Genomic DNA, 230686 nt, shown 5'->3' on the forward strand with positions numbered 1-230686 from the left:
ATGAAGCTGACCAATACTAATTGCTCGTGAGGCTTGACTATACAACACCCAAACAGTTGTTGTATCAAGCATCAATTGATTCGATATTAAGCAAAATAACTTGATTTAGTTAACGCTTAAGAACAAAATACGAAACTCAGATATGATCTGTTAATAACTCATTTGACCAAGCAACGGCACTGAAAAGATAAGACCAAATGCAAAGTCATAACAGTTGTGCTGGCGACAATAGCAAGAGTGAACCACCTGATCCCTTCCTGAACTCAGAAGTGAAACCTCTTAGCGCTGATGGTAGTGTGGGGTTACCCATGTGAGAGTAAGTCATCGCCAGCTCATTATTCGAAACACCCCCTGATATCTCAGGGGGTGTTTTTTTATGCAAGGAGAAAAAAGATAAAAGGGGGAAAGGAGAATGGGGGAGAAGAAAATAAAGAATTCTTCATTCAATTTTATGTGATTTTTATATTAAAGGCTGAAAGGCGTATACTATCCGTGTCATTGATGGAAAGCTCATGTCTGATTTAGCCTCAAATTCTCCTTATATTGAATATGGCACACGGCCATTTCTTGCCATTTTATTTTCTTTATTTTTAGCAGGCTTTGCAATTTTTTCATCGTTGTATTGTGTACAACCGATGATGCCCATTTTTGCGAATTTCTTTCATGTCAGTCCGACACATAGCAGCTTTCCTTTATCTTTTTCTACTATTGCCTTAGCAATAGGATTACTTTTCACTGGTTTAATTTCAGATCGATTCGGCCGTAAGCCTGTCATGGTCACCGCTTTATTTTTGGCAGCATCACTTTCAATTATCAGTTCTATATTTCCGCTTTGGGAAGTATTTCTACTGAATCGTGTGCTGATTGGATTAAGTGTGAGCGGTGTTGCTGCTGTTGCAATGACTTATATAGGTGAAGAAATTGCGCAAAAAGATATAGGCTTTGCAATGGGCCTGTATATATCGGGTACTGCGATTGGAGGAATGGGTGGTCGTCTCATTGCCGGGGTATTGATTGATTATATTAGTTGGCAAAATGCCATGATGATTATCGGCATCATTAACCTATGTATAGCCACAGCATTCTTTTTATTACTTCCAGCATCTCAACATTTTCAAGCTTATCCCATTCGTTTCAACCGATTTTATGAATCTTTCGTTAAAAATTTAGCAGATCCAAAGCTGAGAATTTTATTCCTTCAAGGCTTTATCCTCATGGGATGTTTTGTCTCTATATTTAACTATATGAGCTACCACCTATTAGAAGAACCTTATCAGCTTTCGCAAACATGGATTGGACTAATCTCCATAGCATATTTGGCAGGAATATATAGTTCACCTCGGGCTGCAAGTTGGGGGAAACGCTTTGGCCGGGTAAAAGTTTTACCTTCGATGCTGATCATGATGTTGTTCGGGCTGTTGATCATGCTCATTCCGGCATTTTGGTCAGTCATTTTGGGGCTGATTGTATTCACTTTTGCTTTTTTTGCAGCGCATTCCACGGCAAGTAGTTGGGTATCAGTTCAATCCCTGCAATACCGTGCCGTAGGTTCATCTTTATATTTATTTTGCTATTACTTAGGTTCTAGTATTTTGGGTAGTAGTAGTGGTTTGGTTTGGGAAATTTCTGGTTGGATTGGGTTGACGAGCTTTATTGCTGTTATCTTGATGATTGGTTTATTTTTAGCAATACAATTGAATAAATAAAGATAGAAATATGTGAATAAGTTATTATTAAATATTCGTTTTACATCTATTTTTAATATAAATAACGCTATAAAAATGGCTAAGTTTACTATTTTTATGATTATACAACTTTGGTCTAATATGCCTTTTAAAAGGTGCCTCATAATAATGAAATACATCACAATATTATAAATAAATTATTTTTGGTTATCATTTTTAAAAGTTTGAAAAATAATAAATATATGATAAATATGAATTATTTGTTTTTTTGAATATTTTTGCATTTGTTTTTAGATAGAATTATATATATAGATCAATATTGGTATTAAAATTAAGGCGATTATGAAAAATATAACTATTTTAATGATGGCTTTGGTTTTTATCTTAATCTCAGCTTGTACAAGTACCACGAATTTAGGGACAGCAGGCGCAGAGCGAAAACAGTTTTTTATCGTTCCTCAAAAGTTATTAACTAAACAGGCGGATAGATCGTATCAACAATTTATTCATCAAGCGAAAGACAAACAACTTTTGATCATTGATCCGAAATTGGATCAGGTTTTAAATAAACTCAAAAAAAATGCGGAGTTTTACCGTCAAGGTTCGAGTCAATGGGATTGGCAAGTCAGTGGGAATTCAAATAAAGATTTAAATGCACATGGTTTTCCAAGTGGGAAAATTGTCATTAACACGGGTTTGTATTGGAGTTTAAAGCTGAATGAAGATGAATTGGCATTTGTGATGGCGCATGAAATGGCACATGCTCTGCGTGATCATCATCGTGAGAAGATTTCCCTGCTGTTTGCAAGTCAGGTGGCGATGATTTCTTCAACTGCGGGTATCGGTACGCTTGCTACTGCGGCCAGTAGTGTGACTGGGCAAGCTGTTTTTTTGCCTAAAGTTTCAAAATTTGAACTGGAAGCTGATGTTCTCGCACTTGATCTTATGTCGAAAGCGGGCTTTGATCCAAATGCAGCATTAAGTTTTTGGCATAAATATCAGCAGGAAACGACACGCCGTCAAATGCTTGATGTAAAACCATTGATGACTCAAGACAGTATAGATAAGCATAAGATTTATATTGAAAAATATTTACCTGAAATGCACATTCAATTTCAACAGGCGCAGGCTTTAATGTTGAATAAAATGCGATAACTCATGGCACATTCTAGGTTGATTTAAACTAAAGCAAAGTTACAAGTGATTTATTTAAATCTTGTTTTAAAGTCGATGCTTTAGCACTATTACATCTGATGTCTATATAAAACAATTCAATGATTCTGTAGCTATTGTATAAATTATAATCAAGCATGATGAATGGAATTCATGGTAAAATGATCGGCTTTCATCTTCTTTGATCTTTTTTCAGATCATTCCATCTGCCAGCCGAGAATTGCTAGCCATGTCTACTGCTTATACTATGCAGACTGCGCCAAAAGCGTTGTTTGATTACGACAAATATTGGGCGTCTTGTTTTGACCCTGCGCCATTTTTGCCGATGTCACGCGAAGAAATGGATCAACTCGGTTGGGACAGCTGCGACTTTATTTTGGTTTGTGGTGATGCATATATTGATCATCCATCATTCTGTTCAGGCATTATCGGCCGTACCCTTGAAGCACAAGGTTTCCGTGTCGGGATTATTGCTCAGCCAGACTGGACCAATGTAGAAGCCTTCCGTGTATTGGGTAAACCAAATATTGCTTGGGGCGTGACTGCCGGCAACATGGATTCGATGATCAACCGCTATACGGCAGACCGTAAAATCCGTTCGGATGATGCGTATTCTCCAGATAATCAACCGAATAAACGTCCAGACCGTGCAGCAACGGTATATTGCCAGCGTGTGCGTGAAGCATATCCAGATGTGCCTGTATTATTGGGCGGTATTGAAGCCTCGCTGCGCCGTATTGCGCATTATGATTATTGGTCAGATAAAGTCCGCCGTTCAGTATTGATGGACTCGAAAGCCGACCTATTGATGTATGGTAATGGTGAACGTTCAATCACGGAAATCATGCATCGTTTGGCCCGCGGTGAAAAAATCCAAGAGATTACGGATGTCCGCGGTACCGCATTTATTGTGAATAAAAATAACCGGGCTTCAAAAGCGAAGTTTGTTGAAATTGCTTCGAATGATGTCGATGCAATTGGCCGTGTCGATCCGATCATTAACCCTTATGTAATGACCGAAGACCTTGAAGGCTGTGAAATCGAAAAAGGCAAAGACAGCGTTACGCAATATCAAGGCTTCCAAAAAGAAGCGGTAGCAAATCCGATTGTCCGTGAAGGCGATAACTTAGACGCCGATACGCAAATCGTGCAGCTGCAGCCTGCATCAAAAGCCATTAAGCATAAATTGCCGCCGCGTGAATTGGCGGTGATTCGTTTACCTGCCTATGAAGATGTGGCGAATGATCCTGTGCTGTATGCACATGCCAACCGTATTTTGCATTTGGAAACCAATCCAGGCAATGCGCGCGCGATGGTGCAAAAGCATGGTGAACGTGATGTTTGGCTGAATGCGCCGCCGATTCCATTGACTACAGAAGAAATGGATTATGTGTTTGACTTGCCATATGCACGTCTGCCGCATCCAGCTTATGGTGAAGCGCGTTTTCCTGCCTTTGACATGATTAAGTTCTCTGTGAACATTATGCGCGGCTGTTTTGGCGGCTGTACCTTCTGCTCAATTACAGAGCATGAAGGGCGTATCATCCAAAACCGTTCTGAAGAATCGATTTTGCGTGAAGTTGAAAAAATTCGTGATACCGCACCGGGCTTTACTGGGATCATTTCTGACTTAGGCGGCCCAACGGCCAATATGTACCGTTTGGCATGTAAAGATCCTGAGATTGAAAAGAACTGCCGTAAGCCGTCGTGTGTATTCCCGGGTGTATGTCAAAACTTGCACACCGATCATGCACCTTTAACGCAGTTATACCGTAAAGCACGTTCATTGCCGGGGATTAAAAAGATTCTGATCGGTTCCGGTTTACGCTATGACCTTGCGGTGTTAAACCCAGAATATGTCAAAGAATTGGTGACACATCACGTCGGCGGTTACTTGAAGATTGCGCCTGAACATACCGAAAAAGGTCCATTATCGAAGATGATGAAACCGGGGATCGGGACCTATGACCGTTTCAAACAAATGTTTGATCGTTTCAGTAAGGAAGCAGGGAAAGAGCAGTATCTCATTCCTTACTTTATTGCAGCGCATCCGGGTACGACGGACTATGACATGATGAACTTGGCGATTTGGCTGAAGAAGAATGGTTTCCGTGCCGATCAGGTGCAAACCTTCTATCCATCACCAATGGCGACTGCAACGACCATGTATTACACCGGTAAAAACCCGCTGGCTAAAGTGGCGCGTTATACCGAAAATGTCGATATCGTGAAAGGTGAAAAACGCCGCCGTTTGCATAAAGCCTTCTTGCGTTATCATGATCCAAACAACTGGCCATTGCTACGTGAAGCGCTCAAAGAAATGGGGCGTCAGGATCTGATCGGGAACTCAAAACAGCATTTGATTCCGACTTATCAGCCTGCAGGCAGTGCTGAGGGTCAATACCAGTCTGCACGTAAAAAGAACTCAAGCATTGCGGGTGATTCACAAAAACGTACAGGTGAACAAGGCAATCGGACTAAGGCTGCTCAATCGCGTCCTTCGAATACCAAGAAGCGTCCTGAGCGTGGTCAAATCTTGACGCAGCATACTGGTCTGCCGCCGCGTGAAACGGGTGATGCGAAAAAACCTTTTGGTGGTCCGAAACCCAAAGGAAAATCAAAGCCTAAATCACGCGCTTAAAATGGATAAATAAAAAAGACACTTTGGTGTCTTTTTTATGGGAGTTATGCTCGGCAGCATCAGACAGTTTGTATTTTTATATCTTGTTACCATCTGAATGTAGCCTTTGAGTCAGTTATTTCAATGAAATAGGAGCGAAAAATTGACAGTTTATCGGAATTGTCTAACAGTGAGAGGAAATCCGCTTGCTGACGTTTTTACGAATGATCTAAAGTATCTGTATATAGCAATGGATGCTATTACTCTGAATGAAGTGGCATGTGATGTTTGACGCTTTAAGTTTGCAACTTTTTGTCAGTTTAAATATGTATTGTGTGAACGTTAGAGTTATTTTTTTTAATAGGAAATTAAAAAAATAATACTGGTTGTATACTTCATCAGTATAAGAAGTATGTGAAAAACCAAAAATATAAGAAATATAAAGGATTATGAGATGACTATATACATAGTAATAGGGAGTATTTTACTCTTCTGTGTGCTCATAATGGCTTGGAAAAGTTTAGAAGGTGATTCTAAGCAACAAGATAGCGCATTGAAACAACGTGCTATTTTCAACATTAATGAGCAATTAACCTACACGCGTTTAAAAGAAATTTTGCCTAAGCATACGATCCTTGCGCATGTGTCTTTTGATGCACTGTTGACCACGAAATATTATCGTACACGTAATAAGTACCGTAATATGGTGGCGGACTTTGTCGTCCTAGATGAACAGCATCAGATCTTGGCAATCGTCGCTTTAGATGATCCGATGGTGCTAAAACGGATGCAGCAGTCGCAATATCAAGATGCTTTGCTCGCTTTGGCAGGCTATCGTGTCATTCGTTATGATGATGTGCCTGAGTACGTTCAATTACGCGAAGATTTCTTAAATGAGCAGCGTGTACAAGCGCCATTCGTACCGGTTAATGATCTGAAAAAATATCATTTATATTCAGATTTGGAACGTAAAAAAATCAAAATTATTGGATCTTAGGGATTCAAAGAGCAAAGTCTTTTGCAAAAAAAAAGCATGTCTTTAGACATGCTTTTTTTATTGTTATTCAGGCTTAATGATTATTCAGGCTTAACGGCTACGACGGTTAATTCTACCAGTACACGGGGGTCGTATAATTTGGCTTCGACACAAGTCCGTGGTAATGCTTCAATGTCAGACACCCACGCATCCCATACCTCATTGAATGCTGCATAATCCTGTTCAATATCTTTAAGATAAATGGTCACTGACATAATGTGGTTTTTATCTGTACCGGCATCTGCAAGAAATTGATCAATGATCTCAAATGTTTGCTGTGTTTGTCCTTTGATGTCTAAATCAAGGTCTGTTGCCAATTGACCTGCCAAATGGATCAATTGACCAGAAATAGCGATTTCGGAAAAGCGTTGGGTGATATGCAGGCGTTGGATGGTCATGCGAAATATCCTGAAAGCAAAAAGGTCACTTAATCTTGAGTTTTAGGCATTGTAGTTGCAACCAAAGCCGTCAATAAACAGCCGACAGCAAGGTAGATTGCCACATAATGCCATGAACCATCACCCCAAATCACCAAAGCTGCTGCAATCATTGGGGTAAAGCCACCACCGATAATACTGGCCACTTGATAGCCGACACCTGCGCCACTGTAGCGATAGGCGGTACCAAACAAGGAGGTAAAAATCGGTTGGTGTACACTCACCACCATATCATGGGCAATATTGGCAAGGAAAATTGCACCGACAATAATCAGCCAAGTATTTTGTGCATCAAGGGCCATGAAGAAGGGAAAAGCTGAAAGCGCACCAATTAAGCCACCCAGCACGCACATTTTACGATGATCAAATCGATCTGCTAGCCACGCAAAGAGCGGAATGCTGAAGCAGCTAATGGCACCAACCATTAAGGTGATATTGAGGAAGAACTGTTTGTCCATGCCCAATTGAGCGGTGGAATAATTCAGTGCAAAGTTCGTCACCAAATACATGGTGAGTAACTCGGTCAAGCGCAGCGCAATAATGTAGAAAAAGGCTTTGGGGTGTTGGCTAATCGCTTGCAGAATCGGTAATTTTTGTGGCGTTTGTTGAGCTTTGACCACATGGTCGACAAATTCTTGAGATTCGTCTTGATCACGTCGGATCCACATTGCGATAGCCAGCAAGACAATACTGGCAATAAAGGGAATTCGCCACGCCCAATCGGCAAAAGCATCTTCACCCAAAGTGGCAATAATCAAAGACACAGCGCCTGTTGCCAGAACGAGTCCGACGCCATAGCCAATTTGTACACCACTACTGTAAAAGGCTTTTTTGCCTTTCGGGGCATTTTCTACAGCCATCAGGGCAGCGCCGCCCCATTCACCACCGACAGCAAAACCCTGTATTGCCCGAAGTGTTACGAGTAGGATCGGGGCCCACCAACCGATGGCCGCAAAATTGGGTAATAAACCGATACCGACAGTCGAAATGCCCATCAGGATGACGGTGAGCACCAACATTTTTTTCCGACCCAGTTTGTCACCAAAATGTCCAAACACAATGCCGCCTAAGGGGCGGAACAGGAAGCCGACGCCAAAGGTCGCCAAGGCTGCCAAGGTTCCCATATTGTTGCCAATACTGGGGAAAAACTGATCTTTGAAAATGAGTGCGGCAACAATGCCATAAAGTAAAAAATCGTACCAATCGACTACGGCACCAATGAAGCTACTTAATGCGGCTTTACGCGCACGTTGTTCTTGATTTTGTGAAATATTTTGAGGATTTGGAGCAGATTTTGCAGAAGGCATACAGCGGGGTATTCCATGATTGACAACAGAGTTGCCCTGTAATATTCGGATTTGATCGTCACGCCAATCACAGGACAGCATGCTGAAAGTAAAGGTGATTTTCAGCATCTCAGCGCATACACGGATAATGTAGTGCGCTGATAGAGTACTCTAATTTTAGGCTTTGTGAATAGCAAATTGCTTTAATTTTGTTCTTCTGCCTAAATCTTAAGCAAATACGATCTTCTTGAAGTTTTTAGAGCAGCGAAAGTTGTGTTTCTTGGTTTTGCGCACTTAATTGATAGACACCTACGCCAATCAGACGAAATTGATCGTCCTCAGAAATATGCATTTCATGCAGTAATTGCTGCAATACCTGCGCAAGGTCTTCACGATGATTCAGTGACGTTTTAAAACTTTTACTGTGCTGTAGCACTTGGAAATTCTTCAGTTTTAATTTGGCCGATACACCGCGCGCGCTTAACTGCTTTTTTTCTAAACTAGACCAAACTTGGTCAATCAGTTTGGGCCAATAGGGCTGACATTGGTTCAGGGTGAGATCATCATCAAAAGTGGTTTCTTTGGAAATCTGCTGACGCTCGCGGCTAGATTGGACCGGTCGTTCATCAATCCCTTGTGCATACAGATAGAGTTGTCGGCCATATTTACCGAAATGATGAATCAGAACGGCTTCTTCAATTTGTTGTAAATCCCCCAATGTATTGAGTTGCATAGCTTTTAATTTTTCTTGAGTCACTTTTCCCACACCGGGTATTTTTTTCAGTGCCAAGTCATGGATGAAATGCAGAACTTGTGAAGGTTTGATAATACAAATGCCATTGGGTTTGTTCCAATCAGAAGCGACTTTAGCCAAAAATTTATTGGGCGCGACACCTGCGGAGGCAGTTAAACCAGTGCTTTGTAAAATCTCTGCCTGAATTCGCATAGCGACTTCGGTGGCGCTCGGAATGTGTTGTAAATTTACTGTGACGTCCAAATAAGCTTCGTCTAAGGATAGTGGCTCAATCAGCGACGTATAGCGTTGAAAAATGGTATGAATTTGCGCCGAAACGGCACGATATTTTTCAAAATTCGGTTCGATCACCACGACCTGTGGGCAGAGTTTACGGGCCTGTGCCATCGACATTGCAGAACGTAAACCAAACTCACGTGCAGGATAGGACGCGGCACAGATGACTGCACGAGGGTGATGTGAAGACACAACAACAGGAAGCTGCTTGAGTTCTGGACGTTCCCGCAGCTCTACAGATGCAAAAAATGCATCCATGTCGATATGTATGATTTTCCTCATGCCTAGTTAGATCAGTGCCTAAAAATTGAATGTCAGTATCGCACAGTCAATCCATCGCTTTCCTCAATTTTTTAACTCGAACGACACAGGTTGACTGAGTAAAACCACCTTGGTGTTTTGAGTTGCTGCCGACTGTATTAATAGATTTAGGCTTTGAGGGGTGTCATCGGCAAAGCGGGGCAAAAATTCGAGCTCTGGATTCAGTGGTTTGAAAAAATTATCCCAATGAATTGGAATCACGGTACTGGGTTGAAGAATCGCTAAGGTTTCTTTGAAATATTGCTGTTGAAACGCTGCCGTTTGCTTGGAAAGTTGGGCAATGCCTAAAAATAAAGTATCGACTTTTAGTTTTTGCAACTGTTTGGGCACAGCACCAGTACTGGCTTTGACTAAACTGTAATGCGGCCCATGTTGGATGAGATAATCATACGATCCACCTTCTTTAAACGCACTAAAATGTGCAGGGAGTTGCAGTGGCTGCGAAATTTCTTCTCCCAAATCATCATTAACGGCCGTTGGCGGAGTATGTTGCGAGGGGATGGCAGTAATGGTGAATTTACCGATTTGCATCGGTTGCCAAGCTTGAACTTCGTGTAATTGTGATTCAGCGATTGGCATCGCCCGTGCAATATTTAAGGTACTTTTAGAGCCGACAATCATGGCTTTAGGGAGCTGGTGGGCCAACATTGGAATATCGAGCGCATGATCATAATGTGAATGAGTCACGAAAATAGCACGTGTACGTTTTAAGTCGTATTGGTCGATATAGCTTTTTAATAAAGGCTGATCACTTTGAATCTGAGTGAATATGGTCCGACTGAGTGAAGGTCGACTAAAGAAGCCGTCGATGAGGAGTTGCTCTTGGCCATCGTCAAAAAGTAAGGTCGAAACACCAAAGAACTTCACGTGATAGGGCGCCGCTGAGCGAGTATCTGTAGTGCTTTGTGTGGGAAGTTGATAATGCCACGTTTTAAACGCTGCCAAGGTCCCTGAAGGTTGGATCAAATATGCCAATATCCCGATGGCGAGGATCATAAAGACTGAAAATATAATAAGAAAAATTTTTAAAATACGCATCCTGCGACTCAGTTTTCATGGATTATTTTGTTCGATGTTGTCCTGAGTCGGTGAATAAATCAACGGGGTTTGATCGGGGAAACGCCATTTTTGTCTAAAAAATCAGTCCAAGCCTTATCATCACCTGAAAATACATTTAAATCGACGCTGGTCGAGATGCCTTGAATTTGTCCTTGATTGGTATGTTGCCAAATCAGCCATTTCGGATTGTTTTTTAGATCGGGTGGGCCTTTATACTCACGGACCCACAGCGGCGTCTGTTTAAACTCGCCAGCTAAGACAATATTATAAAAAGACTTCGAGGTATAAAAAATCGGTTGTTTGCCATAATGGTGGTGCAAGCGATCATGCATATAAGTGATTTCTTTGAGTAACTGCTCTTTGCTGTAGGTGTTAATGCAGTTGGTGTCATATTCCAAATCAATCACTGGGGGAAGGGCATCGGCTTTTTTCGGCACGGAAGCAATAAAATTTTCTGCCTGAATCCTGCCATCACGGCACAGACGGTAAAAATGATAGGCCCCAACTAAAAAGCCGTTTTCCCGCGCTTGCAGCCAGTTATCTTGAAATTTCCGATCTTTAAAATCACCACCTTCTGTGGCTTTGAGATAAACGAATTGGTATTTTTTAGGTGAAATTTTTGACCATTGAATATCTTTTTGATGATGGGAAACATCAAAACCTTTGACTGGATATTCTTCTGCAGATGCAGGGCGATGCGGCATAACGGCTAAATAACCCAGTCCTGCCACCACCAAGACGCCGCTGATAGCGCTGAGTGCAATAATCGGGCTGTATTTTTTGAGTGAACTTTTTGTGGTACGTGATTTGGCTTTTTTAGGCATGAAAATGTATCCAAGTATCTCTTTTATCATAACCCTTTAATGGCTGATCTGTCATAGATTTGCCCGATGACACGGATTTAGACATCCACATGTTTAGGAATCTGCCAAAAAATCGCTGCGGTAATCAGGTTAATACAGCCGAGTAAAATCAAGGTGCTATGGAATGCTGTTTCGATTTGTGCAGCACCATAATAGGCCGTAAACACGTTGACTAAAGTCCCAGCCAAAGCCACACCGATACTCATCGACACCATCATAATCATCGACAAGAAACTGTTGCCACTGCTGGCATCTTGTTGGGGTAAATCTTTGAGGGTTAAGGTATTCATCGAAACGAATTGCAGCGAATTTAAAATACCAAAAATAAAAAAGTGTAAGGCACGTAACCACGTGGGGGTCTCAGCCGTAGAGAGCGCAAAACTGCAAATACAAGCGCCGACCAAGAAGGTATTTACCAATAACACTTTGCGATAGCCAAAGCGTTGAATAATTTGACGAATAATCGGTTTAGATGCCAATGAGCCGAGTACAGTCGGTATCATCAATAACCCTGTGATAAATGGCTCAAAGCCAAAAGCCACTTGTAGCATTAAGGGAATCAAAAATGGCATGGCATTGCCGCCAAGGCGGGCAAAGAAGTTGCCGATAATGCCGATGGCATAGATCCGATTTTGAAATAATTTACTGCGAAACAGCGCATTGGCGTGGGTATGTGCATGAAAGGCATAGATCAAACTGGCGATGATGCCTGCAGCGACCAAAAGCAGGCTCCACCATAGCGGCAGATGCGGGCTGGCAAAGTTTTCAATGCCTAACGATAAACCCACCATGGCGACGACCAATAAGAAAAAACCCATAAAGTCGAAGCGTTGTACGCTCGGTTCGGTCACATTGGGCATGGCTTTAAAGGTAATAAGAACCCCTAACAGCCCCATTGGAATGTTTATTAAAAAGATCCAATGCCATGTTGCGACTTCCACCATCCAACCGCCAAGGGTAGGGCCAATTAAGGGGCCCATCAAACCGGCAAGGCTCATCAGACTCATAGCCGATAAAAACTGTGTCCGAGGAATCACTTTGAGCATTGCTAAACGCCCAACAGGTAGCAGTAATGCGCCACCTATGCCTTGAATTACCCGATAAACCAGCAGCTCATTCAGGCTATTGGCCATGCCGCAGCCTAGCGATGCTAACGTAAAAATAATAATGGCTGTGAAATACGTATTTCGTACACCAAAACGATCGGCCAACCAACCACTTAAGGGAATACACGCTGCGACAGACAAGACATAGGCCACGACCACACTATGCATTTGAAGCGGGTCTTCGCCCAAACTTCTTGCCATCGCTGGGATTGCGGTATTGACGATGGTCGTATCCAGGCCTTGCATAAAAAAGCCAAGAGAGACCAATAGCACTAGAAGTCTAAATTCGGGTTGTAAAGCCTGATGCGTTGGCGTGCTATTCATAAGTCAATAAAGCTGAGATTTTTAAACAGTTTAAATGAATATTGCCATTTGGATGTAGTAAAAGCTTTGCATAATTGAGCCAAAAAATTGCAAGAAAAATGCAATGAAAGTTTCATCTCTATGCAACCTAATGTTTATAAATTGGTCATATTTTAATAAAAGACGAATGAAAACATGAAACTACAAGTTTCGGCACTGATGTGGTTAAACAAGGCGATTTAGGGCCCGAAGGTCTGATTTTTATTGCGGCCAAAGATTCGCCCAATGCTCAACCTTTGTTGGTGGTTGGAAATGAAGTGAGCGGTAGCACGGCGGTTTATCAGATTAAATTGAAATAATTAAAGTTTAAAGCATTTGTTTTATTTGAGGTTTTTATTTTAGTGTCGAGAAAAGCACGGCACGAAATTGTATGAACGCCAGATAAACTGTCATAATGCGCTCAAGTCCTTCATTTATTGGAGGGCTTTTTCTTTATGGCAAAGGTGTTTTGTTTTTATGACAATCGAAATTCTGATGGTCATAGGCTTCTGTCTCGCGGCCTATTCTATTGTCGGTAATGATGTGCCACAGACATTGGGAACCTTTATTTCATCCAATGCGCATCGCCCTTGGTGGCTGTTGTGGATCTATGTCAGCAGTATTCTAGCCATTGTATTGGTTTATGGTTGGTACAGTTCTGGCGTGGGGGATGCATCTTATGGTCGTTTAGAAACGATTCCATTTCCCGCAGAAGGGGTCACGTGGCTCTATATTGTGCCACCGATCTTACTGATCATTTTGACTCGCTACGGAATCCCGGTCAGCACCACATTCTTAGTGTTAACGATTTTCTCTCCGAGTAGTCTTGGCTCGATGTTAACCAAGTCCATGATGGGTTACGCGGTTGCTTTTGTTGTCGCGATTATTATTTACCGTTTTGTGATTAAAGGCATTTCGGTTTATTTCAGTAAAACACGTGATGAAACACCCTCGAATATTTGGATTGGACTACAGTGGGTTTCGACTGCATTTTTATGGAGTCAGTGGCTGATTCAGGATTTGGCCAATATTTTTGTCTACGTCCCTCGTCAGGTGCCGCTGGAGTTCCTGATTTTTGCAATTGTGGTGTTTATCGTACTACTTGGGATCATTTTGTACCAACGTGGTGGGGCGATTCAGGGCATTATCGACACCAAAACGGGTGTGGCTGATATTCGTTCTGCAACCATTATCGACTTTATGTATGCCTTGATTTTATTGGTGTTCAAAGAGTGGAGTAATATTCCAATGAGTACCACTTGGGTGTTCTTGGGCTTACTCGCAGGACGTGAATTTGCCATGTCCATGCATTTACATGAAGTGAATAAATATCGAACTTCACGAAATGTCAGCAAAGATGCGATGAAATTGATGCTTGGTTTATTGATGAGTATTTTCTTAGCGACAACCTTGCCATGGTTCTATCGTGTGGTGTCGGGATAAGTCGGCACGATCTCGATTTGAAGTAGGACATCGAGCAATAAAAAAGGGGAATGCATTATTCCCCTTTTTGACATCTAAAATACAGTTAGACCACGAAATTTTTCGGGCAATCTAAATTTTTCAGTGCACTAAAGATCTGCTTCGAAGAATTACATACGATCAGTTTGGCACGATGCTGCGGCGGCAAGAAACCTTCAGCGACCGCATGGTCTAATTGTGCAATCAGTGCATCATAGAAGCCATTGACGTTATAAAGCATCATCGGCTTTTGGTGTTGATTCAACTGTCCCCAAGTGGCGATTTCTAAAATTTCTTCGAATGTACCGAGACCACCGGGCAGGGCAACAAAGGCACTTGCACGTTCTGCCATCATGGCTTTACGCTCATGCATACTGCGCACGACGTGTAGTTCAGTCAAATGATTATGTGCAATTTCATAATCCAACATAAACTCAGGAATCACGCCAACGGCTTCGCCGCCATGTTCGACCACAGCGTCAGCGACTTGACCCATCAGGCCAATACTGGCGCCACCATAGACCAGACCAAAACCATGTTCAGCCAAGCCTTGCGCCAACGCGATGGCTTTTTCTTGATAAATTGGATTGTTTCCAGAGCGGGAGCCGCAATACAGTGCGATTAAAGGTTGTGTTGTAGCAGGAGAAGGATTACCACGTTTTTCTGTCATTTTTAATCCGCTATTCATTACGTTTTAATTTTACCTTAGCATGTTATTTTTTATGACACTACATTGGCAGCTAAATATGACAATTTAATGTCATCACTGGGTTTAAATTCTTCCATACTGAGATTGTACTTTGGTAAAAAAGGGTGAATTTTTACCTTAACTTGCTATACTTAAAACTTCATTTCAAGCTAAAGAACCGTCATGGGTAGTGGTTGTTGTCACTCAGCACACATCAAAATATTAGAAAGAACGCCATTAAAAGCGTTTGCGCATGTCCAATGCATTTCATCTTCAAATCAGCATGATCTACGTGTGAATAACATTCAGGAGATACAATCATGATCTTTGAATGGATGTCCGATCCTTCTGCATGGGTGGGTTTATTAACACTGGTGGTGCTTGAGATTGTTTTAGGTATCGATAACTTGGTTTTTATTGCGATTCTTGCGGAAAAATTACCGCCAGAACAGCGTAATACTGCACGGATTGTCGGCTTATTGCTTGCACTGTGTATGCGATTGGTCTTACTGGCCTCAATTGCATGGGTGGTGACCCTAACCAATCCACTGTTCCATATTTTCGACCATCCATTTTCCGGTCGAGACCTAATCTTACTGTTTGGTGGGGTGTTCTTGCTATTTAAAGGCACCATGGAACTGCGTGAACGTCTTGAAAACAAGCCGATGCTAAAGGAAGAAAATCCTGTGCATGCGACGTTTTGGATGGTGATTGTGCAGATTGTGGTGCTCGATGCCGTGTTCTCACTCGATAGTGTGATTACCGCTGTCGGGATGGTGAAACACCTGTCGGTCATGATGATTGCGGTCATTATTGCTGTCGGCATCATGCTGTGGGCATCTAAGCCGCTGATGAACTTCGTGAACCGTCATCCAACGGTGGTGATTCTGTGCCTGTGCTTCTTGATGATGATTGGTTTCTCGCTCTTAGTCGAAGGCTTTGGTTTCCACATTCCAAAAGGCTACTTATACGCAGCCATTGGTTTCTCCGTCCTGATTGAGTTCTTGAACCAAACCATGCGTCATAATCAGGAAAAAATGGTGACAACCACAGACTTACGTTATCGCACTGCCTCAGCGGTGATGCGTATGCTCGGTGGGAAAAATGTTGCAGACAATCAAAATGAAAATGAAGATGTGCTTGCAACACGTGCCTTTGCGGATGAAGTCTTTGATGAAGACAACGGTGTTTACCACAGTGTCATGGTGCAAGGTGTACTGGGTTTATCTGAACGTCCAGTGAAGTCGGTGATGACACCTCGTCCTGAACTGGAATGGATTGACTTAGATGAAGCGCCTGAGGCGATTCGTGCTCAATTACTCAGTACCACGCATTCACGTTTGATTGTGGCACACGGTGAGTTAGACAATATCGCGGGTGCGGTACTGACTCATAAAGTCATGAATGACTATATTGAAACAGGCGTACTCGATTTTGAAAAGCATCTCCGTGAGCCTGTGGTGGTACATGAAAATGCACAAGTCTTGATGGTGATGGAGCAACTGCGTCAAGCGCCGTTACAAATGGCCTTAGTGTTGAACGAATACGGTTCAATTGAAGGGATTGCTACACCGATTGATGTCTTAGAAGCGATTGCTGGTGAGTTCCCCGATGAAGATGAACCTGAGACGGCAGCAGAAAGTCTCGATGATGGTTCATTGTTACTCGATGGCTCAACCGACATTCGTCATGTGTCTTTATTGTTGGGTCGTGATTTGGTGGATGATGCTGAACAGTATTCAACTCTGTCCGGATATATCTTATTCCATTTGGGTCGTTTACCAGCCAATGGTGAAAAATTCAAAGCGGATGAACACATTTTTGAAGTGGTTACGATGGATGGTCATAAGATCGAAAAAGTGCATGTCATTCCCATGCCAACTGAAGATTAAGTTGCGTATCGGGGGGTAATCTATATAGATCACTGATGTTACGCACGTAAAAGTAATTACGCATTTTTAAAATGATTTTTAAGTCTATTCGACGGAGTCTTACATCTAGGGTTTAAATAAAGGGATTAGCCTTCGGCTGGGGGTACTTTTGTTTCGGCAAAAGTACCCAAAACCATTGTCATCCGCAAAACTCGTTCACTACCGTCAAATTATTCAAAGCATTGCAAAAACATTTTTGATTAGAAGTGGTCCTGTCTCAAACACTTGCGGATGACCTTACCGTGTATCATTCTTTTATTTGAATCGATACGGATCTACTGATGAAAATTGTGTGGAAAGATCCGTTAAAATAGCCTGCATTGTCAGGCTATTTTTTTATGGAAACAAACATGTCACAAGTCCAATGTCCATGTGGCAAAGGTGAGTATGCCAACTGTTGTCAGCCCTTACATGCGGGGCGTGAAAATGCACAGAGCGCAGAGCAGTTGATGCGTTCACGTTATAGTGCTTTTGCACAGCATGAGATTGATTATATTGTACAAACAACTGCGCTTGGACAGCAGCAAGCCTTAGATGTCAGTGCCATTGCAGCGTGGAGTCAGGTCAATCAATGGTTAAAACTTGAGGTGGTACAGGCTCAAGAAAAGCTCGATAAAAATCATGCTCAAGTTGAATTTAAAGCCCATTATCACGATGGGCAGCAAGCGCAGGTACATCATGAAATTTCACACTTTGTGAAGTTCGAGCAGCGCTGGTATTTCCTTGATCCGACCACAGAGATGCAAATCACCATGAAGCAGCCCTGTATTTGTGGTTCTGGACGAAAATTTAAACAATGTTGTGCGCAATTTTTATAACATTTGAGCAGATTTAGCTTAGAATAGCGCGCATCTCAACCCTCAGTGGAAGAAGGGCGATGTTACTTACCGTTATTTATATTATCGCAATCACGGCAGAAGCAATGACAGGTGCATTGTCTGCGGGTCGGCGGAGTATGGACTGGTTTGGGGTAACATTGATTGCCTGTGTCACGGCACTGGGGGGCGGTTCGGTTCGTGATGTGCTACTTGGGCACTATCCACTGACATGGGTTAAGCATCCCGAATACCTCATGCTGACCTGCTTTGCTGCATTTGTCACCATCCTGATTGCAAAGTGGATGCGTCATCTTCGTAATATCTTCTTAGTTCTCGATGCCCTTGGTCTCATTGGCTTTACCATTATTGGCTGTCAAATCGCTTTAGAAATGGGACATGGTTTTGTGGTTTCTGCGGTAGCAGGGGTACTAACGGGCGTCTCTGGCGGTATTTTACGAGACATCCTTTGTAACGATGTCCCGCTGGTGTTCCGTCGTGAACTTTATGCCAGTATTTCTTTTGTTTCCGTGATTTGTTATTGGCTCTGCATTGAGATTGGCTTATCGCTAGAATTGACCGTCATTGCGACGCTCATTTTCGGTTTCACCTTACGTCTGATCGCCATTTACTTTGGCTTAGAAATGCCTAAATTTATTTATAAAGATGATGATGATCAGTCGGTATCTTCAAAAGATTTGTCATAGCCGCGTTGCTATAACATCACATTAAAATGCTGAAAAGACGGATCAATGGTCGGTCTTTTGCATGGATCTATACTAAAAAACGCAAAATCATACATCCTGTTGGGAAAGCAGTGTTCATCCTTCCACCAGTTCAGAGATCTTGTTATGGACTTAGTCTCACGTATACAACGCTTACCCATCGGTAAGTTTCACTACACTTTACTTTGGGTTATTGGCCTTGGCTGGATGTTTGATGCCATGGATACGGGGCTCATTTCTTTTATCTTAGCGAAAATGGCTGAAGATTGGGCCATGACGCCAAATGATAAAAGTTGGGTGGTCTCGATTGGTTTTGTTGGGATGGCGATTGGCGCGGTGTTTTCTGGAGGACTGGCAGATCGCTTTGGCCGAAAAACAGTCTTTGCATGGACATTGGTGATTTATAGCTTAGCCACCGCTGCATGTGCGTTTGCACCTAATCTAACTTGGTTGTTGGTGTTTCGTTTTATTGTCGGCTTAGGTTTAGGGGGGCAACTCCCAGTCGCGGTGACTTTGGTCAGTGAATATATTCCGGCGCATGTGCGTGGTCGTTTTATTGTCTTACTAGAAAGTTTTTGGGGACTGGGCTGGTTGGTTGCAGCGTTGGTCTCACGCTTTATTATTCCTGATTTTGGTTGGCATGCGGCTTTCCTGATTGGCGGAATCCCTGCGTTATATGCAATCGTGATTTGGAAAATGGTGCCCGAATCGGTGCCTTATTTAATCAACCGTGGACGTTTTGATGAAGCACATGCATTGGTGAAAAAGATTGAAGCCAAATGTGGTGTAGAAGTTGTTGAAATCTTTGAAGTCAAACCAGTTGCAGAAAAGCACAACATCAGTTTTTCACAGCTTTGGTCAGGCATTTTTGCACGTCGTACTTTAATGCTGTGGCTCATTTGGTTCGGTATCGTCTTTTCTTATTATGGTATTTTTACATGGTTACCAAGCTTATTGGTCAAAGAAGGCTACACCATTGTTCAATCCTTTGAATATGTTTTGGTCATGATTTTGGCACAATTGCCAGGTTATATTGCAGCGGCATGGTTGGTCGAAAAATTAGGTCGTAAAGCTACGTTGGCGGGCTTCATTGGGATGTGTGCCATTTCGGCATATTTCTTCGGTCAGTCTGGTAGTGTGACAGAGATTGTGATTTGGGGTTGTTTAATGTCCTTCTTTAATCTCGGTGCTTGGGGCGTACTTTATACCTATACACCAGAACAATATCCGGCCAATATTCGTGCCTTTGGTTCGGGCTGGGCCGGTGCCATTGGTCGGATCGGGGGCATTGCCGCGCCTTTTGCTGTGACACATATGATGGATATGGATCATGGTTTTAGCTATGTCTTTATGATGTTTACAGCAGTCTTAATTGCAGTTGCGGTGGTGATTTTGGTTCTAGGTGAGGAAACCAAAGGCAAAACTTTAGAATCCATTGGTCTATAAAGACTGTTGAATTTTTAGTTGATCATGGTGAATAAAATGGATATTTTTACGCCATAAGACACAATTTGTCGCAGAGTGTTAGATCATCCCCTTGTATAGGGGACACCTGCGACATAGCATAAGAACCCAATAAAGAACGAACAATTTAGGATTACAGGTTGTTATGACAAGCCTTGCGCATCATGCGACAGAAAACCGTTCCGTAGCAGAATTTACCGAACAAGCATATCTCAACTACGCCATGTACGTGATTATGGATCGTGCATTGCCACATATCAGTGATGGTCTAAAACCCGTTCAGCGTCGTATCGTCTATGCGATGAGCGAACTCGGGCTAAAGCCAACGGGTAAGCCAAAAAAATCTGCACGTACGGTTGGTGATGTACTGGGTAAATACCATCCTCACGGTGACTTAGCTTGTTATGAAGCCATGGTGCTTATGGCGCAGCCGTTTAGTTATCGCTATCCATTTATTGAAGGTCAGGGAAACTGGGGCTCACCAGATGATCCGAAATCCTTCGCAGCGATGCGATATACCGAAGCAAAACTGTCTGCTTATAGTGATTTATTATTGTCTGAGTTAGGACAAGGAACCTGTGATTGGCAGGATAACTTTGATGGTTCGATGAAAGAGCCAGTGAATTTACCGGCACGTGTTCCAAATATTTTACTCAACGGCACAACGGGTATTGCTGTGGGTATGGCAACCGATATTCCACCGCATAACTTACGTGAAGTGGTGAAGGGCACCATCGCCTTAATTCGCAATCCAAACTTAACCGATGAGAAAGTCGCAGAATATATTCCTGCACCTGATTTGCCTACACGTGCGGAAATTATTACCTCTCCAGAAGAATTACTCAAAATACAAACCACAGGTCGCGGTAGTTATCGAACTCGTGCAGTGTACAGCATTGAGAAAAATGAAATCGTGATTACGGAGCTGCCGTATCAGGTTTCAGGCTCAAAAGTGATCACGCAGATTGCAGATCAAATGCAGGCGAAGAAGTTGCCATTGGTCACGGACTTACGTGATGAGTCAGATCATAAAAACCCAACACGTTTAGTGATCGTCCTGCGCTCGAATCGTATTGATGCTGAATCGGTGATGAGTCATTTATTTGCAACCACTGACTTAGAGTCGAGCTATCGTGTCAATATGAACATGATTGGCGCTGACGGTCGTCCGCAAGTGAAATCGATCCGCCGTATTTTGTTGGAATGGATCGAAATCCGTAAAAATACCGTGACACGTCGTTTGACTTATCATCTGAATAAAATTGAAAAACGGTTACATATACTTGCAGGCTTGATCATTGCTTATCTGAATATTGATGAAGTGATTCGTATTATTCGCGAAGAAGATCAGCCTAAACCGGTGTTGATGACGCATTTTAATATCGATGAAATTCAAGCCGAAGCGATTTTAGAACTCAAGTTACGTCATTTGGCAAAACTTGAAGAAATGGAAATGCGCCGTGAACAAGAAGAATTGGAAGCCAAAGCTGCCATTATTCGTGAACAATTGGCGAATCCTGAATCATTAAAAGCCTTGATCATTAATGAACTTAAAGAAGATGCGAAGAAATTTGGTGATGACCGCCGTTCTCCAATTGTGAAACGTGCAGAAGCCCATGCGATTAATGAACAAGATATGCTTCCTGCAGATCCTGTGACTGTGGTGTTGTCTGAAGCGGGTTGGATTCGCTCGGCGAAAGGTCATGAAGTCGATGCTGAGAACTTAAATTTCCGTGCTGGTGACCAATATCTCAGCCATGCGCAAGGTAAATCAAATCAACGTGTTTATGTATTAGATGATGCCGGTCGTAGCTATGCTTTGGGCATCAATACCTTGCCATCTGCGCGTGGTTTAGGTGAGCCTCTGAGTTCTAAGCTTGCACCTGCAAGTGGTGTTGGCTTTAAACAAGTGTTTATTGCTGAAGATGAAACAGAAGTCTTGGCAATGAGCAGTAAAGGCTATGGCTTTAAAACCCAAGCGAAAAATCTCGATACCAATGCCAAAGCGGGTAAAGCTTTCCTTAGCTTGTCTGAAGGGGCGGCGGTTATGAATTTAACGGCAATTGAGAATGCAACACATCTTGCACTCCTCAGTTCTGCGGGGCGTTTGCTGTTGGTTGAGCTTGATGAATTACCAGTGCTGAATAAGGGTAAAGGTAATAAATTGATACAACTTGAGGCAAAAGATCAAATTGTATCCATGACAACTTTGAATTTAGATGAAATAATTCAAGTGCTTGCAGGTAATCAACAATTAAAGCTTAAAGGCGACGATCTGCAAAAATATGTGGGCAAACGCGCATCGAAAGGCGTGTTGTTACCACGTGGATATCAAAAAGCAAATAAACTGTTCATTCAAAGATAATACTAGCATCCATGGAACGAAATACGTTATATATGCTGTTATTCGTGAAATGGATGCAATATTAAGCACAAACAAGTTAAATAATGACCGCTTAATATTGAAAAAAAACAGTTGGATTATTAAGGATTACGACAGGAGAATTGGGCGTTATGGAAAAGATTTGGTTCGCTGAATACCAAAAGACAGGGATTCCAGAAACTGTAGAATTACCCGCAGAAAATACCTCATTGGTCGATATTTTTGAGCGTAATTTCCAGAAGTTTGGCTCAAGAGATGCCTTTATCTTTATGGATAAAGTCTTAACTTTTAAAGAACTTGATGACGCTAGCCGTAAATTTGCAACTTATTTGCAAAGTTTAGGTTTAGCTAAAGGTTCACGCGTTGCAGTCATGATGCCGAACGTTCTTCAATATCCTGTTGTCGCATTGGGTGTATTCCGTGCTGGCCTGGTATTGGTCAACGTGAATCCACTGTATACCTCTCGTGAACTTGAACATCAATTGAATGACTCTGGTACAGAAGCTCTTGTTATTATTGAAAACTTTGCATCTGTTTACCAAGCTATTATTGGTAAAACCCCAGTAAAACACGTGATCGTGGCATCTGTGGGTGACATGCTTGGTACGCTGAAAGGCACATTGGTTAACTTTGTATTACGTTCAGTACGTAAACAAATTCCAGCTTGGAACATTCCAGGTCATATTCGCTTTAATGCAGCAATGTCTAAAGTGAGTGCAAACAATTACAAACGTCCAAACTTAACTTTAAGTGATACTGCTGTACTTCAGTATACCGGTGGTACAACTGGCGTATCTAAAGGCGCAGAATTGACCCATCGTAACCTTGTGTCAAATATGTTGCAGTGTGATGGTATTTTCCAAAGTAAATTTGGTCAGAAAGATGGTCAGCCAGATGATCGTATCTTCTGTGCATTACCGCTGTATCACATCTTTGCATTTATGGTGTGTGCACTTTACGGTATGTACAAAGGTCAGGCAAACGTATTGATTCCTAACCCGCGTGACCTACCTGCGGTAATGAAAGAATTACGTAAATACCAACCTTCATTCTTCCCAGCAGTGAACACATTGTTCAATGCTTTGGTGAACAATGAAGAGTTCAAGCAACTTGACCACAGTAAGCTAAAAATGGCGATGGGTGGTGGTATGGCAGTGCTTCCTTCGACTGCAGAAGCGTGGAAGAAAGTTACCGGTACCAATATCATCGAAGGTTATGGTTTATCAGAAACTTCACCTGTTGCAACCGCAAACCCTCCAGCATCAATGGAATTCAGCGGTACGATTGGTATTCCATTGCCACTGACTGAAGTTGCTATTTTAGATGATGATGGCAATGAAGTTGCTCAAGGTGAGCAAGGTGAAATTTCGATTCGTGGTCCTCAAGTCATGAAAGGCTATTGGAACCGTCCAGATGAAACTGCCAAAGTAATGACGGCGGACGGTTTCTTCCGTACAGGTGACATTGGTGTCATGGATCCACGCGGTTATGTGAAGATTGTAGACCGTAAAAAAGACATGATTTTGGTGTCTGGCTTCAACGTTTATCCTTCTGAAATTGAAGAAGTTGTTGCAAAACATCCAAAAGTGCTAGAAGTTGCTGCGATTGGTGTTCCTGATGAAAAATCAGGTGAAGTACCTAAATTATTCGTTGTGAAAAAAGATCCATCTTTAACGACTGAAGAAGTTTTGGCATTCGCAAAAGAAAACTTAACTGGCTATAAACGCCCACGTTATGTTGAATTTATGGATGAATTACCAAAATCAAACGTTGGTAAAATTCTACGTAAAGATTTGCGTAAAACCGCATAATACGATGCATAAAAAAAGCGCCTTCGGGCGCTTTTTTTATCGCTTTAAATTTAGCTCATTAAAGCTTGCCTTTATTCATCGACCAGCGATCAAAGTAGCGACGTCCTACTCCAAAAACACCTAAGAAAATAAACATCGCACCGAACTGACGACTAAAGCCGGATTGGTTATAGCTGCCATAGGTTAAAATATTGTCGACTAAACAATACAGTGCAATGACAATGACCCAATGCCAAAGGGGAAGTTGCTTGATGGAAACTGCATAGAATGCAATCCACATGATGACAAAGCTGAAAACAGTCGACCAGACATTTAAGTTGGCGCAAATCACAGCAAGTAAAAATGCAGTCACTGGAATGACGATTTTTAAGACACGATCGACGCGAAGCTGATGGCGTTTTTGCTCTTCAAGAACTTCAAATAATTGATCTTGATCAGAAGTGCTCATAGAGGATCCTTTCATCTGCCGATTATAAAAACACTATATTTAACAAAAATTATTCACGAAATGCCATGGTATTATAGCAGCCATAAAATCTTCCTGAGAAAAAACACATGCACAGCATCAGTGGGATCATCTATCTCATTTTGGCCGCTTGTTTATTGCCATATGTATTTACATTTATTGCGAAGCGAGCTGCAGGTTTTAAGTCGAGTGATAATCAAAATCCACGTGAAGTTTTAGCGCGCTCTACAGGATTGGCGAGCCGCGCACATGCAGTGCAGCAAAATAGTTTTGAAAGTTTACCTTTATTTATTGCGGCTATTCTAATGGCTGAATACATGGTGATTCATCAACAATACATCATGACCTTTGGGATTGCCTATCTCGTTTTACGCGTTATTTATGGGCTATGTTATTTAGCCAATTGGGCAACTTTACGTTCAATTATTTGGACCTTGTCGATGTTATGCCCAATTTGTCTGATGTTATTGGTCATTAAATTAAGCTAAATGTTCTGCTTGATGATTAAATTATCAGCATGATCGCTAAAATCACAAAAAAAGCGATAAAACCGTTATAATTGTGCCGGATTAAAAGATTTAACTTTGTTTAAAGAGTGATGCTATGAGCTACAGCAATATCCCAGCGGGTAAAGATGCACCAAACGACATCTATGTCATTATTGAAATTCCTGCAAATGCAGCACCAATCAAATACGAAATCGATAAAGATTCTGATGCGTTATTTGTAGACCGTTTCATGGGTACTGCAATGTTCTACCCAGCGAACTATGGTTATGTTCCAAATACATTATCTTTGGATGGTGACCCACTAGACGTACTTGTGGTAACTCCACATCCAGTAGAGCCAGGTTCTGTAATTCGTTGCCGTCCTGTTGGTAAATTGAACATGGAAGATGACGGTGGTGTTGACGCAAAACTTGTTGCTGTTCCACACGACAAATTGACTCCGCTTTATAAAGATGTTCAAGAATATACAGATCTTCCTGCATTATTGATCAATCAAATTGAACATTTCTTCCAACACTACAAAGACTTAGAACCTGGTAAATGGGTTAAGTTAAGTGGTTGGGAAGGTGCTGATGTTGCGAAACAAGAAGTACTTAGCTCAATTGAAGCTTACAAAGCTGCGAACAAATAATATTTATTGTTTTAAGCTGAGCATCGTTTTTATATGAAATCGATGCTCATAAAAAAAACCTGCACAGTGTGCAGGTTTTTTTTCGCTATCTTAGAGTAGCTGCGAAATTAAAATAATTTCACAGGGATGTCTAAGAATAAACGCCATTCGTTTGTATCACCGATATAGTTACCAGCTTGGTAGTTATCACTTGCGCGGTAGTAAGAATGACGTACACGTAAGCTTGCTTCCTTAGCAAAACCAGATTGAACAGTATATTTCACTTGGTTAAAGAATTCGCGCTCTTGACCTTCTTTTGCTGAATTGTTGACTTTAATATCCCAGCCATAAACGAATGCAGAAGTCCAGTTCAAGCCTGGCACACCATAATCAGTAAAGTTTAAGTTATATTGAACTTGTGCCGATTTTTCATGGTTCCCCACAAAGTCAGATAAGTATGAGTTAGCTACATAGATTGACTGTGCGCCATCAGCATTTTCGCCATAGTCATAACCAGTGTTGCCTGTATTTTGTTGGTAAGCCAGCATGACTGAGTGAGCGCCTTGGTTTAATGTACCTGCAAGAGACCAGATGCTATTGCTGCGGCCGTCAACATTTTTATTACCAATTGTTGAAGAATAAGTTCCAGCTTGCTCGTCCCATTCAGTATGGTAGCCATTGAAGTCTACATTTAAAGAGCGTTTTTCAGCTAAAGGCAATGTGTAGTTTGCATTGATGTAGTGACGTTCAAGCGCATCTTCACTGTCTAAGCCATAGTAAGATGCATTAAGCTGATCGTTAAATTTGTACTTTGCACCCCAAACGATTGCATTATCTAGATGACGGCCATCAGTATTGATTTGATCTGAATATTGATTCTCTGTGAATTTACCAGCAATAACTTCTAGATTTTCAATTTCACGGCTTTTCGCAAGAACACCAGTGAAATATTCTGGAACCATACGTGCTGTATTAGACGCAAGTACAGGAAGATCTAGAACTTGGGTACCGTATTCAACAGTTGTATTTGATACTCGTGCTTTAACGCTAGCTCCGCCACGCGCCCAATGGTTATAGGCGTCTACATCACCATTTGCATCTTTAGCTCCGCCGTTATGAAGCGGAATCATGCCATTGCCAGCATTATCATTGCTGCCTAATTTGAATGAAGCATCGCCAGTAACATTGGCACCAAAACCGATAATACCTTTTGTAAAACCAGATTCAAGTTTTACAATCGCAGACTGAGCAGCTGAGCTGGTATCTGTTACTCGTTTTACTGCACCAGTATCATTGTCAATGTAATTGGTTTTGTCACGGTTGATGTAACCTGTACGGAATAATACAGAGCCTTCGGCATCTTCCACAAAGCCTTTAGATTCGCTTTGTTCGCTAGCAAAAGCAGTAGAAATAAGAGCAGCGTTTACTAATACTGCAAGTGTTAGTTGTTGAGCTTTAAGCATTGGGAGAGAGCCTCATGCAAATTTGGTTAATATGTAGTGCGATTGTATATTTTTTCTTAAAAAAATCACTATTTTTAATGCGCTTATTACACTAAAGTTAGAAAATGGCCAGATCATTGGTCAATCTGTAATAAGCAAATTTTTCGTATGTTATTGTTGTTTAACAAATAGTTTATTTAAATTGAATATATATTAAGCTAAAGAGAAGTTTATTCATTGCTTATCATAAAAAAATATAAAAAATGGTAAAAACTTTCATTTAACTTGCTGATTTATCATCACTCTTCGCGACAAATTGTGCTGAATCTAAATTCGTATTTTGATCAAAAAGTATATCAATGGTTGAGGTGCATGGCATCTATGTTCAGGCAAAGTAAGCACTGTTGGCGTGTTTTTTGTAAATAGAGAATGACTTTTAGCGAAGTCGTAAGAAATTTTTCCTTAAAAAAACAGTTCAATAAAAGATGATAATAATCGTGATAAATACATATAAATGAATGCATTAAATCATTGTTAAAGACTGGAACACGATAAAAGATATTTTATGAATCAAAAGCTTAGTTTTTACTGTTTTATATAATCTTAGCTTTGTTTTTAAATGATTTAATTTATCAAAATAAGAAAAAAGGGGCTATACAGTGCGGTAAAATCGATTAAAATTGGCGCTAAATTTTACTTAACCCAATCCACGATCGATCCGATGTGGGGACTAAACATGATTCAATTTTATAAAAAAGCAATTTTAAGTATTTTAGTGACCCTAGGTACAGTCCCTGCATTTGCAGAACAAACTGAACAAGCCACAACTGCACAAGGGAATTGGTCTGGAAGTTTAGGCGTGGTAAACAAATATGTGTACCGTGCGAGTGAAGAAAATGATCAAGCGGCATTACAAGCCGGACTTGAATATGCACACAACAGTGGGCTGTTCGCGGGCTATTGGGGGTCTACACTCAACTATGACCCTACGGACGAAAGTCAGTCACATGGTTTTGAACATGATTTCTATGTTGGATATGGACGTGAACTGAATGAAGATTGGAGCTATAAGTCACAAGTGATGGCTTATGTCTATCAAGGTGGCGGTTCAGTTTATAACGACGACCGATCTGAAAAGCGTCGCACGACAGGCGTCGAATTTATTCAGGACATAAGTTATAAAGATTTAACTGCAAGCATGGCTGTATTGTTGTCTGATGTTAATTATGGCAACGCAGGCGATGTATATCTGAACGCTACTTATAGCTATGCATTACCGTATGATGTTTCATTAAATTCATCGCTCGGCGTTTCTGTTTTTAATGACAGTCACGATGACAGCCTATTAACAACCACAGAAGATGTAGTATTCACTGAAGCACGTTTGGGCTTAAGTAAACCGATTGCAGATACTGGATTTGAAATTGCTGCTGACTATGTATGGGGCGGTAAAGATCGAGAAGGCGAGCAATTAGACGATAACGTTGTGGTTGGATTGACCTATTCTTTCTAACATTAACGAGTTGATCGTATTCAGTCATATTCTTGAAAGTGCATAATGGTGATTGTGCACTTTTTTTATGCATTTTTGAGATCGGTGTTGAAAAAATATACTCAAAAAAGCGCATTTTTAAAGTCCTGTTACATCTATCAACCCGAAGATTTAAATAATCTAAATAGATGAAAATCTGCATTCTAAAATAAATTAAAGAGAAAAAAGGTCAAACAGGATAATTAAAAAATAATAAATAAAAACAGTAATATATTGGTTTTTGATAAACCAAAATGGTGGCTTTTATAAAAAAAATATGCGCTTATTTTTAAACATGGCACAGCGCTTGCTAATACCTCATTGAGTTCAACGAAATAACCAAAAAATACGTCGTCGCACGATGTGGGGGAACAAACCATGAAATTTGCACTTAAAGCTTTATCAATCGCTGTACTAGGAGCAGCATCGACGTTTACTTTTGCTGAAGCACCTGCTTCTGAGCATTCTGTATCTGGAAATATCGGCGTACTGTCTAGCTATAATTTACGTGGTATTACCAATGTGCCTGAAAATAAAGATGCGACAATCCAAGGTGGTTTGGATTATAGCCATGCATCAGGCTTCTATGCAGGTTGGTGGGGTTCAACATTAAACTATGGTGATGACCTACCGAATGGTTTTGAAAATGATTTTTATGCGGGCTATAACGGTTCAATTAATGATGATCTTGGTTACACAGCAGGTCTAACTTACTACTATTACTATGATATTGATACAAGTGATGCAAACGGTTTAGAAACAATGCTTGGGCTAAGCTATAAAGATTTTGGCTTAACAGCGCAAACTTTGCTTGAAGATGTTTCATGGGGTAATGCAGGTGATACTTATATCAAAGCATCATATAGCTATGCACTTCCTAAAGACTTCAGTCTAGATACCGCGCTTGGTTTATATGCATATCAAGATTCAGGTGATTTTGAAGATAATTTAGGAACAACAGAAAGCTTTGGTTTCCGTCACTTTGATATTGGTCTAAGCAAGCCTTTAGCAGATACAGGTGTTACCGCAAGCATGAATTACACAGTTGGTGGTTATGACCGTGCGGATGAAAAACAAAAGAATAAAGTCGTATTTGGTTTGAAATACGAATTCTAATTTTAAAGAGCATTAAAAATGGCGACCTTAGGTCGCCATTTTTTTAAGCATTGAGTTGGCTTCGATAGGACAGTGCTTCAGAAACGTGTTGAGCTTGAATGTGTTCACTTTGAGCCAAGTCGGCAATGGTTCTGGCAACACGTAACACCCGATGATAGGCACGCGCAGATAAATTCATTCTCTGCTGGGCTAACTGTAAAATATTCTGCGCAGTAGCATCCAAAACCGCTTGTTGCTCCAATTGCGTCGGCGTGAGCGCCATATTGGATTTTTGCTGACGTTCTATTTGTAACGCATAAGCTTGTATAACACGATGCCTAACCGCACTTGAACTTTCAACCTCTTGCGAACTTTGTAATTCATGCGCTGCCAGTGGCGGGACATCTATATGTAAGTCAATTCGATCTAATAATGGACCTGAAATACGGTTTTGATAGCGTTTAATACTTTCAGCACTACATTGACAGCGGCTGTCTTGGTTAAAAGCATAGCCACATGGACAAGGATTCATCGCCGCAATTAGTTGAAAATTTGCAGGGAAGGTGATTTGACGAGAAGCCCGTGAAATCACAATTTCCTTGGATTCGAGTGGTTGCCGTAACACCTCCAACACCTTTCGATCAAATTCAGGCAGCTCATCTAAAAATAAAACTCCTAAATGTGCCAAGGTGATTTCGCCCGGTTTAGGATTTGATCCGCCTCCGACGAGGGCGATCGCAGACGCAGTATGGTGCGGCGCACGAAATGGACGCTGCCCAAAATGATGATTTGCACCTGCAATGGAATAAATACTCGCGACTTGCAAATTTTCTTGCATATCTAAGGGCGGAAGAATGCTGGCCAAACGCGAGGCGAGTAGAGTTTTACCTGTGCCTGGAGGGCCACGAAATAGCAGGGAATGACCGCCAGCCGCCGCAATTTCTAAAGCACGACGTGGTCTCAGTTGACCTTTCACATCAGATAAATCAAAAGGGTAACTGTGTTGATTGGCTGACGATGTCGAGGGGTGGCTGCTGATTAAGGCTGAACGACTCAAATGTTCACATACATCCTTAAGATGCTGCGCAGGAAAGACTTGGAACTCCGGCAGTTGCGCCGCTTCATCGGCATTGAGTGCCGGTAGAATCAGATGATGCCCGATATGTTGACAGGCAATGGCTATACTTAAGATGCCACTGACAGGTCGTAAATAACCATCAAGTGCCAATTCTCCAATAAATTCAAAACCATCTGCTGCATTTTCAGGAAGTTGTCCCGACGCGATCAGAATCCCTAAAGCAATGGCGAGATCTAAACGTGAACCATCTTTGGGTAAATCTGCGGGTGCTAGATTAATGGTCAGACGTTTGGTCGGAAACTGAAAGCCGCTATTAATAATCGCAGAGCGGACACGGTCTTTACTTTCACGGACGGCGGCCTCAGGTAGGCCCACAATGGTCAATGACGGTAGGCCTTGGCTGACATGAACTTCAACTTCAATTTGGGGTGCATTTAAGCCGAGCAAACCCCGAGTATAGATTTTGGCAAAAGACATATTATTGTTCCGTTATGGTGCATTATTTTTAATCGTTATGCGTCTTTTGTTGCACTAAAAAGGTGCTTATTTTTTGTTCTGAATTTTTTGTTCGAGTTCTTCGACGTGTTTTAGTAATTCATTTAAACGTAAATTGGCATTATTCAGTGCAGTACGTTGGCGTTCGATTTCTTCTTTCGACACGAGATCCATTTTGCTTACAGCTTCATTGAGTAAGCTACGCAGGTTATGTTCGACGTCTTTTTTCGGCTGATCGATTTGTTCTAATATCGCTTGTAATAAGGTTTCAATCATTGTTTTGACCATCCTCAGTGAATTGGTGGCAGCAGTTTAACATCGCCACATTCATGACCATAGTGCTTTTATTTAAATATGCGTTTAATCGATCAGTAAAATCGTAATTCTTCTAGTAAAAACGTCTATTTTTATAAGCATACGCAAGATTATCCGTATAAAATAGGTTATAAAGAAATCTCATGCTGGGCTGACTATTTTCCCCCGACTGTAGTCATATTGGCATGAAAATTGAACATAAAACCTTACAGGTGAAATAAGCCGAAGGAAAACAAAACATGAAGCTCGTAACTGCAATTGTAAAACCTTTTAAATTAGATGACGTGCGTGAAGCACTCTCTGAAAATGGTGTTCAAGGGATCACTGTCACTGAAGTTAAAGGCTTCGGTCGCCAGAAAGGTCACACTGAACTTTATCGTGGTGCTGAATATGTGGTTGATTTCTTACCAAAAGTAAAAATCGAAATCGCAATCAGTGATGAAATGGTCGATACCGTAATTGAATCAATTACTCGTGTTGCAAGCACAGGAAAAATTGGCGACGGTAAAATTTTTGTAAGCAATCTGGAACAAGTCATCCGTATCCGTACTGGTGAAACAGGTGCAGATGCCGTTTAAAAAATTGGCATGAAGTTTGCTGAGTAGCTAATAACTCAGAAAATCAGGTCGGGGGATACGAATGAAAAAAATGCTAATTGCACTCGGCTTGTCCAGTGCACTTTTAGGTGGTTCTGTTGCGTGGGCTGAAGAAAGCGCAACAGCACCTACAGAAGAAGTCACAGTAGTTGATACTGCAAATACAACAACGCTAAATACAACAGAAGCTGCAGTTCCAGTTGAAGCAGCGCCAGCACCTGCAGAACCAGCACCTACAGAAGAAGAACCTAAGCTCGATACAGGTGATACAGCATGGATTTTAGTATCCACTGCACTTGTTCTACTTATGACAATTCCCGGTTTAGCATTGTTTTACGGCGGTATGGTCCGTAAGAAAAATGTACTCAGCACCATGGCACACAGTTTTGTTGCTGCGGGTGTCGTGAGTTTAACGTGGGTGATTGTGGGTTATACCTTAGCATTTGGTGAAGGCAATGCCTTTATCGGTAGCTTAGACAAATTTATGTTGTCGGGTATCACTACAGAAGCGTTGACGGGTACGATTCCAGAGATTCTTTTTGTTATTTTCCAAATGACATTTGCCATTATTACCGTTGCCATTATTAGTGGTTCGATTGCAGAACGTATGAAATTCGGTGCTTTTGTTGCGTTCATCGCAATTTGGAGTGTCGTGGTTTATGCACCAATTACTCACTGGGTATGGGGCGGTGGTTGGTTAGGTAACGACGGTGCGCTTGATTTTGCGGGTGGTACAGTAGTTCACATCAACTCGGGTGTTGCGGGTCTCGTTGCAGCGTACATGCTTGGTAAACGTATGGGGCTTGGCCGTGAATCTATGGCGCCACATAACCTAACTTTAACCGTTATCGGTGCAAGCCTTGTATGGGTAGGTTGGTTTGGTTTCAACGGTGGTTCTGCACTGGGTGCAAATGGTTCGGCTGGTTATGCATTGGTGGTAACACAAGTTGCAGCAGCGGCAGCAGCAGTGGCATGGTTAATTACTGAAAAAGTGGTTCGTGGTAAAGCGTCTGTTTTGGGTGGTGCTTCTGGTGCAGTAGCAGGTCTTGTGGTGATTACACCTGCGGCAGGTTTCGTAACAGTTGGTGGTGCTTTAGCGATGGGTCTGATCGGTGGTGTGGTTTGCTTCTGGGGGATTACTGCGCTGAAACGTGCGTTGAAAGCGGATGACTCTTTGGATGCGTTTGGTCTACATGGTGTCGGTGGTATCGTGGGTGCGATCCTTACAGCATTCTTTGCCAGCGAATTCATCATGGGTGATAAAGCACCGAGCGACTTAATGCATCAATTATGGGTTCAAGTCGAAGGCGTACTAGCGACTATTGCTTACTCAGCAGTGATGACATTCATTATCTTGAAAGTGATTGATCTAGTGATTGGCATCCGTGTTGAAGCTGATGACGAACGTATGGGTCTAGACTTAAGTCAACATGGCGAACGTGTAGAATAATAAGATCACAGTAAATCAATATATTGTGTAAAACAGCCCGAAAGGGCTGTTTTTTTTCCATATCTAGCGTAAAACTCTACAAATTTCAAAATTTTTGCTACACTCTAAATCCATTCGGATTTGTTCAATTTAACCGCTATGCATTGTCCATTTTGCAACGCTGAAGACAGTAAAGTGATTGACTCACGTCTTGCTGCTGAAGGCTGTCAGATACGCCGCCGCCGTGAATGTATTAGTTGCGGTGAACGTTTTACAACTTTTGAAAGCTATGAAGTGGTGATGCCGCGTGTCATCAAGTCTGACTCAAAGAGCGAACCTTTTGATGAAGCCAAGCTCCGCCGCTCGCTCATGCATGCCTTGCAAAAGCGTCCAGTAACGCAAGAGCAAATTGAAACGGTACTCAGTGATATTCAATTGCAAATTCGCCGTTTGGGTGAACGTGATGTGAAATCACGCACCATTGGTGAAATTGTCATGCAGTCATTGTTCGCTTTAGATCATGTGGCTTATGTACGTTTTGCTTCTGTGTATCAAGACTTCCAAGATGTAGAAGCTTTTCGCCGTCAAATTGAACAAATGCAGCAGCGTGAGCACTAATGCACATCTGCTTCCATTTTTATCATGAGTGATTACATGTCTGAGTTAGATCAAGTGACTTTGCAGCAGCATCAACAGTGGATGCGGCGTGCAATTGCATTGGCACAGCAGGGGCAATACAGCACTCGTCCCAATCCCAATGTGGGCTGTGTGATTGTCAAAGATGGTCAATTGGTTGGTGAAGGCTTTCATCCCAAAGCGGGTCAGCCGCATGCAGAAGTCTTTGCAATGCGTGATGCAGGTGAGGCCGCTCGTGGCGCAACTGCTTATGTGACTTTGGAGCCTTGCGCACACTATGGACGTACGCCACCTTGTGCCAAAGGCTTGGTAGAAGCAGGCGTTGCTCAAGTCGTTGTGGCATGTCCCGATCCGAATCCATTGGTTGCGGGTAAAGGTGTACAAATCCTACGTGATGCTGGCATTGAAGTCATTACAGGTATTTGTGAAGCAGAAGCGCATCAATTGAACTCGGGCTTTTTAAAAGCCATGGCGACAGGCATGCCTTATGTCCGCCTCAAAGTTGCATCGAGCCTAGATGGGCGTACTGCCATGGCCTCGGGTGAGTCTAAGTGGATAACCGGTTCGATGGCGCGACAAGATGTACAGCATTGGCGTGCGATATCAGGTGCCGTAATCACTGGGATTGAAACTGTATTAGCTGATGATTGCTTACTCAACGTACGTCAGCTCGATGACGCTGTTGACATGCGTAACGTGGTTCCGCCGAAACGTATCGTGCTAGATCGTCAAGGCCGCTTGCCATTAAGCGCAAAAATATTGCAGCAACCTGAAACCGTGATGGTCATGGGGCCATATCGTCAGGAACTTGCTGACTTGGGCGTGGTACAATTTGAAATTCAGCCTTTGGCCGATCTGTTAGCAGCATGCGTTCAACAGTTCCAAATTTATGATGTCCTTGTGGAAGCCGGTGCGACACTTTCGACCGCTTTCTTACAAGAACATTTGATCGATGAAATGATCAGTTATGTTGCACCGACCTTGTTGGGTCAGTCAGCACGTGCGATGTTTAATGCGGACTTTGACCGCATGGCAGAGCAGCTTCGATTTAAGCTGAAAGATGTCACTCAATTGGGTGATGACATTCGCTTAAGGTTAATCCCTTCTCAAGAGACGCTATGAATTCAGAGTCTACGGTTTATCACAAACGTCGTCATGCGGCTCGTACCACAGACGAATATCTTTTCCATCAGTTGGTTCCTTATTTGGGAAACAAACGCCGTCTATTACATCTGATTTTAGAAGCACTTGAGCAAACGGGAACCTTAAAACGCGAAGATGGTCGTGCGCCGATATTTGCTGACTTTTTTGCAGGTTCGGGTGTGGTGTCACGGTTGGCACGTCAAAACGGCTATCGTGTTATTGCCAATGACTGGGAACCCTACAGCCATGCCTTGAACAGCGCGATTCTCTCTTGCGTTGAAGCACCTGCGTTTAAAGAGTTGGGTGGCTATCAGAAAGCGATTGATTATCTGAACCGTTTGCCAGAAGTTAAAGGTTGGGTGACCCATAACTTGTGTCCACGTAATGATGAAATCTACGATCCTGCACGTGACCGTTTATTCTTTAAACGTCGTAACGGCATGCGCATCGATGCGATTCGTCAGCAAATTGCAACTTGGCAAGCTCAAGGCGCAATTGATGATGTGGAAATGAGTGCTTTATTAGCGCCGTTATTGTATTCAGCAAGTTTTGTCAGCAATACCAGCGGTGTATTCAAAAGTTTCCATCATGGTTGGGGCGGTAAAACCCAAGCAGCCTTGGATCGTATCGGCTCATTGTTATGGCTGACTCCAAGTCGTTTTTGTGAAATTGGTGATCCGAAAAAACCCGCCGCTGAAATGTGGTGTGTCGACGCACAGCATTTGGCCAATCAAATGAGTGGCTTTGAAGTGGATGTGGCTTATCTCGATCCACCATATAACCAGCACGCTTACAGCAGTAACTACCATGTGTTGAATGCCTTAACGTTATGGGATCAGGTGGATTTACCAACACCAGACACCAAAGGCTTTAAGAGCGGAATCGATCGTGCATGGCGTAAAGAACGTCCAAGTCCATATAATTCTTCGAAGCATGCGAAAGAAGCTTATGAAAAATTATTAGAAACCATCAATGCACGTTACATCCTGACGAGCTATTCAACCGATGGTAATATCAGCGCCACAGATTTGTTACAAGCCAATTTAAAACGTGGCCGAGTAAGCTTATTGACGCAAGATGTACCACGTTACCGCGTGAGTAAGCAGCGTCAGTCTGAACGTGCACGCGTACTAGAGTTTATTGTCATCACGGATACGCATGCCAAATCAGGTCCACCGATCCGTCAGTTGTTGAGTCAATTGCACCATTTTGCAGAATTGGGTGGTGTCGATACCTCTGGTGTGAGTACGCAACTTGATTTGTGGTAAAAATCATCGCCCCATATTTTTCAGGGATTGAACATGTTTACAGGCATTATTGAAAGTCTAGGTAAAGTTGAAAGCATTCAAAACGTGGGTGGCGATGTCCGCTTACGTATCCAGACAGATTTAGACATGTCGGATGTGCATTTGGGGGATTCTATTGCCACCAATGGCATTTGCTTAACCGTGATTGACTTTGGCAGTAATTGGTATGCAGCCGATGTTTCACGTGAAAGTTTAAATCGGACCACCTTGGAGCACTGGAAAGCAGGGCAGGCGGTGAATGTGGAAAAAGCCATGTTGCCGACTACGCGTTTTGGTGGACATATTGTCAGTGGTCATGTCGATGCCGTGGGTGAAATCACTCAAGTTCGTTCAGATGCGCGTTCTATTTATTTTGAAGTGACCGCACCGAAAGAAATTGCACGCTATTTAGCGGAAAAAGGCTCTGTGACCGTGGATGGTATTAGCCTGACAATTAACCATTTACGTGGCAATGTGCTGAGCTTAAATTTAATTCCGCACACGGCTGAACGAACCAATATCGGTACGTGGAAGGCTGGGGCTAAAGTGAACTTAGAAGTGGATGTTTTAGCACGTTATATTGAGCGTTTATTGCTTGGTGATAAAGCCGCTGAGACCACAGCGCAATCTAAAATTAGCTTAGATTTTCTCGCTGAAAATGGCTTCTTGAAATAAGTTGATACCGAAGAAAACCAAACAGTCTGATTGAAAAATTAGACTGTTTTTTTATTTTTGGTGATAATGCGTCGCGGAATGACATATATGATGAATAATCAGACAGGTGATAATGATTGATTTCTTACTGAATCTGGAACAGTGGTTACCCATGTTATTGGAAAATTATGGTGTGTGGATTTATGCCATTTTATTTTTGGTGATATTTTCAGAAACGGGTTCAGTATTTATGTTCTTCCTGCCAGGAGACAGCCTGTTGCTTGCCATCGGCGCATTATGCTCAACAACGGAAGTGGTGCATTTACACACCATGGGGCTGATGTTATTTGTCGCATCGGTCTTGGGCTACTGCGTCAATTACTATACGGGCAGCGTGTTAGGTATTAAGTACTTTAATAAGCACACACGTTACTTTAAGCCCGAATATATGGTCAAAACCAATAAATATTTTATGAAGCATGGCGGTAAAACGATTTTAGTCGCACGCTTTGTACCTTTTGTACGTTCTTTTGCGCCTTTTGCCGCTGGGTCTGCGCGCATGAGCCTCGGTACATTTATGTTCTATAACGTGCTGGGTGGTTTCATCTGGATTGGATTATTACTTGGTATTGGTTATTTCCTAGGACATACCGTTTCTGCAGTTGCAGATTTGGTCTAAGCCAAACTTAGACATAAAAAAAGCCCACTGTTGTGGGCTTTTTTTATGGAGTAGATGGCCACTTAGTGTTTTGTAACGGTCACTACATCAAGGGTTTGAAAAATCGAGCTGTGGGGCAGTTGCTGAATGCTAAAACCACCTTTTTCTGATTCCCGGCTGAGATACACCGAAATACTGTGAAAGTCTGAATGACTCAGCCAAAGATCTTTGGCACGAATGTCCCATTGTTCTCCAGCAGATAGAGAGGATATTTTCTGGGTAATCTGGTGAATGATGTCCATATTGAATTCCCATCTGGATGCATGATTATATTTTTAGGATGTCTGAAGCATTGTGTTTTGAGGGACAATGCTTCAGTCATATGAACATCATGTTGCAAATACATGTCAGTTTAATGACAGTGACCAGATTTCGATGCACGGCTTAAGATGCTTGGGACGATGTAGATTCTGTCGAAAAATTGGAGTTTTCTAAGATATAGTCAATTTCTTCTTGTGCTGCAGCTTTCAATTTTGCACGGAAATCACTGACGGCTATTTCGATTTGCGTTTCTGCCTCAAGTTCCAAACGCACGCGTACACTTTCAAGTTCTGACAACATTTGTCCTTCGCTAACCGATAAGCTTTGGCTTAATCCTGCTAAACCCGTTTCAGGGTTTTTATGATAGCGAGCGGCATAGTGTTGTACTTCACGATCAAGATTATGCTGCATCATGGTGAGCGCTTGCGTTTGTGCAGCAAAGCGTAACTCTTCGTCACGTTTCAGTTGTTCTGCATAGGCTTGTTCAGCTTCACGTTTTTCTTCTAAGGCTTTTTCTAAAGCCAATTGTTTACGAATGCGAGCATCTTCAATCAGCTGTGCTTTCAAATCTGCATAGGCAGACTCAATTTTGTCAAAAGACACTTGCTGCTGCTGTTGGTCATTGACCAGCCATTGTTGAATGTCTGTACTGGGATTGAGTACATCGCAAACGCGACCAAGGTCATCAATAAAGGTCTGACGAATAGCTTCAGGTACTTTTAACCAGCGCTGTTTAAAGTCTGGACCGACATTCAATGCCATGGTGCACCTCCTTGCAAATAGGGTAAAACCAATATCACGTTAAAGTTTGTGGGTCTGCGGTTGAACGCCCAAACGTCGATATTGTTTATATTTTTCACGCCCGATAATTTTAGCGGGTTCGTTATTTTCAATAATTTCGATAATGTGACTAAAACTTGCGAACTGTTCAAGTGCTTGATCGTTAAAATTAAACACAATCCAGTCGGCTTGCTCAGGCAATTGGGCAGAAATACAGACCGTTGCCTCGGCTTGATCGATACCATGGGGAATGAAACCTGTGTGATCGAAACTCCACAGGCGTTCATCAAGTTGTTGCTGTAAGTCTGGGTCAGCACAATGTAGCCAAATACGTACAGGCTGACGCAGGATCTTACGGCATAAACGACAAGTGCTTTCGACTTGTCGTTCAGGACTTTTTTCAAATAAATAAAAGCTAACTTTAGCCATTCGCTTGAGCACGATTCGCTAAGAATTGCATTAATAATGGCACAGGACGACCTGTTGCGCCTTTATTTGCACCAGAGTTCCATGCAGTCCCAGCAATGTCTAAATGCGCCCAACGGTATTCACGCGTAAAGCGTTGAAGGAAACATGCAGCGGTCACAGAGCCTGCTTTTGGACCACCAATGTTGGCAATATCTGCAAATGGAGAATCAAGTTGTTCTTGATAATCGTCAATTACTGGCATGCGCCATACGCGGTCAAAGCTGTGTTGACCCGCAGCAGTCAATTCAGCCGCAAGTTCATCATCCGGAGTGAACATACCGGTGAGGACTGAACCCAGTGCTACGACACATGCACCAGTGAGGGTTGCAATATCAATCACCAGTGCAGGGTTAAATCGTTTTACATAGGTCAAGGTATCGCACAGCACCAAACGACCTTCGGCATCGGTATTTAAAATTTCAACGGTTTGACCGCTCATGGTTGTCACGATGTCACCCGGGCGAGTGGCATGACCAGACGGCATGTTTTCTGCAGCAGCAATTGCGCCGACAACATGAATCGGTAATTTCGCTTCACACAGCGCACGGATTGTACCCAAAACTGATGCAGAACCGCACATGTCGAATTTCATTTCGTCCATGCCAGCACCCGGTTTAAGTGAGATACCACCAGTATCAAAAGTCACGCCTTTACCAACAAGCACCACAGGTGCTTCTTCACGGTTTGAAAGGTATTCGATGGTAATAATACGGCCTGGACGGTCAGAACCTTTGCTCACAGCAAGGAAAGCACCCATACCGAGATCAGCCATTTGCTGTTCATCGAGTACAGTCACTTTGAGTTGATCTGGGAATTCAGCTGCAAGTGCTTGAGCTTGTTCGGCTAAATATTCAGGAAAACAGATATTGCCCGGACGGTTACCTAAGTCACGAGTAAAACTTTGACCTGATTGCACTGCAGAAATTAATTCAAGCTGTGCAGTGGTTAATGGGCTTTCAGTAGCGATTAAATGGATCTGCTCCAAAACAAATTCATTTTTTTTAGACTTGTATTCATCAAATGCATAAGCCGCTTGGGTCAGGCTAAGTGCAAATAAATAATGTTGTTCTTGTGGTAGAGCAGAGATATCGACACTGATCTGTTTGAATTTTTTTTGTGACGCTTTAATAATGGTTTGTGCAATTTTTGCAAATTTATTGACCTGTAATTCAGCAACTTTGCCGAGGCCTAAAAGAGCGCTATTGCGACAAGCGGCAATGTTCGCCACCAAAGGCAGGCTTTCATTGAGTGCTGCTTTAAATTGAGTTGCTTCAATTAAATTATCTAAATCATTGATTTGATATGAAGTAGCTGCATTTGTAACGTGCTCAGAATCTACTAATATCAACAAATATTGGCTGGACGCATTCGCTTGGAATGACGTATTAATAGAAAGTTTCATGTGCGGTATTTATGCCTTTTTAAATTTATAAACCATTAAACCATTGAAACATTTATATGAATAGAGTTTCAATGAGCAACAAGGGTATAGGTTTTATATTTTCTACATTCGGGTAAACTAACGCTAGTTTTTATTGGCCCTATTTTTGGAAGAATTAATTTGATTATTCGGCGTTATCTGGTCAAGCAAGTGGTGTCGACATCACTGGTTGTGATTGCCTTATTGACCTTGATCATGATGGGTGGTCGTTTGATCAAGTACTTTGGTGTGGCGGCTCAGGGCCGTTTAGATGCAAGTATTTTATTTAGCATCATTGGCTACCGTTTGCCTGAATTTTTAACCTTAATTCTTCCGCTCGGTTTCTTTATTGGTCTGATGTTGGTCTTTGGTCGTCTGTATGTCGATCATGAGATGGCTGTGCTCAATGGTAGCGGTGTCAGTCGTAATCAATTGTCACGTTTATTGGTGCCGATGACCGTGGTCTTTATGGCTGTTCAAGCATTTTTGATGCTGTGGGCGTCGCCTTGGGGCATCCGTCAGTTTGAAGCATTAACGACTTCGCAAGCGGTACGAACAGGCTTTGACTTGGTTCGACCGAAAGAGTTTATTTCCTCTGGGCCCTATACTATTTATGCAGGCGACTTGTCAGAAGACCGTAAAAACTTAAAAGATATTTTCTTCTATCAACGTGCAGAAAAAGAGGGTAAACCCGATGTCATTATTTTGGCGAAAGAAGCCACGCGTGTTGAAGTGCCCGATGACAATGCCAATGTGGTTGACCTAGTTGAAGGTCGTCGTTACGAAATTTATCCGGGGCAACCGCGTTATTCTCAAGCAGAATTCCAAAGTTATCGTTTACGTTTAGAAAATGATAAAGAAGCAAAATTTGAAAGTACTGAAGTAGAAGCTTTACTAACCTCGAAGTTATGGGATAACCGTCATGATCCTGTGGTTGCCAGTGAACTTGGTTGGCGAATCTTTGTGCCGTTCGCTATTTTGGTGGCGTTATTGCTTGCCACCGCTTTGTCTGAGGTCAGTCCTCGTCAAGGGCGTTACTTAAAACTGTTCCCAGCCTTACTTATTTTTGCCAGTTTAATCGTGGCTTTAATGGCGATCAAAACGCGGATCAGTAAAGATGAAATGGGCATCTGGGCTTATCCACTGGTCTTAGTGATTTACGGCATTGCAGCGGCATTGTTCTCGCGTAAACAAAAATTAGCGCCCAAAATTAAGAAACAAATTCAGCGAGTGAGGTCTTAAAATGTTGGCACGTCGTATAGTTGCAAAACATGTGACCAAAACTACTGCTTTAGCCATGCTTGGTGCGACCGCGGTATTGGCTGGCTTACAAGTGCTTTTTACCTATTTAGGTGAATTGGGCTCGCTGAAAGAAGGTTATAACGCATGGAATGCTTTGCAGTATGTGTTATGGAGTTCACCGAATTATTTATATGAAATTTTACCGATTTCAGCCTTGATTGGCGCGGTATTGGGTTTAGGGACTCTAGCTTCAAACAGTGAATTGATTGTCATGCGTTCGGTCGGCATCAGCCTTTGGCGGATTGTGGGCTGGGTGATTCGTTCGGCACTCATTTTGGTGGTTTTATCCTTTGCATTAAGCGAATGGGTCATTCCCTATACCAATGAACAAGCCAAAAGCGTCAAAAGTCACCGCACTGCGGCTGAGTTGGGTGAAGTCAAAGGCTATTGGTCGCGTGAAGGTCAGCGCTTTATTTATATTGACTATGCCAATTCGCAAGGTCAAATTAAAGATGTTCAGGTTATTGATTTTGATGAAAAATATCGTTTGCGAGGCACTTTGGATGCGGAGCAAGGGAATTTTGTCAAAAATGGCTCTTGGTCGCTACAAAATTCAACCCAAGTGGATCTATTAGCGACGGGTGATGCTGTAGCGAAGCAAAATGCTGAACAGCCGCTTTCATTGGCGTTGCAACCTAAATATGTGCATATGGTTACCATTGACCCTGAAGACCTATCACCGAGTCAATTGGTGAGCTTTATGAGCTATATGCATGAATATAGCCAAGTCCCGAAAACTTACCAATTGGCGTTTTGGCAAAAGTTTGGTTCGCCCTTTGCTTTAATTGCCTTAGTGGTGATTGCGTGTTCATTTATTTTTGGACCTTTACGTCAACAGTCGATGGGTTTCCGCTTGGTGATTGCCTTATTTGCTGGACTGGGCTTTTACTACTTACAAGATTTCTTGGGTTATGCAAGTTTGGTGTACGCACCATCGCCTGCATGGTTCGTCTTTATACCGATTATTTTGATGTTTGTAGCGGGTGGCTACTTGCTGCACCGCGCACGTTAAGTGCATGCAAGATTGAGTAAAACAATGTTGATGACCTAGATAAACCATGGTTGTCACATAGAGTCTTCACCGAAAATTCGGTAAGATAGTATGATTAATTTATAAACGAAAGAGTGTTCATTATGACGGATGCAACTGCTGGCAAAATCCCACACGTATTAGTAATTATGGATGGTGTGGGTCATCGCGAAGCGGTCGAGGACAATGCCTTTTTAGCAGCAAAACGACCAAACTTGACTGCAATGCAGGAAAAGCATCCGCATGGATTGATTTCAGGCTCTGGCGAAGACGTTGGTTTACCTGATGGTCAAATGGGTAACTCTGAAGTGGGCCACATGAACCTTGGTGCAGGACGTGTGCTGTATCAAGACTTTACTCGTATTACCAAAGATATTCGTACCGGTGCCTTCTTTGAACATGACATATTAGTCGATGCGGTCGAAAAAGCCAAAGCTGCAAATCGTGCTGTACATATCATGGGCTTGTTGTCTGAAGGTGGTGTGCATTCACATGAAGATCACATTGTGGCGATGGCTGAATTGGCATTAAAACGCGGTGCAAAAGTGTATCTTCATGCATTCCTTGATGGTCGTGATACGCCACCAAAAAGCGCACAACCTTCGCTTGAAAAATTAGATGCGCTGTTTGCTCAGTATCCGGGTCAAGGTCGTATTGCCACCATGATTGGTCGCTACTTTGCAATGGATCGTGACAACCGTTGGGATCGTGTTGAGCAAGCTTATCGTCTTTTAACTGAAGGTGAAGCTGTGCGTACAGCAGCGACTGCTGTTGAAGGTCTAGAGCAGGCTTACGCTGCTGAAGAATCAGATGAATTTGTAAAAGCGACGCGTATTGGTGATTTAGCACCGATTCAAGATGGTGATAGCGTTGTCTTTATGAACTTCCGTGCTGACCGTGCGCGTGAAATTACCAAAGCTTTTGTGGAAAAAGATTTTGCAAGTTTTGAACGTAAAGTGGTTCCCGCTTTATCAAAATTTGTCATGTTGACACGTTACCAAGCAACAATTGATGCACCTGTGGCTTATATGCCAGAAGCATTGCATAACTCGATTGGTGAATACCTGTCTAATTTGGGTAAAACACAACTTCGTATTGCTGAAACTGAAAAATATGCACACGTGACCTTCTTCTTCAGTGGTGGTCGTGAAGATGAATATCCGGGTGAAAAACGTATTTTGATTCCATCACCAAACGTCGCGACTTATGATTTAAAACCAGAAATGAGTGCTTATGAAGTCACTGATGAATTGGTTGCCGCAATTAATTCAGGTGAGTACGACTTACTGGTTGTGAACTATGCCAATGGTGATATGGTTGGTCATACTGGTGTATTTGATGCAGCAGTCAAAGCGGTTGAAGCCGTAGACACGTGCCTAGGTCGTGTGTATGAAGCTGTGATGGCAAATAAAGGTCACATGCTAGTGACAGCCGATCATGGTAACGTAGAGCAAATGCAGGATTATCAAAGTGGTCAGGTGCATACTCAACATACCACTGAACTTGTGCCGTTTATCTATGTTGGTCCGACCAATGCAACAATTGCAGAAGGTGGTGTTTTGGCTGACGTAGCGCCGACACTTTTAACGCTTATGCACATTCCTGTACCAACAGAAATGCAAGGTCGTAACTTGATTACTCTTGAAGCTTAAAATGTAAGGAAGCATGAATGACTAAAGCACACTGGATGTCAGTTGTAAGCCTTACAGCCTTGCTGCTGTGTTCTAGTCATTCGACATGGGGAGCCGACAAAGCAAAGTCGGCTTTCGATGAATTTGATGGCAGCTATGAACAAAGTTATGCCGAAGTACCTGTCGAATCAATCCAACAATTTGTTCAGATCTATGGCATTGTCAAAGAAAATTATGTCGTTGAAAAAAATGACGATGCATTATTCCAACAAGCCATCAAAGGCATGGTCAGTGGTTTAGACCGCTATTCACGATATCTTTCACCTGAAGACTATAAGCAGCTTTTGCAATACACTGAAGGGGATATTGCGAGTGTCGATTTCAATTTGCGCTTTGATGTAGGTTTACAGCAATGGGTCATCACCAATTTAAAGCCTGATGCCGATTCAGCAAAGCTAGGTCTGAAAAATGGCGCGGCGGTGTTTAAAATTGATGATCAAGAACTCAAAAAACTTAATCAAGATCAAGTGCGACACCTGCTCACAGGCAGTATCGGATCGACGCTGAATCTACAGTTGATAACTGCAAGTCAACCGATCAATTTGGTCAGAAACACTAAAGTTGAAACAGATATAGAATCTAAATTATTAAATAATCAGGTTTTAGTATTACACGTTAAAGTTTTTCAACAAGATACTGCCAATGAAATAAAGCGTTTAATTGAAAGCCATGGTTCACGTGTCAAAGCCGTATTGTTTGATTTAAGAAATAACCCCGGTGGGTTATTGTCCGCAGCTGTCGAGTCTGCCGATTTATTTTTGAATCAGGGCATTATTGTGTCGACACGAAGTCGATCTGAGGGTGACCAACAATTTCAGGCTTTACCAAGTTTTGAATTTCAAAATATGAAAGTCGGCATCTTAATCAACAATCGTTCTGCTTCTGCCGCAGAGGTCTTTACCGCAGCATTAAAAGAGCATAAACGTGCATGGGTAGCGGGTGAGAAAAGTTATGGTAAAGGTGTGGTTCAAAAACTATTTCCATTGAGTAATGGTGCGGCTTTACAAATGACTGTGTCGCAATATCTGACACCGAATGGCAAAATGATTGAAGGAATTGGGGTGCAGCCAGACTATAACTATCCGCTGCAACATGATGCACGTGAAGATCACTATGTCGATCATGTTGCAGAGTTATTGCTGAATCAAAAATAAACAGCAATACGCTGGAAAGCTTTTACTCTTCGTCTTCGGTATCTAAGCCGAATTTTTTCAAACGATAGCGCAATGAGCGGAATGACATGCCTAATTTTTTTGCGGCAAGGGTTCGGTTCCAATGGGTAAGGTTTAACGCATTCATGAGCACTTCTTTTTCGATATTTTCTAAAAAGAGCTCTAAACCTTCTTCAGGTAGTTTGCGAGGGACCACACTCTGTTCGTTGCTGTTTGCACTCAGCTGAGCAGATTCATTCGTAGCTGTAGCGGAATTGAACTGAGCACTTGGTTGTCTTAATGGCGCACTTTGCAGATGTTGAAGATCAATTTGCTCATCATCGCAGAGGGTCATAGCACGTTCGATAATATTGCGGAGTTCACGAACATTACCCGGATAATATTGGTTGAGTAGGAAATTTTTCGCTCGTTCAGTCAGAGGCTTAGTGGCAATTTCCCATTCATGGCTAATTTTTTGAATAAAATGTTGCGCCAATAAGAGGATATCGTCGCCACGTTCACGTAAGGCAGGCAACACTAAATCCATCACATGGATACGGAAAAATAAATCTTGGCGGAAGCGACCTTGTTGGACGAGCGCTTCTAAGTCCTGATGACTGGCACTGATCACACGGAAATCGACATCAATTTCACAGTCTGAACCCACAGGACGTATACGTTTTTCCTGTACTGCGCGTAGCAATTTAACTTGCATGGCTAAAGGTAATTCGGCAATTTCGTCCAAAAATAAGCTACCGCCATGTGCAGATTGAATCAGACCTTGTTTGTCTTGGGTGGCACCACTAAAGCTGCCTTTTTTATGGCCAAAAAGTTCACTTTCCATTAACTCTGTGGGAATTGCCCCGCAGTTAATGGCAATAAAGGGTCCTTCATTACGGTTGCTTAAACGGTGAACCAAATTGGCCACGACCTCTTTACCCGTACCAGATTCACCAGTAATAAAAACAGGTGCTTGTGAACGTGCAATTTTCTTTAAGGTTCGACGCAATTGCTGGATTGGGAGCGATTCACCAATTAACATTTTATGCTCTAAAGCATCTTGCGAAGTAATGTCTTCGGCCAAAGGCTTATTCAGGGCTTTTTGTAGCAGTTGTTCAAGATGTTTGGGATTGATCGGTTTGCTGACAAAGTCGAAAGCTCCCGCCTTTAATGCGGCAATGGCAATGTCCATGTTGCCATAGGCTGTTAGCACAGCAACAGGCAGGGCAGGACAGTGTTCATTCATCCAATCTAAGAGCTGTAGACCATTACCATCGGGTAAGTTGAGATCGGTTAGGCAGGCATCGTAGCTATAGGTAGACAAGGCTTTTTTAGCTTCGTCGAGGCGATGTGCAACATGCGTTTTAACCCCCATCCTTGATAAAGACATTTGCATCAGCATACATAAGTCTTCTTCGTCATCAACTAATAATACCAGTGGTTGTGAATCCACAGTTTTCCCCTAAAAACAATTAAATAACAGCTTGTAAGCACTCAATCCTAAAGCAAGCTCCCTGTTTTTGTTCTACATAGGAAAGCTGTGCTTGATTCGCTTCACAGAAGCTATGAGCAAGATATAATCCTAAACCAGTTCCAGTAATTTCGGTACTAAAAAATGGTTGAAATAACTGTGCGCGGTTTTGTAAAGTAACCCCATGACCAAAATCTCGGACATCGATCTGGACTTTTTTCTGATCCGTACGCGCCACCACTTCGATATACGACATGTCCGGATTGTTATGGCGAATCGCATTACGAATTAGGTTGATTAAAATTTGTCTGAACTGTGCCTCATCAAAATCGATCAAAGTTTTGGCTTGTACATTGAGTCGAATGTTCTGTTGAATGTCTGCTAGATCTTCTTGTAGGAACAGCGGTAAAAATTGTTCTAGATTCAGACGAGTCGGATGGGTTTCCTTATTGCGCACCATATTTAGGGTGTCTTGAATAATTCGGTCAATCCGCACCGCTTGACGTGAAATCATATGATTCAACATGTGCTGTTGTTCGGTATCACTTTGCGGATATAAATCATTGGCATGCACAATTGCGGCTAAAGGATTGCGAATTTCGTGGGCAATACTGGCGGAGAGTTGACCTAAAGCGGCTAATTTTAATTGTTGCACTTGCTGATTGAGTTTTTGTGCATCTTGTAAAATCAGCAAGGTCAACATTTGATGCGGCACAACGAGTTTTTGTACGAGTACCTGAATGTGGTATTGGCTTTGTTGCGATTCAAATTGAAATTTTTCCCCGCTTTTTAAATCTTCAAATTTGAGTAATTCAAATAAGTCGGGCTGCGTGGTATACAGTGGATATTGATCATGATGATAAGAATTTGGCATGCCGAGTAAATGGCAAGCAGCAGGATTACTCAGCACCACATGACAGTTTTCATCCAAAACCAAATAGCCCGTATCAATCTGTTCTAAAATATAGCGGTTAATGTTTTGTAGCCGATGGAGCTCTAAGGATTGCGAAAAATTCAGATTTTCTAGTAATTGGAAACGTTTCACGGCAATTTGCGCACTGCCATACACCACACAAAATAAAAAAGCCAAAATCGCACTGTTGGTTAAATTTTTGAGTGAGGTAAATTCAAGAATTGAACCTAAAAACAGTTGATACACCACGCAAATCACAGCGATGAGGGTGATGACCAAAGCTTTTTGGGCATCTAATAACAGGGATGCTGCAAAAATCGTAATCACAAACAGCAAACTCAAATGTAAATTGGGTCCATCGATGGCTAAGGTCAGTAAGCTCAGCGAAATGACATCTACAATGAATAACAGTAGTAACTGGTTTGGGATCCGGACTTTGAAACGTCCAAGTGAAATGAATTGAATGCTGGTAAACAGCAAATAAATCGTCAATACATATAGGTATAAACGTGGGTATTCATAATCTGAACTGAATTGAGTGTAGGTCAGTAAAAAGACCAGTAACAGACAGGCACTGATGATAAAGCGATAAGCACTGTACCAAAGGCCTAAATGATACTGGTTCAATTCACTATGAATTGAACGCTGTGTCATAAGTAACAGGATGTACGTTGTGTTAAGGTTTGATTAACCCGTAGCGAATCGCCAAGTGAGTTAGTTTGACATCACTATCAATATTCAGTTTTTCAAAAATGCGGTAACGGTAGGTATTCACCGTTTTAACGCTAACAAATAATTTATCGGAAATTTCTTGTGCACTAATACAATTGACCACCATCATGGCAACTTGCATTTCACGCTCAGACAGGGCGTCAAAAGGTGATTGTTGTGTATCAGACAAATATGAGCTGGCCAGTTGTTCCGCAATGTCTGCACTGAAATATTTGCCACCTTGCATCACTTTATTAATCGCACGGACCATTTCAGTAACTGGTGCACCTTTGGTGATATAGCCTTTGGCACCTGCTTTTAACAATAAAGACGGGTAGGGTTCTTCAGCAAGTCCACTGACTGCGAGGACTTTTGTATCTGGCGCTGTTTGAAGTAGGCGACGTGTGGTTTCTACACCTCCGATCCCCGGCATATTGACATCTAATAGAACGACATTTGGATGGTGTTGGCGAACAAGTGTAATCGCATCTTCACCCGATTCGGCTTGTCCAATGACTTGGACATCTGCATGGTCTTCGAGCATACGGCAAATACCAGTACGGACTAATTCATGGTCATCTACCACCAAAACTGTGATCACCTACACTCTCCCTCAAATCAAAATCTGTTTTTTTTGTTACATAAAGCAAAATAAGCTTGCAATGAAACGACAAAATTAGCAATCCTATTCTTATATGAAATGAAAAACTTCATACACAATGTGTGAGCAAAAAATGTTCGTAGTTGTGACCAATGTACGGCATATTGCTGGTCTTGCGCAAATGTTTAGTATCCTGAGTTGAGTGAGCAATGGTGAAAAAATTAAATAAATCCTTCATGCACGTTTTGGGCATGTCAATTTTATTCAGTATGAGCAGTTTCAGTTCTGCTGAAATTGTGATGAATAGTGCTGCAAATCAGCAGTCAAATATTAGCTGGTCATCTGAAGATGCAAACCAGTTACTCAACGGTGACGTGTCATATAGCGCTGAAGAGCCATCTCCTCAGGGATCGACGAAAGTGACCACCTCTGTACGTAGCACAGGCGGTGTGGTACAGGCGGCACCATCGAAAACGGTCCGTATTATTGATACCAATCAATACGCAGGACAGCCCTCTGTAAATGCGCGTGCAGCACTGGTTATGGATGGTCAAACTGGTGAAGTGCTGTATAGCAAAAATAGCAATACCGCTTTACCGATTGCATCAATTACCAAACTGATGACAGCAGTGGTGATATCAGATGCCCGATTAAACATGTCTGAAAAGATTACCTTACAACAGTCTGATTTCTCATGTTCAGGCTGTAAAAGCTCAAGTTCAACGCTGCGTGCTGGCGACAGTATGAACCGCGCAGAAGCTTTGCTATTTGCTTTGATGAAATCTGAAAACCCAGCAGCTTCGGCATTAGCACGTACTTATCCAGGTGGTCGTTCTGCATTTATTTCAGCGATGAATGCGAAAGCACGCTCATTAGGGATGAACTCGACTCATTATATGGAATCGACTGGCTTGCACCCAGGCAATGTCGCTTCGGCACGTGACTTGGGGATTTTGGTGAATACCGCTTCGCAGTATGGTTTGATTCGTCAATTTTCAACCACACCAAGTTATGACTTTAATTTGGGCTACCGCGTGTTGAAATCAAACAATACCAATGCTTTAGTGCGTAATGGTGGTTGGAATATTAATATTTCAAAAACTGGATTTATTAATGAAGCAGGGCGCTGTGTAGTGATGCATACCACATTGAATAACCGTCCAGCGGTAGTGGTGTTATTGGGTGCGGATTCTTCAGTTGCACGAACCAATGATGCGACACGTTTAATGAATTGGGCGAGCCAGTTACCAAAACGTATTTAACAAGATTTCAGATTTTTCATTCTTTCAGTATTTAGATTTACTCAACGTTTAAATGCTGAAGTGAATGCAAGATATAAAAAAAGCCCTGCAAGAGCAGGGCTTTTTTTTATTCAGTCAGCATATAAATTACATATTTGACAGAATTGAATCACGAACTTGATCCATAGTTGCATCAATCGACAACATTACGGCATCTTGGCATTGCTTGATGGCAGTGTCAGGATCTTTTAAACCGTTACCTGTTACAGTACATACGATCACAGAACCTTCAGCAATTTTACCTGCTTTGATGTCACGAATCGCGCCACCGATAGAAGCTGCAGAAGCAGGTTCTACGAATACACCTTCGTACATAGATAGTAGACGCTGTGCTTCTAAGATTTCAGCATCTTGCAGTTCGTCAAACCAACCTTCTGAGTCGCGGACTACGGCTTTAGCATGGTTCCAGCTTTGTGGATTACCAATACGGATCGCAGTTGCTACAGTTTCAGGGTTTTCTACAGGTGCGCCGCGTAGGAATGGTGCCGCGCCAGCAGCTTGGTAACCCACCATTGTTGGTAGACCCGCAGGTTTTGGACCTGTGAATTGATCAGTTTCAGGATCATAAACTACTTGTACAAATTCTTCTTTAGGCTGATTCGCCACAGCTTCGGTATAACCCATCCAGTGTGCTGTGATGTTACCCGCATTACCTACAGGTAAGCAGTGGTAATCTGGCGCACGACCTAACTCATCCACGATTTCGTAAGCAATGGTTTTTTGACCTTGCAGACGGTATGGGTTGATTGAGTTTACAATCGTAACTGGTGCTTGATCCGCAACTTCTTTTACAAGACGCATACCGTCATCGAAGTTACCGTGGATTTGCATCGTTACCGCGCCATACATCATCGCTTGTGCCATTTTACCCATGGCAATTTTGCCTTCTGGGATTAACACGAATGCTTTAATACCCGCACGTGCAGCATACGCCGCTGCGGCAGCAGATGTATTACCTGTAGAGGCACAAATAATCGCTTTTGAGCCTGCTTCCACTGCTTTTGTTACGGCCATGGTCATACCACGGTCTTTAAATGAACCAGTCGGGTTTAAGCCCTCGTACTTCACATAAATTTCAACATTTTTGCCAATAATGCGTGGAATGTTCTCAAGCTTAATCAGTGGCGTATTACCTTCGCCCAAAGAAATTGCGCGAGTAGTTGCAGATACGGGTAAACGGTCGCGATAGCGGTCAACTAAACCAGTATAACGATTGGCATTAGACATGATGATGTTCCAATTGTGTGTAGAGCTTGGCGAGAGGAACTGAAATATTCCCCTCGACCCGATTAATTATCAAGCGATTCTAAACGAATTCGTACAATTTCGCCATGAATGACAGGCAATGCTTGAATTTGTTGAAGGGCTTCATCCATTTTAGATTCTTTGACTGGATCAGTCAGAATCACGATAGGAATAAGGTCTTTTAAGCGCGGCTGTTGCATGATCGCATCGATGCTGATTCCTGCACGGCTTAAAATCGTAGTGACATCAGCAAGAACGCCAGTTTGATCTTCGGCATTAATACGGATGTAGTATCCTGTGGTCATTTCTTCACGTGGAAGAATTGGTAAATCGGTCAGTGCTTCAAAAGCAAGCTGTGGAATTGTACCAGCGCCATCTTCGGTATATGAGATGTCACGGACAATATCGACAACGTCAGCAACCACCGCTGATGCTGTCGGGCCTGCACCTGCGCCTGCGCCATAGTAAAGCGTTGGACCAACAGCATTGGCTTGAACCAATACAGCATTTTTAACGCCATTTACATTGGCAATCAGTTGGTCTTCAGGGATCAGCGTTGGATGAACACGAAGCTCAATACCCGTTGCAGCACGACGTGCAATACCTAAATGTTTAATACGGAAACCAAGGTCTTCTGCATATTTGACATCTTGCGCAGTGACTTTGCTGATGCCTTCAGTGAAGACTTTGTTAAACTGGAGTGGGATACCAAAAGCAATAGAAGCCAACAATGTTAACTTGTGCGCTGCATCGATTCCTTCGACGTCGAAAGTTGGATCTGCTTCGGCATAACCGAGTTCTTGCGCTTCTTTGAGAACGTCTGCAAAGGCACGACCTTTTTCACGCATTTCAGTCAGGATAAAGTTACCTGTACCGTTAATAATACCTGCAAGCCAGTCAATTTTATTGGCTGCCAAACCTTCACGGAGGACTTTAATAATTGGGATACCGCCTGCGACAGCTGCTTCATAAGCAATCTGAACGTGATGATCATCGGCCAATTTAAATAATTCATTGCCGTGTTCAGCTAATAAAGCTTTGTTGGCTGTAACCACTTGTTTGCCATGAACGATTGCTTCACGAATCACTTCATACGCAGGGTGAATGCCGCCCATAACTTCAACCACAACGTCTACATCGGGTTGACGGACGATATCTAATAAATCAGCACTTTGCTTCACTGAAGCAGGTAGTTCTAAATCAGGACGAGGGCGACGCGTACCCACATGGGTAATTTCAATTTCACGACCGGTGCGACGTTTAATCTCAGCAGCATTTTCTTTTAGTAGTTTAAGGGCACCACCACCCACAGTACCAAGACCGAGGATTGCCAGACGAACTGGTTTCACGTCACACTCCATTTATTTCATCATTGCTTTAAGTGAGTTTAGATCATAGCTAAAAAAACGTTCGGACTCTAGGGTAGAAATCACTTTATTCCTACCCATAAAAAACATTCATTTAGCCTATAAAAATTAGTTATTTAAGCGCACTTTCAAGTTCGGAAGCCGACATGTAAGCACCGATGTGTTTGCCTTCTGCGTTATAGATCGCTGGCGTACCATTCACACCGATATTCAGACCCATTTCATACATGCTGCGCACTGGGTTTTTACATGATGCTGGCTCGATTTGCTCACCGGCAATGGCTTTATCAAATGCGGCACGACGGTCTTTACTACACCAGATATTTTCCATCATTGGCATGTGTTGTTCACCACGTGGCCAAGCGATGTAACGGACTTCAATGCCACGGGCATTAATATCATCCATTTGTTCATGTAACTTATGGCAATAAGGACAGCTGACATCGGTAAACACATAAACCACGTGTTTGGTTTTACCTTTGGCTTTATAAATCAGTAGGTCTTCAGTTTTTAATTGATCAAATAATTTTTTGTTGGCCTCTGCTTGTAGGGTATCGCCTACATTAAAGAGTTGTTTTTCACCTAAACGAACCACGTCGCCTTGGAAAATGTATTTACCATCTGCTGTAGCATAGACTGCAGGCATGCCTTCAAAGCTGACCCAAAACAAATTAGGAACTTCAGTCGCTTTCACCCCAGTGACTTTGGCATTGATATTGGCTTTTTGCAGATTGGATTGCAAAGTATCAATTAAACGCTGCTGAGCATTACGTTCAGATAAATTCGAAGCTTCACCAGTTGCAGGTGTACTTGCCGTTAATGTCGCATCTTTCTTTTCGTCATTATTTGAATTAGAACAAGCCACTAACGCCATACTGGCAACAAGTGTCGATGCGAGAAAAATTTTTGAACGGGTAAATAACATAAACAACCCTTTTCTTTTAGCTTTATCAAACAGGTGAGTAAGCATAGCAAAAAATATCGGGCACAATAGAACTTCTTGGTCTGATATTTCCTGCCGTTAAGCTCTCGGATGATAGTCTGCATGTAATTTTTGCATACGAATCTGCGCGACATGGGTATAAATTTGCGTGGTAGACAAGTCACTGTGGCCGAGCAGCATCTGCACGACACGTAAGTCGGCACCGTGGTTGAGCAAATGCGTGGCAAAGGCGTGGCGTAAGGTATGTGGTGATAATTCGGCTTGAATGCCTGCAATGAGCGCATAGCGTTTAATCGCGTACCAAAAGTTTTGGCGACTCATCATTCCACCGAGTTGAGTGAGAAATAAAGCATCGGTTGCGCTTTTGTATAAGACGGGGCGTGATTCGGCTAAATATTTCTCGATCCATTCCACCGCCACTTGTCCTAAAGGGACTAAGCGTTCTTTATTGCCTTTACCAGTAATCCGTAAATAGCCTTGTTTAAGATTGATCAGTTCTAATCTTAAATTTAATAACTCAGAGACACGTAAACCACAGGCATACAGCACTTCGAGCATGGCACGATCACGTAGACCCAATGCGGTGCTGAGGTCTGGGGCATTGATCAGGGCTTCGACATCTGCTTCGGATAAGTCCTTTGGTAGGGCACGACCCAATTTGGGTGTTTTGTGGATTGCAACAGGATTGTCGCTGCGTATTTTTTGTTCGCGTAAGAACTTGAAAAATGAACGCAGTGCAGAAAGTGAGCGGGCGATCGAGCGTGGACTTTTTCCTTGTTTCGTCAGGCTAAGCAAGACATCTGAAATGTCGTCACTGCTCCAATCAGTCATGACATGCGTATGACACTCACTGCATTGAATTAAATCAGATAAATATGCATTTCGAGTGTGTGGACTGACGGTTTGAGCTATTAAATGATCACGATATCCGTGTAAAAAACTGAGTGTTTCTGGAATTTGGACTGGGGTTGGAATACGTGGTTTTTTATTTAACATGTGCCGCTCATTTTCGAAATTAAACCAAGAAATCACAATGGTTTAATGCAATGTAATTTAAAAAAATAGTCGTGTCGATGCTAGATTGTTAAATGAGAATTGAAATCGAATCCGATTTGTTAATTATTCTCATTTGTTTGTATAATGTTCAAAATTTTTTAGGGTTAGTTGCGTGCGATTATCTGATTTGAAAGTGAAACAAAGCGCAGTCATTCATAAGGTACATCGTAACCAGAATGGCAACAATGCTCCGGCTGATTTAGTCGCTAGCCGTTTAGAGACTTTGGGTTTTGTTCCCGGAACAAAAGTACAGGTGATTACCAAAGGTATTTTTGGTGGTGACCCGATTTTAATTCAAGTTGGGTTTACTCGTTTCGCACTGCGAAAAGTAGAAGCTGAAAAAGTGGAAATAGCAATGGAAGGGGCATCAGCATGAGTGATGCGTTACGTATTGCCCTCGTTGGTAATCCAAACTGTGGTAAAACTTCATTATTCAATCATTTAACGGGCACACGTCAGAAAGTTGCAAACTATGCTGGGGTAACGGTTGAGCGTAAAGTTGGTCAATTTACGTTGCCATCGGGTAAATCTGTTCGAGTTTTGGATTTGCCGGGGACATATAGCTTAGAAGCGACGAGTCCTGATGAAGCGATTACGCGTGATGTCGTGCAAGGTAAAATTGCAGAAGAAGGGCATCAAGATGTCTTTTTATGTGTAGTTGATGCGACAAACTTAAAATTGCACCTCGGTTTGGTCATGGAAATGATCGATTTGGGTCGTCCAATTTTACTTGTCCTCAACATGATGGATGAAGCACGTCGTCGTGGCATGCAAATCAATACCCAAAAGCTGTCTCAGCGTTTGGGTGTGCCTGTCGTAGAAACCGTTGCTGTACGTAATGCGGGTATTGAAAACTTAATGGGTGCTTTGGATGCTGAAGGTTTCAGAAAACCAGATGCGTCATTAAGTGATACCAATCTTTCTGGGACTAACCACGAAAAAATTGAACAAATTTTAAAAGACGTGGTGGTGTTTGTTGATCATGAAGATAAACGCTCAGACTTTCTCGATAAAATTTTTCTACATCCAGTCTTTGGTTTAATTACCTTAGCGGTGATGATGTTTATTATCTTCCAAGCGGTGTTTGCGTGGGCTGCGCCGTTTATGGATGGTATTGAATGGGTGCAGGATTGGGTTGGTGAAGCCGCAGGTGGCATGATTTCCAATCCATTACTACAGAGCTTGGTTGTTAAAGGGATTATTGAAGGTGCGGGTGGCGTAATTGTCTTCCTCCCACAAATTATTATCTTATTCTTCTTTATTTTGGTTTTAGAAGAATCAGGTTATTTACCACGTGCAGCATTCTTACTAGATAAGCTGATGTTTAAAGCAGGTTTGAGTGGACGTGCTTTTATTCCTTTGCTGTCGAGCTTTGCCTGTGCTGTACCGGGCATTATGGCAACTCGGAGTATTCAAGACCCCCGAGATCGTCTGGTAACGATTTTAGTTGCGCCATTGATGACCTGTTCGGCACGTTTACCGGTTTATGCCTTGCTGATCTCAGCATTTATTCCACAGCAAATGGTCTGGGGCGTCTTTAACTTACAAGGCTTGGTGTTATTTGCATTATATGCAGCAGGGATTGTGAGTGCCTTAATTGTGGCAACAGTGCTGAAATTCTTCCAAAAAGATAAATCACAGCATGCCTTATTGATGGAACTTCCAAGCTACCGTTTCCCAGATATTAAGAGTGTTTGGATTGGTTTACTGGACCGTGCCAAGATCTTCTTGAAGCGTGTTGGTGGCATCATCTTCGCTTTATCAATTTTATTATGGTTCTTGTGTACTTTCCCGCAACCGCCAGAAGGCGCAACTTTGCCGGATATTGATTATTCATTGGCAGGTATGCTTGGGCATGTATTACAACCGATCTTTGCACCATTAGGTTTTAATTGGCAGATCTGTATTGCCTTAATTCCAGCGATGGCGGCACGTGAAGTCGTTGTGGCGGCATTGGGTACGGTGTATGCCTTGTCTGCAACAGATGAAGATGCCATGTCTCAAGGTCTGGCAAATTTAATTAGTAGCGATGGGTCATTGGGTTGGTCATTGGCAACCGGTCTATCATTATTGGTATGGTTTATTTATGCGCCACATTGCTTGGCGACACTGGCGACAGTTAAACGTGAAACTGGCTCCTTGAAAACGGTGAGTTTCATGACTATCTATTTATTTGGTTTGGCTTATCTAATGGCATTCATCACGTATCAAATTGCAACACGCTATTTTGGATCGTGAATTGTGAATGGCAAAAGCTGAACAAAGGAGAGAGACATGCTTGAATCAATAATTATTGCGGTATTGGTGATTTGGAGTGCTGTCGTGGTGTTTAAGAAGGTATTTCCAAAAACATCGAACTCAGTCTTCACAACTTTTTCTGAGCACTGTGCAAACCGTGGTTGGAACAGTTTAGCCAAATGGTTAAAGCCCAAAATGGCCGCAGGCTGTGCAGGCGGTTGTGGATGTTCAGCTTCGGACAATCCATCTGCAAAAAAAGCTGAAGTACAAGCGGTGAAATGGAAATAAGCTCACCGTCAATTGCTTGAAGAAACCGCCCAAGATGGGCGGTTTTTTTACGAGCGGACACAAAAAAACTGCGAGAAAGTGAAAACATAAAAAGCATTCAAAACAGCAAAGTGCTAACATTTTGTCAGATTTAAAAACCGACCAAAAAATGGGGCGAAAATGTTAATACAGCGTGGTGGATTGAAGGTTGTTGCCGGATTAGGGATTTCTGGTGTTTCCGCAGTGAATTTCTTACATAGCCATGGCTACCGCGTTGCAGTCACCGATTCACGAGCAGTCCCACCGGGTCATGATCAAATTCCAAGTGATGTACAAACTAGTTTCGGTCAGTTGGATCAAGATTTATTACTCCAAGCAGAAGAAATTATTATCAGCCCGGGGCTAGATCCAAAATTACCGCAAATTCAGGCGGCCATTGCAGCCAATATTCCTGTGGTTTCTGAAATTCAAATTTTACGTCGTGCGACAGATAAGCCAATTGTTGCAATTACAGGTTCGAATGCGAAAAGTACCGTAACGACTTTATTTGGTCTTATGGCAGCAGATGCAGGCAAAAAAGTGGCAGTGGGTGGAAACTTGGGCCGTCCAGCTTTGGATCTCACCAAAGATGATCCTGAGCTTTATGTTTTAGAGCTTTCAAGTTTTCAATTAGAAACCACGTCGAACTTGGCAGCAGAAGTGGCTGTTGTGTTGAACATGAGTGAAGACCATTTGGACCGTCATGGCGATATGATGGGCTATCACACTGCGAAGCATCGTATTTTCCAAGCGGTGAAAAAAGTGGTGTATAACCGTGATGACTCATTAACACGTCCATTGGTTCCAGATGCTACTCCAATGCAAAGCTTTGGCTTAAATGCACCAGATATGAATCAGTTCGGTATTTTACGCGATACTGATGGCACAATTTGGTTGGCACGTGGTCGTGAGCGTTTACTGAAAAGTGCAGATATGTATATCCAAGGGACTCATAATGTGGCAAACGCCTTGGCATGTTTAGCTTTGGGTGAAGCGATTGGTTTGCCACTAGCAGGCATGTTGGAAACTTTGAAAACCTTTAAAGGTTTAGAGCACCGCTGTGAATTTGTCAAAGAAGTGCATGGTGTTCGTTATTATAACGACTCTAAAGGTACCAATATTGGTGCGACTTTAGCTGCAATTGATGGCCTAGGTGCTGCGATTGAAGCCAAAGGCGGTAAAGTGGCGATTATTTTAGGTGGTCAAGGCAAAGGGCAGGACTTTACTGCACTGCGTGATTCACTTTCAAAATATGCCAAAGTTGCGGTATTGATTGGTGAAGATCGTCCAATTATTGAAAAAGCGATTGAAGGGACAACCACGCTGATTCATGCTGAAAGTTTGAAACAAGCGGTTGAGCTGTGCCAACAAAATGCGGTAGCCAATGATGTGGTGTTATTGTCTCCAGCGTGCGCAAGTTTTGATATGTTTAAAGGCTACAGTGAGCGTGGACACCAATTTGTTGATTGTGTGAATGCACTCGTTTAAAAGAACGATAAGGAAAGTTGTATGGCTGGGTTAGCTCAGACGACCATAAATAGAATAAATGAAGTTGTAGAGCGTTGGATTCCTCGGTTACCTGCCGAGGTCAACGTGCGCAATGTTTTAATGTTCTGTGTTTTGGCATTGTTGTGTATTGGTTCGATCATGGTGGCATCTGCGTCGATGCCTTATGCAGAGCGTATGCATGAAAATGCCTTCCATTACATTTCACGACACGGTATTTCGATTGCCGCCGCCGCCGCCGCTGCGTATATCGCCTATAAAGTGCCGTTAAATGTGTGGTTTAACAACACCTTCTTTTTATGGATTATCACGATTATCTTACTGGCTGCTGTATTGGCTGTCGGGACAGAGGTCAATGGTTCTAAACGTTGGATTCGGATCGCTGGTTTCACCTTACAGGCTTCGGAAGTTGCCAAAGTCATGATGGCGATATTTACCGCGGACTATGTGGTACGGCGTGCCGAAGAAGTCCGTAATAATATTAAGGGCTTGGTACGATTGGCAGTGATTATGGCTGCAACTGTCGGTTTGGTCATGGCAGAGCCAGATTTAGGGGCGACGGTGGTGATTGCCTTAACCATGCTAGGGGTATTCTTCCTCGCAGGAGCACCGTTGATTCAGTTCGCAATTGCCTTTGGTGCGATCATCATGGCATTTGTGTTCTTGATTTTATTTGAACCCTACCGTTTAGAACGATTGATGTCGTTCTCAAATCCATGGAATGATCCACTAGGTGCAGGCTACCAGTTATCAAATGCATTAATGGCTTTTGGTCGCGGTGAATGGTTTGGTGTCGGATTAGGTCATAGTATTCAAAAAATGTCGTATTTACCTGAGGCACATACCGACTTCATGTTGGCGGTTTTGGGTGAAGAGTTTGGCTTCTTTGGGATTTTGACCGTATTGACGCTGTCATTTGTGATGTTGGTCTGCTGTATTCGCATTGGTCATCGTGCTTTACGTCATCAATACTTGCGTGCAGGCTACTTGGCTTATGGCATCAGTATTATCTTCTTGCTGCAAATTTTGGTGAATGCCGGCATGAACATGGGCATGCTTCCAACCAAGGGTTTGACCTTACCGTTTATTAGTTATGGGGGATCTTCTCTGATTATCTGTGCGGTTATGGTGAGTCTGATCTTAAAGATCGATGCGACGACCAAAGAAGTGAACCCAAGTAAAGAAGAATCAAGCTTCTAAATTGGTATCTCGTTGCGGATCGCGAGATGCATGGTGGAGTACACTGGCCGGCATCTCCGTTCCACAATGGAGACATTTGACAAAGCTCGCCTTGGCTTTAGATAGTGGAATCAATGGAATAAAAAATAAAGAAAAATAATTACGTTGCTGTTTCAACTCAAACTGAGTTCTGCTGCGGCAGACAGGGCAAGTAAATTGGCTCTTTTCAATGACTTTGGTTTTCGGACCAACTCCAAAAATAAAAAACATTAGGCTCTCCAACGGTCGATTGATCACTTTATTAAAGCATAATTCAATTGAATATCGAGTGATTGACTCAGATCAACATTTGGGTTTATTGATAGATTTGAGGCAATGCTGTGCCATGGGGAATATATTGAATATTCCACTGCGCAATCGCCTGTTGCAGCATAATACGTGGCGTGTCTAAGTCGACTGGCGGTTGGTGTAGGGCCTGCAATGCTTGTTGCAATAAAGATGCTGCTTTTTTTAAATCAAGAGCTTGAGCCATATTCTGTTTTGACAGTTTTTGTCCCTGATTATTCATTGCCAATGGCAAGTGCATGTATTCAAGGCGTGGATAACCCAAAACCTGTCCGAGCCAAATTTGACGTTCGGTATTGTCCAAAAGATCAGCTCCACGTACGACATGGGTCATCCCTTGTAGGTAGTCATCCACCACGACAGCAAGTTGATAATTGATAATGCCATCACGGCGTTTTAAGACGAAGTCGCCCAAATCTTGTTGCAGATTGGAGCAATGCGTCCCTTGTAAGCGGTCGGTAAAACAAATGTTCTGTGCATCGACTTTGATTCGAATGGCCTGATCCTGAAGGGGAAGGCCAAGATTACGACATGTGCCTTGATAGATATGATTTGAACCAAGCATTTTTCGGGTGCATTGACAGGCATAGATCAAGTCTTGGGCATGCAAATGTGCAATGACTTCCTCATAGATTTCTAAGCGGTCTTTTTGGAAAATGATCTCGGCATCTGGTTCGAATTGAAATGCATCAATACAACGTAAGATGTGTTCTTCGCTACCGGGAAATATACGTGGAATGTCGGTATCTTCGATACGAACCACCCATTGCCCTTGATGGGCACGGGCATCGCAGTAGCTTGCAACTGCTGTAATTAAAGAGCCAAAATGCAAAGGGCCGGTTGGCGATGGCGCAAACCGACCCACGTAATGCTCTGCAGCTTTCCCTCCCTTTTTTAAAGGTAGGGCTAGAGAGGAATTACTCAACACAGAATTAACCGTTATTTTGCTTCTCTTTGATCTCTGCAAGTGTTTTGCAGTCGATACATAAAGTCGCTGTTGGACGTGCTTCTAGGCGACGTAAACCAATTTCGATACCACACGTTTCACAGAAACCGTAGTCATCATTTTTGATCGCTTCAATTGATTGTTCAATTTTACGGATCAGTTTACGTTCACGGTCACGTGTACGAAGTTCAATCGCAAATTCTTCTTCTTGCGTTGCACGGTCGTTCACATCTGGAAGCGCAGTATTTTCGTCTTGCATGGTATTCAAAGTACGGTCTACTTCAGACATTAACTCAGCTTTCCACGCCAATAAGATGTGACGGAAATGCTCAAGTTGCCCTTCAGACATGTATTCTTCATTCTTTTTAGGCTGATAAGGTTCAATACCAAATAAGCTTGCAGTAGAACCACCTTCAGTCGCCTTTGGCTTTGATTTGCGCACGCGTTTGGTAGACTTTTCGTCTACTACATCAGTTTGTTCGTCTAAGACTTGATTTTGGTTGTCATTCGCCATGTAGGGCATTCCTCATCATATGCATATATCTATACGCAAAAAATATGGTGATATGCAAGTTTTTTATCCACCCAACACAGAGTTTCCTTCTGTGGGGGTCGTCATCATATAGACTTTTTCTGCTTATTGATAGTCTTTGATGTTTGGATTCTAACTATCACTTTTCCTTTAGAAGCCATAAAGTAAAGCAAAAAAATCAAATTGAAAAGTTAATAACCTGAAATTTCAACATTAATTTGAGGTTGCTTTAATTTGACCCGAACAACTTCAGTTTTAAATTCACCATTATCATTCAGATAGAGTGCACGATACCCTGGTAAAGCCTCATCTAAGGCAAAATTTTCACTATGCGGTTTGAACTGAACACTGGTCGAAGGCGTCGATAAAAACTGAATATTACGCCATTGATTAGACGAGTCTTGATGTACGTGTCCGCATAGTACAATTTTGACATTGTCATGGCGTGAAAGCACATCTATGAGATGTTCAGCGTTCTTTAGTTTATGCTGATCTATCCAATGCGATTGCATGGCAAAAGGGTGGTGGTGGCATGCCACAATGATGTGTTGCTGTGGGTGTGCTGTGAGTAACTGATCTAATTGTTCGAGCTGCTGTTGTGATACCCAACCATCCACTTTTCCTTTAACCGCACTGTTCAGTAAAATCAGACACCAATTGCCTAATGCGATGCAGTGAGCACGATCTTCCTGTTGATGAAATGGGAAGCAAGACGCTTCGTCATGGTTCCCCGGAATCTGATAAAACGGAAACGGCTGCTGTTGCATATATTCGAGATAACGCGCATAGGTACGCTCTACCGGCACTTGTGCAAGATCGCCAGTATGGACAAGCGTATCGATGTGATGATGGTTCAACTGAATTTGTTGAATCACATCGTGAAAACTCTGCTCTGGATTCATGCGGACAAATTCAAGATCTTCCTGATCCATTAAATGTGTGTCCGAGATCTGGATCAGTGTCCAGTCGTATTGTGGTGTATCCCTTAAAGTCATGTCCTTCCCCTTAGACATTCCTTGTAGTATGTATTTGTTGTTGTAACCATTGCAAGGCCATAATGACAGGTGCGTTTTTTAGCCGACCATTGGTTAATAATTCAGGAATATCAGCATAATCTAAGATATGCAATTGAATATTTTCTCCTTCATCAGGCATGCCAAAGACTCCTCCATGTTCAGGCAGTTCAGCTTCAGCACTATAAAGGTGGAATAATTCCGCGCAGGCACCCGCAGAGGGATAAAAACTAAATAAATGCTGTAGTGCATCTAATTCACAGCCTGATTCTTCCAAACTTTCACGGCGGATGCAGCTTTCAGCAGATTCATCACCATCGAGCACGCCGGCAATAATCTCTAGTTGCCATGGCGAAGTTTCATCATCAATCGCCCCAATGCGGAATTGTTCAATTAAGGCAAATTTTTGTTGTTGATGACTATAGATCAGCACACCTGCTGCTTCAGGACGATGAATCAATTCACGCTGAATGGTTGGAATCATGCTGTCTTGATGGAATAAGCGGTGTCGAAGCTGAACTTTTTCAACTTGAATAAAGCCTTTATAAAGATGTTCACGCCCTTCAATGCTGTAATCTTTTTTGTTATATGTGGCCTGTTTAATAATATTCATAAGCGCTAATTAGGATGAAATCTTCCATTTCATCCTAACCGAGATTTTGTTGAATACAAAAGATTTTTTTTAAGCTTTACACTTTGTGGTACAACTTTTGACCATGTTCATGATAGGCCGCTTTCATGCTTTGTAAACCTGTTTCAATTTCAGGATTAGATTCTGAAGAAAGCTGCATATCTTGCTGATTTTTTGCATAATCTCTCACATTTTGTGTGATTTTCATCGAGCAAAATTTAGGTCCACACATTGAACAAAAATGGGCTGATTTATGTGCTTCTTTCGGCATAGTTTCATCATGCATGCTGCGTGCTGTATCAGGGTCTAAGCTCAGATTAAATTGGTCTTCCCAGCGGAATTCAAAGCGTGCTTTCGATAATGCATTATCACGAGCCTGCGCACCGGGATGACCTTTGGCAAGGTCCGCGGCATGGGCTGCAATTTTGTAGGTGATAATGCCATCTTTGACGTCTTTTTTATCTGGTAGACCAAGGTGCTCTTTCGGGGTCACATAACACAGCATCGCGGTGCCGTACCAACCAATCATTGCCGCACCAATGGCAGAGGTAATGTGGTCATAGCCCGGGGCAATATCGGTGGTGAGTGGTCCAAGGGTATAGAAAGGCGCTTCTTTGCAAACCTCGAGTTGTAGATCCATATTTTCTTTGATCATGTGCATTGGTACATGGCCAGGGCCTTCAATCATGACTTGTACATCATGCTCCCATGCACGGTGAGTCAATTCACCTAAGGTGCGTAATTCACTAAATTGGGCTTCATCGTTGGCATCTTGAATACATCCCGGACGTAAACCATCACCTAAACTGAATGACACATCATAGGCTTTCATGATTTCGCAGATTTCATCAAAATGCGTATACAGGAAGTTTTCTTCATGATGCGCTAAGCACCACTGCGCCATGATGGATCCGCCACGTGACACAATACCAGTTAAACGGTTGGCGGTGAGTGGAACATAACGAAGCAGCACGCCTGCGTGAATCGTAAAGTAATCGACACCTTGCTCGGCTTGTTCAATCAGTGTGTCTTTGAAAATTTCCCAGGTTAAGTCCTCTGCGACACCATCAACTTTTTCTAAAGCTTGGTAAATCGGCACGGTGCCAATCGGTACAGGGGAGTTGCGAATAATCCATTCGCGGGTTTCATGGATATTTTTACCTGTCGATAAATCCATGATGGTGTCAGCGCCCCAACGAGTTGCCCAAGTCATTTTTGCCACTTCTTCATCAATGCTTGAACCAAGTGCTGAGTTACCAATGTTGGCATTGATTTTCACCAAGAAGTTACGACCAATAATCATCGGTTCACATTCAGGGTGGTTAATGTTGGCAGGGATAATGGCACGACCTTCAGCCACTTCTTGACGTACAAATTCTGGGGTGATTTCAGTTAAATTGCGTGCGCCAAAATTTTGACCGGCATGTTGGCGCATATCAACACCTTCACGCTGCCGCTGATTTTCACGAATCGCAATGTATTCCATTTCAGGGGTGATGATGCCTTGTTTGGCATAGTGCATTTGAGAGACATTATGTCCACGACGAGCGCGACGGGGTTTTGAAATATGCGCAAAACGAATCTCTGCAGTACGAATATCTCGAAGACGCTCTTGTCCAAATTTTGAAGTTAAGGTATCGAGTATTTCCGTATCATTTCGAGACTCGATCCAAGATTCACGGACATTGGGTAGACCTTGATTCAGGTCAATTTGAATATTGGGGTCGGTATAAGCACCAGAGGTGTCATAGACCATAATGGGCAGATTTTTTTCTCCACCCAGACCTGTAGGCGTATCTGTAAGGCTAATCTCACGCATTGGTACGCGAATATCAGGACGTGAGCCTTGGATATAGACTTTCTTTGATGCAGGGAGAATACGAGTGAGATCTTTAGCATCTTGTTCATGTTGAGCAGCGCGATCTGAAGCGGTGAGATTCGTTAATTGGTTCATTGCAATGATCCTTATGAATGACATCAACGAATCAAGCACGACCAAAAACGTGGCGGTTTATCTGATGGATTCACCTGAAAATAAAGGCGTAACACCAAGAGATAAGAGGGGCTTAAGTTTTTAGATGGCTTGATTCCTACGCAGGTATTAACCTGATCAGGTTCAACGGTACTCATCCTTAAATTTAGCGAACTAAATTTAGATGATCTCAGCAGGAAATTACCTGCGCTCCGTCAAGCTTTGTGCGGATATTAGCATGAAGGCTGTTTTAAAACAGTGTTATTTTTCATCGATTTTGCAGTGCAGAATTTTGGCTAGGCACATGTGCAATTGAACTTGCATTGGCTAAGTAGAGGACTGATTTACACAGATGGCGTCACTAAAACAGTCTTTCTTATAATGCGGATCAGGATTGCGGACACCAATTAAATTCAACAGCTGCGCTTCTGATCGCTGATTAGATGCAGCAGTATTTTGATCTAATAATTTTAAAAATAAACGCGCCTGATCTGCCAATGTGGAGTTTTTTAATTGAGCCAAGCGTTCAATTTCTTCCAAAGAACTGGCTTGAATACTGAGGCGGTCTGAAAAATCATTGGAAACTGGACTATGTGCTGAACCAATAAATAACAACTGGCTATATTGATATAGCAATTGTTGTGCATCTTTTTTGTAGGGGCTATCTGGATATTGTTTGAGATAGTCTTCCCAAAAAATTGCACGTGTAGCAATCTCTTGCGGCTCAATGGCTAAACTTTGTTGCAACAAGGCAGGTTGTGCATTTTGTTCAGCCAGTTTTTCAATAAAGACTTGCTCAGATTCTTCCATATACGGCGCAAAAATTTTGGCTAAATATTCAGGACTGCGGCGATAGCGTAATTGTCCTTCACCTGCATCGAACAACTCCACATAAGCTTGGCCTTTGTGTTTCAGTAAATACTGATCTCGGGCAGTGAGCTGCTCATAATGATTTTGTTGAATGGTAGGATGCTGAGCCATATCAAAGGCAAATTGTTCGAACGCCATTTGCTGTTGAGCTGTACGTTCAACATGTAAAAAGTTACGATACATTTGATTGGACAAACGCAGTAATTTTTTTTGTTCGTCCGCTTTTAATAGCGGTAAGCAGACTTTGAGATCTTGGTTGATTTGTTCTAAAGCGAAAGTTGTGCGTTGATCGTCTATTTCCAGCATGTTTTTTTCAAGTTTTTTGCACAACAAAGACAAATCGACTGCTTCTTTTTGAACAGTCTTATTGTTGGGAAACTCTGGTGCAGGTTGTGGTTCAGGCTGTTGTTGGCATCCATTCAACATACTGAAACATAAAAACATTGCACTAAACTTTGCAGGCAGCTGAAAAAATTTTGACACAGGAACTCGATGCGCTATAGAAGTGGTATTGTCCGATGGAATGTCGACTATTTTATAGATGAAACACGTGCAATATGTGTACTATTGTACAGTTCTTTGTTATAGCGTTGTGAGTAGTGTCCGAAAACGACTGAAATTATCCGGTTTTGTCGCATTTGATATAAAAAATTAATAAAAATCATACGGAAATTTGCAAGGATATGATTAGTATCTGCTTAGTTTTAGGCTTGAATATTCAATCTCGGGTATTTGAATATTAGGAATTTACAAAAAAAATGAACAAAAAAGTTGTGGTGGGTCTTTGTTTGCTTTTCACGAGTCAATGGGCGTGTGCGCTAGACCTTGTGCAAGCTTATGAACGTGCAAAACAAGAAGACCCCAATTGGCAAGCCAATAAACTACAATATGAAGCGGATAAATTGAATTTGGGGATTGCCAATGGGAACTTACTCCCGACGGTAACAATCTCTGGGAATGTGACCCGAAAAAATCAAAATTCCAACCAAAGTGGCGCTCAAGCAGGGCTGATCATGCCAGACAGCACCACAACAAGACAAATTGCGCTCACTGCCCGTCAGCCCATTTTTCGTTGGGATGCATGGGAAGGGCTGAAGCAAGTCAAGACCTCGATTAACTTAAGTGAAATCAATCTGCGGATTCAAAAACAAGATCATATTTTAAATGTCTCTGAAGCTTATTTTAATGTCCTACGTCAGCAAGCATTGACGGTTGCCAACTTACAAGAAGAACAGGCGCTATCTGAACAGCTGCGCATGATGAATGCTAAATTAAAAGAAGGCTTGGTGGCAAAAAGTGACGTCAGCGAAGCCAATGCTCAATATCAAAATGCGCGGGCCAACCGTATGGCGACCAATGTTCAATTGGTTTTGGCGCAGGAACAATTACAACAGTTGATTGGGCCATATCGAGAAAATCTGGCGGTGTTACGTGAAGATTTTCAGTTTGAAAAACCGATTCCAAACAATGTGCAAGCGTGGGAAGAACTGGCTCAGGGGCAGAATCTAGGTATTTTACAAGCGCGTATGCAACAACGTTATGCGGAAGATGGTAAACGCGTTGAAAAGGCCGCCTTATATCCTCAGATTGAAGCGGTAGGGACCTATGGGTATAACAAGCAAAGTCCACAATCCATCATGTCGCAAGATGGTCAATTTGATCAGGTGGGGATTGAAATGAACTGGAATGTGTTTAATGGTGGACGGACACAGAAATCCATTAAGCAAGCAGCGATCAATGTTGAAAAAAGCCAAGCACAGGTGGATGCAGCGATTCGAAAAGCACAAACCGATGTAAAAAAATCTTATATGCAAGTCGAAACGGATCAAAGTAAATTACAGGCACGTAAAGCCGCAATGGATTCTTCCGCGCAAGTGTCTTTGGCGTCACAAGCCCAGTACCAAGAAGGTCTGAAAACTATGGTTGATGTGCTACTGGCACAGCGTAATGCTTTTTCAGCCCGTCAAGATTATTTAAATTCCAAGTACGATTATTTAATTCATGTTCTACAACTTAAAGCCTCCGTTGGGAAATTAACGGAAGCTGATTTAGTGGAAATGAATGCATGGTTGGTCGATCAGAAAAATCAGCCATCGATCCTACTAAAGAAATAATCCATGGTCATAAAAGTTTCACAATCAATATGCTTTAATATGGCACTAAAATCTGCCGATTCACGTTGTAGTGGAGACTCGCTTTGCCTAATAATCCTGTTTTAAACCATCACATTTCTTCGCAATTCAATGAAGAGTTGCAGGATGTGCATACCAAATTTATGACCATGGGTGGTTTGGTGGAGCAGCAGGTTGCAAATGCCATTCATGCCTTATTGGATACGGATGCAACGATGGCGATTGATGTTCAATTTCAAGACAATACGGTGAACCGTATGGAAACTGAAATTGATGAAGCGCTTACCCTGATTTTGGCGCGTCGTCATCCTGCTGCGATTGATCTACGCATGGTGATTGCGATGTCGAAAGCCAACACCGATTTAGAACGGATTGGTGATGAAGCGGCAAAAATTGCCCGTATTGCACAAAGCTTGTGTGAAGAGGGTGGTTCACCGCGTGGCTATATGGAAACACGTCATATTGGCAACCAAGTCCGTGTGATGATTCATGATGCGCTCGATGCCTTTGCACGTTTGGATGTAGATCAGGCTTTACGTGTCCTTTTGGCCGATGCCGATATTGACCGTGAGTACCAATCGGCAACCCGTACCCTCATGACGTATATGATAGAAGATCCACGCCACATTACTCGGGTCATGAATGTACTTTGGGTGCTGCGTTCACTTGAACGTATTGGTGACCATGCTCGAAATATCTCTGAACAAGTGATTTATATGGTGAAAGGTCTAGATGTCCGTCACACCAGTGTTGAAGAAATTGAGCAAAAAGTTCAGCGTTAATTGATAAAAACCAATATGAACGAAGCCCATCACACGATGGGCTTTTTTTTGTCTAAAATTAACTATGTGTTTCTTCGTCTTCCTCAAAAGTTCGGGCAATTTTGTCAATATTTAAACTTTTCGCCATCGCATCGAAGATTTGCTTATAGGCACCTTCTTGATGGTACAAATCATGATGCTCCCCGTGTTCTACGATTTGTCCATCTTTCATGACGTAGGTGTAATCGGCATCGATAATTTGCGACAAACTATGCGAAATCATGATGACGGTACGACCTTGCTTAATTTGATCCAAACTATTTTTAATTTGTTCAGCAGCGATAGCATCTAAACTTGCAGTCGGTTCATCCAAGAAAATAATCGGCGGATTTTTCAAGAACATGCGTGCCAAGGCAATGCGCTGTTGCTGTCCACCTGAGAGCAGTAAAGCATCGGCTTCATAGGCATGCGGAAGTTTTAAGATCTGATCATGGATCGAGGCTTTCCGTGCTGCATCAAAGACTTCTTGTTCTGTAGCTGTACTTTTGCCATAGCGAATATTTTCAAAAATTGAACCTGGGAAAATATGATTTTTTTGCAATACCAAACCAATATTTTCACGTAAATACTGTGTATCAATCTGTTCTAAATCGATGCCATCGAGTTTGATATTGCCCGCTTGAGGATGATAAAACTTATCCAGTAAGCTAATTAATGTCGATTTACCAGCGCCAGATAGACCAACCAAGGCGGTAATTTTATTTGGTTGGATGGTCATATTGATACGGTGTAATGCCTGAAAACCATTGGGATAACTAAAGTCGACATTGCTCAATTCAAATTGACCTTGAATCGGAGGTTGGGCAGTACCACTGGTTTCAATTTCATGATCCGCTTCTAAGATGTTAAAGAAGCTTTCTGAATAAATCATCGCAGAGTTAATTTCATCATAGATACGATGCAGCGAGCGAATCGGGGCAGAGACATTATTAAATAACAACACGTGATACATAATCATCCCGATACTCATTTGCCCATCCAAAACAAAATAGGCCGTCAGAATGATGATCAGCACTACACCGACCTGTTCAATAAAGGTTTTGAGTCCGTCAAAGATATAACTGGTTTGCCGTGTCTGCATCTGGTTTTCAGTCAGTGACTTTTGCAGATTTAATTGCTTTTTCGATTCGACGGCTTCTTTGTTAAAAGATTTAATGACCGTTATCGAGTTGATAATACTCAGAATACCCTGATTTTTCTTTTCAAAATTATCGCGTAGGGCACGGCGTTTGCCTGCCAGTTTTTGTGATTGTTTAAAGGTCAGCCAAAAATAAATCGGCACAATAATTGTGGCCACCACACCTACCCAAACATTGGCATAATACATTAAGCCCAGTGCAATAATCGCACTGGTAAATAACGGTAAAATATCAATAAAAAAGATTTGAACCAATCGTGTGAGCGAGCTGACACCCCGATCAATTCGAGTTTGGAGCTTACCTGCTTGGTTGTCTTGTTGATCGAAGAATGCCAATCGATAGGTGATAAATTTTTCAATAATGCCTTGGGACAAATCCTGAGAAATTAAAATACGTAATTTTTCACCAAACGATTTTTGTCCAAATTGCACGATGGCATTGATGACTTCTTTTCCCAGTAAGACTACGGTGATGGTGATTAATATATGCCAACCATTGGCTAGACCGAGACCTTGTTGCAAAAGCTGATTGATGCTGTCTACGGCATATTTGAGTGTTAGGGCATTCACCTGTGCCGTAAGTGAGCCAATTAAGGTCAAGATCAGCGTCACGACCACCACCCAGCGGTATGGCTGTACGAATGGGCGTAATTTTTGGAAAAGTTGCCACAGATTCATAAGCAATTATTTTTATTGTGAATATGAGCTTTAGTCTAAGACTGAAAATTCAATGCGACAAGTAATGACAATGTTTTGATTTGTGATGAGCGTTTTTCGGCTAAGATATTTTTTAAATGTGCTCACGACATCAGCATCACGCTGCTGTGCCAAACAGTGTTGAGTTGAACCGATGAATTTTGAATTATTTACGCCTGAACCGCATGCAAACCTGCTGCCCTATGATGGTGAAGTTGAAGATTATGGATTGATCTTCAATGCTGAAGACAGTGAAAAATATTTACACTATTTCCTCACGCAGTTGGCTTGGCAGCATGATGAAGTCATTTTGCATAGACAGTATTATCAAACGGAGCGAAAAGTGGTTTGGTATGGAGATGCCCATTATGAGTATCACTATTCAGGCATGCAAAAGCAGGCATTGATTTGGAATCCAGCTTTACTGCGCTTAAAGCAACATATTGAGCAACGGTTGGGTCAGACGTTTAATTCCTGTTTGGCCAATTTATACGAAAATGGTACGCAAGCGGTGGGGTGGCATAGTGATGATGAGCCATCTTTGCTTTCACCCACACAGCAGGTGGTGATCGCATCTTTGAGTTTTGGCGCAAGCCGAAAATTTTGCTTTAAACATAAAAGCACTCAAGAGAAAGTACAGCTTTTACTGCAAAGTGGACAGTTGATCGTGATGCGTGGGCAAACCCAACGGTATTGGAAGCATGCCCTAATGAAGTCGATGAACGTGACCGAGCCGAGGGTGAATTTAACCTTTCGTTATTTCTATGATCAACAGCCATAAAAAAAGCCCATATCTAGATGAGCTTTTTTCTTTCTCTGAGGAAGAGTATAACGACAATCAACTGAAATCATGGAACACATGATTGAGATGACTGCTAAAGAACAATAATCATATTATGATAATATATCTGGAATTTATAATTAATAAATTCAATTAACAACATGGATTTATCAGATTAATTAAATAGCATCTTTACAATATTGCATCAGTTATGCGCAAACAGATCAGGCTTAAATGGCGTCCGATTCTTCCATCATACTGCTGTATTTTTTCTCAATACGCGCTGTACAGTCTTGCAGCATTTCTACAACTTTCTGAAAATTCATAAAATCAAAACGATTTTTAGACGCCAATAGGGTCAAAGCAAGTGGGGGTTCTTTACTGGAGAATTTAATCGGAATCGATAGGCTCGACATATTCGGGTCAACTTCACCATTGGAAAAATAATAACCCTGCTTTTTAATCTTTTTCATTTGCAGCATAAATTCTTCTTCATTATGCGCAAAACCAACTTGAGATAATTCATCTGCAAAACGGTGGTAATAATCTAAAATCCGTTGCTTGGGTAACTGGGACAAAATCACTTTAGATGATGAGCCTTTATACATCGGACGCGGGCTACCTCGACCATAAGCCAAGGCAGTATAGTCTTTGTAAAGTTCATGATGCACATCAATACAAGAGTCGATATTCAGATGCGTCAATAAGCAACAAGACTCTGTGCGTTCCACAATTTCTTTCATGAAGGGAATGCTAATTTGCACCAATGGATCGGTGGTGCGAGAAATAAAATCAAGCACAGCAATCTTGGAACCCAGTGTGTAATCGCCAGAAGTCCCACTGAGGCGCTGCAATAATTCAGCAGAAACCAGTTCTTTTAAATAGCGATAGCTCGTTGGTTTAGATAAGCCTAATTCTTCACTAATAATGTCGACATTGATGATGGGACGAGCAACTGAAAATAAGTCGAGTACGGTGAGAATTTTACCAAAACTGGAAAGCGCCATAAGAACCTGCTTGGTCACAATAAAAAATGAATCGTTAAGTTACTTTATAACAAATTGCTCGGCCTGATGTTGCGCTTTTCTACACTGGAAATGAAACAAATCTGAAATATCACAGGGTTTCTTGGGTCATCCTGATAAAAGCATAGTAAAAACCTGAAATACGCAATTAAAATATAGTTGAATTATCAAAATAAGATATTTTTATTGACTTCGGTTTGTTTTTTTAGCAAAATTGCTATGAAAATATCCTATATTGAATAAATATTGCCCATCTGTTCGATGCGCAGGCAATGTTGCACATTACTTTTTGTATTCAAATGGTTTGAAATACGATTTGAATCGCTTCTTTACTTATTGAAATTTCTAGTCATTCCTGTGCCGTGATACAGGTTGTGCTGTCGAATGTTTAAGCATTCGATACGAGGTCGTTTTCACTAAAAAGAAGCAAACCACCGAGATCCATCATGCTGCTGACGAAACAAATACTCGCTTTTCGGCCCAATAAAATGGACTGGATTTTTGCGACCAAAACGTTCATCGCGGGCATGTTGGCATTGTATGTGGCCTTTGTACTGAATTTGGCTTATCCGATTTGGGCGATTGGCACCGTTTTCGTGATCGCGAATCCATATTCAGGGATGACGTCTTCAAAAAGTTTGTATCGTGTATTAGGGACGTTCTTAGGGGCGGCCGTGTCGGTGGTGGCACTGCCACATCTCATTCACATGCCTGTACTGTTTACGGTGTTTTTAGCGGTTTGGGTTGGGTTTTGCCTGTATTTGTCACTGCTAGACCGTACGCCTCGTAGTTATGTTTCCATGTTGGCGGGTTATACCACGGTCATTATCTGTTTTAACGTCGTGTATTTTATTGATACCGCTTCGATCTTCGATATGGCCTTGGGGCGTTTTCTCGAAATTACGGTGGGTGTGGTATGTAGTGCCATCGTGACCACGACATTATTTCCAATGCATATTGGCCCTGCCGTCGAAACAAGGGTGAGCAAAACCTTTGCCGATACCAAAGAAATTTTTGATCAGATTTTATTAGAGCCTGCTGAGCTAGAAAATTATTCTAAAAATCTTGGCAATATTGCACGAGATATCGCGGATATACATGTCATGGCGGTGCATTTGTCTTATGAAAAATCCACCTTAAAAGGCATGACACGTCCATTGCAGGAAATCTTGCATCAGTTGAGTTTGTTGGTCAGTAACTTGGTGGCCATGTCTGAACGGATGAAACAATTAGATGGTCTGGACACACATTATCGGACGGCACTCAAGCAAGCCCATGAACATATTGCCGCGTTTTTATTAGATCAACATCAGATTGAGGAAAGTGAACTTAATCAATTGCCTGAACAGTTTGAGCAAGATTTTCAACAGATTCAGGCACAGGCATTGCCATCACAGCAGGTGATTTTGGGCAGTCTAAAAATGGATATTCGCCATTTTATTCAGAATATCCGTGCGATTCGCTTGCTTTGGCAGCGGGTACAGCAAGGCGACTCAACTTTACCAGCCACACTGACCGCCTTGAGCAATAGTCATTATCCGACTTTGCACCGAGATGCGGGGGTTGCTATACGTGGCGGGGTGTCTGCGTGTTTGATTATTTTAATTTCCACGGGTTTTTGGATCGTCAGTGGTTGGAAAGCTGGATTTATGATGGCCGAAATGGCTGCGATCAGTGCCTGTATTTTAACTGCAATGGATAACCCTGTTCCTGCATTGAAAATGTTTATTCGCGCCAATATGTATGCGGCGTTCATGGTGTTTATCTACGCCTATGGCATTTTCCCGCATGTGACCGCCTTTTGGCAGTTGATCGTGGTGTTAGCACCGTTTGTGATGTTCTGTCTGATGCTATTTTTACATCCGCCTTTGATCGGGATCAGCTTGCCGCTTTTGATGGGCACCATCATGGGGCTGAATTTTCAAAACCGCTTTAGCCTCGATCAGGTGTTTTTCTTTGATGCATCAATTGGAACGGTTTTGGGACCCATTATTTCAGTATTTATTATTCATTTAGTACGTGCAATGTCACCAGATATGACGGCCCAACGCATACTTTCACAGCACTATAAGGCACTGCGTCAGGCTTTATATCTGCCGTATGGCTTACCGTTTCAGGTGCATTTACGCAGTATGTTGGACCGAATCGGCATCCTAAACAGCAAAATGGTGCAATCAGGGAACTTGAAGCAACAGATCGAGTGGGCTTTGGTCGAAGCCAGTGCGGTGATTGATTTGACCCGCTTGCAAGAACTCATGAATAAACTCGATCCGAATGATGCACTGGTCAGCGAACTCGAAGAGTTACAACAAGATTTAGATGACTATTTTCGTGCCATGGAACAAGGGCAAAATAATGTGTATATGAGCTTGAAACAGCAAATTGTAGAACGAATTCAACGATTGAATCAGGCCGTTCAGGGTGTGGAAAACGACGATGTTATGCATCGAATTCAGTATTCACTGAACAATATTCAAAGCAGTTTGTGTCATGTCCTAACACAGCAAACACCAAATCATTTACAGGTCGAGGCACAACATGGGTGAGCTAAATATATATGGCGTCTATGTGCCCATTCTATTGATTCAAGCGATATTGGCCTATCTGTTATTGCGGGTCATCATGCGTTTGTTTGACCGATGGATGGCGCAAGATTGGGTGCCGATGCCCAATATTTTTTATTTGGGTGTATTTGTGATGTTGCTTTGGCTGGTGCATGAAATCTTTATTTTCTGCCAGTTCTAAGCCCCTAAAAAATGAAATGATTGAGGTAATCGTATGACCAATTTGAATGTCCGAAAATATGTTCGGCCTGTATTGTTGATAATCGTGCTATGCGGCGCATTACTTGCGCTAAAACATATTTGGGACTATTACAATTCGGAACCTTGGACGCGTGATGGACGGGTACGTGGTGACGTGATTCAAGTGTCATCGGATGTTTCAGGTTTGGTCACAGACGTTTTGGTTCAAGACAACCAACAAGTGAAAAAAGGCCAAGTGCTGTTTCGTATAGATGTGGCACGTCAAGCCTTGGATGTTGAGCAAGCCAAATCTGACTTGGCGAAAGCCAAAGCAGGACTGGCAGGGGCTGAAGCGCAGCTTGCTGAAGCCAAAGCGAATTTAGTGAAGTCGCAAGCCAATATTAATCTTGCAGATAAAAATGCAAATCGTTATGCAAGTTTGATGGACGGTGCGATTTCAAAACAAGAACAAGATCAAATGTTTGCAGTACGTGATCAATCACATGCAGAGCATGAACAAACTCAGGCCGCGATTGAGCAAGCCAAAGCCAGTGTGGTGCAGCAAAAAGCCCTGATTGAAGCGGCGAATAGCAGTTTGCATTTGGCAGAATTGAATTTAAAACGTTCGGAAGTGGTTGCACCGACTGATGGAACATTGTCTAACTTTGAACTCAAAGCAGGGAATTACGTCAAAGTAGGACAAGCCGTAGCGGCCTTAATTGACCGTCAACAATTGTATGTTGTGGGATATTTTGAAGAAACCAAACTGGATAAAATCTATGTTGGCGCACCTGCAACAGTCCAACTGATGGGAAGTTCTGAAGTTTATAAAGGCCATGTACAAGGCGTTGCAACAGGGATTGAAGACCGTGAACGTACATCGACTGATAGTTTACTGGCCAATGTCAATCCAACCTTTAGTTGGGTTCGTTTGGCACAGCGTGTACCAGTGAAAATTGTACTGGATGAAGTGCCGCATGATCAGTTGGCTTTTGTCGCGGGTCGAACCACCACGATTCATATTGTGGATAAAAACTAAGTTATCCCCAATCATTTCATTTGCGCAGCATTGAGTGATCAATCTTGCGCATAAAAAAGCATCCTTTTTCGGATGCTTTTTTATTTGCCTGTTTGTTGAAAGCGCTTAAGGTTTCAGTCCCACTGGATTTCGATACCAACTTTCAATAAATAATGCTGCAGCAAGGCTGTCGGCAGAAAGATTCTTCGCACGGCCTTGGGCTTGATAATGATCTAATTCATCACGCGCTTCACGTGTCGTTAAGCGTTCATCGACCATCAAGGTTTCAATATTGGTTTGGTGGCGAAGGCGTCGTGCAAATTTACGCGCACGTGTGGAGAGTTCAGATTCGCTATCATCCATATTGAGCGGTAGACCCACGATAAACAAATCCGGCTGATACTGTTTCACAATCTTGAGTAGATTATCCCAATTGGGAATGCCATCTTTCATGGGAAAGAGTGGTAGAGGATTTGCACTTTCAATCAGGGCTTGTCCCACAGCCATTCCTGTTTTTTGTGTGCCAAAGTCAAAGGCCATAATCATTTGATATTGTGGTAAATCAGGCATGTCCAATCTCAGATGATAACCACATGCGGTCTACGCCCATTTTTTTATAGGCAGCGTCCCAGCGGTCGTCATAAGGTAAGTTAAATATTAAATCCATGTCTGAGTCACAAATGAGCCAATCACCCCGAGCAATTTCTTCTTCTAATTGGCTTTTACCCCAACTGGCATAGCCTAGAGCCACCTGATAACGACCCACACCTTCATTGTGTGCAATCGCATCTAAAATATCTTTAGACGTGGTAATGCAGACATTTTCACCTACAGCAATAGACGAATGCCATGTCGGTTGACCGGTATGAAGAACAAAACCTGCCTCTGGGCGCAAAGGACCACCTTGCAACACTTCATGAGGATGCACATTATCTGCCTCAATTTCCAAATCATTCAATAGTTCTTTGATCTGCAAGCCCGAAGGACGATTAATAATGATGCCTTGAGCACCATCTTCATCATGTCGCGCTAAATAAATCACCGTATTGGCAAAGAATTCATCGTTCATTTCGGGTGGAGCAATCAGGCAGCGGTGTGTGAGGTATTGTTTAGTCACCTAATGGCTTCTCCTTATTGGGGTAAGTTTCATTCTTGGGGGGAATTGCATTCGAATAACGTTGTATTTATCAACATACTAGACTCACAAGTTTTCAACAATGAGTTTTTCTGCAAATTTAATATTTGTCATGCACGACCGGTGAGGGACATGCTAAAAATCGTCATCGTGCAGGCAGGTCTGCAATGTGGTGAATTGTGAAGCGATGATTGGTGATTTGAACAACAGCAGTACAAAAGTGAGGAGAAGATATACGTGATGGATGACTGAGATTGCTTAAAATAGCAGGATAAACTGAGGGTGCAACAATGACACATTTTTCAAAAATAATAGGGATAGCACTCTGTGCAAGCCTACCTATTTCAGGCTTTGCAGGAAGCGCTGACTTACAAAAACATGAATCTCAGGTGATTAAAAAATATAAAAACTTGAATTTTTATGAGGTCAATGAAGCGATAGAACGTGAAATTGTGGATGTCATCGCGGCAGATCCGAGCAGTTTTCACTACGGATTTACGCAACTCGAAAAGCAAGGTTTTGTTCATGTGCAATATTCTCCGGATAAAAAACTAAAATTTTATAGTTTTGATGTGTCTGGCGGAGGCACCATGGGGGAGTGGAGCAGCTATGTGCAATATGCAACGGGAAAAACGCAACATTTAGATCAATTTGACTCAGGCTATATCAATCAAATTTTGCCGGTCAACATCCAAAATAAAACCGTATATTTGGTGAAGAGTTATTATAAAGGTGATAATTGCAGTGGACTACATCATCTAAGAGCTGTTGAAGTTGGACCAAAACAGTTACTTAAATCTTATGTATTTCAAACTAAGCAAAAGAAACTAGATCAAATCTCGGTAGATTATGACTGCCATTATGAAACCGATCGTCGTAGCGGTAATGAATATCTCAAAATCAGTCCGAAACACGTGGATGTTATTTTACTCAATCAACAACATCAGCCGCAGTATAAATATTTACGCTATAGCTTAGGCTCGAAAGCCTTTGTGTATCAGGGGATTGTCAAATAGTGTATTTAAGAAAAAAGCCTGTGTACTTTGAATACACAGGCTTTTTTGAAAGCATCAAAAATTAACTATGTTGAAATTTTAATTGTCGCAACTGTTTTGCGTGTTGTAAGGTCGTTTGACTAATCTCCACACCACCAGTCATTCGAGCCAGCTCTTGAATCCGATCATCTTCTTCTAATTCGATAATGGTACTGCTTGCAGGATCCGTTTGACGTTTTTTCACCAGGAGATGTTGGTCAGATTGAGCAGCGACTTGGGCTTGGTGAGTAATACATAAAATTTGAACATGCTGTGCCAAATCAGCCAACAAACGTCCGACAATTTCTGCCGTTCCGCCACTGATCCCGACATCAATTTCATCAAAGACTAACACTTCGGATTCGGTTTTTTCAGCATTCATCACTTGCATGACTAATGCAATACGTGACAATTCCCCCCCCGATGCCACGCGTGCTAAAGGCTGAGCAGGAATCCCTTTGTTTGCGGTGAACAGAAGTTGAATAAAGCTTAAACCTTCACTTGAAGCTTGTTCTAGAGGCTCAAATTTAAATTCAAAATGAGCCTCTGGGAGCGCGAGCTGCTTCACTTGTTCAGTCAACTGCTTCGCCAATGGGGTAGACGCTTCACGACGAATATCATCCAAATGCTGTGCTTTGGCTAAAAAGTCTTGATGAGACACTTCCACTTGTTCAGCTAAGGTTTCAGGATCTTCAAGTTGATGTAATTGTTCTAGCTCAAGTTGCCACGCATCATAATCATTTTTTAAGTCTTCAGGCTGAGTACGATATTTACGCGCTAAGCGATGAAAAACTTCGAGTTTAGTGTTTAATTCGTCCATACGTTCAGGATCGAAACTTTGACGATCAATAAACTGACGTAAATTTGCTGTCGCATCTTCAATTTCACTTTGAGCGTTCAGTAGCGACGTATAAATTTCAGAAAGTTGTTCACTACGTCCTGCATGCGATTCAATCCGACGAATGATCGCGCCCATTTCTTGATTGATATTTTGCTCGGCGTCATCGAGGGCATTTAGACCATAGCTACAATCTTGCATGATATGTTCATGATGACTGAGACGGTCAAATTCTTGCTCGATTTCTTTGTAGTCCGTTTGCACAAGGTCTTCAAGTTCTTCCAATTGAAGTTCAAGCGTTTCTATCCGTTGCTTACGTGTTGCTTGGGCGTCGAGTGCTGCTTGGTGCTGACGAATGTCCTTTTGCCATTTGCTATAGGCATCACGCACGGCTTGAGCCGGCTGATAAAAATTGTAATAGCGATCTAGCCAATGTTTTGGGTAGGGCGGTTCTAAGAGTTGTTGTTGGCTGTGTTGGCTATAGAGTTGTACCAATAAGCGGCCAATTTCTTTTAATTCGGATAAGCTGCTCGGACGTCCATTAATCCATGCTTTGCTGCGACCTGTTGCAAAAATCACGCGACGTAAATGGATCTCGCCAGACTCATCATCTAGTTCGTGTTCTTTGAGCCAAAGCGCTTCAGGACTGTGCTCTTGATAGCTAAAGGTCGCTGTTACATCGGCTTTGTCTGATCCATAGCGCACATAGTTGGTGTCTGTACGTTCACCTAAGCAAGCTGATAATGCGTCTAGAAGTAAAGATTTACCTGCACCCGTTTCACCCGTCAGGACATTAAAGCCTTGTTCAATGTCGATGGCTAAATGGTCGGCTAATGCAAAATTGATCAGAGTTAAATGTGTCAGCATAAACGCATCCGAGCTGCGAAAAGTTCTAGTTAAAGATAATTAAGTTTTGTTTTGGTCACAAGACAAGTTTTATTTTAAGATGACGAAAAACCTCATAATTCTATCTTAAATTTCAGTTTAACAAGAAATTAGTTTCTTATCCGCTGTATCCATGCAGTGTTGTGATGCAAAGGGTAGATGATCTTGCATAACGTGAGCTGAAACCATCCAATATCCTGCCAAGTCCTCACAAAACACGTTTGTGTATGTATTCTTGTATTTAATCTAGCGTGTTATTGCCATAAAACGTCATGATTTGGTCACTCAAATCCACCAATATGATTCATCACACTGCTAGTTTTTTGAAATGAGTTTGCAGCGTTTCAATTAACCCTAACTAGGACTTTAGTGGATGAAACAAAAAAGTATTTTGTACAACAGCACAGCTTGTTTTAGACTCTAAATGTTGAGGTAGTGGGATGAAATTGGGGCACATCCGGTACTCAGATTTTTGTAATTATCTATCGCACAGTTTTCAACACAGATTGATTAGTTTTTGCAGCACAATTAAACTACATCGATCAAAATATTATAAATATGCTTTATCTGGAGAAAACGCATGTCAGCACAGTTTGATCATGTATCGGTAATTAAAAAATCAAATGTTTATTTTGGCGGTCTATGCATCAGCCATACTGTGCAATTTGAAGATGGAACAAAGAAAACACTGGGTGTGTTGCTTCCAACTGAACAAGCGCTGACTTTTGAAACTCATGTACCTGAACGTATGGAAATTATTTCAGGCGAATGTCGTGTTCAAATTGCAGATAGCGAAGAAAGCGAATTATTCCGTGCGGGCCAATCGTTCTACGTGCCAGGTAATAGCCGTTTTAAAATTGAAACAGACGAAGTCTTGGATTATGTGTGCCACTTAGAAGGCTAATGATTCAATCAATTTAGGCACAGTTTTTTAACCTTAAATCGGTTAAACTATGTGTCATAGCATAAATCCTGTAAAGCTTGCTTTGCAGGATTTTTCTTTTTGGCAGCCTAAGCTGTGCTCTAGGGGTGTCATACCCTGTTCAAAAGTTTATCGAAGTTTGCAAATTAGAGGTCGTTCATGGCGAAACCGGAATATTATTATGGCGTTCATTCAGTGGAGTCATTACTGGAACTTGAGCCAGAACGCGTTTTAACTTTATTTGCGTTAAAAGGACGTGATGATCAGCGTTTAAAACGTATTTTTGAGTTGGCAGAACCGTTTGGTGTCAGCATTCAAAAAGCTAGCCGTGATAGTTTGGAAAAACTTGCGGGACAACCGTTCCATCAAGGTGTGGTCGCAGCTGTACGCCCACATCCAGTCTTAAACGAAAAAGATTTAGAGGCTTTATTACAAGCCAATCCAAATGCGTTGCTATTGGCATTAGATCATATTACAGATCCACATAACCTTGGTGCATGTATTCGTACAGCGGCAGCCATGGGTGTTGAAGCGGTGATTGCACCGCGTGATCGTTCAGCGACACTTACCCCAACAGCCCGTAAAGTTGCTGCTGGTGGTGCTGAAAAAGTGAAGTTTATTCAGGTGACCAACTTGGCACGTACATTGGCTCAAATCAAAGAAGATTTTAACGTGCGTGTGGTCGGCACCATGCTAGATGAAAAAGCGTTGCCGATTCAAAAATTTGACTTCACTGGTACGGGTGTATGTGTGGTGATGGGCGCTGAAGATACAGGTTTGCGTCCTATTACGCAGGCGCAATGTGATCAAACTGTTTTCATTCCAATGGCTGGTAACTTGCAAAGCTTAAATGTCAGTGTCGCAACCGGTATGGCATTGTATGAAGCATGTCGTCAACGTAATAATGAATTGAAATAGAAGTGATGATGTCTCCCCAAAAGCAAGGTTATTTATATGTCTTCATTACCATGTGTATTTGGGGCGGATTCACCTTAACAGCACGTTTAAGCGCCAATTGGGGAATCAGTGCTTGGGACATTACCGCACTTCGGTTTGCTTTGGCATTTTGTATCTTAATGCCAATTTTGATTTATAAAAAAGATACGGCTTTTTTATGGAAGAAAGAGCCTTTTATCCTTGCCATGCTCGGCGGGGTGACCTATTGCTTAACGGCCTATAGTGCGTTTCATTATGCTCCTGCGGCCCATGCTGCAATTTTTCTCAATGGTTGTATTCCCTTATGTACAGCCATAGCCGCGTTTCTGATCTTCAAACAGCCGATCGATAAGCATACGTGGATCAGTGTGGTGATTATGGTCTCTGCCATTAGCTTAATGAGCTATTTAATGTACGTCGAGACTGGTGTGGCATTTGGTTTAGGTGATTTGCTATTTTTTATCAGTGCCATTTGGTGGGGGATATTTACGGTATTGCTTAAGCAATGGAAGCTCTCTGCTTGGCATGCCATGGCGGGGGTTGCGATTTGGTCTGCCGTGGTATTTGTACCAATTTACCTACTATTTTTCCCTAAACATTGGTCTGACCCAGAGCCATTGCAACTCATTGGACAAGTTATCTTTCACGGTATTTTTGTGGTGATTATTGCGACTTTAACGTATGTAGAGGCGATCAAGCGTCTGGGTGCATTTAAAGCCGGAAGTATCGTGACTTTGGCACCTTTTATTGCTGCAATTTTAGCGGTGCCGCTGCTAAATGAATCTTTAAGTTTTGTAATTGTGTGTGGATTGGTCGGGATGGGGATTGGAGCGATTCAACCGTGGAAATGGTTGGGACGAAAGGACAGTCTAGAGCAGCAACTCGAACAACAAAAAAAGCTGTCTGAGTAAGACTGCTTTTTTATTTAGCTTTTTTCAGCGTGCGCTAAGTACTTGAGATGCAACGGCCGAAGCTGTGCATAAAGATGATCTAAATGACCATCATTCAGCACGATATCATCTGCAATTTTTTGCTTTTCCTGACGTGACATTTGAACTTGAATAATTTTTTGGATTTGCTCGATATTTTGACCATCACGCTGTGATGCACGCTGAATTTGCAATTGTTCTGTGGCATCAATCAGCAAGGTGTGATTGGCCAATTCATGTTGATTGGTTTCAAATAATAATGGCGAAACCAAGATGACATAGGGGCTAGTGGCTTCGTTTAATTGTTGGATAATGGACTGGCGTATTGCTGGATGGGTAATGGCTTCAAGTGCTTGACGTGCTGTAGGATCTTTAAAGATATGCTCGCGTAATGCACGCCGATTTAACTCACCATTTTCCAGTAAAACCCAATCACCAAATTGTTGTTGAATTTGATTCAGTGTGGATTGCCCCGGTTCAACAACTTCCCTTGCAACGATATCAGCATCGACGACTTGAATGCCTTGGAGTCCAAACCAATTGCTTGCAGCAGATTTACCGCTACCAATACCACCTGTTAAACCCAAGACAAATGTCATACAACGACCTTACTGACCCAAATAAATTTTCATAATTTGATCACCCCATAAAAAGGCGATCCATCCGGCGATGGCAATATAGGGACCAAATGCAAAAGGTTGGTTTTCTTTACGAACCTTGAGCAAAATAATGCCAATGATTGCACCTACCAGTGAAGAGAGTAATACAATCAGTGGAAGCAGGAAAGGGCCCATCCATGCACCCAAGGCAGCTAAAAGCTTAAAGTCACCATAGCCCATACCTTCTTTGCCAGTGATAATTTTAAATAAATAGTAAACGATCCATAGGCATAAGAAGCCGATGATATATCCCCAAATGGCTGAGGTTGCAGAGGTATAAATGGCATAGCTATTCACGCCAAGCCCGAGTGCAGCTAAAGGAAGGGTATAACGGTCAGGTAAAAGTTGGGTGTCAAAATCAATAAATGTTAATGCAATCAATACATAAGTCAGCACCAGACCAAACAGCATTTGGATGGTTGGGCCAAAAACAGCAACAACAATCAGCGCGCAGATCATGGTGAGTAGCTCGATCAGTGGATAACGGCTACTGATCGGGTTTTGGCAACTTCCACATTTTCCGCGTAACACAATCCAACTGATGACCGGAATGTTTTGATACCAACGAATGGGCGTTTTGCATTTTGGGCAGGTTGAAGCAGGGGTACTTAGTGTGATCTTTGTTTCATCAATAATCGGTTGGTCTGGATGTAAAAACAGTTGGCAATCTGTGCGCCATTCTTGTTCCATCATCTTTGGTGTGCGGTAAATCACCACATTCAAAAAACTACCAATACAAAGACTAAAAATCCCAACTGCGAAATACATCGCAATTGGGGTATTGATTAAATATGTTATTAATTCTTGCATTAAACCACAGAACCCATTTGGAAGATTGGAAGATACATTGCAATCACAAGACCACCAACGAGGACACCCAGTACCGCCATAATTAAGGGTTCCATCATCGAGGTTAAGCCATCTACGGCATTATCAACTTCGTTTTCATAATGCGTTGCCACTTTATCTAGCATGGCATCTAAAGCACCTGATTCTTCACCAATAGCCACCATTTGAACCGCCATAGAGGGAAATTTATCGGTGACACGCATGGCGAATTGCAATTGCTGGCCGGTCGCCACATCTTCACGAATTTTTAACACAGCTGTTTCATATACCACGTTGTTGGTTGCACCTGCAGTTGATTCAAGCGCATCAATTAAGGGTACACCGGCTGCAAATGTGGTTGCCAAGGTACGGCTGTAGCGGGCAATAATTGCTTTATAAACCAAATCACCAAAAATCGGTGCTTTCAGTGCAGCTTTGTCTAAGAAGTCTCTGAAAGCCTTGCTACGTTTTTTCGCTTCCATGAAACCAGCAATCACAGCTCCAATTCCAATGATGAGGAAGAACCAATATTTTTGCATCCATTCCGACATGTTGACCACCATTTTGGTAAAGGCAGGTAAGTCTGCACCAAATGATGAAAACAAGTCTTGGAATACGGGAACCACTTTTACCATCAAAATAATCGTCACAATAACAGCGACAACGATGACCGCTGCTGGGTATTTCATGGCTTTTTTGATTTTTTGCTTAAGCAATTCACTTTTTTCTTTGTAAATGGCAACACGGTCTAGCATGGTTTCCAATGCACCCGACTGTTCACCTGATTCAACCAAGGAGCAAAATAGGTTATCGAAATACTGCGGATATTTGCGCAGCGCACCAGCAAAGGTATTACCGCCTTCAACTTCACCTTTGATCCCCAAGACCACTTCACGCATGGCTGGGTTTTCTAGGCCTTCCGCCACGATTTCAAAACCCTGAACGAGCGGTACACCGGCTTTCATCATGGTTGCAAGTTGGCGCGTGAATACCGTGATATCCAAAGTGGATACTTTCTTTTTCATCAAGCCTTCGAGAATATTTTTGCGTTTTTCTCGAATGGTTTTAATGGTGATGCCTTGCTTACGTAAAGTGACTTTGGCTAAAGCCATATTACGCGAAGGCATTTCCCCTTTGATTTTCGCCCCTTTGCGATCCACGCCTTCATAACTGAAGGTTGGCATCATCTGCGCTTTTTTTACAGCCATGAATTTATCCTTATTTTTAAATACTAATTCACTTACTCACTGGTCACACGATTGACTTCTTGAAGTGAAGTCACCCCCTGCATGACCTTAATTAAGCCTGAACGGCGTAAATTGTTAAAACCTGCTTGATTGGAAGCTTCGGCAATTTGTAAGGCATTGCCGTCTTCCATAATAATTCTTGAAATTTCAGGTGTCACTTTCATGACTTCGTAAATACCCACACGACCTTTATAGCCTTCACGGCATTCGGCACAACCCACAGGCTGGTATATTTGGAATTCTGGTGTATTTAAATCATCTTCGGTAAAACCAAGCTCCAATAGACTTTGTTTTGGTACGTCTACTGTTTCTTTACATTGTGAACATAGGCGACGTGCAAGTCGCTGCGCAATGACAAGGTTCACGGATGTCGCGATGTTAAATGAAGGCACACCCATATTGCGTAAGCGTGTCAGTGTTTCAGGTGCACTATTGGTATGCAGTGTAGACATCACCATGTGACCTGTTTGAGCCGCTTTAATTGCAATTTCAGCCGTTTCTAAATCTCGAATCTCACCGACCATCACAATATCAGGGTCTTGACGTAAGAATGACTTCAATGCTGCAGAGAAGGTGAGGCCGACTTTATTATTTACGTTGACCTGATTGATCCCTTCTAAGTTAATTTCCACAGGATCCTCGGCCGTTGAAATATTGGTATCTTCACGGTTGAGAATATTTAAACCTGTATATAGAGATACGGTTTTACCGGAACCCGTTGGACCGGTAATGAGTAGCATGCCTTGTGGTTTTTCTAAAGCCTGCATGAACAGTTCTTTTTGATCCGGTTCATAACCCAACGCATCAATCCCTAGCATCGCACTAGATGGATCAAGGATACGTAGAACAAGTTTTTCACCAAACAATGTCGGTAAAGAGTTTACACGGAAGTCGATAGCTTTGTTCTTTGACAGCTTTAACTTGATACGACCGTCTTGAGGTATACGCTTTTCCGAGATGTCCATTTGTGACATGACTTTTAAACGTGAAGCGAGTCGTGTAGCGAGCTGTAATGGCGGATTTGTAATTGTTCTTAACACGCCATCGACACGGTAGCGGACGCGATAGGTTTTTTCGTAGGGTTCAAAATGTAAGTCAGATGCACCCATACGAATTGCGTCGACTAGCAGCTTATTGATGTATTTAACAATCGGAGCTTCATCCCCCGTTGCCTCATCTTCATCTTCTTTCGCTGGATCAATAGTTTCCTGTTCTAAATCAAGATCAAAGTCATCATCAAAGTCAAAAGTACTTTCTTCAGCAAAGTTCTGTTCAATTAACTTTTCAAGTTTGTCATGTTCAACAATAACTGTTTCGGTATTCAGCTTACTACCAAATCGAATGGCATCCACTGCTTCAATATTGGTGGGATTACTGATCGCAACGAATAATAAATTGCCATGTTTAAAAATAGGCAAAATACGATGCTTGGTAATGAGTTTATCTTCAAATTCATCACGTATAATTAAAGACGTATCATAAGTTGAAATATCAAAAACCGGTTCACCAAACTCTATCGAGATGGTTTCTGCGATCAGGCGTGCTGAAAGGTGATATTCCTGAATCAAATGCGGCACGATATCTTGATGAGCCTTTTTTGAATTTTGCAGCGCTGCTTGCATTTTTTCGGCAGACAGATGCCCTTCGTCAACTAAGCGACGAATAAACCCCGTAAATCTTGAAGAACCTTGAACTGCTGTCATGCTTTTACTTGCCTATGCTTCAGTCTGTTTATAATTGGTATAGCAAAATTATACTTTTGTTGCACAAAAATACCATATCTTAAAGTGTTGTCACTAGCTAAGAATTGGTAAAAAGCATGAACCAGTCCTTAAATCTGCTTAATTTTTTTACAGAAAAGTGAAGATCTTGGAATGACTGGTGTGCTTCGAAGATGCAAATGTGTTGAAATTTATCTTCAAAATTATGAATTACGTGTAGAATGTGCCCGATTTCATCTTTGTCATGTGGGATAAATATGTCGGGTTCGACGATTACGCCTTGGGTAGTGGGTAACTGGAAAATGAACCCATTGCAAGCCGATGCTGGCGCACTTCTTAAGAATTTTAAGCAATTATTAGATGAACAAAATATTGCTGAAGCGGCATGTCATATTGGGGTTGCACCAACAGCTATTGCTTTGACCACGGTGCAAAATGAATTAGCACAAGCAAGCCGTAATATTATGACCGTTGCACAAGACGTTTCTCGCTTCGCAGGTACCGGCGCATATACGGGTGAGCTCAGTGCAGAGCTATTAAAAGATTATGGTGTTGAGTTTGTACTGATTGGTCATTCGGAACGCCGTGAAATATTCGCTGATCAACCGCATATCATTAATGAAAAAGTAAATAATGCATTAAACGCAGGTTTGACTGTGATTTATTGTGTGGGTGAAAGCTTGGAACAACGTGAAAGCGGTCAAGCAGAACAGGTTGTGTTACAGCAAATATGTGATATTGCTGCTGTCGTACAAGCAGAGCAGTGGAAACAAATTGTGGTTGCTTATGAGCCAATTTGGGCTATTGGCACAGGTAAAACGGCGTCACCTGAAGATGCGCAAGCGATGCATGCTAAAATTCGTGAAGGTTTAAGCCAAATCACCCCAATGGGACTTCATACTGCGATTCTTTATGGTGGTAGTGTAAAACCTGAAAATGCAGTAGAGTTGGCAGCCTGTCCAGATATCAATGGTGCGCTGGTCGGTGGTGCATCATTAAATGCAGAGTCGTTTTATAAAATTGCTCAAGCATTTGCAAATACAAAATAATTAGGAGTTCAGCATGCATACGTTTGTGCTGGTGGTACATATTATCTTAGCGATTTTAATGATCGTGCTGATTTTAGTTCAGCATGGTAAAGGCGCAGATGCGGGTGCATCTTTTGGTGGCGGCGGTGCTGCAACTGTCTTTGGTGCATCTGGTTCGGGCAACTTTATGACCCGTTTGACTGCGATTTTAACGGCTTTGTTCTTCGTTACGAGCTTGACACTTGCGGTGTTTGCAAAGAAACAAACGACAGATGCATATAGCTTAAATGCGATTTCTTCAGTACCGACTGCGCCAGCAAAATCGGCTGAAACTTCGCCAACTGCACCAAAAAGCTCTGAATAATTTATTTAGCGCTTTCTTTTTTGACGTGTTGCGACTAGAATGCGTCACAGCTGCGGTGGTGGTGGAATTGGTAGACACGCTACCTTGAGGTGGTAGTGCTTTCGGGCGTGGGGGTTCAAGTCCCCCCTTCCGCACCAACTTATAATCCAGAACATAAGTTGGTGTATGCAGCTAAACTCTGTTGATGCGGGATGGAGCAGTCTGGTAGCTCGTCGGGCTCATAACCCGAAGGTCGTTGGTTCAAATCCAGCTCCCGCTACCAATCAATTCTATTTTTAAGATGCAAACTTTTAAATGGACAGCTTTTAAAGCTGAGAGAACTATTTGCATATTGATGCGGGGTGGAGCAGTCTGGTAGCTCGTCGGGCTCATAACCCGAAGGTCGTTGGTTCAAATCCAGCCCCCGCTACCAATCTTATATAGCACACAATCTATATAAGCAGTTTATCTGAAAGTCATTGTGATGTTGATGCGGGATGGAGCAGTCTGGTAGCTCGTCGGGCTCATAACCCGAAGGTCGTTGGTTCAAATCCAGCTCCCGCTACCAATCCTCTGAGATGCAACTCAGTAGGGCAATTCTTCAGGTTGTTTTAGATTGAAAATGACCAAGAAATTGTATATAATTTTTGCATGTTGATGCGGGATGGAGCAGTCTGGTAGCTCGTCGGGCTCATAACCCGAAGGTCGTTGGTTCAAATCCAGCTCCCGCTACCAAGTTTCTAAAAGAGGCTCACAACTAGGTGGGCCTTTTTGCACAGTGGACTATGGTTTTCTGTGTAATAATGGGGCGATTTACGCCCTTTTTTATTGGCTATCGTGTAGTGTCGACAGTATTTTGGTCAAACCGTCATGTTTCACTACTACTATAGTTTTGCATTGGTCTGTAGTGGTCATTTCGACCATCGAATCGCACAAATTTGACGAGAGTAAATGAAGCTATCAAATAAAACTCAAGCACTTCAGGACTTAATTGCCCCAGCGGTGCAAGCATGTGATGTAGAACTTTGGGGGATTGATTTCCAACCTCAAGGTAAGCGTTCACTGTTACGTATTTATATCGACCGTGAAGTTGATGAAAATGCAGAACCTGTCATCAATGAAGATGGCGAAGTTGAGCAAGGCCGTGGTATCGGCGTGCAGGACTGTGTTCGTGTCACTCAGCAAGTGGGTGCGATGTTGGATGTACATGATCCAATTTCAGGCGAATATGCATTGGAAGTGTCATCTCCAGGTTGGGATCGTCAGTTCTTTAAATTGGAACAAATGACGGCATACATTGGTCAGCAAGTCGCTTTGCGTTTGATCAGTGCTGTGGATAATCGTCGTAAATTCCAAGCCAAACTTGTAAGCGTAGACCTTGAAAGCGAAATGATTCAGGTTGAAGTTGAAAAGCAACAAGTGTTGGATATTGACAGCCACAATATTGATAAAGCAAATCTGGTTTTCCAAGATTAATTTAATAAATAAGAATCTGAACGAATAGGTGACTTATGGCTCGTGAAATTCTTACCGTAGTAGAAACGGTTAGTAACGAAAAAGGTGTAAGTCGTGATGCAATTTTTGAAGCGCTTGAACAAGCTTTAGTTGCAGCGACTAAGAAGAAATTCTACGAGGGAACTCACTCGGAAGAAGCTCGTCTACGTGTAGAAATCGACCGTCGTACTGGTGATTACCGTACTTTCCGTCAATGGGAAGTGGTTGCCGACGAAGATCACGAAATGCCAGCATGCCAAGATGCGATCTCTGATGTAGATCCTGCAAAATGGGCAATTGGCGATATTCGTGAACTTGAAGTTGAATCGATTGATTTCGGTCGTATTGCGGCACAAATTGCGAAACAAGTGATTGTTCAAAAAATTCGTGAAGCAGAACGTGCATTAATTGCAGATGCTTACGAGTCTAAAGTTGGTGAACTCATCTACGGTGAAGTGAAAAAACAAACCAAAGATGGCTTTATCATTGACTTAGGTGACAATGCAGAAGCATATCTTGCGCGTGAAGAAATGATCGCTAAAGAAATTCTACGTCCTAAACAACGTGTAAACGCGATTTTGTTTAATGTGAACCGTGAAGGCCGTGGTGCTCAGTTATTACTTTCTCGTTCTAAACCAGAAATGCTCATCGCATTGATGAAGAAAGAAATTCCTGAAATTGCTGAAGAAATCATTGAGATTAAGGCAGCTGCACGCCAACCTGGCGTTCGTGCTAAAATCGCTGTGAAAACAAACGATCACCGTATTGATCCTGTAGGTGCATGTATTGGTATGCGTGGTACACGTATCCAAGCGGTTCAGTCAGAGTTAAATGGTGAGCGTATTGATGTAGTCGTTTGGTCGGATGACGCGGCACAGTACATTGCAAGTGCTTTAGAGCCTGCTGATGTATCAGGTATCGTGATTGATGAAGAAGAACGTACTGCAGATATTATTTTTGCAACGAGTGATCAGTTAGCGCGTGCAATTGGCTCTCAAGGTCAAAACGTACGCTTAGCATCTGAATTGACTGGTTACAAGCTCAATATGATGCTTGAAGAAGAATATCACGCACGCCAACAAAACGAAGCGCAACAATATTTAGATATGTTTGTTACACGTCTAGATATTGATGAAGACTTAGCGATGGCGTTAGTTGAAATGGGTTTCACATCATTAGAAGAAATCGCGTATGTTCCTGCGGAAACATTCGATGAGATCGAACTTGATGCTGAAACTGTTGAAATGCTACAAGGTCGTGCAAAAGAAATTGCATTGGCTGATGCATTGAAGCAACAAGAAAACATCCAAGAGCCAAGCGAAGAGCTTGCTGCAATGGAAGGCGTGACTAAAGAAATCGCATATGCGCTTGCCGCTCGCGGTGTGGTAACTGTAGATGATCTTGCAGATCAAGCCACTGACGATATCTCTGATATCGAAGGTTTAGGTGCTGAAAAAGCAGGTCAACTTATTATGAAAGCGCGCGAATCATGGTTTAACTAGGAGGTAATATATGACGGACAAGTCGATTAAGGAGTTAGCTCTCAGCGTGGGTCGTCCAGTTGAGAAGCTACTGGAACAGGTTCGTGATGCGGGTTTACCACAAACTAAACCTGACGATATTATCTCCACTGAACAACAAAATGCCCTCGTTAACCATTTGAAAAAAGTTCATGGTCAGGATGCGGGCAATGCAGGACAAATCACGTTGAAACGTAAAACTACCAGTACTGCTAAAGTGGCGAGTACATCGGGCAAGGCAAAAACGATTAATGTAGAAGTTCGTAAGAAACATACATTTGTTAAACCGGATCCTGAGCAAATTAAAGCTGAAGCATTAGCGAAAGCACAAGCTGACCAACAAGCACGTAAACAGGAACCTAAGGTTGAAGTGAAAGCTGAAGAACCGAAGCAACAACCAGTATCTAAAGCGAAACAAGCTTTAGAAGCAATGCGTGCTGCTGCGAAGCAAGAACATGCGAAGCAAGAAACACCGAAAGCTGCGGTTGTTGTAAAACGTAAGTCAAACAACAAGCCAATTACAAAACCTGTTGAAACTCTAGAACAGAAAAAAGCACGTGAAGCTCAAGCAGCACAATTGAAAGCTGTAGAAGAAGCGGCGCGTCGTAAAGCCGCTGAAGAAGCGCAACAACGTACGCTTGAGCAAATGCGTCAAATGGCGTCTAAGTATTCTAACGAAGACACTACTGCGACCATTCGTGTTGTAGATGATTCTCCGCTTGCTGCCGGCCTTGTAGGTCAGGCATATGAAGATTCATTTGCGAAAGAAGACCGTGAAATTAAACGTGGTACCAATACCAACAATTCACGTTCACCTAAAAAAGGTGGTCGTCGTGGCGAAGAGCAATCTTTCCGTGATAACTCACATAAACGTGGTTTAAAAACAAGTCAAGCGAACAAGCATGGCTTTGAAAAACCAGTTAAAAAACAAGTTTATGATGTTGAAATTGGTGAAACAATTGTTGTTGCTGACTTGGCTGCGAAAATGGCGGTTAAAGTTCGCGAAGTTATCAAATCACTCATGAAAATGGGCGAATTGGTTACTCAAAACCAAGCGATTGATCAAGAAATTGCAGCACTTGTTGTTGAAGAAATGGGTCACAATCCAGTACTTGTTTCGGATACACAAGCAGAAGACAACTTACTTGAAGCAGCTGAAGAAGCGCGTGGTGTCCAAACCACTCGTCCGCCAGTTGTGACAATTATGGGTCACGTTGACCATGGTAAAACATCACTTCTTGACCGTATTCGTCGCTCTAAAGTGGCTGCAGGTGAAGCAGGTGGTATCACACAGCATATTGGTGCTTACCATGTGAAAACTGAAAAAGGTATTATTACTTTCTTAGATACACCGGGACACGCAGCATTTACTGCAATGCGTTCACGTGGTGCGAAATCTACAGATATCGTAGTGTTGGTTGTTGCAGCAGATGATGGTGTTATGCCACAAACTGCGGAAGCGATTGACCATGCACGTGCAGCAGGTACGCCAATTATTGTTGCTATCAACAAAATGGATAAAGAGTCTGCTGATCCAGATCGCGTATTGAATGAGTTGACGACGAAAGAAATCGTACCTGAGCAATGGGGCGGTGACGTTCCAGTGGCAATGGTTTCTGCGCACAGCGGTGCAGGTATCGACGAACTTCTTGACTTGATCTCAATTCAAGCCGAACTTCTTGAGCTTAAAGCATCTGAAGAGGGTGCGGCACAAGGTGTTGTAATTGAAGCACGTGTAGACAAAGGACGTGGTGCGGTAACATCGATTCTTGTTCAAAACGGTACATTGAAAGTGGGTGACCTTGTTCTTGCAGGTTCGTCATACGGTCGTGTACGTGCAATGACAGATGAAAATGGTCAACGTATTAAATCTGCTGGTCCTTCGATTCCTGTGGAAATCTTGGGTCTACCAGAAGCGCCAATGGCGGGTGATGAAGTTCTTGTTGTAAATGACGAGAAAAAAGCACGTGAAGTTGCTGATGCGCGTATGGATCGTGAACGTCAAAAACGTCTTGAGCGTCAATCTGCGATGCGTCTTGAAAATATCATGGCGTCTATGGGCAAGAAAGATGTGCCTATTGTCAACGTGGTATTGAAAACAGACGTACGTGGTACTTTGGAAGCATTACACGTTGCACTTGCTGAACTTGCAACTGATGAAGTGAAAGTACGTATTATTGGTTCAGGTGTTGGTGCGATCACTGAGTCTGACGTAACACTTGCTGAATCATCAGAAGCGGTTCTTCTCGGCTTTAACGTACGTGCTGATAATACTGCACGTCAAAAAGCTGATGCTGATGGTATCGACATTCGTTACTACTCGATCATCTATCAATTAATTGATGATGTGAAAGATGCGATGAGCGGTAAATTAGCGCCTGAACACCGTGAAACAATTCTTGGTGTTGCTGAAGTACGTGAAGTGTTCCACTCAAGTAAATTCGGTGCTGCTGCAGGTTGTATGGTACTTGAAGGTACATTACACCGTAATAAACCGATTCGCGTATTACGTGATGACGTGGTGGTATTCCAAGGTGAGCTTGAATCTCTTCGTCGCTACAAAGATGTGGTTGAAGAAGTTCGTGCCGGTATGGAATGTGGTCTTGCGGTGAAAGGCTATAAAGACATCAAAGCACAAGATAAGATTGAAGTGTACGATGTTCAATTAATTAAACGGAGTCTTTAATGGCGGGTAGTCAACGTCTGAAGCGTATGGCGGATACAGTACAACGTGAGTTGTCAGAACTGATCCGTCAGGAGCTGAAAGATCCACGCTTAGGTGGTCTCGTGACCATCTCTGCCGTGAAGGTGAGCCCAGACTTAGGATATGCCGAAGTTTATGTGACTGTAATGGGTCGTGAGCTAGGCGATGAGCAAAGTGAAGCCGCAAATAAAGAGACTTTAGATGTCTTGAATAAAGCATCTGGTTTCTTGCGTCATGAACTAAGCCGTCGTATCAAAACACGTATTACGCCACGTTTGCGTTTCCATTACGACAAAACAAATGCTTATGGCAACTATATGTTTGGTCTAATTGCGGAAGCGGTCAAGGACTTACCTCCTACTGACGAAGCAAAAAAAGATGATTAATAATTCAGTTCGCTGAATGAAAAAAGCCACCTTTGGGTGGCTTTTTTATGTTTGAATAACGGTAATTTAAAAACTCAATCACTTTAAAATTATAATATGCCAATGAAAGACAGGTCGAACATGATATTTAATCCGCCTATCTGTAAAAACAATGAAATGAAAAAAAATCATGCTATTGAGCAGCATATTACTCATCACTATGCCAAGTTGGGCATGTTTAAATACCTATGTAGAAGATTTTTATACATCTGATTCACAAAAAGAAAATCAACTTGAAGAAGATCATGATGAGAAATTGAATAACTTTGTACCAAGGCATCCTAGCCCAATAGACTATCAAGCAGAAATTGATTATGCCGTACATCAGATCTACGCAGGTCGTCACGATTTAGCCATTAAGGTTTTAAGTGAAATTGAAAATGAGCATCCAGGTTTACCGAAGATGACAGTGAATTTAGGCACAGCTTATGAGTTGATCGGCAATATTAAACTGGCCAAAAGATGGATTGCTGAAGGTATGAGACGTGATCCAACGATTCACCTTGGAAGTGAATGGATTCATCTGAATATTTTAGAAGCCAAAACCAAGCGCGCGACACCAAAATATTTTCATGAATATCCATTGTTAAATGTACATTATGGAACAGGCTATGTTCCTGATGGACATTGGAGTGATCAGCGCAAACCCACAACAGCGGAATACGATGCCATACGAGAACAGGTCAGCTTACAAATCAGTGAGCGGAAGAATTTTGTTTCAAGACAGGATGCCGTGATGGCACAGCTGTTTTATGAATTGGCGAATCTTGAGATGAGCCAGAATCAGCCTGGCTGGTATAACAATTTTCAAAGTAGTTTTGAGACTAACTTACTGATTGATTTAGCTAGGCAGTATGGTTTAAAAAAAACACCGTATAACCAAAAACGTTTGCAATATATGGCTCAAGGGAATGTAATTGAGAAATTATGGATGAAAATTAAAGACTTTTGGGCTATAAGGGATAATCAAACTGGATCTAGATTTAATCCAGATCCTCTGGTTTTGAATGGAGTTTAGAGTGAAATGCACGGCGCCGGGTTCGCTGCCAAGGAAGAGGGCGATTCAGAGCTTCTGGTGCATCACCACTCATCGAGCGTAATCGTAAATGTAATGCCGCTTGTGCCATGAGGTTTGCAGAAACTGGTGCAGTGATAAAGGCGAAGAGCGTGATCAGGATTTCTGCAAAACCAAAACGGCCTTGAAATGCTGCATAAATAATTGCAGCAATTAGAAAACTTCCTAAGCCTAAGGTGCTCGATTTGGTTGGTGCGTGCAGTCGCATAAATAAGTCGGGTAGGCGAACCATGCCAATACCGCCGACTAACATGAAAAAAGCGCCAATAACCAAAAAAATCGAGACCAAAATTTCCATGACTAATTGCATATTTATGTACTCCTAGTCGATGACGTGGCCAGTGGTGAAATAGCGTGCTAAAGCGGCCGTGGATACAAACCCAAGCATGGCAACCAATAAAGCCCCTTCAAACATCGATGTACTTGCCCAATAAATACCTAAAATGACAATTAAACAAGTGGCATTTAAAAATAAGGTATCTAAAGCAAGTAGTCGGTCCACAACTGAGGGTCCCATCACCAAGCGAATGAGACACAGTAACATCGAGATCGTCACAGCAACTAAACAGATGCCAAGCGCATACGGTAAAATTGTCATGCGGATTCTCCTGTATCAGCGCCAAAAATGAGGATGAGAGGGCGTTCATAGCGCTCTTTAATGGTTTGAATTTCCGCTTCAGGGTCATCCGTGCTCAGCGCATGGACCAAAATATCACCACGGTCTTGGTCAATTCCGGCAGACACCGTACCGGGTGTGGTGGTGATGATCATCGCAAGCAGAGAATTGACTTCTTCATGCTGTGTATCGAGAGGAACACGGAACCATTTCGGATGCAATTTATGTGTCGGACCAAGGACTAGTTTTGCAACATGGATATTACTGACAATAATATCCCATAACACCACAAAGAATAGTTTACATGCTGCCAGCCAGTTGATATTGGGTGTTCGATCAATAAAAGGGCGAACCATTCGCGGAATAACAATGGCTAAAACCAAGGCCATGCATAGTGTGGCTGCATCTAGACTGTGCGCTAACATCACCCAGCTCAGACCAACCATGACTGATACCAATGGATGCGGAAACCAGCGATTTAATACAGGTGTTTTCGCCATGTTAAGGTGCCTCCATCGGTTTTAGTTGGGTCTCTTCAGGTAGTTTTTCTTCTTGTTGCTGTCCCTGAATTTGGCGTTGCTTATACTCAGAAATATGCTCGCCATGTAGCGTTTCAGGTGCAATCAATGCAGGAATGAGGTGTGCATTTGGATCGGCTGATTCACCACCATATTTAGTTTCAGGTAAATTTTCAGGATCATAAGGTTGAACACTGATGATTTGACCTTTTTCATCCTTTTTTAGCAGCAATGATTCATATAATGGATTGTCTTGAATTTGCTGCGCAGTTTTGTAGGTATAGTCATAGATCGGTGCAGCAAAAACCATATATCCCACAAGCGCTGTTAACAGCAGATAAATGGTTTTGTCATTACGAAGCGGTGCCTTATTCGGCAAAGCCTGATAACGCTGATATTCTTCAGTATCAATATCATCTTCTGGGCGAGATGAACGCCAGAAAAGCACAAAACCAACTCGAGTGAATGCGATAATACTGAGTAAACTCACCAACAATACGATCAAAATAATCATAATTTGGTAAGGTGAATTGGCCGTTGCTTGCAAGAGAAATACTTTACCCAAAAATCCACTAAATGGCGGTAGACCAGCCATCATCAACGCAATGATGAAATAGCAAACAGCAACGGTATTATGCTGTTTCATACGGGGCGCAATTTTAAAATGATCTTTAAATTCGCCACGTTGTGAGGTAATCCAACCCGAGAGAATATAAAAAGCTGCACCAATGATGGTACTGTGAATCAGGTAATAAAGCCCCGCAGCCCATGCATCCGTATTAAAGAGTGAAATCGCAACCAATATTGTCCCGATAGAAGACAAAATCATAAAACCGACAAAACGACGTAAGCGATCCGTTCCGATAGCACTATAGGCACCATAGAGCGAGGTTACTAAGCCAATCGGTAACAACCACTGTTGTAAGATTTCACGGCTAATCCCATCGTCAAACACAGTACCATTGACACGGAGAATGGCATAGATGCCGACCTTGGTCATGATAGTGAATAAGGCTGCGACAGGCGTGGTTGCCACAGCATAGGTCTTTGGTAACCAGAACCCTACAGGCAGCATTGCAGCTTTGATGCCAAAGACAGTGAACAGTAACAATGCACCAGCCACAGCAATACGATGTTGATCCGCTTCAAGCAAAGGCATAAGTCGTGCAACATCAGCCATATTTAAGCTACCTACACTGCCGTAAATCATCCCGAGTCCAATCAGGAAGAGGGCAGAGGCAAATAGGTTAATGGTGACGTAATGAATACCAAGCTGAAAACGTGCTTTGCCTTGACCATGTAAGAGCAAAACATACGATGCCATCAGCAGGATTTCAAAGAACACAAACAGGTTAAATAAATCGCCTGTCAGGAACGCACCACACAAACCCATCAGTAAGAAATGGCACATGGCATGGAAATAACGACCACGTTCGTCCCATTCTTTGCTAGCAAACCACATCACTGGCACAGCAAGTCCATAGGTTAGCACCAACATGAAAGCAGAGAGTCGATCTAAGACTAAAACGATGCCGAATGGTGCGGCCCATTCACTCAAGTTATAAACCAAAACTTGACCAGAGCTGGCAATCATCAAATAACTGATGGATGTGATCAGTCCGAGGATACCAGAGACATAACTGATTCCGCGACGCCAAGGTTGTCGCCAGTCATGCGCCAACGAGCCAGAACCGGGGTTGCCCAGCAGGACTAAAATAAATGCAGTAATTGCAGGAATTAAAATACTGAAAATCGGGCTATGCGTAGTCCAAAATTGGATGAAGTCATGCATTATGGCTCATCCTCCCGCGGGTCAATTTGCGGTATTTCTTCTTTGGAGTCCACATGATCTGTTCCAGTTTCATAGCGGCTACGCAGAGCCAATTGTACGATAAAGGCAGTGGTCGCAAAGCCAATCACAATGGCTGTCAGGACCAAGGCTTGTGGTAAAGGATCGGTCGCTTTGGTGGTTTCAGTTAACACGGCAGGTGCGTTGACATGAATACGCCCCATGACAAATAAAAATAAGTTCACGGCATAGCCAATCATGGCTAAACCCAGTACGACAGGAAAGGTACGTGCCCGCAAAATCAGGTAGACCCCTGTTGCAGTCAGTAAGCCAATGGCTGAAGCGAGTAAAAATTCTAAACTAATCATCTTATTCGCCTCTTGGAACTGGACCAGACATACTCGAGTGACGCGAGTCGCCTAAGACGGAAATCATTAACATCGTCGCGCCCACAACGGTGATGTAGACACCTGTGTCGAAGAGGGCAGCGGAGGCAAGGTGCATTTCACCTAAAATGGGTGGCGATACATAGATATGAGCACTGGTCAGGAATGGACGCCCCCATAGCCAAGCCGCGATACCTGTCAGCCCCGCAATGGTTAAACCAATACCAATCCAAACTTCATATAAGCGACCTGATTTTGCACCAATCAGTTGTTCAGCACGGTCTTGGCCGAGCGCAATATATTGAATCACTAAGGCTAAAGAGGTAATTAAGCCTGCAATAAAGCCACCGCCTGGTAAATTATGACCCCGTAGGAAAATATATAAGCTGATGACGAGTGCTAAAGGCAAAATCCATGATGATGTAATACGGAACATCAGTGGTGACGGATTAAAACGATAGGTCAGACCTTGCGTAATGGTGGTACCATGAGCACGCATACCATCCATCATGCACAGCGTACCAATTGCGGCAATTCCCAGTACGGTAATTTCACCAAAGGTATCGAAGCCACGGAAGTCGACCAAGATCACGTTGACCACATTGGTACCACCACCAAGTGGGATGGATTGCTGCATAAAGAACCATGAGATGGAATTATGATCGCGGGTCATGATCAGCCATGAAATCCATGCGATCCCTAAACCTGCAATAATCGCAATTATTGCATCTCGCCAACGACGAGACACACTCGACTCATAAGGTGTGAGCTGTGGTAATAATGATAAGCTCATGAGTAAGAGCACGGTGGTCACCACGTCAACAGTAATCTGCGTGAGCGCCAAATCTGGAGCGGAGAAACAGATAAACACCATAGTCACAACCAGACCGACTGCACCACTGATGAGGACGGCTTTAATCCGTTCATGGTGGAACCAAAGCATCATCCAACATGCAGAGAATAATAATAGCCACAGAACGATTGCGATGATTGGTGCATGTACCAGTTCACGGCTGCCTGTGCCGATGCCTTGCAGCCAAAATGGAACGATGACGATGGCCACACTAAAGATCAAAATCCATAATAAATAGCTTTGTAATTTGCCATTTTCAGTAAAGCGACGGAACTTTCTTGAGCTGAGTAATAGATGCTTTAAAAATAAGTCGAACAGCACTTTACCTTGTAATCGACCCAAAAGTGGATCTAAGTCGATCCGGCGTAATTTGCCGCCCTTCGCCAATGCGAAATAGAAAACTAAACCACCCAAGAGTGCAATCACGCTCATCAAAAGGGGGGCATTTAAGCCATGCCAAATCGCTAAATGTGTACCTTCAAACGTAGGGTTTTGAATACTCGCACGTGCTGTGCTGTTGACTATATGCTCAACCAATAATGCAGGGAAGAGTCCAACTAAAATACATAGAGCAGCCAGTAAGGTCGCAGGAGCACGCATGCCAAACGGTGGTTCATGCGCTTCTTTATTGGGAACTTCTTTCCCTAATGGACCATCAAAAAATACCCCATGAACCAAACGTACCGAATACGCGACAGCAAAGATACCGGCAAAGGTGGCAATGATGGCTGACACGATCATCACTGGCCCAGTCAGGTTGGCTAATAGTTCAGTAAAGAACATCTCTTTAGAAAGGAAACCATTGGTTAATGGGACGCCTGCCATAGAGGCCGCAGTGATCATGGTCAGCGTTGCTGTAAACGGAAGTAATTGCCATAAACCAGAGAGTTTTCGTAAATCACGTGTGCCTGATTCGTGGTCAATAATCCCCGCGATCATAAACAAGGCTGCTTTGAAGGTCGCATGGTTAATGATATGGAAAATGGCAGCGGAAACTGCGAGGGGAGAGCCGATCCCGAGTAAGCAAACAATCAGACCTAAATGACTGATGGTGGAATAGGCTAACAGCCCTTTTAAATCTTCTTTGAAAATGGCAAAGAAGGCCGCCATACATAAGGTAAATAAGCCAATAAAGGTGACCAAGTTGTGGTACAACGCCGCGCCTGCAAAGATCGGCAATAAGCGCGCAAGCAGGAAAATTCCGGCTTTTACCATCGTGGCAGAGTGTAGATAAGCCGAGACGGGGGTCGGTGCCGCCATGGCATTTGGCAACCAAAAATGGAAAGGGAACTGCGCACTTTTGGTAAATGCCCCCATTAAAATTAATAGCAGTGTGGGCACAAAAAGCGGATGCTGCTGAATTTGGCTACCCATCGTCAGGATTTGATCAATCTGATAGGTGCCTGTGATTTGCGCCAGCAGAACAAAACCACCCAACATACATAGACCACCCATGCCTGTAATGGTCAAAGCCATTCGAGAGCCACGCTGAGCTGCGTCGTAATTGCTCCAATAACCGACCAAAAGGAAAGATGAAATACTGGTGAGTTCCCAAAAAATAAGTAATAAAATTAAATTATTAGACAATGAAATGCCGAGCATGGCAGCCATGAATAGCATCAATAAAACATACAGTTTACTGAGCGAATTCTTTGGACTTAAATAATAGTAGGCATAGATATAAATTAAGGTGCCGATCCCCGTAATGAGCAGGGAAAACAACAAGCCCAGTGCATCGAGACGGAAACTGAAATCAATGCCAACTTGAGTGAGCCACGGCCAAGTTTGAATGATGGTTTTGCCATTAAAGACATCTGGGGCCTGACTCAATAATAAAACTAAACTGCTGAGGCTGACGCCAATCGCCCCTAAAGCTGTTACCCCGCGAGAGAATTGCTTCAACCACGAGACAAGTGTTGTGCCTAGTATTAACGGTAACAATATAATAATCGGTAGCACACTCGTATCCATTGTCATGATTAGGCGGTGAAACCTAGGTGTATTTCATCTTTCAAGGATTACAGGACAGCAAAGAGCAGTCCAAAAATTCAATCTTGAAAGCCATGTGTGTCAAAAAAAATTAAAAACAAGCTGTGTTGCGCAACTCGTGAAGCGATAGCAATTTCCGATGTTACTATGAAAATTGCAAATAAAACCGATCATATTACATGCGTAAAACAACATCAATCTTTTTTATGACCCACTTACACATTATACGCCTGACGAAACTGTCTAGACATCTATTGCGGCCTTGTTGCTGAATATTTAAACATAAAGGCTATGGATTACACTCAGTAAATCAACCTCAGTATTTTTAACTCAGCGGTTGGATAGTAACGTCCTGATCACCTCGCTGTGATAAAGCCCTTACCAATTCTTGTTGCTGTTGCTCGGTCAGTTGTGTCTGAATTAATTGCAACATGTGCTGGATGGTATCCGGATTGTTTAGCGGCTCATTTAATTCAGTCTCTTCAGTTTTAGGTGGAAGCGATGGTTTAGATCCGAGTTGCAACTGCTGATAAATTTGATCATAGGTTTCTTGTAGTTTTTCAGGCTGAATCTCACTGAGCTTTTTATTCTGTAATTGTAAGCACTGAAAGCGAGAAGCCTGTTCCATTAGTTCAGGACGGTTGCCGCTGGCAATGATTTGGAGTCGTGGAAACGCTTGATTTAAACGGGTCAAAATCACTTGAGTCATATTTTGATCGAGTTGGTGGTCTATGGTGTCGATCAATAAAATCCCGTCACCTTCTTGGCAAGGATATAAGCTATGAGGATTGAGTAGACACAGGCGACGTACAATATCACCAATTAAGGCCACAAGGTTGCGCACACTATTCGATAGCTGTTGAAATAACATGTCTTTGCCTTGATAGCAGACCATTAACTGTAATTTGGGGTGATATTGCAGATAAATATTACTCACATCGGGCAACACGGTCTCTAAAGCTTGTTTTAATGATCTGAGTGATGGCGCGTGTAGGTCGGCCTGAGCTTGTGCTAGTTTATGCCCAAAAAGAGGCGTGTCTGATGCGTTGGGTATATCGGCTTGGGTTTTAGGATGTAATAAATTTTGAATTAATTCGGCACTTTGCGCATTTTCAATGTCGGATATTTCTCGAAACCACTCAAAAAAACGAATAAACGTGGTAAAGGGAATGGCCGATATTTCATAAGCATGCGAAGGCTGAAAAATAGCAGGATTATTTTTATTGAGAATATTCACATCGTTGACGAAACGTTCAGCAGGGTAATAGGCAATGAGTGGCAACCCTTGTAACGGATCAGCTTTGAGGGCTTTTTGATACAGCGCAACCATCGATTCTAATTGCTGTGTTTCGGCCTTACTGAGGCCGACGCCTTGACTGTTTAAGGTTTTGTACAATTGCCATGAACAACATTGTGGGTCTTGGTCTTGTTGATCACTTGAAAGCTGAAATGAGCCAATGTCTTCGGGAAAACTGACTTGAATATCAAGTTTCGATTGCAAGCGATTTAACATGATGTCTTGATCGAGCATTACCACGCCTGCGGTGCGTAAATCTTTATAACGTGCAGCGAACCAAGTGAGGGCCTGATAACTAAAGCGTAGTAGGGAGGTTTTTCCAGAACTTTGATCACCCAAAATTAAGGTAATCGGCAGATCGTGGTAATTAAAATTGAGGGTGATATCAGTAAAATGAAGGGTGTGCTTGAGTTGAATCGATTGTATTTTCATGGTGCACCTTTTACTGATTTATTGTTTATTCACCTTTTTCATCATACTAGCTGACCGCTTGCGCCAAAGATTTGGGCATTTGACGTTTTAAATGCTGCATCAAGTCATAAATATGATGGATATTTAAACTTACTTTAGCACGTGTGCAGGCCACGTAAAGTAACCGTAACTCTTCGTCACTAATTTTATAATCTTTATCGTTGAGCTTAAATTGGTAGTCATCTTCAATATGTACCCGATCCCATTCTAAACCTTTGGCTTTATGGGCGGTGGAGATGATGTAGTCGGCTTGATCAATCGGGGTGATTTTTGCCAGCGCCTTTTTCAGTGGGTCAGTACCGTGGTCATCGACCAACTTCACTAGCGGTTTAATATCGCTGCCGTCATTGGTTTCACAATATTCATGCACATCATGCCATGAGTTAAACCACGCAAGCTCTGGGACATCGACTACGCGTTTGCCTTGCTTGAGCATGGCTGCTGCATCGACAAAACGATTGAGTCGCGCATGATCTGCTTGCAGGCTGACCTTTTCGCCCTTAACCAAACCCGCCAATAACAGTTCCATCGCGCGTGCATTAGTACGACATAAAATGGCATCGCGCATCTTGGTATGAGGCTTATTAACCACTTTAGAGTTGAGTTGTGGATTACCCAATAACGGTACGGTTTCATTCAATGCGCCCAGCAGAGCATTGGCGTTCAAGGCAATTTCTTCACCAAAACGGAAAGACGTGGTTAAACGTGATTCAGGTAATGGGAGTTGCTGCATGGCATTGACTGCACCACGCCATGCATAAATTTGTTGATGCGCATCGCCAACATAGATGACTTGGGTATTCCGCTGTTTCAGTAAAATCCCTAGCATTAGCGGGTCAGCATCTTGAGCTTCATCGAACAGCACATAATCCGCAGGAATATTCGGTTCAGACAAAGCCCAAAGTTTTAAATAAATATCGTGTCCAATCCCTGCTGCATGGTTCGGATCAATCGACTCTAACCAACGACGTTCAATGGCAGGATATAAATGCTTTTGTAAGCTTTCGATATCGTCAGGATGCAGCCAACTCGGTGCTTGGAGATGTCGTGGGGCAGGGTACTGTGAACTGGTCGAACAGAAATAACTAACAGCATTTGCTACTAGACTCGCCAAACGCGAAGGCATGAGTACATATTTTTCATAACGACCGCCCATCATACGACGTAAGGTGATCGGTTCTAGTCGATATTCTTTGGCAATAAAACTCGGACTTAAACGTGGTAGACGTAGTTTGTCAGTCACTCCACGTGGAACACTACGATAAGCCAATGAGTGGAAGGTTCGACAGTCGACATTTTGATGAAAACGATTCTGTGCTTCGGTGGCAATGGCTTTGTTAAAGGCCAAGTACATGCCACGCCGCTGAGGCATGGCATCACTGATCATTTGCAGTGTGGTTGTTTTACCTGTGCCAGCATAGGCAATCACTTTAAATGATTTACCAAGACGTGCGTTATCTATGGCGGTGGCCTGCTCATAGGTCGCGGTCGGTTTTTTAAGATCTGGCACGGTTGCGTCTTAGTGCTGACGGTTGGCTTTTTCAACCAAACCGGAAAGGCCTTGACGACGAGCGAGTTCGTTAAGTACCAATTGAGGATCAATATCGAAATAACCCAACATCACAATGGTATGGAACCAAAGGTCTGCTACTTCGTAAATCAAATCGTTTTTGTTGTCTTCATTGGCTTCGATTTTGAAATCTTTAGCGGCAATGATGGTTTCAACACTTTCTTCACCGATTTTTTCTAAAATTTTATTCAGGCCTTTATGGTAAAGCTTTGCCACATAAGAGGACTCAGGATCAGCTTGTTTGCGTTCAGCCATCATTTTACCTAAGTAGTCGAGTACTTCGACTTGCTCAGATTGCGCATTGGATGCGTTCATCGCAAGGGTATGCGGATTTGCTGATTTTACACCATAAATTGCAGCAGGATCTTTCAATTGCGCATCGACAATTTCCCAGCCATTGGCAGTAAGCTTGCGGTAGAAGCATGACTCACGGCCGGTATGGCAGGCAATGCCGCCATGCTGTTCAATTTGTAGCACAATCACGTCAGCATCACAGTCCAAACGGATTTCATGTACGGTTTGGAAATGGCCAGATTCTTCACCTTTATGCCATAACTTATTGCGTGAACGTGAAAAGTACACCGCTTGATTTTTTTCTGCAGTTTGCGCCAACGCTTCACGGTTCATCCATGCCACCATCAATACGCGCCCACTTTGATGATGCTGTGCAATAGCAGGCACTAAGCCTTGTTCGTTAAATTTTACTTCATCGAGCCATTGCAGGTTGTTCATGAGGATTTCACCAATTCAAAAATCAAAAAATAAATGCCGCAGCATTTGAGCAGCATCATAGTGTAAGCCATCAAGAGAATGATGGGGAGTTAATTCTTAATCAAATTTTAAATTGCGCAGTTCAGCTGCAGAATCATCTGCAGGCTTGCGGGCAATGTCGGCATAATTCATTTGCCCAAATGCACCTGTTTTTAAGCCAGAAATCGTGATGGCCATTTCTTTGCGGAAAAACGGCAGCTGATACATGGAACGAAATGAAATATCACGCAGCGGCGCTGTCCAGCGATGATGTGATTGATAAAAAGGAGTCAGCAGGCGGCTAAAAAATTGGTAAAACCGCACGGACGGCAACCGCAGTTGATGATACTGCTGCCAGAGGTTTTGCAGTGAGGAATCCTGTTGATGTTGAAGTAGGGCCTGACTGATGGCCCATGCATCGAGCAGCGCCATATTGGCGCCTTGACCAAGCTGTGGACTCATGGCATGAGCCGCATCTCCTAAGATGCCGATACGGCCTTCACCGAGTTTGCTCAGCACCACATCACGATAGTTGGCAGACAGCCATTGTTGCGGATCATCAGGATGTGGAATCACATGCGCTAACCATTCTGCAACACTAGGCCAGCGTTTTGAAACCTCAAGCAGCCATTGCTGCTGCGCGCTCTTGGTTTTTAAGAATCCCGCTAAATCTGCTGTAGGTAAGCTCCAGAAAATGCTCGAAAGTCGCTGTTCAGGCTGTGTTGGAATTGCTCCTGTTGGCATCACACCCATCATGATATTGGAACGGTCATAGAACTGATGCAAGATTTGTGGATTGAGCACTTCGCATTCAGGCACGATAATCCACTTTGCACCCCAAGGATAGGCTTGGTTGAGCTTTTCCCATGCTTTAGGGCGTAAATGGCTGCGTGCACCATTGGCGATCAGCACGAGATCAAATTGACGTTGAAAGGTTTGATCTGTGGATTGCCCAATCACGTTTATACCGTCACTGGATTCTTGAAGTTCATGCACCTCATGCGCCATGCACCACTCAACGTGTTGAGGATACTCATGGACTTTGGATGCGAGGACATGACAGAGTGTGGCACGGTGAATGCCGAGTCCATATGAACGGTCATCGGCTTGTCGATAATGACTGTTAATCAGCAAGTCGCCGCCAGCCAGTTGACCTTCAAGACCGGTTACCACAGCACCTAGGCTTAAGGCATGTTCCAAAATGCCTAAATGTTCGAAAACTGCCAGTCCGGCAGGTTGTAATAATAATCCTGCACCCACAGGTTCAAGTTGTGAGACTTTTTCATATAAGCAGATCTGATGGCCTTGAGCAGCAAGCATTGCTGCAGCAGCCAATCCCGCAGTACCCGCACCGATGATGGCAATGTTTTGAGTTTTCATTGTTATAAAAGTTGATATTATCTCAGCCCAATGTAGCAAAGTTGCCGCATAAAACCCAATAAAAAAAGCCCTCTAAAGGGCTTTTTTAGGGGGGAATCAGGTCTTACCAGTGTTCACCAGGGAATAGGCGAGCATATGCTTTTTGTACCCAATTGAGTTTTTCTTGCTTACCAATAGACGCTGAAGAACTTGGGAACAAGTTATAACCAATCGACATGAGTTTGTTATTAATGTCAGGTGCAATGGAGTAGGTGATCGAAGCCAGACGGCCCAAATTGGTTGCCACTTTTTTCGGACGTTTCACGATGGCATAGGCAATCAGGTCAGTTGCTTGTTCTGGAGAAAGCGTTGGAACGTATTTATATATTTTGGTTGGGGCGATCATTGGCGTGCGCACCAATGGCATGTAGACCGACGTGATGGAAATATTATGTGAGTGAACTTCAGCGCTCAGGCAACGGCTAAAAGCATCTAATGCGGCTTTAGATGCAACATATGCAGAGAAGCGCGTTGCATTGGCCAATACACCAATCGAGCTGATGTTGATGATATGACCTTCACGACGAATCATCATTTTCGGCAGTAAATTCATCACCAAACGTACCGCGCCAAAATAGTTCAACTGCATAGTACGTTCAAAATCATGGAAACGATCGGTTGATTCATGTACGGCACGACGAATAGAACGGCCAGCGTTATTAATTAAGATATCAATATGATCGACGGAAGCGAGGATTTGTTGTGCCACAGCATCAATGGAGTCCATATCATTGAGGTCACATGGGAAAACATCGGCTTTACCGCCAGTGGCTTCAATTTCAGCTTTTACGGCATCGAGGGTTTCTTTGGTACGTGCAACCAGTAGAACATGTGCGCCTGCGTTGGCAAGGCGATGCGCTGTGGTTAAACCGATACCACTTGATGCACCGGTGATTAAAATGGTCTTACCGTTGACACGGTCAACGAAACGTTTCTCAAGTCTTGAATTCACGATGAGGTTCCCTGTTAAATCAGTTTTATTGTATTCATTTATCGGCCCGACAACGCTATGTGCAGGGCTGTTTTAAGTCAGCGGTATGATAGCGTTTTATTTAAAAAAATCCATATGATAAGTAATTGATAATAAAATAATATTTAGAGTTTTTACTCTAAATTAAAATCCCTATTTACTCAATTTTTAACACATAAATATGTGAAAGAGAAGTGCTTTTATCAACATCGTTGCAACCTAAAAAAGTCGATTTTCAAGATAAATAAAATTGTAAATAAATATAGAAGCAGGGCCATAGATGCCCAAAGTTGGAAGGCGGATTATGTGGGAGTGGTTATTTAAATGAAATGGAAATAAAAACAGGCCTTAAAAATAAGACCTGTGGATTGTGCAATTATGCTTTAAACAGCAGCTAAGGCTTGCTCTAAGTCGGCAATCAAGTCATCCGCATGTTCGATCCCAATCGATAAACGAACCATATCAATGCTGACCCCCGCTGCTTTGAGTTCATCTTTATTGAGCTGACGATGTGTCGTGGTCGCAGGATGGCAGGCTAAACTTTTGGCATCACCAATATTCACAAGGCGAGTAAACAACTGCAAGGCATCGATGAAACGTGTGCCACCTGCAAGGCCATCTTGAACGCCGAATGAAAGAATCGCAGATGGTTTGCCTTTGACATATTTTTGCGCCAAAGCATGTTGTGGGTGGTCTTTTAGGCCAGCGTAGTTAACCCATTTTACTTTTGGGTGTGCTTGTAAATATTCAGCCACTTTTTGCGCATTTTCAGTATGACGTTCCATGCGCAGGCTTAAGGTTTCCAAACCTTGTAAGATCAAAAACACATTGTGCGGGCTGATCGCAGCGCCCGTATTACGCAGTGGTACCACGCGCGCACGAGCAATGTAGGCTGCTTCACCTAAGGCTTCGACATAATTCACCCCGTGGTAGCTTGGATCAGCGGTATTCAGTGATTTAAAGCGTTCAGGATATTTGCCCCAAGGGAACTTGCCGCTATCGACGATGATGCCGCCGATCGAATTACCATGACCACCAATATATTTGGTCAATGAATGCACCACAATGTCGGCACCAAATTCAAATGATTTTTGCAGGACAGGAGTAGCAACGGTATTGTCGACCACCACAGGTATGCCAAACTCATGCGCAATTTTCGAAATTGCTTCGAGGTCAATAATATTGCCCAATGGGTTACCAATAGATTCGACAAAGACCAACTTGGTTTTGTCATCGATGAGGCTACGCAGCGCTTCGGGGTTTTGATAATCAAAGAAGCGAACTTCAATGCCTTGTTTCGGCAGGGTGTGGGCAAACAGATTATATGTGCCGCCATATAGGGTCGAAACTGAAGCGATATTGTCGCCTGCTTCAGCAATAGTTTGAATCGCATATGTAATGGCTGCCATACCAGAGGCTAAGGCCAAAGCGCCAATACCGCCTTCGAGCGCTGCAACACGCTGTTCAAGTACCGCTGTGGTTGGATTCATGATGCGGGTATAAATATTACCCTGAACTTTTAAGTCAAATAAATCAGCACCATGCTGTGTGTTATCAAAGGAATATGAGGTGGTTTGATAAATCGGCACCGCAACCGCTTTGGTGGTTGGCTCCGGTGTATACCCCGCGTGAATTGCTAAAGTTTCGTCTTTATATGTCATGATTACTTCATCTAAGAGAGCTAGTTTTTAAACAGTCTATCACTTATATATATGAATAAAAGTGCTTTATTTTTAAAATTAATATCATAATTATTCATATTGTTGAAAAATTTTCAGCTAAAGATGAGCGAAATCATGCTTAAAAACGCATGTTTAAATTTTGTTCGCCATTAAACTTGTAACAATGCATTGAAGGCGTGTGCGAAACCTTATTTTTTCACGACTTTATGCGTATAATAGCCGATTATTTTTTCGCTCAATTGAGCAGGGGCAACTTTGTGTTGTTCCGTATATGTTTTGACTATTGAGGAGTCCTAAGTGGCCCAATATATTTACACGATGAACCGTGTGTCGAAGATGGTTCCGCCTAAGCGCGAAATCCTGAAAGACATCTCTTTATCATTTTTCCCAGGCGCAAAAATTGGTGTGCTTGGTCTAAACGGTGCAGGTAAATCTACCTTGCTTCGTATTATGGCGGGCGTAGATAAAGATTTCTCAGGTGAAGCACGTGCTCAACCGGGTATCAAAATTGGTTACCTTGAACAAGAGCCGCCATTGGATGAAAGCAAAGACGTTCGCGGTAACGTTGAAGACGGTTTACGTGAACCGTTAGATGCTTTGGCGCGTCTTGATGAAGTGTTTGCAGAATATGCAGCAGAAGATGCTGATTTTGATGCACTTGCGAAAGAACAAGAGAAGTTAGAAGCCATTATCCATTCATGGGATGCACATAATATTGTGAACCAAATGGATCAGGCTGCTGCAGCGTTGAACCTTCCAGCTTGGGATGCAGATGTATCTAAGTTGTCTGGTGGTGAGCGCCGTCGTGTTGCACTTTGCCGTTTGTTATTGTCTAAACCAGACATGCTGCTTCTAGATGAGCCAACGAACCATTTGGATGCTTCATCAGTATCATGGTTGGAACGTTTCTTGAAAGACTTCCCAGGTACGATCGTTGCGATTACCCATGACCGTTACTTCTTGGATAATGTGGCAGAGTGGATTCTTGAGCTTGACCGCGGCATGGGGATTCCATACCAAGGCAACTATTCTTCTTGGTTAGAGCAGAAAAATGCCCGTTTAGAGCAAGAACAAAAGCAAGAAGAATCTTTTGCTAAAGCATTGAAAAAAGAGCTTGAATGGGTTCGTTCAAATGCTAAAGGTCAGCAAAAGAAAAACAAAGCGCGTATGGAGCGTTTTGAAGAGCTTAACTCACGCGAATTCCAACAGCGTAATGAAACGTCTGAAATCTATATTCCACCTGGTCCACGTCTAGGTAATAAAGTTGTAGAAGTTGAAGGTATTAGTAAATCCTTTGGTGACCGTACACTTTATAAAGACTTATCATTCGTTGTACCACCTTGTGCCATTGTGGGTATCGTGGGTGAGAACGGTGCGGGTAAAACCACATTGTTCCGTATGATGACAGGCGAACAACAACCAGATACAGGTACAGTTACACTGGGTGAGTCTGTTAAAGTGGCTTATGTTGGTCAGATTCGTGACACCTTAGATGACAACAAAACTGTTTGGGAAGAAGTTTCTGGCGGTTTAGATATCTTGAAAATTGGTGAATACGAAATCGCATCTCGTGCGTATATCGGTCGCTTTAACTTCAAAGGTCAAGATCAGCAAAAACGTGTAGGTCAATTGTCAGGTGGTGAACGTAACCGTTTACAACTTGCGAAAATCCTGCAAATGGGTGCAAACGTCATCTTACTCGATGAACCGTCAAACGACTTGGATATTGAAACTTTACGTGCGCTTGAAGATGCCATTCTGGTATTCCCAGGTACTGTCATGGTGATCTCGCATGACCGTTGGTTCCTCGACCGTATTGCTACGCACATCTTGTCATTTGAAGGTGAAACCCCTGAATTCTTCACGGGTAACTACCATGAATTTGAAGAATACCGCCGTAAACGTGATGGTGATGACCTTGTTGCAAAGCGTCAAAAATACCGCAAAATTGGCAACTAAGTTCCAGTTTTAAAATAAAAAAACCAGCCTGCGGGCTGGTTTTTTATTACTTAGAATGCAATGACTATACGACAATGTCTTCATAGGCATGATGTAAGACGTAGTCTGCTTGTTCATGGCCTTGTGCAGCCGCTTTACTGAGCCAAAGCTCTGCAAGTTCATAATTGCGGTCTAAGCCGAGTTCTCCACGTAAATAACCGAGACCTAAGCGATATTGGGCATCTTTATGACCTTTTAATGCGGCACTTAAAAAATTCCACATGGCATTGCGATAGTCAGTAGGGGATTGGTCTGCTGAATCCATAGTATGGTGACTGAGAAAGTCTTGATGGTGTTGAGCCGCAAGAATTTCAAAATAAGTCCCTTGGGCGTAATCACCTTCGGCTTCTGGAATCGAAAGATGCATTCCTTGCAACTTTGGATTCATCTGTTGTGACAACAGTGCATAGATTTTTTTCAGAGCTTGTATCATCATTGTTAAACTCCTTGTTTCTAAATATAACCACTTGATTAATAAAAATATTAATTGCAGTCATTCGTGCGCTGCGATGAATGATTTAATTGTTTTAAACAGATCACACTTAAGATGAAAATTAGCATGCTTGTCATGATATGTGAATAGGTATTGAAAAATATTTATAAGTGATTTCAGTCATCTAGATCGCGAAAAATTATTTTTAATAAATTGAAAGTAGATGCTGAAAAAAGCAGTTTTAAAGTTTGAAGGTAAAACGTAGTACTGAAGGTTGAATAATGTAATTTTATTACGTTTACTGCACCTGTTAAGCTCAAGACTGAAGAATATATAATTTATAAAGGTCAGAAAATAATGAGTGAGCATCATGGGCATGACCACAGCCATGCCGTTGTGACGGAAGGGAATGTCAAAAAATTAAGTTTTGCCTTAGCACTGACCACAACGTTTTTGATTATTGAAGTCATTGCTGGATTTATGACGCAAAGTTTGGCGCTATTGTCAGATGCGGCACATATGTTCACCGATGCCGCAGCCCTTGCCATAGCATTGGTCGCGATCAAAATTGGCAAGCTTCCTGCTGACAACAAACGCACCTTTGGCTATCAGCGTTTTGAGATTTTAGCTGCCTTGTTTAATGCCTTGATGTTATTTGTAGTTGCAATATATATCTTGTATGAGGCCTATCAGCGCTTTTCAACGCCGCCGGAAATTCAAAGTATGGGCATGATGATGGTCGCCGTTATTGGTTTGATCATTAACTTAATCTCGATGCGTATTTTATTTTCCAGTTCACAAGAAAGCTTGAATGTGAAGGGGGCGTATCTAGAAGTGTTGAGTGATGCCCTAGGTTCTGTTGGTGTAATTATTGGTGCAGCGATTATTTATTTTACGGGCTGGATGTGGGTCGATACACTAATTGCGGTGCTCATTGGCTTTTGGGTTTTACCAAGGACTTGGATTTTACTCAAACAAAGTATCAATATTTTATTAGAAGGCGTGCCTGAAGAAATTGACATAGAAAAGTTACGCAATGATTTATTGGCACTCAATGGGGTAGAGAGTATTCACCAGTTAAAGGTCTGGGCAATAACATCAAAGAATGTGCATTTGACAGTTCATCTCTTTGCACCTGAAGCCGATCGTAATGCCTTGTATTTTGAGGCGATTGAAATGTTGCAACATGAACATGGAATCACGGAGATGACATTACAAATCGAAGAAGATGAATGTGTGGTACACCAACATACCCAAAATTCTGATTATGCACATGGGCATCATCAAGATGATCACGCGCATTCTCATGATGAATCACATCAGCACTAATGCTGATGTAATTTAAATGGTCGGCTTAGATTTCCCACTCATGATTACATTCGCGGCATTTCCATTTTTTCTGTGATTGCATAAAACCTTGCATTGAAATTTTGAAATCTGGCAGGTCGCGATAGAACATGAAGCCAGCAATCAAGCAAGCAATAAATACAACAACAGTTGCAGTTTGTAATGTAGTGCCTGCACCGTCACCAAAAATCCACATTGCGATGCTGATAATCACCAACAGTAAAAGAATAAATACCGCAGGGATGAGGATAATCAGGCTTTTAGGCACGACAGGACGAGCAACAGGCTGGCCTGCTTGCGCAAGAGGCATAATTTTAGGGCTTTGACATTTAGGACAACGGTATTGCATTGCAACTCCATAATTTTAATCTATGGTTTATTTTAATCAGAATGACGCAGAAAGCAAAAATACCGTAAATTTAAATCAGATAAAATTTAGGCAATAAAAAACCCAAGTCATAATGCTTGGGCTTTTTATAAGATGATTTGCATCACCTTGAATATGGCGTCCCTACGGGGATTCGAACCCCGGTTACCGCCGTGAAAGGGCGATGTCCTAGGCCTCTAGACGATAGGGACAATTTGAGGCAACTTAGAGTTGGTTGACACCATCTCTCGGTATGGGCGCTATATTAGGGGGATAACGCCCATCCGTCAACTAAAAAATCAATTAAGCTTCATCAACTGCATCATTTTTCGGCAGTTTTAGGCTTTCATTGAGTTTTTCCCATGCTTTTGTTTCTTTTTTACTCGGACCGCCCACAATTTCAAGCGCATGACGTAAGCGAGCAAAGGTTAAATCAGGACCAATGGTTACCATCGATTGCATAACCGGTGTCGAAGATGTTGAACCTGCAATAGCAATAAAGAAGGTTGGCATGAAGTCACGAAGTTTAATATCCATTTGGTTCGCCAAATCCATAAGCGTTTGGCTGACAGTATCATTGTTCCAAGTGAACATGCTTTCTAGACGCCAAATGGCAAATTGAAGGCTTTGACGAACTTGTTCTTCGGTCAATTTTTTGCTTTCAAACTGTTCTTTGCTGAGTGTTGGGAATTGGTTGAAATAAAAACCTGCCCAATTCACTGCTTCAGACAATAAATTAATACGCGGTTGAATCGCAGCAGCAATTTCTTCCAAGGTATTACGATCTGATTTCCAAGCCAGTAGGGTATCGAGCAATTGACCCGGTGTTAAACCTTTAATCCATTGACCATTTAACCAGTTTAGCTTTTCAACATCAAAGATTGGACCGCCTAGTGATACACGTTGAATGTCAAAGTGTTCAATCATTTCAGCCAAAGTGAATTTTTCACTTTCATCCGGCATTGACCAGCCCATACGGCCTAAGTAGTTCAATAATGCTTCAGGTAAAACGCCGATGTCTTTGTAGTAGTTAATTGAGGTTGGGTTTTTGCGTTTAGACAGTTTTGATTTATCTGGGTTACGTAACAGCGGCATGTGGCAAAGTACAGGCATGTCCCAACCAAAATATTTGTACAATAATTGGTGTTTAGGCGCAGATGGAATCCATTCTTCACCACGAATCACGTGAGTGATTTCCATTAAATGGTCATCAACCACGTTTGCCAAGTGATACGTCGGTAAACCATCGGTTTTCAGTAGAATTTGCATGTCAACTTGCGCCCAAGGAATTTCGACTTCACCACGCAGTAAGTCATTAAATTTACAAATCCCTTCTTCAGGTACTTTCATACGAATGACATGCGGTTCACCAGCAGCCAAACGCTGTGCCACTTCTTCTGGAGTGTGTTTTAAGCCACGACCGTCATAACGCGGTGATTCACCACGCGCTTGTTGTTCCGCACGCATTTGATCGAGTTCTTCTGCTGTTGCGAAGCAGTAGAATGCATGGCCTTTTTCAACCAGTTCCAAAGCATATTGTTTATAAATGTCCATACGTTCAGATTGACGGTATGGCGCATGAGGGCCACCCACATCTGGACCTTCTGACCAATTCAAACCTAACCAACGCAATGAATCTAAAATCATTTTCTCAGATTCTGGGGTAGAGCGCAGTTGGTCTGTATCTTCAATACGAAGAATAAATTCACCGCCATGTTGCTTCGCAAAACATAAGTTAAACAATGCAATATAAGCAGTCCCAACATGCGGGAAACCAGTAGGAGAAGGTGCGATACGAGTACGAACAGTCATAATCAGCTTTTAATCAGAATGTAAATTGGGATCTATTATAACGAAAAAGCCTGATCACTTAATGCTTAATTCAACATTGAATGATCAGGCATTTTTAAGTATTTTTTAGACGACAGTAGGGGAACTCGTCTAAAACAATAGCTTGGATGACATGAGTATGCTGATGTCGTTATGAGCTGCTACCAGAAAAAATGGCTTGAACAAAACGAGAAAAACTTTGGTTTTGTGATGCAAAGAAACTTTGAGTCGGTGCAGCTTTAATAGACGTAAGTACTTTTAAATTATCGTCTGTACGGCCTTTACCTTCAGATTTTTGCTGATTAATCGCTTTTTCGATCAATGAGGTACGTTCAGCAGGCATCGTAAGTTTGTTATTCGATGCGGTGCTGGTTGCAGCACAAAATCCAGTCTGTGCAGTAACGCTTAAACTTAAGCCTAGGCATAGTGCGTATGAAAATTTCATGTCCAAATCTCCCCCTAGTTTTGGTGATGGAACTTTTTATTTGCAAAATAGTTTTAATATTTAGACTACGATTTAACCATCTTTCGTAATTAAAAAGTAGAACTACGTCACAATTTTTACAAAAAAACTAAAAAAGTCTGTACTGGGATTACCTAAATAGACTGTTTTCTCCAGATTTTCGGATGTTTTAGCAAACAACTATGAAGATAGCATGGAGATTGCTTCTGATTGTTGCTGTATTAGCAGAATTAAAGCTTTAAATACGTTATTTTTAGATATCTTTAAAAAAGAAATAGATTTGAATTTATATTATAGATAGCTGATTGTTAAAGTTATTTTTGATTTATATAGTGCTCTCAAGATCAATTTGAGTTTGAGCAGATGAAAAAAATAATAGCATCGGGCATTTTCGCTTTGTTGGGTGGAGTGGCGGTACAGGTGTATGCCGCAAAAGATTTCTTAAATGTCTCATATGACCCAACACGTGAGTTTTATCAGGAATATAACCAAGAATTTGGACAATATTGGAAAAAACGTACAGGACAAGAGATTAATTTTAAACAATCTCACGGTGGCTCTGGCAAACAAGCTCGTGCCGTAGCAACGGGTTTACAAGCAGACGTTGTCACTTTGGCATTGGCCAACGATATTGATGAAATTGTGGCGACCGGACAAATCAATAAAAATTGGCAAAAACAATTTCCACATAATTCTGCTCCGTATACCTCAACCATCGTATTTTTGGTGCGTAAGGGCAACCCGAAAAAAATTAAAGATTGGAATGACCTGACCAAACCGGGCGTTGAAATTATTACGCCAAATCCAAAAACAGGTGGGGCACCGCGTTGGATCTATTTATCAGCTTGGGGATATGCTTTAAAACAACCGGGTGGCAATGATGCCAAAGCCAAAGAATTGGTGAAAAAACTCTATAGCAATGTCAAAGTTTTGGATTCAGGCGCACGTGGTTCACTCACGACCTTTGCTGAGCGCGGCATTGGAGATGTCTTATTGTCTTGGGAAAATGAGGCACTATTAGCGACTCAGGGCCTAGGCAAAGATAAATATGACATTGTTTATCCTTCTATTTCGATTTTAGCTGAACCTTCGGTGGCTGTAGTAGATAAAACCGTCGACAAAAATGGTAATCGAAATTTGGCGAAGGGTTATTTAAACTATCTATATTCACCTAAGGGCCAAGAGCTGGCAGGTAAATATTTCTTCCGCCCTCGCGATGCAAAAGCCACAGCAAAATACGCTGCTCAATTCCCGAAAGTTCAAACCTTTACCATTGATAAAGTGTTTGGAGGTTGGGCTAAAGCGCAAAAGACACATTTTGTGAATGGTGCGATTTTCGATCAAATCTATAGTGAAAATAATAAAGAGTAAGTCTGCAAATAAAGTTGATTGGTGTAAAAACGGATAATTGGGGTTATCCGTTTTTTTGCATATGTAATGCATAAAAATCTATATATAGGGAATAAGTAGATTGTTTTTGTGTATTTTAATATGAAAAACAAACAATTAAATTCGCTGCGTTAGCTGTATCCAGCAAGACGTCTAAACACGCTGCAATTGCGATTTATGACTTTATTTCATATATTTAGCAGTATTGAATATAACTTTATGCTGGCTGTTATGAAAACTCAATTTAAGGCGTGGCTTAGTGCTGCGTTGCTTGCCACTGGTGTTGCTTTCTCAGCGTCTGCTCAGGCCGCTGATCGTGAATTTTTAAACGTTTCTTATGATGCAACGCGTGAATTTTATGACGAATTTAATAAGTCATTTGGTGCATATTGGAAAGAGCGTACCGGTAAAACGGTCGCATTTAAACAATCACATGGTGGTTCAGGCAAACAAGCCCGTTCTGTGGTTGACGGTTTAAAAGGTGATGTCGTGACTTTGGCCTTGGCCAATGACATCGAAGAAATTGTGAAGTCTGGTCAGATTCAGCCGGGTTGGCAAAAAGAGTTTCCACATAACTCAGCGCCATATACGTCAACGATTGTCTTCATGGTGCGTAAGGGCAACCCGAAACATATTAAAGATTGGTCTGATTTAACCAAACCGGGTGTACAAATTATTACCCCGAACCCGAAAACTGGCGGTCTCCCACGTTGGGTTTACTTGTCAGCTTGGGGTTATGCTTTGAAACAGCCGGGTGGTAATGAAGCGAAAGCCAAAGATTTCGTGGGTAAAATGTACCATAACGTAAAAGTGATGGACTCTGCGGCACGTGCATCGATGACTACATTTGCAGAACGTGGTATTGGTGATGTGTTATTGACTTGGGAAAACGAAGCTTTAGTTACTCAAAAAACTTTGGGTAAAAATAAATTTGATATCGTATATCCATCGATGTCGATTTTGACTGAGCCTTCAGTGGCGATCGTGGACAAAACTGTCGAAAAAAATGGTAATAAATGGTTAGCTCAAGGCTATATCAATTATCTTTATTCTCCATTAGGTCAAGAGATGGCAGCTCGTCATTTTTACCGTCCACGTAATGCAGCAGTTTTAGCAAAATATAAAACTCAGTTCCCGCCATTAAAAACCTTTACCATTGATGAAGTGTTTGGTGGTTGGGCAAAAGCTCAACAAACACATTTTGTGAATGGTGCGATCTTCGATCAGATCTATAATAACAAGCGCTAATACATCGAAATCTATGATTTGAGATGTACAAAGACCTCCTTCGGGAGGTTTTTTAATGGATGGCAAAAAATAAAAACGGTTTTCTCTATGGAAAGTAATATTTCTGTACAAAAAGACGTTTGGAGCTTTGCTAAAACAAGGTAATAATGTGCAGTTACATTTTTAGCTGTGTTGAACGAACCCTTATGTCGCATATTTCTGTATTACTTCATGAAACTGTTGATGCTTTACTGGCAGATCGCAATACAGGAATTTTCGTAGATGGCACATTTGGGCGTGGCGGTCATACGCGTTTATTACTGTCTAAATTAGATGAAAATGCACGTGTTTATGCCTTTGATAAAGACCCGCAAGCATTGGCTGTTGCCGCAGAATTAGAACAAGAAGATGCGCGTTTTAAAATTATTCACGCCAGTTTTGCAGACTTAAAAGAAGAACTGCGTAGTCGAGGTATCGATTTGGTCGACGGTATTATGGCGGATTTAGGGGTGTCATCTCCGCAGCTAGACCAAGCAGAGCGTGGCTTTAGCTTTATGAAAGATGGCCCACTTGATATGCGTATGGACAATTCACAAGGTCCAACAGCCGCAGAGTGGTTGGTTGATATTGAAGAAGAAGATTTGGCCAATATTATTTTTAAATATGGTGAAGAGCGTTATAGCCGCCGTATTGCCAAAGCGATTAAAGCGGCAGGGTATATTGAAACCACAGCTCAATTGGCAGAAATCGTGAAAGTTGCCCACCCGAAATGGGAAAAAAATAAACATGCAGCGACACGAACTTTCCAAGCAATTCGTATTGCTATTAACAAAGAACTCGACGATATTGATATCTTCTTACCTCAAGCGGTGGATATGCTGAAACCTGAAGGCACTCTTGCAGTGATCAGTTTCCACTCTTTAGAGGATCGTTTAATTAAACAATTTATTCAAAAAGAATCTACACTTGCAGAAGACACAGGCTGGGGTTTACCACAAAAACGCGAAGATACCCGCCGCTTAAAAAAAGTGTCACGAATTAAAGCAAGTGAAGAAGAAGTTAAAGCCAATCCACGATCTCGTAGTGCTTGGCTTCGTGTGGCAGAGCGTTTAGCTTAAAAGGCAAAGAATGAAAACCGAAGCAATCGAAAAAAACTCTGATCAATCGCAGTCAAAGAAAATCATTACATACGGCATTTTATTGCTCTTGGTTTTTGTGAGTGCGATTATGGTGGTGTTTCAAGTCTTTGAATATCGCCAAGATTATCGTCAATTGAGTACCTATATGCGTGAAAGGGATGACCTCAACGCAGAATGGGGACGTTTGCTGATCGAACAACAAACTTTTGGTGCAACAGCCCAAATTGGGACACGTGCAGTTACCCAATTACGGATGTATTCGCCTCCTATTGCACAAACCGTTGTTATTTCATTGCCACAAACTCCAGAACAGAAAAAATAGGCTGCCGGTCACATGGTTGAAAAGAGAAACAAACAAACTCCGCGTAAAAAACAGCAGTCTGTTACTGGTCGTACAGCCATTTCGGTGGAGATGTGGCGCTATCACTTGATGTGGGCGGTGGTTTTACTGTGCTTTATTGCATTGGTCGGGCGGGCTTTTTATGTACAAATCATCAATAAAGACTTTTTACAAAATAAAGCCAATGCCAAAATTTTAAGAACTGAAACCTTAAAAGCCATGCGCGGTGTAATCTATGACCGTCACGGCGTTCCTTTAGCCATTAGTACTCCGATCATGAAAATCGTGATCGATCCACGTGATTATTTTGACAATAAAAAACTCTTTGAAGAAATTACGGCGGAATTGGCTAAAGATCCAAACAATCGTAAGTTAAAACGTCAATTACCAGATAAAAATCTGAATTTAGATGAACTCGCTGATGCTGTAGGGATGGATCGTGCTGAACTGAGACGCAAAATGAATGAGCGTCCACGTTCACGTTATTTAGTTTTAAAGAAAGAAGTGCCACCACAACAAGCTGAATTGATCATGAAACGTGACTTTCAGGGGGTATATACCGAGAAAAACTATAAGCGCTACTATCCACAGCCTCAGCCAAACTCACAAATTATTGGTTTAACCAATAGTGAGGGTATGGGCATCGAAGGTTTAGAGATGCAATTGAATGAACGTCTTGCAGGCGTAGATGGTGCGCAGCAAATTGTCCGAGATAAAAAAGGCAACCGCGTTAAAGACCCTGAGATCGTGAAAGAAGTTGAGTCGGGTGAAAATATCACGCTGAGTATTGATTCACGTTTGCAATACATTATGTATCGTGAGTTGACTGCAGCCGGGGTAGCCAATAATGCACGTTCTGCCACAGCGATTGCTGTCGATGTCAAAACGGGTGAAATTTTAGCGATGACCTCTTGGCCGTCTTACAACCCAAATGATAAAAAAGGTGTCTTAAATAAAGATGCCATGCGTAACCGTGGTGCAATTGACTCCTTTGAGCCGGGTTCAACCATGAAGCCAATGACCGTGGCAATGGCGTTGGAAAGCGGTAAATACACGGCAAATACGGTGGTAAATACTACACCGGGTTCTATGCGCGTTGGCAATCATACTATTCGAGACACGCATAACTATGGTCCTCTGACTTTGGGCGGCATTATTCAAAAATCGTCTAACGTCGGTGTGGCAAAAATCGCTTTATCTCTCCCTTATGAAACATTACCAACGTTCTATCAACGTCTTGGCTTTGGTCAACGTTCAGCGGTGAAATTCCCCGGTGAAAGTGCTGGTCTGATTTTGCCGAAGAGTAAATGGAATGTGTCTGAAGTAGCGACCATGGCTTATGGTTATGGTTTGAACGCTACAGTGCTCCAACTGGCTGATGCATATGCCATGATTGCCAACAAGGGCGTCAAAATGCCACTGAGCTTGTACAAGCTTGAGGAAAAGCCGAAAGGTGAGCAGATGGTTGACCCTAAAATTGCTGATCAAGTGCTTTTAATGATGGAAGCGGTGACCTTACCGGGTGGTACGGCACGTCAAGCCAATATTCCGGGTTATCGCGTGGCAGGTAAAACTGGTACAGCACATAAATTACGTGCAGACCGTAAAGGCTATTCGACTTCAGAATATCGTGCACTCTTTGCTGGTGTCGCACCAGTGAGTGATCCACGTTTGGCCATGATTGTTGTGGTGGAAAACCCAACAGGTCAGTATTACGGTGGTCTGGTGGCTGCACCCGTTTTTGCTCGTGTAATGCAAGAATCTTTACGTTTAATGAACGTACCTTTAGATAAACCTTTAGACACTCCTAAGATCCAGTAATAGGTGATGAATGAAAATTACGTTTCAAGATCTATACACCGTTGAACAGCCCGCTGAATGGATGTCGCAATCCTTTCAGGGCTTCAATCTGGATAGTCGCAAAGTTACAGCAGGGCAAATATTTATTGCCCTGACTTCGTTTTCGCAACCTGAAAAAACAGCACAATTTGCACGTACAGCGTTAGAAAATGGCGCGCTGGCGGTCATTTCAGAAACTGATTTGGGTTTGGATCAAAGTGTCGTGATCGCGGATGTGCGTCAATTGATGGGGCAGTGGCAAAAGCAATATTTACAGGCGACTCAACCGGTTCAAGCTGCACTAATTTTGGCAGTGACGGGTACCAATGGTAAAACCACGATCTCTCGTTTAATCGCTGAATTACTCATGCTGCAAGGCAAAAAATGTGCAGTGATGGGAACCACTGGAAACGGGATTTTACCGAATTTAGAAGCCTCTTCTCACACCACTTTAGATGCGTTGCATATGCAAAATGCGTTGCATACCTATGCACTTGAAGGTGCAGAGTTTGCTGCCATTGAGGCAAGTTCGCATGGCTTAGAACAAGGTCGATTAAATGGCTGTGCAATTGAAATTGCCGCTTATAGCAATTTAAGTCGTGACCATTTGGATTATCATAAAACCCTTGAAGCCTATGCTGAAGCGAAATCACGTTTGTTTCAGTTTCCATCGCTCAAAGTTGCAGTCATCAATCTCGATGATGAACATGCAGAAGTGATGCTGAATGCCGCACGCCAAAACCCGGCTCAGCCTAAAATTTTGACTTATTCAACGCGTCAGGCTGCGGATTATCAAGTGACGGATATTCAATACAGCTTAACGGGCGCACAATTTAAATTGCGTACTGCTCAAGCTGAATTTGTGGTGCAAAGTCCATTATTGGGACACTTCAATATTGAAAATATTGTGGCGAGCTTAATTTCAGCGGAGCAAGCGGGTTTTGACTTATCTGCCTTGATCGCAACTGCGCCCGAGTTAAAAGGTGCACCGGGTCGTATGCAAGTGATTCGTGATGATGAACGCCTGTTTGTGGTGGATTATGCACATACACCAGATGCTTTAGTTCAAGTGTTACAGACTTTAAAACGTCATGTATCGCAACAGTTATGGGCGGTGTTTGGCTGTGGTGGTGATCGTGACCGTGGTAAGCGTCCATTGATGACACAAGCGGCATTAAACCATGCAGATGTTGCGTTGATTACCTCAGATAATCCACGTACTGAAAACCCAGAACAAATTTTTGCAGATATGAAGGCTGGTATTGATTTCACTGGAAAAACTGTCCATGAAATCCATGACCGCCGTGAAGCGATTAAATTCGCAGTCAACCATGCGCAAGCGGGTGATATTGTGGTGATTGCTGGTAAAGGCCATGAAAACTATCAAGAAATTGATGGTGTTCGACATTGGTTTGATGATGTGGTGGAAGTGAAATCAGCGATTGATTCACAGCATCACAACACTGACTCGGCTTATCCAGCGCAATAGGAAACAGATATGCATACTTCAACGACCAGTACTGTTCCGTTAGAACCATGGACTGCCGAACAGTTGGTTCAAGCGACACGAGGTCACTGGCATAACAATCAAGCGCCGACAGGTCCTGTGAAACGAATTTTGACCGATTCACGTCATGCAGAGCAAGGCGATACTTTTCTTGCCCTGAAAGGTGAGCGCTTTGACGCGCATGACTTCCTTGCTCAAGTGGCTGAAAAGGGGTGTGAAATTGCCATCGTTAGTCATCCGGTCGATGTGGATATTTATCAGTTGGTGGTTGCAGATACACGTTTGGCGCTTGGACATTTGGGTGCATTTCGTCGTGCCCAAAACCCAGCTTTAAAAGTCATTGCCTTGACAGGAAGCAGTGGTAAAACTACGACTAAAGAGATGCTCGGGAGTATCCTTTCTCGTCTTGCACCAACATTAATTACGCGCGGTAATTTAAATAATGACCTTGGCGTACCGATGATGTTACTTGAGTTGCGTCCAGAACATCAGTATGCCGTGATGGAGCTTGGTGCCAGTCATAAGGGTGAAATTGATTACACCTCAAATTTGGTACAGCCTCAGGTTGCCGGTATTTTAAATATTGGCACTGCTCATATGGGTGAATTTGGTGGGCGTGATGGCATTTGTCGTGCCAAGTCTGAAATTTATGCACATATAGCGAAAACAGGAACTTCGATTGTTCCTGCGGCAGATGATTTTACAGATGCCATTCGTCAAGCGGTGCAAACTGAGCAAGTAATGAGTTTTGGTCAGGGCGGGGATGTCTTTGCGACTGAGACGGAGCTTCAGGCTCAATCTTCACGTTTTATCTTAAATACGCCACAAGGTGCACGTCCTGTTCAACTGCCATTTGCTGGTGAACATAATGTGCAAAATGCCACTGCAGCCGCAGCTTTCGCATTATCGATTGGTGTGAGTTTAGATGATATCGTTGTGGGGCTTGAACATGCGACAGGGGCCAAAGGCCGTCTAAACTTTATTCAACATAAAGATTATCTGTTTATTGATGATACTTACAATGCAAATCCAACCTCAATGCGTGCTGCTGCTGATGTACTTGCGCAGCAAGATGGCATCAAAGTCATGGTCATTGGGGATATTGGTGAGTTAGGTTCATCTGCTGCACAGCAGCACTACATGTTGGGACGTGATCTTGTATCACACTCTGGTCTTCAATTTGTCGTTGCTGTCGGTGAGTTTTCACCTGCTGTGCAAGAAGGCGCGCGCAGTACACAATATGGTAAAAAATTACAGGCCTTTCTTACTCAAGAACAGGCTTTACCGTTATTAATTAGTCTAGTCAAAACACATCAGCCTCAGTCCATGAGTTTCCTGTTTAAAGGTTCTCGTTATACCCACATGGAAACTTTGATGGCTGAATTGATGGAGAAACTTTAATGCTGTTATGGTTATTTGAGCAGCTTGCGGGTTATCACAGCTCGTTTCAGGTTGTTCGTTATTTAACGCTTCGTTCACTACTCAGTGTCTTAACGGCATTGGCCATTGGTCTGTTGCTTGGACCTGTGATGATCCGCAAATTGCAAGCTCTCAAATATGGTCAGGCAGTCAGTTCATTTGCACCTGAAAATCATGCCAAAAAAATGGGCACACCGACTATGGGCGGTGTGTTGATTTTACTGTCTATTGGGATTTCAACCTTACTTTGGGCCGATCTTTCAAACCCTTATGTATGGATTGTACTTGGCGTGATGGTGATCTTTGGTGCTGTTGGCTGGGCCGATGACTGGATTAAAATCCGTTATAAAGACAATGCAGGTCTGCCTGCGAAGAAGAAATTCTTTTGGACTTCTGTGGCATCTTTAGGTGCTGGTATTGCACTCTATGTGATTGCGACACAGCAAGCAAACCCAGTACATACTTCAAATATGTTGGATCTGCTGATTCCATTCTTTAAAGAAATTAGCATTCCGTTGTCTATTATCCCACTTGGTATCGGCTTTATTGTCTTTACTTATTTGGTGATTAACGGCGCATCCAATGCTGTGAACTTAACCGATGGTTTGGATGGTTTGGCGATTATGCCAATCGTTTTGGTTGCCGCAGGTTTAGGTGTATTTGCTTATCTGGCTGGTGATGTCCGTTTTGCTGATTATTTACATATCCCTTATGTGAAATATGCATCTGAACTTGTCGTGATCTGTGCGGCAATGATCGGTGCTGGCTTGGCATTCTTATGGTTTAATGCGCATCCTGCTCAAGTCTTTATGGGTGATGTCGGTGCCTTATCTCTAGGTGCGATGCTCGGTACGATTGCAGTCATGGTTCGTCAAGAAATCGTTTTTGCCATTATGGGCGGTGTCTTTGTGGTTGAAGCTATTTCTGTCTTCTTGCAAATTGGCTCACTGCGTATGCGGAATAAGCGCGTATTCTTAATGGCACCGCTGCACCATCATTATGAGAAAAAGGGATGGCGTGAAACGCAGGTGGTGATTCGTTTCTGGATTATTACAATTATGCTGGTAGTTTTAGGTCTAATGACTTTAAAATTACGTTAAGCAAATAAATAAACGAAACCGGCATTTGCTCCCACAGATGCCGGTTTTTTTATTTCAAAAATATAGTGGAGTAAATGATGAACCTGTTGATGTGTCCTGTATGCCGTGAAGCATTGAAACTCACAGAGCGGACATGGCGCTGTGAAAATAATCATAGCTATGATGTTGCAAAACAAGGCTATGTCAATTTACATGTGGTTCAACATAAACACAGTAAAAACCCGGGTGATACGCCTGAATCTGTACAGGCGCGTCGAGCATTTTTAAGTGCAGGTCACTATGCACCTTTGCAACAGGCAGTAGTGGCTTTGATTCAAAAGTTACGTGTTGAAAACTTGTTGGATATTGGCTGTGGTGAAGGCTATTACACCAATGCAATGCAAGCTGAAGTATTACAGTGTGTGGGTGTCGATATTGCTAAAAATGCAGTACAAGTGGCCGCTAAACTGAATAAAGAGGTGACTTGGGTGGTTGGGACAGGGGCAACCTTACCTGTATTAGATCATTCGATTGACTTGTGTACGAGTTTATTTAGTCCTATTCCTCAAGAAGAAATCCTTCGTGTGTTAAAGCCTGAAGGGCACTTGATGGTGGTTACACCTGCGCCAGAGCATCTTTATGCAATGCGTGAAGCCCTGTTTGAAGAAGTAAAACTACATGAACCGCATAAATTTGTGGAACAACTGGCGAATGATTTTGAATTGGAAAGTGAGCAAGTGGTACAAGCGAAAATGTCACTTTCTCAGCAGGATCTCAAAAACTTAATTGCAATGACACCTTATGCCTATAAAGTGAAAGCTGAGCGTCGAGAAGCTCTAGAAAAAAATGAACAATTTGAGTTGCAAGCGCAGTATCAAATTTATCTCTTTAAAAAGAAATAATGCATTGGAAGTGATAAAAAAGCCCTCGTTTGAGGGCTTTTTTTATGCAGTATTTACTGAACTTGATCGATGAGATGATCAAGTGCGTCCGTTTTATGCTCTGCACCTTGTGGTTTAGGCTGCATTGGCGGAGGCGCAGTTCGAGTCGGTGCAAGATTGGTTTCAGTAGACCCAGGAAGGTCGTCAAAATCATTTTGCGAAGCCTGAGGCTTCGGTGCAACAGGAGCAGGACGATACAGCGGTTGAGCCATTGGTGGCGTTGCTGCACGATCTTGTTCAGGTTGACCTTGAGTCGCTTTAGCCGAATTACGGTTGATTGGATTCTTGGCATGGGTGTCTAAACGCACCCAAGCTTCAGGTGTGCCTTTAAGTGATTTCGCCATAAAATCTGACCAAATAGGCAATGCTGCAACACCACCATATTCACGGCGACCTAAAGTAGAGGGTTGGTCAAAACCGACCCAAGCCACAGTGACCAATTTTCCATTAAATCCAGCAAACCACGCGTCTTTTGCATCATTGGTTGTACCGGTTTTACCGCCTAAATCACCGCGACCAATTTTTAAAGCCGCACGACCTGTACCGTGTTGGATCACGTCACGCAAGATGTTCGCCATATCAAAGGCTGAACTTGACTTCAAAATCCGCTGAGCTTGTTTATAGTTTGCTGCTTCAGTATCGGAAATTTTTGATTCAGCGGGCTTGTTATCCTGATTGGTGACTTCAATCACTTCATCATCCGGCGTGGTCGGATCTGCAGATTCAACTTCGTCCTTTTGATTGATACATTGAATACATGCATATTCAGGATTGGCTTGATAAATGACTTTGCCATAAGCATCTTCAATACGGCTAATAAAATGGGGTTGAATACGATATCCACCGTTGGCAAAAGTCGCATAACCTGTCGCCATTTGAATCGGCAACACCTGTGGGGTACCTAAAGCAATGGTGTAGTTACGTGGAATTTGGTTTTCTTGTAAGCCAAAATCCATAAATAATTGGCGAGTACGTTCAATCCCGACGACTTGTAATAAGCGTACTGAAACTGTGTTACGTGATAAATAGAGGGCACGGCGTAGAGGTATCATCCCTAAATAGCGACCGTCAGAGTTTTTAGGCGTCCACTTGCCAATCGTAATTGGATTGTCATTGACCATGGAATACGGAGTCATGCCACGTTCAAGTGCTAAAGCATAAACAAAGGGTTTAATGGTTGAACCCGGCTGACGCCAGCCTTGTAGAGCACGGTTAAATTTAGATTGATAAAAATTATAACCACCCACAATGGCTTCAATACCACCATTATTGGGATTAAGTGCAATTAATTGACCTTGCGCTTTGGGGATTTGCACCAAAGCCCATGAGCTTTTGTCCGCATTCGGACGTAGGCGAATAATATCTTTTACTTTTACAATTTGAGAGGCTTTGCTAGGCGCATTGCCTACACTATTGGCATTGCGATAGGGGCGTGCCCAAGATAAACCTGACCATGGAACTGTCACACTACTGCCGTCTTGCATCAACACTACGATACTGGTGTTGTTGACTTTGGTTACTTCGGCAGGATAGGTGTTGGCATATGGAATAAAGTTTTTTAAGGGTTCATCATGTGCTTCTGCACCACGCCAACCATGTCGTCTATCGTAAGCTTCGAGACCCTCTTGTACAGCCTGCTCAGCATAGGCTTGGCGTTGGCTGTTGATAGTGGTGTAGACTTTATAGCCAGAATCCGTCGCTTGTTCACCAAACTTTTCGACTAATTCTGAGCGAACCATTTCGCCTACATAGGGAAATTTATTGCTGACCCCACGGTCAGGCATATCGAGATTAATTGGTTCAGCAATCGCTTTTTGATATTCAGATTGATTGATATAACCCAATTGCAACATACGTCCTAAAATCCAATTACGACGTTCTAAAGCACGTTTTGGGTTGGCTACAGGATTGTATTTTGAAGGTGCTTTAGGTAAGCCTGAAATCATTGCCATTTGAGCCAAACTTAAATCTTGCAGGCTCTTGTTATAATAAATTTTTGCTGCTGCTGCGATCCCGTAGGCATTTTTTCCTAAAAAGATTTTGTTGACATACAGCGTTAAAATTTCTTCTTTACTTAGATTTTGTTCAATTTTTCGAGCAAGGAAAACTTCGGTCAGTTTACGTTTTAAAGTACGCTCTGGAGTCAGATAATAGTTTTTTGCAACCTGCATGGTAATGGTTGAACCACCGGTTTGCACATCGGAACCGGTAATACTTTCACTGACGGCACGCCCCAATCCTTTGAAACTAATGCCGCTGTGTTCAAAAAACGAAGAATCTTCCGCAGCTAAAAAGCCATGAATGAAATGAGACGGGATTTGGTCGTACTCTACAGGGACCGAAAGTTTGCCACCATATTCTGCAATCAGCTCATTATCAGCACTATAAACCTGTAATGGTTTTAATAATGGAGCCTTTTTTAAGATGGACATTTCAGGCAAAGACGGGGCAATATAGAGATACATGCCATAGAAACCCATTGGAATTGCGACCAAAATAATAATAATGGCCAAAAAAAATGGATGAACAAGGCCTGAACAAGATAGCTTTTTCATAACAAGTAAGTTTTAATAAGAGCTAATGGCAAACTAATTGGTGGTCAGTATATCCTTTCGATATACGGATTGTTAGATGAGTTATTGTATCTGTATAAAATTATAGACCAATGCTAATTAGTGGGTTAATTTTTTTGGGGATAAAAAAATAATAGGAATTATATTGTGCTCAGGTTATATCGTAAGCCAAATAAGGGGTTAATAGGAGTAGATATTAGTTCGACTTCTGTTAAGGTTTTGGAACTTTCTGTAAAAAGTGGACGGTATTGGGTAGAAAGCTATGCTTTGGTCCCGTTACCAGAAGGAAGTGTTGTTGAAAAGAACATATTGAATCCGGAAGCTGTAGGTGACTGTTTAGAGCGCGCAATTAATTTGGCCAATACGCAGACCACTAATGCAGCTTTAGCGGTTCCAACATCGATGGTGATTACAAAAATCATCGAAATGGACGCAGATATGAACGATGATGAACGTGAAATTCAGATTCGTGATGATGCTGAGCAATATATTCCTTTCCCACTTGATGAAGCGAGCCTTGATTTTGAGGTCTTGCCGGATCGTCTATCTAATCCAAATCGTGTCAATGTTTTACTTGTCGCTACGCGTATTGAAAATGTTGAAGCGCGTGCGGAAGTTATTCAGCTTGCGGGTCTGACACCAAAAATTGGCGATGTAGAAAGCTTTGCAATTGAAAATGCATTTAAAGTTTTCTCAGATACTTTGCCAATGGGTGTAAATACCGTGGGCATTTTAGATATTGGTCATAGTATGACGACCTTATCTGTCATGCAGAATAACAAAGTGATTTATACCCGTGAGCAAGTGTTTGGTGGCAAACAATTGACACAGGAAATTCAAAATCGCTATGCATTGTCTTTCGAAGAAGCGGGTCGTGCGAAAAAAACACGTGCTTTGCCAGATGATTATGATGTTGAAGTCTTAGAACCTTTCTTAGAAGCTGTCGTGCAACAAGCAGCGCGTTCTTTACAGTTCTTCTTCTCATCTTCACAGTTCAACGAAATTGACCATATTTTATTGGCAGGGGGGAATGCCAATATTCCGGGGCTTGCAAAACTACTTCAACAAAAATTGGGTTACCGCGTCACGATTGCCAATCCATTCTTACAAATGGGTTTTTCACCTCAAATTGATATTAAAAAAATTGAAAATGATGCCTCATCACTCATGGTGGCATGCGGTCTAGCATTGAGGAGTTTTGATTAATGGCAAAAATTAACTTGCTCCCTTGGCGTGATGAGCTAAGAGAGAAACGAAAAAAAGAATTTATTGCACTTTGTATTGGGGCTTTCTTAATTGGGGTAATTGGGGTTGGTTTGACATGGTTGTATTTTGATCACAAATTAAAAGATCAAGAACAAGCGAACCAATTGATTATCAGTCATAACCAAAATTTAGATGTTCAATTAAAGTCTTTGGATGGTTTACAAGAACAGCGTAATGCCATTATTGAACGCATGAAGTTGATTCAAGGCTTACAAGGTCAACGTCCAATCGCTGTACATCTTGTAGATGAATTGGTTCGTGTGACACCTGCCAATATGTACATCACAAAATTTGAGCGTAATGGCGACAAATTTATGATCGAAGGGCGTGCAGAAAGTCCAAATACTGTTGCAGATTTACTGCGTAATTTGGAAGCGTCACCTTGGTATCGTAATGCCTTCATGAGCTCATTCCTTGTGGCTGAAGAGAAAAAAGACAAAGCGCCAACTTCTGTGGTTCCTCGTATAGAAGAATCTTATGGTGCATTTACTGTGACTGCTGATTTGGAGCAAATTGCGCAGCCGACCATTAATGATCCAGCAGCAAATGCAGGACAGTCAGCTTCATCGGCGCAAACATCTGACGCACAAACTGCAGCAACACCAACTCCGGAGGTTGCAAAATGAGTCGTGATGAATTTGAGCAATTGAATCAAGATGCTGTTGTCATTCCGAAAAAGAAAATGACTTTTGATAAGTTTGTACAGCAGTTCAATACGCTAGATCCGAATAACTATGGTAGTTGGCCAATTTCAGTCAAAATTACCTGTTGGATTTTTATCATTATTCTTGTGGCAATTTTGGGCTATTTCTTGGCGATTAAAGGCAAGATTGAAGCTATTTCAAGTGCCAATGCACAAGAACAAAATTTGTTGAATGAGTTTCGTGAAAAAGATTCAAAACTACGTAATTTGCAACAATATCAATTGCAGTTGCAGGATATGGAAGCACGTTTTAATCAACAATTAGAACAATTGCCGAAAGAAACTGAAATTCCAGGTTTGGTTGAAGATATCAACTTAACTGGTGTGAATTCTGGACTGAAATTTAAAATTATTCGTCTTGAGCCTGAAGTGAAGCAAGAATTCTTTACGGAACAACCAATTCATATTGAAGCAACAGGTGATTACCATGCCTTTGGTTCATTTGTGAGTGGTATTGCAGGGCTTTCACGGATTGTGACTTTGCATAATTTAACGATTACAGCAACTGAAAATAAAGAAAAGAACTCAGATATTCCAAAAATTGATTATGTAATTTCTGCTAAAACATATCGTTACGAAGGAAATACTGAAAGTGCTGCGAAAGCTGTAGATTCAGCAAGCACACAGGAGGCTCCAAAATGAAAATGAATAAATTGGCACTTTCTGTGATGGTTGGATTTGTTTTAGCAGGTTGTGAATCACGTATTGATGTGGTCAATCAAGAGATGGCAAATATACGCAATCAAGCGCCACTAGCGATTGAGCCTGCGCCAGATTTTGTGCCTGTCGAAACTTTTAACTATGCGGCGCACTCTTTAAAAAGTCCGTTCTTGCCAAGTTCCTTGGCAGCAGAACTTAAAATCATGGCGGGTAAACGTGTTTATCCAAACTTGAGTCGTCAGCCTCAACCTTTAGAGAGTTATGCACTCGAAACCTTAAATATGAAGGGAAGTCTGCGTAACCAATCTGGGCAAATTTTAGCTTTGATTCAGACACCTGATGGTGAAGTTGAACGTATTCAACGTGGAAGTTATATGGGGCTCAATCATGGTCGAGTGGTAAATATTACCCCGACTCAAATTGATTTGATTGAGATTATTCCGGATGGGCGAGAAGGATATGTAGAGCGTCCTAGAAGTCTCATATTAATTGGACCAGCACCTTAAGCTTAAAGGAATAAAAATGAAGAATAGTGTACAAGATTTTATTTTTGGGGATGGCAATACAATGAATCATGTGTTTCGTCAGTTTTCGATGGGGGCTGTTGCAATGGCGATGATGCAAGTTGCCAATGCTCAGGTGAGTGTAACCAATGTGGTACCAATGCAAATTCCAGGTCAAGGGACTGAAATTCGCGTGATGTTTAATGGCTTACCGCCGCAACCACAAGCTTATCAACTCGATCAACCATCACGACTGGTTTTAGACTTTGATAAAGCACAGCAAAATTTAAAACAAAGTTCAATTCCTGTTGCAACGGCTGAAGCGAGCACTGTGGATGTGAGTTCAGATGCACAACGTGCGCGCTTGACAGTGAATTTAGCCAATGCGGGTGCTTTTACCACGCGTGTTGAAGGTAATACCTTCATTCTAAAAATTAATTCTGCACAAGCTGCTAGTTCTGTTCAGCCTACAGCACAACGTCAGCAACAGGGTATCTCAAATATTGGTTTCCATCGTGGTTCTAATGGTGAGGGTCAAGTCGTTGTAGATTTACTAGGTGGAAACACACCTGTTGATGTTCAACAACAAGGCAGTAAAGTGGTGATTCGTACTTTAGGTAATAAAGTACCTGCACATTTGACTCGTCGTTTAAATGTCAATGATTTTGCAACCCCTGTTGCAACGGTTGATGCACATAATGATGGCGGCAATGGTGTAATTACCATTCAGTCGACGGGTAGCTATGAATATATGGCTTACCAAACGGATAATAAATTAACGGTGAGTTTAAAACGTCCGGAAGATAAAAATCCATTACGTCCTAAAGCCGCAAACCATTATACCGGCAAGAAGATTTCCTTAGACTTCCAAGATATTGAAGTGCGCCGTGTGCTACAACTTTTGGCTGATTTCACTGAAATCAATATGGTTGCTGCTGATACAGTACAAGGGAATATTACACTTCGTTTGAAAGATGTGCCTTGGGATCAGGCCTTAGATATCGTACTGAAAACCAAAAATTTAGATAAGCGTCGTAATGGTAATGTGATTTGGATTGCACCTGTTTCTGAATTGATCAAAGCCGAAGAAGAAGAAGCGAAAGCCTTACGCCAAAGTATTAAGTTGGCACCATTACAGACTGAATATTTAACGCTGAGCTATGCGAAAGCAGCTGAGATAGAAAAACTTATTACTCAGTCTAAAACAGCAGGGAACAGTGGTTCGTCTAATAGTAATAATGCTGATGAGGACCGTGGCAACTTATTAAGTCCCCGAGGCACAATTTCTGCAGATACACGTACAAATACACTGATTATCAATGATACCGCGCAAAATATTGATCAAATTCGTAAAATGGTGGATTTGCTTGATGTTTCAGTCAAACAGGTGATGGTCGAAGCGCGTATTGTGAAAGCGTCTACAGACTTTACCAAAGAAATGGGTGTGAAATGGGGGCTCTTGTCTCAAGGGATTAACCAAAATGACCATTTATTGGTGGGTGGGAGTGATACTACGCTTTGGGACTTAAAAACCCCGGATGATGATGGGAAATATACCATTCAACGTCCTCAAAATTTAAACGTGGATTTAGGTGTGACTACTACAGGTGCGAGTCGAATTGCGTTTGGTTTGATTAGTCTTTCTGATTTTATGTTGGATTTAGAGCTTTCTGCTTTACAAGCGGATGGTTATGGTGAAGTGATTTCCACACCAAAAGTACTGACAGCGGATAAACAACAAGCCAAAGTTGCATCAGGTCAAGAAATTCCATATCAAACCACAACGGGTACAGGTTCAAATGCGACTTCTTCTACCGAATTTAAAGAAGCTCTATTGAGTCTGGATGTCACACCGAGCATCACTCCAGATGGTAAAGTGCAAATGAAGCTGAATATCAAAAGTGATTCACCAGCAGGGTATGCCAATAATGGTGAAATTATCCTGAATAAAAATGAAATTAATACCGATGTCTTAGTCAACAATGGTGAAACTGTTGTGCTCGGCGGTATTTTTAATCAGGAAACACAAAGTAAGCAAACTAAAGTACCGTTCTTAGGTGATATTCCTTATGTGGGTCGCTTATTCCGTAAAGATATGAAAAGCGATGCAAAAAATGAGTTGCTGATTTTTGTTACTCCGCGAATTGTTAATGACAGTGTTACGAGAAATCATTAATATATTTTCAATTTAACAAAAGAAATAGGTGACTCCTTGCCAAGCAAAGAGTTTGAAACCCTACCAAATATCTATTTGGTAGGGCCAATGGGGGCAGGAAAAACAACCGTAGGGCGACATTTAGCAGAATTGTTAGGACGTGAATTTCTAGACAGTGATCATGAAATTGAACGAAAAACAGGTGCGACCATTCCTTGGATTTTTGAAAAGGAAGGGGAAAAAGGCTTTAGAAGTCGTGAAACGAATGTCATTGATGAGTTAACTGCAAAGAAACAACTGGTCTTGGCGACTGGTGGTGGTGCTGTGACTCAGCCCCCAAATCGTGAATTTTTAAAACAACGTGGTATTGTTGTTTATCTCTATACTCCGGTGGAAATTCAGTTACAACGAACCTACCGCGACAAAAATCGCCCACTTCTTCAAGTGGAAAATCCAGAGCAAAAGCTACGAGATTTATTGGCTGCCCGTGATCCTCTTTATCGTGAAGTCGCGCACTATATTATTGAAACCAATCAAGGTGCCGCGAGAGATCTTGCGCAAAAAATTTTTAATTTAATTGTTTCACAAAATATATCTCGTTAGAAAAGGTTAAATTCATGCAAACCTTACATGTTGAACTCGGTGATCGTCGCTACCCTATTTTTATTGGGAGTGACCTTAATCCACAAACTTTACTTGAGCCTTATATTCAGGGTAAACAAGTAATGATTGTCTCTAATACCACAGTTGCCCCGCTCTATTTAAAACATTATGTAGAAGCAATTGAGGCATTAGGGAAAACTGTTGCGACATGTATTTTGCCTGATGGTGAAAAGTATAAAAATTTAGACCATTTGAATTTAATTTTTGATGCCTTGCTCGAAGCAGGCTTTAACCGCGATTGTACGGTTTTGGCATTAGGTGGTGGTGTTATTGGAGATATGACCGGTTTTGCCTCTGCATGCTATCAACGCGGTGTGTATTTTATTCAAGTGCCGACGACTTTACTTTCTCAAGTGGATTCAAGTGTTGGTGGCAAAACTGGGATAAACCATCCACTGGGTAAAAACATGATTGGCGCTTTCCAGCAACCCCAAGTGGTCCTTGCGGATATGGCGCAATTAAAAACTTTGCCAGTGCGTGAACTTTCTGCAGGTTTGGCTGAAGTGATCAAATATGCGTTGTTGGGTGATGTTGAATTCTTAACTTGGCTTGAACAGCATATGGATGCTTTAGTTGCAGGTGATGCAACTTTGTTGGCTGAAGCGGTTTATCGTTCATGTGCCCATAAAGCGCGTATTGTGGCCAATGACGAAAAAGAACAAGGTGAGCGTGCGTTATTAAACCTGGGTCATACCTTTGGTCATGCGATTGAATCGTACTTAGGATATGGTGAATGGTTGCATGGTGAAGCTGTTGCAACAGGAATGGTAATGGCTGCAGATTTGTCCCATCGTATGGGCTGGATCACTGCTGAAGATTTAGAACGTACAAAAAAAATCATTTTACGTGCACAATTACCGATAGTTTGCCCTAAAATTCCGCTAGAGGAATTTTTGTCGTATATGTCCCATGATAAAAAAGTATTGAATGGGCAATTACGACTTATTTTACTGAAATCATTAGGTCAGGCCATCATCACCAAAGAGTTTGATGTTGAGTTAATGAAACAGGCAATTTTGGCAAATCAGGCAGAGTAGGTACATCATGGCAGCGCGGCAGTCTCAATGGCAAAAAGTTCATCACTACACATGGTTGGTGGGTGGAGCTGTGTGTCTGTTCGCTGCATTGGTTTTCTGGGCGATTACAGATACCAAAGAATTGGTTGAAGTTGAAAAACAAGCTGAAACTGAAGTGGATTTGCAAATTCAGCCCGAGAAAGTGGCGGCAATGTCCCATCTTGGTGCATTAAATGAAGAAGTGCGTCCGCTGGATATGACGACACGTGTGGTTGCTACAGCTCAACATGAGCCAGAATTTCGCGGCACTAAATTTATCAATGATTCTGCCAAACTTTATGGTGTTGAATTATTTCGGGTTTCTGAAGAAGATATTTTAAAAAGCTTCTTACGTAAGCAGCCTGAGCGTCACAAATTTATTTATCTACGTCTTTCTGGTGAAGACCATCCTGAGCAATACGTCATTTTAACAGGACCATATTCGTCGCAAAATGATGCCAAAGCTGCAATGTCGAGCCTCAACATCGCTTTGCCTGCTTCAATCAAACCTGAGGTTGTTGAATTTAAACAATATCAAGCATATGTGAATGACTTAGGCACGGAAGAAATGTCGTCGAGTCAAAAGTTATATGCTGTTAAATTAAAATCTGTACCTTTACCGAAAATTGATGAAGCTCAAATCGCCGCACGAAAAGCAGCGGCTGCAACGACGGTAACAACACCCACTAATGCAACGACAAGTACTACGGTGACACGCCGTGATGCTGAAGGGAATGTGATTGATGTGCAAAAATCACAAAGTAGTGTAGATGCACCACGTCCAAAACCTGCACCGGTAGAACAAGAAGTAACCGATCCTTTTAATTAGTTCTAAAATAGCGCAAGACGTCTTAGGAAAAGCTTAAACTGCACAGAAAAAGTGCATAAAATAAAAAAAGAACAATTTGAATTATTTGTTATAACTAAAAAATGCTTGTAATCAGCCATCTTAGGAGAAAATGCATCAAGTTGGCATATAAATTGCTTAATTGGTGCGTAAATTGAACTTTTCTCCCTGTTTTGGCGCGAAAATGATTCGATAAAAGTGCGAAGTCATTAATCCAGTCGTTATCCCTGATCTGAACTGCAAAAGCAGAAAATTTGACTTTTTATTCATGCATCAAAGATGAATTCGGTTTATCTTAAGGGTGTGAATAAGAAATAATTTTGCTCGACAGAACAATTCATGTGAGTAAGTTAAGACGAATCGCAACAAGAAATTAGTTTGTTAAGTGCTCGAAAGAGCTGTAAAGAAAAGAAGGGTACGCTATGCACATGCCATCGCCTAATACTGTAGCTCCCGCTCAAGGTTTATACCAACCGGATGAGTTTAAAGATAACTGTGGTTTCGGTTTAATCGCCCATATGCAGGGTGATGCAAGCCATGATCTCGTCAAAACCGCAATGCATAGTTTAAGTTGTATGACCCACCGTGGTGGTATTGCCGCAGATGGTAAAACCGGTGACGGCTGTGGTCTACTCCTTGCTATGCCAAAAGAATTTTTCCGTGAAGAAGCGAAAAAACTCAGTGACATTACATTGAGTGAAATCTTTGCTGTAGGTACGGTATTTCTAAACCTAGACCCTGCATTAGCCGCACATGCAAAACAAATTTTAACCAAAGAAATCGAAGACGAAGGCTGTAAAGTCATCGCTTGGCGTGTTGTGCCAACCAATAACGATGCGTTGGGTTCAATCGCGATGCAGTCATTACCTGCCTTTGAACAAATTATCGTGAATTGCCCAATGGGTGTTTCAGAGGTTGAATTCAACCGTAAGTTGGTGATGGCACGTCGTCGTGCAGAACAACAGCTGACTGCTGACCCATACTTCTATGTAACCACTTTATGCTCAACTGTGATCAGCTATAAAGGTTTGATGATGCCAGCAGCCATTGCTGATTTCTATACCGATCTTGCTGATGAGCGTTTAAAGTCACACATTGTTGTATTCCATCAGCGTTTCTCAACCAATACCTTGCCGCGTTGGCCATTGGCTCAGCCGTTCCGTTACTTAGCACACAATGGTGAGATCAATACCATTACCGCCAACCGTAACTGGGCGATGGCACGTACACCAAAATTTGAAAACCCATTATTGCCGGGTTTAACTGAGCTGAATCCAATCGTAAACCGTACAGGTTCGGATTCTTCAAGCTTAGATAATATGCTGGAAATCCTTGTCGGTGGCGGTATGGACTTGTTCCGTGCGCTACGCATGTTGGTTCCACCAGCGTGGCAAAACGTTGAAACTTTAGATGCGGACTTACGTGCATTCTACGAATTCAACTCGAAGCATATGGAAGCATGGGATGGTCCAGCAGGTCTGGTAATTCAAGATGGTCGTCATGCGATTTGTATGCTTGACCGTAATGGTTTACGTCCAGCACGTTGGGTAATTACCAAAAATGGTTACATCACATTGGCATCAGAAATTGGTGTTTGGGGTTATGAACCAGAAGACGTTGTGTCTAAAGGTCGTGTCGGTCCGGGTCAAATCTTGGTGATCGATACCTTTACCGGAAAAATGCTCGATACTCAAGATGTGAGTAATCACCTCAAACGTATGCGTCCGTACCGTCAGTGGTTACGTGAAAACTCAGTACGTGTGCAAGGTAGTCCAGAGCTAGAAGAATATTTATGTGATCAAGGCTTAAAAGGTGATGACCTGAAAGCTTCACAAAAAATGTTCATGGTGACATTTGAAGAACGTGACCAATTGCTTCGTCCAATCGCTGAAAGTGGTCAGGAAGCCGTGGGCTCAATGGGTGATGATACGCCAATGGCAGTATTGTCTCGTCAGGTGCGCCATGTGTCTGACTACTTCCGTCAGCAGTTCGCTCAGGTTACGAATCCGCCAATCGATCCATTACGTGAATCGATCGTAATGTCGTTAGAGACATGCCTCGGCCGTGAACAAAATGTATTTGAACAAGGTCCAGAGCATGCAGATCGTCTGATCATTTCAAGCCCAGTACTGTCAAATTCGAAAATGCATCAAATCCGTACCCTTGGTCGTAAAGGTTACGAGATTGCAGATATCGACCTGAACTATGCAGAAGATGAAGGCTTAGAAGCTGCCATCGCGCGTATTTGTGAAGAATCTGCGCAAGCGATTCGCGACGGAAAAACATTGCTTGTATTGTCTGATAAGAAAATCCGTCAAGGTTTCTTACCTGCAAATGCATTGATGGCAACTGGCGCGGTTCACCACTATTTAATCAATGTAGGTCTACGTACAGATGCCAACATCATTGTCGAAACTGGTTTAGCACGTGATGCACACCAGTTTGCGGTGATTCTTGGTTTCGGTGCGACAGCGATCTATCCTTACCTTGCATATGACGTGATTAATGACTTGATCTCGAAAGGCGAATTGTTGGGTGACCCAATTCATGCGCAAGCGAACTTCCGTAAAGGTATTGAGAAAGGCTTATTGAAAGTCCTTTCTAAGATGGGTATTTCTACTGTTGCCTCTTACCGTGGCGGTCAGTTGTTTGAAGCGGTCGGCCTTTCTGATGAAGTGGTTGCAAAATGCTTTACTGGCGTACCGAGCCGTATTAAAGGCGCAACATTCTCTGATCTAGAAAATGACTTGAAAAAATTGGCAGATTTGGCGTGGAAATCACGTAAGCCAATCGATCAAGGCGGTATGCTGAAATTTGTATTCGGTAAGGAATATCACGCATTTAACCCAGATGTGATCAATGCGCTGCATAAATCTGTGCGTTCTGGTAATTATGCGGACTTTAAAGAATACGCAGAGCTAGTGAATAACCGTCCAATCGCGACGATTCGTGACTTATTCAAACTGAAAACAGATCAATCGATTGCACTCGATCAAGTTGAATCCGTAGAAGAGATTCTGCCACGTTTTGACTCGGCTGGGATGTCTTTAGGCGCATTATCGCCTGAAGCGCACGAAGCTATTGCAATCGCTATGAATACCATTGGTGGTCGCTCGAACTCAGGTGAGGGCGGCGAAGACCCTGCGCGTTACGGTACCATTCGTAACTCGAAAATCAAACAAATTGCATCTGGCCGTTTTGGTGTGACCCCTGCATATCTAACTTCTGCAGAAGTCCTTCAAATTAAAGTGGCACAAGGTGCAAAACCAGGTGAAGGTGGTCAGTTGCCGGGCGGTAAAGTGAATGGCTTAATTGCACGTTTACGTTACTCAGTACCGGGTGTGACATTAATTTCTCCGCCGCCGCATCACGACATCTACTCAATCGAAGATTTATCACAGTTAATTTTCGATTTAAAACAGGTTAACCCACAGGCGATGGTGTCCGTTAAGCTGGTTTCTGAGCCGGGTGTCGGTACGATTGCGGCAGGTGTAGCAAAAGCATACGCAGACTTCATTACCATTTCTGGTTATGACGGTGGTACAGCGGCTTCTCCACTTTCTTCAATTCACCATGCAGGTTCTCCATGGGAGCTTGGCCTATCTGAGGCGCATCAGGCGCTACGTGTGAATGACCTGCGTGGCAAAGTCCGTGTACAAACTGATGGCGGCTTGAAAACAGGTCTAGACGTTGTGAAAGCGGCGATTCTAGGGGCAGAAAGTTTCGGTTTCGGTTCTACACCGATGATCGCATTAGGTTGTAAATACCTACGTATTTGCCATTTAAACAACTGTGCGACCGGTGTTGCAACACAACAAGATCATTTACGTCAGGAACACTATATCGGTGAGCCTGAAATGCTGATCAATTTCTTCCACTTTATTGCGGAAGAAACACGTGAATGGTTAGCAGCGCTAGGCGTTTCAAGTCTGAAAGATTTGATTGGCCGTACAGATTTACTGGAAATGCTTCCGGGTGAAACTGAAAAGCATGCACACCTTGATTTGAGCGCATTACTCCAATCGCATCCTGCGGCAGAAGGTAAAGCACAGTACTGTGAAGTACAAGGCAATGCACCATTTGATAAAGGTCTCTTGGCTGAAAAAATGGTAGCTGAAATGCTGCCAGCGATTGAAGCAGGTACAGGCGGTGAATACGGTTTCACTATTGGTAACTGTGACCGTTCAATTGGCGCGCGTATTTCAGGTGAGATTGCAAAACGTTATGGCAACCTCAGCATGGAAGCGCATCCTGTTAAAGTTAAATTAACAGGGACTGCAGGTCAGTCATTGGGTGTTTGGAACGCAGGTGGTTTACACATCAGCCTAGAGGGCGATGCGAATGACTACGTGGGTAAAGGTATGGCTGGCGGTCGTATCTCGATCTTCCCACCTAAAGGTTCACCATTCCAAACGCAAAATACTGCAATCATTGGTAACACCTGTTTATATGGTGCAACAGGCGGTAAATTGTTTGCAGCAGGTACAGCAGGCGAGCGTTTTGCAGTACGTAACTCAGGTGCGTTTGCTGTGATTGAAGGTGCAGGCGACCACTGCTGTGAATACATGACAGGTGGTATCGTGACTGTATTGGGTAAAGTGGGTCATAACTTTGGTGCGGGTATGACAGGCGGTTTCGCTTATGTGCTCGACCTTGATAATGACTTTGTTGACCATTACAACCACGAACTGATTGAATTGAACCGTATCTCTACAGAATCGATGGAAGAACACAAAGAGTTCTTGTGCCGTATCTTAGATGAACATATTAAAGAAACAGGTAGTGCTTGGGCGTATAAGATCCGCAACGAGTTTGACTTCTATAGCCGCAAATTCTGGCTTGTGAAACCAAAAGCTGCTAATTTGCAGACTTTGTTGAAAACAACTCAAGCTGATCCACAATAATTCCACTACTGCAGATTTGATAGGCAGGTGTAAGTCAAACATGCTTACACCTACCCACGGAGAGAGACATGGCAGAGCGCCTAAATAATGACTTTCAGTTCCTGGATGTAGCACGCCAAGATCCAGAGAAAAAAGATCTAGTTGTCCGCAAAGCAGAATTTGTGGAAATCTATAAACCGTTTACAGCTGAAGTTGCAAAAAACCAAACGCACCGTTGCTTAGGTTGCGGTAACCCGTATTGTGAATGGAAATGTCCTGTACATAACTACATTCCTAACTGGTTAAAATTGATTGCAGAAGGTCGCATTTTCCAAGCGGCTGAATTGTGTCATCAAACCAATACATTGCCTGAAGTTTGTGGTCGTGTGTGCCCACAAGACCGTTTATGTGAAGGCGCATGTACGCTAAATGACGGCTTTGGTGCAGTCACCATTGGTAATGCTGAAAAATACATTAACGATACAGCCTTTGCATTGGGCTGGCGTCCAGATATGTCACACGTTAAGTGGACAGACAAAAAAGTTGCGATTATTGGTGCAGGCCCTGCTGGCCTTGGCTGTGCCGATATTCTTGTACGTAATGGTGTGAAGCCAGTTGTATTCGACAAACGCCCTGAAATTGGTGGTTTGCTGACATTTGGTATTCCAGAATTCAAAATGGAAAAAGATGTGATGAAACGTCGCCGTGAGATTTTCTCTGGCATGGGCGTTGAATTCCGTCTAAATACTGAAATTGGTACAGATGTGACCATTGATCAGCTACTGGCTGATTACGACGCTGTATTCATGGGTATGGGAACTTATACCTACATGAAGGGCGGTTTCGCGGGTGAAGACCTTGTTGGTGTGCATGATGCACTGGATTTCTTGATTGCCAATGTCAACCGTACGCAAGGATGGGAAAAAGATCCATCTGAATACATCAGCATGGAAGGCAAAAAAGTGATTGTTCTGGGTGGTGGTGATACCGCGATGGACTGTAACCGTACCTCGATCCGTCAAGGCGCCGAATCCGTTGTCTGTGCCTACCGTCGTGATGAAGAAAACATGCCGGGTTCACGTCGTGAAGTGAAAAATGCACGTGAAGAAGGTGTGGATTTCCAATTTAATCGCCAGCCGATTGAAATTGTAGGTGAAAATGGCAAAGTGACGGGTGTTAAAGTTGTGACTACACAGCTAGGTGCACCTGATAGTCGCGGTCGTCGTAGCCCTGAGCCAGTTCCAGGTTCAGAAGAAATTTTACCAGCAGATGCAGTATTGCTTGCCTTCGGTTTCCGTACCAGCCCTGCAGATTGGTTTACAACATCAAACATCAGTATGGATGGTTCAGGTCGCGTCATTGCTGCTGAACAGCAAGAATTTAAGTTCCAGACATCGAATCCGAAAATTTTTGCCGGCGGTGATATGGTCCGGGGATCTGACCTTGTGGTAACCGCAATCTGGGAAGGTCGCCAAGCTGCAGAAGGTATTCTTGATTACTTAGATGTTTAAGTCATGACATGCCAGTGATTGCATTGGATTTATTCAAAAAAACTCGCTTCGGCGGGTTTTTTATTTTTTGGAATTTACCTCAAATGACAAGTAAATGGATTTTGCAGATAAATACGCTGAAAAGTTGTCAGACAGCGCTTTAGAATGGTGAATTATGCAAATGTGCTAGCACATTTTGCCATGTGTGAAAGAGCTTAGGAATTACATACTGCGATCATGATCTAAATCTTAGGAAGCGACCATGACGCAAGTGACGACACAAAAAACATATCTAAATCGTCCTAAAGCCATTGGCATTACGGTACGTCGAGCACAATTCAATCCTAAAGCGATTCGCCGGCATTATTTTGCCAACTCACCGGTGATGTCGCATTTGTTGACGGCATTGTCATCGACCTTTCCCATTGGTGAGCAATTCTTTGTGCATAGCGTGCGTAATGTACGCGATAAAGTCAGTGATGAAAAATTGAAAGCTGAGATCGCGGCATTCATTGGGCAAGAAGCGATGCATTCCAAAGCCCATGCTGAATTTAACGATGCTTGGCGCAGTGAAACTTATAATTTAGATCGTTTCCAAGCATGGCTGGCGCGTAAAGACAGCTATGTAAAAAACTTACATCCAAAAATACAGTTGGCAATTACCTGTGCATTTGAACATTTTACCGCTTTGCTTGGTGGCTATATTTTAAGACATCCTGAAGTGCTCAGTACTTTAGATGATGATGCAGTGAAACTTTGGGTGTGGCATGTGATTGAAGAGATTGAGCACCGCGCGGTGGCATTTGATGTATATCAACATGTCTATGGTGATGATAAAATACGTCGCATGATTATGCGCAGTGTGACCACGGGTTTTGCAAGTCTTACGTTTTATTCTGCAACTAAGCTATTTATGCAGGATAAGAAAAAAAGTTTGCCAAAGCTGGGCGGAAATATTTTCGGGGCGTATTTATTGGCAAAAATGTTTATACAATTGACGCCTGAATATTTGTCATATTACAAAGCGGAATTCCATCCGAGCGAAATTGATTACAGTCAGATCGTGAAATATTGGAAAGAACGCCTTGCTGATAAATATCAAATGGAAAGTTTTCAGACTGAAATTACACCGCAATTGTATAGTTAATTCAAAATGTTAAAAAAGCCCGAGTTGTGGGCTTTTTTTCATGCTAAATATTTTTCGAGTAGATGAATTTAATCACAAAGAAAATACATAATTCATTCGAAAAATAAGGTTAGAATGAATTTATTTAAACAATTACAAATAAATACTTGAGGTTAAGGGTTATGAATTCAATGAAAAAAAGCATGCTCGCAATCGCATTAGTCAGTACATTGACCCTGAGTGGTTGTGGCTATAACACATTACAAGTTAAAGACGAAGCCGTTACAGCAGCATGGTCTGAAGTGCAAAACCAATATCAACGCCGTGCAGATTTGGTACCAAACCTTGTCAATGTCGTGAAAGGCTACGCGAAACATGAGGAACAAGTACTGACTGAAGTGACTCAAGCACGTGCCAATGTTGCAGGCTTAAAAGTGGATAAGGAAGTTTTGGAAGATCCAGCACTGTTCCAAAAATATCAAGAAGCTCAAGCGCAGATGACCAGCGCACTTTCTCGTTTAATTGCAGTCTCGGAAAATTATCCAGACTTAAAAGCCAATGAGCAATTCCGTGATTTACAGGTACAGCTTGAAGGCACTGAAAACAGGATCGCTGTCGCACGTAATCGCTACATTACTACGGTACAAGACTTTAATGGCTATGCACGCCAGTTCCCGCAAGTGATGACGGCTAAAGTCATTGGTATGGATACAAAGCCTAACTTTAGCGCAGAGCAAAGTGCACAAACTGCACCGAAAGTTGATTTTAATTAATTGGCATCACTGCATTGTGAGGTGGGCTGATGGTGGATTTTGAGCTAAAACATACAGGTTTGTTGTGGTTGCAGCGCATGGTTTTAGCATGCTTATTGTGTGTGGTGGGTTTCACACATGCAGAAACTGCCACCGCTACAGATGTAGATGCTGAAACAGTTGCTGTCGGTAAAATATTAAAAGATCAACAGTCAGCTACGCAAAAAGAAACAACAGCAGAGCCTGAAATCAAAATTCAGCAGCCGAGTATTGCCAATGATATGGCAGATGGCGAGTCGATTCGCGGCTTGCCGACCCTAAATGAACCTGTAGTTGATCAGGCAAATTTACTTTCAGCTGCTGAAAAGCAAGCCATTAGCCAGAAAATTTTACAGTTACACGAACAAGGCAAGGCACAAATTGGCGTCGTGATTGTGCCAACCACAGGTCAAGAAGATATTTTTGATTACGCCATGCGTGTTGCAGAAAAATGGCAACTCGGTTCAGCAAAACGTGACAATGGGATATTGATGGCGATCGCTGTGAATGATCGTCGCATACAAATATTAACGGGTTATGGGTTAGAAGGAATCATGCCCGATATCATCGTTAGTCGCATAATTCGAAATCAAATTACACCTCATTTTAAGCAAGCCCAATATGCTCAAGGCATTGATGCTGGCTTAACGGAAATAACCCAAATTTTAAATCAAGACCCTGAAGTTGCAGCTCAAGCAGCCCAAGAGCTGAAAGAACGTCAGGAACAAGCCTTACACGAGCAACAAGCCAAAGAGAAAACGTTTACAACGGTTCTCATCATTTTGGTGATTGGTATTTTTGCATCATTTATAGTGGGTAAGCGCTTAAGTGCGTCAACTGCTGCTGTTGCAGGTACCGTTGCGGGTTTGGTCAACGGTGCAGGTCTACTCACCAGTCTGTTGATGGGTGGAGCAATTTTCTTTTTACTGATTACGGCTATTGCTCAAACCATTTTTCAAATGTTCCTTGCTGGTGGTGGGGGCGGTGGAGGCCGTAGCGGAGGTGGTGGCTTTGGTGGCGGCGGCTATAGCGGAGGCGGTGGTGGCTTTGGCGGTGGGGGAGCATCAGGCTCATGGTAACGAAAACAGAAACAACAGAAATTGTCACCTGTCCTAAAACACAGGAAATACAACAACCAAGTTTTAAACGCTGGTTGAAGCACTTTTTTTATATGCCTGCAGCAAACCGGTTTTTTAATAAGCAAGATCAGCAGGCCATTGCGCAAGCGGTGACAGAAGCTGAGCATGGCCATGTGGGCGAAATACAGGTGGTGATCGAAGGGCATATTCCTTCGAACCAAGCCTATTATCAAAATACCCGTGCACGTGCTGAACAGCTCTTTGCTGAACTGGGTGTGTGGGATACAGAATTTAATAGTGGTGTTTTGCTTTATTTAAACTTATGTGAACGTCAGGTTGAAATTGTCATTGATCGTGGGATGAGACAGGCAACCAATGCCCAAGTGTGGCAAGCTATTTGCGCGCGAATTATCCAAAACATGCAAAATAAACAATACCGAACAGCTTTGACGGCAGGTGTAAAAGAGATTGGTGAAGTGATGGATCACTTTTATGCAGGGAAGTCTGTAGATCGAAATAATGAAATCGCAAATGCGCCAATAATTTTGCGCTAAAAAACGGTGATAAAGTGACACAAATCGTCACTTTTAAACACAAAAAGAGACGTAATGATTACAAAAAATAAAAATATTTTTTTAAAGTGCTGTTTTTTCTGTCATTTTCACTATAATAATTCTTGGCACGCTCTGTGCTATTTATAAAACAAGCTACATAGCTTTATTAAATAATTAAATTAAAAAACATTTGTGGAGAATGTTATGAAATCAGTTCAAAAGGGTTTTACTCTTATCGAATTAATGATCGTTGTTGCAATTATCGGTATTTTGGCTGCTGTTGCACTACCTGCATATCAAGACTATACAGCGCGTGCAAAAATGTCTGAAGTTGTACTAGCGGCAACAACTTGTAAAAATACAATTTCAGAAGCTGCAGATTCTGGCTTAAAAGCAGCACCGACAGCAAATACTTGGGGTTGTGGCGAAGCTGGTTCAAGTACACCTGTAGCTAGCAAATATGTTAAGCAATTAAATACTACTGCACTTGGTGAAATTACAGTAACTGTCCAAAATATTAAAGCTACTGATCCAGATGGTAAAATTTTGACAATTACTCCATATGCTGCAATTGATGCTACAGGTAAAGGGACGACTAAAATGGCTGCCAATAACTATGTGACTGGTACAAATTTACCAATTAAAACTTGGGAATGTACTTTCTCTGGTGATAAAAAGTATGTTCCAGCTTCTTGCCGTTAATATTTAATATTTATAAAAAAACAGTCTTCGGGCTGTTTTTTTATGCTTTTAAAAGAGTATTTGAACGTGAATATGCTAATTAAAGATAAACTCAAAGCTACCGCAATACATCTCTTGCTTAGTAGCTTTTTTGCATTACTCTGTTTTATGCTAGTTTTTTTTATAATTTACCCATCACCATTGGCTCAAGCAACTGGTGTTAGTGGGTTATTTCTTATTATGTTGGGTGTGGATGTAGTGTTAGGGCCAGTACTGACATTTATTGTGTATAAGAAAAATAAGAAAACTTTAAAAATCGATTTACTTGTAATTGTACTGATACAGTTAAACGCATTATGTTATGGTGTATATTCTATGTATCAAGGCCGACCTGTTTGGATTGCATATACAGTAGACCGCTTCGAGCTTGTTCGTGCGAATGATATTATAGGTGCAAATCAAAAATATCCAACACCTTGGCTTGGAACAAAATATATTTCTGTTGAAACACGTGTGAAAACTGCAAATGAGCAATTGGAAATGATGTTAGAAGAATCTCAGTCAGGTATAAGTCCCGCGCAACAACCAAAATATTATCGACCATTTGTTCTAACAAAATTTGAAATTGAAACTAGATCAAAATCCTTAGAGGTTTTGAAGCAATTTAATGACAATCATTTAGTTGAAAAAATATTAAAACAAAATCCTAAAGCAGATGCTTATTTCCCGCTAAAAGCGAACGCAATCGATATGACAGTCTTAGTCAATAAAGAAACAGGTGAAGTTATTAAAATCGTTGACCTTCGCCCTTGGTAGTGATTTGTGAATAATAAAAAACCCGCATCTGCGGGTTTTTTAATAAGTTTAAATTTGACTTTGAATGTAATTCTCTATACCCAAAGATTCAACCAAATCAAGCTGAGTTGTAGCCCAATCCAACCATTCTTCTTCTTTTTCTAAAATCTCTTGAACTAGATCTCGAGTGACATAATCTAACTGCTCTTCTGCTAGTTTAACTGCAGTTTGAATGGCTTCAATGTTCTCTTTGACTTTACGTACATCACAATTTAAAACTTCAACGGTATGCTGACCGATATAGAGCTTACCTAGGTGTTGTAAGTTAGGTAAACCTTCTAAAAATAAAATACGTTCAATTATTTTATCAGCATGCTTCATTTGACGAATTGATTCTTTATATTCCGCAGAACCGAGTTGCTCAATGCCCCAATCGTTGAACATCCGTGAATGAAGAAAATATTGATTAATTGCAGTTAAATGATGATAAAGCACCTGATTTAACTGATTAATTACATCACGATTGCCTTTCATGTCTGACTCCTTAACTGCAATAAAGCTCGAACTAAGCAATATAAATTCGATATTAGAATAGAAATATCTTAAACAACAAAGTGTAATTTAGCGAGTGTTTTATAGAACAGCAAATGAAAATCACAATCAAAACAAGGCGCTAATTTCCAGATATTTAACAAATAAAAACCCGCTTAGAGTCAGAAGCGGGGGAGGAGGAATGGTCTGAGACCATTGGTTTTATAATTATGATTGTTAAGAAAATTTAAAAGCTTGGCTTATGCAGCAATTGCGATACGGGCTGCAATTTGTGCAACTTCATCACTGATGATCATACGTGCTTCAGGAGCACAGCGACCACAACAGGTGCCTAAATCGAGCATATCGCGAACTTCACGATAGCTTTCTGCACCATTGGCAATTGCATCTTTAATGTCTTGATCAGTAATACCACGGCACAAACAAACGTACATGAAATCAAACCAAGTGAATAAATGGGATAAGTAATATTATTGATAATTATTATCGTTTGTCAATAAAAATCATTTAAAAATGCTTTTAAAGTGATTGAGTTTTTGAATAAAAACTGTCATTTAAGCGGAAATCTGAGTAATGCTCAGATTTCCATGTGAGTCTTTTTGTTCTTTTGGAATGTGATATTTCGTGAAGGGCTTAAGCGATGTTTACTAACTTATTGATTAATAATCACCACCCCATCCATTTCAACTAGCGCACCTTTTGGTAGACTTGCTACGCCGAGTGCTGCACGTGCAGGGTAGGGTTGAGCAAAATATTCGCCCATAATTTGGTTGACCAATTGGAAGTTAGAAAGGTCAGTGAGGAAAATATTCAGCTTAGCGATATCTGCTAGCGTACCACCTGCAGCTTCACATACCGCTTTTAAGTTGTCGAATACACGGCGAATTTGAGCTTCAATGCCTTCTACCAGCTCCATGCTATATGGATCTAAGCCAATTTGACCTGATAAATACAAAGTGTCGCCCACTAAAATGGCTTGTGAGTAAGTACCAATTGCAGCGGGTGCATTTTCAGTATGGATTACCTGGCGGGACATCTATTTCTCCTATTATCATCACAGACACAGCACATATAAATATGCGGTGTCAGGTTAGCTGGCAACTTTCGCAGGCTCAGCAATGGCAACAGGTTGTGCCAAACGACTGATGCGTGGGAAGCCAAAATGCATTCTTAAATTACGGATAATTTCGGCAATTTGTTTACGGTTGTGTACAACAATATTCACATAGGTTTTTTCTTCATGTGAGCGGACTGTTTCTACACCCACTTTTTCTTTACGGCATAGATAGATCAGTTCTGAAATTTGCTCATCATTTAACAGCATGTTTAAGCATAAATAGGCTGTAAAACTAATGTCTTCACTGTCTTCTGTTGTCCAGTGTAAAGGCATGATATTTTCAGGATGTAAATGCTGTTCATGCAATAAGTTGTGACAACGTGAACGGTGCACAATCAAACCACGACGTGATAAATGACCTTGAATTGGATCACCTAAAACGGGGTTACAACAATGCGCATATTTGACGTCGACACCATCAGTACCCAAGATCAAGCGTGCAGAATTTGAAGTCTGAATGGTGTCTTGAGCATATAAATGATTGGCAACCAATTGAGGCAGTAAATCACCCACGGCGATCTGTTCAAATAATTGTTCTTTATCATTTAAATGACGCCAATTCAGCACATTTTCCCAATCGGCTAATGTCAAATCACTCACAGAACGGTTAAAGAGTTTTAATGCGCGATTTAAAGCTTGCTGACCAACTAAGCGTTGTTCGTCTTGGTCTTGGTCACGTAGGATGTTTTGTAATGCACGACGGGCTTTTTGGGTGTTAATAAAGCTCAGCCAGTCAGGGTTTGGTGTTGCAAGAACATCAGTGATAATTTCAACCACTTGACCACTCAGTAATGGTGTTGAAAGGGGTTTGGTTTCACCATTAATTTTCGCACCAACAGCATGGTTGCCCAAAAATAAGCTCGCTGAATAAGCAAAATCAACCGCTGTCGCACCCTGAGGGAGTTCATGCAAATGACCGTGTGGGGTATAAACCCAAATTTTTTCTTGATGTAGATAATCGAGTAATTCACTAAATGTAGTCTTTGCGCATTCGCCATCCACTAGCACATTTAAATTTTGCATGGAGGCTTGGATCGCTGAACGACAAGCTTGCGGTGCATTTTCACCGAGGACCACACCAAACCGCGCCGCTTTACGCATTAGCTCTGTTTGGATGGTCAGCGATAAAATGGTCTTTTCACCTTTTAAACGCATCATCAGTGACTGGTTGCCACCTGGGAGTGGGCGACGGATATGATCGGTGTAATTTAAAACCTTAAAACTTTCTTTGAGGATGTCAGCAAGTCGGTCACAGTCTGCGATGCTTTGTAAAATAATTTCAAAGGCATGACTATGAGTGAGCTCTTGCAGATCGATATCGTTTTTTACGAAGTGGCGAAGTAATTCAATATTATTATTTTTCTTTTTAATTCGACCTGAAATATGGTGCTGTTCAAGTAGGGTAGTGAGGTTGTTTTCCCATTTGGTTTGGTATTCGCAGCGTTTCGGTTTGGTTTGCAATAACGCTTCTTGAACATTGTTATACATATCCAAATCTAGATTTTGATAACACAAATGTTCAAGGTTGTCGGCCATTTCATTCATACCGACAAGACGTGCCATAGGCACAAAAATTTCAAAGGTTTCTTGGGCAATACGAGCACGTTTGTCAGGGCGTAAAGCACCCAGTGTGGTCATATTGTGATAACGATCCGCAAGTTTAATAATAATGACACGTGGGTCTTGTAGGGTGGCTTGCAGAATTTTACGGAAGGATGCGGCTTTATTATATTCTTTATCACTAGAATGGCTGAGTTTGGTGACACCGTCGACGAGTTCAGCAACGGTCAGGCCAAATTTTTCAGTAATATCTTGTTTGGTAAATTCAGTATCTTCGATGACATCATGCAGTAAAGCGGCCATTAAAGTTTCCGCATCAAGGCGCATATGCGCCAAAATACAGCTCACCGCAATCGGGTGAAGGATATAGGGTTCGCCACTTTTACGAGTAATGCCATCATGGGCAATATCCGCATAGTCGCAAGCTTCAAGCACGCGTTCGACATCACTTACTGAAAGGTAAGCGTCGATTATCACATTTAACTGTTGCTTGGCTTGGCTGACCATTGGGCCTGGCATAGAACACCCTTTTACTACTGATTTACAAATGAAACGGTTAATACTTTAATGAAATGCATATTGCATGACTTGTCAATTTTTTAGTTTAAAAAAATGAAAATCTTTTTCGCTTGCTTTGCACTTCTTAAGCTTATGTTATAACTGTTCTGAGTAAAATATTAAAGAGAATCCATAAAAAAAGCCTAGTTAAAAACTAGGCTTTTAAGGTCAGGTTTATCTTATTGGAAAGAAAAACCGTCTAAGTTTAGGTTATTTGCAGAAAGTGCAAGGTCTAAACTTGAAGTTTGGTAGTCTTGTTCACGTTGTTTCAAAATGTCTTTAGAAACGTGACCCGCTGCGATTTCACGAAGAGCAACAACGGTTGGTTTGTCATTGTCCCACTCAACAGTAGGTTCGATACCTTGACGTGCCAATTGACGCGCGCGTTTGCTTGCCACTAGTACAAGCTCAAAGCGGTTGTCTACATGGTCTAAACAATCTTCAACGGTTACGCGTGCCATAAGAATTCTCGTTTGAATATAAATTTTTAACAGACTGTGCAGTATAAGGTGCTTTGTCTATAGACTCAAGTTTTAATCACTGTTCCGTAGGGGTGATTAATTTCTCAATCAGTTTTTCATGGCGCATGGCTTGTTGTTTTAAAACAAGACGATTGGCAATAATCACAGACTCTAAGTCATGCAGTGCTTTATTAAAGTCATCATTAATAATGACATAGTCAAAATTAACATATTGCTGCATATCTTCTACGGCACAGCTGAGACGATGTTCAATCACTTCAACAGAGTCTGTACCACGATTGGATAAACGTTGACGTAGATCAAATTGACTCGGAGGAAGAATAAAAATTTGTCTAGATTCAGGAAAAAGTTTACGAACCTGTTCAGCACCTTGCCAGTCAATTTCAAGTAAAACGTCATGACCTTTGGCCAATTGTTCTTTTACTGTGCGCTGCGCAGTACCGTAATAATTACCAAAAACTTCTGCATATTCAATGAAGCCACCTTCATTTACCAAAGATAGAAAATCTTCTTTTTTAGCAAAATGATAATGTACGCCGTCTAATTCGCCAGGACGCTGACCACGAGTGGTATGAGAAACAGAGACATGTAAATTGTTTACACGTTCAAGCAGGGCTTTAACGAGGGATGTTTTGCCCGTTCCCGAAGCAGCAGAAACGACAAACAAGAGACCCGACATGATATTTTTCCTGATATGATAAAATATCTTCTCTATTTTAGAGTAGACGCGCGCCAAACAAAATAGTTAGACGTCTATTGTTTACATTTATTTCAAGTGATACCCGTAAAATTGAGTGGGCATTGAGGATTCTATGGAAATTGTTTTAGCTAATCCACGCGGTTTCTGTGCAGGTGTTGATCGCGCCATCGCGATTGTGAACCGTGCACTGGAATGCTTTAACCCCCCAATATATGTGCGTCATGAGGTAGTACATAATAAATTTGTGGTGGACGACCTGCGTCAACGCGGTGCGATATTTGTGGATGAACTGGATGAAGTGCCAGATGACAATATCGTGATTTTCAGTGCGCATGGTGTATCTAAAGCGGTACAACAAGAAGCTGAACGCCGTGGGCTAAAAGTTTTTGATGCGACGTGCCCTTTGGTGACCAAGGTACATATAGAAGTGACCAAGTACGCACGTGAAGGCGTGGAAGCGATTTTGATTGGTCATGAAGGTCACCCAGAAGTTGAAGGGACAATGGGCCAATATGACACCAAAAATGGTGGTTCGATTTATTTGGTTGAAGATGAACAAGATGTTGCTGATCTAAAAGTGGTGCATCCTGAAAAAGTAGCGTTTGTAACTCAGACAACGCTTTCTATAGATGACACAGCAAAAGTCATTGATGCCTTACGTCAGAAATTTCCTGAAATTCAGGGGCCGCGTAAAGATGATATTTGTTATGCCACTCAAAACCGCCAAGATGCCGTACGAGATCTTGCTGAACAATGTGATGTTGTTTTGGTTGTGGGTTCACCGAACTCTTCGAACTCGAACCGATTACGTGAATTGGCTGAACGGATGGGTAAGCATGCGTATTTGGTGGACAATGCCGATCAGTTGCAGCAAGACTGGTTTAATGAGCACACAAAAATTGGTGTAACTGCAGGAGCATCGGCACCTGAAATTTTAATTAAACAGGTAATTCAGCGACTACAAGATTGGGGGGCAAAAGCGCCGCAAGAATTGGATGGTCGCGAAGAAAATATTACATTTAGTTTGCCAAAAGAGTTACGTATTCCTGTAACTCAGGCATAAAGTGTTAAAGATTTAACATTCTGATTTTTTTAAGAATTGACAGATAATTGCTTTTTGGCAATTATCTGTTTTTTTATGCCTTTTATCCTTATTTGTGTTTGTTTTGTAATTTAATTAGATATTATTTTTAATAGGGTAAAGTTTGGCGCGCCTTGGGGGGAGTATGCAGAAAAATAAAGGATTTACGTTAATTGAGTTGATGGTGACGATTGCTGTAATAGCGATTATCGCGACTTTGGCTGCGCCTTCGTTTGGAGATATGATTGTTCGCCAAAATTTAAAGAAAAGCACAAATGAGCTTATTGGGGTATTAAATCAAACGCGGGCAAAGGCAGTCTTGGAACGTAGAAGCATAGATGTCAATTTAAATTTAAAAGAAACAGATGCATTGCCTATAGATACTGCCACAGTAGTGAATTGGATGCCTCATGGTAAAACACATTTAACTGCCGCAAGTGAAACAAGTATTACATATGGACTAAGTGGTGGAGTAGTTGGAGCAACAACAGATACAAGTTTTATTTTATGTTCTGTTGCAGGTGGTAAATCTCAAACAATTAGTGTTTCAAAAATGGGAACGATTCAGCAGGTTGTTGAGGGGACATGCTAATGATTAACAAAAGTAATCAACAAGGTGTTGGTTTAATTGAAGTATTGGTAGCCCTTTTGATACTTGCAATCGGGGTAATGGGTTTTATCGCTTTGCAATACCGTGCTATTGAGGCAACTGCTGAAAGTGGTTCGCGAATTCAAGCGATCAACTTAGCACGTGATTTGGCAGAAAGAATGCGAGTGAATCGTGGTGCTGAAGATGTTTATGCCTTTCAGCTGAATACAGCAAATACTCAGAGAGTTTTTCCAACAAATTGCTTTAATGCGAATTGTTCTAGTACTGATTTGGCTGATTTTGATGTTGCTCAGATTGCAACAAAAGCAAGAGTTATTGGAATGTCTGTAAATTACTTACCATGCCAAGGAAATACGGATAGCCGTAGATGTATTTATGTTGCGTGGGGAGATACTTCTGCTACTGATGGTGCTGAAGCGGGGAACTGTACAACAGGGGCTAGCTATGAACAGGAATCAACATGTTTGATTATGGAGGTTTACTAAATGAACCCAATTAAACAAGCAGGCTTTACCTTAATTGAATTGATGATTGCATTAGCTCTAGGTTTAGTAATCGTGGCAGCAGCCACAATGCTATTTCTGACAAGTTCGCGTAGCCAAGCATTACAGCAAGGACAGGCTAGTTTACAGGATGATGCTAATTTTGGGCTGAATTATATTGTGAAAGATATTCGGTTAGGGAACTTAAATACGGTTCAATCTAGCATCAACGATTTGACAACTTATGGTGGAGTGGTTTTTCGTTCATCTTCAAATTCTGTTGAGGTAAGTGGTGTAAAACATGCAAATTTACCGATAAGTTTAGACGGCAATTCTGTAAATCAAACGCTTTTAAGCAGAAGCCGTGGTCTTTCAGTTGGAACGGCTCCACAGTGGACAGGGGTTTCTAACGTACAAGGGGAAGCTAGTGATCAGCTTACAATTCAATTTGTGCCTCAATATATTTTAGATCATAAAAATACGGCAACTGAAACAGATGATGTTTGGTATGGTGGATCCGATTGTGAGGGGAATGAACTTGAATTTACTCGTACGGAAGGTCGACATGTTGTAGTGCAGCGTTATTTTTTAAGAGCAGATACTAATAATAGTACAAGTGAACCTAATTCACCTTTGGCATTGGCATGTGATGCGGGCCACTATCCCTTAGAGGGCTCACCAACTGAAATTGAAGGTTTGGGTGGAGCAGGTGAAATTATTATAAAAAGAGCAGATCAATTTAGAGTTTTATATTCGATTCAGTCAGGTAACAATCATCGTTATGTCGATGCAGCAACATACATGGCTATGAATCCACGTCCTAGAATTTTAGCTGTACAACTAGGGGTATTGGTGCGCTCAAATCAGACAGTGGGTGGTGGTGCTGATTTTAAAGATGATCAAGTCTTTCGTGTTTTAGATCAAGATGTAACCGTAACGACACCTGCAGCTGGTGCTCCTAAATATGCAAGACAAGTTGTCACGCAGACAGTATCGTTGCGTAACACTTTCGGGGAGAGAGGACAATGATAAATAAACAGCGTGGTGCAACTTTAATTGTTGTCTTATTTCTTTTACTTGCAATTATTGTCCTGGGAACTTTGGCTGTTCGCCAAAGTTTAGTGAGCTTAAATATTGCAACAAACAGTCAAGCTCAACAGCTTTTGCTTCAAAACTCGGACTCAGCTTTTTTTAATGTTGAGCGTGAAGACAATATCATTCAAGCATTAAGCTCGAGTGGTATGTTTGGATATATCAGTGGTGCTACAGATAAGGAAAAGGAAATGGTCTTTTGCTATCGCGGAGCAGAGCCAAGTTTTTTTGATATTAATCGCGCCAGTTTAATTTATTGGAAGCCTGGTGAGGCAGCCCCAACAAATAATGAGTTTGGTGTAGATGGATACTGTAATGCTGATGAAAGTACGACTAACTTTTTTACTAGTGGTCGTAAGGCGGTAATGACACAAGTGGCTGTGAAATTTACAAGTATTTCTGAAAATGATCCATTTTTTGGTGCGCAATTTGGTACTGATGATCAAACTGTAAAATTTGACCGAAGTAAGCCTGTCAGAGTTTTTGCAATCTCGGTTATGCCAACACTAACCAATGCTTCAACAACAGATATTAATAATTGTTTTAGAAATCATATGAGTGAAGCAACTATTCCTGAAGGTACTTCAGTGGCACTAAATGCAATTTCACGTAAAACAGTGACAGAGTGCCTTGCTGGTTTAAATGTTCCATATACATCACATGTGACTGAATATGTGATTGTTCAAGACTTTGTATAGATTTGGAGTAATGAAATGAAAGATCCCAACAAAAATTTTCTTAGTTCATGTCGTTATAAAGTTTTAACAGCAAGTATAGCGGCAATGTCTACATTATTAATTACATCTAGTGTAGTGCAGGCAAGTGACATTGATATTTATCAAGATGCAAAATCTGGTGATATTACGTTGATGTTTCTGATTGATGTTTCTGGGAGTATGGATGAAAAAGATGGTACAGGAAAAATGCGCATCGATCGCGTTAAAGAGGCAATGGAGGCTTTATTAAATGGAAATAATAAACTAGCTGATGATAAAATCATTGGGCTATCGACACTAGGTGCATTAAAGTGGAGTGGTTATAACAGTAATAATAATAATAATGGTGCCATTATAGTACCAGCTAGAGCGTTGGGAGATAATGTCACTCAAACAAAAACACAAAGAGCTCTTTTGCTTGAAGAAATTAAAAAATTGACTGCGACAACAAGTACACCAACAGGAACATCATATTTAGAAACAGTTTCTTATATGTTGGGTAATAAGGGGGGGGGAGGATATAATAATTATTCAAGACCAGAAACTAAGGAAACTAGCTCATCGAGTACTTCAACTTGGCCTAGTTACACAGGTAATTATCTAGCTCCAAACTCTTTGACTCAGTCCGATGATATTAAAAAATGTAGTGGGCAAGGTGTCTATGTATTGACTGATGGTGAGCCGAACACTGGTGAGGCAAAACAAGATAGGGTTCGGGAAGCGCTTGGTATTGTAAGTGGAACGAATAGAGTGTCTTGTAATGGTAATTGGTCGTGTATTCAAGAAACGGCGAAAGCGTTACTTGACCCTGTGAAAAGTAGTAAACAGCTGAAATTTAAGACGGCGGTAGTTGGGTTTGGTTCAAGTTTCAATAATGTGGCTTCGTATGATCCTACAAAGACTCAAGCTCAAAATTTAGCCCCATTCGTAAATACTAATGGAACTAAAAAGACAAATTTAACGAATGTACAAGAAGCCGCATATTGGGGAATTATTGGTGAGGGTGGGTGGTATTCAGGTAATGAAGCTCAGGATGTAATTGATAGTGTAAATGATTTTATTAGTAACTTATCCAAAGATATTCCTTCTGTAACAACAGGTTCTCCGACCATCCCACGAGATGCATTGAATCCAGCTGAATTACAAAATAATGCTTATTATCAAACTTTCCAGCCAACACCAAATACAAATTACCAATTATGGCTGGGTAATTTGAAAAAATATTTAGTTGGCGATAATGGCATTCTAAAAGGCAAGAATTCGGCAACTGTATTTGAAACCGATGGCCGTATTAAAGAACCTACTTATGATGCTAACGGAAATATTACCTCTGCAGTTTATGATTATTGGGCAAAAAGCGTTAATACGGCTGTAGAAAATAGTGATGAAAATACAGTGGGCAGTAAGAAGTTTGCTGCACGTGGTGGTGCATGGTCACAAATGCTGCTTGGAGCAGATGTCCAAAAAAATACAGAAAGAAAGCTATTAACAAATCGTAAATTTGTTGGTAGTACCTTTGGTGGTACTAGTTCATTGCGTCAAGTTAAGCTAACTGATGTTACAGATGCAACATATAAAAATGATCCAAATCGTGGCTACTTGCTTACATTACTAGGATATAACTTAGATGTAGCAAATCCACCAACGACAGTGGATAATTTAATTACACAGCAACCTTTACGCCAAATGGGTGCAGTGATGCATTCTTATCCAGTTCTGGTAACGAATAAAGGTAAGTTGGAATATAACAAGACTAAAAAAGTTATGGAGTCAACCGGTCGTGAGGACTACGTATTATTTGGGACCACGCAAGGCTTACTACATGTGGTTGATGCAGACACAGGTGTAGAAAAGTTTGCTTTTGTGCCAAATGAAATGGTTGAGAATCAAAAAGATGCTTTCCGTTTATCCAGTGTTACCAATGGTGGAATGCAAAAACTTTACTATGGTATTGATGGAGCATGGAGCCTTTATACACAATATGTGGTAGATAGTTTTGGAAGTTTGGTTGTAGGAAATGGTCGTACTACCAGCCAGAAAGGTATGCAAATGGCATATGGTGGTTTGCGAATGGGGGGGCGCAGTTATTACGCATTAGACTTAAGTAATATTAATAGTCCTGAACTTAAATTTCATATTGATCCTGCAACTCAAAAAGTATATAGCGGAACAAAATCTACAACGTTTAGCCAGCTTCAATATATGGGGCAAAGTTGGTCTAAACCATCGATTGGTTGGATAAACTGGGGCGGTGAACGTAAACGAGTCATGTTAGTTGGTGGTGGGTATGATGCTGGTGGTGATGATGGAGATGCGCGTACAGGTGGGGTGAAAGGTTTATATGCTGGATATGAAAATGACACATATAATCCTACGAAATCAAAAGGTGCTGGCGTTTATATGTTTGACGCAGATAACGGTGATCTACTTTGGTGGGCAAGTGATAATGTTGCTACTACATCCGCAGCAGATACCAACACAGGTGTCATAGCAACGAAGCATTCTGATTTGAAATATAGTGTGGTAAGTGAGATACGTACTGTAGATCGTGATGGTGATGATTTAATCGATCATTTATATTTTGGAGATTTGGGTGGTCAATTATTTAGAGTGGATTTTGATAATAAGCAAAAGATAAAAGGTGCTGTTCCAAAAACACCTGTTAAGCTTTTAAGTTTAAATGCTGGTGCTAAAAGTCCTAGATTTTATGATATGCCAGGATTCTCTTTATATAATCAAAATGGTACGACCTTTGCTGTAATTTCACAGGGAAGCGGTAATCGTAGTACACCAATGAAGGATTTTTCTTCTACTGAAGCAGGTTATGATTACGATGCAATTTATAACATTTATGATAAAGATGTGGCACGTCGTGACTTATTCAATAGAACAACGGGTTTAAATACAGTAAATCTTCAAAAATCAAATCTAGGTGAAATTACAGATGCAAATCGTTTTGCTAATATCAACTTAGTTGCCCCTTATACAGGAACTGGAGGGTGGTTCTACAAATTCCAGAATTGTACGGTTGGTGTGGATGGTAAGCTGACAAATTGTAGTAACTATAAAAAACAAAGTGAAAAAGTTTTTGGTACTCCATTAGCAATGAACTATAAGCTTTATGTATCAACATTTGATGCGAGTAAACCTGGTATTTCTGGTGATTGTGGTGCTGGTGTAAAAGGTGAAAGTATGTTGACAGCATTCTGTATGCCTTTTGGCCAGTGTGCTTCTCAATTAGAACCTTCGCGTAGTGTTATTGGTGTGGGTATTCATACAGTAACCGTTGGTGGTACAGATGGTGGGGGTACTGGTGGTGAAGAATGTGTTGGTGAAAATTGTCCGCCTGTAGAATGCCAAGGCGAATCCTGCCCACCAAACGCGACTGGTAAAACAAGTGCCACTAATTATTGTATTAATACAAGTGGTCGAATTGCCTTAACCGTGACTGGTGGTTTTGGTAATGGTGAAGCGACAGAAGTGTGCCTTATCCCACAGCGGTGGTATGAAAAGCTCGCGCGTAAAGCATCATAGTGGGTGAGATATGAAAAGAAAAAACTTTTTTCAAGCAGGCTTCACGTTAATCGAGTTGATGGTGGTGGTGGTGATTGTGGCAATTTTTGCCGCAATCGCAATTCCATCTTATCAAGAGTACATTCGTCGGTCTCAGGCAACGCAAGCTCAAGATCAAATACAACAAATCGCAATGGCATTAGATCGGCATAAATCTAGAAATTTCAATTATCAAGGTTTTGTAATACCAACTGGTATGAATGTGCAGCCTAGAGGTGCAACGGGGGCTGCTATAAAATATAATTTTACAGTAGTACCAGGTGTTGGTGGTCAGACGTGGTTAATTACAGCGTTGGCTACAGATCCAAAGAATTACAATTTTTTAATGTCAAGTACTGGTGTACGGTGTAAAAATAAAACAGCTAATCTTATTGATTCAGCATCTATTTCATGTGGCACAGAAAATACGGGGCGTGAAGAATGGTGAATCGTATGATAAAAGGCTTCACGCTTATTGAGCTTATGATTGTGGTTGCAATTTTAGGTATACTTGCTGCTATTGCTTTTCCTTCCTATCAAGAGTACGTGAGAAAAACAAAAAGAGCTGAAGCACAGTCTGAAATGCTTGATCTAGCAAACCGAATTCAGCGCTTTAAAATTGCGAATTTTTCTTACGCCCCATTGATAAATAATGTTGAAGTACCGATGACGTTAAATGATTTACAGCATTCTGGAAATATTCCAAGTCAAGGTTCGGCTTTGTATACCATTCAATTAACCAATGTTACACCTACAACTTGGACATTGATTGCAACGCCGGTCGCAGCAGCATCTCAACAAAATGATGGCTCTATTTGCTTAAATCACCGAAGTCAAAAATTTTGGTCCAAAGGCCGAACGTGTACTATTGCTGATCTTTCTGATACTTCAACATGGTATAACCAATAACCTCAAATTCAAAATTGTGGATAAACACTTTTTGATCTTTCATTCAGGGCAAATTTCACGTAAAATATTGCCCTCTATGAAAGGGGTTTGAAATGTATCGATGGTCGGTACAGGGATAATCCGTAAAAACTATAAGGTTCTATCATGGTTGTTATTCGTCTTGCACGCGGTGGTGCTAAAAAACGTCCGTTCTATCAAATCATTGTGACTGATAGCCGTAATGCACGTGACGGTCGTTTCATCGAACGTATCGGTTTCTTCAACCCTACAGCTCAAGGTAAAGCAGAAAAACTTCGTTTAGATGCTGACCGTTTTGCTCACTGGGTTTCACAAGGTGCTCAACCTTCAGAACGTGTTGCTTCTTTAGCTGCTGAAGCTAAGAAAGCTGCAGCTACTGCTTAATTAGTAGTAGGTTACCCATGACACCAACACAGAATGTTCCCGAAGATCGTATTCAGATTGGACAGCTACGTTCAGCATATGGATTAAATGGGTGGCTCTGGGTCTATTCCAATACAGAACCTATGAGCAATATTTTTGACTACCTCCCTTGGTACATTGAGACCAAAGCAGGTTGGCAAACAGTAGATGTAAAACGTTGGAAACCACATGGCAAAGGCTTGGTTGTTTCGCTAAAAGGTGTGAGTGATCGTACCGCGGCAGATAACTTGGTTGGCGCAAATATCTGGATCTCTAAATCGCAACTGCCTCAAGCAGGCGTGGACGAGTACTACTGGTCAGATTTGAAGGGCTTAACAGTGTTAGGTCTTGGAGAAGATGAACAAGAAGTCAACCTCGGTCAAATCCACGAATTGTTTGAAACAGGTGCTAACGACGTGATGGTAGTTCGCGCTACTGCTGACAGCGTCGATAGCGAAGAGCGAATGATTCCATGGCATAAAGATGTGGTACAGCGTGTTGATCTCGAAGCTGGTCGTATCTACGTAAATTGGGGCGTAGATTATTAATCCTTTAAGGATTGACGCAGCAGGAAAATAGAGGAGTCTGCGATGTTTTTTGCAGTCATTACGCTTTTTCCTGAAATGTTTGAAGCGATTACAGCCTACGGTATTAGCGGGCGCGCAGCAAAACGTGACATTGTGCAAGTTCATTGTATCAATCCACGCGAATTTGCTGAGGGCAACTACAAAAGAGTGGATGAACGTCCATTTGGTGGTGGTCCAGGTATGGTGATGATGGCTGAGCCATTAGCGAAAGCAATTCATCGTGCCAAAGAGCTTGCCAAGCAAGCGGGTGCTGTTCATGTCCCTGTGGTGTATATGTCGCCGCAAGGAAAGACTTTAAATGAACCTGCGGTACAAGATTTCGTCAAATATGATGGATTGATTGTATTGTGTGGTCGTTATGAAGGTGTAGATGAGCGTTTGATCCAACAATATGTTGATCAGGAATGGTCAATAGGCGATTACGTTTTATCTGGTGGTGAACTCCCTGCGATGGTTCTATTAGATAGTGTGATTCGGAGACTTCCGGGTGTAATGTCTGATGAGCAATCACATGTGCAAGACTCATTTGTGGATGGTCTTTTAGATTGCCCACAATATACCAAGCCAGACCATTTTGAAGGTTTAGATGTTCCTGAAATATTAAAATCGGGACATCATGCCAATATTGAGAAATGGCGGTTTTTGCAGCGATATCAACGCACTTTAGAACGCCGACCTGAGTTGGTTGAAAAAGTTGAATTGACCAAGCAGCAAAAGAAATGGCTAAAAGATTCCAAGGTTTAATTTTTTAAATCTTATATTAGGCTCTTTATGTATTGAAGCGGTCAAGCATAAAGGGAAAGTCAATCGGGTCTATGCGCTTTAGCCTCTAGCCCCAGCGATGATTAGACCTCTTCTAACTCGCATAATCGGAGATACCCCATGAGCGGTAAACATCCTTTAGTACAAGCTGTTGAAAATGCACAGTTGAAACAAGACATCCCTGCTTTTGCTCCTGGTGACACAGTAGTTGTTCAAGTTAAAGTAAAAGAAGGTGAGCGTGAACGTCTTCAGGCATTTGAAGGTGTTGTAATTGCTAAGAAAAATCGTGGTTTGAACTCTGCGTTCACAGTACGTAAAATTTCTAGCGGTTTCGGTGTTGAGCGTGTATTCCAAACTCACTCACCAATCGTTGCTGGTATCGAAGTGAAACGTCGAGGTGACGTTCGTCGTGCTAAACTTTACTACCTACGTGAATTGTCTGGTAAAGCTGCACGTATTCGTGAAAAATTACCAGCTCGTAAAGCAAAATAATTTGTTTTACAACGCTGTAAAAAATGCGCCTTTTGGCGCATTTTTTATGCGAGAAAGAAAATTATAAACCTTGAGATTTTAGCCGGTTTGCATGTTGACGATAGACATCGACAGGATCTGGTGCGAACAACGCTTTGAGACCAAGCACTTGGTTGACTTCATCTAAATGGTTCCAGTTGTAGTTATCACGAATGGTTTTACCAAACTTGGCACTACAGCGTGATACGAGGCCATCATTGTCTTTTCCGCCATCGATCAGTAATGCAGTCACTTTTAGGGCTGAGTCTAAATCTAAAATATTGGTGATTTGGCCCACACCTGTAAATGAATAGTTATAAATGCCTTTTTCGACGCTATTACCGTCTGCACAATTGGATTTAGGCAAGCCCAGAGGGAATGCGGCATTGTACTTTGCAGAACCCGCTAGCGTTAAACTTGAACCACCTGCCAATGCGTCATGAGGGTAAGTCGTTGGATCTAGACCTTGCGCCCAAACGATGGCTTTAGAGACAAAATTCACAGCTCCAACCAAGGGTGCTTCGACAGCGGTGCCTTCAGCTTTTAAAATTAAGTCTGCAACAGGGGAGCCTTGATGAGGTCCTGCAACACTGGTTAATGAAGCCACCACATCTGGGCGAACACCGGCAACATAGCGAATTGTTGGTCCACCATGACTATGTCCAATCAAATTCACTTTATCTGCACCGGTGAGTGCTCGGATTTCAAGGACCTGTTGTAAAAGTTGTTCGCCACGTACTTCGGTGGAGTTAAACGGAGATACGCGCGTTGCCCAAACATTTGCACCATTGCGGGCAAGATCAGGCAGGATTTGATACCAATAGTCGAGTCCAAATGAGTCTGTACCAACGGTAATGAAACCACCCATACCATGGTTAAATACGATTGGATATTTGGTCTTTGCATAGCTAGAACTAGCTTTGGCGGTGACTTGGGTTGCTTGCGATGCAGATACATTACCGATGCACGTAGCTGCAATTAAACCTGCTAAAAATGGTCCGTATTTCATGAGCGATCCTCAATGTATTATTGTTTTATGACAATATTTATTGTCATTTCTAATAAAGCAATAAAGACCACCTGTTGCAAATTGAAAAAGATTAACTGTGACGCTAAATGTAACAAAATAAAAGAGCACGATTTATCAGATTGATAAAAGTAAATAAGAGGGCCGAAGCCCCCTTATTGCATTTAAACTTCAACGATAAGAATTAAAGTCCTTGCAGTTTTAAACGGTTTGCATGTTGACGGTACAGCGCCACAGGATCTTGTGCAAATAGCCCTGTTAAGCCAAACATCATATTGGCTAAATCGGTATGGTTAAGTTTGTAACTGTCATTAATGACTTTACCGATATAAGCACTACAACGTGCAACCATACCATCATTGTCTTTATTGCCATAAGACAATGGCCCGAGTTGCATCAGGATCGTGTCGATATCAAGTAGATTCGTGGTTTGCGCAACACCGGTCCATGAATAGTACTGAATGCCTTTGCTGTCGACTTGCTTTAAGTTTTTGCTGCAATTTTCTGAAGATGCCAAAACACCGTCAGTTACAGCAGATTGTGCAACCGTACTGTTAAATGCAGCAGAACCTGTTTGTGATAATGATTTCATAGAAGCATCGAAATCAATTTCAAGCTCAGGTTTTGCCTGACCTAAAGCAATCAGTGGGCCGACAATATAATCACCTAAAATATTGAAGGCAGTACGAGAAAGTGAGTTGCCTTGAATATCATCCGCTACTTTAGAGCCGTGATAGGTACCTGCAACACCTGTAATAGACGCAATATACTGTGGTTTTGTTTGAGCAACATACAATACAGTTGGACCACCATGAGAGTGACCAATTAAGTTAAGTTTTGGTTTCCCTGTAATAGCCAAAACATCTTCAACTTGTGCAATTAACTGCTCACCACGATGTGCTGTGGTATTTGCAGGAGATAATTGCGCTGCGAATACGGTTGAGCCATTTCGTGCCATATCTGGCAAGATTTGGTACCAATAATCCAGTCCAATGGTGTCGGTACCGATACGTGACCAACCGAGCCAACCATGCACCATTAAAATTGGATATTTGGTTTTTGCGTAGTCAGATTTTGCCGTTTCCTTCACCTGGAGGACGCTAGGCGCAGCTTGAGTGCTTGCCGAAATACTCATCGCTAAGCCTGCAACTGCAGCTACAGAGGCCATCTTGGCCGTGTTTACTAAAGATCGCATAAATGTTCCTTGATCTGATGTTGTTTTTATTACTTTTTAATAATGAAAATACTCTCTGCTTTTAAGCAACATCTTTGTGATTGGTCAGGCCATATCTTTGATTTTAGAGAGTTTGAATAGACAAAGATGCCTTGTCATTTTTTCATGCTCGGTTTGAAATTCCATGTCATTTTAGGACATGGACGGCGTTGAGGTGATAAGTACATTTATATACATTCGTTTTTTATTTTTATCGTTTATTTTAGTTGTTATCATTTAAGAACTTATTGAATTAAATTGTTTAATGCGTACAAATAAAAAAATTGTAAACAAAAAAGGACGTCCAAAGACGTCCTGTTCAGTGCTGAAAGGGAACTAACTTTTGAGTTAAAGTCCCTGTAATTTTAAACGATTGGCATGTTGGCGATAGAGCGCAACTGGGTCAGGTGAAAATAGGCTGCGTAGGCCAAAGATCATATTCACTTCATCTAAGTGGTTGTGATTGTAGTCATCACGGATTACTTGTCCGATGTGGGTGCTACAGCGTCCAACCAAACCGTCATTGTCACGATTTCCATAGGCCAAAGGGGCAAGCTGACTAATCACTGTATCTAATACATCTAATACATTCGTGGCTTGGGCCGTACCAGTCCATGAGTAGTAATACACGCCATTGTCGACTTTGGCACCCGACTCGTTGCAGTTCGCTGCCAGTGCTGCGGTTGGAAATTTTGCATTAAATTCAGCAGAACCTTTTTCACTGATTGCGGTGAGTGATGCATCGACACTATTAGGGAGACTCGAGTTGCCTTCAGCCCAAGTAATAATCGGTGCTAAAAGTTGATCGCCAAGTACACCAAAGACTGAATTAATGGTTTTGTTGGCTTGGATCTTATCTGCGACTAGAGAGCCGCGATAAGTGCCTGCAACCCCAGTTACCGAAGCTACATATTCAGGTTTGATCGCTGCAATATAACGTGTGGTTGGCCCACCATGTGAATGACCAATGAGGTTCACTTTAGGTTGTCCGGTCAGGGCAAGGACTTCTTCGACTTGAGAGAGCAATTGCTCACCGCGAACTTCTGTCGACTCTAGCGGAGAAACTTGGGCAGCAAAGGTATTGGCACCGTTGCGGGCTAAATCCGGCAAAATTTGATAAAAATAATCCATGCCAAAGCTGTCAAAGCCAATGCGAGTAAACCCGAACATGCCATGGGTAAATACAATCGGGTATTTGGTCTTAGCATAGCTTGCCGAGCTATTGGCGGTGACATGTTGAAGTCCAGCTGCAGCTTGGGACTGTGAGGTTGCGGCAGCTGCTGAGGCAGCGATGATTGCGCATAAAAGAGCTTGTGGTTTTTTCATCATTTCATCCTGAAATTGAAGTTATTTTTAAATTGTTATTTGTACTTATTCTGCAAAAGGTAATTTTCCACCTTGATCATGTACAGATTCAAAGGTACTAACGCGGAGCTGATCTTCCTTCGATTTAAAATGTTGATTACGGAGCTGCTGTACTGCTTGTTGTTTAGCACTGTCACTCATATTGCTTTTCACAATACTGTCACGCTCTGTGAGGTATTGATTTACGCTAGATTTCCAAGAGCTGCGCTGGCTGTCTAGATTTTCAAGGCGCTGAGTGGCTTCTGGACCAACTAAATTTAACCGCATTTGATGGATTTCTTCGCTTGATCCACCACGGGCTTTAATGTCCGCTGTGAGTTTGCGTAAATCTTCAAGTTTATTGATTTGTTCCAGATTTTCTTTCCAATCTTCTGGGAGTTCATCAAACAGGGCTTTTAGTTTTTTTGCTTTTTCAGACTCAGACAGTTTTTTGTCATTCACCACTTCCATACGTTTCAGCGTGTATTCGTGATAGGTATTTTCCTTGCCAAATAAACCTTCAATTTCATAATCAGAAAAGAACTGTTTTCTTAAATTCTGTGTGCTGCTGTAGATCGAGCGATAATATTGTGGTGATTCTTTATCATCACTTGGTGGCTGTAAATTACCTAATTGTTCACGATATTTCATATAGCGATCCCACAAATCATAAATTTGGGACAGCGCCGGTTCTTTATGACCTTGTGCAATGTAGGCTTTAAAATCCTTTTTGATTTGATCTATCGACTTTTCACCATATTGAGTGATGAAATATTCAAAACAATTCCGTGTTTGTTCGTTCACGATCAGACGATTTGAACCATCCATACTGATTTGACAGTTAACTTCTGTGTCTTGTTGACTTGGACTGAGCAGTGAAGAACCGCTTGTAGCTTGTGCTGTAGAGCTTTCGCCCTGAGCTAAAGGCGTATTTTGTTGTTGAATCGATTGATCTGAATGATCATTTTGTGATGCTTTTGGCGCCAGCCAAAATATAAATGCAGCAACAGCGATAACGACCAAGGCAATGATGAGCCAAAGTTTATTTTTTTGCATATCCCAATGCACCTTTATTCCGTTTTTAATTGTTTTAGAGTTCTAAATGCGAACTCAATATGACATAAAACGCAGATAAAAACATAGAAGAGTTGTAAACGTTAGAGGTGGGTTGTTACCATTGCGCTGTTCCTGTATTAGCCAAATTTTGACATGAAAAAAGCCTCTCCTAAGATCCAACGTCGTCCTGTACATGGTGTATTTCTTTTGAATAAGCCATTAGGTATTAGCTCGAATGCAGCCTTACAGAAGGTTCGTTGGCTATTTCGTGCTCAAAAAGCAGGGCATACCGGTGCGCTTGATCCGCTGGCTTCAGGTTTATTGCCGATTTGTTTGGGTGAAGCAACAAAGTTTTCGCATTTTTTATTGGATTCGACTAAACGTTATAAAACCACGGTCTTTTTAGGACACAGTACCACGACGGGTGATGTGGAAGGTGAAATACTATTAGAGCAAGCTGTTCCAACATTGACTGAAGAAAATATTCAAAATGTCTTGGCGCAATTTGTAGGGGATATTCAACAAATTCCACCGATGTATTCTGCGCTGAAAAAAGAAGGTCGCCCGCTGTACGAGTTGGCGCGTAAAGGCATAGAAATTGAGCGTGAAGCACGTCCAATTTCGATTTATGCCATCGAGTTATTATCATTTACTGAGAATAGTATTACACTCGACATCACCTGTTCCAAAGGCACGTATATTCGTGTATTAGGCGAAGATATTGCCAAAGCATTGGGTACTTACGGACATTTAACCTATCTACACCGTATTCAAACAGGTCATTTTGATCTTAACCCAAGCTTTACCATTGAATATTTAGAGAGTCTGACCGAAGCTGAGCGTGAAGCATTATTGCTGCCGGTGTATTCACCTGTCGATCATTTTTGCAAAGTGCAAGCGCCGGAAGGTCGAGCTGAATATTTTAGTCGTGGAATGGAAAGTAATATTGAGCATGCTGCGGAAGCGCAGGTTTTGGTATTTGATGGGGAACGTTGCTTAGGTCTAGCGGAAATTACTGATCGTAAGCGCTTAGTACCAAAACGTGTATTAAATCTTGAATAGTTATTAACAGCCACTGAAGCCAAATTATGGAAATTGAAATCATCTTAAGCCTGCTATTTTTTGCATTTTTTGCTGGTGCAATTGATGCAGCTGTTGGCGGTGGCGGACTGATTCAAATTCCTGCCATTATGAATGCCATGCCGCACTTATCTCCAGCGACTGTATTTGGAACCAATAAGTTGTCTTCGATCTTTGGTACGGCTTCGGCGTCCTATTCTTTTTTACGCCAAGTCAAACTCCGTTGGAAATTACTTGCGGTCATTGCAAGCTGTGCATTTGTTGCCTCCTTTGTGGGAGCAGCCTGTGTATCAATGATTCCTAAAGAAGTCTTACGTCCTTTTGTTTTGGTCATGTTGATCGTGATTGCGATCTATACCTTTGCCAAAAAACAATTTGGTCAGATGCATGTACGCCAAGAACTGACCCCTAAAATTCTCGGTCTTGCCGCTATTGGTAGTCTGGTAATTGGTTTTTATGACGGTATCTTTGGGCCTGGCACGGGCAGTTTCTTTATCTTCTTTTTTATTCGTTATCTACAAGCAGACTTTTTGCATGCCTCTGCCTTGTCAAAAGTCGCCAACTTAACCACCAACCTTGCAGCACTGAGTTTTTTTGCGCCCACTGGCCATGTGTTATTTGCGATAGGCTTAATGATGGCTGTAGCAAATATTTTAGGCTCGATCGTTGGTGTACGTGCGGCAATTAAATACGGTAGTGGCTTTATTCGAATTCTATTTTTGATTTTGGTGAGTATTTTGATTGTACGGTTGGGTTATCAAACCTTTACGGGACAAGCTTAAAACAAATCTTAACAGAGCGTTGCTGAATTCTGTCGCTGAAATGATTAGTATGAAAATAAGCGACTCGTTTGAGTTGTGGATAATAATTAAATTTCATAATACACAATTAGCTAAGCATCAGAGGTCATCACTACAATGAATATATTTGAAGCTTTACGCCAAAGTCATGAAAAGCAACGTGAACTTGCTGAAAAACTCATTCAAACATCAGGGGATACACCTGAGCGTCGAGATTTATTTGAGCTGCTCAAAAATGAGTTATTTGCTCATGCTGTTGGCGAAGATCGTTATTTTTACATCCCGTTAATGATGACTGATTCAGGCCTAAACATCACCCGTCATGCATTGGCGGAACATCATGAGATGGATGAATTATTAGAGCAACTGACGGAAACTGAATTTAGTAATCCAGGTTGGTTGGCAATTGCGAAAAAGTTATCTGAAACGGTACATCATCATTTGCAGGAAGAAGAACATGGCTTTTTTCAGCAAGCGGGTAAAATCTTAGATGAAAAACAAAAGGAAAGTTTAGCCAAACAATATTTAGCCGAGTATAAAAAATATAAAAAAGCAGATAAAGACAGCCTGACTGGTTAAGTCCTGTATAGAAGCTAGACTTTTTCGAACCTTGTATTTAAAAGCCTTGTATTTAAAAGCTTAGATGTAGGAGTGCTTAGACAAGGTGTTGAAAAATGGCGGCAATCCCGCCATTTTTATTTAACTATTTTGCCTTTAAAAATTTAGTTGGTTAGCTGGCTGTTTCCGATTTTGAGGAACGCATCGTCACCCCGACTGAGGCGAGCATAATGCACACCAGAGCGAGCCATTGCCACATGCCGATACGTTCTCCCAATAAAACCATACCCGTAATAGCTGCCAAAGCAGGTGAGATACTCGACAATGTGCCATAACTCAGCTTACTTAGAATCTTTAAGGCTTTGAGGTCTAGGGCATAGGGAATCGCTGTGGCTAAAATGGCAATCAATAGTGCTTTAGGCCAATATTGTGTATCCAATAAAGCTGCTGCGTTGTTATAGAGGCCGATGGGTAATAAGGTCAATGCCGATAAACTAATGGCAATGGTCAGTGCATGCATGCCAATATTTTGGTGTACCACTTTTTGCCCGAAATAAATATAAAAGGCCCAACAGAGTCCGGCAGCCAAGGCACACGCCGCACCAATCAGTGAGAAATTACCACTCTGGGCTTGTCCCCAAGGCACCATCAACGCAATCCCTAAGATCGCCAAAAACACCCAAATATAGTCACTACGATTTTTTATCGACAGCAGCGCCAAACCTAGCGGCCCAATAAACTCGAGTCCTACAGCAATCCCTTGAGGGAGTTTGCCTAGTGACATATAGAACAAGACATTCATCAGGCACAGGGCTGCGCTATAGCAGAGTAGATCACGCCATTTTAAAAAGGACAGCCGTTTTAAAATCTGCCAAGAGCGGAACATCAAACAAATAATAATCGAGGCAAAACACAGCCTTAAAATGGTCACGCTCAGTGGGTCTAGTACCAAAAACAGTTGTTTGGCAAATGAAGCACTGATCTGATAGGAGATCATGGAGAGCACCATGAAAACAACAGCAAGAAGTTGTGAATTTGGCATGCGGCACACAGTTGTTGGGCGGTGTTGAGCCCTATTTTTGAATCAGTACAGTATAGCGGTTAATGCTAACAATTGAGTGAATTTTAACATTTGATCAAATCATGATGGATTTTGAATTTAAAATTCTAAGGTTCGGCTGATGTAAGAGCAGGACTGAGCACGTCATGATTCAATTTGAATTCAAAAAATTGAGTCTGAGATTCATGTAGTTCATCCATTGTCATGGGAACATATTTTGAATTTAAATGACTTTGGCTTTTTGCGTGGTATAGGTACAACCAATCGAGGCACAGATGATGACAGCCAGGGCTAACCACTGGGTCCAAAGTAATTGTTCATTTAAGAAGACAAAACCAGAGAGTGCTGCAATTGCAGGTTCTAGGCTCATGAGCGTTCCGAAACTGAGCGCCGTTAAATTGCGGAGCGCAATCATTTCTAGAGTAAAAGGTAAAGCACTGGCTAGGGTCGAAAGTGCAATAAAATACAGCAGACTACTTGGCTCAAACGCCTGTGCCGGCATACCTGCAAAGATTGCGATGGGCATCAGAACACACATGCCGACGAACATGCCTAAGCAAACGGTATGATTGCCTGAGACCCCTGATGGTTTTTGACCTGCCACGATATAGAGTGCCCAACACGCACCTGCACCGAGGGCAAGCAAGATCCCAATTGGGTCAAGACGTTGTGCTGCTTGATCAAATGGAAACAGCAAAATTAGGCCTAGAATTGCAAGGCCGACCCAGACGAAGTCGAATTTTCGTCTTGCTGCCAATAGTGCAACACTTAAAGGGCCAATAAATTCAAAAGACACGGCAATGCCGAGAGGTAGGCGATCAATGGACAAGTAAAACAGCATATTCATGCCTGCAAGTGCACAGCCATAGCTGATAATTGCAGACCATTTGACTTGTTTAAAATTGATTTGCCAAATTTTAAAGATAATCGCCAAGATTAATGCACCAAGCAGTAAACGCATCGCGGATACGGTCAGGATGGGAAACTGACCAAACAGGTACTTAGCGAACGAACCACTGCTTTGCATACTGATCATTGCAATAAGCAAGATCAGTGGTGCTTGTAGAGCAGGGGTAATTTTAAAATTTGGCATAGACTAAATTTGTTTCGATGACTCGAATAGCGGGAGATTGGCAAAAGCCAGATTTTAAAAGTCTACTACAATAAAAAAACCACAGCCCGAAGGCTGTGGCTTCAGTGTCTAATTAAATTAGAACAATACGCGAACGCGGATGGTACCTTCAACTTCGTGAAGAGTATCCAAAGCTTCTTTAGATGCAGTTGCATCAACGTCCATCACAAGATAACCCACATCGCCTTTGGTCATTAAAGACTGACCAGAGATGTTGATACCGTGTTCAGCAAACAAGTTGTTGATTTTTGAAAGCACGCCTGGCACGTTTTTGTGGATATGAAGTAAACGGTGTTTGCCTTCAGTCAACGGTAACGCGATTTCTGGGAAGTTCACTGCAGATAAAGTCATACCTTTATCAGAGTAAGCAACGAATTTTTCAGCAACCTCAAGACCGATGTTCGCTTGCGCTTCCATTGTTGAACCACCCACGTGAGGAGTCAAAATCACGTTGTCTAAGCCACGAAGTGGAGAAACGAATTCTTCACCGTTTGCTTTAGGTTCTTTAGGGAATACGTCTACAGCCGCACCAGCAATATGACCAGATTTGATTGCATCAGCAAGATCTTCAATGATGACACATGTACCACGTGCAGCATTGAGGAAGATTGCGCCTTCTTTCATTTGAGCAAATTGCTCTTTACCGAAGAAGTTACGTGTAGATGGAACGTCAGGAACGTGTAAAGAAACCACGTCTGCATTGGCAAGAAGTTCACCCATAGAACCGACTTGACGTGCATTACCCATTGGAAGTTTAGTTACAGCATCGTAATAAATTACGTGCATACCTAAACTTTCAGCAAGTACAGAAAGTTGCGAGCCAATCGAACCGTAACCAACAATACCTAAAGTTTTACCACGAGTTTCAAATGAACCGACTGCAGACTTGTTCCAACCACCACGGTGAGTTGAAGCAGATTTTGCAGGAACACCACGAAGTAATAGAATCGCTTCAGCAAGAACTAGTTCAGCAACTGAACGAGTATTTGAGTATGGTGCGTTAAATACTGGAATACCGCGAATCATTGCAGCATTTAAGTTCACTTGGTTTGTACCGATACAGAAACAACCCACAGCAATCAGTTTGTTCGCCGCTTCAAAAACTTCTTCAGTTAATTGAGTACGTGAACGAATACCAATGAAGTGAGCATCTTTAACCGCTTCTTTCAACGCTTCACCCTCAAGCGCAGTTTTACGGTAGTCAATGTTGGTGTATCCAGCAGCATTTAGAGTGTCGATTGCGTTTTGGTGAACGCCTTCTAACAACAAGAAACGAATTTTATCTTTAGGTAAAGAAAGATGTTGGCTCATTACGGCTCCGCTACAAAGGCCAAATTTAGTGCGCATATAATAGCATAGGAAGTCGCCTGATATACATTTCCTTTATGACCGACGTCATGGCTATTTTGGCGAATGATGAGTCAATATTTTTTAGATTTGGTCTAATTAACTTGGTCATATTCCTCGTGACATTTTGAAATCACGTTTTTCTTTGGGTTTTGTCAAAAAAAGCCCAGTTATAGCTTATAATGGTGCCGCTCAAAATCATCATGACCAATTCCCTGACATTTTGATGCGCTCTGTTTCAGGCTTTTTCCCTTGAAATATGCGTTACCGCAGTTTTGACTGAATGAAGTCTGGACCTTTAAAAAAACTTGTTTACTTCTTGCAAGGTCTGAAAACGATGAATGCTCCAGTCGCTTTAACCCCAGAGTTATTGACCCAATTGACCGCTATTGTTGGCGAAAGCCGTATTAAAACAGATGCGGATAGTCTCCAAAATTGGGGTCGTGACCATACTAAGCACTTCGATCCAAACCCGTCGGTCGTCGTTTTCCCTTCAAGCACAGAGCAAGTTCAACAAATTGTTAAGCTGGCAAACCAATTTAATGTCGCGATTACCCCAAGTGGCGGTCGTACAGGTTTATCAGCAGGTGCTGTGGCTGCTAACGGTGAAATCGTGGTGAGCATGGACAAGATGAATCAAATCTTGGAATTCTTTCCAGCTGACCGTATGGTTCGCGTACAAGCAGGTGTAGTGACTGAACAACTTCAGAACTATGCTGAAGAACAAGGCATGTACTATCCAGTTGATTTTGCATCTTCAGGTTCATCTCAAATTGGCGGCAACATTGGTACCAATGCGGGTGGTATTAAAGTGATTAAATACGGCATGACTCGTAACTGGGTGTTGGGCATGACTGTGGTTACTGGTAAAGGTGACATCCTGCGCTTGAACAAAGGCATGATCAAAAATGCGACGGGTTATGCGCTTCAACACTTATTTATTGGTGGTGAAGGTACGCTAGGTTTAGTGACTGAAGCTGAAATCAAACTTGAACGTCAACCCCATGACTTACAAGTGTTGGTTCTCGGTGTGCCTGATTTTGATGCGATTATGCCTGTTCTACATGCCTTCCAAAAGAAAATCGACCTGACTGCATTTGAGTTCTTTGGTGAGCTTGCAATGCAAAAAGTATTGGACAATGGTCATGTACAACGTCCATTTGAAACACCATGTCCGTTCTATGTTTTACTTGAGTTTGAAGCACCATTTGAACCGATCATGGATGCGGCAATGGAAATCTTTGAACATTGCATGGAACAAGGTTGGGTACTGGATGGCGTGATGAGCCAAAGCTTAGACCAAGTACACAGCTTATGGCGTTTACGTGAAGACATTTCTGAGTCAATCGCACCGTTCACTCCATACAAAAATGACATTTCAGTACTGATTACGCATGTACCTGCATTTATTAAAGAAATTGATGCAATTGTGGAAGCGAACTACCCAGACTTTGAAATTTGCTGGTTCGGTCATATTGGTGACGGTAACTTGCACCTAAATATTTTGAAACCTGCGGATTTAAGTAAAGATGAATTCTTTGCAAAATGCCAAGTGGTGAACAAATACGTATTTGAAACTGTGAAAAAATATGACGGTTCAATTTCTGCAGAACATGGCGTGGGTATGACCAAAAAGCCTTACCTCGATTACACACGTTCAGCAGAAGAAATCGAATATATGAAAGCATTGAAAAAAGTATTCGATCCAAATGCGATTATGAACCCAGGTAAATTGTTCGATCTTTAATTTTTTAAAGACGATTGAAAACGCATCTTCGGATGCGTTTTTTATGGCTATAGCACGACTTTTTAGCCGCCTATGGATGAGAAACAGCACATTGATTTTGTGGAATGGACTACTTCTTTTACATTGCTTAAATAGTGTTTTGGACAAATGTTCGGCATGATAGGTCTGAATAATAAATTTGAGTTGGTTCTATGTATCGTTTAATTGCTGTGTCTGCATTGTGTGTGGGGATGTTGGCGGGTTGTGCGACAACGCAGAAAATTGTGTCTAAAGTCGGTTATTCTGCTACGCCACTCGATCAGGTATTAAAAGAACGTCCTGATTTGCGTAAAGAACTGTCGACTGTGGAAATTCGTCAGTATTTTAACCGTGTTGAGTCGCCAAATGCGGGGCAGGTGAAAGTGACTGAAACGGGTTTGATGGATGATTCGGTGAAATCGGTTCGTACTATTTATAGTTTTAGATTGGTGGATGGTGACTGGGAGCGTGTAAATACGCAAAAGGAATATCAGTGCCAGCGTGGTAAAAATACCAAGACTTTCCAAGCAGCGAAGTGTCCTTAAATTATAAAAAGTTAAGGTCTAAATTTCTTATTAAATATTCAGCATGACGGGGTCCTTTCATTTTAAATTCGATGATTGGAGCTCGTATCTACTTTTGTTTCGGCAAAAGTAGCAAAACCATCTTTCATCCGCAAAACTCGTCAAATACCATCTTCAATTGTGTAGGTCGCAGAAACTTTACATATTGAATGTGTCCTGACTCGGACAGTTGCGGATGAGTTTCCGCGTATCTTAATTTTCATCCTAAACATAGAATATTTAATCCTAAAAATTTTCTCGTGAGTTCGTATAGTTTTTAATAATATAAAACCGAATTCAAATCATGATCAGATTTCAAATTTATGATGAAAACCCTCGCTTTTATTCACGTCAATGACTCAGGCTCAGCTGTAGGTGACTTTGCCCCAGTGACTTCAGTATTTTCCCATTATGAATTGGGGAATACCGTTTCGCCTTTTTTATTGCTCGATCATTTAGGGCCTGGAGTGCTGAAACCAACCCAACTGAAAAAAGGCGTGTTGGAACATCCACATCGAGGCTTTGAAACCGTCACCTTGGTGTTTAAAGGCGAACTTGAACATCATGATACGACTGGCGGCGGTGGCGTCATTGGTGAGGGCGATGTGCAGTGGATGACTGCTGCTTCAGGCATTCAGCACGAAGAAGTTTTTAGCCACGCCTTTGCACAGCGGGGCGGCGCATTTGAAATTTTGCAACTTTGGGTCAATCTGCCTGCCAAAGATAAAATGAATCCTGCACGCTATCAGAGCTTAGCCAAAGCCAGTATTCCAAAGGTCGATTTAGCCCAAGATGCAGGTTGTGTACGGGTCATTGCAGGTCATTATTTAACAGCCCACGGCCCCGCAGAAACACATACGCCTATGCAAGTATTTGATGTCTTTGTCAGAGCCAATCAAAGCATCACCCTGCCTGCACAGGAAGGGGATACCACGCTTGTGTATTTACGTTCGGGCAAGCTGAAATTTAATGAAACGGATGAACTATTAAATGCACAGCATATGGCAGTTATGTCGAGCCAAGGTGAAAATGTCGAATTGACGGCAGTTGAAGATAGCCACATGTTGTATTTATCGGCGCAGCCTTTAAATGAACCCATCTATGGGCGAGGTTATTTTGTGATGAATCATTTTGCAGAAGTCATGCAAGCCTATGAGGACCTAAAACAAGGTCGCTTTATCCAAAAAGCAGACAATGAAAAGCCATAAAAGTGGCTAGATAAAAAGACCAATACAACGCCAGCAAACACTGTTAAAATAGTCGGACTCAAACCGACAGATCGGTTCGTTGAAGTTCATTTTATCTCTATCTAGCGTCTTGTGAATACGACGCACATATGGCGGATATGCCGCAAATTCATTTTTAAAATTAATATTACAGTGCTCGTCATTGGGCTGAAGTGTCTCTCCCTATTTGTCATTTCAAGCTCGACAGCACACATTTGATATGTAGATAACAATGCAAAACGTACAAACCACAAAATTAAGTCGTGCCACCTTAATGTTTCCCTTGGCACTGGTTTTATTTGAATTTTCTGTCTATATCGGCAACGACTTAGTCCAACCCGCCATGCTTGCGATTACCCAAGAGTTTGGCGTGAGTAGTGCATGGGCACCCTCGTCGATGTCATTTTACTTATTGGGAGGTGCCTGTGTCGCTGCGATATTAGGGCCTTTGTCAGACCGATTAGGCCGTAAAAAAGTCCTGTTGGGTGGTGTAGCATTCTTTAGCTTATGCTGTTTAGCGATATTGCTCACCCATAATATCGAAAGCTTTTTAACGTTGCGTTTTTTACAAGGTTTCGGTTTATCGGTCATTTCAGCCGTGGGCTATGCCGCTGTTCAGGAAACTTTTGAAGAGCGTGATGCCATCAAAGTCATGGCGATCATGGCGAATATTTCACTACTAGCGCCACTGATCGGTCCCGTCCTCGGTGCCTTTATGATTGATCACGTGTCATGGCATTGGGGCTTTATAGGAATCGCATTTCTATCTTTTCTGAGTTGGTTTGGTTTAAAGGCCAAGATGCCGGCTCAGCACATCAGCATTCCAAAGCAACCGGTGGGCTATATCATTGATGACTTTAAACAGGTGTTAAAAAATAAACGCTTTTTGGCACTGACACTGGGCCTACCGATGGTGGCAATGCCACTGATGCTGTGGATTGCGCTATCTCCGGTGATATTGGTGGAGCAGCTAGGACTGAGTAGCATGCAATATGGCATGGCACAGTTTCCTGTTTTGGGCGGGCTGATCATCGGTAATATTGTCCTGATTAAAATCATCGACAAATTGCCTCTAGGTCAGTCTGTGATGATCGGGCTACCGCTGATGTTACTCGGAACGAGCCTCGTGGTGATTGGGACGATGACTGAAAGTTATTTTCTGACCTTTCTCATTCTCGGCATGAGTTTGGTCAGTTTTGGTGAAGGGATTAGCTTTTCTGTGCTCTATCGTTTTGCCTTAATGTCGTCTGAAATGTCGAAGGGCACAGTGGCTGCGGCAGTGTCTGTAATCATGATGCTGACGTTCTTTGCCGTGATCGAAATTGTTCGCGTGCTGTATGAAAATTTTGGCCTTTGGGCCTATAGTTTGGCAGGCTTTACCCTCATTATCTTGTGGTTCAGCCTACCACGCTTGGTGGTGCGAGATATTATGCGACAACGTAAATTGACGGGTGAATTTTAAATTCGAGTTCATGCCATCATAGAAAAAGCCCAATGCTGTGTAGAACAAAATTGGGCTTTTTTATTTTCTTTAAACAGTCTTAATTTGATGTTGCCGGTTGTTCTGCATTTTTTAATTTGCGATCGAAAATGAACGGGCCAAAAGGCAAAATCGATGCAATCAGGCCCATTAGAAATACACTGAGCGACCATTTTTGCTTTTCACAGACCACAAATAGCACCACCAAGAAGGCAATAAACAAGACGCCATGTCCCATACCGACGTATTTGACCAATATTGGATTATCCATCAGGTACTTCATTGGCATAGCAATGAACAATAATAATAAAAAGGAGATGCCTTCGAGTAGGCCCACAAAGCGTAAGGTCTTGATATTCATGCGAAGTCTAAATTCAAAGTGATTTCAGCCTTGAGTGTACCTGAAAGCACTGCAGGAACGAAGCATTCCCGTTGAAATAATTGATCCGCATATTGAATCTAAGTTGATGTATTTAAAGTTAATTCTGAGTCGTCTGCTCGGATTAACCTTCTAGATCCGTTAAGGCATCTTCAATCGAACCCTGATCAAATTCATAGTTACAGCCGAGTAAAATCATCGGGCTTTTTCCGGTCATTTCAGACAGGCTTAGTTTGTGATTGATGGCATGCAGATCATCTGTTTCAGTTTCCGTACGTAGGATTTTTTCACCACGGAAAAATGGCATATTGGCAAACATTGGATGCTGCTCAATGCCATATTTTTGGGCAAGTTTTTTCACATCGGCTTGTCGATAGATCGCGAATACTGCATTGGAAGACAGGCCAATTTCTTGGGTCGGCATGCCAAAAAATTCAACAGCTTGCGTATTTTTATAGATATAAATAAACGGTTGATGTGGGTCATCATGGCGTTTCCAGCCCAATTGCCCCAGAGCCTTTTCATAATCGAGCAAAGTGTCATGGTAGGTGTCGTAATCGGCCTGACATTCCAAAATACGCTTCAAATCTTGTGCTGTCGGTGCTGCAAAAACAGAAGACGCAGCTAAACATGAGGTCGCCACAATCGTAGGTAATATAAGGCGTCTAAAACCTAAACTAAGCATTTTCATCATGAGTCTCGAATGATTTTATTTAATTTCCGCCTGAATCAGCTGTGTTCGAAGCTGAATCAGTTCGGCTAATGTTTCTAATAATAAACTGATTTGCTTGAGCACCAGTTGTAGGTGATTAGACCGCATTTCTTCAGTGCTGAGTGTTTGAATTTCGAAAAGTTTTTGCTGAATTTTCTCAGGGTTGAGCGGTTTTTGCTGAATTAAGACGTCGTCTAGGGTGCTTTGACACCATTGCAGCAGTTCAAGGACTTGTTGGTCTTGTACCTGTTCACGGTGGCTCCCCAACGCAGAAATATAACTAAGTTGACTATGGCTATAGACCAAATAGCGAAATGCGTGTTGTATTAAGTTCTGGTCAGGATCAGGTTCAGTACTTAAACTAGAAATCATGCTCGACAGTTCAGTTTGAGCATTATGGGCTGAACGACGGGCACGCCGATAAGCAATGCTATTGGTTTTCCCATGGAGATATTGCTCAACCACGGCATCAAAATAATGCAGGGTCGCAGCAGAGCTTTTTTGAATGGTCTTGGAAATATTGCGAAAGTCCCAATCTGGCCAGATCACATTCACTGCGAACCATGCAATAAAACAGCCGAGTAGGGTATCAACGATACGCGGTAAAATGACCGCATAACCAGCGCCTTTTAAATTAAAAATCAGCAAGACCATTAAGGTTGCCATGAGAGTCGCCATGGCATATTTTTTGGCACTCAGATAGAAAAAGCACACGCCAAAAATAATTGTCAGTAGTAATTGACCTTCGACACTCGGCACAAAATACAAAATAGGAATGCCAAGTAAGACCCCTAATATGGTTCCCAAAGTCCGCATTTTTAAACGACTTTTGGTCGCAAAATAACGCATCTGACAGACAAATAAACTGGTCAATAAAATCCAGTAGCCATTTTTGGCAAACGGCAAGAGGGAAATGGCGTAGCCCATCGCAAAGACAAAAGCGATGCGAACGGCATGGCGAAATAAGGCAGACTCAGGACTCAAATGCTGTTTCAGTTTGAGCCATAAATCATGCCAGCCGTGAATGTCGTCGTCGAGTAAATTGAGGTTGTCGATATGCTGCTGATAGGCCTGTTGCTGTGAATGATCTAAATCCTGCACATGCGAAAAACGTTCTTGCACACTGTCCAAATTACTCAAGATCAGCTGTAGATTTTTCACTTCTATATTTTGCGGATTATTGGCCATCCACTCCTGCAAAGAGGCATGCAAATGTGCCAGTGCTTGCGCAGTAATGGGATCAGGCTGATAGGGCTGTCGATGCAAAATGCAGTTGGCCAACTGTTGGCAAGCCTGTGCTTGTAATCGAATATTTTTTTGAAAACGGAAAATTAAATCGGTACGGCTAAAATTTTGATGAATTTGTTCATAGTGTAAATAATTCGCACTGGCCTGTTCGTGAATATCTTGTGCCAAGAAATATAAATTCAGCCAGTAGATGGTGTTTTTATTGGCTCTTGAGGCTTTTAAACGGGTGAGTAAAGAAGCTTTGGTCGTGTTTAAACTTGGGATGACATCACTGTTTTTGAGTGATAATTCATATAGTAAGTGTTCCACATTGTCGACATTATCTGGGTCAAATAAGCGTGCTTTTGCATTCAGTACTTCGGCGATTTGTAAAAAACAACGCGAGAGATTGTCTTGTACGGGTAGGGTGGGTTTAATCAAGTAAAAGAGAATTGAGGTGAAGCCATACCATAAAGCCCCTAGAACAAAGCAACTGGGTTGAAAATACCAGGTCTCATATTCGCCCAAGCCGAACATGGTATAAATCGATAGTAAAATCGTGCCAAAAGATATCGTGGCATAGCGTTGCCCCAAAGCCCCCAATAAAATAAATCCTGCACTGGACAGTGAAAGATACAAGATAAACAGCAGCTTATAGGGATAGAGAAAATCTAAAATACTACTGACACTAAAGAAGAGTACGCAGACATAGAGCAAATTACGCAGTCGGATGCTGAGTCGGTCATCAAAGTCGGTGAGTGCAGTGGCAATCGCACCTAAGGTGACGGGCACAATAAAACTATGAAAACCGAGAAAATATAATCCGAGCGTGGTGCCACTCAAAACAATACAAATTTGCAGGCAATACATAATGATTGCACTGGATTGAAACTGTTGAAACCAAGAGAGTCGCGTGTTCACAGAGTTATGAAGTATTCGAATGATTTTGTAAATTAGACTGAGCTTTTTTCTGTGAACTGTCAATTTTTATTCAATAGAAAAGCGGACTTAAAGTCCGCTTATTCAAATCTATGTGCAAGGTCGATTATTGAATCACACCACAGGCAATACGGTCACCGCCACCGCCTAGAGGTTTAGGGTCATCTGAGTAATTATCACCACCAGCATGGACCATGATGGCTAAGCCTTGTACATCCGCCAATTTCAAGCGTGGTGCAATTAAATTCACTTTTGCTGTGCCATCCGTTTGAACTTGAAGGATCGGTAAGTCACCCATGTGACCGGTTAACGGTGTACCGTGGTGAGGTGCCGCTTTAGGGTTAAAGTGACCACCCGCAGCGAGTGCAGCACCCGCTTTTCCATCTTTTTCAGCTGGGGCACAAGAACCTTTTTCATGAATATGGAAACCGTGTGGACCCGGAGGAAGCTGGGTTAAATTGGTATGAATAACCAAGCCAGCAGGGCTATCAACCAAGTTAATTTGACCGATGCTTTGACCAATACCTTGAGCAGTCACGGCATTGACCGTCACGGTTGTTGCATTCAGACCTGTTGAAGTCGAGGTACTTGCACAGCCTGTAAACATCAGGGCACTGACCGCAGCAAGCGCGTCGAATTTAAATAGTGAAGACATGTTTGGCATCCTGTCTGTTTTTATGGAATTTCAACCATTGAAACAGATGCGGATACAGGATGACAGATAATTTAAGTATTTGATTGTAATATTTGTTTAATGAATTCAAGCCTGAATTAAGGTTGTTCAGGCTTATCATCCATATTGTCTAAGTCATGTGCCAATGTTGCTTTGGGCATCATGACGGGTTCAATTTGGGTTTCATGCAACCATTCACGCCAAATGGCTAACAATACAGCCAAGATCACTGGACCGATAAATAAACCGACAAGACCGAAACTGGCGATCCCACCCAAAACACCGAACATGATTAATAAGAATGGAATCTGCGTTGCCCCTGAAATCACTAATGGACGAATCACGTTATCAGCCGTACTCACGATACAAACACCCCAAGCCATGACGCCAATTGCTTCAATGGTTTGACCTTGTGAAAATAACCACAACGACACAGCGGTATATGAAATTGGTGGGCCAAACGGAATCAGTGCCAACATGAAGGTAATGATGGTTAATAACATTGGGTTAGGCACATCGGCGACAAAATAGCTCACACCGGCAAGTAAAGCTTGGGCAATGGCGGTGAGACCGATGCCATACACTACGGCACGTGTAGTATCCGAAATAGTGGCAAGATAATGATGAATACGTGGCCCAATGACCATTTCGAGGGCTTTACTGACCTGACTTAAAATGGTTTGACCATCACGATAGAAGAAAAATAAAGACATCACGGCAAAACACAGCTTAAAGATATTTTTACTGACTTCGCCGACCAAAACTTTACCGTAGTTCAAATGCCCCTGAATCCAAATTTGTACTGATTGAATAATACTGTTTGGGTCATTGTTCAGCTCATGTAGGGTACGACTGACTTCTTTACCAATAAACGGCAGTTGGCGAATAAAATCAGGCACATTGACATGACCAGAGAAAACTTGCTTTTGTAATTCAAAATACAAGTTACGGCCTTCATGTTGTAGCAAGAAGATCGCAAAAATCACCGGCAGACCCACCACGAGCACCACCAGTAAGATCATCAGCGCCGCACTTAGATTTGCACGATTGCCACAAAAACGATGCACCGATTGATACAGTGGCCAAGTCATATAAGCAATAATCGCTGCCCAAACAACGGGCACAATAAAGTATTTGAGTACGCTAAAGCTCAAAAAAATCAGGATAAAAAATAATCCGAACAATAAGACTTTTTGTAATGTAGGTGCGAACGTTGGCAATGCGTGCTCTGATTTTTTCATCATGTTGTGTTCAATCTTAACCGAAAAAAAAGCTCCCGAAAACGAGAGCTTGTTAACTTATGGTGAATATCTTTCAGGCTAGATCCTTGCAAGATTGGCCTTTATATCAGCAAAATGTGGAATGATGGGTTAAAACCACTCGGCTTCGTCTTCAATAATGGCATTGAGCACAGGTTGCCATTGTTGTTGCATACCGAGGTACAATTTTTGCGTTTTATCAAAAACCGAAAGACCTTGCATGGCAAGTTGACCATAAGCGGTACGTTCAGAAATCCAAGCAATGGGCTGTTGTTCAACTTTATTGAAAAAATCTTGAATTTCTTTGGAATGAGCAGAATTGGGTTTGACGCGATTGGCCAACAATAGGATTTGGACTTTACCTTTACGAATCCGTTTAATTTCTTGCAAATGCTTTAAAAAACGACGGGTCGAGTCTATGTCGAAGAAAGACGGTTGTAGCGGGGTAATGATGGCATGAGCTTCACTGACCAACTGATCTGCATGTTCACCCGATAACGCACCTGGAGCATCGATAATTAGATATTCAATCCCTTTCGGCACATCACCAATCGACTTTTCATGACGCCAATCTAGGCTCTGAATTGGGGCGGCAGTCTCTGGGCGTTGTTTGAGCCATTGACGTGCAGACTTTTGATTGTCAGCATCTGCCAAGGCCACTTTATAACCTTTTTGCGCAAGTGCAGAGGCTAAACTGATTGCTGTGATGGTTTTGCCACAACCACCTTTTTGATTGGCAATTAATATCGTTTTCATCGACCTAAATAGATTTTATTCTGCTCATCCCTAGCATATCATTGTTTAATGCGGAGAATATGACAAAGAACCAAAGTCTAAGTTTTTCCTATAGGTTTCGCTGTAATGTATTAAAAAGATTAGGAATTTTAAATGTCTGTCTGGATGGCCATGCTCATTGGCGCGTGTATTGGGATTGTACTGACCACCTTAATTTTAAGTGGCAGTCGCAATGGAAGGATTAAGGCAGAATACGAGCAATATATTGCAGAACTAGAATTGGAACATCAGCAGGCCTTGGCCCATGCACAAAAACGCAGTGTAAATACCAGTCGTGCTGTTTTAAAAGGCAAAATGGCCGAACAAATGGCGCCGATCATGCCCGAATTTCAATATTTACCTAGCGATGCAAAGTTTCTCGGTGACCCGATCGATTATGTGGTTTTTGATGGCTATACCGACTTTCGTGATGGTGATGGACTCGCTGAAGACATCGAAGTGGTGCTGATTGATATTAAAAGTGGTGGCGCACGTTTGACCAAAGGGCAACAAGCGATTGCTCAAGCCATTGCCGAAGGGCGAGTGCGTTTTGAAACTATCCGAATTGATTTTGAGCATATTTAAGCTCGCGTGACTCAGCCTCAGAACAGTTGAAAAGTAATAAGGACAGAATATCCACATGGAAAAACTCTTAGCGACTGCAGCCGTTTTTGCGCTCATGCTGTGGATATGGTCTGAATATTTTCGTGCCATTCCACATTTAGAGCAGACTGGTGTGCTGAAAAATTTTCAGGTCACAGCGACTCAGGCATTTTCCGGTGAATATTTGCTGTTGGATAAACGCTACTACAGTGCCAGTAGTCGTACATTACATCCGGCAGCACCGACCGTGGTGGGTGGCTTTCAAGACTTGGCCTATGTCAGCAATATTGATCTGCTACTGAGTTCAGGCGAAAATGATTTCCAGTCTTTAAAATATCATCTTGAATGGTCGCAGCAGAACCGCTGTTTTAGCGTGCAAGCGAAAAACGTACCATCGACACAAATTGAACAGCTCAAGTCTGAATTGCAAAATGTCAGTGTGATTGCTCAATCCGAAGACGTTGCAAATCGTATTCGCCGTTTAAAATCGGGGGATCGTGTGGAGATTTTGGGTGAATGGGTGGATGTGCATTCCACCAAAACAGGGAAGTCATATAGCACCTTTAATGTGTTGAATAAAAAGCCCTGTCATATCCTAAAAATTAATGCCATTCGACTAATCAAAGACTAGGTACTTTTAACTAGATTTGATTATACTTAAACATGGCCTTGGATGCTTTAACTCAACTTCCGTGCGCGGGCGAGCAACATGCGTTGTCCAATTTTTGGAATGCCTTCAGCATCAAAATACTGCGTTTCAAAACATTCAAACTGGGCATCTTCAAGCAACTTTTGCATATTACGATCCAGATGACAGCCATCCGCGACTTTCTTTTGAATGGGCGTGAGTAAATGCTGTAACTGCTTAATTTTTCGATTTTCATTGTGTTGTACATGCTCAACCAAATGAAATGTCCCTGTTGGTTTAAGGACACGGTAGATTTCTTCAAGCGCAGTTTCAATATCGGCAATGCTGCATAAGGTCCATGTACTCACGACATGATCTAGACTTTCATCTGCAAAGGGTAATTTTTCAGCACCAGCTAAAATATGCTGTACCTCAAAAGGTGCTGCATGTACACGTTCAGCAGCTAAATGAAAAATATCGGGATTGGGCTCAAGGGCAAAAACCGTATCGACATTTTGATAAAACGCTAAATTCAAACCTGTACCAAAGCCAATTTCGAGCACCTCACCAGATACGGCTAACAGGAGTTCGCGTCGTTTATCCATCAAGCTTGGTACTTGCATGACTTGATTTAAAAGATGCGGAAAAATGTGTTGTTGATAAAATTTATAAATCATAGTGGGCATTATTGTTGGCTTTTTTTAAAGTGTAAATCATGTCGTGGAGCATGAATATGGGCCAATTGACTGAATAACAGCATTTTGTTACCAAGTTCATAAGGTTTATGCAGACTGTGTGCGTAATATAGAGTTACAACTAGTGAAAACGACATTCATCAGGCTCAACCTACGCGATTTTAAGCTCATATTCAGGTTGGGGCATTATGAATAGATGAAGTCGGCTCAATTGCAGAATTAAAATTGAGTAATGTGAAGTATTACAGGGTAAGAGGATAACGCGATGATCAAGCGAATTGCATTAAGTACTGTGCTTGCAGGCTTTTTATTGAATGTCGGTGTCCAAGCGTCTTCAGATTATAATATTGCCAAAGGCTTAGCACCTGCTGCCAAAGGCCAGTCGATTTCTACCTTGAAAGAATTTAAAGGTGATTTCCGAATTTTAGGTTCTAAAACCTATCAAACAGATGAACAAGCAAAATTTTCTCCGATCGATTATGCGGTCAGTTGGGGCTTATTTGCAGAGCCAGAAATTGCTCGTACGATTTCAGTCAATCAATATGACCGTTTCTTAAATTGGAAAATGGATCGTGTTCCTGTACCGCAAAAGCAAGCCATGATGATGGTGTCGAATATGCACATCATTCCTGCAAACCCGCAAATTGCTAAACAAATTACTCAAGTAAAACGTGGCGATCTCGTGCGTTTAAAAGGGGATTTGGTTGAGGTGAAAGACAAAGATTTGGTTTGGACTTCATCTTTGACCCCAACAGATACGGGTGATGGGGCTTGTGAAGTTTTTCGTGTAAGTTCGATTCAGTGGATTGAAAAAGTCAAAGGCTAAACTTCGATTACATCGAGATCGTATTGAAATCGGTGTGCATTAGATTCAAGGTAAAATAATTTGATGATGAAAATGACGATAAAGAAACAGCTTATTTTGAGTCTAATGTTGGCGAGTGGTTTAGCGCTTGGTGGATGTACCAGTATGAGTTCAACTGTAGATGGGAAAACCCATGTATTTACTGAACAGCAAAGTTGTCCGACCTTGCTTGAGATGGATCGTGGACAGACTTTGGAAGTACTGTTAAACGAAAATCCAAGTACTGGTTATGTATGGTCTTTGGCTGAGCAACCGAAACTTTTTAAAGTTGAAGAAGTGTTTCAATCAGCTCAACAACAACAAGCTGCTGCTGCAGATGCGACACCAGTGCTTGGTGCCGGTGGTCAAAAAACTTATCGTTTTACCGCATTGACTGCCGGTGAAGAATTACTACATTTGAAGCATGCACGAGTTTGGGAAAAAACCGCGATGGCTGAATGGACTTGCAGAGTTCGAGTATCTTGATTTGAACCAATGATGAAAAGATAAAAAAGCCAGTATTTATACTGGCTTTTTTATGGCAGACGAACTGATTTAGAACGTCTACGTATGCATTATTTCGCGCTGAGAGCTTGACCGTCAAATTGAATACCTTCCCAACCATTTTGCATAAATTGGCGAATGTTTTGGTGGTCAGTTGCGTCTGGTGTCGCCAAAACAGCAGCATAATGTTCAGCAAAAAGACTTAAGGTTTCAGCTTGGTTTAGACCATTCAATTGGGCAAAAGAAAATACTTTGGCACTGCCTTGGTTTTCAGTCGCTGCATTGGCTTGTTTGCCATTGGTAAAAGCAGTTGGTGTGTGGTTATAACGCGCTTCAATAAATGCAATCACATCTGAAAATTTCGCAGTCCCTGCTTGAAGTTGATCTAATAATTCCTGAGCCATAATGTCCTCTTTCAATAAAAAATACCGCAAAGTGTTGCAGACTATAGCAAGCTTTGGCCCAAACATTTAACACTATTTGCGTAAATTAAATGCGTGTATATTGAAGGGCGACCTTAGGCAGTCTGTTGCCTAAATTGTAGATACCAATGATGTTGAAGTAGGACAACTATGAACTGGCTTTTGGTCGCATGTGGCGGCGCAATTGGGGCAACACTTCGCTATGCAGCAGGACTGTTATTGGCCAAGCCAACAGTACTCTTTCCTTGGGCAACATGGTGGGTGAATATTTTAGGTTGCTTTTGTGCAGGTGTGTTCTTTGCATTTAGCCAAAAATATCCCGTTCTACAAAATGAAGCACGCTTATTGCTTATGGTTGGGATCTTAGGTGGCTTTACCACCTTTTCCAGTTTCGGCTTAGAAACCTTTCAACTGCTTAGACAAGGGCAAAGTGGGCTAGCATTCAGTTATGCTATTTCCAGTGTGGTGATTGGCGTCATCGTATTGGGACTGGGATATTACTTATTTCAGTCGATTTTAAAAATAGATGTTTAAAACAACGCTTGAAATCCACAAAATTTCAGACATAAAAAAAAGAAGCTCAGGCTGGAGGAGGGGAACCTTGAACTTCTTCAATGCTTTAATTTTAAAAGCAAAAACTTAATCGAAACTGAACTTATTGTGAGCGTTTGAAACGCGCAAAGCGTTTATTAAAGTTCGCAATACGTCCTTCGTTATTCACTTGGCGTTGTTCACCTGTATAAAAAGGATGTGATGCACTTGAGATATCGAGCGTCACATATGGATAGGTCTTGCCTTCAAACTCTTTGGTTTGATTGGTGCTTAAGGTACTGCCAATGACAAAAAAGGCATTGGCATTGGTGTCATGAAAGAGCACTTCACGGTATTCGGGATGGATGTTGGCACGCATTCTTCTGTTCCTTAAATTTATTGATTAAGGAAATGTTATAATATAACAATTGAAAATGCAAATATTGCCTGAAATTCATCAGGCAATCATCAGCGCTTCATGTTTCCTTAAGCGCTAGGTGGGACCAACTCATCAAAGAGATCATTGAGATTGTCATTCACTTTCAAATGAATCAAATTCCAATAATGTCCTGAAACAGTCCGGTTCACCATCAGGGTATCCGGTGATGGTTTAAACACATCCCAGTATTTAAGAGAAGGCTTAATTAATTCTACCCCGTCATGGTGTGCTGAGTTTTCAGCAAAGTCGTATTGTGTGGTCAGCGGACGCATCAGTACATCAAGCCATTGCTCATACAACTCCGTAGGGAATTTACCGAGTTCATTGAGTGAATGTAAGGCATCGAGTTGCTGTTCCATCAGTGGAATATCGTGCTTGCGTGCAGCATTGATCAATTGCTTAAAGTGCGACACGATTTCAGGAGACAGGGTTTTCACACCACCGTAGTCATATACGATGACTGAACCATCTTGACGAAAGGCGAAGTTGCCCGGATGCGGATCACAGTGGAAACGTTTAAGGAAGAAAATTTCACGACCAATGGCACGGAATAAGCGCCTTCCCAAGGCATTTCGTGTTTCTTGTGACCATGTGCTGGCAGTTTCTATACTGTCGCCAAGCTCTAGACTTAAAGTCAAAATATGACGTGAAGAATAATCTTTATAGACCTGTGGAATAATGATTTTGTCATCCAGCGCACTATGAAACGCACGGGCCACATCTAAGTTTTGCGCTTCAATTTCATAGTTCAGTTCGTTGTCCAAACTGTCCTGAATTTCACGAAATAGCTTGTTTTGTAACTTCCGATCAATTTTCAATACGCCCATCAGACGAAGGGCAAGCCGAACTTGTTTTAAATCACTTTCACAGGCTTCTTCGACACCCGGATATTGCACTTTCACCACCACCTGCTGACCATTAGGTAACACGGCTTTATGCACCTGCCCAATGGATGCAGCGGCAAAAGGTTGTTCTTCAAAACTTTTAAAAATTTGCGCGAGGGGGTTGCCGAGTTCTTGTTCTACTTGAGCCTTAATTTCAGCAAAAGGCATGGCTGGCGCTTGGCGTTGTAATTTACTGATCGCTTTTGCGACTTCAGGTGGAAAAATGTCTTTGTACTGCGAGGCAATTTGTCCGACTTTCATCACCGCACCCTTCATTTCACCCAAAGTGTCTGCAATTTGCAGACCGATGTCCTGAAAAAGTTTACTGCGAGATGCATTTTTCTGTTCTTCATCGGCAGTGATATTGCGGATGGAATTGGAAACGGTTTTAGTAGCAATGCTTGCCGTCATACTGGCAAGTTTCATAAAGCGACGACCCGGTGTGCTAGCCGTTTTTGCCATGTGATGTTCCTCAAGATCATCATTTATTATCTATTACCGATCATAGGCGACAAAACACAAACTGCCTACTTTAAATTGTTAAGACTTTATTTCCATTGATAAAATGATGGGCAAAAATGTAAATACTGAAAATAATTCAGGCAAATTTAAGCCACGTGCTGAATGGTTTAAAATATCGCGTCGCTAGAAGAGAACTGAACGATGAAAGTGTATCGCTATTTAACCGGTAAAGATGATGTCAATTTCTGTGCCCGTGTGACCAAAGCTTTAAATGAAGGCTATGAATTGTATGGCTCACCGACTATGAGTTTTAATGGGACAGATGTGATTGTCGGGCAGGCGATTGTGAAAGACGTAGAAGACGACAGCCAAGTGCCACAAGGTTTAAAAAATGCCATTGAGGCGCTTAATTAGTTGGTTTTGCTGCTTCGCTCGTTTCAGTTTTTTCCAGTTCTAAATGTGGACTGAGATATTTACTGCATTGGTTATGGTGTAAATTTTCATTCAGGGTGATGAGGTTTTGCGTCACGATAAAATCCTGATCGTCCGCAGAGGCAAACTTTTGATTGGCCTTGATGAAGTCCTGATAGGTGTACGCCATACCAGACTGCTGACAACTTAATTTTAAACGTGCGGTATATGAGTCTGCTTGTTGTTCATGATAAAAGCGAAAGGCTGTCCAAAGTGCTTGATTGATGTAATCAAATTCGGGTTGTGATTGGACTTTGATGGGTGCGTGATATAAAGGAAATTCATGTCGGTTGATCGTTTGTTCAGCCTGTAGTGACATGGAAAAGCCTAAGCTCAGACAGAGACTGATCGAGCGAAATACATGGGACATGTTTATTTTCCTCTTCTTCGTATTTTTATTTATGGCATTGCTATGCAGCGTGTTAATTTGCATTAATTTTCTGCATAGCCTAGCCGTCTTTTTTAAGTAACTTTTTAGATGATTTTTAAGGGCTTATCCCGCTTGAGCTAAACGTTTATTCATCATAAATAAACGTGTAAGTAGCAGTATACAGGCGACAGTCAGACCCACAATTAGGCCAATCCAAACGCCTGCAGCACCAGTCGTGGTGAAGCGTGCAAGATAGATCCCGACAGGGAAGGCAATGATCCAATACGCGATCATGGTGATCCACATCGGCCCTTTAGTGTCTTGCATACCGCGTAAACACCCTGCGGCACTGACTTGCCATGCGTCCATCAACTGATAGGCAATCGCGAACAAGACCAAATATACTGCAAGCTGAGTCACATCATAGTCATTGGTATACAGTGACACAATTTCATTACGTAAAAGCCAAAGCAGCAACATGGTAATCAGGGCAAATACCGTCCCTGTCAACATACCGACTTTTTGGACTTTTCGCATCGCTAGCCAGTTCTTCTCCCCATAATAGGTACCGACCCGAATGGTCAGCGCAATCGCTAGTGACATGGGAATCATAAACAATTGCGAGGTAATCGAAATGGCGACTTGATGCGCGGCAATGGTGACTTCGCCTAAAGGACTCAACACAATAGCGGCTGTACTAAAAATACTGACTTCAAAGAAAATGGCTAAGCCAATGGGAAAGCCAAGTTTTAAGATACGTTTGATCCATTCACTGTTCATTTTTTCAAAAGCAGCGAAAGGTTGGGTTTTTTGATAGGCCGATCCTTTGAAAACGTACATCGCCAAAGCAAAGAACATTAACCATTGCAAAATCGCGGTGGCAAATCCACATCCAGCAGAACCCAGTTCAGGGACTGGGCCTAAACCATACATAAAAATAAAGTTCAGTGGAATTAACACCAATAAGGCCAGCAGACTCAGCACAGTGACTGGGCGTGGATGCCCCAATGCTTCTGAGTAACCACGTAAAGCTGCGTACATGGTGACAGCAGGCATACCTAAACTAATGGCGTGTAAGAATAAACTCGCCTTCGGCAGCAATGCTTCAGGGACACCCAATAACGGTAAAAGCAGCGGCATAGCTTGTAAGACTAATGCGGCAATGATCCCTAAAAATAATGCGACCCACAAAGACTGACGGGCAATGGTAGCAATTTTTTCAGGCGTGCGCGCACCATTGGCTTCGGCCACCAATGGGGTGGTTGCAATCATAATGCCGCTGAACAGCAGCATGACCGGTATCCATAAACCGACCCCGACCGCAATGGCTGCAAGGTCATTGGCGGACATGTGTCCAGCCATGATGGTATCAATGAGACCAAATCCCGCTTGCGCAAACTGCGTGATCAATATCGGGATCATTAAATGAAACAGTTGTTTTAATTCATACTTGCTGCTTGTTACAGCCGTGACAGTAGACACAGAATGTACTCATTTCTTGTGAGGTGCTTAGGAATGAGGTCTTAGCGTTGGAAAGTGAGAAGCACACCAATAAAAATCACCACGCCACCCAATAAGCGTTGCCAGTTAATCGGGGTTTTTTCAGTGCCGAGCAAGCCAAAATGGTCAAATACCATCGACATTAAGATCTGTCCAAAAATAATCAGACCGGAGAGGGATAAAAAACCCAGTTTCGGTGCGGTATAAATACTGATACTGATGGCATAAACACCCAAACATCCCCCTAGCCATAAATACCAAGGGATTTGAGCAAAACTTGCAAAGTCCGGTTTTTCGGCCGATTGAAAAAACACCATAAAGGCGAGGACTATTGTACCAACCAAAAAAGAAAAAAGGGCAGCTTGCAGCGGTGAATATAAATATTCACGCAATTGGCTGTTGATCGCTGTTTGAATGGTCATGGCGATACCAACACCCATCGCGAGCGGCAGTAAGTACAATAAATGGCTGCTTATTTTCATCTTCTAATCATCTAATTCTTCTTTAATTTTATTAGTCTACTGTATTGTGGATGAGTTTTCATAAGCGCTCTGATGCAGTCATGTTAAAATGCGCTTACTTCTTTTGTTCCTTTTGAGCATTTTCCTTGGCTGAATTAAATCCTGCAGTTGTTCCGTTATCTTTATACATTCACATGCCGTGGTGTGTGCGCAAATGTCCATACTGTGACTTTAATTCGCATGCGGTGCCGAATGGTGAATTGTCTTTAGACTTAGAACAAGAATATTTACAGGCGTTGGTTGAAGACTTTAAAACGCAAGTCGATTTTGCTCAGGGTCGCCTGATTCATAGTGTATTTATTGGTGGGGGTACACCATCGCTCATTTCATCCAAAGGCTATCAATGGTTATTTGCTCAACTCAAAGCGTTAGTGCCATTTGAAGCGGGCTGTGAAATTACCTTAGAAGCCAATCCGGGCACGGTTGAGCACGATCCTTTTGCCGGTTATTTAGATGCAGGGATTAATCGTCTATCTATCGGTGTGCAAAGTTTTAATACCGACCAGCTGAAAAAGCTGGGGCGGATTCATTCGAATGATGATGCGATTTCTGCCATTCAGCATGCAAAAGAGGTGGGTTTTGAACGCGTAAATGTCGACTTGATGCATGGCCTGCCTGAACAAACCATTGAGCAAGCGCTTTTGGATTTGAAATTGGCTGTGGAAAATGGGGCAACTCATGTGTCGTGGTATCAATTGACCATTGAACCCAATACAGTTTTTTTCCGCACAAAACCAATTTTACCTGTCGATGATGTGCTTGAAGATATTCAAGAACAGGGCGAAGCCTATTTAACAGCGCAAGGCTTTATTAATTATGAAGTATCGGCATGGCGTAAAGAAAAGCCGTCGGCACATAATTTAAATTATTGGCAGTTTGGCGATTATTTGGCGATTGGTGCAGGCGCACATGGCAAAGTGACCGTGCCAGACGGGGTGTATCGTTTCCAAAAAACCCGTTTGCCGAAAGACTATTTAGCCAAAGTACCTGCTGAACATCTTCAGTTTAAGCGCATCGAAGCAGCCGACATGCCTTTTGAATTTATGATGAATGCACTTCGTTTAAATCATGGGGTGGAAGCCAAGCTATATAGCAAGCGTACAGGGGAAAGTTTAGAGCCGATTGCCGAGTTATTGAACTCATTACGTGAACGTAAATTGATGGTCAATGATCCAACACGTTTGTCTTGTACCGAGCAGGGGCATATCTTTTTAAACTCAGTATTGGAAGAATTCCTGTAATGAAAGCTATGTCAAACTTGTTTTAAAATTTGAGCGACAAGTAATTTTTCATATTTCGAATGTAATTTGCAGAATGTGTATGAAATTATTCAGTTGATAATTGAATTTACATGGCATAAAGGAACTTCAGAAAATGAAATATATTTTAACTGCGACGTTATTAACTATAGCTTTGGTGGGTTGCACCGATAAAAAAGCACCATCAGAACAAAATGTTGCAACAGAGGCAACGATCGCAACTACACGAACAAACGATGTTGCAGTAGCTCAAGATGAGCAAGTGATTCACTTTACAGGGCCACAAGATCTAAGCCTTGAGTTAAAAACCAAAGATAATTTTGAAACCGCACAATTGACTGATAATTCTGATCGTGTGTATGAATTGAAACGAGCAGTTTCAGGAAGTGGTGTACGACTTGCCAACGACCAAGGTGTTTCAATTCACTTTAAGAACTTTAATGGTGTGAATGAAGGCAAAGTTGAGTTGGTAAAAGATAAACCCATAGAGATTAAAGAATTTATTGCTGATAAAGCAAAGTAAATATTAAAAAAGACCGCATGAGCGGTCTTTTTTTAATTTACTTAACGATGTTTCGGTGGCATTGGCGGTAATTTATGCTGCGAAACAGGTTTGTGTTGATTGCCTTTAAAAGCTACTGCCTTATGATTTTGTTTGGCAAATTTTGCATGAGCGTGTTGATGCTCTTTTTTCACTATTTGCGGCCCAGCAGGTTTGTGATGTGTTGCTTTAGGCGGTACATGTTTTTTATCGAAGTGTGCAGCAGGTGGCGGATTTTTATGATCGATTGCAGGCGCTGCCATTGCAGACATTGTCGCAGTTATTGCAATCAGACCAATCATCAATGAAGACATCAATTTTTTCATGGTTACGCTCTCTATGAATCATTGAAGTCATCATAGGGAGAAGCTATGAAGTTGTATGAGATACAAATGTAAAGCTAAAATTATGGAGTTAAATTTACTTTAAGTATTTAATATTTATTAAATAAAATTATGTTTTAGCGATAAGGTGTTCTATTTTTGTTGAAAAATACAACAATATTTCTCCATATAAAGTTCATCTTTATACATTGTTATTACCTCATGAAGAAATTAAGAATGCTGCTCATTATCGCTATAGATGAAAATTAAAAGAGAAGACAAAAAAGACCGCCGAAGCGGTCTTTTTATAGAGTCATTTAACTCGGTTTAAAGCTTAGTAGTCAAAGCTAAAGTGTTCAGGTGCCAAAGAAGTCATGGTCTTCGATGGGTTGACCATTGCTTCAGCGTGACCTTGTGAGCGTGGTAATAGACGTTCAAAGTAGAAGTCTGCCACTTTGATTTTTGCTTTATAGAACTCAGGAACTTCTGCACCATTGCCTTCTGCTAATTTTTCAGAAGCTACGGCAGCTTGTTGTGCCCAGAAATAAGCCATCATCACGTAGCCAGAGAACATCAAGAAATCTACAGATGCAGAAGATACGATGTCGCGGTCTTTACGTGCAGCAAGCATGATACGAACAGTTAATGCATTCCACTGTGCGCAAAGCTTCGTTAAGTCCCACGCAAAACGACGCATGTATTTGTTACGTGCATGTTGACCACAGAACTTCAAGATTTCTGCTGTGTAGTCACGAATCACTTTACCTTTTGAGGTCAACAGAACTTTACGACCAATCAAGTCTAGTGCTTGAACACCGGTTGTGCCTTCGTAGAGAGTAGAGATACGTGAGTCACGAACAATTTGTTCCATGCCCCATTCTTTAATATAACCATGACCTCCGTATACTTGCATACCATGGTTTGCAGCTTCATAACCCATTTCGGTTAAGAAACCTTTGAGAATCGGGGTGTAGAAGCCTAAGTGGTCATCATGTGCTTCAAACGCTGCTGTATCACCGCGGGTTAAAGCATCAGTCATTTTGTCCGCAATTTGAGCTGCATAGTAAATCATTGAACGGCCGCCTTCAGCGATCGCTTTTTGAGTTAAAAGCATACGACGTACGTCTGCATGGTGAATAATCGCATCGGCTACTTTTTCAGGATCTTTTTTACCTGAAAGTGCACGCATAGACATACGTTCTTTCGCGTATGGAAGTGCGCCTTGGAATGCCAATTCAGCATGTGCAATACCTTGAATTGCTGTACCAATACGTGCAGTGTTCATGAAGGTGAACATTGCATGTAGGCCTTTGTGTTTTTCACCGATCAAGTAACCAATAGCATTGTCAAAGTTCAGCACAGCTGTTGCCGAAGCACGGATCCCCATTTTGTGTTCAATCGAACCACAAGTCACTGGGTTGCGTTCGCCCACTGAACCGTCTGCTTTCACAAGGAATTTTGGAACGATGAACAATGAAATCCCTTTAGTACCTGCAGGAGCATCTGGAAGACGAGCAAGTACGATATGCACGATGTTATCTGTTAAATCATGCTCACCCGCAGAGATGAAGATTTTTGTACCAGAAATTGCATAGCTACCGTCAGCTTGAGGTTCCGCTTTGGTTTTTACCTGACCTAAGTCGGTACCGCATTGAGGTTCAGTTAAGCACATGGTGCCTGACCAAGTTCCAGCAACAAGGTTCGGTAAATATTGGTTTTTCTGTTCTTCTGAACCAAATTGTAGAATGGTGTTGATACAACCTACGCTGAGACCCGGATACATTTGGAATGACCAGTTTGCTGTACCCATCATTTCAGATTTGATGAGATTCAACGACTGTGGCAAGTTTTGACCGCCAAATTCTTCAGGGAAAGACAGACCTTGCCAGCCACCCTGTACAAATTGGTCATAGGCTTCTTTAAACCCTTTTGGTGTTTTCACATCACCATTTTCAAAATGACAGCCTTCTTCATCACCCGTTTGGTTTAAAGGTGAAAGGATGTTTTCACAAAAATCCGCTGCACCTTCTAAAATCATGTCGACAGTATCTGCATCAGCAGCTTCACCATTAGACAAAGTTTTGTAGTGTGCTGGGTAATCGAGCACTTCATTCATTAAGAAACGAATATCGTGTAAAGGCGCTTTATATGCAGGCATAGTCTTAATCCTAATATCTAAATTTTTTTGGATTATCTGTATTGATGATTTGATTATTCATAATTTTATCCAAAAAAACATTGATGAATACGCCCTTAAAAAATGTCAGAAAGGCGAATTGTAATATTTAACCAACATGTGAAAAGTAAACTTCTGATAGACTGGATGTTGATCTTTTGATCATTTTTTTCTTTTAATAAATCATAAAGAACTTAGGTCTTTCGTACAATTATGCGATTAAAATATATAACACTTTGTTTACTGGGTTTGAGTATTACTGGGTGTGCTCAACATGTCATAAAAACCAATTCAACGGATCAGTCTCTCGGGCAACAAGCCACTCAAGGCTTAAACGCAATGTTTGAAAATGCCAGTTATGACATGAAAGGGCAATTTTCAATTCAGACAGATATTCAGTTCGATGAAAAAAAGCCTGAAACCAAGTCAAAACCTGCGATAAGCACACAGCCAGAGCTGGATCCTAAACTTAAAAAACAACTGGATCAGTTGATTAAAACCCAAAATATTCCATTTAGCCAAAAAGAAAAGAAACAGCTCTATCAAGCCATTGCCAATGAATCAATCCCACCATCAGCGCGCTATAGCGAAGAAGAGGATGGCGTTTCTCCGCAATCTAAAATTGCTCAATCACTGCTGAATGTGTTGAATGATTTACAGTTTAGCTATAGCGGTTCAGTACATTTTAGAGAAAAACTTGCTGCCTTAACCTTGCAATTGAGTTATCAAAAACCGACCTTGCAGGTCAATGCACAGTTGCCGATGATCATTGATTTTAATCAACATAAATTTTATACAAACTACTTTGCGTTCATGCCGTTTATGGTAAATCGTGAAAGCCAAAGCAGCTTGGCTTATGTGGATTTTTCAAAACATAAAGAGACGATTGCTCAGTACGATTTGAAAAAATTTGCTGACTATTTAAAACAAATGAATGCTTTGCCTTATGTCTTGGCAGAGCCGAATCAAGTGCAAAATATTGCTTTAACACGTGATGAAAAAAATGCAGGGCTGACTAAAAAAATCCGCTATGTGGGTGATCTTGATGCGCTATACACCCAGCTTGAACTTTTTGATTTTGTGAACGCCAACTATTACACCACGCAAATCAAAGGTCAGCGTAATAGTGACGCTGAGCAAGATGAATCTGTGGATGCAGCTGTGCATCTTAGTGCTTCAGAAGAGGCGATGGCTGCGGCTGAAGCGGCGGGAGGGACTGCAGTAGCGGCAGCAGTTGAGGATGAAGACTATGATGCGGCTTATGCATCTGTAGAACGTGTGAATGAGCTGCTCAATGCGAAAATGCATGGCCTGATGTATCACCAACATGAAACGGAAGAAGAACAAACGTCTTCTGCCGCTGAATCTGCTGAATACGCGATCGATACTGCAAGTGCATATGCGGAGGCGACCGCGGGTGATGATGAAGAAGCCTATAGTTCGGATACTGAAGTAACCGAAGCTTATGCGGCTTCAGAAGAAGATGATGAAACAGCGAACTTATCTGAGGAAGTCTGTCAAGCCTTGATGAACACCAAACAGGTGCCGATCGGTAAAGTCACACTGTGTCAGGATTATCAAGATGTTCGGGTGATACCCCTGCAAGAAGATGCTGTACCATCGGCTTCTGCTGCGGACGCATCCAATACAGATTCAGAGATTTCGGATGCTGTTGAGCAGTTAAAACCAGTATTCCAGCAATATCAAAGTGAACAACTTATCGATGTAAAACAATTCCAGCAATTATGGCAAAAGCATCAAGCTGAAATTGCGCAGGTGCTGAATGCACAGGATAAATCATCTTCGAATGTCGTAATGGATGTAGGCTTAGATCATAAAGGCCGAGTCCAAGTAATGGACTATCAATTGGCCTTTAATGAGCCACGTTTAGGTCAATTAAAGCTGAAAAGTAGCAACCAAATTTTGAATTATGGCAATGCGACTAAAATTGATCGTCAAGCCATGAAACAGGCAAAATCCATTGAGGAAGTCAGTAAAGATTCACTCTTTGAAAATATGTTGAAAGGCCTGCTTGCGCCGATCACAGGAAATGATCCTCTGCTTGCTGAAGCAGAAACTGCATCGGTTGATGATGTCCGTGCTGCAAATGAAGAAATCGAACTTCCTGAATATCTCAGTACTGTGGCATTGCAAAGTTATAAACGTCATCAATCTGAAGTGAAAGCCTATCAAGCGGCATTTGTCGTGGCATTTGCTAACTATCGCGCTCAGTATGTGCGTTATTACTCAGCCAATGATTTGAATGAAATTGCAGAAGTTTATGCATATCGATTTGTTGATGGCTTAAAAGAACCAACAGGCAATGCGCTGAAACGTTTAAATCAATTACGTGATAAGCATGCTTTGCATCGCTATCAAGACTTTGATGACTTAGGTTCTTCAGTCAATCATTATGTGCAGTCGGGGATTGGAGAGTACAAAGCTCAGGTTGAGTGGAAACAATTGCAAAAAACTTATAAGACTGATCAGGCGATTTTTGCACATTTATATCAACAAAACTTTTTAGCTAGCTATGAACTGGAAGGAACTGAAAAAGCGCATTTGGTGAAAGCATCAAAAATCTATGCGCAAGCCTTTGCTGATGATATCAAAGGAAAATTATCAGAAGCGTCATTGCAAGGCCTAGCAGCAGAACACGAAGAGTTGTTCAGCCAATCGGCTTATTATGAGACTTATAAGGCGATACAAAAACATAAGAAGTAAGTTGGATCAAAAAAAGAACCTCAATTGAGGTTCTTTTTTTAGGTGTTTAGCCTGCTCAGAAAGTGAATTGAGCAAATCATTTTGAATTATAGAAAGTCTTTTAGATCAGGTTTAATGCCATTCCAAATGGAAAAAGATTCGATTGCTTGACCAACCAACATGCCAAAACCTTCTGAGGTTGGAACATTGCGTGCTTTGGCTTGATCCAAAAATGTCGATGGTTTGCCATAGGCCATTTCATAGGCGTGGGTGAATTGTAAAGCTTCAGGCAAAATTAGAGCATCACCCGTTAAGCTTGCCGATGTGGCATTAATCACCAGATCAAATTGACCTGCTAAGTCAGTGAGTGCAATGGCTACAAGTTCGGCATTGGGGACAGCAGTTTTTAAGTCAGCGACCAATTGTTCAGCACGCGCTAAAGTCCGGTTGGCAATCACGATTTTTTTGGCCCCGGCTTGTACCAGTGGGTAAATCACGCCACGTGTTGCACCACCTGCACCAATAATTAAAATATCGGTCTGTTCTAAATTCCAATCTAAGGCACGGATGGCATCGACCAGGCCTTGTCCATCGGTATTATCGCCATGGAGTGTGCCATCTTGCATCCATAGTGTATTGACCGCACCTGCAATTTTGGCACGTTCAGTCAGGACGGCACATTGTGCATAAGCTTGTTCTTTAAACGGAACAGTGACATTCATACCGATGCCACCTTCGGCAAAGAAGGATTCGACACTGTGCTGAAAACCATCGAGTGGCGCAAGTCGTTTGCTGTACTGAATGTCGAGGCCTGTTTTTTCAGCGAAGGCATGATGAAGTTCAGGTGAGCGTGATTGTTCAATCGGATTGCCAATCACGGCAAATTGTTTGCTCATTGCACAGCGTCCATGTAGATGTGAAAGAGCAGACAATATACGCCAAAACCGAAGATGGCTAAAGTTCGGGCAGTCTTAAAATCGTGAAATAAAGGAGGAAAATTAAGGATTACAAATATCTAAGACGCTTTGAATCAAGATGCTGGCAGCACTGATGACTAAACCAATCAAGGCAACCACCATGAAGCCAATAGCCAAATTATCATTCAAAGACGTTTCGGAAAAAATATTAGTACTGATAGCGCTGATCAGCACAACAGCAAAGCTCCAAAACACCAAGGCAGTAAGACTGACTGCTTTTTTATTGAGTGTTTGATGTGTCATGTGCGTTGTACTCCGTACAAGAAAGTTACAGCCATGAGTTTATTGACACATTGTGCAATGACATAGCGTAAAGCTGTTTAAAAGATGTGTCATTGTTGAGCAATCTGATTACAAAGTAAATGCTTAAAAAATTTATTTATGCATCAAGATATTACCTAGAAATACAAATACTTTAATTAAAAGGCAATGAAAAGCCCCTGATGGACAGAGGCAAATACATGTCTATCTATTTTATTTCAATATATTAAGCCAATCATGCGGTTTTAAATAAAAGTCGGTGAGCTTTTTCTCTGGAGAATTTTCTTCCCATTCAGGACGATACGACCAGCCCGCCAAAGGTGGCATACTTACTAAAATGGATTCAATACGCCCACCAGTTTGTAAGCCAAATAAGGTACCACGGTCATAGACCAGGTTATATTCAACGTAACGACCACGACGGTATAGTTGGAAGTCTCGTTGTGCTTCGGTATAGGCTTTGTCTTGGTTTCTTTGGAAGATCGGTAAAATCGCCTCTAAATAACCATTACCCACGGCCTGCATATATTTGAAACAGGTTTCAAAGTCCCATTGGTTGAGATCATCAAAGAATAAACCACCCACACCACGTTGTTCATCACGGTGTTTGAGATAGAAATAGTCATCACACCATTTCTTATGTTCATCATAGAGTGTATCACTAAATGGGGCACAAAGATCATGGGCAGTTTGATGCCAAGACAAGACATCTTCATCATTTGGATAAAATGGAGTGAGGTCAAAACCACCGCCAAACCACCAAATCGGATCTTGGCCTTCTTTTTCGGCAACAAATAAACGCACATTGGCATGTGAGGTCGGGACGTTGGGGTTTTTCGGGTGAATCACCAGTGACACGCCCATGGCTTGCGCTTTTGCACCTGCAATAGCGGGATGGCGTTCAGTCGCTGAGGCTGGTAATTTTGAAATGTTGATGTGCGAGAACATCACGCCACCTTTTTCAATCACCGTCCCATTTTGTAGAACACGTGAGCGACCACCACCACCTTCAGGGCGTTCCCAGTCATCGATAGCAAATTCGGCACTTCCACCACCGGCACGTTCTTGCTGTTCCAATGCGGCACAAATTCGTGCCTGTAAATCGCGAAGGAATTCATCTACACGTTGAATATCGGCTGAAGTTGGATTCTGCATGGTGACCTTTATTAAAATAATTTAAAGATAAGTGTCATCAAAGCATAAATTACGTGAAAACTTAAGGCATTTTTCCCGATACTCAGCATCGGCTCTTTGCTTGAACTTCAGAAATCTAACGATTAAACAAAAAGATCATGCAGAGTTAGCAGCAATTGCTCAGGCTGAAATTGGGGTTATTCCGACAAATTTGCTAGGTTGAATTCACTTCTGAAGCTCAGCACAATAATCATTAGGTAGATTTAAATTGAATCTCATTGATTGAAATGGTGCATCGATGTCTCAGCAGGCGAGTTCTTTAATTCAAAAATATAATGTACCGGGTCCACGCTATACCAGTTATCCAACCGTGCCGTATTGGGAGGAAGCTGAGTTTTCATTGCAACAGTGGAAACAGGGCTTGAAGCGTTCATTTGATGAGACTAATCACAGCGAAGGCATCAGTCTGTACATCCATCTGCCATTTTGTGAAAGCTTATGTACGTTTTGTGGCTGCCATAAAAAAGTTACGAGAAAACATGAGATGGAGCTGCCTTATATTCAGGCGGTGCTGAAAGAGTGGGATTTATATTGTCAACTCTTGGTCGATCGGCCAATAATTAAAGAAATTCATTTGGGCGGGGGAACGCCTACTTTCTTTTCTCCTGAGCATCTCACCCAGTTGATTCAAGGCATTCTAGTGCATGCTGATATTGCCGATGCGTATGAATTTAGCTTTGAAGGCCATCCGAACAATACCACACGTGAGCATTTACAAGCCTTGTACGATGTTGGATTTCGGCGCGTAAGTTATGGAGTGCAGGATTATAATGAGAAGGTGCAAAAAGCCATCCACCGTATTCAGCCCTTTGCACATGTTGAACAAGTAACACAGTGGGCACGTGATATTGGCTATACCTCTATTTCGCATGACTTGGTTTTTGGTCTGCCATTTCAGGATTTAAACGACGTGTTGCATACCATTGAACAGACCAATCGTTTGATGCCAGATCGTCTAGCCTTTTATAGCTATGCACATGTGCCGTGGATTAAGGGCAATGGGCAACGTGGTTTTAAAGATGCCGATGTCCCGAAAGATGATTTAAAACGTCAATGCTATGAAGAAGGTAAGAAGCAATTACTTGCACATGGCTATCATGAAATTGGGATGGATCATTTTGCATTAATCCAAGATCCAATGTATCAAGCTTTTCAGCAGGGCAGTTTGCACCGTAATTTTATGGGCTATACCGCATCGAAAACCCAAGTAATGATTGGTCTCGGCTTATCCTCGATCAGTGACAGTTGGTACAGCTTTGCACAAAATGAAAAGAAAATTGAAGACTATTATGCACGTTTAGAAGCGAATGAAATCCCAGTCTATCGGGGGCATGTGCTGACAGATGAGGACTTAATCATTCGTAAACATATTCTCAATTTGATGTGTACCTTCCAAACTTCTTGGGCAGGTCAAGAAATGCAATTTCCTGAGCTTGATGAAGTATTAGCGCAATTGGCTGAAATGCAAGAAGATGGCTTGCTCGAGATTTTTGATCAGCACATTCAGGTGAGTGATGCAGGCAAGCCTTTTGTCCGTAATATCTGCATGGCTTTTGATTTACGATTAAAATGTCGTGTTCCTGAAAATCGTATTTTTTCGATGACGATTTGAATCTCCCCTAACCCCTCTTTAATAAAGAGGGGGAAGCCTCCCTTTTGTAAAGGGAGGTTTGGAGGGATTAATTTATGGAGAATTTAAAGGATTTTTAAAAATCGTCCTTTTGATACATATGCGACATACGATCATGTTTGGTTTTTAAATATTGTTCGTTAAAGGGATTTAAACCCACAGTCAGCGGAACGCGATCAACGACATTCACGCCTTGCTCTTGTAGCGCTTCAATTTTTAACGGGTTATTGGTAATGAGACGCACCGCAGTAATGTTGAGATGATTCAACATGATAGGACACATATCATAACGACGTGCATCGGCAGGAAGATCCAATAATAAATTGGCATCCACGGTGTCATGACCTTGGTCTTGTAGGGCATAGGCACGGATTTTATTGGTTAAACCAATACCGCGACCTTCTTGGCGTAAATATAAAATCACCCCTTGACCCGCTTCATTAATTAATTTTTGGGTGGCTTGAAGTTGTGGGCCGCAGTCACATTTGAGTGAAGCAAAGGCATCACCGGTCAGGCATTCGGAGTGGATACGTACTAAAACAGGTTCAGTAGGAGCTTGTTCTAGTCCTTTAGAGAGTGCGACATGTTCTTCACCGGTTTCAGGATCCTGAAAAACCGTAATATTGAATTCACCAAAAGCGGTCGGTAATCTTGACGTTGCGACAAATTCTATAGGCACTGCTTAACCCGTTTATTCGATTATAAATTGGCTAAAGTATAGCGTAATGCTTGGACATTGGTAGAATTGCAACGACGAATTTATGCAGAACATTTTCTTTTTTGTATAAAGCGAACGATAATAGTTGATAAATAGGAAGATTATTCAGGATAATCTGACTCATTCAAAATCTCCCCAACGAGATCATTGCTAAAAATTACATCGCTACAAGTTTGGCTGATTGTAAGGTGATACAATTCGACGATATGATCGAGTTACCCATTTAGACCGAGCTTAGGAATTTGCCAGGCTTTAGAAGGCTTTGCCACATTATGCTGTATAAAGAAATACCATCTCAACGCCCTGTAACACCGTTGCTGGATACGATTAACCATCCTCAACAACTTCGTTTACTCGAGCGCAGCCAATTAGAGCAAGTGGCGGATGAGTTACGTCAATTTATTTTGTATGCGGCCGGACAAAGTGGTGGGCATTTTGGTGCCAATCTTGGGGTGATCGAATTAACCGTGGCATTACATTACTGTTTTGAAACGCCACGTGATCGTCTGATTTGGGATGTGGGTCATCAAGCCTATCCGCATAAAGCCTTGACCGGTCGTCGTGAACAATTAGTGACGATTCGTGCCAAAGATGGTTTGGCTGCGTTTCCTGCCCGTGAAGAATCTGAATTTGACACCTTTGGCGTAGGCCATTCATCAACAGCGATTTCTGCTGGTCTTGGGATGTCATTGGCACGTCGCTTCAAGCAAGATCCCTGTCATGTGGTTGCAATCGTGGGTGATGGCGCGATGACAGCGGGCATGGCTTTTGAAGCCATGAACGATGCGGTGGCACACAATGCTGACCTCATGGTGGTATTGAACGACAACGATATGTCGATCTCATGCAGTACTGGTGGTTTTGCTAAGCATTTGGCTGCGATTTGGGAAAGTGGTCAATCGGTGAATATTTCTGAAAATGGCGAAGCCTATATTCAACCTCATCCTGAATGGGCGTATAACTCACGCCTACATTGTGCTGCGACCGATGCTGCAGACAACCTATTTAAAGCCATTGGCTTTGACTACTTTGGTCCTTTTGATGGGCACGATGTTGAACAATTGACACATGTGTTTGAAGCCTTAAAAAAACGCAGAGGCCCACGTTTAGTGCATGTCTATACCAAAAAAGGTAAAGGCTTTGCACCTGCCGAAGCAGATCAAATCAAATACCATGCCATCAGTAAAGTGAATGCACCTGCTGCAGTGGCAACTGCACCGAAATATTCAGATGTTTTTGGTCAGTGGTTATGTGATGAAGCTGCACAGGATGATCGTTTATTGGCGATTACTCCTGCGATGTGTGAAGGCTCAGGCATGGTGCAATTTGCCAAGCAGTTCCCTGAGCGTTTCTTTGATGTTGCCATTGCAGAACAACATGCGGTGACTTTGGCTGCGGGTATGGCCTGTGAAGGGGTAAAACCGGTTGTTGCAATCTATTCAACCTTCTTACAACGTGGTTATGACCAGCTGATTCATGACGTCGCTTTGCAAAATCTTGATGTGACATTTGGTATCGACCGTGCAGGTTTGGTTGGTGAAGATGGCCCAACGCATGCCGGTGCATATGATTATGCCTTTATGCGTACCGTGCCAAACATGGTGATCATGGCGCCGAAAGACGAAAATGAATGTCGTCAAATGTTGCATACGGCTTATTTGTATAAAGGCCCAGCGGCGGTACGTTACCCACGTGGTAATGGACTGGGTGTTGAGATTCAGCAAGAGATGATTGAGCTTGAAATTGGCCGTGGTGAAATTGTTGCAAACTTCAATGATCAGCAAGATGACACCATTTCTATACTGGCTTTTGGTAGTCGTGTTCAAGCGGCACTAGAGGCAGGGCAGGCTTTAGCGACAAAGCTAGATGTGGCTGTACGTGTGATTAATATGCGCTTCGTGAAGCCATTAGATACACAGTTGATCGATCAAATCGCAGCAAGTACGCAACTATTTGTGACAGTTGAAGAGCATGCAGTCATGGCGGGTGCGGGCAGTGCAGTAAATGAATATTTAGCCCAAGCAGGCGTGGTTAAGCCTGTGCTGAATTTAGGTTTGGCTGACGAGTTCATGCATCAAGCAACACATGCTCAAATGTTGCATCAGGCTGGACTGGATGCTGAAGGCATTGGCGCTTCAGTGACACAGAGCTGGCTAAAACATAAGCAAACAGTGGTTTGTTGAATTTCTAATTTTTAGAAACATTTTTTCCCTAAAAGCCCTTATATTTGATAAGATATAAGGGCTTTTATGCATTATTCTTTATCAGTATCTTCAAATTTGTAGTGGGTGTTCAATGGAACCTATGGTGGTTATGGCTGCGCGTGCGGCTCAATTAGTTGGTCAAGAGCTTTTAAAAGCGCATCAAAATCGTCATAAACTCGATCTACAAGTCGAAGAAAAAGGAATTGATGGTCCAGTAACGCGTGTAGACCGTTATTTGGAACAATTGACTATCGATACCCTACGTAAAAGCTATAAAAATCACAGTTTCCTAGGCGAAGAGTTTGGTCTTCAAGAAGGCAAAGGTCACGACGCTGATTGGTGTTGGATCATCGACCCACTTGATGGCACATTAAACTTCGTTAATGGTGTTCCACATTTCTGTATCTCTATTGCAGTTCAACATAAAGGTGTAACTCAACACGGTGTTATTTATGACCCTGTGAAAGATGAGTTGTTCTCTGCAAGCCGTGGTCGCGGTGCGATGATGAATCAACGTCGTATTCGTGTAAATGTAAAAGACAGCTTAGAAAACACTTTCCTTTCAGTGGGTCATGCGTATCGTAAAATTCGTAATGGCGAAGTGGTTTCTTATGCGAAAAACCATTTCAACTCATTGTTAAATGTGACTGAAGCCGGTGCTCAATACCGTCGTTCAGGTTCTGCTGCTCTTGATCTAGCATATGTTGCTGCCGGTCGTTTCGATGGTTATTTCGAACTTGGTTTGAAACCTTGGGACATCGCTGCGGGTGAACTTATTGTGAAAGAAGCGGGTGGTACTGTGGTTGATGCTCGTGGTGGTAACGACTCAATGGACAATGGTCAAGTACTTGCATGTTCTATGAAAATGCTTAAACCGCTTATGCAAGCTGTTGTTCCAGCTTGGGGTGAAGCTGCTAAATAATAGAACGCTTAGTTCGAGTTTATTGACAGAATAATGAAATAAAGCCCTCTTTATGAGGGCTTTATTTTTGTCTAATCGGTCAAAAATAATGGCTTAAACACCTATAATTTAAAGCTTCTTACAAAAAATATTCTGAAGTTGACTAAAACAGGTGACATTTAAAAACTTTCTGCTATAATCCCCGCACGCACTAAATTTCGTTCATTACCTGAACATTCTCTTCTATCATTGTGTATGCGCGTTCCGGTCCAAAGAGAGGACGATATTTCGCGCCCCACCCAATCGCTAAGCGATTCCTTCAGGTTGCGGCTGTAATCATGTGTGCGTTATACGCATCGTCGTTCTCGGATCGCCGCTGATTCTATATTTTCAGCGTCTTTTGCTGTGCCGCTTTTTGCCGATGTCCATCTGAATTTATATTTTTAATGGAGCACCCATTTTTGGGGTGAAATACTCTATGAGCAAAACTTTTGCTGATTTTCCTTTACATGAGTCGTTACAACTAGCATTACAAGGTCTAGGTTTTACTACTCCGACTCCAGTGCAAGAACAATCAATTCCAGCTGCATTAGAAGGTAAAGACCTTCTTGTATCAAGCCAAACTGGTTCTGGTAAAACTGCTGCATTCTTACTCCCAACTGTGAATGCTTTGGCTGGTCAAGACACATTGATGTCTTTCAAAGAGCGCATGAAAGCGGTAACTGCACCGTCTATTCTTGTACTTTGCCCTACACGTGAATTGGCTCAACAGGTTAGCCAAGACGCAATTGCTTTAGTACGTCACATGAAAGGTGTTCGTATTGCTGCAATCATGGGTGGTATGCCTTTCGGTAAACAAATCCAACAGCTTAAAGGTGCACAAGTTGTCGTAGCGACTCCAGGTCGTTTACTTGACTTGGTGAACCGTCGTCAAATTAAATTAGACAACGTTGATGCGTTAATTGTTGACGAAGCTGACCGTATGCTTGACTTAGGTTTCTCTGAAGACCTAGAAGCGATCAGCGACTTGGCTGCTAACCGTAAACAAACATTAATGTTCTCTGCAACATTTGCGCCGCGTATCATTACACTTGCAGAACGCATGATGAATGATCCACAGCGTATTGCGATTGAAACTGGTCATTCTACAAATACTGACATTACTCAGACACTTCACTGGACTGACGGTTTCGAACACAAGAAAAAACTTTTGACTCACTGGTTATCTGATGAGTCTGTAGACCAAGCAGTTGTATTCGCATCTACTCAAGAAGATACAGATATGTTGGCTGAAGAACTTGCAGAAGCAGGTCACTCAGTTGTCGCTCTTCACGGTGCAATGCCACAAACTGTACGTAACCGTCGTTTACGTAGCATTCGTGAAGGTCGTGCAAAAATCTTAGTTGCGACTGACGTTGCTGCACGTGGTCTAGACGTACCAACTATTTCTCACGTAATTAACTTCGGTCTTCCAATGAAGAACGAAGACTATGTACACCGTATCGGTCGTACAGGTCGTGCGGGCCGTACTGGTAACGCGATTACTTTAGCGACTTACCGTGAACGCGGTAAAATCCGTGCTTTAGAAGACTTCTTAGATGCACGTTTAAATGTATCTGAAATTGAAGGTCTTGAGCCATCTCCACCTCCTGCACGTGGTAGCCGTGATGGCGGTCGTGGTCGTCGTGATGGCGGTCGCAGTGGTCGTGGTGGTTTCGGTGGCGGTCGTCGTTTTGAAGGTGAATCAAACTTCAAACGTCGTGAAGGCAACCGTGATGGCGAACGTCGTTCATTCGGTGGCGAAGATCGTCCACGTCGCGAATACAACAACGATCGTCCACGTCGTGAAGGCGGTTTCGAAGATCGTCCACGTCGCGAATTTAACAACGATCGTCCACGTCGTGAAGGCGGTTTCGAAGATCGTCCACGTCGCGAATTTAACAACGATCGTCCACGTCGTGAAGGCGGTTTTGAAGATCGTCCACGTCGCGAATTTAACAGCGATCGTCCACGTCGTGAAGGTGGTTTTGACCGTCGTTCTAACGATGACAACCGTGGTAACCGTGTAGATTATAAACCAGCTCGTGAAGGTTATGGCGATCGTCCAAAACGTTCATTTGGTGAAGATCGTCCACGTCGTGAATTCAACGGTGACCGTCCTCAACGTTCATTTGGTGAAGATCGTCCAAAACGTTTCGGCGATGACCGTCCAAAACGTTTCGGTGATGATAAACCACGTGGCGAACGCACTTTCGGTGAAGACCGTCCACGTCGTAAATTCAATGACTAATTGAATTTCGAAAGAAATATCGAAAAAACCGGTGGAAACACCGGTTTTTTTTATGGATTTAAATTAGCTTTTTAATCAGAAAAATGTATACTTGATCAAACTTTATGTGTTTAATGATAATTAATATGAACGGAAACGCGTTGGCAAATATGCGTACAGTGATGATCGAGGTACTTATGCCTTATATCGGTTTGACACTCTTATTGTGTAATATCGTTTACTATATATACAATTATTTTAACTAAATTCTTCTATTGGGTTGAAAGCAGCCTCTATAAAATCGCATTAATAATAAAAAACAATTTACCTGATGGAATGCAGGGATATGCGCTCATGCAATGGTAACATTTTAAACTTCAATCCTTTATAGTATGCATGCTGAAAAAAATGCAGGAAAATCCTCAGCTATGAATAATCAAACGTCTTCTCAGACTCAGGCACTGATCGAAGTGAAAAACCTGAGTTTTAAGCGAGGAGAGCGCGTCATTTATGACAATGTCAGTTTAAAAATTCGTCATGGTCAGATCACTGCAATTATGGGTCCATCTGGTACAGGTAAAACGACTTTACTCCGTTTAATTGGTGGTCAATTGACTCCCGATAATGGAGAAGTGTTGCTTGATGGGCAGGACATTGCACAGATGTCACGTCAGGAACTCTTCGCTGCGCGTGCGCGTATGGGGATGCTGTTTCAGAGCGGCGCATTATTTACCGATATGTCGGTATATGAAAACGTAGCCTTTCCAATTCGTGCGCATACCAAGTTGCCAGAGCATTTGATCGCTGAAATTGTTGCGTTGAAATTAGAGTCTGTTGGTTTACGTGGTGCAGAAAAAATGATGCCCTCTGAACTTTCAGGTGGTATGAATCGTCGTGTGGCTTTGGCCCGTGCAATTGCACTCGATCCTGAGCTGATCATGTATGACGAACCCTTTGCAGGGCAAGACCCGATTGTGATGGGGGTTTTAACTCGCTTGATTCGTTCGCTACGTGAAGCTTTAGATCTAACCACGATTATTGTTTCGCATGATGTGGCTGAAACATTATCAATTGCAGATTACATCTATGTTGTGGCTGAAGGGAAAGTGCAGGGTGAGGGAACACCTGAGCAGTTAAAAGCACATGCTTCGCCTTTTGTGAAGCAGTTCTTGACGGGTTCGGTAGAAGGTCCGGTCGATTATCAATTCAGTCATCAGCCCTATTTAAATCATGAGGTTCGTTCATGAATGCTATTGCCGCATTAGGTAGACGCGTCATTGAACGTGTTCGAGGAATCGGCGTAGCAACCATTATGTTGCTGCAGATTCTTTTTTCCATGCCGACTTTACTTGGCGTGAAATTGTTTATTTATCAGATGTACCGTGTTGGTGTGCTTTCATTACTAATTATTGTGGTATCTGGCTTATTTATTGGCTCGGTACTGGGTTTGCAGATGTATAGCATTCTGTCGACCTTTGGTAGTGAAGCGATGCTCGGCACCGCAGTTGCGCTGACTTTATTGCGTGAACTTGCACCTGTGGTTGCGGCTTTACTCTTTGCTGGTCGTGCAGGTTCTGCTTTGACGGCTGAAATTGGTTTGATGAAAGCCACTGAGCAGTTGTCGAGTATGGAAATGATCGGGGTCGATCCATTAAAACGTGTGATCTCGCCACGACTTTGGGCCGGTATTTTTAGCTTGCCAATGTTGTCGGTGATTTTCGCTGCGGTCGGCATCATGGGCGGTAAATTGGTGGGTGTTGATTTTCTAGGTGCAGATGAAGGCTCTTATTGGAGTGGCATTGAGAACAGTGTGCAATTCTTTAAAGACGTCTTTAATGGCACCATCATCAAAAGTTTTGTTTTTGCATTAATTTGTACTTGGATTGCGGTCTATCAGGGTTATGCCTGTGTCCCAACTTCAGAAGGTATTGCAACGTCGACCACACGGACTGTCGTGTATTCTTCGTTGTGTGTTTTAGGTTCAGATTTCGTGTTGACTGCGGTCATGTTCGGAGGTATTTAATGAAATCACGTACGAGTGAACTGGCCGTTGGTTTTTTTGTCATTCTTTTTGCTATTGCCATTTTCTTCTTGGCGATGCGAGTGAGTGGTTTGGTCGGCAATAACATCGAAGACAGTTATGAATTGACCGCGACATTTGAAAATGTAAACGGGATTAAACCCCGTGCCAAAGTTACCTTAAGTGGTGTCAAAGTCGGTCAAGTGGAATCATTGAAACTCGATCCTGTGACGCGCTTAGTGACAGCACATCTGATTATGGATGGCTCATTAACCTCTTATAACGCAGAACAATTAAAAGAAGTGCAAAAAAATGCACTCGAGGAGCTACGTTACACATCAGACTATGAAGCAGCAACACCTGCGAAACAAAAAGAAATGGAACAGCAACTGATTGCTAACATGAAATCCATCACCAATATCGATGAAGATGCTTACATTATGGTCGCAACCAATGGTTTATTGGGTGAGAAATATTTGAAAATTGTACCGGGTGGTGGTGTCAACTTCTTAAAACGTGGTGACCAAATTGGTAATACCCAAGGTACGATGGAAATCGAAGATTTGGTGTCTAAATTTGTGACCGGTGGTGCAGGGAACAAATCTGACAGCACAGCAGAAGCTGAACAAAAAACAGAAGCTGCTGACACAACAACGGCAGAAGAACCTGCATTTGTTGAATAATTTTTAGGAGAAATTAAGTGAACACATTGTTAAAACATACGCTTACAGCAAGTATCTTATCAACTATGATGGCAGGTACAGCTTTTGCTGCTCCAAGCGAAGCACCACCTGCATTTGTAAAAAAAGTGGCTGATGGCCTCATTACACGTTTAAAAGCAGACCACGCAAAACTACAAAATAACCCTGCGGCTGTGAAAACGATTGTTCGTCAAAACTTGGACCCGTATATCGATTCACAAGCATTCACACGTATCGTGATGGGTACGTATGCAACGAATCAATACAGCTCAGCGGCTCAACGTGCGCAGTTTGAACGTAACTTCCGTGCAACACTGATCGAAAACTATGGTTCAGCTTTTGCCAAGTTTAGTAACCAAACGTATAGCATGCGTCCATATAAAGCGTCGAACAGTAAGAACCCTGTTGTAACGATTGATTTCCATAACAACGGTGAAAAAATTCCAGTCTCTTTCCAGTTGGCGGATAAAGGTTCACAATGGAAAATCCGTAATATCAACGTTTCGGGTATCGACCTAGGCTTACAATTCCGTAATCAGTTTGCGGCAACTGTAAAGCGTAATGGCGGTAACATTGATAAAGCAATTGCGAACTTCAAACCTGATGCTGACGCAGCATTGGACAAGAAAAAATAAGATAGGTGATGTGTGATTAAACTTCATCAACAAGAATTGATGGTTTCAGGCAAAATCGATTACAACAATGCCGAATTGTACTATCAAGACGGCTTGAAATTGATTCAACAACAGCAAGCTTTTCCCTTGGTGGTCAATCTTGCTGAGCTTGAGCATGGCAGTACTTTGGCTTTAGCTGTTTTGGTCCGTTGGTTACGTCAAACGCCAAAAGCGCAAGGTTTGCAGTTTAAAGCAGTCCCTGAAAAAATGATGAAGATTATTCAAGCTTGTCATCTTGAGCATGACTTGCAATTGATCTAAATAAAAAAAGCACCGTAAGGTGCTTTTTTTATTTCAGCGGGATAAGAAACTCTCGCAAGTCTACGCAATAGGAACGGATTAAATCCATTTCTTCCAGCGGAAGTACATCAATGGGCCAATAAAGAATGCCACGATGATTAAGCTGACCACGATAAAACTGGTTGTACCATGTGCGAAGGGCAGTACATCGGTGTTCATCCCATAGACGCTAGCCACTAACATCGGTGGCGCAAGCATACTTGGTAAAATCGAGAATCGACGAATCGTATCATTCTGTTCGGTGTTAATGAACCCAGAGGTGGTATCCAGTAAGAATCGAACCTTTTGGAACAAGAAAGCATCATGCTCAACAAGAGAGCGCACGTCTTCACTGAGTTCTCGGATGTCGGCATCATAAATATGACTACCCAAGGCCCGAGGACGTGACAGGAAGGTGAGAACACGACGTAAGTCGATCAGACACAGCTGAGCTTTCCCGAGCATATCTTCTAAATGCGCAAGTCTGGTAATCATGTCATCCAAGTCTAAAATCATCTCACGATGACGGTTATTCAGCACTTCTGTGGAATACTTTTCTAAGTCCTTGTGGATATCTTCCAAGATATCCGCAAGCTCATCGAGTTTGGCTTCTAAAAGACCCAATAAAATCCAAGTTGGATCTTTATAGTCAATTTCATAATCATTGCGACGCGCGCGGGCACGAAAGGCACGGAAAGCCACCAGCTTTTCACCCCGTAAAGTGAATAAGCGCTCTTTATGCAAAATAAAGGCAACCGTTTGTACGGTAGCTAAGGTGCTGGCATTTTCTTCGGGTTCGCCATCGACCTGAAAATTTTTATTTTTCGTTAAAAAATAGGTGCTGATGTGCAAAATACCGTCGTCATCACGGTAGAATCGTGCACTCGACGAAATATCTTCTAATGATTTTAATGTAGGTAAATTTTGATCATAGGCATCCATAATCCATTGCTGCTCTTCCTGAGACGGGGCAATGAGATCGAGCCAGACTAAATCCTGATGTAAATCGAAGTCACCATTGATGGTGACATCTTCCAGGCTACCGCGCTCTGTGGCGTAAAAGGCTTCAAGCATGTTGTCTTTTCCCCTTGCGCAGTAAGTTAAAAATGAATGGGTGTATTTTAGACAAGGATTTGCTGAAAAACACTGTTCTAATGCTTATTTTATGAAAAAATCTGTTTAAAGTTGATTTTTCCAGCATAGCGTTCCTGATCTGATGGTGATTATAAATGAAATCTATCGCAATTTTCTGTGGTTCCGCCCTTGGTAACAATCCTGCCTATTTACAGGTGGCTGAAAAAGTCGGTCGTCATTTAGCGGCACGAGGCATCACACTGGTCTATGGTGGTGGTCGTTCAGGTTTGATGGGTGTTGTGGCAGATAGTGCTTTGCGTGCAGGTGGGCAAGTCATTGGGGTGATTCCAAAAGTCTTGGTCGATAAAGAATTGGCACATCCAGATTTAACCGAATTGCATGTGGTAGAAAATATGCAACAACGGAAAACCAAAATGTCTGAACTCTCGGATGGTTTTGTGGCGATTCCAGGTGGAGCAGGGACTTTAGAGGAAATTTTTGAGCAGTGGACGTGGGCTCAATTGGGCATTCATTTAAAGCCATGTGCCTTTCTCAATGTAGATGGTTTTTATGACGATTTATTGAATTTTCTAAAAACAACTGCAGAAAAAGGCTTTACCCATCCGCGTTTTATCGAAGGCTTAATTACAGAAGATAATATTGAAACGATTGTTGAAAAGTTTCAACATTTCACTGCGCCAGAGCCGAAATGGGGCATGGTTGAACGTACAGCCTTTATCACCGATTTGGAACAAGATTGATGAAAACTATCACTGTTGCCGCAGCCATTATTCTAAATGAACAGCATGAACTTTTAGTGGTTCGTAAAAAACACACGGCATTCTTTATGCAAGTGGGTGGCAAGTTAGAACCCAATGAAGCCCCTGAAATCACCATGCTACGTGAAATTCAGGAAGAAATTGGCTGCGCTGCGCAGATTGAACAATTCATTGGTCGTTTTGAAACGGCCGCTGCGAACGAAGCCGATCATCTACTGGTGAGTTATGTCTATCTGGTCCAGTTGCAAGGTGAACCGAAAATTGATGCAGAAATTGCAGCAATGCAATGGGTCAGCTTGGATGATACACAGACAAAACTCGCACCTTTAACACGTGAGGTGGTGATTCCTTGGGTGAAGCAGCAGACTCGATCTCTTGCTGAAAGCTAAACCGCTTCGCTTGTTCAGTTTCTTTATTAGTGGTTGATGTTTGAAACTAAGGTTGTGCCGCTGCAATGCATGCGGCATATACCTGCGTGCAATGTAGCTGATGTAACAGCGTACTTAATGCATGGATTGAACTTCCCGTGGTCACCACATCATCGATAATGAGGACTTTACGGAAACGGCGTTTTTCAGTTGGGTCGATAATAAATTGCTGTTCGATATTTTCTAGGCGTTCTAGCCGACTTAAACCTTTTTGAGCGTGCTGTGCTTGACGAATCACGGGTTGCCAAACAGGGATGCGCAATTGCTTTGCCATCATGTGTGCAACGAGCAGCATTTGGTTGTATCCACGGTCTTTGAGGCGTTCAACTGAAATAGGCATGGGAACAATGGCCTGAACTCTAGCTAAGCGCATGCTTAAAAGGCTCTGTGCCAGTAAATTTTGATAGTGCAATTGTTGCTCATACTTATAGCTTTGGATGATGCGATCTATTGGAAAATCATAGTGAAAGGCACAAGAGATGCTGTGTTCATGGCGATTAACCATTTTTTTAAACCAAGGCAGTTGTTCCCAGCAGTCAGTACAAAGCGAATGATGTTGTTGTCGATCGATACCACAGAGCAGGCAAGGGGAAACGCTCTGCATTCCTTTTCGGATGAAATGTTGGATGGATTGGAGCATATTTTTATTCTAATCATTCTTTTTTGAGTATTTTGCACAGATTGCTGTGAAGTGCAATCACGACACCACAGAAACCTGTTCGACAAGCTTATTCGTTAAAGCCAATCTGTATAATTAGGATGATCGAACCATCATCCTAATTATACATAGGCATAACGGGGTGCTTCAGGCAGCCAGCGTTTTAAAAGCGCTTGAGCCTGTGCAGGATAATCATTTAGGACTTGTTGAGCCACATAGTGTGCCTGATTGAGTAAATGGTCATCTCGCTCCAATTTGGCTACACGAAAGCCCATATCTCCCGTTTGTTTAGTGCCGAGGAGCTCGCCGGGGCCGCGAATTTCCAAATCTTTTTCAGCAATAATAAAGCCGTCATTGGTTTCACGCATGATGCGTAAACGCTCTTGCCCATTTTGCGATAAAGGATTTTTATACAGCAAAGCACAGAAACTGGCTTTGGCACCACGCCCTACACGACCACGTAGCTGATGTAATTGTGAAAGCCCTAAGCGTTCTGCATTTTCAATTACCATGATCGAGGCATTTGGGACGTCAACACCGACTTCAATCACTGTGGTTGCAATCAGTAATTGCAATTCATTATTTTTAAATTGTTGCATCACTGCTTGCTTTTCATCGGCCTTCATTTTGCCGTGAACCAGACCAATATTGAGGTCTGGGAAGCGTTCTTTAATTTCATTAAAAGTTGCCTCAGCGGCTTGAGCATCTAAGGTTTCGGATTGTTCCACTAAGGTACAGACCCAATAGGCTTGTTTGCCTTCAGCACAATTGCTGGCAATCCGCTGTAGCACTTCTTCACGACGGTCAAGTGGAATAGTGACTGTTTGAATCGGTGTACGACCGGGTGGCAGTTCATCAATCACCGAGGTATCTAAGTCGCCATAAGCTGACATCGCCAAGGTACGAGGAATAGGGGTTGCTGTCATCACCAGTTGATGCGGTGTCATGCCATTGAGACCTTTGTTTCGTAGCGCCAAACGCTGATCGACACCAAAACGGTGTTGCTCATCGATAATCACTAAACCCAATTTGGCAAATTGAACATTGTCTTGAAATAAAGCATGCGTGCCGACCACTAAATTGGCTGAACCATCTTGAATACTTTGTTCTGCTGCAGCTCGAGCTTTACCTTTTTGCTTGCCTGAAAGCCAGGACACGGTCAGTCCCATAGGCTCAAACCATTTTTTGAAATTTAGATAATGTTGTTCGGCCAAAATTTCTGTCGGCGCCATCATGGCCACTTGCCAACCTTCCTCGAGCGCATGACAGGCAGCCACGCCTGCAACCAAAGTTTTACCTGCACCCACATCGCCTTGTACGAGTCGCAGCATAGGTTTGTCCTTTTTCAGATCGACCGCAATTTCTTTGGATACGCGTTTTTGTGCGCCAGTCATTTCAAATGGCAGCGTACTTAAAAGCTGTTTGGTGAAGTTCTTACTTGCAGAGAATGACGGTGCTTCGATTTGTTGAATATAAGCACGGCGGCTGAGCAAACTGACCTGATGGGCAACCAATTCTTCGAAAATTAAACGTTGCTGTGCAGGATGAGAACCTTGACTGAGTTGCAACATATTGGCATCGACAGGGGGGTGATGAATATAGTCCAGTGCTTGTTTTAGGGCATAGCCATTGGTGAATTTTTCTGGCAATAATTCAGGTAAGTCATCACTATATAACTGTAGTGCTTGTTTGACGTATTCACGCAGTTTGGGCTGTGTTAAGCCTTCAGTTGCAGGGTAAATCGCAGTGAGTTGGGTTTGAGGTAAAGGCGTGTGTTCAGTAATCACCTGTAGTTCAGGATGATACATTTCTAAGCCACGAGCACCAACACGGACTTCACCAAAAATCCGTAAACGATTGCCCGGTTTTACCCGATCAGTAATGCCTTTGTAGATATGGTAAAAACGTAAAGTAACTTTGCCACAGTCGTCATCCAGTAGGGCGGCCATCGATTTACGCTTACCGGGTGGGAAGTCGATATTTTTGACTGTACCTTCCAGTAAATAACTGCGACCCACGGTCAATTGGTTCATGGGGATGATCGTGCTACGATCTTCATAGTCGCGTGGCAGATGAAACAAAAGATCATCTGTTGTGAAAATATTTAGTTTTTCAAGTAAAGCAGCGGCGGCATTGCCAACCCCTTGCAATTGATGGACGGCAGCCATGTCCCCTCAACTTCGGTTTATATGATCTAAATGGATCAGTTCTGAGAATAGGTCGTTTGATGCATATTCTATTTATCGGTTATGGTAAAACATCGCAACGTGTTGCTAAACAATTATTTCAGCAAGGTCACCAAATTACCACAGTGAGTCGTAGTGCGAAAGAGGATGATTTTGCAGAACATTTAATCCAAGATGTTCACCAACTGGATTTGTCGCAGGTTCAACCGATTGATGTAGTCTATGTTCTTTTGGCTCCTGCACGTCATGCTCAACTCAATGCTGTGGATGCTTACCGACACACTTATGTCGATTCTGTACAGCCGATTGTTCAAGCATTAGCACATCATCCAATACAACGTTTAATCGTGGTGTCTTCCACTCGTGTCTATGGTGAACATGCGGGGGAGCGGATTGATGATGACACTGTGCCACATCCGATCGATGAGCAGGGCATGTTGTTACTGGAAATGGAGCATCGCTACACACAAGCATTTCCTAACGAATGCGTGATCGTACGTCCCTCTGGGATTTATGGCACATCGACAACACGAATGCAGAAACTGGCAGAAACGACTCATCACTATCCCAATATCCATTGGTCAAATCGAATACATATCGATGATTTGGCAAAATTTCTGTGTCATCTACTTCACGTGGAACATCATGAAAAATCATATATTTGTACTAATAACCAACCTCAACCTTTGCATGAGCGAATCTTGGAATTGCAAAGAGCTATGCATTTACCCGAATTGGTTTTAGAGAGTGAAGTAGAAACAGGTAAAAAAATTTATGCAATGCGGATGATGGAGAGTGGTTTTAAGTTAGCGCACGATTGATTGTGATGTGTAGCGTAAAATTGGTGTGACGTATAAAATTCAGTGTAGCTTGGTGAGTATTAAAAGAAATTCTATAAATGAATGAAATAGGTCTTTTACAACATGTATTGTTCAAATTTTCGAATGGATCTCAAAGGATAAAATTTAAATAATGACAAAATCATTTGCTGAACTTACTCAGAATTTACCCCATAGACCGATTTTGGAAAAAGCTTTGAGTTATTTTGAGAATTTACCAAAGATCGCGATTGATTGTGGTTGTGGTGCAGGAAATGAATCATCATTTCTACTCCGTCATCATTTTAAAGTATATGCATTTGATCCGTCTGTTGACGCTAAAAATATCTGTCTAAGTAAATTTAAAGACAATAAGAATTTTTTATTTTCTAATCAGGCCTTTGAAGACTATAGCTTTCCTAAAGCTAGTTTAATTATTGCTTTATTCAGTTTATTTTTTTGTTCTACGGATTCGCTTGAAAGTGTTTTTAAAGAAAATGCAGGAATCCTTAAGTGAGCAAGGCATCTTACTCATACAACTGTTAGGGAAAGATGATGATTGGGTAAATAATTTTTCTGAAAAATTTATAGGTTTTGAACAGGAAGAGCTTAAACAATTGTTTGATGCGGACTTTGATATTATTTATATCGATGAATTTAAAGGCAATAAACCGCTAGCCAATGGAACTCCAAAATTTTGGAATGTACATACCTTAATTTTAAAAAAGAAAATATTAAATACTTTTGTATAGTCCAAAAAAAAAGAGACAAGCTCTTTACAACTTGTCCCTGATTTTGCTCATCTTCTTCCGCTTTTATGGCGAAAAAATCAGAACTGTTTATTTCTTCTTACGTTTCAGGCGCTTTTTGGCTTGTTCCGCAGCAACTTTATCCAGAGCTTCTTTTAACTCTTCATCACTAAAGGTTGTAATGTGTTGCAACATTTGGAGTGTCACATCATCCAAAACGAGGTTGGCATATTGCGCAACATTTTGGAAATTTTCATCAAACACAATGGCGTTGTTTTCATTGGTACTGATATAACCTTGTTGCGTTAAGACTTTAATAAAGCTTTGGAACAAGGCCTTATCAAAGAACTCTGGCGAGTTAAATTCATACAACACAGACAGACGTTGACCAACCAAGTGGCTGAGTTCTTCAACCTGACGGGTTGAGATGTTGCCTGAACCACGTTGTGTGATTAAAGCCAAAGTCATGTAGTAACGCTCTAGACTTTGCATCACAGGTGCAGCCAAGACCACTAACTGATTGTGCTGCTCTGAGTTAGGCGCAGGGGAGATCAGGTTGCCTTCTGCATCTTCAGAAATTAGCTTGGCTTTGATCAGTACTTCAGCATACGCACAGATCTGATCTTTAAGTTCTTCATCATTCCATTTAAGGAATAACTCAGCTTTTAAGAACGGATACAGTGTACGAATGACATTAATTAAATCACCACGGCGAATAGAACCATTATGTTCAACCAAAGCGGCAATGAGTGATGGCAAAATAAATGCGTGCAGGATGTTGTTACGGAAGTAGGTTAACAGCACAGCTTGATTATCAGCAATGGCAATAATATCGCCAAGGACATGATGAACACGTTTAATCAGCTTGAGTTTTAAACCATAAGCAATGATTTCTTTACCTGACAGCGGTGTTACTTGCATGCGCTCATCGTAAGGTAAGGCAGTTAAAAGATCGCGATAGGTATCTAACTGCTTAATGCAAATCTCTTCATCTAAAGTATGTTTAGATGTAGCCAATAAAATCAGTGAAAGCAATGAAACTGGGTTCACCACTGCTGCACGGTTAATATTTTCTAAAATCACGTGTGCAGAGCTGTTAATGGCATCCGAAACCTCTGGTGGAATTGGATCGTCATTTTTCTCGATTTTGATGTTGCTTGCATTATGCTGTTTCAACATATCATCAAGGAAAACCGGCTCACCAAAGTTCAAATGCACTTTACCGAAAATACGTTCGATCTTACGCAGAGTTTTCATAATCCCAATGATCGATTCGCCTTCTTTCGGCTTACCATTCATTTCGCCAACGTAGGTCGCACCTTCCATTAAACGCTCATAACCAATATAGGTCGGTAAGAACACGATTGGTTTGGCTGGATTACGTAAATGACCATGGACAGTCATGGCGAGCATGCCGGTCTTCGGTGGTAATAAACGACCAGTACGTGAACGCCCACCTTCGATGAAGTATTCAAGCGGTGTATTACGCGCCAAAATACTGTAGAGGTATTCTTTAAATACGGTGGTGTAGAGACCATTGCCACGGAATGAACGACGAATAAAGAACGCACCGCCGCCACGTAAAATTTGCCCGACAAATGGCATGTTTAAGTTATCGCCCGCAGCAATGTACGGCACCATTAAGCCACGTTTATAGATCACATATGACAATAATAAATAGTCGATATGGCTACGATGACATGGGGTGTAAATGATCTCGTAGTCTTTGGCTAGTTCACGAACGGTACTGAAGTTATGCACTTCGACGCCATCATAAAGCTGTGTCCACAGACGAGTCAGGGCTAAGTCAGCAAAACGTACTGTTGATGCAGAATAGTCAGAAACGATTTCATTTAAATAACCAATCGCACGACGTTCAGCTTCAACCATACTGATTTTACTGCGAATGCTTTCACGACGAATCGCATCTTGCACATCCGTAGATTTGATCAGTCCGTGCATCACATTACGACGGTCGGATAAATCCGGACCCAAAACCACTTCACGCTGCGCATCTAAATAATCATTCAGTGTGCTGACAATATAAGTCGCAGGTGACAAGTTTGGATGTGTAGTTTTGGCATATTCAACCAAACGACGCAAAGACTGTGGCTCATGGAATTCGAGGTACGATTGACGACCGTGCAAACCAATATTCACCAACTGCTTCACTTTGCTTGGTGTAGACCATGTATCGGTAAATAATAATTTAAACCAAGAGTCTTCTTTATCGGGTTCACGGCCCCACAGCACGGTTACAGGAACGAGCTCAACATCCGCATCAGGATTTTTTTCCAAAACCTCAATTAAACGTAATAAACGAGGTGGAAAGGCATGTGGCGGTGGATTGAGTAAGTTGTCTTCATCATGATGTTGTAAAAACACCACAGAGGCTTTTTCTGTTTGCGTACCCACAGTCATTGGGTCGAGTGCAGGGTGTAGCTTTAAACGACGGGTTTCACCATCGACAATTAAAGCATTACTCCGTGAATGATTTTGCAGAACGTAGCAGGTAATTTTCGTTGTCTGTACGCCGGTATCTGTATCGGTTTCAGTCACTACAGGTTCTACAGGGACTTCACCTAAAACATGCGGTGTTACCACAAGGTCAAGCAGTTTACTCGAAAGCTTTCGATACATCTGACCAAAGCCGCTCTTGGACATACAAACTCCTACTTTTCATGACCAAACCACAGAGATTCTGAGGGGAATCTATTCTGCGTAATTGTACTTAAAAACTGTATGTCATTTTCTGACAAATTGCATAGATATTGTAAGATTTTATCGTTAAAAAACGTATTTTTAGCAGTTATATTGCATCAGCAAGGTGACAGATCAGTCAGCGAATCTTTAGGGTTTTAGTCTGGATTTATGGCAAAATGGAAAATATATTTAAACATCTGTTGATGTTGCCTGCGTTAGCTTAATCCCGAATGATAGATAGGTTTGTTATGAATGCCTTAACACAAGAGTTGGTTGATTTACTCAGCCTTGAAAAATTAGAAGAAAATATTTTTCGTGGGCAAAGCCGAAATTTGGTCGGGAAACGTGTCTTTGGTGGACAGGTTTTAGGTCAGGCGCTCCGTGCGGCATCTTATACGACAGATCGACCAGCTCATTCCTTACATGCCTATTTCTTATTCGGCGGTGATATCAATGCACCGATCATTTATGAAGTGGATCGTATTCGCGATGGACGCAGTTTTGTGAGTCGTCAGGTGCGTGCGATTCAACATGGTAAAACGATTTTTATGTGTATGGTGTCATTTGCAGAGCAAGAAGACGGGTTGAACTATCAAGTTGCAGGGCCAGAATATCCAGCCGTGGAAGATTTAAAATCTGAAGCTGAGCTGAAACGAATGATGGTGGAATTTGTCCCTGAAAACGTCCGTGCATCTTTTATGCGCGACCGTCATGTGGAAATTCGCCCGATTGATCCGCAAAACCCGTACCAACCGCAGCCTGCTGCGCCATCGTATGCACACTATATTCGTACCCATGACAAAATTGCTGCTGACGTTGATGACATCTCTTTACATCAGGCTATTGCGGCATTCTATTCAGACTTTACGCTGATGACGACTGCACTACGTCCACATGGTTTAAGTTATTTATCACCAAGTTTGCAGTGTGCGAGTATTGACCATGCCATGTATTTCCATAAGCCATTCCGTGTGGATGAATGGATGCTTTATGACATGGATGCCACGGTCAGTGCTAGTTCACGTGGTCTAAATTTCGGTCGTATGTGGCAAAACGGTGAGTTGGTCTGTAGTACGACACAAGAAGGCTTGATCCGTTTACGCGAAATTGAAACCCAATAAGCTTTAAGCACTATGTGTTAAGTCGTACATGGTGAATACTGAAAAAACCGATCTTCTGATTCGGTTTTTTATCTCCGTCAATTTGGGGTTATGCAACTACTCACGGAATCGAGTTATCTAGTTAGGGGTACTGTACAAGTTGAATGGAGCTGAATTCATGCTTTGCAGAAATGCAGCAGTACATGTGACAAAAAATTCCTCGATTCCCAATGGGTCGCATGGCATAGTGCCTGAATAAAGGATGATAAATGCAAGGCACAATGAGCTTAAATACGCAGATTTTAATTGCCGCAATATTGGGTGTGGCATTTGGGTTTTTATTAATTCAGTTTCCAGAGACGCAGTTTTTATCCGCCAGCCTGTATGGCTTGGGGATTGCCAGTAGTATTTTTATTGGTTTGCTGAAAATGATCTTGGTTCCCCTGATCTTTAGTTCGATTGTGGTGGGGGTATCGAATTTACAAGCGGGTGGTCAGCTGAGTCGAACGTGGAAAATTACCTTAGCGTGCTGTGTCACTACCACAACTTTGGCACTGATCTTGGGTCTAGCATGCGCGCATATTTTTAAAGTCGGGCAGGGCGTGGACATCGTCATGTTCCAAGATGTAATGCAACAGCATCAGAGTCCTGACACCCTCACAGCAGGTTCATTCTTTACCAATTTTATTCAAAATACACTGATCAATCCGTTTAAAGCCTTTAGTGATGGAAATGTACTCGCTGTCGTGGTGTTTTCACTATTTCTCGGTGTGGCCTTGGTCAAAGGCGGTGAAAAGTTCCGAAGCGTGAGAAAGCTCAGTCAGCAATTTTTTGACATCATGATGATGATCATTGGCTGGGTGATGAAGCTTGCACCGATTGGTATTTTCGCATTATTGGCTAAATTGATTGCTACAGAAGATATTTCGGTGTTGAGTCGCCTCGCCGAGTTTGCTGCGGTGGTCACAGGGACGACGATTTTCCATGGGGCAGTGGTGTTACCTCTGCTGCTATGGATTTTTGGGAAAATGAGCCCACTGACATTTTTTAGAGGAACACGAGCTGCCTTAATCACTGCTTTTGCAACCAGTTCAAGTTCAGCAACGATGCCACTGTCGATGAAATGTGCGCAGGAAAATTTAGGCGTACGTCCTCAAACAGCAGGTTTTGTGATTCCATTGGGCACACAGTTAAATATGGATGGTACAGCGTTGTATGAAGCTGCTGCTGCGTTATTTATTGCTAACTTGATGGGCTTAGATTTAACCTTGGGTCAGCAGTTAATTGTCTGTGCAACCGCCATGATTGCGTCACTCGGCGCACCGGGCATTCCAAGTGCTGGAATGGTGACGATGATTATGGTTTTACAATCGGTTGGGCTTCCTGCAGAAGCCATTGCGATATTGCTGCCGATCGATCGTCTATTGGATACGGTACGGACTGTGGTGAACGTACAGGGCGATATGATGATTAGTGTGGTGGTGGATCGTCATACGCGAGATGTAGATGAACCAGCGTTGTCGAATTAAATAGATAAAGCACTAAAATGTGGGTTGTAGACGATCTCCCACAGATGCCCATCTAAGTCTTGAAAATAGCCTGCATAACCACCGTAAAACGTGGGCTGTGCGGGCTTAATTGGTTTTGCACCAGCGCGTTGGGCTTGTTGCATAATTTGATCGACGGCTGCGGGACTGTTGACGTTATGTCCGAGAGACATTTGAGTTGGACAAAACGCAGATGTACTGATTCCAGTGTCATGACTAAGGCTATCTTGCGGCCAGAGTGCAAGCTTTAAACCGTGTTGTAAATCAAAAAATGCCACAGCGCCATGTTCAAATTCAGTCCCAATAATCCCAGCGCTATTTAGACCTAGACCCTCCTGATAAAACGCGAATGCAGCGTGTAAATCTTTCACGGCCAGTGTAATGACGGAGATGTGAGCGTGCATGGAGATGCTCCTGAACGATGTATTTTTATTTTAGGATGAGACTGAGTATAAATACATTTTAAAGAGAATAGGGAACTCGGAATAACTGTACTTTAAACCTCGAACTTATGAGCCTATCCATCTTGAGTTTGTTGATTGCTCAATAAAAAATGGAGCGTAATGGATGTGAGCACAAAAAAAGCAGGGCGAACCCTGCTTAATACAGATTTTAAAT

The 230686-nt window shown here is 42.1% G+C and carries 211 protein-coding genes, 6 tRNA genes, 1 rRNA gene, 1 pseudogene and 1 riboswitch; of the genes and pseudogenes, 126 read left to right on the forward strand and 93 right to left on the reverse strand.

The genetic code is table 11. The annotated features are described in order from the left end of the window. Positions 1-218: 218 nt before the first annotated feature. The 5 genes from rrf to FTU12_RS07605 all read left to right on the forward strand — a co-directional run bounded on the left by rrf (position 219) and on the right by FTU12_RS07605 (position 6475). A 5S ribosomal RNA gene (gene rrf, locus FTU12_RS07585) occupies positions 219-333 on the forward strand. Between the two features lie 179 nt (positions 334-512). Continuing rightward, entirely contained in the window at positions 513-1706 is a 1194-nt protein-coding gene (locus FTU12_RS07590) for an MFS transporter (protein ID WP_180114106.1), read from the forward strand. Between the two features lie 321 nt (positions 1707-2027). Further along, positions 2028-2840 carry a M48 family metallopeptidase gene (locus FTU12_RS07595; protein ID WP_180114107.1) on the forward strand — a complete coding sequence of 271 codons (813 nt, stop codon included), beginning with the start codon at positions 2028-2030 and terminating at the stop codon, positions 2838-2840. Positions 2841-3087: 247 nt separating this feature from the next. After that, positions 3088-5499 (forward strand): YgiQ family radical SAM protein, encoded by a 2412-nt coding sequence (locus FTU12_RS07600; protein ID WP_078189552.1) that lies wholly within the window; start codon positions 3088-3090, stop codon positions 5497-5499. Between the two features lie 433 nt (positions 5500-5932). Then, on the forward strand, positions 5933-6475 hold the full coding sequence (locus FTU12_RS07605) for a DUF2726 domain-containing protein (protein ID WP_078189487.1): 543 nt from the start codon (positions 5933-5935) through the stop codon (positions 6473-6475). 80 nt (positions 6476-6555) lie between these two features. Here the strand turns inward: FTU12_RS07605 and FTU12_RS07610 are convergent, their stop codons facing one another. The 6 genes from FTU12_RS07610 to mdtD form a co-directional block, all read right to left on the reverse strand. Continuing rightward, positions 6556-6912 carry a RidA family protein gene (locus FTU12_RS07610; protein WP_180074215.1) on the reverse strand — a complete coding sequence of 119 codons (357 nt, stop codon included), beginning with the start codon at positions 6910-6912 and terminating at the stop codon, positions 6556-6558. Positions 6913-6941: 29 nt separating this feature from the next. After that, positions 6942-8258, reverse strand: a complete 1317-nt coding sequence (gene shiA, locus FTU12_RS07615) for a shikimate transporter (protein WP_180114202.1) — start codon at positions 8256-8258, stop codon at positions 6942-6944. A 235-nt stretch (positions 8259-8493) separates the two neighbouring features. Next, entirely contained in the window at positions 8494-9549 is a 1056-nt protein-coding gene (gene dinB / locus FTU12_RS07620; RefSeq protein ID WP_180114108.1) for a DNA polymerase IV, read from the reverse strand. 63 nt (positions 9550-9612) lie between these two features. After that, the gene (locus FTU12_RS07625) at positions 9613-10626 is read right to left on the reverse strand and encodes an MBL fold metallo-hydrolase (protein ID WP_180114109.1); all 1014 of its coding nucleotides are present in this window, start codon (positions 10624-10626) and stop codon (positions 9613-9615) included. Positions 10627-10685: 59 nt separating this feature from the next. Beyond that, positions 10686-11471 carry a GH25 family lysozyme gene (locus FTU12_RS07630; RefSeq protein WP_180105624.1) on the reverse strand — a complete coding sequence of 262 codons (786 nt, stop codon included), beginning with the start codon at positions 11469-11471 and terminating at the stop codon, positions 10686-10688. Positions 11472-11548: 77 nt separating this feature from the next. Continuing rightward, positions 11549-12940 carry a multidrug transporter subunit MdtD gene (gene mdtD, locus FTU12_RS07635; protein ID WP_180114110.1) on the reverse strand — a complete coding sequence of 464 codons (1392 nt, stop codon included), beginning with the start codon at positions 12938-12940 and terminating at the stop codon, positions 11549-11551. A gap of 200 nt (positions 12941-13140) precedes the next feature. On the opposite strand from mdtD, the gene FTU12_RS07640 reads away from it, so the two are divergent. Together FTU12_RS07640 and FTU12_RS07645 are read left to right on the forward strand one after the other, a co-directional pair. Next, entirely contained in the window at positions 13141-13278 is a 138-nt protein-coding gene (locus tag FTU12_RS07640; RefSeq protein WP_180026514.1) for a hypothetical protein, read from the forward strand. A gap of 157 nt (positions 13279-13435) precedes the next feature. Beyond that, the gene (locus FTU12_RS07645; protein ID WP_180106750.1) at positions 13436-14401 is read left to right on the forward strand and encodes a hypothetical protein; all 966 of its coding nucleotides are present in this window, start codon (positions 13436-13438) and stop codon (positions 14399-14401) included. 85 nt (positions 14402-14486) lie between these two features. Here FTU12_RS07645 and FTU12_RS07650 read toward each other — a convergent pair whose 3' ends face one another. Next, positions 14487-15107 carry a TIGR00730 family Rossman fold protein gene (locus FTU12_RS07650; protein WP_078189478.1) on the reverse strand — a complete coding sequence of 207 codons (621 nt, stop codon included), beginning with the start codon at positions 15105-15107 and terminating at the stop codon, positions 14487-14489. Between the two features lie 320 nt (positions 15108-15427). Here FTU12_RS07650 and FTU12_RS07655 point away from each other — a divergent pair, with 320 nt between their 5' ends. The 6 genes from FTU12_RS07655 (at position 15428) to FTU12_RS07680 (ending at position 24236) form a co-directional block, all read left to right on the forward strand. Continuing rightward, positions 15428-16999: a TerC family protein gene (locus FTU12_RS07655; RefSeq protein WP_168378245.1), complete on the forward strand. Its 1572-nt coding sequence runs from the start codon at positions 15428-15430 to the stop codon at positions 16997-16999. Positions 17000-17388: 389 nt separating this feature from the next. Beyond that, entirely contained in the window at positions 17389-17856 is a 468-nt protein-coding gene (locus tag FTU12_RS07660; protein WP_180114111.1) for a YchJ family protein, read from the forward strand. Between the two features lie 59 nt (positions 17857-17915). Continuing rightward, on the forward strand, positions 17916-18560 hold the full coding sequence (locus tag FTU12_RS07665; protein ID WP_078189475.1) for a trimeric intracellular cation channel family protein: 645 nt from the start codon (positions 17916-17918) through the stop codon (positions 18558-18560). A 144-nt stretch (positions 18561-18704) separates the two neighbouring features. Next, positions 18705-20024, forward strand: coding sequence for an MFS transporter (locus FTU12_RS07670; RefSeq protein WP_078189474.1), 1320 nt, complete (start codon positions 18705-18707; stop codon positions 20022-20024). Between the two features lie 163 nt (positions 20025-20187). Next, positions 20188-22407 (forward strand): DNA topoisomerase IV subunit A, encoded by a 2220-nt coding sequence (gene parC / locus FTU12_RS07675; RefSeq protein ID WP_180005204.1) that lies wholly within the window; start codon positions 20188-20190, stop codon positions 22405-22407. Between the two features lie 149 nt (positions 22408-22556). Further along, positions 22557-24236: a long-chain-fatty-acid--CoA ligase gene (locus FTU12_RS07680; RefSeq protein ID WP_180022082.1), complete on the forward strand. Its 1680-nt coding sequence runs from the start codon at positions 22557-22559 to the stop codon at positions 24234-24236. A gap of 58 nt (positions 24237-24294) precedes the next feature. On the opposite strand, the gene FTU12_RS07685 is transcribed toward FTU12_RS07680, so the two are convergent. Beyond that, positions 24295-24684: a hypothetical protein gene (locus FTU12_RS07685; protein WP_078189471.1), complete on the reverse strand. Its 390-nt coding sequence runs from the start codon at positions 24682-24684 to the stop codon at positions 24295-24297. Between the two features lie 107 nt (positions 24685-24791). On the opposite strand from FTU12_RS07685, the gene FTU12_RS07690 reads away from it, so the two are divergent. Then, a complete protein-coding gene (locus FTU12_RS07690; protein ID WP_078189470.1) occupies positions 24792-25190 on the forward strand; it encodes an MAPEG family protein in 399 nt (132 codons plus the stop codon). A gap of 115 nt (positions 25191-25305) precedes the next feature. Beyond that, positions 25306-25842, forward strand: coding sequence for an inorganic diphosphatase (gene ppa / locus FTU12_RS07695; protein WP_078189469.1), 537 nt, complete (start codon positions 25306-25308; stop codon positions 25840-25842). Between the two features lie 107 nt (positions 25843-25949). Here the strand turns inward: ppa and FTU12_RS07700 are convergent, their stop codons facing one another. Then, complete coding sequence (locus tag FTU12_RS07700; protein ID WP_180088839.1) at positions 25950-27284, reverse strand: OprD family outer membrane porin; 1335 nt, start codon at positions 27282-27284, stop codon at positions 25950-25952. 715 nt (positions 27285-27999) lie between these two features. On the opposite strand from FTU12_RS07700, the gene FTU12_RS07705 reads away from it, so the two are divergent. Continuing rightward, positions 28000-28776 (forward strand): TorF family putative porin, encoded by a 777-nt coding sequence (locus FTU12_RS07705; protein WP_180114112.1) that lies wholly within the window; start codon positions 28000-28002, stop codon positions 28774-28776. A gap of 396 nt (positions 28777-29172) precedes the next feature. After that, a complete protein-coding gene (locus FTU12_RS07710) occupies positions 29173-29910 on the forward strand; it encodes a TorF family putative porin (protein ID WP_180008086.1) in 738 nt (245 codons plus the stop codon). Positions 29911-29953: 43 nt separating this feature from the next. On the opposite strand, the gene FTU12_RS07715 is transcribed toward FTU12_RS07710, so the two are convergent. Both FTU12_RS07715 and FTU12_RS07720 read right to left on the reverse strand, forming a co-directional pair. Continuing rightward, positions 29954-31444 (reverse strand): YifB family Mg chelatase-like AAA ATPase, encoded by a 1491-nt coding sequence (locus tag FTU12_RS07715; protein ID WP_180059116.1) that lies wholly within the window; start codon positions 31442-31444, stop codon positions 29954-29956. Positions 31445-31510: 66 nt separating this feature from the next. After that, positions 31511-31738, reverse strand: a complete 228-nt coding sequence (locus FTU12_RS07720; RefSeq protein WP_078189551.1) for an accessory factor UbiK family protein — start codon at positions 31736-31738, stop codon at positions 31511-31513. A 278-nt stretch (positions 31739-32016) separates the two neighbouring features. Between FTU12_RS07720 and glnK the strand changes: the two genes are divergently transcribed. The 7 genes from glnK to FTU12_RS07755 all read left to right on the forward strand — a co-directional run bounded on the left by glnK (position 32017) and on the right by FTU12_RS07755 (position 38200). Next, on the forward strand, positions 32017-32355 hold the full coding sequence (gene glnK / locus FTU12_RS07725; RefSeq protein WP_067763174.1) for a P-II family nitrogen regulator: 339 nt from the start codon (positions 32017-32019) through the stop codon (positions 32353-32355). A gap of 61 nt (positions 32356-32416) precedes the next feature. Continuing rightward, positions 32417-33823, forward strand: coding sequence for an ammonium transporter (locus FTU12_RS07730; protein WP_180004703.1), 1407 nt, complete (start codon positions 32417-32419; stop codon positions 33821-33823). A gap of 138 nt (positions 33824-33961) precedes the next feature. Then, positions 33962-34420, forward strand: a complete 459-nt coding sequence (nrdR, locus tag FTU12_RS07735) for a transcriptional regulator NrdR (RefSeq protein WP_067763170.1) — start codon at positions 33962-33964, stop codon at positions 34418-34420. 36 nt (positions 34421-34456) lie between these two features. Continuing rightward, positions 34457-35560 carry a bifunctional diaminohydroxyphosphoribosylaminopyrimidine deaminase/5-amino-6-(5-phosphoribosylamino)uracil reductase RibD gene (ribD, locus tag FTU12_RS07740; protein ID WP_180114113.1) on the forward strand — a complete coding sequence of 368 codons (1104 nt, stop codon included), beginning with the start codon at positions 34457-34459 and terminating at the stop codon, positions 35558-35560. Then, positions 35557-36849 (forward strand): DNA adenine methylase, encoded by a 1293-nt coding sequence (locus FTU12_RS07745; RefSeq protein WP_078189462.1) that lies wholly within the window; start codon positions 35557-35559, stop codon positions 36847-36849. Before ribD ends, FTU12_RS07745 begins: the two co-directional genes overlap by 4 nt. A gap of 33 nt (positions 36850-36882) precedes the next feature. Beyond that, on the forward strand, positions 36883-37542 hold the full coding sequence (locus FTU12_RS07750) for a riboflavin synthase (protein ID WP_078192598.1): 660 nt from the start codon (positions 36883-36885) through the stop codon (positions 37540-37542). Positions 37543-37654: 112 nt separating this feature from the next. After that, on the forward strand, positions 37655-38200 hold the full coding sequence (locus FTU12_RS07755) for a VTT domain-containing protein (protein WP_078189460.1): 546 nt from the start codon (positions 37655-37657) through the stop codon (positions 38198-38200). A 62-nt stretch (positions 38201-38262) separates the two neighbouring features. Here the strand turns inward: FTU12_RS07755 and FTU12_RS07760 are convergent, their stop codons facing one another. The 4 genes from FTU12_RS07760 to FTU12_RS07775 form a co-directional block, all read right to left on the reverse strand. Continuing rightward, positions 38263-38481 carry a hypothetical protein gene (locus FTU12_RS07760; RefSeq protein WP_078189459.1) on the reverse strand — a complete coding sequence of 73 codons (219 nt, stop codon included), beginning with the start codon at positions 38479-38481 and terminating at the stop codon, positions 38263-38265. Between the two features lie 142 nt (positions 38482-38623). Beyond that, positions 38624-39262, reverse strand: a complete 639-nt coding sequence (locus FTU12_RS07765) for a hypothetical protein (RefSeq protein WP_180049871.1) — start codon at positions 39260-39262, stop codon at positions 38624-38626. 39 nt (positions 39263-39301) lie between these two features. Beyond that, positions 39302-39709 (reverse strand): DNA polymerase III subunit chi, encoded by a 408-nt coding sequence (locus FTU12_RS07770; RefSeq protein WP_078189457.1) that lies wholly within the window; start codon positions 39707-39709, stop codon positions 39302-39304. After that, positions 39702-41150, reverse strand: a complete 1449-nt coding sequence (locus FTU12_RS07775; RefSeq protein WP_180114114.1) for a leucyl aminopeptidase — start codon at positions 41148-41150, stop codon at positions 39702-39704. The genes FTU12_RS07770 and FTU12_RS07775 overlap by 8 nt, the downstream gene beginning before the upstream one ends. Positions 41151-41309: 159 nt before the next feature. Between FTU12_RS07775 and lptF the strand changes: the two genes are divergently transcribed. The 4 genes from lptF to FTU12_RS07795 all read left to right on the forward strand — a co-directional run bounded on the left by lptF (position 41310) and on the right by FTU12_RS07795 (position 46345). Continuing rightward, positions 41310-42410: an LPS export ABC transporter permease LptF gene (lptF, locus tag FTU12_RS07780; protein WP_180008067.1), complete on the forward strand. Its 1101-nt coding sequence runs from the start codon at positions 41310-41312 to the stop codon at positions 42408-42410. Position 42411: 1 nt separating this feature from the next. Continuing rightward, positions 42412-43482, forward strand: a complete 1071-nt coding sequence (gene lptG, locus FTU12_RS07785; RefSeq protein ID WP_078192591.1) for an LPS export ABC transporter permease LptG — start codon at positions 42412-42414, stop codon at positions 43480-43482. Between the two features lie 122 nt (positions 43483-43604). Further along, entirely contained in the window at positions 43605-45152 is a 1548-nt protein-coding gene (gene gpmI, locus FTU12_RS07790) for a 2,3-bisphosphoglycerate-independent phosphoglycerate mutase (RefSeq protein WP_180114115.1), read from the forward strand. A gap of 17 nt (positions 45153-45169) precedes the next feature. Further along, complete coding sequence (locus tag FTU12_RS07795) at positions 45170-46345, forward strand: S41 family peptidase (RefSeq protein ID WP_180114116.1); 1176 nt, start codon at positions 45170-45172, stop codon at positions 46343-46345. Positions 46346-46367: 22 nt separating this feature from the next. Here FTU12_RS07795 and FTU12_RS07800 read toward each other — a convergent pair whose 3' ends face one another. From FTU12_RS07800 to FTU12_RS07810, 3 genes are all read right to left on the reverse strand, one after another. Next, entirely contained in the window at positions 46368-47744 is a 1377-nt protein-coding gene (locus FTU12_RS07800; RefSeq protein WP_218955935.1) for a sigma-54 dependent transcriptional regulator, read from the reverse strand. A 70-nt stretch (positions 47745-47814) separates the two neighbouring features. Further along, entirely contained in the window at positions 47815-49380 is a 1566-nt protein-coding gene (locus tag FTU12_RS07805) for a PAS domain-containing sensor histidine kinase (RefSeq protein WP_180114118.1), read from the reverse strand. Between the two features lie 22 nt (positions 49381-49402). After that, positions 49403-50038 (reverse strand): response regulator, encoded by a 636-nt coding sequence (locus tag FTU12_RS07810; protein ID WP_078189449.1) that lies wholly within the window; start codon positions 50036-50038, stop codon positions 49403-49405. A 212-nt stretch (positions 50039-50250) separates the two neighbouring features. Between FTU12_RS07810 and FTU12_RS07815 the strand changes: the two genes are divergently transcribed. Further along, positions 50251-51300, forward strand: coding sequence for a serine hydrolase (locus FTU12_RS07815; RefSeq protein WP_180114203.1), 1050 nt, complete (start codon positions 50251-50253; stop codon positions 51298-51300). A 126-nt stretch (positions 51301-51426) separates the two neighbouring features. On the opposite strand, the gene thrC is transcribed toward FTU12_RS07815, so the two are convergent. The 4 genes from thrC to xerD all read right to left on the reverse strand — a co-directional run bounded on the left by thrC (position 51427) and on the right by xerD (position 55890). Further along, complete coding sequence (gene thrC / locus FTU12_RS07820) at positions 51427-52566, reverse strand: threonine synthase (RefSeq protein WP_078189447.1); 1140 nt, start codon at positions 52564-52566, stop codon at positions 51427-51429. Positions 52567-52628: 62 nt separating this feature from the next. Beyond that, positions 52629-53933 (reverse strand): homoserine dehydrogenase, encoded by a 1305-nt coding sequence (locus FTU12_RS07825; RefSeq protein WP_180008061.1) that lies wholly within the window; start codon positions 53931-53933, stop codon positions 52629-52631. Between the two features lie 130 nt (positions 53934-54063). Further along, positions 54064-54876, reverse strand: coding sequence for a DsbC family protein (locus tag FTU12_RS07830; protein ID WP_180008060.1), 813 nt, complete (start codon positions 54874-54876; stop codon positions 54064-54066). Between the two features lie 96 nt (positions 54877-54972). Beyond that, the gene (gene xerD / locus FTU12_RS07835; RefSeq protein ID WP_180114119.1) at positions 54973-55890 is read right to left on the reverse strand and encodes a site-specific tyrosine recombinase XerD; all 918 of its coding nucleotides are present in this window, start codon (positions 55888-55890) and stop codon (positions 54973-54975) included. Positions 55891-56062: 172 nt separating this feature from the next. Here xerD and FTU12_RS07840 point away from each other — a divergent pair, with 172 nt between their 5' ends. From FTU12_RS07840 to ftsW, 5 genes are all read left to right on the forward strand, one after another. Continuing rightward, positions 56063-56326, forward strand: a complete 264-nt coding sequence (locus tag FTU12_RS07840) for a FeoA family protein (protein ID WP_078189444.1) — start codon at positions 56063-56065, stop codon at positions 56324-56326. Further along, positions 56323-58188, forward strand: a complete 1866-nt coding sequence (locus FTU12_RS07845) for a ferrous iron transporter B (RefSeq protein ID WP_180114120.1) — start codon at positions 56323-56325, stop codon at positions 58186-58188. The genes FTU12_RS07840 and FTU12_RS07845 overlap by 4 nt, the downstream gene beginning before the upstream one ends. 36 nt (positions 58189-58224) lie before the next feature. After that, positions 58225-58476 carry a DUF6587 family protein gene (locus FTU12_RS07850; protein ID WP_180035955.1) on the forward strand — a complete coding sequence of 84 codons (252 nt, stop codon included), beginning with the start codon at positions 58225-58227 and terminating at the stop codon, positions 58474-58476. A 159-nt stretch (positions 58477-58635) separates the two neighbouring features. Continuing rightward, positions 58636-59982: a UDP-N-acetylmuramoyl-L-alanine--D-glutamate ligase gene (gene murD / locus FTU12_RS07855; RefSeq protein ID WP_180114121.1), complete on the forward strand. Its 1347-nt coding sequence runs from the start codon at positions 58636-58638 to the stop codon at positions 59980-59982. Positions 59983-60003: 21 nt separating this feature from the next. After that, a complete protein-coding gene (ftsW, locus tag FTU12_RS07860; protein WP_180114122.1) occupies positions 60004-61200 on the forward strand; it encodes a putative lipid II flippase FtsW in 1197 nt (398 codons plus the stop codon). Here ftsW and FTU12_RS07865 read toward each other — a convergent pair. The 7 genes from FTU12_RS07865 to FTU12_RS07895 form a co-directional block, all read right to left on the reverse strand. Further along, positions 61189-61449 carry a zinc-ribbon domain-containing protein gene (locus FTU12_RS07865; RefSeq protein WP_180114123.1) on the reverse strand — a complete coding sequence of 87 codons (261 nt, stop codon included), beginning with the start codon at positions 61447-61449 and terminating at the stop codon, positions 61189-61191. The genes ftsW and FTU12_RS07865 overlap by 12 nt on opposite strands. Positions 61450-61534: 85 nt before the next feature. Continuing rightward, the gene (gluQRS, locus tag FTU12_RS07870; RefSeq protein WP_373684142.1) at positions 61535-62452 is read right to left on the reverse strand and encodes a tRNA glutamyl-Q(34) synthetase GluQRS; all 918 of its coding nucleotides are present in this window, start codon (positions 62450-62452) and stop codon (positions 61535-61537) included. A gap of 4 nt (positions 62453-62456) precedes the next feature. Beyond that, complete coding sequence (dksA, locus tag FTU12_RS07875; protein WP_078189438.1) at positions 62457-62984, reverse strand: RNA polymerase-binding protein DksA; 528 nt, start codon at positions 62982-62984, stop codon at positions 62457-62459. Between the two features lie 209 nt (positions 62985-63193). Continuing rightward, on the reverse strand, positions 63194-63997 hold the full coding sequence (gene cpdA, locus FTU12_RS07880; RefSeq protein WP_078192576.1) for a 3',5'-cyclic-AMP phosphodiesterase: 804 nt from the start codon (positions 63995-63997) through the stop codon (positions 63194-63196). A 10-nt stretch (positions 63998-64007) separates the two neighbouring features. Further along, a complete protein-coding gene (locus FTU12_RS07885) occupies positions 64008-64628 on the reverse strand; it encodes an NUDIX domain-containing protein (protein ID WP_078192575.1) in 621 nt (206 codons plus the stop codon). Between the two features lie 76 nt (positions 64629-64704). Further along, the gene (gene thiC, locus FTU12_RS07890; protein WP_078189435.1) at positions 64705-66600 is read right to left on the reverse strand and encodes a phosphomethylpyrimidine synthase ThiC; all 1896 of its coding nucleotides are present in this window, start codon (positions 66598-66600) and stop codon (positions 64705-64707) included. Between the two features lie 116 nt (positions 66601-66716). Continuing rightward, a riboswitch (TPP riboswitch) is annotated at positions 66717-66843 on the reverse strand. Positions 66844-66945: 102 nt separating this feature from the next. After that, positions 66946-67932 (reverse strand): hypothetical protein, encoded by a 987-nt coding sequence (locus tag FTU12_RS07895; RefSeq protein ID WP_180114204.1) that lies wholly within the window; start codon positions 67930-67932, stop codon positions 66946-66948. A 314-nt stretch (positions 67933-68246) separates the two neighbouring features. Between FTU12_RS07895 and FTU12_RS07900 the strand changes: the two genes are divergently transcribed. Continuing rightward, complete coding sequence (locus tag FTU12_RS07900; RefSeq protein ID WP_168378215.1) at positions 68247-69602, forward strand: TolC family outer membrane protein; 1356 nt, start codon at positions 68247-68249, stop codon at positions 69600-69602. An 83-nt stretch (positions 69603-69685) separates the two neighbouring features. After that, complete coding sequence (gene phoU / locus FTU12_RS07905; protein ID WP_078189433.1) at positions 69686-70402, forward strand: phosphate signaling complex protein PhoU; 717 nt, start codon at positions 69686-69688, stop codon at positions 70400-70402. A gap of 58 nt (positions 70403-70460) precedes the next feature. On the opposite strand, the gene FTU12_RS07910 is transcribed toward phoU, so the two are convergent. Next, positions 70461-72257, reverse strand: coding sequence for an ABC transporter ATP-binding protein (locus FTU12_RS07910; protein ID WP_180114125.1), 1797 nt, complete (start codon positions 72255-72257; stop codon positions 70461-70463). Between the two features lie 172 nt (positions 72258-72429). Here FTU12_RS07910 and FTU12_RS07915 point away from each other — a divergent pair, with 172 nt between their 5' ends. After that, positions 72430-73056, forward strand: a complete 627-nt coding sequence (locus tag FTU12_RS07915) for an alpha-ketoglutarate-dependent dioxygenase AlkB (RefSeq protein WP_180114126.1) — start codon at positions 72430-72432, stop codon at positions 73054-73056. Between the two features lie 230 nt (positions 73057-73286). Here the strand turns inward: FTU12_RS07915 and FTU12_RS07920 are convergent, their stop codons facing one another. Then, complete coding sequence (locus tag FTU12_RS07920) at positions 73287-74063, reverse strand: IclR family transcriptional regulator (protein WP_168378212.1); 777 nt, start codon at positions 74061-74063, stop codon at positions 73287-73289. A gap of 464 nt (positions 74064-74527) precedes the next feature. Between FTU12_RS07920 and FTU12_RS07925 the strand changes: the two genes are divergently transcribed. Genes FTU12_RS07925 through FTU12_RS07935 form a run of 3 tightly spaced genes read left to right on the forward strand, consistent with a single transcriptional unit; the run spans position 74528 to position 77864 of the window. Next, on the forward strand, positions 74528-76627 hold the full coding sequence (locus FTU12_RS07925) for an FUSC family protein (RefSeq protein WP_180114127.1): 2100 nt from the start codon (positions 74528-74530) through the stop codon (positions 76625-76627). Continuing rightward, a complete protein-coding gene (locus FTU12_RS07930; RefSeq protein ID WP_180114128.1) occupies positions 76620-76826 on the forward strand; it encodes a DUF1656 domain-containing protein in 207 nt (68 codons plus the stop codon). The genes FTU12_RS07925 and FTU12_RS07930 overlap by 8 nt, the downstream gene beginning before the upstream one ends. A 33-nt stretch (positions 76827-76859) precedes the next feature. Next, positions 76860-77864, forward strand: coding sequence for an HlyD family secretion protein (locus FTU12_RS07935; protein WP_180074134.1), 1005 nt, complete (start codon positions 76860-76862; stop codon positions 77862-77864). Between the two features lie 105 nt (positions 77865-77969). Here FTU12_RS07935 and ruvX read toward each other — a convergent pair whose 3' ends face one another. Beyond that, positions 77970-78413 carry a Holliday junction resolvase RuvX gene (gene ruvX, locus FTU12_RS07940; RefSeq protein WP_078192570.1) on the reverse strand — a complete coding sequence of 148 codons (444 nt, stop codon included), beginning with the start codon at positions 78411-78413 and terminating at the stop codon, positions 77970-77972. Then, positions 78406-78960: a YqgE/AlgH family protein gene (locus FTU12_RS07945; protein WP_078189425.1), complete on the reverse strand. Its 555-nt coding sequence runs from the start codon at positions 78958-78960 to the stop codon at positions 78406-78408. The genes ruvX and FTU12_RS07945 overlap by 8 nt, the downstream gene beginning before the upstream one ends. 308 nt (positions 78961-79268) lie before the next feature. On the opposite strand from FTU12_RS07945, the gene FTU12_RS07950 reads away from it, so the two are divergent. Then, positions 79269-79994: a hypothetical protein gene (locus FTU12_RS07950; protein WP_180114129.1), complete on the forward strand. Its 726-nt coding sequence runs from the start codon at positions 79269-79271 to the stop codon at positions 79992-79994. Positions 79995-80055: 61 nt separating this feature from the next. Here the strand turns inward: FTU12_RS07950 and recN are convergent, their stop codons facing one another. Then, positions 80056-81717, reverse strand: coding sequence for a DNA repair protein RecN (recN, locus tag FTU12_RS07955; RefSeq protein ID WP_180008045.1), 1662 nt, complete (start codon positions 81715-81717; stop codon positions 80056-80058). Positions 81718-82315: 598 nt separating this feature from the next. Between recN and FTU12_RS07960 the strand changes: the two genes are divergently transcribed. From FTU12_RS07960 to FTU12_RS07970, 3 genes are all read left to right on the forward strand, one after another. Beyond that, a complete protein-coding gene (locus FTU12_RS07960) occupies positions 82316-82639 on the forward strand; it encodes a pyrimidine/purine nucleoside phosphorylase (RefSeq protein ID WP_067763086.1) in 324 nt (107 codons plus the stop codon). A 177-nt stretch (positions 82640-82816) separates the two neighbouring features. Beyond that, positions 82817-83575, forward strand: a complete 759-nt coding sequence (gene rlmB, locus FTU12_RS07965; protein ID WP_180024258.1) for a 23S rRNA (guanosine(2251)-2'-O)-methyltransferase RlmB — start codon at positions 82817-82819, stop codon at positions 83573-83575. Positions 83576-83583: 8 nt separating this feature from the next. Beyond that, positions 83584-84504, forward strand: a complete 921-nt coding sequence (locus FTU12_RS07970; RefSeq protein WP_373684144.1) for a DMT family transporter — start codon at positions 83584-83586, stop codon at positions 84502-84504. Positions 84505-84518: 14 nt separating this feature from the next. On the opposite strand, the gene coaE is transcribed toward FTU12_RS07970, so the two are convergent. From coaE to pilB, 4 genes are read right to left on the reverse strand one after another with little or no spacing between them, the layout of a single operon-like run. Continuing rightward, entirely contained in the window at positions 84519-85121 is a 603-nt protein-coding gene (coaE, locus tag FTU12_RS07975) for a dephospho-CoA kinase (protein WP_180092148.1), read from the reverse strand. Positions 85122-85130: 9 nt separating this feature from the next. Further along, a complete protein-coding gene (locus FTU12_RS07980) occupies positions 85131-85991 on the reverse strand; it encodes an A24 family peptidase (RefSeq protein ID WP_180004675.1) in 861 nt (286 codons plus the stop codon). Beyond that, positions 85991-87217 carry a type II secretion system F family protein gene (locus tag FTU12_RS07985; protein WP_168378204.1) on the reverse strand — a complete coding sequence of 409 codons (1227 nt, stop codon included), beginning with the start codon at positions 87215-87217 and terminating at the stop codon, positions 85991-85993. The genes FTU12_RS07980 and FTU12_RS07985 overlap by 1 nt, the downstream gene beginning before the upstream one ends. 32 nt (positions 87218-87249) lie before the next feature. Further along, entirely contained in the window at positions 87250-88959 is a 1710-nt protein-coding gene (pilB, locus tag FTU12_RS07990) for a type IV-A pilus assembly ATPase PilB (protein WP_180114131.1), read from the reverse strand. A 275-nt stretch (positions 88960-89234) separates the two neighbouring features. On the opposite strand from pilB, the gene tpiA reads away from it, so the two are divergent. The 12 genes from tpiA (at position 89235) to FTU12_RS08050 (ending at position 97509) form a co-directional block, all read left to right on the forward strand. Beyond that, positions 89235-90026, forward strand: coding sequence for a triose-phosphate isomerase (gene tpiA, locus FTU12_RS07995; protein WP_180114132.1), 792 nt, complete (start codon positions 89235-89237; stop codon positions 90024-90026). 13 nt (positions 90027-90039) lie between these two features. Further along, on the forward strand, positions 90040-90369 hold the full coding sequence (gene secG, locus FTU12_RS08000) for a preprotein translocase subunit SecG (protein WP_078189417.1): 330 nt from the start codon (positions 90040-90042) through the stop codon (positions 90367-90369). A 52-nt stretch (positions 90370-90421) separates the two neighbouring features. Beyond that, positions 90422-90506: transfer RNA gene (locus FTU12_RS08005), tRNA-Leu, on the forward strand. Between the two features lie 48 nt (positions 90507-90554). Further along, positions 90555-90631, forward strand: a tRNA-Met gene (locus FTU12_RS08010). A 73-nt stretch (positions 90632-90704) separates the two neighbouring features. Further along, a tRNA-Met gene (locus FTU12_RS08015) sits at positions 90705-90781 on the forward strand. 58 nt (positions 90782-90839) lie between these two features. Beyond that, positions 90840-90916: transfer RNA gene (locus FTU12_RS08020), tRNA-Met, on the forward strand. Between the two features lie 90 nt (positions 90917-91006). Then, a tRNA-Met gene (locus FTU12_RS08025) sits at positions 91007-91083 on the forward strand. 216 nt (positions 91084-91299) lie between these two features. Further along, complete coding sequence (gene rimP / locus FTU12_RS08030; RefSeq protein WP_078189416.1) at positions 91300-91824, forward strand: ribosome maturation factor RimP; 525 nt, start codon at positions 91300-91302, stop codon at positions 91822-91824. Positions 91825-91859: 35 nt separating this feature from the next. Continuing rightward, entirely contained in the window at positions 91860-93344 is a 1485-nt protein-coding gene (gene nusA / locus FTU12_RS08035) for a transcription termination factor NusA (RefSeq protein WP_078192558.1), read from the forward strand. A gap of 10 nt (positions 93345-93354) precedes the next feature. Beyond that, complete coding sequence (infB, locus tag FTU12_RS08040) at positions 93355-96048, forward strand: translation initiation factor IF-2 (protein ID WP_180114133.1); 2694 nt, start codon at positions 93355-93357, stop codon at positions 96046-96048. Continuing rightward, positions 96048-96452: a ribosome-binding factor A gene (locus FTU12_RS08045; protein WP_111884117.1), complete on the forward strand. Its 405-nt coding sequence runs from the start codon at positions 96048-96050 to the stop codon at positions 96450-96452. The genes infB and FTU12_RS08045 overlap by 1 nt, the downstream gene beginning before the upstream one ends. Positions 96453-96621: 169 nt before the next feature. Beyond that, positions 96622-97509: a M48 family metallopeptidase gene (locus FTU12_RS08050; protein WP_180114134.1), complete on the forward strand. Its 888-nt coding sequence runs from the start codon at positions 96622-96624 to the stop codon at positions 97507-97509. On the opposite strand, the gene FTU12_RS08055 is transcribed toward FTU12_RS08050, so the two are convergent. The 12 genes from FTU12_RS08055 to FTU12_RS08110 all read right to left on the reverse strand — a co-directional run bounded on the left by FTU12_RS08055 (position 97475) and on the right by FTU12_RS08110 (position 111855). Further along, the gene (locus tag FTU12_RS08055) at positions 97475-97876 is read right to left on the reverse strand and encodes a Na+/H+ antiporter subunit G (RefSeq protein WP_180024269.1); all 402 of its coding nucleotides are present in this window, start codon (positions 97874-97876) and stop codon (positions 97475-97477) included. The genes FTU12_RS08050 and FTU12_RS08055 overlap by 35 nt on opposite strands. 12 nt (positions 97877-97888) lie before the next feature. Next, positions 97889-98164 (reverse strand): monovalent cation/H+ antiporter subunit F, encoded by a 276-nt coding sequence (locus FTU12_RS08060; protein ID WP_078192553.1) that lies wholly within the window; start codon positions 98162-98164, stop codon positions 97889-97891. Then, a complete protein-coding gene (locus FTU12_RS08065; protein WP_180114135.1) occupies positions 98161-98682 on the reverse strand; it encodes a Na+/H+ antiporter subunit E in 522 nt (173 codons plus the stop codon). The genes FTU12_RS08060 and FTU12_RS08065 overlap by 4 nt, the downstream gene beginning before the upstream one ends. A 1-nt stretch (position 98683) precedes the next feature. Beyond that, positions 98684-100492 (reverse strand): monovalent cation/H+ antiporter subunit D, encoded by a 1809-nt coding sequence (locus FTU12_RS08070; protein ID WP_180066124.1) that lies wholly within the window; start codon positions 100490-100492, stop codon positions 98684-98686. Next, the gene (locus FTU12_RS08075; RefSeq protein ID WP_078189407.1) at positions 100492-100857 is read right to left on the reverse strand and encodes a Na+/H+ antiporter subunit C; all 366 of its coding nucleotides are present in this window, start codon (positions 100855-100857) and stop codon (positions 100492-100494) included. The genes FTU12_RS08070 and FTU12_RS08075 overlap by 1 nt, the downstream gene beginning before the upstream one ends. 1 nt (position 100858) lies before the next feature. Further along, positions 100859-103699, reverse strand: coding sequence for a monovalent cation/H+ antiporter subunit A (locus FTU12_RS08080; protein WP_180114205.1), 2841 nt, complete (start codon positions 103697-103699; stop codon positions 100859-100861). A gap of 343 nt (positions 103700-104042) precedes the next feature. Next, positions 104043-105446, reverse strand: a complete 1404-nt coding sequence (locus FTU12_RS08085) for an AAA family ATPase (protein WP_180021483.1) — start codon at positions 105444-105446, stop codon at positions 104043-104045. 46 nt (positions 105447-105492) lie between these two features. Next, complete coding sequence (locus FTU12_RS08090; protein ID WP_111884125.1) at positions 105493-106995, reverse strand: UvrD-helicase domain-containing protein; 1503 nt, start codon at positions 106993-106995, stop codon at positions 105493-105495. 9 nt (positions 106996-107004) lie between these two features. After that, positions 107005-107787, reverse strand: a complete 783-nt coding sequence (gene hisIE, locus FTU12_RS08095) for a bifunctional phosphoribosyl-AMP cyclohydrolase/phosphoribosyl-ATP diphosphatase HisIE (protein ID WP_180026546.1) — start codon at positions 107785-107787, stop codon at positions 107005-107007. A 96-nt stretch (positions 107788-107883) separates the two neighbouring features. After that, entirely contained in the window at positions 107884-109185 is a 1302-nt protein-coding gene (locus FTU12_RS08100; RefSeq protein WP_180021485.1) for an NAD(P)/FAD-dependent oxidoreductase, read from the reverse strand. 103 nt (positions 109186-109288) lie between these two features. After that, positions 109289-110176 (reverse strand): SDR family NAD(P)-dependent oxidoreductase, encoded by an 888-nt coding sequence (locus FTU12_RS08105; RefSeq protein WP_180114136.1) that lies wholly within the window; start codon positions 110174-110176, stop codon positions 109289-109291. A 401-nt stretch (positions 110177-110577) separates the two neighbouring features. Beyond that, positions 110578-111855, reverse strand: coding sequence for an O-acetylhomoserine aminocarboxypropyltransferase/cysteine synthase family protein (locus tag FTU12_RS08110; RefSeq protein ID WP_180114137.1), 1278 nt, complete (start codon positions 111853-111855; stop codon positions 110578-110580). 318 nt (positions 111856-112173) lie between these two features. On the opposite strand from FTU12_RS08110, the gene ettA reads away from it, so the two are divergent. Further along, positions 112174-113835 (forward strand): energy-dependent translational throttle protein EttA, encoded by a 1662-nt coding sequence (gene ettA / locus FTU12_RS08115; RefSeq protein WP_180073466.1) that lies wholly within the window; start codon positions 112174-112176, stop codon positions 113833-113835. 64 nt (positions 113836-113899) lie between these two features. Here the strand turns inward: ettA and FTU12_RS08120 are convergent, their stop codons facing one another. Continuing rightward, positions 113900-114310: an SEL1-like repeat protein gene (locus FTU12_RS08120; protein WP_180024277.1), complete on the reverse strand. Its 411-nt coding sequence runs from the start codon at positions 114308-114310 to the stop codon at positions 113900-113902. Positions 114311-114664: 354 nt separating this feature from the next. Between FTU12_RS08120 and FTU12_RS08125 the strand changes: the two genes are divergently transcribed. After that, a complete protein-coding gene (locus tag FTU12_RS08125; protein WP_180114138.1) occupies positions 114665-115636 on the forward strand; it encodes a cation diffusion facilitator family transporter in 972 nt (323 codons plus the stop codon). Between the two features lie 25 nt (positions 115637-115661). On the opposite strand, the gene FTU12_RS08130 is transcribed toward FTU12_RS08125, so the two are convergent. The 4 genes from FTU12_RS08130 to FTU12_RS08145 all read right to left on the reverse strand — a co-directional run bounded on the left by FTU12_RS08130 (position 115662) and on the right by FTU12_RS08145 (position 118296). Continuing rightward, positions 115662-116003, reverse strand: a complete 342-nt coding sequence (locus FTU12_RS08130; RefSeq protein ID WP_078189395.1) for a hypothetical protein — start codon at positions 116001-116003, stop codon at positions 115662-115664. A gap of 154 nt (positions 116004-116157) precedes the next feature. Then, positions 116158-116233 (reverse strand) — tRNA-Glu (locus FTU12_RS08135). Positions 116234-116324: 91 nt separating this feature from the next. Next, positions 116325-117833: a glutamate--tRNA ligase gene (gene gltX / locus FTU12_RS08140; RefSeq protein ID WP_180024278.1), complete on the reverse strand. Its 1509-nt coding sequence runs from the start codon at positions 117831-117833 to the stop codon at positions 116325-116327. A gap of 169 nt (positions 117834-118002) precedes the next feature. Next, positions 118003-118296, reverse strand: coding sequence for a hypothetical protein (locus tag FTU12_RS08145; RefSeq protein WP_180106809.1), 294 nt, complete (start codon positions 118294-118296; stop codon positions 118003-118005). Between the two features lie 381 nt (positions 118297-118677). On the opposite strand from FTU12_RS08145, the gene FTU12_RS08150 reads away from it, so the two are divergent. The 9 genes from FTU12_RS08150 to FTU12_RS08190 all read left to right on the forward strand — a co-directional run bounded on the left by FTU12_RS08150 (position 118678) and on the right by FTU12_RS08190 (position 129155). Further along, complete coding sequence (locus FTU12_RS08150; protein ID WP_180114139.1) at positions 118678-119685, forward strand: sulfate ABC transporter substrate-binding protein; 1008 nt, start codon at positions 118678-118680, stop codon at positions 119683-119685. Between the two features lie 249 nt (positions 119686-119934). Next, complete coding sequence (locus FTU12_RS08155; RefSeq protein WP_180077121.1) at positions 119935-120951, forward strand: sulfate ABC transporter substrate-binding protein; 1017 nt, start codon at positions 119935-119937, stop codon at positions 120949-120951. Positions 120952-121136: 185 nt separating this feature from the next. Then, positions 121137-122048, forward strand: a complete 912-nt coding sequence (gene rsmH / locus FTU12_RS08160) for a 16S rRNA (cytosine(1402)-N(4))-methyltransferase RsmH (protein ID WP_180008673.1) — start codon at positions 121137-121139, stop codon at positions 122046-122048. 10 nt (positions 122049-122058) lie between these two features. Further along, on the forward strand, positions 122059-122391 hold the full coding sequence (gene ftsL / locus FTU12_RS08165; protein ID WP_078189390.1) for a cell division protein FtsL: 333 nt from the start codon (positions 122059-122061) through the stop codon (positions 122389-122391). Between the two features lie 12 nt (positions 122392-122403). Next, on the forward strand, positions 122404-124230 hold the full coding sequence (gene ftsI / locus FTU12_RS08170) for a penicillin-binding protein PBP3 (protein ID WP_168378186.1): 1827 nt from the start codon (positions 122404-122406) through the stop codon (positions 124228-124230). 10 nt (positions 124231-124240) lie between these two features. Beyond that, complete coding sequence (locus FTU12_RS08175; protein WP_180114140.1) at positions 124241-125737, forward strand: UDP-N-acetylmuramoyl-L-alanyl-D-glutamate--2,6-diaminopimelate ligase; 1497 nt, start codon at positions 124241-124243, stop codon at positions 125735-125737. Positions 125738-125746: 9 nt separating this feature from the next. Beyond that, on the forward strand, positions 125747-127156 hold the full coding sequence (murF, locus tag FTU12_RS08180; RefSeq protein ID WP_180114141.1) for a UDP-N-acetylmuramoyl-tripeptide--D-alanyl-D-alanine ligase: 1410 nt from the start codon (positions 125747-125749) through the stop codon (positions 127154-127156). Then, on the forward strand, positions 127156-128274 hold the full coding sequence (gene mraY, locus FTU12_RS08185) for a phospho-N-acetylmuramoyl-pentapeptide-transferase (RefSeq protein ID WP_078189386.1): 1119 nt from the start codon (positions 127156-127158) through the stop codon (positions 128272-128274). Before murF ends, mraY begins: the two co-directional genes overlap by 1 nt. A gap of 77 nt (positions 128275-128351) precedes the next feature. Beyond that, positions 128352-129155 carry a putative RNA methyltransferase gene (locus FTU12_RS08190; protein WP_180021660.1) on the forward strand — a complete coding sequence of 268 codons (804 nt, stop codon included), beginning with the start codon at positions 128352-128354 and terminating at the stop codon, positions 129153-129155. Positions 129156-129208: 53 nt separating this feature from the next. Here the strand turns inward: FTU12_RS08190 and ponA are convergent, their stop codons facing one another. Continuing rightward, positions 129209-131749, reverse strand: a complete 2541-nt coding sequence (gene ponA, locus FTU12_RS08195) for a penicillin-binding protein PBP1a (protein ID WP_180073458.1) — start codon at positions 131747-131749, stop codon at positions 129209-129211. A 165-nt stretch (positions 131750-131914) separates the two neighbouring features. Between ponA and FTU12_RS08200 the strand changes: the two genes are divergently transcribed. From FTU12_RS08200 to tfpZ, 16 genes are all read left to right on the forward strand, one after another. Next, positions 131915-132973, forward strand: coding sequence for a pilus assembly protein PilM (locus FTU12_RS08200; protein WP_078189383.1), 1059 nt, complete (start codon positions 131915-131917; stop codon positions 132971-132973). Beyond that, a complete protein-coding gene (locus tag FTU12_RS08205) occupies positions 132973-133659 on the forward strand; it encodes a PilN domain-containing protein (RefSeq protein ID WP_111884138.1) in 687 nt (228 codons plus the stop codon). The genes FTU12_RS08200 and FTU12_RS08205 overlap by 1 nt, the downstream gene beginning before the upstream one ends. Continuing rightward, positions 133656-134378: a type 4a pilus biogenesis protein PilO gene (locus FTU12_RS08210; protein ID WP_180114142.1), complete on the forward strand. Its 723-nt coding sequence runs from the start codon at positions 133656-133658 to the stop codon at positions 134376-134378. The genes FTU12_RS08205 and FTU12_RS08210 overlap by 4 nt, the downstream gene beginning before the upstream one ends. After that, entirely contained in the window at positions 134375-134902 is a 528-nt protein-coding gene (locus FTU12_RS08215; RefSeq protein ID WP_180114143.1) for a pilus assembly protein PilP, read from the forward strand. Before FTU12_RS08210 ends, FTU12_RS08215 begins: the two co-directional genes overlap by 4 nt. A 61-nt stretch (positions 134903-134963) precedes the next feature. After that, positions 134964-137075, forward strand: a complete 2112-nt coding sequence (pilQ, locus tag FTU12_RS08220; protein ID WP_180114206.1) for a type IV pilus secretin PilQ — start codon at positions 134964-134966, stop codon at positions 137073-137075. Between the two features lie 36 nt (positions 137076-137111). Further along, positions 137112-137657 (forward strand): shikimate kinase AroK, encoded by a 546-nt coding sequence (gene aroK, locus FTU12_RS08225; protein ID WP_078189378.1) that lies wholly within the window; start codon positions 137112-137114, stop codon positions 137655-137657. 14 nt (positions 137658-137671) lie between these two features. Continuing rightward, positions 137672-138754 carry a 3-dehydroquinate synthase gene (gene aroB / locus FTU12_RS08230; RefSeq protein WP_180114144.1) on the forward strand — a complete coding sequence of 361 codons (1083 nt, stop codon included), beginning with the start codon at positions 137672-137674 and terminating at the stop codon, positions 138752-138754. Positions 138755-138761: 7 nt separating this feature from the next. Continuing rightward, a complete protein-coding gene (locus FTU12_RS08235) occupies positions 138762-139601 on the forward strand; it encodes a hypothetical protein (RefSeq protein ID WP_180114145.1) in 840 nt (279 codons plus the stop codon). 446 nt (positions 139602-140047) lie between these two features. Next, the gene (gene gltB, locus FTU12_RS08240) at positions 140048-144523 is read left to right on the forward strand and encodes a glutamate synthase large subunit (RefSeq protein ID WP_180114146.1); all 4476 of its coding nucleotides are present in this window, start codon (positions 140048-140050) and stop codon (positions 144521-144523) included. 68 nt (positions 144524-144591) lie between these two features. After that, positions 144592-146013 (forward strand): FAD-dependent oxidoreductase, encoded by a 1422-nt coding sequence (locus tag FTU12_RS08245; RefSeq protein WP_078189374.1) that lies wholly within the window; start codon positions 144592-144594, stop codon positions 146011-146013. Between the two features lie 241 nt (positions 146014-146254). After that, on the forward strand, positions 146255-147139 hold the full coding sequence (locus FTU12_RS08250; protein WP_180114147.1) for a metal-dependent hydrolase: 885 nt from the start codon (positions 146255-146257) through the stop codon (positions 147137-147139). 161 nt (positions 147140-147300) lie between these two features. Then, a complete protein-coding gene (locus FTU12_RS08255; protein WP_078189372.1) occupies positions 147301-147891 on the forward strand; it encodes a LemA family protein in 591 nt (196 codons plus the stop codon). Positions 147892-147920: 29 nt separating this feature from the next. Then, on the forward strand, positions 147921-148988 hold the full coding sequence (locus FTU12_RS16590; RefSeq protein WP_180114148.1) for a TPM domain-containing protein: 1068 nt from the start codon (positions 147921-147923) through the stop codon (positions 148986-148988). After that, entirely contained in the window at positions 148982-149542 is a 561-nt protein-coding gene (locus tag FTU12_RS08265; protein ID WP_180114149.1) for a TPM domain-containing protein, read from the forward strand. Before FTU12_RS16590 ends, FTU12_RS08265 begins: the two co-directional genes overlap by 7 nt. A gap of 204 nt (positions 149543-149746) precedes the next feature. Continuing rightward, complete coding sequence (locus tag FTU12_RS08270) at positions 149747-150244, forward strand: pilin (RefSeq protein WP_180114150.1); 498 nt, start codon at positions 149747-149749, stop codon at positions 150242-150244. Positions 150245-150316: 72 nt separating this feature from the next. Then, complete coding sequence (gene tfpZ, locus FTU12_RS08275; RefSeq protein WP_180114207.1) at positions 150317-151039, forward strand: TfpX/TfpZ family type IV pilin accessory protein; 723 nt, start codon at positions 150317-150319, stop codon at positions 151037-151039. A gap of 48 nt (positions 151040-151087) precedes the next feature. Here tfpZ and bfr read toward each other — a convergent pair whose 3' ends face one another. The 6 genes from bfr to gmk all read right to left on the reverse strand — a co-directional run bounded on the left by bfr (position 151088) and on the right by gmk (position 155966). Then, the gene (bfr, locus tag FTU12_RS08280; RefSeq protein WP_180114151.1) at positions 151088-151552 is read right to left on the reverse strand and encodes a bacterioferritin; all 465 of its coding nucleotides are present in this window, start codon (positions 151550-151552) and stop codon (positions 151088-151090) included. A 257-nt stretch (positions 151553-151809) separates the two neighbouring features. After that, positions 151810-152004, reverse strand: coding sequence for a bacterioferritin-associated ferredoxin (locus FTU12_RS08285; protein ID WP_078192519.1), 195 nt, complete (start codon positions 152002-152004; stop codon positions 151810-151812). 218 nt (positions 152005-152222) lie between these two features. Further along, complete coding sequence (locus FTU12_RS08290; protein ID WP_078189365.1) at positions 152223-152606, reverse strand: RidA family protein; 384 nt, start codon at positions 152604-152606, stop codon at positions 152223-152225. Positions 152607-152660: 54 nt separating this feature from the next. Further along, a complete protein-coding gene (locus FTU12_RS08295; RefSeq protein WP_180114152.1) occupies positions 152661-154766 on the reverse strand; it encodes a bifunctional (p)ppGpp synthetase/guanosine-3',5'-bis(diphosphate) 3'-pyrophosphohydrolase in 2106 nt (701 codons plus the stop codon). Between the two features lie 218 nt (positions 154767-154984). Further along, positions 154985-155266: a DNA-directed RNA polymerase subunit omega gene (gene rpoZ / locus FTU12_RS08300; RefSeq protein WP_067762989.1), complete on the reverse strand. Its 282-nt coding sequence runs from the start codon at positions 155264-155266 to the stop codon at positions 154985-154987. 76 nt (positions 155267-155342) lie between these two features. Beyond that, positions 155343-155966 carry a guanylate kinase gene (gene gmk, locus FTU12_RS08305; protein WP_078189363.1) on the reverse strand — a complete coding sequence of 208 codons (624 nt, stop codon included), beginning with the start codon at positions 155964-155966 and terminating at the stop codon, positions 155343-155345. A 133-nt stretch (positions 155967-156099) separates the two neighbouring features. On the opposite strand from gmk, the gene ispH reads away from it, so the two are divergent. The 12 genes from ispH (at position 156100) to rplS (ending at position 166690) form a co-directional block, all read left to right on the forward strand. Continuing rightward, positions 156100-157050, forward strand: a complete 951-nt coding sequence (gene ispH / locus FTU12_RS08310; protein ID WP_180105662.1) for a 4-hydroxy-3-methylbut-2-enyl diphosphate reductase — start codon at positions 156100-156102, stop codon at positions 157048-157050. 163 nt (positions 157051-157213) lie between these two features. After that, positions 157214-157660: a Tfp pilus assembly protein FimT/FimU gene (locus FTU12_RS08315; RefSeq protein WP_180114153.1), complete on the forward strand. Its 447-nt coding sequence runs from the start codon at positions 157214-157216 to the stop codon at positions 157658-157660. Next, positions 157660-158163: a type IV pilus modification protein PilV gene (pilV, locus tag FTU12_RS08320; protein WP_180114154.1), complete on the forward strand. Its 504-nt coding sequence runs from the start codon at positions 157660-157662 to the stop codon at positions 158161-158163. Before FTU12_RS08315 ends, pilV begins: the two co-directional genes overlap by 1 nt. Next, entirely contained in the window at positions 158164-159189 is a 1026-nt protein-coding gene (locus FTU12_RS08325) for a PilW family protein (RefSeq protein WP_180114155.1), read from the forward strand. Next, entirely contained in the window at positions 159186-159950 is a 765-nt protein-coding gene (locus FTU12_RS08330; protein WP_180114156.1) for a pilus assembly protein PilX, read from the forward strand. Before FTU12_RS08325 ends, FTU12_RS08330 begins: the two co-directional genes overlap by 4 nt. A 15-nt stretch (positions 159951-159965) precedes the next feature. Further along, positions 159966-163502 carry a PilC/PilY family type IV pilus protein gene (locus tag FTU12_RS08335; RefSeq protein ID WP_180114157.1) on the forward strand — a complete coding sequence of 1179 codons (3537 nt, stop codon included), beginning with the start codon at positions 159966-159968 and terminating at the stop codon, positions 163500-163502. 10 nt (positions 163503-163512) lie between these two features. Next, positions 163513-163968 carry a type IV pilin protein gene (locus tag FTU12_RS08340; protein ID WP_180114158.1) on the forward strand — a complete coding sequence of 152 codons (456 nt, stop codon included), beginning with the start codon at positions 163513-163515 and terminating at the stop codon, positions 163966-163968. A 5-nt stretch (positions 163969-163973) separates the two neighbouring features. Beyond that, positions 163974-164429 (forward strand): type IV pilin protein, encoded by a 456-nt coding sequence (locus tag FTU12_RS08345; protein ID WP_180062884.1) that lies wholly within the window; start codon positions 163974-163976, stop codon positions 164427-164429. Between the two features lie 144 nt (positions 164430-164573). Continuing rightward, entirely contained in the window at positions 164574-164831 is a 258-nt protein-coding gene (rpsP, locus tag FTU12_RS08350; RefSeq protein ID WP_078189354.1) for a 30S ribosomal protein S16, read from the forward strand. A 17-nt stretch (positions 164832-164848) separates the two neighbouring features. Beyond that, positions 164849-165397: a ribosome maturation factor RimM gene (gene rimM, locus FTU12_RS08355; protein WP_078189353.1), complete on the forward strand. Its 549-nt coding sequence runs from the start codon at positions 164849-164851 to the stop codon at positions 165395-165397. Between the two features lie 42 nt (positions 165398-165439). After that, on the forward strand, positions 165440-166180 hold the full coding sequence (trmD, locus tag FTU12_RS08360) for a tRNA (guanosine(37)-N1)-methyltransferase TrmD (RefSeq protein ID WP_180062827.1): 741 nt from the start codon (positions 165440-165442) through the stop codon (positions 166178-166180). 138 nt (positions 166181-166318) lie between these two features. Further along, a complete protein-coding gene (gene rplS, locus FTU12_RS08365; protein ID WP_078189351.1) occupies positions 166319-166690 on the forward strand; it encodes a 50S ribosomal protein L19 in 372 nt (123 codons plus the stop codon). A 61-nt stretch (positions 166691-166751) separates the two neighbouring features. Here the strand turns inward: rplS and FTU12_RS08370 are convergent, their stop codons facing one another. The 4 genes from FTU12_RS08370 to FTU12_RS08385 form a co-directional block, all read right to left on the reverse strand. Next, positions 166752-167717, reverse strand: a complete 966-nt coding sequence (locus tag FTU12_RS08370; protein ID WP_180114159.1) for a triacylglycerol lipase — start codon at positions 167715-167717, stop codon at positions 166752-166754. A gap of 202 nt (positions 167718-167919) precedes the next feature. Beyond that, a complete protein-coding gene (locus tag FTU12_RS08375; RefSeq protein WP_180114160.1) occupies positions 167920-168930 on the reverse strand; it encodes a triacylglycerol lipase in 1011 nt (336 codons plus the stop codon). Positions 168931-169296: 366 nt separating this feature from the next. Then, positions 169297-170274: a triacylglycerol lipase gene (locus FTU12_RS08380; RefSeq protein WP_257227300.1), complete on the reverse strand. Its 978-nt coding sequence runs from the start codon at positions 170272-170274 to the stop codon at positions 169297-169299. 45 nt (positions 170275-170319) lie between these two features. Continuing rightward, a complete protein-coding gene (locus FTU12_RS08385; RefSeq protein ID WP_180114162.1) occupies positions 170320-171348 on the reverse strand; it encodes a lipase secretion chaperone in 1029 nt (342 codons plus the stop codon). A gap of 153 nt (positions 171349-171501) precedes the next feature. On the opposite strand from FTU12_RS08385, the gene truB reads away from it, so the two are divergent. The 3 genes from truB (at position 171502) to FTU12_RS08400 (ending at position 173807) form a co-directional block, all read left to right on the forward strand. Next, on the forward strand, positions 171502-172410 hold the full coding sequence (gene truB / locus FTU12_RS08390) for a tRNA pseudouridine(55) synthase TruB (protein WP_180114163.1): 909 nt from the start codon (positions 171502-171504) through the stop codon (positions 172408-172410). Positions 172411-172436: 26 nt separating this feature from the next. Next, complete coding sequence (locus FTU12_RS08395) at positions 172437-173210, forward strand: TSUP family transporter (RefSeq protein ID WP_180114164.1); 774 nt, start codon at positions 172437-172439, stop codon at positions 173208-173210. A gap of 135 nt (positions 173211-173345) precedes the next feature. Continuing rightward, positions 173346-173807, forward strand: coding sequence for a hemerythrin domain-containing protein (locus FTU12_RS08400; protein WP_078192502.1), 462 nt, complete (start codon positions 173346-173348; stop codon positions 173805-173807). A 151-nt stretch (positions 173808-173958) separates the two neighbouring features. On the opposite strand, the gene FTU12_RS08405 is transcribed toward FTU12_RS08400, so the two are convergent. The 3 genes from FTU12_RS08405 to serA form a co-directional block, all read right to left on the reverse strand. After that, the gene (locus tag FTU12_RS08405; RefSeq protein ID WP_180114165.1) at positions 173959-174828 is read right to left on the reverse strand and encodes a DMT family transporter; all 870 of its coding nucleotides are present in this window, start codon (positions 174826-174828) and stop codon (positions 173959-173961) included. 241 nt (positions 174829-175069) lie between these two features. Then, a complete protein-coding gene (locus FTU12_RS08410; RefSeq protein WP_180114166.1) occupies positions 175070-175939 on the reverse strand; it encodes an EamA family transporter in 870 nt (289 codons plus the stop codon). A gap of 117 nt (positions 175940-176056) precedes the next feature. After that, entirely contained in the window at positions 176057-177289 is a 1233-nt protein-coding gene (gene serA, locus FTU12_RS08415) for a phosphoglycerate dehydrogenase (RefSeq protein WP_180021554.1), read from the reverse strand. Positions 177290-177662: 373 nt separating this feature from the next. On the opposite strand from serA, the gene FTU12_RS08420 reads away from it, so the two are divergent. From FTU12_RS08420 to FTU12_RS08435, 4 genes are all read left to right on the forward strand, one after another. Beyond that, positions 177663-179072, forward strand: coding sequence for an FAD-binding oxidoreductase (locus FTU12_RS08420; protein WP_078189543.1), 1410 nt, complete (start codon positions 177663-177665; stop codon positions 179070-179072). A gap of 191 nt (positions 179073-179263) precedes the next feature. Beyond that, on the forward strand, positions 179264-179635 hold the full coding sequence (locus tag FTU12_RS08425) for a hypothetical protein (RefSeq protein WP_180114167.1): 372 nt from the start codon (positions 179264-179266) through the stop codon (positions 179633-179635). 344 nt (positions 179636-179979) lie between these two features. Continuing rightward, complete coding sequence (locus FTU12_RS08430) at positions 179980-180861, forward strand: pirin family protein (RefSeq protein WP_180114208.1); 882 nt, start codon at positions 179980-179982, stop codon at positions 180859-180861. Between the two features lie 250 nt (positions 180862-181111). Then, complete coding sequence (locus tag FTU12_RS08435) at positions 181112-182341, forward strand: MFS transporter (protein WP_180114168.1); 1230 nt, start codon at positions 181112-181114, stop codon at positions 182339-182341. A gap of 79 nt (positions 182342-182420) precedes the next feature. On the opposite strand, the gene FTU12_RS08440 is transcribed toward FTU12_RS08435, so the two are convergent. The 6 genes from FTU12_RS08440 to FTU12_RS08465 all read right to left on the reverse strand — a co-directional run bounded on the left by FTU12_RS08440 (position 182421) and on the right by FTU12_RS08465 (position 188304). Continuing rightward, complete coding sequence (locus tag FTU12_RS08440) at positions 182421-182720, reverse strand: DUF3817 domain-containing protein (protein WP_078189335.1); 300 nt, start codon at positions 182718-182720, stop codon at positions 182421-182423. Between the two features lie 142 nt (positions 182721-182862). After that, complete coding sequence (locus FTU12_RS08445; protein WP_180114169.1) at positions 182863-183432, reverse strand: hypothetical protein; 570 nt, start codon at positions 183430-183432, stop codon at positions 182863-182865. A gap of 15 nt (positions 183433-183447) precedes the next feature. Continuing rightward, a complete protein-coding gene (yccS, locus tag FTU12_RS08450) occupies positions 183448-185598 on the reverse strand; it encodes a YccS family putative transporter (RefSeq protein WP_373684143.1) in 2151 nt (716 codons plus the stop codon). A gap of 124 nt (positions 185599-185722) precedes the next feature. Further along, entirely contained in the window at positions 185723-186271 is a 549-nt protein-coding gene (sodC, locus tag FTU12_RS08455) for a superoxide dismutase family protein (RefSeq protein ID WP_180114170.1), read from the reverse strand. A 116-nt stretch (positions 186272-186387) separates the two neighbouring features. After that, positions 186388-187509, reverse strand: coding sequence for an AI-2E family transporter (locus FTU12_RS08460; RefSeq protein ID WP_180021676.1), 1122 nt, complete (start codon positions 187507-187509; stop codon positions 186388-186390). 150 nt (positions 187510-187659) lie between these two features. Next, positions 187660-188304 carry a ParA family protein gene (locus FTU12_RS08465; protein WP_180093040.1) on the reverse strand — a complete coding sequence of 215 codons (645 nt, stop codon included), beginning with the start codon at positions 188302-188304 and terminating at the stop codon, positions 187660-187662. A 132-nt stretch (positions 188305-188436) separates the two neighbouring features. Between FTU12_RS08465 and FTU12_RS08470 the strand changes: the two genes are divergently transcribed. Beyond that, positions 188437-188907 carry a Holliday junction resolvase-like protein gene (locus tag FTU12_RS08470; protein ID WP_078192492.1) on the forward strand — a complete coding sequence of 157 codons (471 nt, stop codon included), beginning with the start codon at positions 188437-188439 and terminating at the stop codon, positions 188905-188907. Positions 188908-188962: 55 nt separating this feature from the next. Continuing rightward, positions 188963-189556 (forward strand): hypothetical protein, encoded by a 594-nt coding sequence (locus tag FTU12_RS08475; RefSeq protein WP_180114171.1) that lies wholly within the window; start codon positions 188963-188965, stop codon positions 189554-189556. 47 nt (positions 189557-189603) lie between these two features. Here the strand turns inward: FTU12_RS08475 and FTU12_RS08480 are convergent, their stop codons facing one another. Then, positions 189604-190230, reverse strand: a complete 627-nt coding sequence (locus FTU12_RS08480) for a class I SAM-dependent methyltransferase (protein ID WP_111884183.1) — start codon at positions 190228-190230, stop codon at positions 189604-189606. Positions 190231-190513: 283 nt separating this feature from the next. Between FTU12_RS08480 and FTU12_RS08485 the strand changes: the two genes are divergently transcribed. Both FTU12_RS08485 and FTU12_RS08490 read left to right on the forward strand, forming a co-directional pair. Beyond that, complete coding sequence (locus FTU12_RS08485) at positions 190514-191074, forward strand: hypothetical protein (RefSeq protein ID WP_078189325.1); 561 nt, start codon at positions 190514-190516, stop codon at positions 191072-191074. A 72-nt stretch (positions 191075-191146) separates the two neighbouring features. Continuing rightward, complete coding sequence (locus FTU12_RS08490; protein ID WP_257227301.1) at positions 191147-191578, forward strand: protease inhibitor I42 family protein; 432 nt, start codon at positions 191147-191149, stop codon at positions 191576-191578. 89 nt (positions 191579-191667) lie between these two features. Here the strand turns inward: FTU12_RS08490 and FTU12_RS08495 are convergent, their stop codons facing one another. Beyond that, positions 191668-192000, reverse strand: a complete 333-nt coding sequence (locus tag FTU12_RS08495; protein WP_078192490.1) for a HopJ type III effector protein — start codon at positions 191998-192000, stop codon at positions 191668-191670. A gap of 168 nt (positions 192001-192168) precedes the next feature. Between FTU12_RS08495 and crcB the strand changes: the two genes are divergently transcribed. Beyond that, positions 192169-192552, forward strand: coding sequence for a fluoride efflux transporter CrcB (crcB, locus tag FTU12_RS08500; protein ID WP_078189322.1), 384 nt, complete (start codon positions 192169-192171; stop codon positions 192550-192552). A gap of 121 nt (positions 192553-192673) precedes the next feature. On the opposite strand, the gene FTU12_RS08505 is transcribed toward crcB, so the two are convergent. Further along, positions 192674-192928 carry a type B 50S ribosomal protein L31 gene (locus tag FTU12_RS08505; protein ID WP_078189321.1) on the reverse strand — a complete coding sequence of 85 codons (255 nt, stop codon included), beginning with the start codon at positions 192926-192928 and terminating at the stop codon, positions 192674-192676. Between the two features lie 107 nt (positions 192929-193035). After that, on the reverse strand, positions 193036-194334 hold the full coding sequence (locus tag FTU12_RS08510; RefSeq protein ID WP_180114172.1) for an AarF/ABC1/UbiB kinase family protein: 1299 nt from the start codon (positions 194332-194334) through the stop codon (positions 193036-193038). Positions 194335-194535: 201 nt separating this feature from the next. Here FTU12_RS08510 and FTU12_RS08515 point away from each other — a divergent pair, with 201 nt between their 5' ends. Then, complete coding sequence (locus tag FTU12_RS08515; protein WP_078189319.1) at positions 194536-194748, forward strand: DUF1737 domain-containing protein; 213 nt, start codon at positions 194536-194538, stop codon at positions 194746-194748. On the opposite strand, the gene FTU12_RS08520 is transcribed toward FTU12_RS08515, so the two are convergent. From FTU12_RS08520 to FTU12_RS08530, 3 genes are all read right to left on the reverse strand, one after another. Beyond that, positions 194741-195175, reverse strand: a complete 435-nt coding sequence (locus FTU12_RS08520) for a hypothetical protein (RefSeq protein WP_180114173.1) — start codon at positions 195173-195175, stop codon at positions 194741-194743. The two genes, FTU12_RS08515 and FTU12_RS08520, sit on opposite strands and share 8 nt — an antisense overlap. A gap of 123 nt (positions 195176-195298) precedes the next feature. Beyond that, positions 195299-196657 (reverse strand): MATE family efflux transporter, encoded by a 1359-nt coding sequence (locus tag FTU12_RS08525; RefSeq protein ID WP_326489498.1) that lies wholly within the window; start codon positions 196655-196657, stop codon positions 195299-195301. A gap of 41 nt (positions 196658-196698) precedes the next feature. Continuing rightward, positions 196699-197157 (reverse strand): DMT family transporter, encoded by a 459-nt coding sequence (locus FTU12_RS08530; RefSeq protein WP_180003411.1) that lies wholly within the window; start codon positions 197155-197157, stop codon positions 196699-196701. A 125-nt stretch (positions 197158-197282) separates the two neighbouring features. Here FTU12_RS08530 and hemW point away from each other — a divergent pair, with 125 nt between their 5' ends. Next, positions 197283-198437, forward strand: coding sequence for a radical SAM family heme chaperone HemW (hemW, locus tag FTU12_RS08535; RefSeq protein ID WP_180114174.1), 1155 nt, complete (start codon positions 197283-197285; stop codon positions 198435-198437). 133 nt (positions 198438-198570) lie between these two features. Further along, on the forward strand, positions 198571-198978 hold the full coding sequence (locus FTU12_RS08540) for a hypothetical protein (protein ID WP_180114175.1): 408 nt from the start codon (positions 198571-198573) through the stop codon (positions 198976-198978). A gap of 41 nt (positions 198979-199019) precedes the next feature. On the opposite strand, the gene FTU12_RS08545 is transcribed toward FTU12_RS08540, so the two are convergent. Next, the gene (locus FTU12_RS08545) at positions 199020-199322 is read right to left on the reverse strand and encodes a hypothetical protein (protein WP_180114176.1); all 303 of its coding nucleotides are present in this window, start codon (positions 199320-199322) and stop codon (positions 199020-199022) included. Between the two features lie 331 nt (positions 199323-199653). Next, on the reverse strand, positions 199654-201477 hold the full coding sequence (locus FTU12_RS08550; protein WP_180077081.1) for an acyl-CoA dehydrogenase C-terminal domain-containing protein: 1824 nt from the start codon (positions 201475-201477) through the stop codon (positions 199654-199656). Positions 201478-201708: 231 nt separating this feature from the next. Here FTU12_RS08550 and FTU12_RS08555 point away from each other — a divergent pair, with 231 nt between their 5' ends. Further along, positions 201709-204219 (forward strand): hypothetical protein, encoded by a 2511-nt coding sequence (locus tag FTU12_RS08555; RefSeq protein WP_180114177.1) that lies wholly within the window; start codon positions 201709-201711, stop codon positions 204217-204219. An 86-nt stretch (positions 204220-204305) separates the two neighbouring features. Here FTU12_RS08555 and aroE read toward each other — a convergent pair whose 3' ends face one another. The 3 genes from aroE to hemF form a co-directional block, all read right to left on the reverse strand. After that, a complete protein-coding gene (aroE, locus tag FTU12_RS08560) occupies positions 204306-205094 on the reverse strand; it encodes a shikimate dehydrogenase (RefSeq protein ID WP_180114178.1) in 789 nt (262 codons plus the stop codon). A gap of 102 nt (positions 205095-205196) precedes the next feature. Further along, positions 205197-205418, reverse strand: a complete 222-nt coding sequence (locus FTU12_RS08565; protein ID WP_078189308.1) for a hypothetical protein — start codon at positions 205416-205418, stop codon at positions 205197-205199. Between the two features lie 231 nt (positions 205419-205649). Beyond that, a complete protein-coding gene (gene hemF, locus FTU12_RS08570; RefSeq protein WP_180035647.1) occupies positions 205650-206591 on the reverse strand; it encodes an oxygen-dependent coproporphyrinogen oxidase in 942 nt (313 codons plus the stop codon). Positions 206592-206868: 277 nt separating this feature from the next. On the opposite strand from hemF, the gene hemN reads away from it, so the two are divergent. Continuing rightward, positions 206869-208242 (forward strand): oxygen-independent coproporphyrinogen III oxidase, encoded by a 1374-nt coding sequence (gene hemN / locus FTU12_RS08575; protein ID WP_180114179.1) that lies wholly within the window; start codon positions 206869-206871, stop codon positions 208240-208242. A gap of 94 nt (positions 208243-208336) precedes the next feature. Here hemN and ribA read toward each other — a convergent pair whose 3' ends face one another. Continuing rightward, positions 208337-208939 (reverse strand): GTP cyclohydrolase II, encoded by a 603-nt coding sequence (ribA, locus tag FTU12_RS08580; RefSeq protein ID WP_168379100.1) that lies wholly within the window; start codon positions 208937-208939, stop codon positions 208337-208339. 311 nt (positions 208940-209250) lie between these two features. Here ribA and dxs point away from each other — a divergent pair, with 311 nt between their 5' ends. From dxs to FTU12_RS08620, 8 genes are all read left to right on the forward strand, one after another. Then, complete coding sequence (dxs, locus tag FTU12_RS08585) at positions 209251-211161, forward strand: 1-deoxy-D-xylulose-5-phosphate synthase (protein WP_180059169.1); 1911 nt, start codon at positions 209251-209253, stop codon at positions 211159-211161. A gap of 112 nt (positions 211162-211273) precedes the next feature. After that, the gene (locus FTU12_RS08590) at positions 211274-212104 is read left to right on the forward strand and encodes an inositol monophosphatase family protein (RefSeq protein WP_078189303.1); all 831 of its coding nucleotides are present in this window, start codon (positions 211274-211276) and stop codon (positions 212102-212104) included. Positions 212105-212561: 457 nt separating this feature from the next. Continuing rightward, the gene (locus tag FTU12_RS08595; protein WP_180114180.1) at positions 212562-214373 is read left to right on the forward strand and encodes a DEAD/DEAH box helicase; all 1812 of its coding nucleotides are present in this window, start codon (positions 212562-212564) and stop codon (positions 214371-214373) included. A 407-nt stretch (positions 214374-214780) separates the two neighbouring features. Next, entirely contained in the window at positions 214781-215599 is an 819-nt protein-coding gene (locus tag FTU12_RS08600; protein WP_218955934.1) for an ABC transporter ATP-binding protein, read from the forward strand. After that, positions 215596-216375 (forward strand): lipid asymmetry maintenance ABC transporter permease subunit MlaE, encoded by a 780-nt coding sequence (gene mlaE / locus FTU12_RS08605; protein WP_078189301.1) that lies wholly within the window; start codon positions 215596-215598, stop codon positions 216373-216375. The genes FTU12_RS08600 and mlaE overlap by 4 nt, the downstream gene beginning before the upstream one ends. After that, on the forward strand, positions 216375-217055 hold the full coding sequence (locus FTU12_RS08610) for an outer membrane lipid asymmetry maintenance protein MlaD (RefSeq protein WP_078189300.1): 681 nt from the start codon (positions 216375-216377) through the stop codon (positions 217053-217055). The genes mlaE and FTU12_RS08610 overlap by 1 nt, the downstream gene beginning before the upstream one ends. Positions 217056-217072: 17 nt before the next feature. Continuing rightward, the gene (locus FTU12_RS08615) at positions 217073-217708 is read left to right on the forward strand and encodes a phospholipid-binding protein MlaC (RefSeq protein ID WP_078189299.1); all 636 of its coding nucleotides are present in this window, start codon (positions 217073-217075) and stop codon (positions 217706-217708) included. Positions 217709-217747: 39 nt separating this feature from the next. Then, positions 217748-218008 carry a lipid asymmetry maintenance protein MlaB gene (locus FTU12_RS08620; RefSeq protein ID WP_218945760.1) on the forward strand — a complete coding sequence of 87 codons (261 nt, stop codon included), beginning with the start codon at positions 217748-217750 and terminating at the stop codon, positions 218006-218008. Positions 218009-218086: 78 nt separating this feature from the next. Here the strand turns inward: FTU12_RS08620 and FTU12_RS08625 are convergent, their stop codons facing one another. Next, on the reverse strand, positions 218087-219100 hold the full coding sequence (locus FTU12_RS08625) for a CorA family divalent cation transporter (protein WP_078189297.1): 1014 nt from the start codon (positions 219098-219100) through the stop codon (positions 218087-218089). Positions 219101-219255: 155 nt separating this feature from the next. Between FTU12_RS08625 and FTU12_RS08630 the strand changes: the two genes are divergently transcribed. Together FTU12_RS08630 and FTU12_RS08635 are read left to right on the forward strand one after the other, a co-directional pair. Next, complete coding sequence (locus FTU12_RS08630) at positions 219256-219861, forward strand: TIGR00730 family Rossman fold protein (RefSeq protein ID WP_180073425.1); 606 nt, start codon at positions 219256-219258, stop codon at positions 219859-219861. Further along, the gene (locus FTU12_RS08635) at positions 219861-220268 is read left to right on the forward strand and encodes an NUDIX domain-containing protein (RefSeq protein WP_180114182.1); all 408 of its coding nucleotides are present in this window, start codon (positions 219861-219863) and stop codon (positions 220266-220268) included. The genes FTU12_RS08630 and FTU12_RS08635 overlap by 1 nt, the downstream gene beginning before the upstream one ends. Before the next feature lie 46 nt (positions 220269-220314). On the opposite strand, the gene FTU12_RS08640 is transcribed toward FTU12_RS08635, so the two are convergent. Both FTU12_RS08640 and recG read right to left on the reverse strand, forming a co-directional pair. Then, positions 220315-220947 (reverse strand): ComF family protein, encoded by a 633-nt coding sequence (locus FTU12_RS08640; protein WP_180114183.1) that lies wholly within the window; start codon positions 220945-220947, stop codon positions 220315-220317. Between the two features lie 140 nt (positions 220948-221087). Then, positions 221088-223133 (reverse strand): ATP-dependent DNA helicase RecG, encoded by a 2046-nt coding sequence (gene recG, locus FTU12_RS08645; RefSeq protein WP_180114184.1) that lies wholly within the window; start codon positions 223131-223133, stop codon positions 221088-221090. A gap of 59 nt (positions 223134-223192) precedes the next feature. On the opposite strand from recG, the gene FTU12_RS08650 reads away from it, so the two are divergent. Then, positions 223193-223972, forward strand: a complete 780-nt coding sequence (locus tag FTU12_RS08650; protein ID WP_180055394.1) for an NAD-dependent epimerase/dehydratase family protein — start codon at positions 223193-223195, stop codon at positions 223970-223972. Between the two features lie 151 nt (positions 223973-224123). Next, positions 224124-224721: pseudogene (locus FTU12_RS08655) on the forward strand (methyltransferase domain-containing protein). 87 nt (positions 224722-224808) lie between these two features. Here FTU12_RS08655 and plsB read toward each other — a convergent pair. Continuing rightward, positions 224809-227382: a glycerol-3-phosphate 1-O-acyltransferase PlsB gene (plsB, locus tag FTU12_RS08660; protein WP_180010517.1), complete on the reverse strand. Its 2574-nt coding sequence runs from the start codon at positions 227380-227382 to the stop codon at positions 224809-224811. Positions 227383-227669: 287 nt separating this feature from the next. Here plsB and FTU12_RS08665 point away from each other — a divergent pair, with 287 nt between their 5' ends. Then, positions 227670-228542 carry an acyl-CoA thioesterase II gene (locus FTU12_RS08665; RefSeq protein ID WP_180055393.1) on the forward strand — a complete coding sequence of 291 codons (873 nt, stop codon included), beginning with the start codon at positions 227670-227672 and terminating at the stop codon, positions 228540-228542. Positions 228543-228790: 248 nt separating this feature from the next. Further along, complete coding sequence (locus FTU12_RS08670; protein WP_180026060.1) at positions 228791-230050, forward strand: dicarboxylate/amino acid:cation symporter; 1260 nt, start codon at positions 228791-228793, stop codon at positions 230048-230050. Here the strand turns inward: FTU12_RS08670 and FTU12_RS08675 are convergent. After that, positions 230047-230472, reverse strand: coding sequence for a VOC family protein (locus FTU12_RS08675; RefSeq protein ID WP_180114185.1), 426 nt, complete (start codon positions 230470-230472; stop codon positions 230047-230049). The genes FTU12_RS08670 and FTU12_RS08675 overlap by 4 nt on opposite strands. Positions 230473-230686 lie beyond the last annotated feature (214 nt).

Origin of the sequence: Acinetobacter sp. YH12063, assembly GCF_013419715.1 — a bacterium.
In the GTDB taxonomy this organism is placed as follows: Bacteria; Pseudomonadota; Gammaproteobacteria; order Pseudomonadales; family Moraxellaceae; genus Acinetobacter; species Acinetobacter amyesii.

Bases quoted from the DNA above. Each gene is read 5' to 3' on its own strand.
- infB (WP_180114133.1), top strand. From the start codon at position 93,355: ATGACGGACAAGTCGATTAAGGAGTTAGCTCTCAGCGTGGGTCGTCCA.
- FTU12_RS08190 (WP_180021660.1), top strand. From the start codon at position 128,352: ATGAACCTGTTGATGTGTCCTGTATGCCGTGAAGCATTGAAACTCACA.
- ppa (WP_078189469.1), top strand. From the start codon at position 25,306: ATGAGCTACAGCAATATCCCAGCGGGTAAAGATGCACCAAACGACATC.
- FTU12_RS07800 (WP_218955935.1), bottom strand. From the start codon at position 47,744: ATGCTGATGCAAATGTCTTTATCAAGGATGGGGGTTAAAACGCATGTT.
- FTU12_RS08270 (WP_180114150.1), top strand. From the start codon at position 149,747: ATGAAATCAGTTCAAAAGGGTTTTACTCTTATCGAATTAATGATCGTT.
- murF (WP_180114141.1), top strand. From the start codon at position 125,747: ATGCATACTTCAACGACCAGTACTGTTCCGTTAGAACCATGGACTGCC.
- FTU12_RS07920 (WP_168378212.1), bottom strand. From the start codon at position 74,063: ATGGCGCTTTCCAGTTTTGGTAAAATTCTCACCGTACTCGACTTATTT.
- gltB (WP_180114146.1), top strand. From the start codon at position 140,048: ATGCCATCGCCTAATACTGTAGCTCCCGCTCAAGGTTTATACCAACCG.
- FTU12_RS08420 (WP_078189543.1), top strand. From the start codon at position 177,663: ATGAATGCTCCAGTCGCTTTAACCCCAGAGTTATTGACCCAATTGACC.
- secG (WP_078189417.1), top strand. From the start codon at position 90,040: ATGCATACGTTTGTGCTGGTGGTACATATTATCTTAGCGATTTTAATG.
- aroE (WP_180114178.1), bottom strand. From the start codon at position 205,094: ATGAGCAAACAATTTGCCGTGATTGGCAATCCGATTGAACAATCACGC.
- FTU12_RS08475 (WP_180114171.1), top strand. From the start codon at position 188,963: ATGGAAAAACTCTTAGCGACTGCAGCCGTTTTTGCGCTCATGCTGTGG.
- FTU12_RS08425 (WP_180114167.1), top strand. From the start codon at position 179,264: ATGTATCGTTTAATTGCTGTGTCTGCATTGTGTGTGGGGATGTTGGCG.
- FTU12_RS08470 (WP_078192492.1), top strand. From the start codon at position 188,437: ATGTCTGTCTGGATGGCCATGCTCATTGGCGCGTGTATTGGGATTGTA.
- FTU12_RS07720 (WP_078189551.1), bottom strand. From the start codon at position 31,738: ATGATTGAAACCTTATTACAAGCGATATTAGAACAAATCGATCAGCCG.
- FTU12_RS08315 (WP_180114153.1), top strand. From the start codon at position 157,214: ATGCAGAAAAATAAAGGATTTACGTTAATTGAGTTGATGGTGACGATT.
- FTU12_RS08075 (WP_078189407.1), bottom strand. From the start codon at position 100,857: ATGATTAGTTTAGAATTTTTACTCGCTTCAGCCATTGGCTTACTGACT.
- hemN (WP_180114179.1), top strand. From the start codon at position 206,869: ATGTCTCAGCAGGCGAGTTCTTTAATTCAAAAATATAATGTACCGGGT.
- FTU12_RS07765 (WP_180049871.1), bottom strand. From the start codon at position 39,262: ATGGCATTGAATGTCGGTCCAGACTTTAAACAGCGCTGGTTAAAAGTA.
- FTU12_RS08335 (WP_180114157.1), top strand. From the start codon at position 159,966: ATGAAAGATCCCAACAAAAATTTTCTTAGTTCATGTCGTTATAAAGTT.
- FTU12_RS08510 (WP_180114172.1), bottom strand. From the start codon at position 194,334: ATGGCAAAAACGGCTAGCACACCGGGTCGTCGCTTTATGAAACTTGCC.
- FTU12_RS08155 (WP_180077121.1), top strand. From the start codon at position 119,935: ATGAAAACTCAATTTAAGGCGTGGCTTAGTGCTGCGTTGCTTGCCACT.
- rimP (WP_078189416.1), top strand. From the start codon at position 91,300: ATGAAGCTATCAAATAAAACTCAAGCACTTCAGGACTTAATTGCCCCA.
- FTU12_RS08385 (WP_180114162.1), bottom strand. From the start codon at position 171,348: ATGCAAAAAAATAAACTTTGGCTCATCATTGCCTTGGTCGTTATCGCT.
- FTU12_RS07655 (WP_168378245.1), top strand. From the start codon at position 15,428: ATGATCTTTGAATGGATGTCCGATCCTTCTGCATGGGTGGGTTTATTA.
- FTU12_RS08085 (WP_180021483.1), bottom strand. From the start codon at position 105,446: ATGAAAATACAATCGATTCAACTCAAGCACACCCTTCATTTTACTGAT.
- gltX (WP_180024278.1), bottom strand. From the start codon at position 117,833: ATGACTGTTCGTACTCGTATCGCACCTTCTCCTACTGGTTTCCCGCAT.
- crcB (WP_078189322.1), top strand. From the start codon at position 192,169: ATGAACTGGCTTTTGGTCGCATGTGGCGGCGCAATTGGGGCAACACTT.
- FTU12_RS08210 (WP_180114142.1), top strand. From the start codon at position 133,656: ATGAGTCGTGATGAATTTGAGCAATTGAATCAAGATGCTGTTGTCATT.
- dinB (WP_180114108.1), bottom strand. From the start codon at position 9,549: ATGAGGAAAATCATACATATCGACATGGATGCATTTTTTGCATCTGTA.
- FTU12_RS08205 (WP_111884138.1), top strand. From the start codon at position 132,973: ATGGCAAAAATTAACTTGCTCCCTTGGCGTGATGAGCTAAGAGAGAAA.
- FTU12_RS07930 (WP_180114128.1), top strand. From the start codon at position 76,620: ATGGGTGAGCTAAATATATATGGCGTCTATGTGCCCATTCTATTGATT.
- ponA (WP_180073458.1), bottom strand. From the start codon at position 131,749: ATGAAAAAGCTATCTTGTTCAGGCCTTGTTCATCCATTTTTTTTGGCC.
- FTU12_RS08630 (WP_180073425.1), top strand. From the start codon at position 219,256: ATGAAATCTATCGCAATTTTCTGTGGTTCCGCCCTTGGTAACAATCCT.
- dksA (WP_078189438.1), bottom strand. From the start codon at position 62,984: ATGGCGAATGACAACCAAAATCAAGTCTTAGACGAACAAACTGATGTA.
- plsB (WP_180010517.1), bottom strand. From the start codon at position 227,382: ATGTCCAAGAGCGGCTTTGGTCAGATGTATCGAAAGCTTTCGAGTAAA.
- FTU12_RS08235 (WP_180114145.1), top strand. From the start codon at position 138,762: ATGGCAGCGCGGCAGTCTCAATGGCAAAAAGTTCATCACTACACATGG.
- gpmI (WP_180114115.1), top strand. From the start codon at position 43,605: ATGACGGATGCAACTGCTGGCAAAATCCCACACGTATTAGTAATTATG.
- FTU12_RS08060 (WP_078192553.1), bottom strand. From the start codon at position 98,164: ATGACAATTTTACCGTATGCGCTTGGCATCTGTTTAGTTGCTGTGACG.
- rplS (WP_078189351.1), top strand. From the start codon at position 166,319: ATGAGCGGTAAACATCCTTTAGTACAAGCTGTTGAAAATGCACAGTTG.
- FTU12_RS07590 (WP_180114106.1), top strand. From the start codon at position 513: ATGTCTGATTTAGCCTCAAATTCTCCTTATATTGAATATGGCACACGG.
- FTU12_RS07665 (WP_078189475.1), top strand. From the start codon at position 17,916: ATGTTACTTACCGTTATTTATATTATCGCAATCACGGCAGAAGCAATG.
- ruvX (WP_078192570.1), bottom strand. From the start codon at position 78,413: ATGCCTGATTTACCACAATATCAAATGATTATGGCCTTTGACTTTGGC.
- FTU12_RS08445 (WP_180114169.1), bottom strand. From the start codon at position 183,432: ATGATGAAAATGCTTAGTTTAGGTTTTAGACGCCTTATATTACCTACG.
- FTU12_RS08665 (WP_180055393.1), top strand. From the start codon at position 227,670: ATGAATGCCTTAACACAAGAGTTGGTTGATTTACTCAGCCTTGAAAAA.
- FTU12_RS07710 (WP_180008086.1), top strand. From the start codon at position 29,173: ATGAAATTTGCACTTAAAGCTTTATCAATCGCTGTACTAGGAGCAGCA.
- FTU12_RS07630 (WP_180105624.1), bottom strand. From the start codon at position 11,471: ATGCCTAAAAAAGCCAAATCACGTACCACAAAAAGTTCACTCAAAAAA.
- FTU12_RS08625 (WP_078189297.1), bottom strand. From the start codon at position 219,100: ATGCTTGAAGCCTTTTACGCCACAGAGCGCGGTAGCCTGGAAGATGTC.
- FTU12_RS08530 (WP_180003411.1), bottom strand. From the start codon at position 197,157: ATGAAAATAAGCAGCCATTTATTGTACTTACTGCCGCTCGCGATGGGT.
- FTU12_RS08490 (WP_257227301.1), top strand. From the start codon at position 191,147: ATGACGATAAAGAAACAGCTTATTTTGAGTCTAATGTTGGCGAGTGGT.
- FTU12_RS08515 (WP_078189319.1), top strand. From the start codon at position 194,536: ATGAAAGTGTATCGCTATTTAACCGGTAAAGATGATGTCAATTTCTGT.
- FTU12_RS08175 (WP_180114140.1), top strand. From the start codon at position 124,241: ATGAAAATTACGTTTCAAGATCTATACACCGTTGAACAGCCCGCTGAA.
- rpoZ (WP_067762989.1), bottom strand. From the start codon at position 155,266: ATGGCACGCGTAACCGTTGAAGATTGTTTAGACCATGTAGACAACCGC.
- hisIE (WP_180026546.1), bottom strand. From the start codon at position 107,787: ATGAACAACCTGCAATGGCTCGATGAAGTAAAATTTAACGAACAAGGC.
- FTU12_RS07645 (WP_180106750.1), top strand. From the start codon at position 13,436: ATGACAATCGAAATTCTGATGGTCATAGGCTTCTGTCTCGCGGCCTAT.
- mlaE (WP_078189301.1), top strand. From the start codon at position 215,596: ATGAATGCTATTGCCGCATTAGGTAGACGCGTCATTGAACGTGTTCGA.
- FTU12_RS08600 (WP_218955934.1), top strand. From the start codon at position 214,781: ATGAATAATCAAACGTCTTCTCAGACTCAGGCACTGATCGAAGTGAAA.
- FTU12_RS08545 (WP_180114176.1), bottom strand. From the start codon at position 199,322: ATGAAAAAATTGATGTCTTCATTGATGATTGGTCTGATTGCAATAACT.
- FTU12_RS08555 (WP_180114177.1), top strand. From the start codon at position 201,709: ATGCGATTAAAATATATAACACTTTGTTTACTGGGTTTGAGTATTACT.
- thiC (WP_078189435.1), bottom strand. From the start codon at position 66,600: ATGAACCAATTAACGAATCTCACCGCTTCAGATCGCGCTGCTCAACAT.
- FTU12_RS08400 (WP_078192502.1), top strand. From the start codon at position 173,346: ATGAATATATTTGAAGCTTTACGCCAAAGTCATGAAAAGCAACGTGAA.
- FTU12_RS08675 (WP_180114185.1), bottom strand. From the start codon at position 230,472: ATGCACGCTCACATCTCCGTCATTACACTGGCCGTGAAAGATTTACAC.
- FTU12_RS08080 (WP_180114205.1), bottom strand. From the start codon at position 103,699: ATGGATACGAGTGTGCTACCGATTATTATATTGTTACCGTTAATACTA.
- FTU12_RS07865 (WP_180114123.1), bottom strand. From the start codon at position 61,449: ATGTTTTTTATTTTTGGAGTTGGTCCGAAAACCAAAGTCATTGAAAAG.
- FTU12_RS08245 (WP_078189374.1), top strand. From the start codon at position 144,592: ATGGCAGAGCGCCTAAATAATGACTTTCAGTTCCTGGATGTAGCACGC.
- pilV (WP_180114154.1), top strand. From the start codon at position 157,660: ATGATTAACAAAAGTAATCAACAAGGTGTTGGTTTAATTGAAGTATTG.
- FTU12_RS08070 (WP_180066124.1), bottom strand. From the start codon at position 100,492: ATGCATGACTTCATCCAATTTTGGACTACGCATAGCCCGATTTTCAGT.
- FTU12_RS16590 (WP_180114148.1), top strand. From the start codon at position 147,921: ATGGTGGATTTTGAGCTAAAACATACAGGTTTGTTGTGGTTGCAGCGC.
- FTU12_RS07900 (WP_168378215.1), top strand. From the start codon at position 68,247: ATGAACAAAAAAGTTGTGGTGGGTCTTTGTTTGCTTTTCACGAGTCAA.
- FTU12_RS08055 (WP_180024269.1), bottom strand. From the start codon at position 97,876: ATGCAATTAGTCATGGAAATTTTGGTCTCGATTTTTTTGGTTATTGGC.
- hemF (WP_180035647.1), bottom strand. From the start codon at position 206,591: ATGCAGAATCCAACTTCAGCCGATATTCAACGTGTAGATGAATTCCTT.
- FTU12_RS08065 (WP_180114135.1), bottom strand. From the start codon at position 98,682: ATGGCGAAAACACCTGTATTAAATCGCTGGTTTCCGCATCCATTGGTA.
- FTU12_RS08290 (WP_078189365.1), bottom strand. From the start codon at position 152,606: ATGTCCCGCCAGGTAATCCATACTGAAAATGCACCCGCTGCAATTGGT.
- xerD (WP_180114119.1), bottom strand. From the start codon at position 55,890: ATGTTAAATAAAAAACCACGTATTCCAACCCCAGTCCAAATTCCAGAA.
- glnK (WP_067763174.1), top strand. From the start codon at position 32,017: ATGAAGCTCGTAACTGCAATTGTAAAACCTTTTAAATTAGATGACGTG.
- FTU12_RS07690 (WP_078189470.1), top strand. From the start codon at position 24,792: ATGCACAGCATCAGTGGGATCATCTATCTCATTTTGGCCGCTTGTTTA.
- FTU12_RS08635 (WP_180114182.1), top strand. From the start codon at position 219,861: ATGAAAACTATCACTGTTGCCGCAGCCATTATTCTAAATGAACAGCAT.
- tpiA (WP_180114132.1), top strand. From the start codon at position 89,235: ATGTCGGGTTCGACGATTACGCCTTGGGTAGTGGGTAACTGGAAAATG.
- FTU12_RS08440 (WP_078189335.1), bottom strand. From the start codon at position 182,720: ATGAATATCAAGACCTTACGCTTTGTGGGCCTACTCGAAGGCATCTCC.
- FTU12_RS07595 (WP_180114107.1), top strand. From the start codon at position 2,028: ATGAAAAATATAACTATTTTAATGATGGCTTTGGTTTTTATCTTAATC.
- FTU12_RS08410 (WP_180114166.1), bottom strand. From the start codon at position 175,939: ATGCCAAATTTTAAAATTACCCCTGCTCTACAAGCACCACTGATCTTG.
- FTU12_RS07775 (WP_180114114.1), bottom strand. From the start codon at position 41,150: ATGAAACTTTCTATTAATACGTCATTCCAAGCGAATGCGTCCAGCCAA.
- rsmH (WP_180008673.1), top strand. From the start codon at position 121,137: ATGTCGCATATTTCTGTATTACTTCATGAAACTGTTGATGCTTTACTG.
- FTU12_RS07885 (WP_078192575.1), bottom strand. From the start codon at position 64,628: ATGAATATTATTAAACAGGCCACATATAACAAAAAAGATTACAGCATT.
- FTU12_RS07980 (WP_180004675.1), bottom strand. From the start codon at position 85,991: ATGCAAGAATTAATAACATATTTAATCAATACCCCAATTGCGATGTAT.
- FTU12_RS08130 (WP_078189395.1), bottom strand. From the start codon at position 116,003: ATGCAATACCGTTGTCCTAAATGTCAAAGCCCTAAAATTATGCCTCTT.
- FTU12_RS08505 (WP_078189321.1), bottom strand. From the start codon at position 192,928: ATGCGTGCCAACATCCATCCCGAATACCGTGAAGTGCTCTTTCATGAC.
- FTU12_RS08100 (WP_180021485.1), bottom strand. From the start codon at position 109,185: ATGAAAACTCAAAACATTGCCATCATCGGTGCGGGTACTGCGGGATTG.
- nusA (WP_078192558.1), top strand. From the start codon at position 91,860: ATGGCTCGTGAAATTCTTACCGTAGTAGAAACGGTTAGTAACGAAAAA.
- FTU12_RS07730 (WP_180004703.1), top strand. From the start codon at position 32,417: ATGAAAAAAATGCTAATTGCACTCGGCTTGTCCAGTGCACTTTTAGGT.
- FTU12_RS08565 (WP_078189308.1), bottom strand. From the start codon at position 205,418: ATGACACATCAAACACTCAATAAAAAAGCAGTCAGTCTTACTGCCTTG.
- mdtD (WP_180114110.1), bottom strand. From the start codon at position 12,940: ATGAATAGCACGCCAACGCATCAGGCTTTACAACCCGAATTTAGACTT.
- FTU12_RS08340 (WP_180114158.1), top strand. From the start codon at position 163,513: ATGAAAAGAAAAAACTTTTTTCAAGCAGGCTTCACGTTAATCGAGTTG.
- ftsW (WP_180114122.1), top strand. From the start codon at position 60,004: ATGGCTGGGTTAGCTCAGACGACCATAAATAGAATAAATGAAGTTGTA.
- murD (WP_180114121.1), top strand. From the start codon at position 58,636: ATGTTAATACAGCGTGGTGGATTGAAGGTTGTTGCCGGATTAGGGATT.
- FTU12_RS07755 (WP_078189460.1), top strand. From the start codon at position 37,655: ATGATTGATTTCTTACTGAATCTGGAACAGTGGTTACCCATGTTATTG.
- FTU12_RS08540 (WP_180114175.1), top strand. From the start codon at position 198,571: ATGAAATATATTTTAACTGCGACGTTATTAACTATAGCTTTGGTGGGT.
- FTU12_RS08650 (WP_180055394.1), top strand. From the start codon at position 223,193: ATGCATATTCTATTTATCGGTTATGGTAAAACATCGCAACGTGTTGCT.
- trmD (WP_180062827.1), top strand. From the start codon at position 165,440: ATGTTTTTTGCAGTCATTACGCTTTTTCCTGAAATGTTTGAAGCGATT.
- cpdA (WP_078192576.1), bottom strand. From the start codon at position 63,997: ATGACTTTAAGGGATACACCACAATACGACTGGACACTGATCCAGATC.
- recN (WP_180008045.1), bottom strand. From the start codon at position 81,717: ATGCTGACACATTTAACTCTGATCAATTTTGCATTAGCCGACCATTTA.
- FTU12_RS08330 (WP_180114156.1), top strand. From the start codon at position 159,186: ATGATAAATAAACAGCGTGGTGCAACTTTAATTGTTGTCTTATTTCTT.
- bfr (WP_180114151.1), bottom strand. From the start codon at position 151,552: ATGAAAGGCAATCGTGATGTAATTAATCAGTTAAATCAGGTGCTTTAT.
- ispH (WP_180105662.1), top strand. From the start codon at position 156,100: ATGGAAATTGTTTTAGCTAATCCACGCGGTTTCTGTGCAGGTGTTGAT.
- FTU12_RS08050 (WP_180114134.1), top strand. From the start codon at position 96,622: ATGCTATTGAGCAGCATATTACTCATCACTATGCCAAGTTGGGCATGT.
- nrdR (WP_067763170.1), top strand. From the start codon at position 33,962: ATGCATTGTCCATTTTGCAACGCTGAAGACAGTAAAGTGATTGACTCA.
- FTU12_RS08620 (WP_218945760.1), top strand. From the start codon at position 217,748: ATGGTTTCAGGCAAAATCGATTACAACAATGCCGAATTGTACTATCAA.
- FTU12_RS08345 (WP_180062884.1), top strand. From the start codon at position 163,974: ATGATAAAAGGCTTCACGCTTATTGAGCTTATGATTGTGGTTGCAATT.
- rlmB (WP_180024258.1), top strand. From the start codon at position 82,817: ATGGCGAAACCGGAATATTATTATGGCGTTCATTCAGTGGAGTCATTA.
- FTU12_RS07795 (WP_180114116.1), top strand. From the start codon at position 45,170: ATGACTAAAGCACACTGGATGTCAGTTGTAAGCCTTACAGCCTTGCTG.
- FTU12_RS08670 (WP_180026060.1), top strand. From the start codon at position 228,791: ATGCAAGGCACAATGAGCTTAAATACGCAGATTTTAATTGCCGCAATA.
- FTU12_RS07700 (WP_180088839.1), bottom strand. From the start codon at position 27,284: ATGCTTAAAGCTCAACAACTAACACTTGCAGTATTAGTAAACGCTGCT.
- FTU12_RS08480 (WP_111884183.1), bottom strand. From the start codon at position 190,230: ATGATTTATAAATTTTATCAACAACACATTTTTCCGCATCTTTTAAAT.
- FTU12_RS08405 (WP_180114165.1), bottom strand. From the start codon at position 174,828: ATGCCAAATTCACAACTTCTTGCTGTTGTTTTCATGGTGCTCTCCATG.
- FTU12_RS07925 (WP_180114127.1), top strand. From the start codon at position 74,528: ATGCTGCTGACGAAACAAATACTCGCTTTTCGGCCCAATAAAATGGAC.
- FTU12_RS08375 (WP_180114160.1), bottom strand. From the start codon at position 168,930: ATGCGATCTTTAGTAAACACGGCCAAGATGGCCTCTGTAGCTGCAGTT.
- FTU12_RS07745 (WP_078189462.1), top strand. From the start codon at position 35,557: ATGAATTCAGAGTCTACGGTTTATCACAAACGTCGTCATGCGGCTCGT.
- FTU12_RS08610 (WP_078189300.1), top strand. From the start codon at position 216,375: ATGAAATCACGTACGAGTGAACTGGCCGTTGGTTTTTTTGTCATTCTT.
- FTU12_RS07650 (WP_078189478.1), bottom strand. From the start codon at position 15,107: ATGAATAGCGGATTAAAAATGACAGAAAAACGTGGTAATCCTTCTCCT.
- FTU12_RS08110 (WP_180114137.1), bottom strand. From the start codon at position 111,855: ATGACATATAAAGACGAAACTTTAGCAATTCACGCGGGGTATACACCG.
- FTU12_RS07830 (WP_180008060.1), bottom strand. From the start codon at position 54,876: ATGTTATTTACCCGTTCAAAAATTTTTCTCGCATCGACACTTGTTGCC.
- FTU12_RS08145 (WP_180106809.1), bottom strand. From the start codon at position 118,296: ATGAAATTTTCATACGCACTATGCCTAGGCTTAAGTTTAAGCGTTACT.
- sodC (WP_180114170.1), bottom strand. From the start codon at position 186,271: ATGTCTTCACTATTTAAATTCGACGCGCTTGCTGCGGTCAGTGCCCTG.
- FTU12_RS08215 (WP_180114143.1), top strand. From the start codon at position 134,375: ATGAAAATGAATAAATTGGCACTTTCTGTGATGGTTGGATTTGTTTTA.
- FTU12_RS08595 (WP_180114180.1), top strand. From the start codon at position 212,562: ATGAGCAAAACTTTTGCTGATTTTCCTTTACATGAGTCGTTACAACTA.
- FTU12_RS08395 (WP_180114164.1), top strand. From the start codon at position 172,437: ATGGAAATTGAAATCATCTTAAGCCTGCTATTTTTTGCATTTTTTGCT.
- FTU12_RS07715 (WP_180059116.1), bottom strand. From the start codon at position 31,444: ATGTCTTTTGCCAAAATCTATACTCGGGGTTTGCTCGGCTTAAATGCA.
- FTU12_RS08520 (WP_180114173.1), bottom strand. From the start codon at position 195,175: ATGTCCCATGTATTTCGCTCGATCAGTCTCTGTCTGAGCTTAGGCTTT.
- FTU12_RS07935 (WP_180074134.1), top strand. From the start codon at position 76,860: ATGACCAATTTGAATGTCCGAAAATATGTTCGGCCTGTATTGTTGATA.
- FTU12_RS08295 (WP_180114152.1), bottom strand. From the start codon at position 154,766: ATGCCAGGCCCAATGGTCAGCCAAGCCAAGCAACAGTTAAATGTGATA.
- FTU12_RS08150 (WP_180114139.1), top strand. From the start codon at position 118,678: ATGAAAAAAATAATAGCATCGGGCATTTTCGCTTTGTTGGGTGGAGTG.
- FTU12_RS07770 (WP_078189457.1), bottom strand. From the start codon at position 39,709: ATGGCTAAAGTTAGCTTTTATTTATTTGAAAAAAGTCCTGAACGACAA.
- FTU12_RS07605 (WP_078189487.1), top strand. From the start codon at position 5,933: ATGACTATATACATAGTAATAGGGAGTATTTTACTCTTCTGTGTGCTC.
- FTU12_RS08265 (WP_180114149.1), top strand. From the start codon at position 148,982: ATGGTAACGAAAACAGAAACAACAGAAATTGTCACCTGTCCTAAAACA.
- FTU12_RS07705 (WP_180114112.1), top strand. From the start codon at position 28,000: ATGATTCAATTTTATAAAAAAGCAATTTTAAGTATTTTAGTGACCCTA.
- FTU12_RS08485 (WP_078189325.1), top strand. From the start codon at position 190,514: ATGATCAAGCGAATTGCATTAAGTACTGTGCTTGCAGGCTTTTTATTG.
- FTU12_RS08640 (WP_180114183.1), bottom strand. From the start codon at position 220,947: ATGCTCCAATCCATCCAACATTTCATCCGAAAAGGAATGCAGAGCGTT.
- FTU12_RS08465 (WP_180093040.1), bottom strand. From the start codon at position 188,304: ATGAAAACGATATTAATTGCCAATCAAAAAGGTGGTTGTGGCAAAACC.
- serA (WP_180021554.1), bottom strand. From the start codon at position 177,289: ATGAGCCAACATCTTTCTTTACCTAAAGATAAAATTCGTTTCTTGTTG.
- FTU12_RS07610 (WP_180074215.1), bottom strand. From the start codon at position 6,912: ATGACCATCCAACGCCTGCATATCACCCAACGCTTTTCCGAAATCGCT.
- coaE (WP_180092148.1), bottom strand. From the start codon at position 85,121: ATGACATTTGTCTTGGGTTTAACAGGTGGTATTGGTAGCGGTAAATCT.
- FTU12_RS07850 (WP_180035955.1), top strand. From the start codon at position 58,225: ATGCTTGAATCAATAATTATTGCGGTATTGGTGATTTGGAGTGCTGTC.
- recG (WP_180114184.1), bottom strand. From the start codon at position 223,133: ATGGCTGCCGTCCATCAATTGCAAGGGGTTGGCAATGCCGCCGCTGCT.
- FTU12_RS08495 (WP_078192490.1), bottom strand. From the start codon at position 192,000: ATGGCTCAGGAATTATTAGATCAACTTCAAGCAGGGACTGCGAAATTT.
- FTU12_RS08550 (WP_180077081.1), bottom strand. From the start codon at position 201,477: ATGCCTGCATATAAAGCGCCTTTACACGATATTCGTTTCTTAATGAAT.
- FTU12_RS08250 (WP_180114147.1), top strand. From the start codon at position 146,255: ATGACGCAAGTGACGACACAAAAAACATATCTAAATCGTCCTAAAGCC.
- thrC (WP_078189447.1), bottom strand. From the start codon at position 52,566: ATGTCTAATGCCAATCGTTATACTGGTTTAGTTGACCGCTATCGCGAC.
- FTU12_RS07950 (WP_180114129.1), top strand. From the start codon at position 79,269: ATGACACATTTTTCAAAAATAATAGGGATAGCACTCTGTGCAAGCCTA.
- FTU12_RS07985 (WP_168378204.1), bottom strand. From the start codon at position 87,217: ATGGCTGTAAAAAAAGCGCAGATGATGCCAACCTTCAGTTATGAAGGC.
- FTU12_RS08285 (WP_078192519.1), bottom strand. From the start codon at position 152,004: ATGTACGTTTGTTTGTGCCGTGGTATTACTGATCAAGACATTAAAGAT.
- FTU12_RS07895 (WP_180114204.1), bottom strand. From the start codon at position 67,932: ATGTTTTTATGTTTCAGTATGTTGAATGGATGCCAACAACAGCCTGAA.
- FTU12_RS07915 (WP_180114126.1), top strand. From the start codon at position 72,430: ATGAATTTTGAATTATTTACGCCTGAACCGCATGCAAACCTGCTGCCC.
- gmk (WP_078189363.1), bottom strand. From the start codon at position 155,966: ATGTCGGGTCTCTTGTTTGTCGTTTCTGCTGCTTCGGGAACGGGCAAA.
- FTU12_RS07750 (WP_078192598.1), top strand. From the start codon at position 36,883: ATGTTTACAGGCATTATTGAAAGTCTAGGTAAAGTTGAAAGCATTCAA.
- pilQ (WP_180114206.1), top strand. From the start codon at position 134,964: ATGAATCATGTGTTTCGTCAGTTTTCGATGGGGGCTGTTGCAATGGCG.
- FTU12_RS07845 (WP_180114120.1), top strand. From the start codon at position 56,323: ATGAGTGATGCGTTACGTATTGCCCTCGTTGGTAATCCAAACTGTGGT.
- FTU12_RS07970 (WP_373684144.1), top strand. From the start codon at position 83,584: ATGTCTCCCCAAAAGCAAGGTTATTTATATGTCTTCATTACCATGTGT.
- tfpZ (WP_180114207.1), top strand. From the start codon at position 150,317: ATGCTAATTAAAGATAAACTCAAAGCTACCGCAATACATCTCTTGCTT.
- ftsI (WP_168378186.1), top strand. From the start codon at position 122,404: ATGGTTGAAAAGAGAAACAAACAAACTCCGCGTAAAAAACAGCAGTCT.
- FTU12_RS08125 (WP_180114138.1), top strand. From the start codon at position 114,665: ATGAGTGAGCATCATGGGCATGACCACAGCCATGCCGTTGTGACGGAA.
- FTU12_RS08430 (WP_180114208.1), top strand. From the start codon at position 179,980: ATGAAAACCCTCGCTTTTATTCACGTCAATGACTCAGGCTCAGCTGTA.
- parC (WP_180005204.1), top strand. From the start codon at position 20,188: ATGACAAGCCTTGCGCATCATGCGACAGAAAACCGTTCCGTAGCAGAA.
- FTU12_RS08435 (WP_180114168.1), top strand. From the start codon at position 181,112: ATGCAAAACGTACAAACCACAAAATTAAGTCGTGCCACCTTAATGTTT.
- dxs (WP_180059169.1), top strand. From the start codon at position 209,251: ATGCTGTATAAAGAAATACCATCTCAACGCCCTGTAACACCGTTGCTG.
- FTU12_RS08370 (WP_180114159.1), bottom strand. From the start codon at position 167,717: ATGAAATACGGACCATTTTTAGCAGGTTTAATTGCAGCTACGTGCATC.
- FTU12_RS08120 (WP_180024277.1), bottom strand. From the start codon at position 114,310: ATGATGATACAAGCTCTGAAAAAAATCTATGCACTGTTGTCACAACAG.
- FTU12_RS07910 (WP_180114125.1), bottom strand. From the start codon at position 72,257: ATGAATCTGTGGCAACTTTTCCAAAAATTACGCCCATTCGTACAGCCA.
- rpsP (WP_078189354.1), top strand. From the start codon at position 164,574: ATGGTTGTTATTCGTCTTGCACGCGGTGGTGCTAAAAAACGTCCGTTC.
- FTU12_RS08255 (WP_078189372.1), top strand. From the start codon at position 147,301: ATGAATTCAATGAAAAAAAGCATGCTCGCAATCGCATTAGTCAGTACA.
- rimM (WP_078189353.1), top strand. From the start codon at position 164,849: ATGACACCAACACAGAATGTTCCCGAAGATCGTATTCAGATTGGACAG.
- lptG (WP_078192591.1), top strand. From the start codon at position 42,412: ATGTTGGCACGTCGTATAGTTGCAAAACATGTGACCAAAACTACTGCT.
- FTU12_RS07960 (WP_067763086.1), top strand. From the start codon at position 82,316: ATGTCAGCACAGTTTGATCATGTATCGGTAATTAAAAAATCAAATGTT.
- FTU12_RS07805 (WP_180114118.1), bottom strand. From the start codon at position 49,380: ATGACACAGCGTTCAATTCATAGTGAATTGAACCAGTATCATTTAGGC.
- FTU12_RS08380 (WP_257227300.1), bottom strand. From the start codon at position 170,274: ATGAAAAAACCACAAGCTCTTTTATGCGCAATCATCGCTGCCTCAGCA.
- ribD (WP_180114113.1), top strand. From the start codon at position 34,457: ATGTCTGAGTTAGATCAAGTGACTTTGCAGCAGCATCAACAGTGGATG.
- FTU12_RS08045 (WP_111884117.1), top strand. From the start codon at position 96,048: ATGGCGGGTAGTCAACGTCTGAAGCGTATGGCGGATACAGTACAACGT.
- mraY (WP_078189386.1), top strand. From the start codon at position 127,156: ATGCTGTTATGGTTATTTGAGCAGCTTGCGGGTTATCACAGCTCGTTT.
- FTU12_RS07625 (WP_180114109.1), bottom strand. From the start codon at position 10,626: ATGCGTATTTTAAAAATTTTTCTTATTATATTTTCAGTCTTTATGATC.
- FTU12_RS07670 (WP_078189474.1), top strand. From the start codon at position 18,705: ATGGACTTAGTCTCACGTATACAACGCTTACCCATCGGTAAGTTTCAC.
- truB (WP_180114163.1), top strand. From the start codon at position 171,502: ATGAAAAAAGCCTCTCCTAAGATCCAACGTCGTCCTGTACATGGTGTA.
- FTU12_RS08325 (WP_180114155.1), top strand. From the start codon at position 158,164: ATGAACCCAATTAAACAAGCAGGCTTTACCTTAATTGAATTGATGATT.
- FTU12_RS07660 (WP_180114111.1), top strand. From the start codon at position 17,389: ATGTCACAAGTCCAATGTCCATGTGGCAAAGGTGAGTATGCCAACTGT.
- FTU12_RS07680 (WP_180022082.1), top strand. From the start codon at position 22,557: ATGGAAAAGATTTGGTTCGCTGAATACCAAAAGACAGGGATTCCAGAA.
- ftsL (WP_078189390.1), top strand. From the start codon at position 122,059: ATGAAAACCGAAGCAATCGAAAAAAACTCTGATCAATCGCAGTCAAAG.
- FTU12_RS08590 (WP_078189303.1), top strand. From the start codon at position 211,274: ATGGAACCTATGGTGGTTATGGCTGCGCGTGCGGCTCAATTAGTTGGT.
- aroB (WP_180114144.1), top strand. From the start codon at position 137,672: ATGCAAACCTTACATGTTGAACTCGGTGATCGTCGCTACCCTATTTTT.
- FTU12_RS07600 (WP_078189552.1), top strand. From the start codon at position 3,088: ATGTCTACTGCTTATACTATGCAGACTGCGCCAAAAGCGTTGTTTGAT.
- FTU12_RS07760 (WP_078189459.1), bottom strand. From the start codon at position 38,481: ATGGACATCATTCACCAGATTACCCAGAAAATATCCTCTCTATCTGCT.
- pilB (WP_180114131.1), bottom strand. From the start codon at position 88,959: ATGACAGCAGTTCAAGGTTCTTCAAGATTTACGGGGTTTATTCGTCGC.
- FTU12_RS07685 (WP_078189471.1), bottom strand. From the start codon at position 24,684: ATGAGCACTTCTGATCAAGATCAATTATTTGAAGTTCTTGAAGAGCAA.
- shiA (WP_180114202.1), bottom strand. From the start codon at position 8,258: ATGCCTTCTGCAAAATCTGCTCCAAATCCTCAAAATATTTCACAAAAT.